Consider the following 230686-nt stretch of genomic DNA (forward strand, 5'->3'; position numbering starts at 1 on the left):
GTAGGTCTCCAGGAAGGTCAAGTCTTTTGTCCGATCCAGCCTCCGGCGCTGCGGTCGCCACGTCGCTTCGGCGGTCGAATCTCGCGGCCGTGGCCGGCTTCGCGTGGGATTCCTCTGTCTTCACCGCCACGGATGTCATGGCGGCAGTGGGTCTCACCCGCTCCACGAGCATCGACGTGATCGACGAGCTGGTCGATCGGGGCATCCTCCGCGAACTCCCCAATGCGCGAGTGGCCGGTGACTACCGCAAAGGCAGGCCCGCGAGACGATTCGAGCTGCGAGCGGATGCCGCCGCAATCGTCGGAGTCGACGCCGGCCGCGCACATGTCACCGTCATCGTGGCCGACCTTCGCGGCGACGACATCGTGCGCGTGCACGTCGACCTCGACAGCACGCACGATTCGGCCCCCGAACGGCGCGATGCGGTCGCCGCCGCCATCGACGGAGCCCTCGACGGCGCCGGACTCGGCCGCGCCGATGTGGTCGCCGTGTGCGTCGGCGTGCCCGCACCCGTGGATGCCGATGGCGTGTCTCCCGCGCACCCCGACACCTTCTGGACGCGGATGAACCCCGACTTCTCGGCCCTGATCTCGGAATGGGCGCCGATCGTGCACGTCGAGAATGATGCGTCGCTCGCCGCCGTCGCCGAAGGAGCGTGGGGCGCCGCGGTGGGATGCAGCAACTACGTGTCGCTGCTGGCAGGCGATCGCCTCGGCGCCGGGATCGTGATCGACGGCCGGCTGCTGCGCGGTGCGCACGGCGGAGCGGGAGAGATGGTGTTCCTCGACGACATCCCCGCTGTGGGCGGCGCCTGGGGGCTCGGGTTCCGAGCCGCCGAGTGGGCGCGTGAGGCGATCGAGTCGGGCAGCGTCGCGCCGGACTCGGGTCTGCTCGACGTTCCGATCGACCGGATCGATGCGCCACTCGTGTTCGCCCTTGCACGGCAGGGCGACGCCGATGCACGGCGCGTCGTCGATCGCGTTGCACTCGCCCTCGCCACGATCCTCGGGATCTTCGGAAGCCTGTTCGACGTGTCGCTCGTCGTGGTGTCGGGTGCGATCTCCGCCGGGATCGACGTCGTCCTCGACGCCACGCTCACGATGACTCCGGGGCACCTTGATCTGCCCGCCCCCCGGATCGTCGCGTCCCCGCTCGGGGCAGACGTCGTCGCGATCGGAGCCGTCGCCCGCGCCCGCGCCGCGGCCCGGGCCGACATCCCGGCACTCACCCGTTCCGCGACCGCCTCGTCCTGACCGCGGCGCCCGGATCAGACGACGGATGCCGCGACCGAATCGTTCGGCCGCGGCATCCGTCTTCTTCTAGAGGTTCGCCTCCGCGTACGTGCGCAGCGCGTCGCGCACGAACTCGGCACCGGCGCTGCCGCCCTCGCTCGTCGCGTAGTTCGCGCCGAACCGCGGGTCGGCCACATACATCTCGCCGAGTCCGATGACATACGCCTTGGTGTCTCCGCCGGGGGCCGCCGCCGGAGTGCCCGGGATGCCGGTCAGCCACTCGACGTGCCGCTTCGCGAGCGCCTGTGCTTCGTCGCTCTCGGGCGAGACACCGCTTTCTGCGGTCGCGATCCAGTCGCGGCCGAGGTCGGACACGCGCTGCTGCCATGCCTTCTTCTCTTCGGCGCTCATCCCGCGCCACCAGGCGTCGGATCGCGCGTACGCGTCCTTGCCCCAGCGCTGTTCGACCTCATCCTTGTAATGGGTGTGGTCGAACCCGTCAAACATGTTCTCTGCCATGAGTCGTTCACCTCCTCTCAAGGCGTCGATCGTCGATTCCACTGATGCGATCTGTCGCGTCAGCCTGTCCTGCTCCTGCCGCAGCCACGCCAGATGGCTCTCGAGCGCGTGCGCCTCGGACTGCTCCTGTTCGAGCACCTGGGCGATCTGCGGAAGACCCAGCCCCAGCTCCCGCAGCAGCAGGATCCGCTGCAGCCGTACCAGCGCCGCCCCGTCGTAGTGGCGGTAGCCGTTGTGCCCGATGCTGGATGGCGGCAGCAGGCCGATGTCGTCGTAGTGGCGCAGCGCCCGGCTGGTGGTGCCGGCGAGCTTCGCGATCTGCTGGATCGACCACTCATGGTCGCTCATCTCGTCCTCCTCTCGGGTGCGGCCGCGTCGTTGCCTCCACGCTAGACGTTGACGCTGCGTCAAGGTCAAGCTGAGATTCTGCTGAGCGTCGCGGGACTCGCGATATATCGTGTTATTCTCGCTTCATCGCGATATATCGCGTACCTGGACTCAACCACTGGAGCTGAACCAATGACCCTGGAGAAGTGGATCATCCACCCCGGCGAGACGCGTGTCATCGACTTCGAGACCGTTCGCTCGCTCAAAGTAAGCCTCGTCGGCGGGCAGATCGACGTGATCGCCCACGATGAACCCGGTGCCCGGATCGAGGTGCACGGCGTCACCGGCAAGGACCTCCGCATCGAGGTCACCGGCGATGCGATCGAGATCGATCACCCGCAGCTGCGCTGGGACAACTTCCTCGAAGTGTTCCGCAACTTCGGCTCGAGCGGGCCGAAGGCCGAGATCAGCGTGGCGGTGCCGCGCTCGGTGGCCCTCACGCTCGGTGTCGTCAGCGCGAGCGCGCTCGTGTCCGGCATCCAGAACGACGCCCGACTGAACACTGTGTCGGGCGACATCATCGTCGACGGGCTGACCGGCGTCCTCACCGCCAATGCCGTCTCGGGCGACGTGCAGGTGCGCGAGCTCGTCGGATCCCTCATCGCGAACAGCGTGTCGGGCGACGTCGCGGCCACGGGCGCCCTGAAGAAGGCGACGATCGACACCGTGTCGGGCGCGCTGCTGGTCGACTCCACCGGAGAGATCTACGGCGTCACGCTCAACACCGTCAGCGGCAACGCGTCGATCCGACTCGACGAGGGGTATCCCGCCAACTTCGCGATTCGAAGCGTGAGCGGCAAGGTGCAGGTGGACGGTGTCAAGCGGTCCGGCCTCAGTGCCGGTCCGACCACGAACTTCGCCGGGTCCGCGGGCGAGCTCGCCGGCGCCTTCGCCGACATCCGCGCCAACTCGGTGTCCGGTGATGTCACGGTCCTGCGTCGCAGCGGCTCGGGTTCGGTCGGGCCGGCGGCGACATCGGCGGGCTCCATCCCTGAGTCAGGCGAGGAGGAGTGGCGATGAGCCCCGTGTTCTCGCACGGGGACCTGCGCCTCTACCTGCTGAACCTGCTCGACGAAGGTCCTCGGCACGGCTACGACATCATGCAGGCCCTGTCGGACCGCACCGGCGGCACCTATACGCCGAGTGCCGGCACCGTCTACCCCCGGCTCGCGAAGCTGGAGGAGGAGGGGCTCGTCACCAAGACCGTCGACGGCCGCAAGACGGTCTACGCGATCACGGAAGCCGGACACGCCGAGGTGCTCGCCCGCGCCGGCGATCTGCAGGGCATCGAGGCCAGCCTCACCGACTCGGTGCGGCTGATCGCCGACGAGGTGCGCGGCAGCGTCCGCGAGGCGATGAAGAGCCTGCGCGCCGATCTCGCCGCCGCGAGTCGCGAGGAGCGCACCAGCGCGACCGACGCGCCGACGGCAGACGACCCCCGCACCCGCAGTCGCGAGCAGGTTCACCGCGCCGAGGCCGCCGTCAACGAGTTCCGCGCCCGTGTGCGCGGCGACATCCGATCGCATGTCGCGCGCGGTGGCGACCTCGCGGCGACAGTCATCGACGAGCTCACCCAGGAACTCGACCGGATCTCCCGGGATCTGATCCGCACGCTGCGGCGCTGATCACGACCACCACGACCCGTCGGAGCCGACCAGGCTGCGGCGGGTCGTCGGCGTGAGCGGCCGTTCGCGGCGTCCGGGTCAGGCGGGCCAGATCTCCTCGTCGTCGGGCACGGGCTCACCGAGCGGGATGACGAGGACGGGGCGGTGCTGGCGGTGCGCGAGCCGCGCCGCCACCGAGCCGGTGAAGAACTCTCGCACGGACTCGCCGAACCCTCGCTTGCGGGTGCCGACGACGATGAGCCGGGCGTCGACCTGCTCGGCGAGGTGCTTCAGCGCGAGCGCGGGATCCCCCACCAGCTGCCGGACGCTCCAGTCGACCCCGTGCCCCTCGAGAGTCGCGGCGGCCTGCGACTGGACCGCGGCGAGATCGCCCTCGCTCGCGGCGATGTTGACGTCGATCGGCGCGGAGTGGACGTAGCCGTCCGGATCCTCATAGGTGACGAATCGGGTGACATCCACGTGCACGACGACGAGCGGAGCACCGAGCAGCCGTGCGTATCGCGCACCCTCCTTCACCACCCGGGGGCTCAGGTCAGGAACCACGCCGACGATCACCGCACCGCGCAGAGCCGCAGTGCCGTCGGGCTGGCCGGAAACCTCAGATGCCTCATCCGACATGCGTCATGACCCCTTCCGCGCCGGTGCGAATCGGCCCCCCGGGAGCCGCCGGGGTACGAAGGCTCCGTGTTATCCTGAATGCTACTCTTACCGGCCTCGAGCCGGTCTCGTGAACGCGTTGGGCCCTGCGAACGGCCCGCGTCTCCAGAAATTGAGGGGGTCTCGCATGGGGCGTGGCCGTCAGAAGGCGAAGCACACCAAGATCGCCCGCGAACTCAAGTCCTACAGCCCGAGTGTCAACTACTCAGCGCTGGAGAAGGAACTTGGTCACCACGACGAAGACGCATACGTCGACAAGTGGGCCGATCAGTATGCCGACGAGTACGAGGATGAGAAGGCCTAGGGCCTGAGCCCCGCCGTCGGACGCGCTCTCCTCGCTGTTCTGCAGGTGCGACGCACCTTTGGCGACGACCGAGATCCGTCTGCCGCCTGGTCGGGACGCCACCTCGATGCACGGCAGCGCATGTATCACCACGTGCCGTGGCGGCGCTCCCAGTCGTCTTCGATCGTGTGCGCCCGGGCCGCGACCGCGCCTGCGGGGATCGCCGCAGCCACGACGCCGGCGAGGATGATCAGCGGCCACGTCCACGAGTCGGTCGCGCCGTGCAGCAGGCCGATCCCGACCGGGAACAGCGCGACGATGGCGTAGCCGACGCTCTGCACGAAGCCGCTCAGCGCGACCGCCCCCTCGTGGGTGCGGGAGCGCAGCCCGAGCAGCACGAGCGTCAACGGGAACAGCAGCGTTGCGAGGCCGAGCAGCGCCACCCACAGCCACGTCGCCGCCTGCGCCGCGAACAGCAGACCCGCGATGCCTGCGAGCCCGGCTACCACGGCGAAGCCGAAGAGCGCCCTCGTCGCGTTGTAGCGCACCACCAGCACCGGAACGAGCAGTGAGCTCGGCAGACCCATCGCCGCGAACAGCGACAGCAGTGCGCCCGCGGCAGCCGGCGTCACGCCTGCCGTGTCGACGAGGATCGTCGGCAGCCACGCGAACGATGTGTACGCGAGCACACCCGAGACGGTGAATCCCACCGTGAGCGCCCATGCCAGTGGCACCCGCCACATGCGCCCGAAGACGCGCGGATTCGCCGTCTCGATGTCCTCGTCGGGGCCCGCTGCGCGGGCGTGCACGAGCAGCGCGATCCACGGGATCATGGCGAGGACGGCGAAGCCCGCCCACATCCCGAGCGAGATGCGCCAGCCGGCGGCATCCGCCACCGGCACGGCGATGAGCGGCGGCCCAAGTGTCGCGAGCGCCATCGTGGTCGAGTAGATCGTCGTCAGGAGCCCGATCCGGTCGGGGAAGTGCTTCTTGACGAGCGGCGGCAGAAGGATGTTCCCTACGCCGACGGCCGCGAAGATCACGGCCGTCGCAAGGAGCAGCGTCAGCGACTCGCTCGCGAGTGCTCGCCAGACCATTCCCGCGGTGACGACGATCATCGCGGCGAGCGCGAGGCGCTCGAGTCCGAAGCGGCGTTCGAGCTGCGGCGTCAGGATGCCGAAAACGGCGTAGCAGACCGGGGGCACCGTGCCGATCAGGCCGACGATCGCCGGCGGCATCGGGAAGTCCGCCGAGATGAAGGCGAGCACCGGCGACAGCGATGCGACGGCCGACCGCAGCGAGAATGCGAAGAGAACGATGCCGACGAGGGCCAGAGTCCTCCCCTGCCACAGAGGACGGGAAGGGGCGGAGCTCACCGGCCCAGCCTAGGCCCCCGTTTCGTCGCCCCCGTCGGTCGACCCCCCGGGTCGTTGAGCGAGCACGCGCAGCGACCGAGACGAAACGCACCGAACCCGGCGCAACGCCTCAGCTCTCCTGCGAGCCCTCGACCCAGGAGAGGTACTCCTCCGAGACCGTACCCGTGATGTACCGGCCGTCGAAGCAGCTCATGTCGAGGTCTTCGACATCCGATCCCTCGAGGATCGCCGCCTTCAGGTCTTCGACCTCCTGGTAGACCATGTAGTCGGCACCGAGCTCCACCGCGATCTCGGGGATGGTCCGGCCATACGCGACGAGCTCGTGCCGCGACGGCATGTTGATGCCGTAGACGTGCGGGTAGCGGACGGGCGGGGCGGCGCTGGCGAAGGTCACGGTCTTGGCTCCGGCATCCCGCGCCATCTGGATGATCTCCTTCGAGGTCGTGCCTCGCACGATCGAGTCATCGATCAGCAGCACGTTCTTGCCCTTGAACTCGCTCGACATCGCGTTGAGCTTCTGCCGAACGCTCTTCTTGCGCACCGCCTGGCCCGGCATGATGAACGTGCGCCCGATGTAGCGGTTCTTGTAGAAGCCTTCCCGGTACTCGAGGCCGAGCTTGCGCGCCACCTGCATGGCCGCGGGCCTCGACGAGTCGGGGATCGGCATCACCACGTCGATCGCGCCGTTGGGGGTGTACTTCGCGATCGTGTCGGCGAGGCGCTCGCCGAGACGTAGCCGCGCCTCGTAGACCGAGATGCCGTTCATGATCGAGTCGGGCCGCGCGAGGTACACGTACTCAAAGGAGCAGGGCACGAGCTTCGGATCGGCGGCGCACTGCCGGGTGTGAAGGTGCCCGTCCAGGTCGATGAAGATCGCCTCGCCGGGCATCACATCGCGGACGACCTCGAATTCGCCGTTCTCGAGCACGAGCGATTCGGAGGTGACGATCCATTCATATGAGCCATCCTCGGCCTTGCGCGTGCCCAGGATGAGGGGGCGGATGCCGAACGGGTCACGGAACGCGAGAAGCCCATAGCCCGCGATGAGCGCGATCGCGGCGTACGACCCCTCGGCGCGCTCATGCACCCGGGAGACGGCCCGGAAGACCTGCTCGGGCACGAGGTCGACGCCCGAGATCGACGCCTGCAGCTCGTTCGCGAGGACGTTGACGAGCAGCTCGGTGTCGGAGCTGGTGTTGAGGTGGCGGCGATCCCGATGGAACAGCTCGTCGGTGAGCTCGCGCGTGTTCGTGAGGTTGCCGTTGTGCACCAGCACGATGCCGTAGGGGGCGTTGACGTAGAAGGGCTGCGCCTCTTCTTCGCTGGATGCCGTCCCCTTCGTCGCGTAGCGCACGTGCCCGAGCCCGATCTCACCGAGCAGCGACCGCATATCGCGCGTGCGGAACGCCTCCCGCACCTGGCCCTTCGCCTTCGCGAGGTGGAAGACGCCGCTGCGCTCCGCCGTCGCGATGCCGGTGGAGTCCTGGCCGCGATGCTGCAGCAGCAGCAGGGAGTCGTAGATCTCCTGGTTGGCCGGCCCTCGGCTCACCATCCCGACGATTCCGCACATGGGTGTTACTTCGCTCCGTCCATGACCGAGCCGTCTGAGCGGCCCCGGTCCGAATACGCTCCGACGAGTCGCACAGCGCCGCCGTCGACGCCCTTGGCGCCCTGTTCGAAGTCGCCGTCGGGACGCGCGCCGCCGCGCACCACCCCCACCTGCCATGTCCCGATGCCGCCGGCGCTGAGCGCGGCTGCCGCGGCATCGGCGTGCTCGGGCGCGACGATTGCGAGGAATCCGATGCCGAGATTCCACGTGCCCTCGGTCGCCTCGAGATCGAGGGCGCCGAGGTCGGCGAGGACGCGGAACACCGGCGGCGGCGACCAGGTCGAGCGATCGACCTCTACCCACGATCCCTGCGGGAGCACGCGGGCGAGGTTGGCGGCGATGCCGCCGCCGGTCACATGGCTGAGTGCGTGGAGTGCGTCGGGTGCCGAGTCGATGACCTGCAGCAGGGGCTGCGTGTACAGGCGGGTCGGCTCGAGCAGGGCCTCGCCCCAGGTCGTGCCGAAGTCCGGTGCATTGTCGCCATAGCGGAGGCCGGCGCGCACGACGATGTGGCGCACGAGCGAGTAGCCGTTGGAGTGCAGTCCGCTCGAGGCGAGGGCGAGCACCACGTCGCCGTCGCGGACGCGGTCGGACCCGAGCACCCGATCGGCCTCGACCACCCCGGTCGCGGCGCCCGCGACGTCGTAGTCGTGGATGCCGAGAAGTCCCGGGTGCTCGGCTGTCTCGCCGCCGACGAGCGCCGTACCGGTCTCGGTACAGCCGGCGGCGATGCCGTGCACGATCTCGGCTATCCGCTCGGGGAAGACCTTGCCGCACGCGATGTAGTCGGTCATGAACAGGGGCCTTGCTCCGACCACGACGATGTCATCGACGACCATGCCGACCAGGTCGCGCCCGATCGTGTCGTGCTTGTCGATCGCCTGGGCGATCGCCACCTTGGTGCCGACGCCGTCGGTGCTCGTCGCGAGGAGCGGCTTGGCGTATGCGCGAAGCGCCGAGGCGTCGAAGAGACCCGCGAACCCGCCCACTCCACCGAGCACTTCAGGGCCGTGCGTATCGCGGACGGCGGCCTTCATCAGCTCGACCGCGAGGTCGCCCGCGGCCGTGTCGACCCCGGCTGCAGCATAGGGGCTCACGGCGGCGTCGCGAGAGGGGGATGCCACGCGTCCAGCCTACCGGCGGCCCACCTGGGCGGACGCCGAGGCCGGTCTCGCTTGTGAGACGGGCCTCGAGGACAGGCTGCGCCTGAAAAGCGCGAAGCCGACGTCCGCGGCCGGTTCTACAATGGCGGCATGGGCGGTACGGGTGCTCCCGAGTGGCTGATCCGCGAGGACGCGAGTCAGCCGGTCCTGCTCGCCCTCTATCTGCGGCAGGTGCTCGGCATCCGCTCTCCTGATGAGCTGCCGCACCTGCGCGGCATCCCACCGCGCGCGAATGATCGAAACGAAGAGGCGCAGGCGCAGCTCGAACGGCAGTGGCGCGAGTACTGGGCCATGACGGTCGAGCCGCAGGCCCATCCGTCGCCCGTTCCGCTCGAGCTCGTCGACGAGTTCGACACTCTCGTCGCACTGCCGAGCCAGGGATCCGAGGCGCTGCGGGCCGCCCTGGTCCCCCACGCTCGCGAAGCGCTCGCCTTCGCCCAGTCGGCGCACGCCCGCTACCGCAAGGACGCCGGCAGCGGCGCCGCCTATCGTGCGTATGCGAGCGCGATCGCCGAGCACGAGCGTCAAGTCGGGCGCCGAGCGCACTCGTTCGAGCTCAACGTGCAGGTGCTCCCGCTGAGTCAGCGGGGGGTGTGGTGGATCGGCTCGCTGACGGTCGCGGTGACGGACGGACTGCGGGGGGATGTCGTCGCCTTCGACGCGGCGATCCACCCGATCATCGCCGAACTCGCCTAGCGCTGCTCACTCCTCGGGGTGCACCGAGAGGTGGTCGACGATCACCTCGCGCGTGTGCCGTGACGAACGGCGGTCGAAGATCAGCGCGACGACGCCGCCCAGCGCGAGGCCCGCGGTGATGCAGGCGAGTGCGAGGAAACCGAAGACCTGTCCTTGCGAGTAGAGCAGGCCCGTGTTGGGGCTGACGGCAGCCGTCCCGCTGAACGCGAAGGTCAGGATCAGCGCGACGAGGAGGCCGAGCGCCACGCCGGCGAGCAGGAAGACCGAGAACTTGGGAGCGCGCCGTACGCGCACCCGCTCGACGTGATCATCGATGTGCTGGCCCATGCGTCCATTGTCCCACCGCGAGCCGCCGGCCGGCGCCCGAAGGCAGCGGAGAGGGATGTCCCGCCCGCGAAGCTGGCATCGGGACTGGCGGGAGGCGACCGAAGGCCGCCGGGGGCATGCCTCGCGGACGCGGCATCCCGCGCAGCGGGGGAACGGTCCCGCTCCCCTGCGATCGAAGACTGCAAACACTCACGGACGCAGAGGCAGCAGGTGCGACACGTCGGCGCGGATGCCGGAGGCCTGGATGCGGCCCGCGGCCGCGGCATCCGCCCACTTCTCTTCGCCCAGCGCCAGCGCGATCCATGTGCGGGGGTCCGTCTCGACGACGTTCGGGGGCGTGCCGCGGGTATGCCGCGGACCTTCCACGACCTGCACCGCGCCGAAGGGCGGCACCCGCACCTCGACGCTGTGCCCGGGTGACTTCTCGGCGAGCAGCTGCAGCAGATACCGCACGGATGTCGCGAGAGCCGTGCGCTCGGACCCTTCGCCCGCTGCACGCACCGCGTCGAGCGCCGCGCGACCGACATCGGTGGTGATCCTGCGAGGCATGCACTCACGGTAACCCCGGGGGCGGACGAGGGGACGCGGTGACGCAGCGGTGACGTTGGCGTGACGCCTGCCTGTCGAAACTTCGTCGCAACGACACACGATCGGAGTGCTGCCATGGCCACTGCCACCGCCGATGTGATCGGCTCCACCCCGCTCAGCTTCACCAACGCCTCGGGCGGACAGCAGGTCATCCCGCTGTCCGCACTCGAGTTCAGCGGCTCCGACATCCGGCTGAAAACCGCCTGGCAGGCCGTGCTCGATCCCGGGGAGCAGACGACTCTGCTGGCGCTGGCGAAGGCTCGGGCGGCTGTCGGCGAACTGACCCCGCCGCCGATCCCACCGCCGGCCCCTGCGCTGAGCGTCACCGCCGCTCATGCCGGGTCGGAGGGCAGCGGGATCGCGGTGACCGTGTCGGTCGAGAAGGACGTGCCGCCGCTCGATGCCGAGATCACGCTGTCGGCCGTTGAGCTCGACACGTGGGCGATGCTGACCGACGGGGATGCGGCTGCATTCAAGATCGGCGTCGATGCTCCCACCGGCGTCGACGGCGATCCGCCGGGCGCGACCGGGCTCATCGCCGTGAAGAAGGGCTCGACCGGCGCCAGCGCGAAGCCCGCGGTCGCGAGTTCCGGCGTGCTCAAGAAGGCCACGGGAGTCGACCTCAAGGACGCGGACGCCGCCGTCGTGTGCACGATCCTTCCTCGCGCGGACTACGTCGGGAAGGACGGACTCTCGTACGCGGTGACCGTCCAGGGGGCGACGTTCACGATCAGCGCGACGTACGACTCCACCAAGGAGGCCGGGACGCAGGATCCCGTCACCCTGCTGACCCTCGGCGACGTCGCGGCCCCGGTCGCCTACCTCGTGTCGGTCGGCGCGCCGCCGCGCGGCGCGGCCCTCCCCGCGGACTCCTCCACCCAGCTCTCCGGCGGGGCCGCCGGCCTTCCTGCCAGCGGCCTGCTCTACACGTGACCTAAAGGGGAAAGCGCATGCCCATCACACCCACCTATCCGGGGCTGTACGTCGAGGAGATCCTGAGCAACTCCCGCACGATCAGCGCAGCCCCCACGTCGGTCACGGTCTTCCTCGGGTACACGCACCCGTTCAAGACGCGACCGCAGCACTACGGCGCAGCGGTGCAGATCTTCAGCTTCGCCGACTACGAGCGCGAGTTCGGCGGGTTGTTCAACGTCGACTGGCTCGCCGATGACGTCGGCCGGGCGGTGTTCCAGTTCTTCGCGAACGGCGGCGCGGTCGCCTGGGTCGTGCCGCTGATGCCGCAGTTCCACGACCTCGGCGGCGGTCCGACCGTCGACATCGCGGCGCCGACGCTCACCGTCGGGTCGGTCGCGAACGGCATCGTGTTCACGGGCCGAGAGCCGGTGGACGCGAACCACGACCTGTCGGTGTCGATCACCAACCTGCGGGCGAGCGTGGGAACCACACCCCTCGACCTCGCCGACATCACGGTCTCCTACGCGGGGCGTGCCGAGACGTTCCGGCGGGTCACTCTCAACCCGGCGCCGCCCGCGGCGGACGCCGGCAACACGATCGAGGCCCGCCTCGGCACGGCCGCCGCGCCGGTGTCGTCCCTCGTGACGGTCGCGCCGACGGCGGCGTATCCGACCGCCTGGCCCGCGGCACTCGGGGCGACTCCTCTTGACGGGGGGCTGCCTGCGGCGCCGTTCACGGCGTTCAGCCCCGGAGACTTCGCCGACGCGTTCGAGCCCGAGAAGGCGCTCGACAAGATCTCGATCTTCAACCTGCTGCTGACGCCCGGCGTGTGGGATCCGGGGGTCACCTCGGCGGCCCTCGCGGTCGCCGAGCGCAAGCGCGCGTTCGTCGTGATGGACCCCCCTGCGGACACCGTCGCCGACCCGACGGGCTTCCCGCTGCCGATGATCGGCGACGTGATGAGCGACCAGGTCGCCGGGCGCATCATCCCGAAGAGCCAGAACGGGGCGCTCTACTTCCCGTACCTGCGCACGTCCGACCCGTCCACCGGCGAGCCGCTCGTCGTGCCGCCATCCGGGTTCGTCGCCGGCGTGATCGCCCGCGAAGACACCAACCGCGGTGTGTGGAAGGCGCCGGCGGGCTTCGAGGCGCTCGTGCAGAACACGCTCGGCGTCACGCCATCCGGCAAGATGACCGACCCGCGCCAGGGCACTCTCAATCCGCTCGGCGTCAACTGCCTGCGCGGCTTCCCCGGCATCGGCACGGTCATCTTCGGAGCGCGCACGCTCGTCTCGGCGAATCCGGCATTCCAGCAGTACCGGTATGTGCCGGTGCGGCGGACCGCCCTCTTCCTCGAGCAGTCGCTCGTCGCGAGCCTCGGCTGGGTGGTGTTCGAGCCGAACGACACGCCGCTGTGGGTGTCGATCAAGACCACGATCGACAACTTCATGCTCGGCCTGTTCAACCAGGGTGCCTTCCAGGGGACCAGCCCGAGCCAGGCATTCAGCGTGACCTGCGACGCGACGACCACCACCCCCGACGACCAGGCGAATGGCATCGTCAACATCGTCGTAGCCTTCGCTCCGCTCAAGCCCGCGGAGTTCGTCATCATCAAGATCGCGCAGCTGGCCGGCCAGCCGCAGGCGTAAGGAGTCACCATGCCCAAGCCGTTCAGCGTCAACGTCTCGCGGTTCGATCCGTACAAGAGCTACCGGTTCCTGGTGTACTTCGACACCTCGACCGCGCCCGTGGCAGGGGTGAGCAAGGTCAGCTCGATGAAGCGCTCGCATGACGTCATCGAGTACAAGGAGGGCGGCAACGCGATCATCCGCAAGGGGATCGGCCGCGGCAAGTACGAGCCGATCACCCTCGAGCGCGGCGTGACCCACGACGACTCGTTCGAGCAGTGGGCCAACGCCGCTCAGGTGCTCGACAAGGGCTCTCCCTCGGCATCTCTCTCGAAGCTGCGCAAGGAGATCCGCATCGAGCTGCTCAACGAGCAGGGTCAGCCCGTGCACCGCTATCTCGTGCACCGCGCGTGGGTGTCGGAGTTCCAGGCGCTTCCCGATCTGGATGCCGGCACGAACGCCGTCGCGATCGAGCACATCAAGCTCGAGAACGAGGGCTGGGAGCACGACCTCTCGCTGGCCGAGCCCAAGGAGAACTGAGCGGCCCATGCTCGTCCTCCCGATCTCCGGTGTGCAGGCGACGTGGCGCCCCGCGACGGGACGCGACGACATCGCCCTGGCGGACAGCGCGCGAGGGCTGCGCGGTGCCGTCGAGCACGTCGGGAACACCGTGGAGTTCTCATCGCAGCTGGATCCGATGGACCTGCCGGTGGGCGACGTCGACCTGCTGGTGCTCTGGCAGCGCCGGGAGCACCTCGGAGACACCATGGTGGCCGAGGGCCGGTGTGCGCGCTGCCATGAGCCGGTCGACGTGCGATTCAGCCTGGCTGCGTACGCCGCGCATCACCGGCCCCGGGCGAGCCGGCGCGCCGAAGCCGTGGGCGACGGGTGGTTCGCGCTGCGGGCGGGGGGAGCGACGTTCCGGCTGCCGACGGCTCGGGATGTCCTCTCGATCGATCCGTCAGCCGACGGCCGGGGCGCGCTGCTCGCACGGTGCGTGCGCGAACAGGTGCCCGCGGCCACAGCGCGGGCGGTCGAGTCGGCCATGGCGCGGCTGGCGCCGACGATGCGCACAGCGGTGACCGGCGTCTGCCCCGAGTGCGGCGCGGGATTCGAACTCGAGGTCGACGCCCGCGAGCTGTGCATGGCCGAACTGCGCCGGGAAGCCGTCACGGTGTACGACGACGTCAACCTCATCGCGACGGCGTACGGCTGGTCGCAGGACGACATCCTCGACCTGCCGTCGGCACGCCGCCGGCGCTACGCCGCCACGATCGCCGGTCGCTCGTCCGAGCTGCAGCAGAGGGAACTGGCCGATGCGTAGCACCCGGGGGTACCTCGACACGCTCGTGCGCTCGGCCCGGCCTCCGCGAGCGAGCGCGGACACGCGCGCCGCAGTCCAGCCGGAGTGGGGTCCGACGCGGCTCGTCGAGCCCGCCGACCTCCCGGTCCCGAGCGCGGGACCGCCCTCGGCGGCGCCCACGCACTCGGCCGAGGAACCGGCATCCCTTCCCGCACGGCCGCCAGCCCCGTTGCGTTCGGCACCGCAGGCACGAGAACCGGATGCCGCGCCGCGCCCCGCAGAGAACCCCGAGTCGCGGCGCAGCACCGGTGACGCACCGCGCCCGCAGCCGGTCGAGGCGGTCGCGCCATCGCCCGCTCGGCGCTCGAATCCCGCGGTGACCCGGGCGTCACAGCCGCCCGCCTTCGCAGGTCCCCCACGACCGGATACCCCGAGCGACGAGTCGCACCCCGCGCCCACTCCGGTCCGCGAGATCGCTCGGCCGGCATCCCTTCGCCTGCCTCCCGGCACCGAAGCGGCGCTCGAGCGTCTGGAACACCTCACGCGGCGGTTCGCGGCCGCGAACTTGCCCGCGCCCGAGGAGTCGGATCGCCGATCCGACGCGTCGCCAGAAGAAGTCGTGCGCGAGACGGACGCCGGGCGCGACCTGACCCCCCTCGTCCGCCTCGAGCCGGTGCCGACCCCTGAGCACGCACCCCCGGTGCCCCCACGCGAGCGTGTCGAGATCGGCAGCATCGAGGTTTTCGTGACGCAGCCGGCGAGCCCGGCGCCGGCGCCGGTCGCGGCATCCGTCCCGCCCGCCCGCCCGGCGACCCCGCCCGCCCCGCCAGGGCGCCTGAGCCGCCCCGCGCAGACCTACGGATTCGGGCAGGGCTGAACCGTGCGCGACCTGTCGATCGTCACCGACGCACTCCGCGACCTGCTCACGGACGCCCTCAACACGAGCCCGGTCTTCGGCGGCGGGCCGCCGCCCTTCTCGTTCACCGTGTCGGGTCAGCACCCGCAGAACCCCGGCGGGGCGGACTGCGAGCTGAACATCTACCTCTTCCACGTCGCCCCGAACAAGTACCTCGCGAACAGCTTCTGGTCGGCGGCCGCCCAGCATGGCACGACGCCCCCGATCGCGGCCGAGCCGCTCAGTCTCGATCTCTGGTACATGCTGTCGGCGCAGTCCAAGACGAGCTACGTCCAGGAGCAGCGGGTGCTCGGCATCGCGATGCAGTGCCTGCACGAGCACGCCGTGATCGAGCTGAACACGCCCACGCCGCTGCCCGGTGCGATCACTCCGAGCGAGGCGACGGTCGTGCTCGAGACCCCGAGCTTCGACGAGCTCAGCCGGCTGTGGCAGGCGTTCGGACTGCCGCTGCGGACGACCGCCCAGTACCGGGTCAGCGTGGTGTTCCTGACCCCCGACACGATCCCCGCCGACGAGCCGAACCCGGAGGTCGTGAACCTCGTCGCGGCACCCGGTGCGCTGGCCGAGAAGGCTCCGGCCCGGCTGTTCTCCACCCGCCGCACGCTCGTCTACACCGCGCCCGGCCCGGTGGATGAGTCGGTGCTGCTCTCACCCGCGACGACCGCACCGGCCCCGGGTCCTGCGGCGGCCGCGCAGGAGGTGGTGCTCGACGGCGCAGGAGTCCTCACGGGCGACCACGTCGTGCTGGTGTCGTATCCCGGCGGAGTCCGCACCGAGGATGACGTCACGGCGACCTGGCTGGCCGCCGGCGACCCCCCGTTCCGCCTCACCCCGCCCACCGGCGCCGGCGCGCCCGCTCCGGGGCGTCACGAGCTGCAGCTGACGCGACCGACGGAGCCGGGATGGCACTCCAACGCGGTGCCGCTGAACGTGGCCGCGTGGATCGATCCGGCCGGCGGCCCGCTGCTCACCCCGAACGGGTCGGGCATCTACACGCTGACGGTGCAGAACATCCCCGCGGCCGGGGTCGTGGTGCGTCTCGGCACGACGGTGCTCGCGCGCATCCCCGGCGGAGGGAGCCCGGGTGCCGGGGAGTGGCAGGCATCGGGCGGGCAGCTCACCTTCGCCGCGCCGGCGGGCACGCCGACCGGCACGCACCTCGTCGGCGTCCGCGCCAACGAGATCGAGTCCGACCCTGTGAAGTGGGCGGTGGTGTGATGCAGTGGCTCGAGGCGATCAGGCGGCTCGCCGCCCAGCATGTGGCCGCGCAGCGGCAGCACTGGAGCATGAACGGCGGCAGCATCCACGCGGCGATCGACGAGATCCTCGCACCCACCATCGCCGACGACATCGGCGAGGCCGAGGCAGAGGCGCGCGCCGCCATGGCCGCCGACGTCCGCTGGCACCGTCTCGTGTCGGCCCTCGATCTCACCGCACGGGATGCCGAGTGGCTCGCCGTGCTCGCCGCGTGCGAGCTCGACCCCCGGCTGACCCGGGTGCTCGGATACCTCGACGACACCGCCGTGCCCACCGCGCCGAGCCCGGCATCCGGGGCTCTGGTGTGGGCCTGGGCACCCGGCGAGTGGCCGGGCCCGGCATCCGCCGTCGCACGCTGGCAGCTGGCGACCCCCGTCGGTGCATGGCAGTCGACGACGCCGTGGGCGATGGATGCCGAGATCGCGGCGTTCCTCGCGGGGCGCGACGACTGGACCGGGCTGCGCGACGAGGTGCGCCCTGTCGACGTGGACGAGCGGGAGTGCCTGCATCCGGCACTGCTCGCCGAGATGCTCGCCGCCGTCCGCGAGGTCGACGGCGGCGCGGTCGCGGAGCTCGTCGGGCGTGCCGGGTCGGGGCGTCGCACGCTGCTCACGCAGCTCGCGACGGCGCTCGGCCTCACGCCGATCCAACTGGACGCGGGCTCCGGCGTGCGCGGCGTGCGGGCCGCACGGCTGCTGGACGGCGTGGGCATCGTCGCGGCGGGCGACGGCGACGTGGTGGCCACGGATGCCGAGCGCCTCACGTTCGTCGCATGCGAGAGCGCGCCCCGCGCCGCCGACGACACGATCCGGCTCCGGTGGGATATTCCGAGCCCGACGGCGGCGCAGCGACGGCGACTGTGGGCAGCGGCATCCGTCCACGACGAACCCGCCGCCGTCGCGGAATGGGACCTCACACCGGGCGAGATCGCGGCGGCCGCGCGGGCCGGCCTGGCCGCCGACCGCGTGCTCGGCGGGCGGGTGCGGGCCGGATCGCTCTCGACGATGCAGCCGCTGCCGCTGCCCTACTCGTGGGACGACCTCATCGTCGCCGAGCACGTCGGTGCGGCGCTGGAGCGACTCCTCGTCGAGGTGCGACTGCGCACCGAGGTGCTCGACGACTGGGAGTTCCGCCGCCTGGTGCCGGCGACCTCGGGGATCACGGCGCTGTTCGCCGGTCCGAGCGGCACAGGAAAGACGATGGCGACGCAGGTGCTCGCGCGCGAGCTGGGACTCGACCTCTTCCGCGTCGATCTCGCCACGGTCGTCAGCAAGTACATCGGCGAGACCGAGAAGCAGCTCGCTGCGGTCTTCGACGAGGCCGAGCGCAGCCGCATCCTCGTGCTGTTCGACGAGGCGGACGCCCTGTTCGGCCAGCGGACGAAGGTGCAGGACGCCCACGACCGCTACGCCAACATCGAGATCGACTACCTGCTGCAGCGCCTGGACTCGTTCGGCGGAATCGCGGTGCTCGCCACCAACCGCAAGAGCGACCTCGATCCGGCGTTCCTGCGGCGACTGCGGACGGTCGTGGACTTCGTCAGCCCGTCGGCGACGGAGCGGCTGCGGCTGTGGCGCTCCGCGCTGCCGACGCACACCTCCCACGGGGTCGCGGTGACCGAGGAGCTCGACCACGAATGGCTCGCCACCCACCTCGAGCTCACCGGCGCCGAGATCAAGACGATCGCACTCGGCGCCGCGTTCGACTCCCGCGAGGCGGGCCGGCTCATCTCGCTCGACGCGGTGCTCGAGGCATCCCGTCGCGAGCTCGGCAAGCGGGGCGCGGTGCTGCGGGTCGCCGCGCCGGCGCGCGTGGACACGGAGGTGGCCTCGTGAAGATCGACCGCCTGACGCTGCACACCGGACCGCTCACCGACCGCGAGGCCCACGAGCTCGCCCAGCTCGTCGCCGAGGCCGTGGCGACCCTGCCGCTGCCTCCCGCCGGCGCCGTCCGGGTGCAGGTGCCCGCACCCGCACAGGGCGGTGTCGCGAGTCTGCGCGACGCCATCGTCAAAGCCGTCGAGGCCGCATTCGTCGCCCGGGCCCCGGCCGCGGGGGGCGCAGGCCGCGCCGCGAACCCGGGCGGAGGCCGGTCATGAGCGGCTTCTACCTGCGCGGGGCGATCGTCGAGTTCATGCCGACACCGCTCATCCCGATCCCGAACATCATCGTCTTCCAGTACAACCCCGAGACGATGTCGCACGCGTGGACGCAGCCCGAGGCCCCGAAGGCCGGCCCCAACCAGACGACGACGAACCCGCTCGCCGTCGAGGGCAACCCCGGCGAGTCGTTCAGCTTCACCCTGTCGATGGATGCCGCAGACTCGATCGCCGACGGCGGGGCGTCCGGTGCGCTCGCCAGCGTGACAGGCATCGCCTCGCGGCTCGCCGCGCTCGAGATGCTGCTGTTCCCGTCATCCGACTCCGAGAAGGGACTGCTCGGGACCGTCACCGCCGCGCTGGGCGGAGGCGGCGCATCGCAGAAGCGGAAGGTTCCGGCATCCACCATCAACACCTGCCTGTTCGTGTGGGGACCTGGGCGCATCGTGCCGGTGCGGCTGACGGCCCTCACCGTCACGGAGCGGATCTACGACACCCTGCTCATTCCCGTCAAGGCCGAGGCGCAGGTCACGCTGCGCGCGCTCACCGACGAGGAGCTCAAGCACAACACCGACACCCTGAAGGACCTCGCCAACGTCGCCAACACCTACACGCACGGCCTGCGCCAGGCGCTCGCCGTCGCGAACCTCGTCAACGCCGCCGACTCGATCCTCGGCATGCTCCCCATCTGACGCCCATGTTCACCTCCAACAGTCGCTACGCCGCAGCCGGCACCTACCAGGTGACGCTCGCGGACGGCACCGTCGTAACTGTCACCCGCGCGCCGCGCCCCCGAGCGACGCGGCTCGTCGGGTGGCACCGGCGCGTCGACGACGAGCGGCTCGATGTGATCGCCCACCGGTTCACCCGCGACGCGACGCAGGCGTGGCTGCTGTGCGATGCGAACGACGCGATGTCGCCCGACGCTCTGGGCGTCCACGACGTCATCGGCATCCCGGATGCGGGCAAGTGACATGTCCGAGTACCAGCTGCTGTTCGAGGGCACGCCGGTCGACGACGACTTCTACGGGCAGATCAGCCGGCTCGAAGTCGAGGAGAACGCCGATCTGCCGGGCGCGATCTCCCTGACGCTGCCGGTGAGCGTCGCCGACGGCGAGCTGACGTTCGTTACCGACTCGCGGGTGGGTCCGTACGCGAACATCGCGGTGGTGGCGACGGCTCCGGATGCCGGCGACCAGTGCATCTTCGACGGCTACGTGCTGACGAACAAGGTCCACCTGCCGACCGGCACGGCGGGAGCGACCCTGGAGGTCTGGGGGCAGGACGCCACAGTCCTCATGGGCCTCACCGAGCGTGTCAAGGTCTGGTCCGGCATGAGCGACGCCGACGTCGCCGCGCAGATCCTCTCGAGCTACGAGTTCGCCGCCGACCCCTCGAACAGCAAAGAGCCGGGCCCGGTCCACAGCGAGGACGAGCACGCGCTCGTGCAGCGCGACTCGGATGCCGAGTTCCTCCGCCGCCTCGCCCGGCGCACCGGCCGGTGGTTCCGGGTCGTGAGCGCCGACAAGCCGGGTGCGCGCACCGGCGTCTTCGCGTCGCCGAGCCTCGACAAGCCTCCGGTGGCGACGATCGGCGTGACGGACCCCGCGACCTCCGCCGTGCCGGTGCTCGACTTCGCATGGGACGCCGCGCGCCCGACCACCGTGCAGACCCGCCAGGTGAGTCTCACCGACAACGATCAGGCCGGGGTGAGCGCCGACACGAGCGATTCCGGGCTGACGCTGCTCGACGAACGCGGACTCGCCGACTTCACCGGCAAGGAGCGCACCGTGGTGCTGACGGCGGCCGCCGACACGGCCGCACTGCCCGACCGCAGCGCCGGGCTGCTGCGCGAGACGGGCTGGTTCGTGCGCTGCGAGGGGACCGCCGACGTCAACGTGCTCAAGTGCGTGCTGCGCGTGGGGGATGTCGTCGAGCTCGAAGGCTGCGGGTCCCTGCTGTCGGGCAAGTACCTCGTCTGGAGCGTGCGGCACACCATCACGACGCAGGCCCACACGATGGCGTTCGCGCTGGTGCGCAATGCGCTGGGACCGGAGGGGTGATGTCGGACGAACTCCTGCACGACCTCGTGGATCAGCTGCGCAACCGGTACTACGGCAAGTACCGCGGCGTGGTCGTCGAGGTCGACGCGCCGCATATGCGGGTGAAGGCGACGGTTCCGGGCGTCCTCGCGGACGCCGAGGTCTGGTGCATGCCGTGCGTGCCGTACGCCGGACCGTCGGCGGGCTTCTGCTTCCTCCCCGATGTGGGCGCGGGCGTCTGGATCGAGTTCGAGCGGGGGGATGTCGAGTTCCCCATCTGGACCGGGTGCTACTGGTTCCAGGACGAGATCCCCGACGACGCCAAGCCCGCGGTGCGGGTCATCGTGACGGCATCCGGAAGCAAGCTGATCTTCGACGACGACGCGGGAGAGATCCGGCTCGAGGACGCCAACGGCGCCAGCATCGTCTTCGACTCGTCCGGGGTGACGACCAAGCGCGACTCGTCGTCGGTCGCGGTCTCGTCCTCGAGCGTCTCGGTGAACGACGGCGCACTGGAGGTGTCGTGATGGGCACGTTCCTCACCGCGTCCGCGACCCTCATGTGCCCGCACGGCGGGAAGGTCTCGCCTGTGCCCGGCACGACGCAGGTGCGGATAGGAGGCGAGCCCGTCGTGCTCTCGGGCGACACGTTCCCGATCGGGGGCTGCGCGTTCAACGTCGCCGGCGCCCCGCATCCATGCCTGACTGTCCAGTGGATCGTCACCGCCCAGCGCAGCAAGATGGTGCAGGACCAGCCGCTCACGACCGACAGCGTCGGTCTCTGCCAGGCCGGTGACAAGGCCGTGCAGGGGCCGGTGCAGATCGTCAGCACGCAGACGAAGGCGAGCGGGCTGTGATCAGGCACGACTACGCGCATCCGCTGCGCATCGACGAAGCCTCGCACCAGGTGGCCCGGGCCGACTACCCGCGACACGTCAGTCAGCTGGTGAAGCAACTGCTGCTGACGAGCCCCGGCGAGCGCGTGTGCCTGCCGGAGTTCGGATGCGGTCTCCGGCGGCTCGTCTTCGCGCCCCAGTCGGACGCCCTGCAGGCGACCGTGAGGCTGCAGGTGCAGCAGTCCATCGCCCGGTGGCTCCGCGACCAGGTGGAGCTGCTCGACGTCGAGGTGGTGCTCGGGGCGACGCCCGGGAGCGGGATCGACGAGGGCGCCATGCTCGTCACCGTCTCGTACTCCCTCGTCGAGACACGCACGCCAGACAGCGTGACGGTGGAGGTGCGCTGACATGCCCGATCGCCTCGCCGACCTCATCTCGCTGAACACCCGCAACGGGATCGACTTCATCGAGATCGGCAACCCGGCCCAGACCGAGCTGCGCGTCCACTTCCTCACGACCGTCGTCGTCGAGGGCACTCTCGTGGGCACGACCCCGGTCACCATCACGGGGGGCGAGACGGTGCCGACCGTGCCCGTCGGCCCGATCGTGGCGGCGGACTGGTCGACGGATGACGCGGGCCGGCCGATCCTGACGGTGCGGACGCCGTTCCCCGGTGACTTCTCGCACTACCGGCTTGCCATCGCGAGCGCGGCGCTTGACCCCTTCTATGCCGGCATCCTGTTCACTTTCAAGGCGGGATGCCCGTCGACCCTGGACTGCGCGGCGAAGGACGAGTGCGAGACCGACGACGCCCCGAGCCCGGTGATCGACTACCTCGCGAAGGACTTCACGAGCTTCCGCACGGCGCTCCTGGACTACTCGGCGAGCGCGTACCCGCAGTGGGTCGAGCGCGACGAGCCCGATGTCGGGGTGATGCTCATCGAGCTGCTCAGCGCCGTCGGCGACGACCTGTCGTACCTGCAGGATCGCATCACGGGCGAGGCCTCGCTCGCCACCGCGACGCAGCAGGTCTCGGCGGTGCGGCACGCCCGGATGGTCGACTACGAGCCGGCTCCCGCGACGTCGGCGCAGGTGATCGTCCAGGTGGATGTCGCCATCCCGGGCCTCTCTCGCGGACTCACCGTATCGGCGGGCCTGCCGGACGGCCAGGTGATCCCGTTCGAGCTCGGCGGCCCGATGCTCGATCCTGACACGGGAGCGCTGCGCATCGATGCGCTGCCCGTGGATCCGCGGTGGAACCGGTACGACTACATGGCGACCCCGAGCGCGCGCATCACGCCCTACTGGTGGGACGACGCGCTGGTGTGCCTGCCGCCCGGGTCGACCGAGATGTGGGTGAGGGGGCAGGGCTATGGATTCCTGGTGGGCGACCCGCGGGAAGGGACCCGGGGGCTGGCCCTGCTGATCGACACCGCAGCCCCGACGGCGGCCGACCCGCCGGTGCGCGAGGTCGTGCACCTCACGGGGGCGTTCGAGGAGGAGGATCCGCTCTACGGAGTGCTGCTGACCCGCCTCACCTGGGATGCCTCCGAAGCGCTGGCTTCCGAGCACGCACAGGACCGCACCATGCTCGCGGGAAACCTCGTCCCGGCCGTCGAGGGCCGCCGATACACGGAGCAGTTCGTGATCGAGCCGGATCCCGCCGGAGTCGACGCCCCGTCGGCCGCGGTGGTGCGCAGCGGTCCGGATGCCGGATGCGAGGACGCCACCCCGCAGTACCTGCACACTCTCGACGCCGGGATCCTGGCGTGGGTGATCGACCCCGAGCTGCGCGACGAATCGGTGCGCCTGCCCGAGATCGTGGTGGTCGAACTGCCCGAGACCGCCGAGGACACGGCGCAGACCTGGCGGTGGCGTCGATCGCTGCTGGATGCCGACCTGTTCGAGCAGGCGTACACGGTCGACCCCGTGGCCTATCGCGACCTGCGGCGCTCGCCGGCCGCCCTGCCCTGGTTCGAATACGACGGCGATGACGGCGACTCGGTGCGCTTCGGCGACGGCGTCTTCGGCGAGCTGCCTCCGACGGGAGCGCGGTTCGAGGTCACCTACCGGACGACCGCCGGCGCCGTCGGCAATGTCGCCGCGGATGCCATCACGATCGTCGGCGACGACCTTACCGGCATCGTGCTCGGTGCGACCAACCCGTTCCCCGCGGCCGGTGGCGAGGACCGCGAGACGATCTGGCACATCCGCGACAACGCCCCGCAGGCCTTCCGCGCCCGCCAGTTCCGCGCCGTGCGCGCCGAGGACTACACCGCGACCGCGAAGGAGCTGCCGTGGGTGCTGGATGCCGGCACCAGGGTGCGCTGGACCGGAAGCTGGCTGAGCGTGTTCACGACGGCGCAGCCGCCGACCGGCGAAGCGCCCTCGATCGCCGAGACGAGCGAGCTCATCGAGCTGCTCGACCGGCGCCGGCTCGCCGGCTACGACGTGCACACGCCCGCCCCGCGATACGTGGGGCTGGACCTGGTGGTGGGCGTCTGCGCGCTGCCCGGCGCACTGCGCGGCGAGGTCGAGGCTGCGGTCCTCGACGAGCTCGGCACCGGGGTGACCTGCGACGGCCGGCTCGGATTCTTCGCGCCGGGCGGCCTGCGATTCGGCGCGCCACTCGAGCGCAGCGAGCTCGAGGCCGCGATCCAGCGCGCATCGGGCGTCGACGGGGTCGTCGCCATCGAGTACCGGCGCCGCGGCTACGTGCCGTGGTACCTGCCGATGCCCGAAGTCGTCACCGTCGGCGCCGACGAGATCCTGCGGGCCGACAACGATCCGAGCCGGCCGGACCGCGGCTCGGTGCGCGTCGTCGTGAAGGGGGTGGCGTGATGGGCTGCGCGTGCGGCTGCGGCTGCGGCGGCGAGTGCGGCGTCGCTCCGACCCGGTTCCCGATCTCGAATCCGGCGGGGGCCGACAGCATCGCCTACCGCAGCGGTACCTTCCCGACGTTCCGTCGCGCCCTGCTGCACCAGCTCGAGGGCGAGCGTGAACTCGCCAACTGGCGCCCGAGCGCCCGCGACGATCTCGGTCTGCAGCTCGTGGATGCCTGGGCGTACATCGCCGACATCCTCACGTTCTACAACGAGCGGTATGCGAACGAGCACTACCTGCGCACGGCGGCCCTGCCCGAGCGGGTGGCCGCCCTGGTGGGTCTGCTCGGGTATCGCCCGAGGCCGGCGATCGCGGCCACTGGTCGCCTCGCCGTCATCGCGGCTGGACCGGGCCCTCTCGTGGTTCCGAAAGGGGTCGCGATCGCCAGCAAGGCGAGCCCCGGCATCCTGTCGCAGACATTCGAGGTCGACGAGGCGGTCCGCTTCGAGCGCCCCACGAGCGTCCCCGCGCCGTCGGCGAGCCTCACGGCCGTGCCGCCGCTCGCCGGCCCGCCGGCGTCGGCTCCGCCCGGCACCGCCGAGGTGCCGCCCCAGCCGCGGCTCGTCGCGCGCGGCGGGGTGCTGCTCAAGGGCGCGCAGACGCTGCGCACGGGTGAGCGTCTGCTGCTCGTGACACGCACATGGGCGAGCGCCGACTCGCCGGCCGTCGTGGTGAAGGTGACCGGAACCGCGGCCGAGGCCGACGCGCACGGACGCAAGAACACGCGGGTGCTGCTCGAAGGCACCGCCGACCTGCCGTCCAACGCGGCGGCCGGCGACTACCGGCTGCTGCGGGGATCGCGTGTCGGCCACCTGACGACGCTCCCCGCGGGAGCGGCGGCCGTCACGTCGGGCGGTCTGGTGCTCGATGCCCCCGCCCGCCACCTCGCGGCCGGCGATCCCCTCCTCGTCGAGGTGCCCGGCGCGGGTGTCGGCAAGAGCCCCGGCATCGGGTTCGACATCGTCCGGCTCACCGACTACGCCGAGGTGCTCTGGTACGCCAACGCCCTCGCTGCGACCCCGACGGTGCCGCCGACCGGCGACACCCCCGGCATCCCGCTCCAGGTGGCTCAGCTGAGCGTTCAGCCCCACAGCGGCGTCAGCCTGACGGCCCGCTACGGCTCGTCGGTTGCCAAGGTCGCCGTCCACAGCGGCTGGCAGGAGGTCGGCACGCTGCTCGATACGCCAGTCGCGGTGCTCGCGACGGCCGCCGCGTCGGTCACGCTGGCTTCTCCGCCCGCCGCGGCGCCCGGCGTCGCCGCGAAGGCGCTCGTCGAGGATGCGACCGGCGTCGGCGCCGAAGTGAGCGCGGTGCCCGTCGCGGGCACCAGCACGGTGTCGCTCGCGGGTCCGACGTCGGGACTGCAGGCGCCGCTGCGGCTGCTGTGGGACGTCATCGAGGTGAGCCGGGGCGCGACCGTGCGAGACGAGGAGCTGGGGCGGGGGGATGCCGCAGCCCGCAGTCAGGACTTCGCGCTCGCGAAGTCGCCGGTCACCTTCCGCGCCGACTTCCCCGGCAGGTCGGGCGACGGATACTCCTCAACGATCGAACTCGTCGTCGAGGGGCAGCGGTGGACGGAGGTGCGGACCCTGTACGGGCGGGGCGCCGCCGAGACCGTTTTCTCGACGTGGAACGACGCCGAGGGGCATACGCACGTGCGGTTCGGCGACGGGATCACAGGGCGCCGGCTGCCCAGCGGGGCCGTCGTCACGGCGACCTACCGCGTCGGCGCCGGAGCGGCCGTCCCGCCGCCCGGAGCCCTGACGCAGCTGCTGTCGACCGTGCCGAACCTGCGCGGCGTCCGAAACCCGGTGGCGCCCGGCGGCGGCTCGGACGCGCAGCCGGCGTCCGAGCTGAAGACGCTCGCGCCGCGCTCGGTGCTGACCTTCGGCCGGGCGATCTCGGGCGATGACTACGCCGCCGTCGCGGCCGCCGCGCCGGGGGTCTCGCGAGCGACCACGGTGTGGGGGTTCGACTCCGTCGAGCAGCGCCCCGCCGTCCGCGTGTACGTCGGGGACGATGCTGCCGCGGTCGACTCCGCCCGATCGGCGCTTCGCGCGCAGGCGGATCCGAACCGGCCTCTCATCGTGCTGCCCGCCGTCAAGGTGCCCGCCGCGCTGCGGGTCGTGCTGACCGTCGACCCGCGCTTCGTCATCGCACCGGTCGTCGACGCAGCGCGCGAGGCCGTGCTGCGCGAGCTGTTCTCGCCGGGCGCACTCGCCCTCGGCGAGATGCTCTACCGGAGCGAGATCGAACGCGTGCTGACGGACGTGCCCGGGGTCCTCGCGAGTCGCCAGCTGCGCTTCTACTGGATCCGGGCCGGACTGCACATCTCGGCCGGACCCCGCTTCCACCCGGGCGACGGCGGATTCTTCGCCGTCCTTCCGCAGCTCGTCCTGCTCACCGGGGAGGCGGCACCGTGACGATCCCCGACGCCTACGAGGAGCGCTATGCGGCGAAGCTGTGGAGCCTCCTTCCCGAGCACCACCGCGCCGCCGACAGCGAGACGATCGACGCGGCAGGCCCGCTCCAGGAGCTGCTCACCCGGATCGGCTGGTCGGTGGCCGATGTCCGCCGCAGCATCGACCGGCTGTGGGAGGACCAGTCGATCGAGACCGCCGACAGCTGGGTGATCCCCTACCTCGCGGACCTGCTCGCGACGCGGCTGGTACCCGCCATGGACGCGCGCGGCCAGCGGCTGGACGTGTTCAACACGATCTCGTACCGACGGGCGAAAGGGACCGTCCAGCTGCTCGAGCGGCTGGCGAACGACGTGACCGGATACGACGTCCGCGTGATCGAGTTCTTCCGCGCTCTCGGGCGCACGCGTCACGGCCTGGACCCGGCGATCGGGCGCCCCGCCGACTCGGCCGATCCGGTCGGTGCGCGGCGCCTGCAGCAGCTCGAACGGCTGACCGGACCTCGAACCGGAACGCCGGCCGGCGGCTGGGCGGACCTGCGCGACACGCTCGGGGCGACCCTTGTCGGCACGGCGTTCGACGAGTACCACCACCACGCGGACGTGCGGATCGGGCGCGGCGACTTCGGGTGGTACAGCATCCCGAAGGCCGGCTTCTTCCTGTGGCGCACCGTCTCGCTCGGCGTCGATCGCGCGACACCGGTGCCCGTCGCCGGGTGTGCGGGGCACTACTCGTTCGATCCGACGGGGCGTCTGATCCCGCTCTTCCTCGCCGCGCGCCGCGGCGCCAATGACTACGGCGAGAGCTGGCTGCCCGTGCCGCTGTGGCAGCTGCCGACACCCCTCACCGAGCCCTTGTGGGAGGCGATCCTCGATTCCGCGGATCCCTTCCACGCCGACGCGGCCGACACCTGGCCGCTCTCGCTCTCGGTGCGCCCGGCCGCCGGCGGCGCTCCGCTCGATGTCGGCCAGGTGCGGGTGTGGCCCGAGGTCGGCCGGTTCCAGGTGCTGCCCGGCGGACCCGCCGACGTCGAGGCGGGCTACCACCACGGACTGTTCTCGCGGATCGGCGCCGGACCCTACGACCGTCGGCGGCCCGGCATCCGTCGCGCTGTCGATCCGCTGCCTCGCTCCCGCATCGAAGGCGGCTCCGCGATCGCGCTGCCCGGCGCCGTTGCCGCGCTGTCGGGTCAGGGCACAGTCATCGTCGGCGATGGCCGGACGCTCAGCGCGACGGCGGATGTGCCCGCGATCCGAGACGTGGCGATCCGCGCGGAGGACGGCGAGCGCGCCGTGATCCGCGCGGCAGGAGGCGCCGAGTGGGCGTTCACCGGCGACGGTGGTCGGCTGCGGCTGGAGGGTCTGCTCGTGAGCGGCACCGACATCGTGCTCCGCGGCGACTTCACGGAGGTCGTGATCTCGTGCTGCACGCTCGACCCCGGTGGTTCGGGCGCGCTGCACACCCCGCCCGTCGTGTGGGACTCCGCCGTCGACGGGCGCGAACTCGTCGCCTCGACACTGTGGATCGAGGGCACCATCGACTCGCTCGTGATCGACCGTTCGATCACCGGTCCGATCCGCACCCGGACGACCGGGCTCGTGGATCGCCTCACGGCGACCGATTCCGTCATCCAGGGCCTGCCGACCGAGCTGGCGGGCGACCTGGACGGCCTCCGGGATGCCGACTCGATCGTGAGCGCGCTGCGGTTCGGCCGCGACCCGCTGAGCGCCTGGCTGGCGGGGCAGCTCGATGCCGCGACATCCGCAGCCGTCGCCGCGCACGACGAGAACACCCCCGTCTCATCGGCCACGGCAGCACTCGTGACGACGGCTCTTCAGGGCATCGTCGACGGCCCGCTGATCTGGGATGCCGCGCGCTTCCACGAGCGCACCCTCAGCGCGGCGACGCTCGACGCGGTCGCCTCGCCGCCGGCCGATGCCGCGGCCCTGCGCGCGCTCAACCGCCTGCTGCTCGCCGAGGCGTTCCCGTCGGGGCTGGCGGATGCCGCGCTCGCGCTCGACGCGGGTCTGACGCAGCTCGACCGCTGCACGGTGCTCGGCCGCGCGTACGTGCACCGGCTGGAGTGCAGCGAGTCGATCCTCGACGACATCGCCATCGTGCGCGACGCGCAGGACGGCTGCGTGCGCTTCTCGGCGTGGTCGACCGGAAGCCGCCTGCCGCGCCGCTACGAATCCGTCGAGCTCGCTCCCGGCGCGCCCGTCATGGTGAGTCGCCGCTACGGCGAATGGGGCTACGCCCAGCTGTCGGACGGCGCGGACTCGGCGATCCTGAGCGGCAACACGAGCACGACGCCGACGGTGCTGAGCGGCAGCCGCGAACGCTCCGAGATGGGCGTGTTCTGCCGCGATCTGGCATCCGTGAAGGACCGTTCCCTGCTGATCAAGGCCCAGGAATACCTGCCGGTCGGGGTCGCGCCCGTGCTGATCCATCTGCCCGAGGCCGATCCGGTCGGCGAACTGACGAGAGGGAGACCATGGCCACCGATGTAGCCCGCCTGTCCTTCGACCCCGCACGGCGCTACCGGGGCGTGGTCGCCCAGCAGGGCCGGGTGAGCCTCGAGGCCGAGGCGAACGAGCAGCGCACCATCGACATCGAAGAGCAGCGCGCCGAGGTGATCGACATCGTCGGCCCCGTCGGAACCCCTGACGACGGCTACGCCGTCAGCTCCGGCACCGGGTTCGAGCTCACCATCGGTCCCGGCACCATGTACGTGGGCGGCTGGCGGGTCACGCTCGCCGAAGCCCTCGGTGACTATCACCAGCCCGACTGGCTGGACCGGCCGCGCGGCTGGAAGGAGACCGGGCGCGAGCACGTGCTGCTGACGGTCACCGAGACCGACGTGACGGCGGTCGAGGATCCGGCACTGTACGAAGTCGCCCTCGGCGGCCCCGACGGAGCGGCGCGCTCACGTCTGCTGCAGCACATCGAGCGGCACGAGACGGATGCCGCGACCTGCGCCGACGCCATCGCCGAGGACATCAAGCACTGGCTGCAGGAGGGCTTGCGCTACGACCCAGAGACGGCCGCGCTGCTGTCGGACTCGCGGCTGCTGGTGACGTGGGAAGCGGATCCCGCACCCCCCGATCCCTGCGAGCCGACCAGCACGGGCGGCTACCTGGGCGCTGAGAACCAGCTGCTCCGCGTACAGCTCACCCGGATCGCCGAGAACGGGCGGTTCGACATCGTGTGGGGCTACGACGACGCGTCGTTCCTGTATCGCGTCACCGCCGATGCGAGCACCAACCCGGTGCTGACCCTCGACCGCTCGCCCGCCGACGACTTCCATCGCCCCCGCGCCGGGCAGGCCGTGCAGGTCCTGCGGGCGACGGCGGAGCTCGCGAGCACCGACGCGCAGGTCGAGGGCTACGTCGCCGCGCTCGCCGGACAGGTCGGCGTGCTCACGGCGCCCTATGACCCCGATCTGAAGACCGTCACCTTCCCGGCCCCCCTCCCGTCCGCCTACACCGACGGAGATCAGACGCCTCAGCTGTATCTGCGGGTGTGGGAGGAGCAGATCACGGATGCCGAGCTCGGCCAGCCGATCCGGCTCGGGTCGACCGGGGTCCAGGTCACGATCACCGCCGACGCCGGCGGGAACCTGCACGTCGACGACTTCTGGTGCATCGGGGTTCGCCCCTCCACGCCGACCGCGGTGTATCCCGCCCGGCTACTGCGGACGCCGCAGCCTCCCGACGGTCCGCGCCAGTGGGTCGCGCCGCTCGCCGTGATCGAGTGGCGGGAGCGCGAGTTCGACATCCTCGAGGACTGCCGGCATCCGTTCCAGCCGCTGACCGAACTGGACGAGTCCGGGTGCTGCACGATCGAGGTGCGTCCGTCGCACGCCGCGGACGGCACGCTTCAGGCGCGCATCGACCGCGCCGTGGCCGGCCGCACGATCGCCGAGCGGGGTGACCGGGTGAAGGTCTGCTTCACGCCGGGACGGTATGAGCTGCTGCGGCCGATCATCCTGACCCAGCGCCACTCGAACCTGACCCTCGACAACTGCAACGAGGCTGCCGTGCTCGCGGTGCGCCGTGGCAGCGAGAAGGCCTTCGGGCACGGGATGATCATCCTCGTCGACGCCGACAACATCACCGTCAGCGGGCTCGAGTTCGAGCTGCCGCAGATCCCGGCGGTGCTCGCCCGCGTGAGCGGCACGACAGGCGGTCTCCTCGATCGCGAGGCGGTCCGCGGGATCAACGCGGAACAGGCGAACCGGTGGGTGTCGATCGGCGTGCGCGCCATCAACTGCGCCGTCCTCGCCGTCCGTCGGTGCCTCTTCCGCTTCACGGTGGGCGAGCACCAGACCGAACCCGAGGACGCGCAGACCATGCCGCGCAACGTCTTCGGCGTCGGGGTGTTCGCGGCCGGCGGCGCATGGGGCTTCGAGCTCACCGGCAACCGGTTCCTGCACGACCCGACGACTCCCGTCGCCGCGGACGGGCCGTTCCACCTGCTCGTCGGGTACCTCCTCACCCAGACCGCGCTGAGCCGGTCGGGCACGAGCGTCAGTCTCGGCGCATCGCGACTCCCCGGCCTCCTCGACGCCGCGCTCATCGCGGGCAACGAGTTCCGGGGCCTGTCCGCGGCCGTGCTCGTCGCGGCGGGGATCGGTGACATCCGGGTGTGGGACAACGTCGTGAGCCAGTGCTACGGCGGGCTCTGGTTCCTCGACGCCGCGGCGCTCTTCGCCGCGAGCAAGGTCGATCCCGCCGCCCCCGGCGGGGGGCTCGCGACTGCGGCCTCCGCAGGGTCGGACTCCGTGCTGCTGCGGATCCTGGTGCTCGCAATGGTCTACCCGCTGCCGGATGTCGCGAGCCGGCCCTCTCGCGGAGTGCTCACGTTCACCGGCGCGGCGCTGACCAGGCTGCGCGAGGCCTCGAACCGCGCGGAGGGCCTCGTCGCCGACCGCTTCATGTCCCGGATCGCCGGCGAGCAGCCCGACGCGCCCGCCGTCGCCACGGCCAGGGTTGCGGTCTCACCGAACGTGCTCGCCGCGTGGCGGGGCCTCGCGACGCTCAACCGCCTCGATCCGAAGCTGACCGCGAGGGCGGGCGGCGAGGAGAAGAGCCTTCCGGCGGCGGTCGGGATCCAGCGCAACACCGTCGACTGTGCCGCGCCCGACGCCGGCCCGACCGGCTTCGCGCTGATCTTCATCGCCGCGGCATCCGAGACGGGCGACGCCTCGGTCACCGTCACCGGCAACCGCTTCACGAGCCCCGACACCCTCATCGTCGCCGCGGTCAGCGGCGCAGGCGCCGCGAGCGTGACGGGCAACATCGTCGCGTCGAGGGGCGGCGACAGCCCGATCGCGCTCGCGGTCCTCGCGACGCAGGCGGCGGCGATCACCGGGAACGTCGTGATCGGCCGTGCCCTGCTTCCACCGCGGACCCTCCCGGCGCCGCTCGACACCTGGCTGCCGTTCAACGAGATCTCGCTGTGAGCGAGCCCCATGGCATCGACCGCGGGAACGCCTGGCGCCGAGACCACCGCGAACGCGGACTCCGGTCGCTCCCGCGCGTTCGCCGCCGGCCGCCCGCCCAAGCAGCCGCTCGCTGAGAGGCACCCCGCCGAGACCGAGCGGGTGGCCGCCCCGGCGCGCGCGCCCGCAGCCGTCCGGCAGGGCCGAGCGCCCGAACGGCCGAGCATCAGCTACCGAGCGCACCGCCCGCCGCCCGCCGAGTCCGGACCGGCGGACGAACTCATGCGGCTCCTCGTCGAGCAGCTCTCGCCGCTGCTCGGGCTCGACGCGGCGCGCGTGGCGATCGGGGTGACGGCCGACTCCGGCGAGCCGCGGGGCGCGGCATCCGCTCATCGGGTCGCCGTGTCGGGAGACCCTCACGATCCGCGGATGAAAGCCGTGGTCGCGCACGAGCTGGCGCACGTCCGTCAGCACGACAACCGGGAACTGCAGGGAGACGCGGGCGACACCACGGCGGCCGAAGCCGAGGCCGCGGGCATCGCGCTCGCGATCGCGGAGGGGCGAGACCCGTGGATGCCGCGCGCCCGACTGCCGTCCGGTCGCACCGCTCGCGACACCGACGTGCAGGGCGTCGCACCCACGACGGCAGCGCCCGAGACGGATCCGTCGACCGGGAAGAGCACCACACCCGACCTCGCCGGGCTGGAGCGTCAGCTCGACGACTTCGTCGCCGTCAACCACACCGCGGACGTCCGCACCATCAGGGATCTGCTGGATCACCCCTGGACCCAGAACACCTCCGGGATGGTCGAGAACGCGCTGCGGGTGCTGTCCGGCTTCCCCTTCGTGATCGCACGGGCGCTCGTGCGCGCGATCCCCTGGGCCGACCGCCGTAAGCTCGCGCAGCTCGACGACGACCACCACTCCGCGTACCCCGAGGCGGCAATCGCCGTGCTGTCAGCCCTCACCGCGAAGGAGCTCGTCCTGCTCGCCGACACCGAGGTGGTGCTCAACGGCACGCCATACCCGGGACCGGCCGCGGCCTTGAAGAACGTGCAGCCCGAACGGCTGTCGCCCGTCGCCCGTCGTGCGCTGCTGGCGACGCTGCGGCGAGCAGGGGCGAAGACACTCACGAAACTCACCGACGGGCCGCGGCGAGATCTCTTCCGCTCCCTGCTCGAGTCGCCTCCGGATGCCGCGACCGACGAGGCCGAGCTGCGCACCGCACTCGCCGCCGAGAAGCAGCGCTCGGCGTCGACGCTCACGAGCGACGGCATCCTGCGCGATCGACTCGAGAAGCTGCTGCGCGACGGCGGCCGCGAGAACGCGAAGGTCGCGCTCACCGCGCTCGCGCCGGTGTGCGGCATCCCGTGGCCGATCTCGCAGCCGGCCCCTGAGCCGGCTGTCGTCCCCACGAAGACCCCGCCGAGCCTCCAAGACCTGCGCACCGCGATCGCCGCCGCCAAGCCCACCGGGGCCGGAACGAACGCGCCCCCCGAGACGATGCCCGCGCTCGTGGGACTCGTCGCCGCGCTCGATGCACAGGGGCTGGTCGCCAAGCTCGTCGAGGGACTAGACGAGGAGGATCGCCGGGATGCCGCCTACGGAAAGGTGCTGCGGGTGGTCCTGGCCGCTCGGAGTCCGCTGGCGAACACATCGCGCGCGATCGAGCTGCTCTCATACGGCATCTTCGACTGGGCCGTGCGGGACTGGGAGACCCGCCTGGCATACCTGCTGGTGCGCAGCGTCCCGATCGCGGCGCAGGACTCGTGGCGGCAGCTCGACAACGGCAAGTGGTACGGCCGCCTGATCGACAACCTCCCGCAGGACATGTGGGACACCGGCGAGTACACCGGCGTCGGCTCGGAGTACTCGACGGGCGGTGTGAACCTCGGCGTGCCCGAGACGATGCTGCTCGGCTATGCCAAGGGGTTCATCGAGCTCTGGAACGCGCACCACGACCTGATGCTGGCGAAGTGGATCGTTCGCAACCTGCTCGCGCTCGACTTCGGCGGCGACGCCAACCCCTGGATCCGGGGCGACCCCGCGAAGGACCTGGCGCTGCGGACAGCGGTCATCCGCCGCCTCGACGCCCTGCAGGGACTCAACCCGATCATCGCGAAGCTGCCCGACGACTACCTGCTCGGCGAGAAGACCAGGCAGGAGCTGCTCGATCTCAACCAGCTGCGCGACCCCATCCCTCTGGTGCGTCAGGCACTCGCCCTCATGCCGGGGATCTTCGGATTCCTCACCTTCACCCCGCACGACGCCTGGATCGCCCTGCAGGCGCTGCGAGCGCTCTCGCCCGCCGCGCAGCAGCAGTTCGCCGTGCAGAACCCGAAGGTGTGGTCGACGTTCTGGAGCGGACTCACCGACGAGATGCGCCGCACCCTGCCGTCCACGCTCGCGAGCGGCCGGGATCAGCGGCTGCCGACCAAGGCGGCCCTGCGGGAGCGGCTCAGCGACGAGCGCCTGTGGACCGAGCCGAACGCCGGAGTGCTGCGCGCCCTCGTCGACCTGGCTGTGGCCGCCGACGACCGGTTCTGGGTCTTCGAGCTGACCCGGCGGCTGCGCGTCGACCTCAAGCTCCAGGAGGCTCCCCGCCTCACCGCGGTGATCCACGACTTCGGGCTCTACAGCGAGGCCGAGAAGCGCACCGTGTTCGTGCCGCGTCAGATCGAATCGAGCCATGTGCCCAGCGGCATCCGTTCTCTGGGGGTGATCGCGAAGGGCCTCGCGCTGCTGGCCTATCACCTCTTCGCCTCGGATGCGCAGATCTCGCTCTTCGGCAAGACCATGCACGTGAAGGGCTTCGACCTGGGCGACGTCCAGTGGATGATGGGCGGCGACATCATCGACGGCGTCACGCTCGGCTCGTCCAAGGGCGGAGCGAACCACATCGACCTCGATGCGACCTTCGCCGACGGATTCATCGTCAACCTCGACCTGCCACGGCTCGACGTCGCGGGCGTGAACATGGTGCTTCCCGGCAAGACCTACAAGACCGGGCCGCTCACGATCGAGGGCTTCAAGGCGAGTGCGGGCTTCTCGGACCGCGGATACACACGTCCCGGCTACATCACGGCGAAGTTCAACGCGCTCTCGCTGCGCGACTTCGTCATCGTCGATCCCACGCTTCCGCTGTCGGGCGCCTGGGCGGTCGCCGACCTCGGCGTGAAGAGCCTCGGCTTCAATGCGACTCCGGATGCCGCCACCGACCCATCGGTGAACATCGGACGTGAGCTGCCCAAGGGCACCATCCCGATCCCGGTCTTCGGACCGCTCTTCCAGCTGCTGGCGAACCTCGTCTCGCTGCAGGGCGCCATCCCTTTCGACTTCACCCTGCTCGACTACGCCATGATCCCCCTCGGGATCCCGTTCCCGCTCAGCTCAGCCGTGGCCTACCCGATCAACAAGGCGATCCCGACGCCCACGCCGGCGAGCTACGCCTGGGGCCTCTTGAGCGATGGCGTCCTGCGTCCGCCGTACTCGGCCGCCCAGCGCATCAAGGACTCGACCGCGATGCTGCGGGCCTTCAATGTGCAGTTCGACAAGCTGCAGGTCAAGGGCATCACGATCGGCACCGGGCAGCAGATCGAGTCGCTGACGCTCACCGACGTCAACATCTCGGTGGGGCAGAGCCTGCCGGCGTATCTGCGTGCCGCACTCGCGACGGTGCACGCGGCGCGCGTCAAGGCGATGCCGGACACCCCGCAGGCGATCGAGCTCGAGCAGCGCGAGCGCACCCTGCAGAAGCAGCTCGACGCCGCGCTGGGCGAGGACGCCGCGGACGAGAAGTACCTGCAGACCCTCGAGGGCAAAGACCGGTGGAACCCGGGCTCGCTCAAGAAGAAGGAGCGCGAAGACCTCGTCCGGCTGACGAAGAGGCTGCGCTCGGATGTCGGGCTCGTCGTGGAGGTCGGCTCGATCGCGCTCGGTCCGCTCAGCGGCACCGTCCAGTCCCCCGGCGTCACTCTGAAGGGCATCCACGCGCGCGCCAAGGTCCCGAACGTCGGCGTCCTGCCGTACACGCCCGGCTACCTCGACGACAAGAGCCTCATCGACCAGTTCGTCGAGGGCGGCGCGAAGGTCCCGACCATCGGCGAGCTGGCCAACACCTCGGAGTTCCATCTCGAGATCGACGAGACCAGCCTCGCCAGCACCGACCCCGAGCAGCCCGCCGTGGTTCTGCGCGCCGCCACGATCCCCGACCCCGCCGCGCTGAAGAAGGAGCTCGACGCGCTTCCGTTGATCCCCGGCAACCTCCCCCTCCGGGAGCGGCTGGGCAAGGCTCTGGCGGCGGTGATCGCGCTCGAGGACGAGAAGAGGAAGGCGTCGTCGGCACCCACCGACGAAGCGCGCCGCGCCGCCGAACAGCAGGTGCGCGAGCTGACCGACCGAGCCAGGCGCCTCCTCGGCACCGAGGTCCGCGGATTGAAGTTCGGCCGCATCACCGGCGATCTCGACGCGAGCGGCCGGATCGCCGTATCCCTCAATGACATCGAGGCCACCGGGATCGCCGGGCGCGCATTCGCGATCGACAAGGCGGCAGGCACGGCGTCGGTCGGGCTGTCGGCCGGGGACGTCGATGCCCGGCTCGATCAGGTCGGCGGGCTCTCGCCCGACACACTCGTGACGAAGCTCAAGCCCTCGTACGGCCTCGACGGCCTGACCGTGTCGGGCATCCACCTGGCCGGCGGCTCGATCGGCAGAGTCGCCCTCGGCAAGCTGCGCGGCACACTCGAGACCTCCGAGAAGGGGTATCGCGTGCCGAATCTCACGGTCGACCACCTCGAGGTGGGTGAGGTCGCCATGGGGCGCGACGGCGACGGCATCGTCGCCGAGGCCGTCTCGATCGACGACCTGCGCATGAGCATCGAGGTCACGGTCGGTCGCCCGGCCGGTGGGGACACCACCGTCACGGGTGCCGTCATCCCGACCCTCTCGATCGCGTCTCTGACCGGTCGCGGCATCGTCATGGACAGCCCCCAGTCCGACGGCTCGACGACGCACGTCGCGGCATCCCACGGCACGATCCGCGACATCCGGGGCACCGACATCGCGTTCGCGCCAGGCAGCAAGGGCTGGGAGCTCGTCCGCGCCAAGGGGTCGGTCGGGTCGTTCGAGGATGTCGGGTTCGAGCTCGCGATGGGAGCCCTGAGCAGCCGGACGACCGTCAAGGGCACGCTGACGACCGCAACCAAGCGCACCAGCCCGCAGCCGACGATCACGGCCTCGTACGCCAAGGGCGACGACGGCACCAATGTGTCGCTGAGCGTCCGCGACCTCCTGGCGCTCGGAACCGACGTCACGACCCCCGACGGCAGCCTCACCGTGCGCAGCGTGCGGGTGGCGGCCGACTACGAGAGCGGCCCGAAGGGGGGCCGGGCCACGGCATCCCTCTCCGGTCTCGTGATCGGACCGATCCGCTGGAAGGTCGGCACCGCGGTGCTGAGCGGCGACGGGCCGCTCACGGCGGCGACCGTGACGGTGGCGGCGGTGCAGTCGGCGCCGGTGCCCGCGGTGGGCAAGAAGCCTGCGAAGCCCGCGGCGTGGACGGTGACGGATGTCGTGATCACGAAGCTCACCGGACGAGGACTCAACTGGACGGACAAGCCGCTGTCGATAGACCTGGGCCGCAGCGACAAGGCCGGGACGGGCGAGCCTCCGCTGACGGTGGGCCGTATCCACCTGCGCCCGGCCGCCAAGTCGTTCGAGCTGTCGGACCTCGCGGTGGACGTGGAAGGCAAGATCACCGACACGCTCGGGGTCAAGGGCAGCCTCAAGGCCGACTTCCTGAGCGTCGACATCCTGAAGGGCGACAAGCTGCACGCCGTCGTGCGCGGCGTCTCGGGCAGCGCCTCGCTGAGCGGCGATTACACCGCGACCGTGGAGCTCAGCGGGCTGAAGGGCGCCGCGGTGGATGTCGGGCCCGACGGCATCCGGATCGGCAGCGACGACCCGGCCGAGCCCGGCGGGCTGTTCATCGAGCAGCTGACGGCACGCTCCCTCGACATCAAGGCGGTCGTCGGCGGACACAAGGCCAACCTGCTGACCTGGCTGCCACACGGCGGCGAGCCGGGCGGGCGCGTCGACCTGCTCGGCATCCGGACGAAGGTCCGCATCGACAAGCGAGTCCCTGCCGAGAAGGGCAGGAGTCCCTTCAAAACGCTGGCGTTCGAGAACTTCACCATCGACCGCATCGTGCTGGACGCCCTGCAGGTGGATCTGCCCGACGACGACGTGTCGATCGTCATCCCGCCGTCGAAGACCAAGGGCGACGAGACCTTCATCCGCAACCTCGAGCTGACCAGTCCCATCGGCACGGACAAGACCAAGCTGCATCCCGACTTCACGATCGATCTCGACACCATGAAGATCGAGGGCACCGCATCGATCGCCGAGCTCTCGGCGGGCATCTCGGCGAAGATCAAGGACAAGTTCACCGGGGACGTCCGCATCAGCGCAGGCAAGAGCGACCTCTATCTGTATGCCGGCGGCGGCATGAAGATCGACGTGACGAAACCGCTCGTCGAGATCAAGCGGGCCGCAGACCTCGGCGGCGGTCGGTCGATCCAGGTCGGCAAGCTCGGCGCCGTCCGGCTGGTCTACACGGACGCCGACGGTCATCTGTACGTGGAGAAGCCGTACATCTCCGACCTCGAGTACATCCAGCTCGTGCCCGGCACCACCACCAGGGCCGTGTGGATCAAGGTCAGGCAGGTGGACCTGAAGCAGCTCGACGTGAACATCGCCAAGGGCGTGGCCGTCGACATCCCGTCACTCGACATCACAGACGCGTTCTTCTCGCTGAATCTCGCAACCCTCACCAAGAAGGCTCCCGGCGACGACGACGCCGGGGCTTCGACCTCGACCTTCGATCCGACCTCCATCCGCCCGGTCATGAACGAGATCGACGGCAGCATCCTGGCGGAGATCTACGTGTCCAGCGACATCGTGGGACTCAAGGACATCCACATAGGCACGGATTCCAAGCCGCTCAAGGTGCCGATTGTGAAGGGCGAGGTGGACATCCCGGGCCTCGAAGCCGAGATCAAGGGGGCGATCTATGCCGTGCAGATCGGATCCGGGGTCTACCTCCGGCCCTGGGTGGTCAACGCCGTCGCGAACGACCCGATGCTGGCGATCCACAGCAACGCGCTCGAATTGGGGGTCTACTACATCAACCCCCCCACCGGCGTGTCGAAGGGCAACGACGTCGAGGAGAAGAACCGCCCCAAGACGAAGCTGTGGAAGCCCATCCTGAAGTGGGATCTGCGTGCGGCGGATCTGGCGCGGGCGTACTCGAACAAGTTCTCGCTATGGTCGGCGGTGTTCGACCTCCACTCCGACCCGCCCAAGACCGCCGAGGACATCGCGAAGATGAGCGAGGACGAGCGCAAGAAGTATGACGAGGAGACGAAGGCGAACGAGGATCTCCTGAAGAGCCTGGAGATCCGCAAGCTGGATGCCTCGTTCGACATACGCAACGAGCGTCCGATCCCCATCCCGATCTCGAGCGATTCGCTCAAGGGGTCGATCATGCTCAGCAAGAACTCTCTGCTCAACCTGCACGTCAAGGGCGGCGTCCCCGCCGAGGTGACCCCCGTCGAACGCCCAGGCAGGAATCCCGGCAAGCTCGACCTCGGGTTCGACTTCGTCAATCTGGATGCCGTGAACCTCACGATCTACGACCTCGCCCCGCCCGACAAGAAGGGGGACCCCAAGAAGCTCACCGGGCTGTCGACGCTGCGCACGGGCAAGATCACCCTCGACAAGCTGCAGAACGGCAGCGTGAGCTTCATCGATCTCAGGCACCCGGATCGCCTCACCGGCACGATCCGCAGCGCCCACGCCGAGAACATCTCCTGGACGAAGTACTGACCGGTCCTCACCCGCCGAACCCGTTGGCGCGGCATCCGCACCGCGTGTCACAACCCGCTGCAAGTGCGCACCGCGCACCCGAGAACGCGCCTCCCGAACAGCGACCGCCGCGTCCGACCCCGCTCAGCCCGCGAGCACCTCGTCGACCAGATGCCGCAGCTCCGCCGACGGTCGCAGCGCCAGCTGCGTCCGCAGCAGCTGCTCGTAGACGCGGTACTGCCTGAGCGCCTCGACCTGATTGTGCTCGGCGAGATGCACGTCGATGACACTGCGGTGGGCGCTCTCGCGCAACGGCTCGATGGCGACGGCGGCGAGTCCCGCCAGCAGGGCCTCGCCATATCGGCCGGCGCGCGCCAGCCGTGTGCACAGCGTCTCCAGCGCGTGCAGCCTCAGCTGCCGGAAGCGCTCGCGAGCCTGCTGCACCCACTCGTCGTACCAGTCCGGCAGCAGCTCGCGCGCGAGACCCGAGATCTCGTTCAGCGTCCATGCCATAGGCAGCGGCTCCGTGCCGGAAAGCACGGATCGCGACCACGCCACCGCCTCGCGGTAGTCGATGCCCACCCGAGGATCGAGCGCGAGGTGGACGGGCGTCACCTGCACGAATCCGGGCCCGAGACCGTGCAGCCGCCACAGCGCGGAGCGAAGGCAGGCATTGGCATGCTCGGCATCGCTGTCGGGCCAGAGACTCCCGCTGACGAATCCGCGCAGCACCGGCCGCTCCCAGATCGCCAGGAAGGCGATGAGCCGCTGGCAGCTGGGCGGGAGGTCGAGTGCCTCGGCTCCGGCGGAGCACTCGAATCCGTCGATCAGGCGGATGAGGGCCGCCGGGCTCGCCGTCACAGTCTGGTCGCCGGACGACGCCACGTCGATCGTCATCGCGGAGACCCTGCGCGGCAGCGGAGGTCGGGATGGGATGCGGGGGACGAGGGATCCATGACGGTCGCTCCTCTCGAAGGAGTCCCCAGAGCAGAGTCGCAGGAGGCCGTCGCAGACAGACCCCGCCACGACGGCGGCGCGGCGCGCCACAGGCCGGCTCGCCGGCAGCGCCCGTTCAGTTGTGGTTTGTGGCAGTGCGAGAGGGCGAAGACTCCCGTGCGCGGCGGCGTCGCCGCTGCTCCCCCATCAGTCGTCCCAGACCCGCACGTCACACGCTAGCCCCGCACGCGGCGCTAGCCAATGGGGTACGGCGCGGCACCCGCGGTGCCCTGCCGCTCCCCCTGTGCGATGGCGGGGCGCCCCGGGCGTCCCGGTCTCGGCGCCGAGGTGAGGGTTTGGGGCGCGTGTGGTCCGTTGGGGCGCATTCCGTGCGCCCCAACGGACGGATGGCGCCCCAAACCCCGGGGACCCGTGGCCGGGAACGAGGCGGGATGCGACCTCGCCGCCGCGGGGCGGCTGGGTAGGCTGGCCGGGTGAAGATCCTCGTCCTCGGCTCGGGCGCGCGCGAGCACGCCATCATCCTGTCCCTGCGGGCGGAAGACGCGGCACACGAGATCTTCGCCGCCCCCGGCAATGCCGGCATCGCGCGGGACGCGACCGTCGTCGCCCTCGACCCGGACGACTCCGCCGCGGTCACGATGTTCGCCAACGAGAACGCCGTCGACCTCGTCGTGATCGGACCTGAAGCGCCGCTCGTCGCCGGCGTCGCCGACGGGCTGCGGGAGCGCGGCATCCCGGTCTTCGGTCCCGGAAAGGCCGCCGCGCAGCTCGAGGGGTCGAAATCCTTCGCGAAGCGCATCATGGATGCCGCGGGCGTGCCGACCGGCCGCGCGCTGCGTGCCGCCACCCGCGTCGAGGTCGAAGCCGCACTGGATGACCTGGGCGCACCGTACGTCGTCAAGGCGGACGGCCTGGCCGCCGGGAAGGGCGTGATCGTCACCGACGACCGCGATGCCGCCCTCGCCCACGCCGACGCCTACCTGCCCAGCGGAGCGGTGCTCGTCGAAGAGTTCCTCACCGGCCCCGAGGTGTCCCTGTTCTTCCTCGCCGACGGCGACCACGTGCTGCCGCTGAGCCCTGCGCAGGACTACAAGCGCCTGCGCGACGGCGACGAGGGACCCAACACCGGCGGGATGGGTGCGTACTCGCCCGTGCCGTGGCTCAGCCACTCGTTCGGTGGTGAGGACGAGTTCGTCGATCTCGTGACGCGCGAGGTCGCCGAGCCCGTCATCCGCCGGCTCGACGAAGAGGGGACGCCGTTCATCGGGCTGCTCTACGCCGGGCTGATCCTCACCGAACAGGGCGTGAAGGTCATCGAGTTCAACGCGCGGTTCGGGGATCCCGAGACGCAGGTCGTCCTGCCCCGGCTCGTCGACCCGCTGTCCGAGCTGCTGCTGGCCGCGGCATCCGGCCATCTCGAGGATCAGCCGCGCCCCGCGTTCGCCGACGCGGTCGCGGTGACCGTGGTGCTCGCGAGCGAGGGCTACCCGCAGGCGCCGGTCACCGGACGAAGCCTGAGTGGAGTGGATGCCGCATCCGCCGTCGAAGGTGTGCATCTGGCCCACGCCGCCACGGCAGAAGCGGGCGGCGGTCTGGTCACGACGGGCGGGCGCGTGCTGAACGTGGTCGGGCTCGGCACCACTTTCGCTCAGGCGCGCGATCGCGCCTACCGTGCGCTCGCCGAGATCACCCTCGAAGGGGGCCAGCACCGCACCGACATCGCCGAGCGCGTCGTCGAGCACTGACGCCCATCGCCCGGGGTGACCTCTGCCCACTGCGCTGCCAGGCTTCACCCACCGATCGTTGAGTGCCATCATCGTTGTACAGGGGGCTCATGAGCGCTGTCATCGAACTGGAGCTCGGTGCCGGACCGACACCAGGCACCTTCTCCGTGCATGTCCTGAAGTCGATCGCGGGCGGCGAACCGTCGGCGACGATCTCGCTCGACATCGACGACGTCCTGGACAGCCTGCCGCAGATCGAGTCGAGCATCCTCGCTTCGTCCGTCTCTGCGCGCCGCGTGATGTCGATCCGTGAATCGGCCGTGCAGAGCATCGGCGTCCGCCTCTTCGACGCCGTCTTCACGGGCAGGATCGGCGAGGTCTACCGGGCGAGCAGCGCGGTCGCGTCGGAACGAGGCCTGACGCCTCAGCTGACGCTGCGGCTGACGGCGCCCCGGCTCGCGGCGCTGCCGTGGGAGGCTCTTTACGATTCGGAGGCCGGACGCTACGTCAGCCGCAAGGAGCCGCTCGTCAGGAGGGTCTCTTCCCCCTACGCCGCAAGGCTCGCGCCGGTTGCCGCGCCGCTTCGCATCCTCGCAATGGTTTCGTCACCGCGAGGCCTGGAGGCCCTGGATGTCGAGGCCGAGAAGGAGCGACTCGAGTCAGCTCTCGCGGCGCACATCGCCGACGGAAGCGTCGAACTCGTCTGGCTCGCCGACACCTCCTGGGGCGGACTTCACAGCGAGCTGCTGACAGGGAAGTGGCATGTGCTGCACTTCATCGGGCACGGTGGATACGACGATGCCGCCGACGAGGGACTCATCGCCCTCGTGGGGCGAGACGGTCGCGCCGACTTCGTGTCGGCGAGCAGTCTCGCAGACCTGCTCAACGAGGCCAGCAGCGCCCCTCGCCTCGTCGTGCTGAACTCCTGCCAGTCCGGCTCGACCGGCACGTCGGACCTCTTCGCCGGGACCGCTGCGACGCTCGTCCACAGCGGCATCAACGCCGTCGTCGCGATGCAGTTCGCGGTGAGCGACTACGCGGCGCTCGCTTTCGCGCGGAGCTTCTACATCGCGCTCGCGTCGGGCCGCCGCATCGACGAGGCCGTCCGCAGCGGCCGCATCGGCATCCTCGGGATCACCCGCGACACCCTGGAGTGGATCACCCCAGTGCTGTACCTCGGCGGTGACGACACGAGTCTGCTGGATGCCTCGGTGCCGGTTTCGACCCGGTCTACCGAGCCGGCGGCGGTGGCAGGCCCCGGCTTGATCGCTGCAGCGGACGTCGTGGCGGCGGTACCCGAGCACGTGGCCGGGGCCGCAGCGACCGAGGCGGCGGTGCCCGAGCCGGAGTCGCCTGAGCCTGGGCCGTCGCAACCGGAGGACTCCCAGGTGTCAGGGCCCGAGATCTCTGAGCCGGAAGCGCGTGAGCCCGAGTCGCCCCCACCGGTCGATCAGCCTTCCTCGCACGAACCGACAGCGGATGAATCCGCGCAGGACGAACCCGCAGTTGATGAACCCGGGTCGAGCGAGACGGCGCCCGAACCGAGCCAGGCCGAGCCGCCTGACGTCGAGCGGTCGGCGTTCGGGCCGGCCGCCACCGTGCCCGCCTCGGCGGAGCCCGCGTCGTTCGGACCGGCGCCGGTCTGGCCGGCCACGCCGGAGGCGGCGGCCTTCGGACCGGTCACCTCCCAGTCAGGCCCAGTCGAACCGGCGAAGTTCGGGCCTACGCCGGCGGAGGCGCTTGCGGTGGGCGCCATGTCCGTGCCGACGCACGTGGATCCGCCGTCCGTCGCGGACACGGCGCCGGAGCCCGCCGCGGGCGAACCCGCGCCCGAGCCCGCAGCGACCGATGCGACCCCGGTCGAGCCCGACGCAGCCGGATCCGCCGCGCCCGGGCCGACCACGACGGAACCGGAACCCGTCGACGTCACGGCATCCGAGCCGATCCCGACCGATCACGAACCCGTCGAAGGCACCACCCCCGAGCCGGCGAATGCGGGGCCTGAACCCATCGACACGGAGGCCGCCTCAGCCGGCGCACCCGAACCAGGGACACACGCCGGGATCGCGGCCGCGGCCCTTGGCACCGCGATCGAATCGCCGATCGCCGGCGCGGGCCCGCAAATCCCCGAGGCGGAGACACCCCTGCACGAATCGTCGCCGCCCGACAATCCCCCAACCTCACCGCCCGCGTCGCCTCTGCCGTCCAGCGGCGAACCCCCGGGCGGGCGCGACGCACGACGCCGCCGAATCCTGGTGCTGTCGGCAGTGGGCGGTGCAGCCTTGCTGGCAGCGGGGGCTGTGGCGGCGATCCTCTTCGTCAACGCAGGTGCTGGAACTCGAGGCTCCGGTGCGACAACCGGACCGCAGGCATCTCAGACGTCCGTCGCGCCGACACCGATTCACACTTCGGTCGCGGTACCGGCGGCCGTGGCTTGGACCAAGACCGGGGTCGATTGCGCGCCGGGTATCGTGATCGACGTGGCCGCGACCGGATCGGTGGTCCCCGGCAATGGAATCACGAACGGACCGAATGGTCTGACGTCTGCGTTCCTCGATTCGAACGTCGTCGCCGACGTCCAGCATGCGGCTCTGCTCGGGCGACTCGGCGGCGGCGATCCTTTCTTCATCGGCAGCGAGCGCACCGTGATCTGCCCTGGCGCGGCGGACGAACTGGAACTCGGCATCAACGACAAGGGTGTCGACAACAACGAGGGGACCTTCGACGCGGTGGTGACGACCCGCCCCGACGTCGACCCCGCGAGTCTCGCACTCACGACCATCAAGGTGCCCGGCGCGGTCGCTTGGACCCCGAGCGGCATCACGTGCGTGACCGGCGATTCGTATCGCGTGAGCGCAACCGGCATCGTCACCTTCGCCGGAGCCACGGACGACCAGGATGCCGGTCCGGATGGTCTTCAGCCCGCGCCGGACGGGACGATGCAACCTGGGAACGTCCTCAGGACGGCGTCGCACCGCGGCCTGATCGCCCGAGTCGGAGAGGGCGACCCGTTCGCTGCGGGCTCGTCGGTGTCGATCACGTGCCCCGCCGATGGTCCCCTCGAGTTCGGTCCCAACGATGCGGGCGTCGGCGACAACATCGGCGCCTTCGCGGTGACCATCACCCGCTCCTTGCCCGCATTGCCCTGACCTCACCGGGCGGCTCATTTAGGAACCAGTGCGACACGTCCAACGCGACCACCGCAGCACCACGAGTGACAGAGGAGCACCATGAAACTGGTGACGTATACGACGAGCGATGGCGAGGAAGTGACCATCCAGGTCCCGGATGCCGCGGCCCAGCCCGACCTCGTCACCCGCGGCTGGGGCGGGGCGACGAGCACCGCCGACACCGTGCAGCGGGCCGAGGTCGGACTCGACAGTGCGCTTGCGCGCATTCAACCCGCGGTGCGCTCCCTGATCGCGCAGCTGCGGGCGCAGACCGACAATCCCGATGAGATCCAGGTCGAGTTCGGCATCCAGTTGAGCGTCGGCTTCGGCGCGTTCATCTCTGCCGGCACGACGTCCAATTTCCGAGTGCTCATGACGTGGCATCCGTTGAGTGACCGGATCGCCGCCGAGGCCGAGGTTCCGATCGAACCCGGATCCGCCTATCCGGACCAGCCGATGCTCGGGTGAGCCGAGCCGTCGTCGATCAAGGCCGGCCGGAACCGCGACGCCGGTCGCGGTCTGGTGCGCAGATCATCCTAAGATGAGGGCGCGGCGGGCGCCTCTCGTAGAGCGCATGACTCCGCGCGCGTGGAGGAATCCGTGAGCATCACCGTCGACGCCGACCTGGTGGCCGGTCGCTTCATCGCCGACGCCGCAGCGCGGACGCACTGATGCCGGGCACCACCGGGATCATCGGCGGCGGCATCGTCGGTATCGCGCTCGCCCGCGCGCTCTCGGCGCGCGGCGACTCGATCGTCGTGCTCGAGAAGGAGGGGCGTCTCGCGCAGCACCAGACCGGTCACAACTCGGGCGTGGTGCATGCCGGCCTCTACTACAAGCCGGGATCGCTCAAAGCGACCCTCTGCGCGGCGGGCCGGGCCTCGATGCGCGACTTCTGCGTCGAGAAGGGCCTGCCGTATCGCGAGGTCGGCAAGCTCGTGGTGGCGGTCGACGAGTCCGAGCTCGGCGCCCTCGCCGAGATAGAGCGGCGCTCGATCGAGAACCGCGTCCCCGACCTGGCCCGCATCGACGACGTCTCGCGTCTCAAGGAGATCGAGCCGCACGTCGCCGGCGTCGCGGCAGTCCACTCCCCGCATACCGCGGCCGTCGACTACGCCACGATCACCGAGGCGATGGCGCAGGATGTCCGTGCCGCGGGCGGCTCGATCCGTCTCGGACACGAGGTGACCGGCATCCGGCTCGAAGGCGACCGGGTGCGGGTTATCACTCCGGTCTCGGATGACCTGTTCGACCGGCTCGTCGTCTGCGCGGGGCTGCAGTCCGACGTGGTGGCGCGTTTCGTGGGCGCGAACCCTTCGCCGAAGATCCTGCCGTTCCGCGGCGAGTACTGGGAGCTCGCCGCCGAGCGCACCGACCTCGTGAACGGGATGATCTATCCCGTTCCTGATCCGCGCTTCCCGTTTCTCGGCGTGCACTTCACCCGCGGCGTGTACGACAACGTGCACGTCGGGCCGAACGCGGTGCCCGCACTCGCGCGCGAGGGCTATTCGTGGCTGTCGGTCTCACCCAAGGACACGTGGGAGTCGCTCGCCTGGCCCGGCGCATGGCCGCTCGCCAAGCAGCACTGGCGGATGGGGGTCGATGAGATCTCGGGGTCGCTCATCAAGCCGCTGTACTTCCAGAAGGCACGCCGGTTCGTGCCCGAGCTGAAGCTGTCCGACCTCACGCACAAGTCCGCCGCGGGCGTCCGGGCCCAGGCGTGGGGTCGCGCCGGCGAGCTGCTCGACGACTTCGCGGTCGACCAGGTCGGGCCCGTCACGCTGCTGCGCAACGCCCCCTCGCCCGCCGCCACCTCGTCGATCGCGATCGCGGACCACGTCATCGCGCACTACCTGACCCCTACGGCGGCCTGAACGGTCGCGCTCCTAGGTCACCCCTCGGCAGGCGCCCCCTCGGCAGGTGCCGCCTCGGCACGCGCCGCATTCCACGCCTTCGTCGACGCCGTCAGACCCGGTCGCTTGAGGAAGAGCACAGCGACCAGACCGACCAGCAGAGCGCACGCCGGCAGGAGGATGGCCTGCGACATGGCCTGCGAGAAGCCGTCGATGACGAACGGCGGCAGGGTGCCGCCGCTGAAGCCGCCGGATGCCTGTGACGCGCCGGGCAGGTTCGCCTCGAGCCGGTTCTGCATGTATGCGGCGATGGCGGCCGAGCCGATCACGGAGCCGACGGTTCTCGTCGTGTTGTAGATGCCGGAGCCTGCGCCCGCCTGCTGCATCGGCAGGTTGCGCGTCGCGGTGGTCGCCAGCGGCCCCCACATTCCCGCGTTGCCGATGCCCATCAAGGCGGAAGGCAGCAGGAACATCCAGATCGGCGTGTCCGCGTTCATGAGCGTCGAGTACCAGAACAGCGAACCGGCCACGGCGAGGAGCCCCGGAACGAGCAGGAACCGCGGGTCCGTGCGATCGAGGAGCATGCCGGCGAACGGCGCGAGGACGCCGGAGAGGAGTGCCATGGGGATGAGGAGCAGTGCCGACTGGGTCGGGGTCAGCCCGCGGGCGAGCTGGATGTAGAACATGAGCGGCAGCGACATGCTGGTCACGGTGAACCCGACGGTCGCGATTGCGAGGTTCGAGATGCCGAAGTTGCGATCCCTGAACAGCTCGAGCGGCACCAGCGGCTCGCTCTTGGTCCGCGCCTGCGTCCAGATGAAGATTCCCATCACGACCACGCCGGCGATGATCATCCCCCACACGGTGATCGGGCCCCAGATGACGCCCCAGTCGTAGTGCTGGGCCTCCTGCAGCCCGAAGACGATCAGGAACAGGCCGATGGCGCTGAGGACGACGCCGGTGATGTCGAAGCGGTGCGGATGGGTCTGGAGGTTCGGCACCAGGATCCAGGCCATCACGAACGCGACGATGCCGACCGGGATGTTGATGAAGAAGATCCACTCCCACCCGAAGCCGTCGACCAGCAGACCACCGAGGAGGGGTCCGACCAGCGTCGCGACGCCGGCGGTGGCGCCCCACAGACCCATCGCCGCGCCGCGATTGGTGGGCGGGAAGGTGCGGGTGATGACCGCCATCGTCTGCGGAGTCATCAGCGCCGCGCCGAGGCCTTGGATCGCGCGAGCGATGATCAGCAGCTCGAGGGTTCCCGAGAGTCCGCAGCCGAGCGACGCGAGGGTGAAGACCACGAGTCCGATCAGGTAGATGCGCTTCGGTCCGAAGCGGTCCCCCAGCCGGCCTGTGATGAGAAGCGGGACCGCATAGGCGAGCAGATACGCCGAAGTCACCCACACGACGTTGTCGAGGTTCGCGGTGTCGGGATCGAGCGCCGCCTTGATGGCGGGATTCGCAACCGAGACGATCGTCGTGTCGACGAGGATCATGAAGAAGCCGATGACGAGGGCCCAGAGGGCCGGCCACGGGCTTCGTTCGTGAGTGGATGCCGGCGCGTTCGCGCGCGTTTCGGTCATAGTCGTGCGGCCTTTCGTTGTTCGAGATAGCGCGTGGTCGGCGCGAGCGCTCCCCAGGGGAACTCCTCGTCTTCCAGGCGCCGGATGAGGCGATCGAGCCATTCGAGATCCGCTGCCAGCAGCGACTCCTCGCGTTCGAGCTCGAGCAGGTACTGGGTCGGCACGCCCTTGGCGGCGGCGGTGCGCAGTCCCGTGGCGATTTCCGACTTGACGGACGCCCGGGCGTCGCGACGAGTGCGAAGGAGCGACACGACCTCGTCGCGGGCGAGGTTGTGCGCCTCGGCGAGGGCGATGCGGAACTCGGCGGGGTGGTCGACCCGCGGAAGCTCCCGGCGCACCCATTCGATGACGGCGGAGTAGCCGGCATCCGTCACCGTGTACGTCGTCCGCTCAGGGCGATTGCCCTCGCGGTCCACGCCGACTTCCGCGAGGAGTCCGGCCCGCTCGAGGCGACCGACGGTGTGGTACATCGTGCCGTTCGTGATCGCCACCAGGCGATCGTCGCGTCGCGCCCGCATGAGCCGCATCATCTCGTAGGGATGCATGTCGCCCTCACGCAGCAGCGCGAGGACCATGACCCCGAGGGGCGTGAGGCGATCGACGGCGTCCTGCATGATTACTCCGGGTTGGTTAGTCCACATGGACTATACATCGTTTCGGCGACTTCCGCGATGTCGGAGGCGGAGGCTAGCGTGGCTCCCATGCTGGATGCCGCGGCAATGGAGCGGGCACACGCGATCCTCGATCCGATCGCGCAGGAGTACCTCGCCATGCCCGACGTCGACATCGGGGCGATGTTCGGCAGCGAAGGGCTCCGAGTGCGCGGCAAGGTGTTCGCGTTCGTCAGCTTCCAGGGGTCGCTGGCCCTCAAGCTCCCCGAGGCGCGCGTCGACGAGCTGGATGCCGCGGCCGGCACCGCACGCATGGTCATGCGCGAGCGGTCGATGCGCGAGTGGCTCATCGTGTCACCGGACGCACCGGATCGCTGGGCGCCGCTCGTCGCGGAGGCGTACGTTTTCGTCGACTCCATCACGCCCTGACGCGCGGGCCGCGCCGCCCGGGATAATGGGCGGGTGACGACCCCTCTCGACCTTCCCGGCTGGCGGCATGTCTACTCGGGCAAGGTGCGCGACCTGTATGTGCCATCAGACTCGTCGACGAGCTCGGGGGGCGGCCCCGATGATCGCGCCGATCGCATGCTCGTCGTCGCGAGCGACCGGGTGAGCGCGTTCGATCATGTCCTCTCGCCGGGCATCCCGGGCAAGGGCGAGCTGCTGACGACCCTCAGCCTGTGGTGGTTCGACCAGCTCGCGGGCGCCGACGGCGGGCGCGGCATCCCGAACCACCTCGTCGCCTCGCACACCCTCGGACTCGGCCGCGACGGGGTCGCGAACACGCCGGACGATGTCACCTCGCTGATCCCGGCGACGGTCACCGGGCGCGCGATGGTGGTCAAGAGTCTCGAGATGATGCCCATCGAGTGCGTGGTGCGGGGGTACCTGACGGGCTCGGGGTGGGCGGAATACGTGCAGCACGGCACCGTGTGCGGCATCCGCCTGCCGGGCGATCTCGCGAACGGGGACCGGCTGCCCGCGCCGATCTTCACCCCGGCCTACAAGGCCCCGATGGGCGAGCATGACGAGAACATCTCGTTCGACCAGACCGTCCAGCTGGTCGGGCCTGATCGCGCCGAGGAGCTGCGCGACCTTTCGCTCGAGATCTACGAGCGCGCTGCGCGCACGGCCGAGGATCGCGGGCTGATCCTCGCCGATACGAAGTTCGAGTTCGGCGTCGACGACGGCGGGGTCATGACCCTCGCCGATGAGGTGCTCACGAGCGACTCGTCGCGGTATTGGGATGCCGGCACCTGGGCGACGGCATCCACCCCCCACGAGCGGATGGCGAGCTTCGACAAGCAGATCGTGCGCGACTGGCTGGCGGCGAACTGGGACCGCAGCGGCGTTCCGCCGGAGCTTCCGGACGAGATCGTGGAGCGCACCGCCGACCGCTACCGCGAGCTGCTCGGCCGCCTGACGGGGTGAACCGGCCGGCCCCGGGTGGCGACGGCGGTGCGATCCCTACGTGGTTCCGCTGAGCGGCGACCACCCGGACGAGGCCGAGCAGGCCGCGTGGCCGTTACCCGGGGGTTTGGGGCGCCTCCGGTCCGTTGGGGCGCGCGGAATACGCCCCAACGCGCCGGACGCGCCCCAAACCCCGCAACGCGAACCCGACACCCGGATCCCCCAGGAGGCGGCGCGGGGAATGAAGCCCGGCACTCCGGAGTTGTCCATTCACATGAATGAACGGCTCGCTGTATACGCCGACCGGCTCGCGGCTGACACGGCGATGGGCGCGGTGACGCTGCTCGTCGGCGACCTCGACGGCATGACCCGGTACTACCGCGACGTGGTCACCCTGCAGGTGCTCTCGGCGGAAGGCGACACCGTGACGCTCGGACGCAGCGGGCGTCCCATCGTCGTGCTGACCCACGATCCCGCGCTGCGTAGCGCTGCACCGGGCTCCGCGGGCCTCTTCCACACCGCCATCCTGTTCGAGACGCAGGCTGCCCTCGCCGCAGCGCTGTACTCGGTGGCGCGACACGCACCGGGCACGTTCACCGGCTCCGCAGACCATCTCGTGAGCCAGGCGTTCTACTTCACCGATCCCGAGGGCAACGGCATCGAGCTGTACTGGGACCGTGCCCGCACCGAATGGTCTTGGGTGCACGGGCACGTCGAGATGGCGACGCTGTACCTCGATCCGAACCGCTTCCTCACGGACCACCTCACCGAGGAGGCCTCGGGCGGCGCGACCGCGGGGGATGCGGCATCCGTCGGACACGTGCACCTGTCGGTGGGGGATGTCGCAACCGCCCGCGCCTTCTACGTCGAGGCCCTCGGCTTCGACGAGACCGCGACGCTCGGCAATCAGGCCGTCTTCGTGAGCGCCGGCGGCTATCACCACCACATGGCGATGAACGTGTGGAACTCGCGGGGCGCGGGTCCCCGGATGCCGGCTCTCGGGCTCGCACGCGTGAACCTGGCACTCCCGGATACGGACGCCGTCGGCGAATTGGGCGAGCGACTTCGTCACCACGGTTTGGCGGTGCGCGACGACGGTCGCACGCTCACCTTCGACGACCCGTGGAACAACCTGCTCGTGGCATCCAGCGCCTGACGCTGCTCGCAACCGGGTCGTCGAGCGAGAGCGCAGCGACGAAGACCAAATGGCTCCGAGGGTCTGCCGCGGCGCCGGTTGCTCGTCGGTTCGGGGCGTTTCGTCTCGCGAAGACCCGCCCTGAGCGAACGAAGCGAGTCGAAGCGTCGCTCAACGACCGAGCGGGTGAGGGTTCACACGGAGTCGCGCACCACGAGCTCGGTCTCGAGGATCGTGACGTGGCGGGGGTGGCGACCAGCGAGGAGGTCCAGCAGCACGCTGGCCATGCGCTCGCCCTGCACGAGCGACGGCTGGCGCATCGTGGTGAGCTGCGGTGTCACCGTCGTCGCGACGGGGGAGTCGTCGAATCCCATGATCGACATGTCCTCGGGCACCCGGATGCCCTCGCGCGCGAGCACCGAGAGCGCGCCGCGCGCCATGAGGTCGCTCGCGACGAAGATCGCATCGGGCCGCTCGATGTTCTCGAGGATGCGCCGCATCGCGGCCGCCCCGCCGTCGGCCGTGAAGTTGCCGTCTTCGATGGCGCCCTCGGCGAGGCCGTGGGCCGCCATCGCGTCGCGGTATCCCTGCAGCCGGTCCATCCCGGCGGCCATGGTCAGAGGTCCGGTGATCGTCGCGATGCGGTGATGGCCCCGCTCGATCAGATAGGTGGTCGCGTCCCATCCACCGCGGACATTGTCGACGTCGACGTAGTAGTCGCGCTCGCGCTCGCGGGATGGACGCCCGCCGTAGACGACGGGCACCGCACTCGCGATGCGGTCGATGAAGGTGTCGCTGGTGTGGTGCGAGACCACGAACGCGCCGTCGACGGCACCGCTTCGCACGTAGCTCGTCGTCTTGTCACCGGGGTCATCGCTTGCGATGAAGAGGTTCAGCACGTAGTCGGAGCGACTGAGACGCGCGTTGATCCCCGAGACGATCGCGGCGAAGAACGGGTCGCCGAAGAATCGGGTGGTGTCTTCGGGGACGATCAGCGCGATGGCGTGCGTCTGCCGGCTGGCGAGGGATCGGGCTGCGCGGTTGGGCACGTAGTTCAGCTCGGCGATGGCGCGCTGGACGGCTTCGAGCGCTTCAGGACTCACGGCGGTCGATCCGTTCACGACGCGCGACACCGTCGATCTCGAGACCCCCGCCGCGGCGGCGACCTCCTCGATCGTGACAGTGCCTCGCATCGCGTCCGTCGTCATTCCCTTCACCCTTCTCTGTCGGATGCTACGACGCGACCGTGGCCGGAAGCAGGTCCAGCGCGCGCGCTCCGATGATGCGACTGTATTCCCGTCCGCTGTCCTTGACGGTCCGCTCCTGGGTCTCGTAGTCGACCCGGACGATCCCGAATCGCTTCTCGTACCCCCACGCCCACTCGAAGTTGTCGAGCAGCGACCAGTAGAAGTAGCCCCGCACGTCCACTCCCGCCTCGATCGCGTCGAGGATCGCGCCGAGGTGCACGCGGACGAAGTCGGCGCGCTCGCTGTCGTGCACCCGCAGCTCACCGTCTTCGCGAACGAGGTCGTCGTCGTACGCCGCGCCGTTCTCCGTGACGTACAAGGCGGTGCCCGCATCGACCGCGTACTCCTCCGAAACGCGGATGAGCAGGCGCGTGAGCCCCTCGGGCTGCACCTCCCAGTTCATCGGGGTGCGCGCAAGCCCTCGTTCATACCAGTGGATGCCGTCCGCCGAGGGGAACGGCGAGTGCCCGGCCCGGTCGGTGGGAGCGTCACCCGCGGCGGGCGGCACGTCGGGCGCGTGACCGCCCACGAGCTCGCCGTGGTAGTAGTTCACGCCGAGCGTGTCGATGGGGGTCGAGATGACGGCCAGGTCGCCCGGATGGATGGCGGTCTCGAGCGCGGCCGTCGCCGCAGCATCCGCCGCACGGAAGTCCTCGAGGATGTCGGCCGGATACTCCCCGCGGAAGATCGGGTCGAGGAACCAGCGGTTGAACTGGCCGTCGATCCTGCGTGCCGCGTCCAGGTCGGCGACGTCCGTCTCATCGACGGCGTCGGCGACCGTCAGGTTCAGCGTGAGGCCCAGGTTGAGCGACACGTCGCGTGCCCGCAATTCGCGCACGGTCTGGCCGTGGGCGAGCAGCAGGTGGTGCGACGCGAGCATTCCCTCCACGGCGCTGTGGTGCCCCGGCGCATGGAGTCCGGCAGTGTAGCTGAGGAACGACGAGCACCATGGCTCGTTGAGGGTCGTCCACACGTTCACCCGGTCGCCCAGGGCGTCGTGCAGGTCCAGCGCGTACTCGGTGAAGAGGTCGGCCGTCGTCCGGTTGGTCCAGCCGCCGTCGTCCTGGAGCGCCTGGGGCAGGTCCCAGTGGTACAGGGTCAGCCAGGGGAGGATGCCGGCATCCAGCAGCTCATCGGCCAGCCGCTTGTAGAAGTCGACGCCCTGCGCGTTCAGTGCGCCGCCGTCGGGGCGCACGCGCGACCACGAGGTTGAGAAGCGGTATGTCTGCAGCCCCATCCGCTTCATGAGCGCGACGTCGTCGCGATACAGGTGGTAGTGGTCGCAGGCGACGTCGCCGTTGTCGCCGTTGATGACCGCGCCGGAGACGCGGCAGAACACATCCCAGATCGAGTCGCGGCGTCCGTCCTCCTGCGCCGCGCCCTCGATCTGGAAGGCGGCGGTGGCGGCTCCGAACAGGAAGTTCGACGGGAACGCGCGCAGATTGCTCTCGCTCATGCGTGCGGAGTCCTCTCTCGTGGTGGAATGGTCGGTCACCGTCACCCTTTCACCGCGCCGGCCATGATGCCGCTGACCAACTGTTTACCAGCGACGATGAGCAGCGCCAGCAGCGGGAGGGTCGCCAGCACGGCACCGGCGAGCACGACGGCGTAATCCACATACTTGGCGGACTGGAGCTGACTCAGCGCGACTTGGAGGGTCGGATTCTGGGGGACGACGAGCAGAGGCCAGAGATAGTCGGTCCATGCCGTCATGAAGGTGAAAAGCCCCAGGATCGCCATTGCGGGGCGCGCGGCCGGCACCCCGACATGCCAGAACGTCCGGATCATGCTGGCGCCGTCGATGCGCGCCGCTTCGATCAGCTCGTCGGGGATGACATCCACGAGGTACTGACGCATGAAGAAGACGCCGAACGCGGTGACCAGCGTGGGGACGATGACCGCCCCGAGTGTGCCGGTCCATCCCAGCTGGCGCATCAGGATGAACAGCGGGATGATGCCCAACTGGGTCGGAACCGCGAGCGTCGCGATGACGAAGATCATGAGTCCCTCGCGGCCCCGGAAGCGGAGTTTCGCAAATGCGTAGCCCGCGAGGGTCGAGAACGTGATGACGGATGCCGCGACCACCGTCGAGACGATGATCGAATTCACCAGCGCCTGCCAGAACGGCACGGTGTCGAGCACCACGCCGACGTTCTTCCAGAACTGCCCGCCCGGAAGCAGCGGCGGCCACGTGTCGGTGAGCACGCTCTTGTCACTCGACCCGATGATGAACGACCAGTACAAAGGGTAGGCACCGGCGACGAAGAACACGATCACGAGTGTGTAGGCGAGCCAGCCGGGTCGGCGCTCGATCCCCATGCCAGCGCGGCGGCGACGACGCTGGGTCGCAGGCCTGCTGGCGAGCTGCGCGGTCATCGGAAGTCCTCCTCGTTCACACCGGCGATGGCGGAGCCGGTGGCGGGCGATGGGGCGGCGATCGCGGCGAGGCGCCGTCGTGTCCGGCGCCTTCCGACCTTCGTCTCGGCGCTGGCGATGCTGCGCGAGAGCAGGAAGTTGACCAGGCCGATGACGACGATGATGAGGAACAGGATCCAGGCGACGGCCGAGGCCTTGCCGAACGACTCCCGGTTGAAGGCCAGATCCCATAGGTAGAGAACAGTAGTCTGATACTGCCGCTGCGGTCCACCGGGTGTGGAACTCGCGGCGTTGAACAGCTTCGGCTCGGTGAAGATCTGCAGGCCGCCGATGGTCGCGGTGATGATGACGAAGATGATCGTCGGACGGATGCTCGGAACGGTGATCGAGAAGAAGCGCCGTACGGCGCCGGCGCCGTCGATCGCTGCCGACTCGTGGATGTCTTTGGGGACCGCCTGCATGGCGGCGAGAAGGATCAGCGCGTTGTACCCGGTCCAGCGCCAGTTGACCATCGTTGCGATCGCGATGTGGCTCGCGAGCGTGTCGGTCTTCCACATCACGGGAGGCAGATGGAAGTTCTCGAGCAGGCTGTTGATGAGGCCGTACTTCTCGCCGAACATGTTGCTGAAGATCAGCGTCACTGCCACGGGCGTGACGATGTAGGGCAGGATCACCGAGATCCGCCAGAAGGTCTTCGCCCTCAGGTTCTGGTCGAGCACAGCGGCGATGACGATTGCGGCGATGAGCTGCGGGATCGCCGAGAGCAGGAAGATGCTGAACGTGTTGAAGACGGAGTTCCAGAACAGTGGGTCGGTGAGCTCGGCGGCGTAGTTCTTGAACCCGACCCACTCACCGGGGCCGGTGAGCAGATTCCAGTCGTTCAGTGAGACGACGAAGGTGTAGACGAGCGGGAACAGGCCGACAAGTCCGAAGAGTACGAAGAACGGCGCGACGTAGAAGTACGGCGAATAGCGGACATCCCACCGGTTCAGCCGCTGACGAAAGGTCAGTGCGGTCCGCGTCGGGGCAGGGCGTCTGCCTGCGGTCTGCTTCTGGCCGGGGGGCTGCTCGAGCGTGGAAGTCATGGGGAGCCTTCTCGCGTTCATGGGTGGGTGGTTTGCGGGCTATGAGCGGGGGGGAACGTGGGGCCCTCCGGAGCGTGTCCGGGGGGAACATGGGGCTCTCCGGAGCGTGTCCGGAGAGCCCCAGGTTCTGTGTCCTACTTGTTGACCACGAGCTGGTCGAGCAGCGTCATGGCGTTGTTCCACGCCGTCTCGCCATCGGCCTTGCCGGAATCGAGCTGCTGGATCGACGGACCGAACACCTGTTCCTGGATCGTCGCGTCGTCCGGGCCCTTGTACTGGGCCACGACACCGACGGCGCGCTTGCCGAGAATCTCACCGATGGGCGCTTCGTTGAAGAACTTCGTCAGGTCGTTCTGTCCGGTCACGCCGGGATCGGTCTGCGCCGCCGTCACGCTCGGGAACGTGCCTGCTGCCGCGAACGTCGCAACCTGCGACTCCTTGTCGGTGAGCCACGCGGCCAGCGCAGCGGCTTCCTTCGGGTGCTTCGAGGTGGTCGGAACTGTCAGGAACGAGCCGCCCCAGTTGGCTGCGCCGCCCGGGAAGACGTTCGCGAAGTCCCAGCCGTCAGCGGTGGAGCCGCCGGCTGCCTCGACCTGACCCTTGACGACGCCCAGCATCCAGCCCGGGCAGACGAAGGTGGCGAACGAGCCATCGGTGAACGCCTTGCCCTTGCCCCAGTCCCACTGCGTCTGGTTGCTCGAGAGACCGTCGGCAGCGCCCTGCGCCAGCAGGTCCCAGCGCGCCTTCAGGTCGGCGTTGTCCTTGACGTTCAGCGTGCCGTCGGCTTTGTAGTAGCCCTCAGGCAGCTGGTTGACCATCGAGTTCCAGACGAAGCCGGACTGGTCGTACCATGCCTTGCCGGTCTTGTCGTGGTAGGCCTTGCCGATCTCGAAGAACTTGTCCCACGTGGCGTTGTCGCCTCCGAAATACTCGGCGACGGCCTCGCGATCAGTCGGGAGACCCGCGGCGGCGAACAGCTTGCTGTTGTAGCACAGACCCTCAGGGCCGATGTCCGTCCCATAGCCGATGATGCGGCCCTTGGAGTCGGTCGCCTGCTTGACCTTCCAGTCGACCCAGCGGTCCTTGATGTCGTTGGCGCCGTAGTCCTTCAGGTCGACGAACGAGTCGCTCACCAGCATGACTTTGCTGAGCCAGCCCTCTTCGACCGCCTGCACATCAGGGAGTCCGCTGCCGGCAGCCTGCTTGGTCTGCCAGTCGGTCTGAGCGTTTCCGCCGGTGTCGATGTTGGTGGCCTTGATGGTGATGTTCGGGTTGTCCGTCTCGTACTGCTTGTACAGATCATCGAAACCCATCGTGCCGAAGGTGGTCACGGTGAGGGTGATCGGCTCGTTGGAGTCCCCGCTCGACGAGCCGCCGCCGCCGCCCGCGCAACCTGCGAGGACGAGGGCGGAAGTGGATGCTGCGGCCGTCAGAATGGCAATCCGCCGCAGGTTGCGTGAATTCACGTTCACTCCTTCGTGGTGGGCAAAGTTGTGGGTCGCTTCCCCACGCCTGCGTTGCTGATGAAGGCCGTGGGAGCGCTCTCACCGGATGGTTTGCGACTCTATGGGATCGCTCCCATGAATGTCAAGGGAGCGCTCCCACAACTTCGGTCACGGTTGGGTCACGACTTCGGAACGGGATGCCGACAGCGCGGCCGTAGACTGATGGCCGACCCCTGCCCGCGACATCCGGAGCCTCGTATGCCCACCATCGTCGTCGACGTCATGCCCAAGGCCGAGCTGCTCGACCCGCAGGGAAAGGCCGTCTCGGGCGCCTTCTCGCGACTCGGGGTCGAGGATTTCACGTCGGTCCGCATCGGCAAGCGCTTCGAACTCGCCGTGGACGGCGAGGTGACCGACGAGATCCTCGCCAGCGCGAAGCGCATCGCCGATGAGATCCTCTCGAACTCCGTCATCGAGGATGTCGTCGGGATCGAGGTCGTGGCGTGACCACGCGCATCGGGGTCATCACGTTCCCCGGTTCGCTCGACGACCGCGACGCCCAGCGAGCCATCCGGATCGCCGGCGCGGAACCGGTCGCCCTCTGGCACGGCTCCCACGACCTCGAAGGCGTCGACGCGCTCGTGCTGCCCGGAGGGTTCAGCTACGGCGACTACCTGCGAGCCGGCGCGATCGCGGCCCTCGCACCGATCATGTCGGAGGTGAAGGATGCCGCGTCCCGGGGCATGCCGATCCTCGGCATCTGCAACGGATTCCAGATGCTCGTCGAAGCGCACCTGCTGCCCGGCGGCCTGATCCGAAACGCCCATCAGCAGTTCGTCCGCCGCGACCAGAGGCTGCGCGTCGAGAACGCCGCCACCGCGTGGACCTCCGATTTCACCGAGGGGCAGGAGATCGTCATCCCGCTCAAGAACGCGGATGGCGGCTACATCGCCTCGGAATCCGAGCTGGACCGGCTCGAGGGGGAAGGGCTCGTCGCGTTCCGCTACACCGGCGTGAACCCGAACGGGTCCTTGCGCGACATCGCCGGCATCGCGAACGAGCGCGGCAACGTGGTGGGCCTCATGCCCCACCCCGAGCACGCCGTCGAGCCGGGCTTCGGCCCCGACACTACCGACGCGATGCGTTCCGGCGTCGACGGCCTCGCGTTCTTCAGCTCCGCCATCTCCGCCGTGGTGGCGACCGCGACCTGACACCCCGCCCCGGTCGTTGAGCGAGCGCAGCGAGACGAAACGCCCGGCGCCGCCCAACACGTCTCGTCCCCGTCGCTGCCCGCCCTCGCTCAACGACCGACAGGGCTCAGGCGTCAGACCGTGCCGGCGGGAGGCCAGACGCCGATGATGAGCGCCATGATGAGCACCGTCACGAGTTCGTGCGCGATGTTCAGCACGGTCAGCGATGTCGGACGGCCCTCGAAGGCGTCGTGGGTGATGAAGCGGGCCGCTGTGAATCCGGCCCACAGGATGACAGCAGTGCCGAGCGCGTTGAGCAGGAACCCCGTGCCGTAGAAGTGCCATGAGATCGACGTCGCGCCGGCGAGCACCCACGCCGTCACGAAGCTCACTATGACGGTCACGATGATCGGGATGACGGCGCTGGCACCGGGTCGATCCATGTCGACGTTCGCGAGCCGCGCCCAGCGCGTGCCGAACACCTTCGGGGTGTACCAGATCGACCCGACGACCATGCTCGACGCCGTCGCGATCAACACCGCCCAGTAGTTGATCTCGGGAACCATCGACCCCTCCTCGGTGCGGCTCTCACCGCTCGGCGCGAGCGTATCGCCGGGATCCCGCCCGAGCGCCGATCCCGCGCCGGTAACGTGAAAGGGTGAGCCCCGGCATCCCATCGTTGATCGTCACCGTCCCCACCGAGCAGCTCGCCGACGATCTCGGCGCGCTCCCCGACGAGGTGGAGCTGCTCGTCTGGCCGATGGACGCTGCGGCCCCCCGCGATCACATCGACATCGTCGTGCCGCCCTACATGTCGATGGATCGTGTGCTCGCACGACTCGACGGCGTCGACGTCGATCTCGTCCAGAGCCAGTCCATCGGGTATGACGGAGTCGGCGAGCTGCTGCCCGACAGTCTTGTCTTCGCCAATGCGTCCTCGGTGCATGAGACGTCCACCGCGGAGCTCGCCCTCGCGCTCACTCTCGCGTCGCAGCGGCACCTCGCCGACTTCGTGCGCGCACAGGACGAGGGCCGCTGGGCTCCCGTGTTCGCCGCGAGCCTCGCGGACCGTCGTGTTCTGCTCGTCGGCTACGGCGGCGTCGGCAAGGCCGTCGCCGCGCGCCTGGCTCCCTTCGAAGTCGAGACGACGGCGGTCGCCCGCAGCGCACGGGTCGAGGACGGGATTCCGGTGCACGGCGTCGATGAGCTGCCTGCGCTCCTCGGGGACGCCGAGATCGTCATCCTGAGCCTTCCGGGCGGTGACGACACGTGGCACATCGTCGACGACGCGTTCCTGTCCGCACTCCCCGACGGCGCGCTGATCGTCAACGTCGGACGCGGACCGCTCGTCGACACCGAAGCCCTCGTCGATCACCTCCGTCGAGGCCGCGTGCGCGCAGCGCTCGACGTGACCGACCCCGAGCCGCTGCCCGCCGATCACCCGCTGTGGTCACTGCCGGGTGTGCTCATCGCACCGCATGTCGGCGGCGCGTCGACCGCCATGCGCCCCCGCATCGCGCGTCTCGTGCGGACCCAGATCGAGCGGATGCTGGCCGGAGAGCCGCCGCTCAACGTGGTCATCGGCGGCTGAGCCCGGCATCCGCGGCGGCGTCCGGGTCCGAACTTCGGAGAACCGGCCCCGATTCGGGGCCGCGGAGGCTCGCCGGCCCGAATTGCGGGCGGCATCCCGAACTTCGGAGCGCTCGGATGGCCCCTCAGGCGGTGAACACGGCGTGCACGTCGCCCACCACGGCACGGCCGCCGAGCGCCTCGAGCTCCATCAGCACCGTCGTTCCGACGACGACCACACCGAGGGCGGCGGCGAGCTGGTGCGCCGCGGCGAGCGTTCCGCCCGTCGCGAGCACGTCGTCCACCAGCAGCATCCGCGTGCCGGCCGGGACGTCGTCGTGCACCTCGATGGTCGCCTCGCCGTACTCCAGGGCGTACGAGACGGATGCCGCGGGCCGGGGCAGCTTGCCCGCTTTGCGGATCGGCACGAGCCCCACCTCCGCCGCGGTGGCCAGCGCTCCGGCGAGCAGGAAGCCGCGCGCCTCCACGCCCGCGACGACGTCGAACTGGCCCGCGAAGGGCTCGATCATGGCGTCGATGACGGCACGCAGGGCCGCGGCATCCGCCAGCAGCGGGGTGATGTCCCGGAACCCGACCCCCGGCTCGGGGTAGTCGGGAATCGTGCGGATGAGGGACTCGGCGTACGCAAGGGAGGCCACCGGCTCACCCTAGTGCGCAGTCGGCCGACACACGCTCCCAGCGTTCATGTAAGCGCTTGCACCTAGACTCGGGCACATGATTTCGCCCGACCTCGCCGAGCGCGCCGACCTCCACGCCGACCTCTTCGCATCGGAGTGGTGGCGCACCGCCGTCATCTATCAGATCTACCCCCGCTCGTTCGCGGACAGCTCGGGCGACGGCATCGGCGACCTGCGCGGCGTGACCGATCACCTCGACGATCTCGCCGAACTCGGTGTCGACGCGATCTGGCTGAGCCCGTTCCAGCGCTCGCCTCAGAAGGACGCGGGCTACGACGTCTCGGACTACTGCGACGTCGACCCCCTCTTCGGAACGCTGGCCGACTTCGACGCGATGCTCGAAGCTGCGCACGCACGCGGCATCCGGGTCATCTCGGATCTCGTGCCGAATCACTCCTCGGACCAGCACCCGTGGTTCCAGGAGGCGCTCGTGACCGCTCCCGGCAGCCGCGAGCGCGCCCGCTACCTCTTCCGCGACGGGAGGGGCGCGACCGGCGAGCTTCCGCCGAACAACTGGGAGTCGGTCTTCGGCGGTCCGGCATGGACCCGCGTCGTCGAAACGGACGGCAGGCCCGGCCAGTGGTACCTGCATCTGTTCGACGCCACTCAGCCCGACTTCGACTGGTCGAACGACGAGGTGCGCGAGGAGTTCCGGCGCATCCTGCGGTTCTGGCTGGATCGCGGTGTCGACGGCTTCCGCGTCGATGTGGCGCACGGACTGGTCAAGCAGGACGGCCTGCCCGACTACGTGGCTCCGACGGATGCCGGATCCATGGGCGGCGGCGAGTCCGGAGTCCCGTACTGGGGCCGCGACGGCGTGCACGAGATCTACCGCGACTGGCACCACCTGCTCGCCGAATACGCCGGCGCCCGAGCGCTCTGCGCCGAAGCGTGGCTGCCGACTCCGGAGCAGACCGCGAGGTGGGTGCGCCCCGACGAGATGCAGCAGGCGTTCAACTTCGCCTACCTCGAGACGGCATGGGATGCCGCGGCCCTGCGCGACGTCATCGACGAGTCCCTCGCCGCCTACGGTGCGGTCGGCGCCCCGAGCACATGGGTGCTCTCGAACCACGACGTCGTCCGCCACGCGTCGCGTCTCGCGCTGACGGCCGAGAACCCGCAGGGCCACGGAATCGGCCCCGATTCTCCCGGCAAGCCGATCCCGGCTCTGGGCCTGCGCCGAGCAAGGGCGGCCACCACGCTGATGCTGGCGCTGCCGGGATCGGCCTACCTCTACCAGGGCGAGGAGCTCGGGCTGCCCGAGGTCATCGACCTCCCCGCCGCGGCCCGGCAGGATCCCACCTGGTTGCGCACCCACGGCGAGCGCTACGGGCGCGACGGCTGCCGGGTGCCGATCCCCTGGAACGCCGCGGCGCCGGGCTACGGCTTCAGCCCGACCGGCGCCTCGTGGCTTCCCCAGCCGGGCGAATGGGCGGGCCTCGCCCGGGACGCTCAGGAGTCCGTTCCGACATCCACCCTGTTGCTCTACCGGACCCTGCTGGCCGAGCGGCGCCGCAACGACCTGGGTGCGGGCACCCTCGAGTGGCTGGGCGGATTCGGGACGGATGCCGTAGCATTCCGCAACGGGAATGTGACGGTGGTCGCGAACATCGGGTCCGCGGCGATCGCTCTTCCGGACGGCACGGTGATCGCGGCGAGCGGCCCGTTGAGCCGGAGAGGGCTGCCCGCCGACACCACCGTCTGGATCGCGCAGGACTGATACCGGACGGGCCGAGCGAGAGCTGAGGTGACACCGTGGTCGGCATCGACGAGGTCGCCAGGCGCGCAGGTGTTTCGACTGCCACCGTCTCGCGCGCTCTGAGCGGGCGCGGGCACGTCTCGGACGCGGCACGCGAGCGCGTCGAAGCCGCGGTCAGAAGCCTCGGGTACGTCGCGTCGGCGTCGGCGTCGAGCCTTGCGTCGGGTCGCACCCGCAACATCGGAGTGCTGCTGCCGTTCCTCGACCGGTGGTTCTTCAGCATGGTGCTGAGCGGGATCGCCGGAGCGCTCATGCGCCGCGGCTACGACATCACGCTCTACAGCCTGACCGCCGACCGCGCCGAGCGCGACACGATCTTCGCGACCTTCCTGCGCCGGCAGCGGGTGGACGGGGTGATCGCGATCTCGCTCGAGCTCGACGAGGCAGAGACCGACCGGCTGCTCGCGCTCGACCTGCCCGTGGTCGCCATCGGCGGCCCGAGTCCGCGTCTGACAACCCTCGCCATCGATGAGGCGGGCATGGCCCGGCGCGCGACCGAGCATCTCATCGGCCTCGGCCACCACGCCATCGCGCACATCGGAGCCGGCCACGACTTCGACCTCGACTTCCGCATCCCGACCCGACGGCGGGAAGGGTTCGAGAAGGCGCTGGCGGATGCCGGCATCCCCGCCCGCAGCACGCGGCACGAGCTCGCAGACTTCACGATCGCCGGAGGGTTCGCCGCAGCGACGCGCCTGCTCGGCACGCCCCTCGGGCGACCCACCGCGATCTTCGCGGCATCCGACGAGATGGCGATCGGGGCCCTTCTGGCCGCCCGCGAGCTCGGAATCCGCGTACCCCAGGACCTCTCCGTGGTGGGCATCGACGGTCACGAGCTCGGCGGGTTCTTCCGGCTGACCACCGTCGACCAGTTCCCGCTGCGACAGGGCGAGCGCGCGGCCGAGGCGATCCTCGCAGCGGTTGCGGGGAGGGATGCCGTCACCCCGCCTCCGGCGCCAGAGGCTCTGGCGTACGACCTCGTGGTGCGAGGTACGACCGGACCGTTCGACCGCGGAGCGCCTGGGTAGGCTCGACGTCATGACGATCGACCTCGAAGGCCTCTACATCGACTTGCACCGGCATCCGGAACTGTCGTTCCAAGAGACCCGCACGGCCGGGATCATCGCGGCGCACCTGAATGATCTCGGCATCGAGTTCGAAGAGGGGATCGGCCGGACCGGCGTCGTCGGGGTGATCCGCAATCCTTCGCCGGACGCGGGGACCGAGGATCCGGTCGTCTGGCTGCGCGCCGACATGGACGCGCTGCCGGTCGAGGAGCGCACCGGCCTGGACTACGCCAGCACCGCGCGCGGCACCGACCCCGCCGGCATGGAGGTCCCCCTGATGCACGCGTGCGGGCACGACATGCACGTGACGGCCCTGCTCGGCGCGCTCGAACGGCTGGTCGCCGCACCGGACGAGTGGTCGGGCACGATCGTCGCCGTGTTCCAGCCCGCGGAAGAGTACGGGGCCGGCTCGCAGGCGATGATCGCGGACGGCGCGCTCGACAGGTTCCCCAAGCCCGACATCGTGCTCGGCCAGCACGTCACCCCGCTGCCTGCGGGTGTCATCGGGGTGCGTTCCGGCACGCAGATGGCGGCATCCGATGGACTCACCGTCACGCTGCTCGGGCGCGGCGGGCACGGATCACGGCCCCAGTCCACGATCGACCCCGTCGTCATGGCGGCCGCGACGGTCATGCGACTGCAGACGATCGTCTCGCGCGAGGTCGATCCGAGAGACGTCGCCGTCGTCACCGTGGGCTCGATCCACGCCGGGTTGAAGAACAACATCATCCCCGCCGAGGCGAAGCTCGAACTGAGTCTGCGCTACCCCGACGACGTGGCGCGGGAACGGGTGCTCGAGAAGGTCGAGCGGATCGTTCGGGCCGAGGCTGCGGCATCCGGTGCCGAGGAACCCCCCGTGATCGTCGTGGATCACACCCTGCCGCCGACGATCAACGACGTGGACGCCACCGCCCGCCTGACCCTCGCGTTCGATGCGGCCTTCGGCGAGGGCACAGTCATCGATCCCGGCATGTTCACCGGCAGCGAGGACGTCTCGTGGTTCGCCCGTGAGTCCGGTGTCCCGCTGGTGTTCTGGTTCTGGGGCGGAGTGGACCCGCAGAAGTACGCCGACGCCGCTGCCTCGGGCACGATCGAGCGCGACATCCCGACGAACCACTCGCCTTTCTTCGCACCCGTCATCCAGCCCACGCTCACCCGCGGGGTCGACGCTCTCGTCGTGGCCGCGAAGGAGTTCCTCGGCGCTCGCTGAGAACGGGGCGGCACACCGCGCGCGACGGCGGTGTGCGTGCGCAGATCAGTCGATCCAACACCCCGACGGCGATCCAGATTGCACGTTGCGCGCGACAGGCGTAGTGTCGCCCGCCGTGACAACAGACAGTCGCGAGCCGAGGGATGAGCCCCCGATCGCAAAGCGCCTGATCATCGGCGACCCGCTCACCTCGCACAAACTCGACGACCAGCTGCTCCCCAAGAAGATGGCGCTGCCGATCTTCGCCTCGGACGCCCTGAGCTCGGTGGCCTACGCGCCGCAGGAGCTTCTGATGATCCTGCTGACCGGCGGTCTGGCGTTCCTCGTCTTCGCCCCGTGGATCGCACTCGCCGTCGTCGTCGTGCTGGCCGTCGTGGTCATCAGCTACCGCCAGCTCATCAAGGCGTATCCGTCGGGCGGCGGCGACTACGAGGTCGCCTCGAAGAACCTCGGCGAGATCCCAGGCGTCATCGTCGCGTCGGCGCTGCTGGTCGATTACGTCCTCACGGTCGCCGTGTCGGTCGCGTCGGGCGTGGACAACATCATCTCGGCCGTACCCGTGCTCAACGGGGGCCGGGTCGAACTCGCGGTGGGGTTCGTCATCGTCATCGTGATCGTGAACCTGCGAGGCGTCCGCGAGGCCTCGCTCGTCTTCGCGCTTCCGACGTACATCTTCATCGGGTCGGTCGCGGTCATGATCATCGTCGGACTGGCGCGCGTGGCGCTCGGCGAGCCTCCCGTGGCATCGAGCGCCGAATACGCGGTGAAGGGCGAGTCGCTGACGCAGGCCGCGTTCATCCTGCTTCTGCTGCGCGCCTTCTCGAGCGGCTGTTCGGCCCTGACGGGCGTCGAAGCGGTGGCCAACGGGGTGCCGGCATTCCGCAAGCCCAAGGTCCGCAACGCGCAGGCGACACTCGTGCTGATGGGCTCCATCGCCGTCTGCCTCTTCGCCGGACTCACGGCGCTGGCGCTGTTCTCGGGCGTGCACTACGCGGAGGATCCCTGCAACCTCATCGGCTTCGACTGTCAGAACGTGCCCCAGCCGAGCCTCATGGCACAGGTCGCGGGGGCGACGTTCGGCATCGGGTCGATCCCCTTCTACATCATCCAGGCGGCGACCGCCTGCGTCCTGCTGCTCGCGGCGAACACCGCGTTCAACGGATTCCCCCTCCTCGGATCCGTGCTGGCTCGCGATGGCTACGCCCCCAAGGCGCTGAACACCCGCGGCGACAGGCTGGTGTTCTCGAACGGCATGATCATCCTCGGGATCGCTGCCATCGGCATCCTGATCGTGTTCCAGGCGAGCCTCACGAACCTGATCCAGCTCTACATCATCGGCGTGTTCGTCTCGTTCTCTCTCGGCCAGATCGGCATGGTGCGCCACTGGCGGCGGCTGCTCCGCGACCTGAAGAAGGTCGAGGAGGTCGCTGCGAGCGCCGTCGACACCGCGGCGTGGACCTCGCTGAGCACGCTGCCTCAGGACGGCCCCTCGGCGGTGGCGTCGCGCACGGCACCGGGTTTCACCCCGATCTCGGCCCAGAACATCAAGCGCGATCGTCAGGGCGCCAAGGTCGGACTCGTCATCAACTCGATCGGCGCGACTCTCACCGTGTTCGTGCTGGTGATCGTCACCATCACGAAGTTCACGCACGGCGCGTATCTCGTCTTCATCATGATCCCGATCCTCGCGACCCTCATGGTCGGCGTGAACCGCTACTACCGGGACGTCGACCACGAGATCCGCGTGGATGACGAGACGCATTTCGGCTCGGAAGGCGATGTCGCCCTCATCCTCGTCAGCAAGCTCCAGAAGCCGGTCATCAAGGCCATCGACTACGCCCTCGCCGCCACGCACGACAAGACCCTCGCCATCCACATCGCCGTCAATACTGAGGAGTCCGAGGCGCTGCAGCGCCAGTGGCAGAAGCACGCGATCCCGATACCGCTCGTGATCATCGAGTCGCCGTATCGCACATTCGCCAGTCCCGTGGCTCAGTTCATCAAGGAGTACCGGGCCACGCACGGGTCGTCCATCGTGACGGTGTACCTGCCGCAGTACATCGTGGGCCACTGGTGGGAGTCCATCCTCCACAACCGGCGCTCGCGACGCATCGCCAACCAGCTCATGCTCGTGCACGGCGTGTCGATCAATCTCGTGCCGTGGCTGCTCGACTCGTCGGAGCTCATCTACGGCCGGCGGTCGCGACCGCTGCCCGGTCAGGAGCGCGGCGGCCTTCCCGCGGAGGACCCCGACGCCACTGTGCCGGTCAAGGCGGATTCGATCAAGCGCTAACCGAGGGACGCGATCACCGAGGCCGCGAGTGGCACCGGATCGATTGAGCCGGTACCACTGCGCTTCGAAGTCAGCGGACCGACTTGCGCTCGTAGAGGTGCCGCGCCCACAGCCAGCTGAAGATCGTGATGCCGGCGCACCACGCGAGCGTGAGCCATCCGCTGATCCCGATGGGCGTGCCGAACAGCAGCGCCCGAACGGTCTCGGTGAACGGCGTGAACGGCTGGAACTGGGCGAACCACTGGAACCACGCGGGCATCGAGTCGGTCGGGACGAACCCGCTGCCGAGCAGGGGCAGGATCATGATCGGCGCCGGCAGATTGCTCGCGCTCTCGACGCTCCTGGCGTAGACGCCGAACGCGACGCCGAGCCAGCACATCGCGAACGCGACCAGGGCGAGCACTCCGATGGTGCCGAGCCAGCCCCACGCATCGGCCGGGGCACGGAATCCCATGAGCAGCGCGACTCCGAGCACGACGATCGTCGCCACCAGCAGCTGCACGAGATTGCCGATCACATGCCCGGCGAGCACCGCCGAGCGCGAGATGTCCATCGTGCGGAAGCGCGCGATGATCCCCTCGGTCATGTCCTGGGAGACCGAGATCGCCGGCCCGGTGGCGCCGCCCGCGACCGTGAGCAGCAGCACCCCGGGGACGACGTACTGAAGGTACGAGCCGGTCTCGGTGGCCGGCAGCCCGGCACCGAGCGTGCCGCCGAGCACGTAGACGAAGAGCAGCAGGAAGACGACCGGCAGCGCGATCATGTACGCGATCATTGGATAGCGCACCGCACGCAGGAGGTTGCGGCGGGACATGGTCAGCGAATCGGACAGCGTGTACGTCAAGGCGCTCATCGCGCCACCTCCTTCGTGGTGCCGGCTTCCATCCGCCCGGTGAGGGCGAAGAACACATCGTCGAGATCGGGGGTGTGGATGCTGAGGGTGCGAGCCTCGATGCCGTCGTGGTCGAGCCGCTCCATGATGGAGCGGAGCGAACCGAACCCGCCGTCACTCGGCACGTCGATCGCGAGCGCGTCGTCGTCGCGTGCGGCGTCCGCGAAGGTGCGGGACGCGGCATCCAGCGCCTGCTCGTCGTCGAATTCGAGCCGGACGCGGCCGCCCGGAACGAGGCGCTTGAGCTCGGCCGGTGTGCCGTCGGCGACGATCGCACCGGCGTTCAGCACCGCGACGCGATCGGCGAGCTCATCGGCCTCGTCGAGATACTGCGTCGTGAGCATGATCGTGGTGCCCGCCTTGACGAGCTCGCGGACGATGGTCCACATCTCGGCACGGCTGCGCGGATCCAGGCCGGTCGTCGGCTCGTCGAGGAACACGATCTGCGGTCGCGACATGAGGGTCATCGCGAGGTCGAGGCGCCGGCGCATGCCGCCCGAGTAGGTCGCGAGCGGCTTGCGTGCGGCATCCGTCAGCTCGAAGCGTTCGAGCAGGTCGGCGATCCGGCGCCTGCCCTCACGGCGGCCGAGGTGGCGGAGATCGGCCATGAGGCGAAGATTCTCCTCGCCGGTCATGAGTGCGTCGACGGCGGAGAACTGGCCGGTCACACCGATGGCGGCCCGCACCCCGGCCGCCTCGCGGACCACGTCGTGACCGGCGATCCGGACCGTGCCCGAGTCGGCACGCAGCAGGGTCGACAGGATGTGGATCATCGTCGTCTTGCCGGCCCCGTTCGGACCGAGCAGCGCGAAGACGCCGCCGGGCTCGATGTCCAGGTCGACGCGGTCGAGCACGACCTGGGCGCCGAATGACTTCGTCAGTCCGATCGTCTGGATCGCAGAGGTCATCGTCTTTTCCTTCCTGGGGTTGGCGGAGAAACCGGCGGGTCGGCATGACCCGGCGGTTTAGCGGAGTGATCGCGTCAGGCGTCCGCCGCGGCTCCTGGTGCCACGCGGTGCACGGTGATGTCGCCGTACCCGGTGCGGGCATGGACTTCGAGAGTGTCCTCGCCGTCCGCGGGACCGACGTCGGCCGCGAGCTCGTTGCGCACGACTCCGTGCCGGCTCGCGGCATCGAGCCAGACAGCCGTTCCCCGCCGAACGCCGAGGGTCAGCGCGCCGTACGAGCCCTCGATGCGGGCGGTCCCCCGGACGAGTTCGCGGATGCGCACAGGTCCGTACGCGGAGCGGACCGTGAGAGCCGGCCCCGGATCCCCGAGCTGAACCACACCGGTCGAGGTCGCGATGTCGGCGACCCCCCCGATCGTGCCGACGTCGATGCCGGCATCCGATCCCTTCAGTCGCAGGGCTCCGGTGACGCGTCCGATGCGGGCGCGCCCTGACTTCAGCGTGACGTCCGCATCGCCCGAGATGTGCTCGACGCGCAGCTCGCCATGCCCGAGCCCGAGATCGGCGCGGCCGACACGGGCCACGGATGCGTCGCCGTAATCGAGCGCAAGCCGCACGGTGCCGAGCGTGCCGGCGAGGTGTACCGAGCCGTACTTCAGCGAGACGGATGCGTCGGATGTCGCGGGCACGCGCACGACGACGTCGATGGAATCGCCCGGGCCGAAGATGTTGAGCCGGAAGGCTCCGATCACGCTCACTTCGGCGCCGGTGCGGGTGACCCGCACCGCCTCGGCCGCGTTGCGGTCGCCCGACCGGTTCGGGTTGGCGGGCAGGATCACGACGTCGACGTCGTCGCGCTGCTCGGCCACGACTTCGATCCGGCCCATCTGGACGTCGATGCGCACGAAAGCCGGTCCGGACACCGGGAACGCGGTCATCATCTCACCGCACCCATCCCGAGTAGCGCGACGAGTTCGGCTCGCGCGGGTCGCGCCTCGGCTCGAGCGCAGCACTGATCGCCCGCACGAGCCAGGTGTTCAGCGAAACGCCCTCGTTCGCCGCCGCGGCCTCAGCCCGGGCCTTGAGTGCGTCGGGCACCCGCAGCGTCGTCCTTGACGTGGAGGCGTCGTCACCGTCGTCCGCCGCGTCCGTCGGCACGGGCTGAGTGGTCGGGCTGGTCTCGGCGGCCGAGTGGGATTCGAGCCTCGCGGGCGAGCTGACCGCGAACTCGACGTCGCGCCCACGCAGTCGCACGTCGACGGATCCCGGGGCGAGCTCGCGGGTGATCTCGCCGGCCGCATCCGAGAGGGCGTCGAGGATGGCGAGCCGAGCTGCGGCGTCGAGCGCGACGGCAAGGCGTCCGGCGAGCTCTTCGGCCTGCGGGCCGCCCGCGGCAGCGGCGGACAGGAGCTGGCGCTGCAGCGCTTCGACGTGCGGTGAGATCTGCATGACACCATCATGACGTCATGATGACGTCACTGTCAAGGAATTGATGTCATCGTGACGTCAGACCGACGTCACGCGCTCAGTGCTGGCCCGAGATGGCGCCGGTCACCACGTAGCGAGGTACCGCGCGGCGCAGTCGACCGTAGCGGTGCGACGAAGGGGCGGATGCCGCACCCCAACTAGACTGGGCGGGTCCGGCATCCCCGATTCCTGGAGTTGAGCCGCGTGACCACCCCCACTCAGACCACCGCGGCCCGCCCCGGCGCCGACACCGTCGACAACGCGGCGGCGACGCCTGAGAAGGAGCAGCCGTACACGGCCCTCGGTCTCAAGCCCGACGAGTATGAGCGGATCCGCGAGATCCTCGGCCGGCGCCCCACGAGCGGCGAGCTCGCGATGTACTCGGTGATGTGGTCGGAGCACTGCTCGTACAAGTCGAGCAAGATCTACCTGCGCCAGTTCGGCGAGAAGGTCTCGGACGAGATGAAGACCCGCCTCATGGTCGGCATGGGCCAGAACGCCGGCGTCGTCGACATCGGCGAGGGCTGGGCCGTCACCTTCAAGGTCGAATCCCACAACCACCCGAGCTACATCGAGCCGTTCCAGGGTGCGGCGACGGGCGTGGGCGGGATCGTCCGCGACATCATCTCGATGGGCGCCCGCCCGGTCGCGGTGATGGACCAGCTGCGCTTCGGCGCGATCGACAACCCCGACACCGCGCGTGTCGTCCATGGCGTGGTGAGCGGCATCTCGTTCTACGGCAACTGCCTGGGCCTTCCCAACATCGGCGGCGAGACGGTCTTCGACACCGTCTACCAGGGCAACCCGCTCGTCAATGCACTCGCGGTGGGGGTCCTGCGCCACAAGGATCTCAAGCTCGCGAACGCCTCGGGCGCCGGCAACCAGGTCGTGCTGTTCGGAGCCCGCACCGGCGGCGACGGCATCGGCGGAGCATCCATCCTCGCGTCCGACTCGTTCGACTCGACCGGCCCGACCAAACGCCCAGCGGTGCAGGTCGGCGACCCGTTCGCCGAGAAGGTGCTCATCGAGTGCTGCCTCGAGCTCTACCGTGGCGAGCTGGTCGAGGCCATCCAGGATCTCGGTGCCGCGGGCATCTCGTGCGCGACGAGCGAGTTGGCGGCCAACGGCGGCAGCGGCATGCGCGTCGACCTCGAGAAGGTGCTGCTGCGCGACCCCTCGCTCACGCCTGAGGAGATCCTCATGAGCGAGAGCCAGGAGCGCATGATGGCGATCGTCTCGCCCGCGAAGCTCGACGCCTTCCTCGCCGTGACGAGGAAATGGGATGTCGAGACCAGCGTCCTCGGTGAGGTCACCGGTGACGGGCGCCTCAAGATCTTCTGGCACGGCGAGCAGATCGTCGACGTCGACCCTTCGACCGTCGCGGTGGACGGACCTGTGTACGAGCGCCCGGTCACCTACCCGGCGTGGATCGATGCGCTCCGCGACGACTCGGCATCCGCGCTGCCCCGTGACGTGGATGCCGACACCCTGCGTCGCCAGTTCACCCTGCTGGTCGCGAGCCCCAACCTCGCCGACACCTCGTGGGTCACCAACCAGTACGACTACTTCGTCATGGGCAACACGGCGCTGTCGTTCCCCGACGATGCCGGAATGGTCCGCGTCGACGAGCACTCCGGCCTCGGCTTCGCGATCGCCACAGACTGCAACGGGCGCTTCTGTCAGCTGGATCCGTACGAGGGCGCCAAGCTCGCGCTCGCCGAGGCCTACCGCAACGTGGCCGTCACCGGCGCCGTGCCTACGGCCGTCACGGACTGCCTCAACTTCGGCAGCCCTGAGAACCCCGAGGTCATGTGGCAGTTCTCGCGGGCCGTCGAAGGGCTCTCGGACGGCTGCCTCGAACTCGGCATCCCCGTCACCGGCGGCAATGTGTCGTTCTACAACCAGACCGGCGACCAGCCCATCTTCCCGACGCCGGTCGTCGGCGTCCTCGGCATCATCGACGACGTCGCCCGCCGCATCCCGTCCGGCTGGCAGGATCCTGGCGAGAACATCTATCTGCTCGGCGTCACCTCCACGGAATTGAGCGGTTCGGCCTGGGCCGGCACGATCCACGGCCACCTGGGGGGACTCCCGCCCGCCGTCGATCTCGCACACGAGAAGCGGCTCGCGGATCTGCTGCACGCGGCATCCCAGCAGTCACTCATCTCGAGCGCCCACGACCTCTCGTCCGGTGGTCTCGCGCAGGCACTCGCCGAGGCCGTGATGCGCTTCGGCGTCGGCGCGCGGGTCTGGCTCACCGAGCTCATGGACAGGGACGGGGTGGATGCCGCATCCGCCCTCTTCTCGGAATCCACGGGCCGCGTCATCGTGACCGTGCCCCGGGAGGACGACGTCAAGTTCCGCGGGCTGTGCGACGGTCGCGGCTATCCCGTGCTGCGGATCGGCGTGACCGATTCCGCCGCCGACGGAGATCCGGCGGCGCTCGAGGTGCAGGGACTGTTCACGGTGCCGCTCGCCGAACTGCGCGACCTGTCGCAGTCGACGCTCCCCGCGGTTTTCGGGCCGACCGTCGCCGAGCCCGCCGCCTGAGGCGGAGCGGCGTCGCCGGGTTCGGCGCACGCGTTGTCGAGCGAGGCGAGCGGGAGACCCCACGCCCACCCCCGGTCGTTGAGCGAGCGAAGCGAGACGAAACGCGCTCGACCATCCAGCAAGCCGCGGCGCGTCTCGACTCGGTCGCTCCGCGGCCTCGCTCAACGACGGGGGGCGAAACGTAGGATTGCACCATGGCGAATGAGGACGAGTACAGCGAAATGCATGAGACCCGCCAGAGGCGCGTCAAGGTCGTGGCATGGGTGGTCATCATCTCGCTCATCGTCGTCGGCGGCGGCGCCACGGTCTTCGCCCTGCTGTTCGGCTGACAGTCGCCTTCGAGCCGGACCAGCAGATGGATGTCGCGGCTAACATGGCAACGTGGACGCCTTCCTGCTCTTCGTCGAGTCATGGTGGTGGATCGCACCGGTGGTCGCCGGCGTCGGAGCGGCGGGATACCGGGCCGTGACGACCAACCGGCGCCGCGCACGGCGACTGGAGCTCGACGCCGCACTGTATGAGGAGCGGCTGGCATTCCGTGCGCTCCTCGTCGCTCGCGCAGACTCCCGCGCGGCCAAGGGCGATGTGCTGGCCGTGAAGGCTCGGCGTGACGCACCCGCCTCGGTGCTCGCCGAGGCACGGCGCCGATCCGCCGCGGCCAAGGACCGCGAGTGGTCCGCGTCCTTGAACCTGCGTGCGGCTCGCACCCGGATCAGCGCGGCGCGGGTTCAGTACCGCACCCGCGTCCCCGATGCACCGCTCCCGATCGACGTGCTGGTGGCGCGCCAGGATGCGGTGACGGCGCGATGGCTCTCCTACGAGACCGATCCGGCGAAAGCCCTGTCCTTTCCGCAGATGCTCGACCCGCAGCATCCCACGACCCTGGCATTCCTCCGCGCCCAGCGTGATGCGCAGGAGCTGCGTCCGAATGCGGCGCGCGAACGGGTCACGCCCACTGTGTACCTCGCGTATCGTGACGCCGTCGTCGCCGCCGAAGTCGCCTTCGAGGCGGCCGAGGGCGATGCGCTGGGCCTGGCACGAGAGAGCGTATCCGGTCTGTCGTGGGGGTCGGTTCCGATCTCGCTCCCGTCCTGGCTGCCGCGAGCCGCCGACGTGCTCCGGACCGTGACCGACACCCTGGGCACGGTGGTCGACCCGACGCCACCTCACACGACCGACCAGCCCGCGGGGACGCGGCCCCCCTGGCCGGTGCCCGCGTGGCGCTCGGCGCCGCCCCCGCGGCGATGAGGAGCCGCACCGTCGCTCGTCCTGACCGGTTTACTCAGCCAGCTCCCCGGGACTACTGTGCCCCACGCCCGTTAGCATGACAGGGTGGAGCCGTTCTTCACGTTCGCCGGCAACTTCTGGTGGCTCATCTTCCCGGTCATGGGGGTGATGGCCGGCATCGGCAATGCCTGGGAGCGCAACGCCCGGCGGCGCCACCGGCGGCGGCTCGAAGTGCTCCACGCGAAGGCGGAGCTCAAGGCGGCGCAAGCGGCGGCCAGCGGTCGCACCGCACCGATCGCGATCCCTCAGCCTGCACCGGGGCAGAGCGCCCTCATGGCCGAGATGACTCCCTGGAAGAGTCCCCCCGCGGCATCCACCGGCTCGCAGCTCGAGCGACTGTTCGCATCGCACGATGAAGTCACCTCGCGCTGGCTCGAGTACGAATTGGATGTCGCGAAGATCATCGCCTTCCCGGCGATGAGCGACGGCCGCCAGCCCCTCACGGCCGCCTTCCTCCGGGCGAAGCGGATCGCCGACGGGCTGCGACCGGCATCCGCGAAAGCGCGGCTGACGAAGGAGCAGCTCGCCGAATACAGGAATGCCGTCGCCGACTACGAGGTGGCCTTCGACGTCGCCGAGCGCGACGCGCGGCGCCTCAAGGACTCGAGCTTCACCGAAGGCGAGCGCAAGCGGCTCGACACCGCGAAGCAGCTTCTGACCGTCGCGGTGGATCAAGCCGCTACTCCCGCGGAGCGGCAGCTCGCCTACCGCCGGGTGCGCGAAGAGCTCGACGGGCTGATCTCGCTGTCGGACGGCGCGATCGAGATCCTCGAAGAGAAGGTCATGCTCGAGATCACGACGGGCAGCGCTTCGCCTGCCGCACCCGCCCCCGAGTCGAACACGAAGCCCACCTCGAGCGCCCCCACCCAGCCGGCGCAGGCTCCCCGTGCGGCCGCCGAGCCGAAGTCCGCGCCGTGGCCGGTGCCGGCTCGCACCACGGACACGACACCTGGCCGCGTTGTTCATCCGAAGCCCCACCCCTGACCCTCTTGGCTTGGGGCTCATCCGTTCGTCGGGCGGGAGCGCCTCGGGTTCGGGGCGGCTTCCGTCCGTCGGGGCGCGCTAGGTACGCCCCAACGGTCCAAACGCGCCCCAAACCCTGCGACACCGTCCGGCCCGGACACCGCGACCGACACAGCGCGGTCAGACGTCCTTCGGGGGCGCGTCGGAGTGCTGCTCGATCCAGGCGTCGATCCGCGCGAACCAGTCGAACAGCCATGAGGCCTGAGCGTCGAGGTCGTCCGGGATCTCGGATCTGGGGACGCGCCAGGCACGCATCGTGATGTGCTTGTCCATGGGCAGCGCGTGCCACATGTCGCCGAGCGTGACGAGTCCCTCGAGCCCGGTGTGGGCGACGAACACGACATCGGCCTCGCTCGCCCCAAGGGCGGCATGGACACCGCCAGGATGCGGCGCCATCACGTGTGCGAAGCTCTCCGCACGTTCGGCCATCGTCTCGCGGCCCGCGCCGCGCAGCCGCTCGATGCGGCTGCGTCGACGGCGAGGCGTGAAGTTGCCTCCCTCGGGGAAGATGACGAACGCATCGTCGGGCGCCATGCCGCCCGCGAGCTCGCCGATCTCGGCTTCCACGCGCGCGCCGCCTCCGGTCTTGGCCGGTCCGAAGCCTGCGGGCGCGATGAAGCGCGAGGGCACCCGGCTGAGCAGCGCGTCGATCGCAGGATCCCATTGCAGCTTCTGGGCGAGCACGATGCGCGGCATCCGATGCACGCGATTGAGCAGCACGTGGATCAGGATGAACGAATCGCCCGGTCCGGCATGCCGGCTGGCCACGATGAGCGGGATGCCGGGCGCGAAGACGCCGTCGACGCTCGCGTCCGCCGGCTCTCCTTCGTCAGCAGCGGCCGCGAGGATCTTCAGCCGCAGGGATGCCCCGAACACCCAGAACAGGACGCGCAGCGCGATCGCCGCGAGGCGGTAGTGCGCGCGCCGGAACGCCGGGGAGTGCAGCTTCCAGCCGAAGCCGGATGCGATCCACAGGACGAAGAGGACGACGAGGGCCGCGGCATCCCAGATCAGATACACGAACGCGAGCCAGACCACCCGGAGCGTGCGCACGTGTGGCGCGAGCGAGATGAGCGCCAGGAAGATCAGCAGGGCGAGCGGGGTGACGACGAGCGCGACCACGCCGAGAGCGACGACGATGGGGGCGATGATCAGGCGCCTGACCCAGCGCGGCGGCGGACGCATCAGCGCGACCCCTTCTCGGGCGCTGTGGTCTCCTCGGGCGCAGTGGCCTCGACGGGCGCCGGGGTCTCGACGGGCGCAGTGGTCTCGACGGGCGCGCCCGACAGCGCGCGATCGCGCAGGAACGCGCTCGAGGCCTCGTACGCCTGGCCGATCCGGCGGTGCACGGTGTCCATCCGCCGGAATGCCATGAGCGACTCGTCTCCCTCGAGCGAACCGCCGCTCGGCAGGATGTGGAGGGTGACACCGGCCGGCAGGGTCGCGAGGTCCCGCGCGAACCGGTGCCGGCGGGCGATCTCGAAAGCGACGCGTGCGGCGCCCACCGCCGACGTGGGCGCGACGAGCGGAGTCTCGACCCGGCCCACCTGCAGGACGAACACTGTGCGAGCACCCGCCGCGAGCGCGTGATCGATCGGAATCGAGTTCACCACGCCGCCGTCGATGTAGTGCTCGTCGCCGATCCGCGTGGCGGGCAGCAGCCCCGGCACCGATGCCGACGCGAGCACGGCAGGAATCAGGGCTCCGGAATCGAACACCTGCTCGGCGGCGCGTTCGATGCTCGCCGCCACGACCCGAAGCGGCACCGCGAGCTCCTCGAATGTCGCGTCGATGCCGAGTGACCGCTCGAGGATGCGCTGCAGCGGTGCCGGGGAGTTGAGGTGCGTCTTGGTCTTGAAGAGGCGCCACACCTGCATCCGCACCGAATCGCCGTACACGGCGTTCGCCTCGGCCGACGTCCAGGCATGCAGCAGCGTGTCCACCACGCCGGCCGACGGATCGTGAGCCACAAGCGCCCCGTTGATTGCGCCGATAGAAGTGCCGGTGATGACATCGGGTCGGATGCCGGCCTCGAACAGGGCCTTGATCATGCCGATCTCGACCGCACCGCGCACGCCCCCGCCGCCGAGCACGAACGCGATCGGAGAGTCCACTGCGACACCACCCGTCCGCCGTCCGGCTGACACCATCTTGTGGCCCGCGAGCATCCCGTGCCATATCGGGTGTTGACACGCGGTGCCGTGAGGGGGGTGCCGCCGCGCCCGGGGACCTCAGACTTCGTCCGCGGCCTCGGTGTGGTGACGGATGACCTCGGCCACGACGAACGTGAACCACTTCTGCGCGAACTCGGGGTCGAGGTCGGCGTCGACCGCGAGGGCGCGCAGGCGAGCGAGCTGCTGCTCCTCACGTGCGGGGTCGGATGCCGGCATCCCGTGCGTCGCCTTCAGGCGGCCGACCTGCTTGGTCGCACGGAAGCGCTCGGCGAGCAGATACACGAGGGCGGCGTCGATGTTGTCGATCGTGGCGCGCAAGCGCAGCAGCGTCTCGAACGGGTCGTCCTCGCCGAGCGGCGACGGGTCAACGGGCATGGCGTCCCTCCTCGCCTCGACGATACATTGCGGCCGCACATGCCACGTTTCGCGCCGCCTCGGACGGGATTTCCAGGGCGGCCTCTAGAGTGTCACCATGACCGACGCGTCCAGCATGCAGAGCCCCAGCGGGGCGGATGACCCCACACGCCTCGCCGCGGACCCTGCTCTCGGAACCGATGCCGCGGTGCCCGGCGATGTGGCGGTCCCGGTCGCCACCACGGTCGCGATCGCAGAGAACGCGCAGGGCCGCCCGTTCTGGGCCCGCCTCGACAACCCCTTCACGGTAGGGCTGCTGCTGACCCTCGGCGGGCTCGTGGCTGTGCTGCTCGGAATCGCGCTGACCAACATCGCGACCATCCTCGTCTACATCGGGCTGGCGGCGTTCGCAGCGCTGGGCCTCGACCCCGTGATCAAGTGGCTCGGCAGGCACGGGGTCAAGCGAGGATGGGCGATCGCCATCATCTTCCTGACCGGCTTCATCATCGCCGTCGGGGTTCTGCTGCTCGTCATCCCGACGCTCGTGACCCAGATCACCCAGTTCATCCAGAACATTCCGACAACGATCACCAACTTCGAGAAGTCCGATTTCTACAAGTGGCTGGAGTCGATCTTCGGCACAGGTCTCACCAGCCTGATCAGCGATGTCCAGAAGTTCCTGACCGACCCGAAGAACATCGCGGCGATCTCCGGGGGTCTGCTCAAGGTCGGCGCCGGCATCGCCACGGCCATCTCAGGCGCACTGATCGTCGTCGTCCTGACCCTTTACTTCACCGCGTCGCTCCCGGGCATCAAGGATTCTCTGATGAAGTTCGCGCCGGCGCGCCGGCGAGTGGGTGTGCGGGCAATGACGGACCAGATCACCGATTCGGTCGGCGGATACCTCATGGGGATGGTCATACTGGCCTTCTTCAACTCCGTGGTCGCGACGATCCTGCACCTCGTCCTCGGCCTGCCCTACCCGCTCCTCATGGGCGTGCTCGCCTTCTCCATCACGATCATCCCGCTGATCGGCCCCGTCCTGTACTGGATCGTCGCAACGATCATCGCGCTGTTCACGAGCCCGCTCTCGGCCCTGATCTTCGCCATCTGCTACCTGATCTACATCCAGATCGAGGCCTACGTCCTGACCCCGAGGGTCATGAACAAAGCCATCGAGATCCCCGGCTCGCTGGTGGTGATCGGCGCGCTCATCGGTGGCACGCTGCTCGGCTTCATCGGAGCGCTCGTCGCGATCCCGGTGACGGCATCCATCCTGCTGATCATCAAACAGGTCTTCTTCAAGAAGCAGGACGCGAAGGTGTAGCCGGTCCGCGCAGGTCGAGGAGCCGCTGAAGGCGGCGTATCGAAACCTCTGCCGACTCTCGGTTCAGCTCAGGCGCACCGGCAGCAGACACGTCGGCGAGGGGGCCGGCGCACGGTGGCGGACGCGACCTGGCGCGCCCGTCCGGTGATCCAGCGTCAGCGAGACGATCTCGTTCGACCTCTCCCCCGCGACGAGCAGGGTGTCGCGCACGACCACGTGGTGGCGCGGCCAGTCGACGCCCGCTTCCGTGAGGGCGACTGGGCTGACGACGTCCCCCTGCCCTCTCACCCGCAGCGTGGCCAGCGTGTTACTGCCGCGCACTCCGGCGTAGACGAACTCGCCGTCGCGTGACGTGGTGATCTCGGCTGCGGTGTCGCCCGGGAGCGTGTCGGCGCTGAGGGAAGTGCCTCCGACGATCCGCCATGCGCCCGCGGCATCCGCAGCGAGTACGAACACCTCACACGACAGCTCGGTGACGACGAACAGGTGGCCGCTCGGATGGGGAACAAGATGCCTCGGACCCGCTCCGAGGGGCAGCACGACCTGCTGCACCTGCCGGAGGCCTGAAGGCGCCTGGCGCCAGAACCGCACGAGGTCGAGCCCCATGTCGGTCGTCGCGACGTGTCCGTCGGGAAGGAATGTCGCCTGATGCGCCCTCGAGGGGCGGACGGATGCCGGGTCGGCGACCTCGCGCGGATCCTCGGCGTACGACGGCACCCAGTTGGCATACTCGGCGCCGGCGGCGGCGCGCAGCGCTGCGGCAGCCGCTCCCAGATCGACGTCGCCGGACTGAGCACCGGCGGCGTCGGAGCCGTACGGATCGGTGGCCGCGTCGGCGATGACCGGCGCGGACGGCCGGCCTTCGGCATCCAGGGTCATCCGCACCACGCGACCATCGCCCCAGCAGGTCGCCACGAGCGACCCGCCGTCGGGCGCCACCGCGATGTGGCACGTCGCCTTTCCGGCGGCCTGCAGGTCACCGAGCCGCACGAATGCGGCTTCGCCCGTGCGGCGGAACGCCTGGACGGCGCCGGTGTCCTCGAGCGCGGCGTAGATCACGTCGAGCTGCGGGTGGGCGGCAAGCCACGACGGAGAGTCGGCGGCGGCGACCTCACCCGCGTAGCCGAGCGGTCCGCCTGCCGAGGCATCGTCGCTCGACCCGGCGAGCAGCGTCCCGATCCCAGACGCGACGCCATCCATATCCGCGGTGTACGCGCCGAGCCAGAACCGCATCAGGGTGCTCCGTCTTTCAAGGCCGGTTCCTCAGCGACCGAATCGAGGGCCGCATCAGTCGATGAGGTCGTGACGGACGATCGCGGCGTCGCGCGCCGCGCCCACGCCGATGACCGAGATGCGGGTGCCGCTCATCCCTTCGAGCGCCAGGACGTAGTCCTGCGCGGCCAGGGGCAGATCCTCGAAGTCCCGGGTGCCGGAGATGTCGTCCTTCCACCCGGGGAGGTACTCGAGGATCGGCTTCGCGTGATGGAAATCGGACTGGTTCACGGGCACCTCGTCGAACCGCGTGCCGTCCACGTCGTACCCGACGCACACCGGGATCTGGTCGAGCCCGGTGAGGATGTCGAGCTTGGTGAGCACGAGGTCGGTGATGCCGTTGATGCGCGTCGCGTAGCGCGTGATCGGCGCGTCGTACCAGCCGACGCGGCGCGGACGCCCGGTGGTGGTGCCGAACTCGAACCCGCGCGAGCGCAGCCATTCGCCGTTCTCGTCGAACAGCTCGGTCGGGAAGGGGCCCGAACCGACACGCGTCGTGTAGGCCTTCACGATGCCGACGATCCGATCGAGCCGGTTCGGGCCGACACCCGCCCCCGTCGATGCACCCCCGGCCGTCGCGGACGACGACGTCACGAAGGGATAGGTGCCGTGATCCACGTCGAGCATCGTCGCCTGGCCGCCCTCGAAGACGACGACGTCGCCGCGGTCGAGCGCGTCGTTGAGCAGCAGCCCCGTGTCGGCCACCATGGGCCGAAGGCGCTCGGCATACGACAGCAGGTCTTCGACGATCTCGTCGCAGGTGATCGCCCGGCGATTGAAGACCTTCACGAGCAGGTGGTTCTTCTGGTCGAGCGCGCCGTCGACCTTCTGCCGCAGGATGTTCTCGTCGAACAGATCCTGGATCCGGATTCCGACACGATTGATCTTGTCGGCGTACGCCGGACCGATGCCCCGACCCGTGGTGCCGATCTGACGCTTGCCGAGGAAGCGCTCGGTCACCTTGTCGAGCGTGCGGTGGTACTGCGTGATGATGTGGGCGTTGGCGCTGACGCGCAGGCGCGACGCGTCGACACCCCGGGCGTGCAGCGCTTCCAGCTCGCCGAACATCACCTCGAGATCGATCACGACGCCGTTGCCGATGACCGCGTTCACGCCGGGCGACAGGATTCCCGACGGCAGCAGGTGCAGCGCGTACTTCTCGTTGCCGATGACGACCGTGTGTCCGGCGTTGTTGCCGCCGTTGAACTTCACGACCCAGTCGGTGCGCTCTCCCAGCAGGTCGGTCGCCTTTCCCTTGCCCTCATCCCCCCATTGCACTCCGATGATGACGATGCCTGGCATGGGACCCCCTGGGAACGGCAGCGCGACGGGCGCGCGCGGACGGGCCCGTCCAGTCTATCGATCGGGCGGTCGCGCATCCGGCGCGGGCCGGCCACGGCGGGAATGCACCGGTGCGGGCGGGGCGGGTCGTCGAATCGGGGCCGACTTTCCGACGGCGGTTGCGGTCCCCGTTTCGGGGCCGTCGATATTGTGAGCCCATGCTGCGATCCAACACCTGGGCCCAGATATGGTCGGTCATCCGCGTCCTGTCGGCCGCACTCCTCGCCGCAGCGGTCGTCCGACAGCTCGTGAACACTCTCGAGATCGCCTCGAGCAACGGCCGTGACATCGGTGTGACCCTGGTCAACTACTTCAGCTACTTCACGATCCTCTCGAATCTGCTGTCGGTCATCGTCCTGCTCTGGGCCGCGATGTGGTTCTGGTTCCGCCGTCGAGACGAGGCCGACGAGCCGCCGATCCTCGCCCGAGTCCTGGCGGCGACGACGACATACATGGTGGTGACGGGCATCGTCTACAACACGCTGCTGCGCGGCATCCCGCTCGCCCCAGGCACTTCCATCGCCTGGACCAACGAGGTCCTGCACGTCGTCGGCCCGATCATCCTCGCCCTCGACCTGTTCCTGGGGCCGCTTCGTCGACGCCTGCCCTGGCGGGCGGTGGCGACGATGGCGGGGCTCCCGATCGTTTGGGTCGCTTACACACTCATCCGCGGCCCGCTGACGACGAATCCGGTCGACGGGGCGCCCTATTGGTACCCCTATCCGTTCCTCAACCCGAACAACTTCGCGGGCGGCTATGCCGGGGTGTCGGTCTACATCATCGGCATCGCGATAGCGGTGCTCGCCGTCGGGGTCTTGGTGATCTGGATCGGCCGTCGCCGAGGCGCGAGCGTCGAGGAGGAGGAGGCGGCCGAGGCCGCGGAGGCCATCGAGGACGCGACCGGCCATCCCCCGCCGTAGTCCCGGTGACTCGGGGACCCTGGACCGCCCTCACTAGACTTGACGCATGTCGAAGGTCCTCCAGTCCCTCCCCATCGGCGAGCGCGTCGGCATCGCCTTCTCGGGAGGACTCGACACCTCCGTCGCCGTCGCCTGGATGCGTGACAAGGGCGCGATCCCGTGCACGTACACCGGAGATCTCGGACAGCCGGACGAGGATGACATCGACGCCATCCCGGACCGGGCACTCGACTACGGCGCCGAGCTCTCGCGCCTGATCGACTGCAAGACCGCGCTCGTCGAAGAGGGGTTCGGCGCTCTGGCGTGCGGCGCCTTCCACATCCGCTCGGGCGGTCGCACCTACTTCAACACCACCCCCATCGGGCGCGCGGTGACCGGCACGCTGCTGGTGCGGGCCATGAAGGAGGACGGCGTCGACATCTGGGGCGACGGCTCGACCTACAAGGGCAACGACATCGAGCGGTTCTACCGCTACGGGCTGCTCGCCAACCCAGCGCTGCGCATCTACAAGCCATGGCTCGACGCCGACTTCGTCACGGAGCTCGGCGGACGTCAGGAGATGAGCGAGTGGCTCGTCGCGCACGGCTTTCCCTATCGCGACTCCGCCGAGAAGGCGTACTCGACCGACGCGAACATCTGGGGAGCGACCCACGAGGCGAAGACCCTCGAGCACCTCGACGTCTCGCTCGAGACCGTCGAGCCGATCATGGGCGTGCGGTTCTGGGACCCCAGCGTCGAGATCGCGACCGAGGAGGTCACGATCGCGTTCGACGCGGGGCGTCCGGTGGCGATCAACGGCGCCGAGTTCCCGGATGCCGTCCTCCTCGTCCACGAAGCCAATAAGGTCGGCGGGCGTCACGGCCTCGGCATGAGCGACCAGATCGAGAACCGCATCATCGAGGCGAAGTCCCGCGGCATCTATGAGGCACCCGGCATGGCGCTGCTCTTCATCGCCTACGAGCGCCTGGTCAACGGCATCCTGAACGAGGACACGCTCGCGACGTACCACGAGCAGGGTCGCCGGCTCGGCCGCCTGATGTACGAGGGACGCTGGCTCGAGCCGCAGTCGCTCATGCTGCGCGAGTCGATCCAGAAGTGGGTGGGCTCGACGGTCACCGGCACCGTCACCCTGCGACTGCGCCGCGGCGAGGACTACACGATCCTCGACACGACGGGTCCGTGGCTGTCCTACGCACCCGAGAAGCTCTCGATGGAGCGCGTGGGGGATGCCGCATTCGGCCCCGTCGACCGCATCGGCCAGCTCACGATGCGCAACCTCGACATCGCGGATTCGCGCAGCCGACTGGAGCACTACGCCGCGCAGGGCATCATCGGCGGCGCCGCCGGCGAGCTCGTCGGACGTGTCACCGCGGGCGAGGCCGATGAGATCACCGAGCAGGCGAACCCGCTCGGCGCCGCAGGCGAGCGTCTCGCGGACGCGGTGGATGAAGCGTCGGAGGGCGCCGCGTTCGACTTCGGCACGGACTGAGCGGCAGGCGCCGCGCATCGAAGTCCGGGTTCGAGCCGCCCCGGGTTACGATTCCTGACGGTACCCCCGACCCGGAAGCGCGGCACCGACGCTGCGGCGCGCGGCGCCGCGTCTCCCATTCGACGTGAAAGATCCTCAATGACGACGCTTTCCTCCGCACAGCCACCGGCAGGCGACGAGAAGTCCCCTCGCCGGCGGTCGGTCGGGCGCGCCATCGGCATCACTTTGTACAGCATCGTCGCCGGGATCGTCGTCATCGCCCTGATCGCGGCAGGCGCGGTCGTCTGGACGATCCAGCGCTCGTTCCCCCAGCTGAGCGGAACGATCGCCCTCGCCGGGCTCGCCGACGACGTCACCGTGCAACGGGACGTGCTCGGCATCCCGACCATCACCGCGGGCGATACGCACGACCTCTTCTATGCGCAGGGCTACGTTCACGCGCAGGACCGCTTCTGGGAGATGGACTTCCGTCGCCATGTCACGGCTGGGCGAGTCGCCGAGCTCTTCGGCGAATCGCAGCTGGGCACCGACAAGTTCCTGCGGACGCTCGGCTGGCGCAGGATCGCCGAGAAGGAGGTCGATGCGCTCGACCCGAAGATCCGGGGCTATTACGACGCCTACGCCGACGGCGTGAACGCCTACCTCGCAGATCACAAGGGCGCCGAGGCATCCCTGGAATACGCCGTCCTCGGGCTGCAGAACCCCGGCTACAAGATCGAGCCGTGGACCGCCGCGGACTCGGTCGCCTGGCTGAAGGCGATGGCCTGGGACCTCCGCGCGAACATCGAGGACGAGACCGATCGCGCCCTCGCCGCTCCGTATTACACGTCGCAGCAGATCGCGAGCCTGTACCCGGCCTATCCCTACGATCGCAATCCGGTGATCGTTCCGACGATCTCGAGCGTGCCGGCCGTGGGTGCGGCCGCCGCCCTGGCGGACGGGACGGGATCCGACGCTTCAACGGCGACGGCGTCGATCAAGTGGTCCCAGGTCGACGGGGTCATCGAGGCGGTGAGCGCCCTGGTCGGCGGCGTCGGCGAAGGCATCGGCTCGAATTCGTGGGTCGTCTCGGGCGATCTCACCAAGAGCGGGATGCCACTGCTCGCGAACGATCCGCATCTCGGCGCATCGCTGCCGAGCGTCTGGCACCAGGTGGACCTCAAGTGCCGCGTCGTGTCGGCGCAGTGTCCGTTCGATGTCGCCGGCTTCGGCTTCTCGGGCGTGCCGGGCGTCGTGATCGGCCACAACGATCGCGTCGCGTGGGGCTTCACGAACCTGACGACCGACGTCACCGACCTGTACCTCGAGAAGGTCCAGGGCAACGAGTACTGGCGCGACGGAGCGCTCGTGCCGCTGGACGTTCGCAACGAGACGCTCAAGGTCGCGGGCGGCGCCGACGTGAAGCTCGAGGTCCGTTCGACGGTGCACGGCCCGATCGTGTCCGGTCTCACCGATGACTTCACCGCGATCGCCGAGAAGCCCTACACCGGCACGCACGGCAGGGTCGCGGCGCCGGCAGACCCACCGGCAGGCGACTACGCCGTGGCTCTGAAGTGGACGGCACTGGAACCCGGCACCACCCCGTCGGCGATCTTCGCCCTGGACGTCGCCCACAGCTTCGACGACTTCCGCGCCGCCGCGAAGAAGTTCGATGTGCCCGCCCAGAACCTCGTCTACGCCGATGTCGACGGCAATATCGGCTATCAGACACCCGGCAGGCTCCCGATCCGCGGTGCGGGCGACGGCTCGATGCCCCAGCCGGGCTGGTCGTCCGCCTACGACTGGAAGGGCTACATCCCGTTCGAGAAGCTCCCCGTGGTGCTCAACCCGCCCGAGGGGTACATCGTCACGGCGAACAACGCGATCGTCCCCGCCGGCTACCCCTACTTCCTCACCAGCGACTGGGATTACGGATGGCGCGCGGCGCGCATCGTGGACCTGCTGCAGCGCAAGATCGCGCACGGCCCACTGACCATTGACGACATGCGCGACATCCAGGCCGACCAGGAGTTCTTCATGGGCAAACGGCTGTCGGCGGCGTACATGCAGATCAGCACCGACAGGAAGGGCCCGGATGCCGCGCTCGACCTGCTGCGCGGGTGGGATGCCCAGAGCACTGCAGACTCCCCCGCGGCCGCGTACGCGAACGTGCTGTGGGACGAGCTGGTGCAGAACATGTTCGTGCGCGGACGCGACCACGCCGCCCCGGCATCCGATCAGGCGCGCATGTTCCTCGTCGTCGACGGACTGCTCGACAACCCGAAGTCGCCCTGGTGGACGAACGAGGGGCTGGGCGTTTCGGGCAGGGAGGCGACCCTCGAGCGCACCGCAGTGGATGCCTACGACCGGCTCGTCGCGCTGCAGGGCGACAATCCGTCGAAGTGGAACTGGGGCACGCTCCACGCGCTGCCGCTGCGCAACAGCACGTTCGGCGAGTCCGGCATCCCGGCCATCGAGACGCTGTTCAACCGCGGACCGTTCCCCGTCGGCGGCGGCACGTCGATCGTGGATGCCACCGGCTGGACCCTGGGCAAGGGTTTCGCGACGGTGACGGTCCCGTCGATGCGGATGGTCGTCGACCTCTCGGACTTCGATGCCTCGCGCTGGAATCAGCTGACCGGAACCAGCGGACACGCCTACCACCCGAACTACATCGACCAGACGGAGAACTGGCAGAAGGTCGAGATGACGCCCTGGGCCTTCTCGCCGAAGGCAGTGACGGCCGCGACGACCGACACGCTGACGCTCACCCCGGGTCGTTGAGCGCGGGCGCGTTTCGTCTCGCACCGCTCGCTCAACGACCGGGGGCTCCGCTCGCTCAACGATCGGGGTCACCCACCGGGGCGTCAGCCGCCGGCGGCGGGCGGGGTCTGCCGCGACTGCGCCAGCTCGTCAACGAAGAGCGCGTTCTCGTCGATGGTGCCGTTGCGGTACGCCTGCCGGCCGAGCATGTGAGCCGACAGCGGGGCCGTCGCGAGCTGGATCAGCACGACCGGCAGCAGGAACGCGACCACCGGCCACGACCGCAGCGACAGCGCTATCGCGAGGCAGATGAGGATCATCCCGAGCACCTGGGGCTTGGTCGCGGCGTGCAGTCGTGTCGGGACGTCCCGGAACCGCAGCACGCCGATCGCAGCGGTCAGGCACAGCAGCGCCCCGATCAGGACGAGGATCATCGCGGCGATGTCGAACCAGGTGTCGAGGGTCATTGGTCCGTGTTGTCCCTTCGTGCGACGAAACGGGCGATCGAGATCGAGCCGAAGACTCCCACGGCGGCGATGATCAGCAGCGCCGGCAGCGAGCGGGTGTGGTGGTCGATCGCCATCTCGGCGCCGAGCACGCACATCACCTCGGTCAGGAGCACGTCGGCTGCGACTGCGCGGTCGAGGATCGACGGGCCGATCACGATCCGCCACAGCGTGACCAGAGCAGCGACGCCGAACACGGCGTATACCACCACGAGGATCGGGGTCATCTGCGGTCTCCCGCGACGTGGGACGCGGCATCCGCATTCACGCGCTCGACCTGTGCGCGCGAGCCGACGGCCTTCACGATCCGGCGCTCCCAGCCCCACACGCTCGCGCGCTGACGCTCGACGTCGTGGACGTTGTGCACTCCGATCACGTGCAGGTAGAGGATGCGACGGTCCCGGTCGGCCTCGACGATGAGCGAGCCGGGAATGAGGGATGCCGTCACCGCCGTGTGCGTCATGATCAGGTCGTCGTCCACGCGCAGCGGCACCGCGACGATCGCCGCACCGGGTTGACGCCGCCAGTCGAGCACCTGGAGCGCGACCGTCAGTGAGCCGCGCACGAGCGCGCCGAGGAACGACAGCACGAAGATCGCGCCGTACCAGAGGTTGACCCGGCCCGAGAGCTCGACCGGCGGCAGCCGGAAGACCCTGGTCACGATGACGGCCGCGACGACCCCGGCCAGCAGCGCCGTCCAGCTCCACTGGCCCCACAGCAGCATCCAGAGGGCGATGAGCCAGAGGAAGAACGGCAGCTGACGCCACAGCCGGACGGACGCTCCGCGCTTGTCGCGGTGGCGCTCCGACGCGGTGTCTCGGACGGCGGTCACGGCAGGGCCCCCTTCTCGGCGACGCCGCTGCTGTCGAGCTCATGCTGAAGCTGGACGAGGGTGACCGGCTCGAGCAGCGCGGCGCCGATCCGCGTGCAGACGTCGTAGAGCGGTCCCGCGAAGAGGGTCAGCGCGACGGTGAGGACGACCATGCCCGCCGTCGCTGCGGTCATGATCCTCGGGATGACGCGGCGCTCGGTCTCGACGGCGGCGGCCGGCGACGCGCCGAGGTACGAGATGCGGGCCTCGGTCTCGGCGGAGTCGTCCTCCTCTCGCCAGAACGCGAGGTTCCACGCGCGCATGAGCGCGTACAGGGTGAGCAGGCTCGTGACGACCCCGCCGACGATGAGCACCAGCATGATGGGGGTGCCGACATCCGCCGCCGCCTCGAACAGAGCGAACTTGCCGATGAATCCCGAGAACGGCGGAAGCCCGCCGAGGTTCACGGCGGGGATGAAGTAGAGGATCGCGATGACGGGCGCCGCGCGCATCAGACCCTTGACCCGCAGGATCGACGTGCTGCCGGCGCGGCGCTCGATGAGCCCGACGGCGAGGAACAGCGTCGTCTGCACCACGATGTGGTGGACCATGTAGTAGATCGTCGCGCCGATCGACGCGGGCGTCGCGATCGCGATCCCGAAGATCATGTACCCGATGTGGCTCACCAGCGTGAACGAGAGGATGCGCTTGAGCTCGGCCTGCGCGACGGCGCCGAGGATGCCGACGATCATGGTCGCGAGGGCGACGATCAGCAGCAGGAAGTTCACATCGTTGTCGAGGAACATCTCGGTCTCGGTGCGGATGATCGCGTACACGCCCACCTTGGTGAGCAGCCCGGCGAAGACCGCCGTGACCGGCGCGGGCGCCGTCGGGTACGAGTCGGGGAGCCAGAACGAGAGCGGGAAGACAGCGGCCTTGATGCTGAATGCGAGCAGGAGCATGACGTGCAGCACCAGCTGCGTCTGCTGCGGCAGCTCGCTCATCCGCTCCGAGATCTGCACCATGTTCACGGTGCCGAGAGCTGCGTAGATCATCGCGATCGCAGCGAGGAACAGGATGGACGACACCAGCGAGACGACGATGTACACGACGCCGGTGCGGATGCGGGACTCAGTGCCGCCCAGCGTGATCAGCACATAAGACGCCACCAGCAGGATCTCGAACCCGACGTAGAGATTGAAGAGGTCGCCCGCGATGAACGCCGTGAAGATGCCGGCCGCGAGGATCAGGTACGACGGGTGGAAGATCGACACGGGCGTGTCGTCGTCGCCGTCGGCCGCGCCCTGGCCGACCGAGAAGAGCAGGACCGCGAGCAGCACGACGCTCGAGACGACGACGAGCAGCGCCGCGAGCCGGTCGACGTACAGCACGATCCCGAACGGGATGGGCCAACCGCCCACCGACACCGCGATGGCCTGGTTCCCGACGTCGACGACGACGAGCAGGACGGCCGCGATCACGCAGACGACGCTGAGGGTCACGACCGAGACGAGGATCTGGGTGCGGCGGTGGCGCCCGGCGATGAGCGCGATCGCCGCGCCCAGCAGCGGCAGGGTCACCAGCAGCGGAACGAGGGCAGGCGCGATGGCGGTCATGCTCCGCCGCCCTTCGGTCCGCGGTCCTCGGGGACGTCGACGGGCGCGTCGTCGCGCACCCCCGCGAAGTCGCGGCTCGTGACGACCGTGATGGGCGCGGTGTCGACATCCACGAAGTCGGTCGTGATGTCGTCATCCTCGTCTTCGATCTCGGTCTCGTCGTCCAGGGTGTCCTCGGCCGCGGTGCTGCGCTCGCGCACGGCGATGTCGGCTTCGTCGTCCGACACCGTGTCGGCCTGGCCGAGCTGCCACGACCGGTAGATCAGGGCGAGCAGGAAGGCGGATACTGCGAAGGTGATGACGATCGCGGTGAGGGTGAGCGCCTGCGGAAGCGGGTCGGACATCTCATCGGGCCGTCCCGCACCGAAGAACGGGGCGATCCCGGGCCGTCCCATCACGATGAGGAGCAGCAGATTCGCCGCGTTGCCGAGGAGGAGGAAGCCGATCAGCACCCGCGTGAGGCTGCGCTCGAGCATGGCGTAGACGCCGCATCCGAACAGCACGGCCATGATCACGATGAGGACGAGCGAGACATCCATCAGCGGCTCACAGCCTGCCGCCGGCGCGCGCTCGCGCGCAGCTCCAGCGCCTGGCGGTCGACCTCGGCGCCGAGGCTCCGCAGCACGTCGAGCACGAGCCCGATCACCACGAGATAGACGCCGATGTCGAAGAGGGTCGAGGTGACGAACTCCAGGTGGCCGACGACCGGCAGGTCGGCCTCGAAGAACGCGCTCGTGAGCGGGGCGGCGCCGAAGAACACCGGGATGATCGCGCAGGCGATGGCGATCGACATCCCGGCCCCGAGAAGGCGCCCGGCGTCTGTGGGCGCGGCCGCGCCCAGTTCATAGCGCCCTCCTGCGACGTAGCGCATCACCAGCGCCATGCCTGCGACGAGGCCTCCCGCGAATCCCCCGCCCGGAAGACTGTGCCCCGCGAACAGCAGGTAGAGCGACACGATGATGATCGAGTGGAAGAGGATCCGCACGACGACTTCGAGGATGATCGACCGGTTCTCGGGCCGTACCCGCTGACCTCCGACGAGCCATGCCGTGCGGCGGACGCCCGGGGCGTCGTGGCGTGACTTGATGCCCTCGCTGGTCTCGACGAGCGGGCGCCGGCCGCGTCCGGTCGTCGGGGGCAGCGGAGCCGTCAGCGTGGACAGGGTGTCGGCGCGATGTGTGACGAAGACGAGAGACGCCACACCCGTCGCCGCGAGGATGAGCACCGAGAGCTCTCCCATGGTGTCCCAGCCGCGCAGGTCGACCAGGGCGACGTTCACGACGTTCTTGCCGTGCCCGAGGTGGTAGGCGAGCGCGGACCACTGCGTCGACACCGAGACGTCGGTGCGCGCACCGGTCGCGACGAGGGCGACCAGCGCCATCGTGACTCCGACAGCAGCGCCCAGCAGAGCGCGCGCGACCGGCCAGACCGAAGCGTTGTGCTCCCCGAGCCGCGACGGGATCCGCCGCAGCACGAGCGCGAACGCCACCAGGGTCACGGTCTCGACGAGGATCTGGGTGAGCGCGAGGTCCGGCGCCCCGCTGGTGGCGAACAGCAGCACCATGCCGAGGCCCGTGACCGAGACCAGTACGACCCCGGTGTAGCGCTTCTTCGCCCGCACCGCGATGAGTCCGGCGATGATCATGATCGGCGCCACCATGAGCTGCATCGGCGTCTGGTACGCGTCGAGCTGCGCCTTCCAGTCGCTGCCCGCGAGCAGGGCGGTGCCCTGCGCAGCGACGAAGACGATGAAGATCGTGCCGACGTAGACCGGAAGGGATCCGCGCTGGGTGAAGCTCGTCGTCACGACCGAGAGCTGGGCGATTCCCCGCAGCGCTGCGTTGTAGACCTCGGGCGCGCTGAACGGCAGCACGCGACGCGCCAATGGGACGCGCACCGTGAACAGGAAGACGATCACACCGATCGCGATCGTGGTGAGCGAGATCCACAGTGCGGGTTCGAGCCCGTGCCAGAGCGCGAGATGCGCCGGATGCTCGGGCGGCGGCACTCCGGGAGTCGCGGCGGGCGCCTGCGCGGCGTACGGCGCGAAGGCCGCGTCGAGCAGCGGTGCGGCGAACCCTGCGACGATGGTGAGCGACGACAGCAGCACCGGCGCCCCCAGGAACCCGATGGGCGGATCGGGCCACTCGGTACGCGGGCGCGGTGCGCCGACAGCATCCCGTTTCGTCCAGAACGCCCCCCAGATGAACCGGATGCCGTATCCCGCCGTGAGAACGGAGCCGAGGGCGACGCCCCAGAACGCGACGATTCCCCAGAGCGACCCGCCGACCGCCTCGTGCAGGAGCGCGGCGATCGCCCCCTCCTTCGCGACGAACCCGATGGTGGGGACGATCCCGATCATCGAGGCCACGGCGATCATCGAGAACGCCGCCATCACCGGCGCCTGGCGCCCCACGCCACTGAGCCCGCCGATGTCACGCGTGTTCAGCTGGCGATCGATGATGCCGACCACCAGGAACAGCGCCGACTTGAAGAGTGCGTGGCTGAGCAGCAGCGCAAGGCCCGCGAGCGCGGCGTCCTGCGTTCCGAAGCCGAGCACGACCGTGAGCAGGCCGAGCTGGCTGACGGTGCCGAACGCCAGGATGCGCTTGAGGTCGGTCTCGCGCAGCGCCTGGAATCCGCCCAGCAGGATCGTCACCACCCCCAGCACCACCACGATCGGGCGCCAGGTCGGCGCCACCGCGAACACCGGGGCGAGCCGCGCGATCAGGTAGATGCCGGCCTTGACCATCGCCGCGGCGTGCAGATAGGCGCTCACCGGGGTGGGCGCCGCCATGGCGCCGGGCAGCCAGAAGTGGAATGGGAAGATGGCCGACTTGCTGAGCGCACCCACCAGCAGCAGAACGAGCGACGCGTCGACGACGGGCCCGGTCGGCGCGTGCGCCAGGATCGTCGAGATGCTCGAGGTGCCGGCATCCACCACCAGCAGCACGACGCCGATCAGCATGACGAGGCCGCCGAGGGTCGTCACCAGCAGCGCCTGCAGCGCCGCGCGCCGGCTGACGGCGCGACGGTTGTAGAACCCGATGAGCAGATACGACAGGACGCTCGTGACTTCCCAGAACATGACGAGCATGACGAGGTCGTCGGTCAGGACGAGCCCGTACATGGCGCCCGCGAAGGCCAGCAGCACTGCGGCGAACTGCCCGAGCCCGTCAGCCTTGTCACGGAAGTACCAGCGGCAGTACAGCATCACCAGCGCGCCGACACCCGTCACGATGAGGGCCATCAGCCAGGACAGCGTGTCCATGCGCATCGACAGCTGGATGCCGAGCGGGGCGATCCAGTCGAATGTCTGGAAGGGAGTATCTCCCGCCATGACCGCCGGCGTCATGATCGCAGCCTGGACGAAGGCGGCGATCGGCAGCGCCGCCGCGACGTAGAAGGCTCGCGGTCCGATACGGGCCACGAGCCACGGCAGGAGCATCGGCAGGAGAGCGAACGCGCCGAGCAGGAGGAGCATGCGCGGCCTCCTCGTGGTCGTCGGCCGCAGGCTCAACGCACTCGGCTCGGGCGATCAGGGTGTGCGGTCAGTCTAACGGCGGCACGTCGTCCGGCCCGCGCGGTCTTCGCTCATTCGGCCGGCGCCGGCGCCGTGGTGTTCCCCTCGCGGAACACGCACGTGAAGCTGATCGAGGCGCCCTCGCCGCCGTCGAGCATCGCGGCGACCGCCTCTCCCGCTGCCCGCCCCTTCTCGGCGGCGGGCTGCACCAGCGTGGTGAGCTCGTAGGGCGCGAGCCCGTCCACGACGATTCCGTCGAAGCCGGTCACGCTGACATCCTGCGGCACCCCAAGGCCCGCCTCCTCCGCGGCCCGGATCACGCCTGCGGCGAGGAGGTCGCTCTGCGCGATGACGGCGGTCGGCCGCTTCGCCGGATCGGCGAAGATCGCGCGTCCCGCGGCGAGTCCTTCGTCGATGAAGCTCCCCGCCGCGGCGTAGGTCGCGGCATCCGGATACACGTCGCGGGCGCCCGCGAGCCGCTCGCGAGTCACGTCGATGGTGATCTCCGCGTCGCCGGGGATCCAGTCCCGGCTCCAGCCCGCGCGGATCGGCAGAGCGACGATCGCGACGCGCGAGTGCCCCAGCGAGCGCAGGTGGCTGGCCGCCTGGCGCTGTGCCTCGCGGTTGTCGAGGCCGATCCGCGGCACATCGACGCCGGCGTCGCCCTCGATGACGATGACCGGGATGCCGCGGGCCCTGACCGCTGCGAGGGATTCGCGCAGCAATCCGCTGCAGCCGACGAGCACTGCCGCGTCGAGCGGCGCGGTCGTGAGGGTCGCGCCGGCGCCGACCGACTCCTGGTCCCGCAGCAGCAGCAGTCCTGCGCCGAGAGGGGCCACCGCATCCGCGAGCCCGTCCATCATGAGTGTCTTCACCGGGTCGAGGAAGGCCGTTCCGAGGTGCTCCTCGAAGACGACGCCGACGATTCCGGACCGACCTCGGCGCAGGGATGCCGCACGCGGGTCGGGTCCGGTGTAGCCCAGCGCTGCGGCCGCATCGAGCACACGGGAGCGGGTGGCATCCGAGACCGGCGTCTTGCCGCTGAAGACGACGGACGCCGTCGACGGCGAGACTCCCGCCTCGCGGGCGACGTCCGAGATGGTGGCGCGGCGCGTGCTCATGACGCAATGATGGTACTCCGGAGCGTCTGGCTCCGTCGAATCGATTCGACCACTCTCGAATCGGTTCGGTAAGGTATTCGCATGGAACTCCAGCTCACTCGATCGCAGTTGGTGCGCTGGCGCACCGCCGTCTTCGCGATCTTCCTCGCAAGCGGCCTCTCGATCGCGACCTGGGCGTCCCGGGTCCCCGCCATCAAGGTCACGCTCGGCGTCGACAACATCCAGATCGGCCTGCTGCTGCTCGGGGCCGGCGCCTCCTCGATCATCGGAGTCTTCATGGCACCGGTCATCCTCGCGCGGATCGGCGCCAAGCGCGGCATGTTCTGGGCGATGATGATCTTCGCCGCCGGCGTGGCCGTGATCGGCGTCGGCACCGACGTCGTCCACCTGTACTGGCTCGCGTTCATCGGCCTCGTCGGCTTCGGCTTCGGCAACGGCTCTCTCGACGTGATGATGAACGTCGAGGGCGCCGCGATCGAGAAGCAGTTCAACAAGACGATCATGCCGCTGTTCCACGCCTTCTTCAGCTTCGGCACCGTGATCGGCGCCGGCATCGGGGTGCTCGCGGTCGCCTGGGGATTGAACGTCTTCGCTCACGCGAGCTTCATGACCGTCGTCATCCTCGTGATCGCCTTCTTCAGCATCGCGAACGTCCCGGCCCGCGAGATGACGATGGACCCGGTCGACGAGGCGGATCGCAAGAGCTGGCGCGAGCGTCTGCACATCGCGCTGTCGGCCTGGCGAGAGCCCCGCACCTATGCCATCGGCCTCATCATCCTCGGCATGGCCTTCGCGGAGGGCGGCGCCAACGACTGGCTGGCACTCGGTGTCGTCGATGGGCACGGCGGCGGCGAAGCTCTCGGCGCCGCCGCTCTCGCTGTGTTCTCGGTGAGCATGACGGTGGTCCGGATGATCGGGGGACCGCTCGTCGACCGGTTCGGCCGCGTCGGCACTCTGCGCGTGCTCGCAGCGACGGCAGCCGTCGGACTCCTGCTGTTCATCCTCGCGCCGAGCATTCCGCTGGTGTTCGTGGGCGCGGCACTGTGGGGCGCCGGTGTGTCGCTCGGATTCCCGCTCGGGATGTCGGCCGCCGCCGACGATCCGGCCAAGGCGGCGGCTCGCGTCAGCGCCGCCGCGACGATCGGGTACGTCGCGTTCCTGTGCGGACCGCCGATCCTCGGCTTCATCAGCGAGCACATCGGACTGCTCAACACCCTCTTCATCCTCGTCGGGCTGGTCGCGGTCTCCGGACTCGCCTCGGGGGCGGCGAAGCCGATCGCCGGCTCGACCGTGGGTGCCGGTCACCACGCCGAACGGCGCTGAGCGCCGCCGCTGAGCGCCACCGCGCGGCATCCGCGTTCGTCGTAGGCTCTTCGGGTGCGCCTCGTGATCGCCCGCTGCTTGGTGGACTACACCGGTCGGCTCAACGCGCACCTGCCGCTGGCCACCCGGCTTCTGGTCCACAAGGGCGACGGGAGCCTGCTCGTGCATTCGGATGGCGGCTCGTACAAGCCGCTCAACTGGATGAGCCCGCCTTGCCGTCTCGAGGTCGAGATGCCCGATGAGTCGGATGCCGAGGACGGCGTCATCGAGTGGTGGCGCGTCACGCACGCCAAGACGGGCGACGCTCTGCTGGTGCGGATCCATGAGATCCTGCACGACTCCGCACACGAGCTGGGAGTCGACCCGGGTCTCGTGAAGGACGGCGTCGAGTCGGACTTGCAGCGCCTGCTCGCCGAGCAGGTCGACGTGATCGGCGCAGGACTGAGCCTCGTGCGGCGGGAGTTCCCGACCGCGATCGGTCCGGTCGACCTGCTGCTGCGCGATCCCGCCGGCGGAACGATCGCGGTCGAGGTGAAGCGGCGCGGCGACATCGACGGAGTCGAGCAGCTCACGCGCTATCTCGAGCTGCTGAGCCGCGACCCGCACCTCGCTCCGGTGACCGGCGTGTTCGCCGCCCAGGAGATCAAGCCGCAGGCACGTGTTCTGGCTGCGGACCGCGGCATCCGCTGCGTCACCCTCGACTACGAGGGCATGAAGGGTGTCGACTCTGGCGCGCCGCGCCTGTTCTGACGCTTTCCGGGTGAAAGGCGGAGCCGAGGCGGCGGGGCGCCCGCCGACGTTCGCCGTACGGCCCAATGAACTTCACGCTCACACGGCCCGAATGAACTTCGGGCTCACACGGCCGAATGACTTCGCGCTCACACGGCCCGGTTGTTCATCAGCGTTGACGGCACGTCACGACGGTTCGGCGCCCGCCACTCGCCCGGTGCCCCCCTCGGCCGCTCGTCGCCGACCTGTGTGAGCCGGAAGTTCATCAGCGTTGACGGCGAATGTCGAAGGACGGACCGCGGCGCCTGGGCGACCGCCCACGACGTCCGCGGCGACTGACCATAGGCTGAACTCATGCCGATGCGCTCGCCGTGGACCTGCATCCTGTGGGATGTCGACGGCACGATCGTGGATGCCTCGGACGGCATCCTCCGGCGACTGGCCATCACCCTCGACCACTTCGGCAAGCGGCCCCCGACGCGAGCCGAGCTGGTGCACTGGATCGGCCCGCCGATGTACGACTCCTTCCAGGTGAACGTCGGCATGACGCCGGCCGAGGCATCCGATGCCGTGTCGTTCTATCGCACGCTCGGAAAGGCCGACGGCTACACCACCGGCGCCGAGCTCTTCGACGGCGTCGCCGACCTGATCCGGGATGTCGCAGCCGCCGGCATCGCACAGGCGACGGCGAGTTCGAAGCCCGAAGTGCAGGTCGACGCGCTCATGGACCACTTCGACCTCTCGCCGTTCCTGGCCGCGATCGTCGGCGCGACGCTCGACGAGCGGACGCTCAGCGCGAAGGCCGATGTCGTCGCCGAGTCCCTCCGCCGCCTCCGGGCCGCAGGCGCCGACACGAGCCGCCCGGTGCTCATCGGCGACCGCCACCACGACGTCGAGGGCGGTGCCGCGAACGAGGTCCCCGTGATCTTCGTGCGATGGGGCTTCAGCTGGCCTCACGAGTCCGCAGGCGCCCAAGCCGCGGTCGACACCGTCGGGGAGCTTCGCCGCCTCCTCCTCCTGAAGACCGCAGATGACTGACACCGGCACCGCGATTCTGGGGTGGGCGATCCCCGCCGCCGTCGTGTTCGGCGCGACGGCGATCGCGATCGCAGCGCTCGTGTGGGGGGTTCGGCGGGCGCGGCGCTCCCCTCGTGCCCGTGCCGCGGCCGAGGCGATCCGTGCCCGGGCCGGGGCGACACTGGTCGAGCTCGATGACGCCGTCGACGAGCTCGACCTCGAGGTAGGACTCTCGGGCGCCCTCTACGGCGGCAGTGCCCCGGCCTCGCTCCGCCGCGCGCGAATGACCGCCCAGCACGTGCGTGACTCCTCGTTCGAGGAGTACCGGGCCGTGTCCACCGGCACGGCATCACCCGACGAGATCCGCAAGGCGTCGGCACGGATCACCCGCAGGGCCGGCGAGGCGCTTGCGACGATCACGAGCGCTCGCGCCGAGCACGCCCAATGGATGCGCGCCAACGTCTCGTCGGCCGATCAGGTCGCGTCGGCATACGTCCGGCTCGACGCGCTGAAGGCGTCGATGGGCGACCCGGCGGCACTCGTCACCGAGCTCTCAGCGCGCTTCTCCGAGGACGAATGGCGTGAGGCGTCCCGGGCCGCATCGGCGGCGATCAGCGAGACAGATGAGGCACAGAACCACCTCGCGGCGGCGGCCTCGCTGGCGATGGACCCGACCCGCAGCGCCCTCGATGACCTCGCCGCTGCAGAGCGGGCGCTCCGCAAGGCCGAGGACGATGCCCGCATCCTCGAAGAGAGCCACCGGCTTGTGACGCAGGCGGCTTTGGCTGTGCCCGGCGAGTTCGAGTCGGCGCGCACCGCATTCCGGCAGGCGATCCTGATTCGCGACACGCTGCCGGCGGCCGAATCCGACCGTCTCGGGGAGGAGCTGCGCAAGATCGACGCCGAACTGACAGCGCTCGAGACGGATGCCGCGCGCCGCCCGACACGCACCATCGATCGCATCGCGCGCCTGCGAGACCGCCTCGACCTCGCCGTAGGCGATGCCCGCACGTCGCAGCAGCGCCTCCGCGGCGCCCGGACGGCGCTGCCCGGAACCCTGGCGGCAGCCCGGAACGCGATCGCCTCGGCCGAGGCATCCGTCGCCCACTCCCGCGCAGGCGCGGACGCCCGGTCGCGGCTCATCTCGGCACAGCGCGAGCTCGCCGCTGCGAGGCAGGCGCAGGATCCGGTATCGGCATTGGATGCCGCCCGCCGCGCGATGCGCGACGCCGAAGATGCGAAGTCGCTCGCGGAATTCTCCCGGCTCACCGGACATTGATCCGGACCGCCTCGCTGTCGTGGGCGCATGAGCGACGTGCTCGAGCGCCGGTGGCCCGCCACCTTCAGCAGGGCGAGGCGATCTCGGTGTGGCGCGCAGGCACGCACCACACCGCGTGGTCGAGTGCGGCCGTCAGCCGCGGCGGCTCAGAGCGGCCGGATGTTCTCGGCCTGAAGGCCCTTCGGGCCCTGCGCGATCTCGAACTCGACGCGCTGGTTCTCTTCGAGCGAGCGGTACCCGCCCGCCTGAATGGCGGTGTAGTGCGCGAACACGTCTGCGCCGCCCTCATCGGGAGCGATGAAACCGAATCCCTTCTCGGAGTTGAACCACTTGACCGTGCCCTGCGTGCTCATGAAATGCCGTTCCTCAGAGGTGCCGGTGCCGTGTGCACCGACATTGCCTCCACGCTAACGAAGCGCAGGGACACGCTGACAGTGGGGCGACAGATGGTGACACAAATGTTGCAGAGAAGCGGCGTCAAGGCCGTGCAGCCCCATCGGACGCCCGGGCCGAGCGAAGCTCTAAGCCCGGGCGTCGACGGATCCCCCCGGATAGGTCACGCCAGGCGTGACTCGCACATTGTACCGATATATCGGGATGTCGCGACGCGACGCGACCCGAGATCCTCGCCATACACTGGATCCACCCATGACTGCGCCTTTCATCCCCCTCGACCCGCGCGGGACCGTCCTCGGCGATGAGGTCTATGCCCGCCTCGGTGAGGCGATCCTCGAGGGGCACCTCGCGCCGGGTGAGCGCCTTCGTGATCACGAGCTCGCGGAACGTCTCGGGGTCTCGCGAACCCCCGTGCGCGAGGCGCTGCAGCGGCTGGAGCGCACCGGTCTCGTCGAGGTGGCGCCCAACCGCTACACGCGCGTCACCACGCCGAACCCGAAGGCGCAGGCCGACGTCTTCGAGTTCGTCGGCTATCTGATGGGCGTGGCCGTCCGGATGGCGGTGGCACGATGCTCCGACGATGCGCTCGCCGACACGCTCCACGATGCGGACGCCATGATCGAGGCATCCCGGGCCGACGATCACGAGTCGCTCGCGCGATCGAGCCACGCCTTCTTCGCCAGACTCACCCTCGCCACCGAGAATCTCGCCATGCTCCGCGTCATGCGAGAGGGCGAGATCGCCATCCGGCGGTCGCTGCCGGGGTGGCAGCCGTTCATCGAGTGCCCGATCGGGCGTACTGCGGCGTATGAGGCGTTCCGGGATGCTGTCGCCGAGCGCGATGCGGAGCGCGCCGAGTCGCTGCTGCGCGACATCCACGGCTTCTCCTGATCCCTGGCGCTCGATACGGTGAACGGGTGGGCCACATCGAGCTGCGAGAACTCGACGACGACGACCTGGACGCGATCTTCGAGATGATGCGCGATCCGGAGTCGGTCTCGATGGCTGCCTTCACCTCCGACGATCCCGCTGACCGCGACAAGTTCGACGCATGGATCGCGCGGCAGCGGGTTGCCCCCGACGTCTCGTATTTCGTCGTCACCGAGAACGGCGGGTTCGCCGGCTCGGCGGCGATGTTCACCATCGACGGCGACCGCGAGGTCAGCTACTGGCTCGCCCGCCACGCGTGGGGACGCGGAATCGCGACCGAGGCGCTGCGCCTGCTCGTCGCCCGCGAACCCGAGCGCCCGTTGTTCGCGCGGTCGGCGGCGCACAACTCCCGGTCGATCGCGGTTCTGACGAAGTCGGGATTCACCGAAGTGTCTCGCAATGTCGCCTTCGCGCCCGGGCTCGGCCTGGAAGCGGAGGAGATCGTCTTCACGCTGGTACCGGCGCTCGACGGCATCTGACGCACGACCCGGATGTGATCAGCCCCGCCTCGGACCGACGGGTCGAGGCGGGGCTGATCGTTCGCGCTAGCGCCGCGCCAAGCGCCGGGTGAGGATGAGCGCCAGACCGGTCATCGCAATGGCCAGCCCACCGATCCCCCACGGACCCATGTCCGCACCACCGGTCGCCGCGAGCGGCGGCGGGTCAACCGACGCAGGGTTCGCGCAGAGCGCGGACTCGGGCGGGTAGTTCACCGTGGTCTGGTACGAGGGGTTCACCTCGAAGAGCACCGTGACCCCATCCCGGGTCCACGCGTAGTTGCCGTCGGTCTTGACGTACTTGCCGTCGGGGAGCAGCTCCCAGCCCGGCCACCCCGGCGGTGTCACACTGGCACCGGGCCAGAGCAGTTTCCCGCTGAGCGGCAGGTTGGTCACGACGTAGTCCTGCGACGGGTCGGTCGGGTGGACGAAGGTGATCGTCAGCGGAGTGTCGCTGTCAGCCACGAAGCCCTCCGGCAGGTTCACCGCGTAGCTGAGGTACGGCACCGATCCGACGCACTCCGAGTTGATGTCACCGGGGATCAAGTCCTCGTTGCATGGCACATCGGTGAAGGTCGGCAGCGGAACCCAGGTGTAGGTGTACGTGCCATCCCCGTTCACGGAATAGCCGGTCGGAACCGGGTCGACCGTGAAGCCATCGGCCACCGTGGCGATGAAGTCGAAGTTGTCGGGGTTCTCGACATCCACCCACTCATAGGTGACCGTATTCGTGTCATCGGGCAGGAATGCGAAGTCATTCTCGGTCCCGCACGGATCCTCGACGGCCGGCTGACCGAGCGTCACGGAAGGAGCCCGGAAGCACGGCGCCTCGTTGTCATCCGACTGGAAGCCGATCGCGCCGAGCACCGTGATGGTCGCCGTGGTCGGTCCCTCGATCGTGAAGCCCGGCTTCGCCGTCGCGGTGATGGTGTACGTTCCTGGTCCATCGAAGGACCGATCCACCTTCAGGGTGTAGCCCTCACGGTCGATCGGGAACGGCGCGGTGTCGAACGACCCCGCCGCCTCGCAGGTGGGCGGCTTCGGCGCGAAGTCGAACGTGACGATCGTCGGCACGTCCATGTTGCACGCATCGGAGTCCTCCGGCAGCTGCGCGAGCAGCGGCACGACCCACTCGGTCTGTGCGCCCTCCGCGAATACGTAGCCGTCCTGCGGGCTGGCCGTCCACGTGGAAGAGCCGTCCTCGTTGGGCGACTCCAGCCAGCTCACGCCCCGGTCCGGGCCGAACGTGATGGTGCCGCCTGCGTCGCAGGTCGGTGGCGTCCACTCCAGCGTCGGCGTGATCACCGTGTATTCGGTGCACTCGTTCGAGTCAGCGGGCAGCTTGTCCAGGTTCGGCACGGTCCACTCGGTCTGCGCGCCCTCCGGGAATACGTAGCCGTCCTTCGGCGTGGCCGTCCAGATGGTGGAACCGTCCGGCTGATCCTCGAACGTCCACGTCACCGTGTCGGTCGGGCTGTATGTGAACGTGCCCGCGTGCTCACACGTCGGCGGGATGACGCTCAGCATGGGCGTGACCTCGACCTCGCATTCAGGCGGGTAGTAGCCGCCCGTCTCGGGCATCGGCGGACACGAGGGTGTGGGCGTCGGTGTGTATGTCGGAGTCGGCGACGGGTGGTAGCCGTATGTCTGCGGCGTTGCTGTCTCCGGCGAGACCAGATCTGCCACTGCTGCGACCACTGTGTCGACCGCGTCCGCTACGGCCTCGACCGGCGTGGGCGGAGGATCAGTGGCGACAGCCCCTTCGCTGGGTGCCACAGTCTCTTCGGCCACCGTGGTGGGCTCATCGGGAGGCGGCTCATCGGCGGCAGCCCCAGCGGTCACCAGCGGGGCGATCACGAGGGCCGCGGCCACCGTGACGCTCGCCAGCGCCTTCCATGTCTTGTACATTTCTCCCTCTCAGACGAGGCCGGATGACCTTCTGAGAGGACTGCGTCGTCGTTTCCCCAGCGCCCTCAACATTGAGGACAACGGAGCCACGGCCGTCGCAACGGCTCAAGGCCCTCCGGCGCGTTTCCGGCCCGCGCCGGAACAACCGGCTGCCCGGTGTCCGACGACCGACGATTCCCCAGGAGTCGCCGGATGCGCGCTTTGGCGTCACAGTAGCAGTGGACGAGTTCGTCCGGTACATAGGAATCGCTGCTCCGGTTCAGCGTGTCGCCGATGCCGCCAGGGACCCGCCCTCGAAGAGTCCGTCGACCCCCCTGCCCGCCGCCCCGTTCAGGTTCGCAGCAGCATCTCGCACAGCAGACGAAGATGGGCCCCCATTCGGGAGCCCATCTTCGTTTCGTGCGCGAGGGGGGAGTTGAACCCCCACGCCCTTTCGGGCACTGGCACCTGAAGCCAGCGCGTCTGCCTATTCCGCCACTCGCGCGAGTCGCAGGATCCGAAGACACCGCGAACTCAACTTCCCGAGGATATCACGCAGACGGGACCCTCCCGAATCCGGGCGATGGGCGAGGAACGCGTCACAGGGTCGGTCCATCGCCAATCCAGACTGTGCAACTAGCATGTACCAACCGGCACCCCCCGTCCGAGGAGCCCCGTGGGACTACTTGACAGCTTCGAGAAAGGTCTCGAGCGCGCAGTGAACAGCGCGTTCGCCAAGACCTTCCGCAGCGGTATCCAGCCCGTCGAGATCGCATCCGCGCTGCGCAGCGAACTCGACAAGAAGGCGGCCGTCGTCAGCCGCGATCGCATCCTCGCGCCCAACACGTTCACGGTTCGGCTCTCGCCGGCCGACAACGAGAAGATGGCGGCCCTCGGCGAGGCATTGGGCGACGAACTCGACACGCTCGTGCACAAGCACGCGAAGGCGCAGGGGTACTCGTTCGCGGGACCCGTCTCGATCACGATCCGCAGTGACGACCAGCTCTCCACCGGCACACTCCGTGTCGAGTCGTCGACGGCGCAGGGCCGCGTCGCGTGGCGCGGCATCATCGATGTCGAAGGCAAGCGCCATCCGCTTGTGAAGTCGCGCACTGTCATCGGGCGGGGCAGCGATGCCGACATCACGATCTCGGACGCCGGCACGAGCCGTAAGCATGTCGAGATCCTCTGGGACGGCGAGCGCGCCATGGTGCGCGACATGAACTCGACGAATGGAACGATGCTCGATGGCCGCAAGGTCGTCGAGGCCGCACTGCCTCCGGACTCGACGGTGACGATCGGGCGCACCGACATCGTCTTCCGGGTCGTGGCCCAGGCCGCACCGCCCAAGCCCGCGATGCCTGCCGACGATGCCACCCGCGTCTTCGACGTCCGCGACGGCGGTCCGCTGGCATGAGCGAACTGACCCTCCTGCTGCTGCGCATCGGATTCCTGGTCCTGCTCTGGTTCTTCGTGTTCGCGGTCGTCTATTCGCTGCGGGCCGATCTCTTCGGCGTGAAGGTGCGCCGGATGCCGGACGCTCAGGCCGCGGCCGCTCCCGCCGCCCCGCCCGCAGGGGCCGCGGCATCCCGCTCCCCGGCCGCAGCGACCGCCCCCGTCACCGCGGCCCCTGCCGCGGCATCCGGACCCAAGGGCGGCCCGGCCACGACCTCGACCGTGTCGCGGATCGTCATCACGAGCGGGCCCAAGGCCGGCCTCGAACTGCCGCTGGGCAACGAGCCGCTCACGATCGGGCGCTCCAGCGAGTCGGGACTCGTGATCCGCGACGACTACACCTCCAGCCACCACGCGCGACTCGTGCTGTGGGGCGAGCAGTGGATGATCCAGGACCTCGACTCGACCAACGGCACCTGGCACGACGGCACCCGGGTGGCGGCGCCCGCTCCGGTGACCGTCGGCGCGCCGATCAAGGTCGGCGCGACGACCTTCGAGCTGCGGAAGTAGCGGGCGGAACCGCCACCGATGGTCTTCCAGGGCTCGAGCGCCGCCATTTCGCACACCGGCAAGGTGCGCTCCAACAACCAGGACTCCGGATATTCCGGGTCGAACCTCTTCGTCGTCGCGGACGGCATGGGCGGTCACGCCGGCGGCGACGTCGCCTCGAGCCTTGCCGTCGGACGGCTGGAGCGCATCGACCGGCCCTTCGAGTCCACCGCGGCCGCCGAGCGCGCCCTGCGGGGTGCCATCGCCGACGCCGCGACCGAGCTGATCGACACGGTGCGCGCGCGACCGGAGCTCGCGGGGATGGGCACGACCGTCAGCGCGCTGGTCATGGTGGACGACTACGCGGTCATCGCGCACATCGGCGACTCGCGCATCTATCTGTATCGCGACGAGGCGCTCACGCAGATCACGACCGACCACACGTTCGTGCAGCGGCTCGTCGACTCCGGGCGGATCACGCCCGAGGAGGCGCGTTACCACCCCCGCCGGTCGGTGCTGATGCGCGTGCTCGGCGACATGGATCCGGACCCCGAGCTCGACACCTTCATCATGCCGACCCAGCCCGGCGACCGCTGGCTGCTCTGCTCGGACGGGCTCTCGGGTGTCGTCGATGACGCGCACACCGCGAAGGCGCTCGGGCTGGGGCTCGCGCCCGGCCGCACCGCCGACAATCTGCTCAAGCAGGCACTCGACGGCGGCGCCCCCGACAACGTCACGATCGTCCTCGTCGACGTCGGCGGGCAGCATCCGGTCTTCTCCGGCACACCGACGATCGTCGGGTCGGCGTCGAACCCGGTCGGGATCGAGGTTCCCGCGGCCCGGACCGGACGCAGCGGCTGGCTCCACCCGAACCGGCAGGCAGCGAACGAGCCGACGCACTTCGAACCCGCCCCCGAGTTCCTCGAGGAGCTGATCGAGGAGGACCGGCGCCGCGTCCGCCGCCGGCGCATCGGGTGGATCGTCGGGCTCATCCTCGTGCTGGTGATCATCGCGGCCGCCCTGTACGGGGGATACCAGTGGACGCAGACCCGGTACTTCGTCGGCGCCGACGACGACACGGTCGTGATCTTCCGCGGCGTCCAGCAGGACATCGGTCCCATCGCGCTCTCGACTCCGTACGAGGACACCGGGATTCCGCTCTCCTCGCTGTCCGACTTCGCCAGGGCGACCGTCGAAGGGACGATCTCGGCCACGTCGCTCGATGATGCGCGCCGTATCGTGACCACCATCAGCGACACGGCAGGGGGTGGCTGATGAGCACCACACGTCCGCCCGAGACGGATGCCGTCTCGACCGACACCGCGGTGGTTCGCGCGCTCAAGCGCATCCGCGTGCCTCAGACCCAGCGCAACCGCGAGCTGTTCCTGCTGATCTTCGCGTTCGCGATCAACGGCTCGGCGGTGGCGCTCGTCCAGCTCGGCGCCACCGGCGCGATCGACTGGACGTTCCTCGTCTACTGCGGCGGTCTCACGGCGCTGGTGCTGGCGCTGCACATCGTCCTGCGTCTGCGCGCTCGGGATGCCGACCCCTTCGTGGTGCCGATCGCCACGCTGCTCACCGGCCTCGGCCTCGCGATGATCTACCGCATCGACATCGCCCTGAAGGGACACGGCTGGGAGGCCGCCTCCACCCGTCAGCTCGCCTGGGCGGGCATCGCCCTCGCCGGGGCCGTCGCGATCGTCGTGCTGCTGCGCAACTACCGCGTGCTCTTCCGGTACACCTACGTCTCGGGGCTCGCCGGCATCCTCCTGCTGCTGCTGCCGATCATCCCGGGCCTCGGCACCGAGGCCAACGCCGACGTATGGGTCTCGCTCGGTTTCGTCTCGTTCCAGCCCGGTGAGATCGCCAAGATCCTGCTCGCCATCTTCTTCGCGGGGTATCTCGTTCGCACCCGCGAGAGCCTGACCTCGGTCGGCACCCGCTTCCTCGGCGTCACGTGGCCGCGGGCACGAGAGCTCGGGCCGCTCGTGGTGATCTGGCTGATCTCGCTCGGCATCATCGTGCTGCAGCGCGACCTCGGCACGGGTCTGCTCATCTTCGGCATGTTCGTCGCGATGCTGTACGTCGCGACCGGCAAGACCAGCTGGGTGCTGATCGGTGTCGTGCTCGCCGCCCTCGGCGCCTTCCTCGCGTCGCGCGTGCTTCCGTACGTGGGCGGCAGGTTCGCCAACTGGCTGGATGCCTTCAACCCCGCGATCATCGAACGCCCGGGCGGCAGCTACCAGCTTGTGCAGGGGATCTTCGGACTCGCCCAGGGCGGACTGGCCGGCACCGGACTCGGCCAGGGCCGCCCCTACATCACGCCGCTGTCGCAGAGCGACTACATCCTGCCGAGCCTCGGTGAGGAGCTCGGCCTGATCGGGGTGTTCGCCATCCTGTGCCTGTACATGGTGTTCGCGAGCCGCGGCATCCGGATCGGCCTCGCCGGCCAGGACGACTTCGGCAAGCTCCTCGCGACCGGCCTGTCGTTCACGATCGCGCTGCAGGTGTTCATCATGGTCGGCGGCGTCACGCGCGTCATCCCGCTGACCGGACTGACCACCCCGTTCCTCGCGGCGGGCGGCTCGTCCCTCGTCGCGAACTGGCTGATCGTCGCGCTGCTGCTGCGCATCTCGGATGCCGTCCGCAGCCGGCCCCGGGTGGTGATCGGCTGATGACGAAAGAATTGCGTCGGCTCAGCATCCTCATGCTCGCCATGTTCCTCGCCCTGTTCGGCGCCACCAGCTGGATCCAGGTGGTGCACGCGGATGCGCTCGCGCAGGACTCCCACAACACGCGCGCGCTCTACGACTCGTATCAGGTGCAGCGCGGCTCCATCATCGTGAGCGGCTCGGCGATCGCGTCATCCGTCGCCGTCAAGGACGTCTACAGCTGGCAGCGCGTCTACACCGACGCGCAGATGTGGGGGCACGTCACGGGCTGGATCAACCCGGCGCTCGGCTCGGCCACGGGGATCGAGCAGGCGATGAACCAGGCGCTGAGCGGGACAGCCGGATCCCAGTTCCTCTCTCGCATCGAGCGCATATTCACGGGCGAGCCGCCGCGGGGATCCAACGTCGTCCTGACGCTGGATGCCGCGGTGCAGAAGGCCGCCTTCGATGCGCTGGGCGATCTGCAGGGGGCGGTCATCGCGATCGAGCCGTCCAGCGGAAAGGTGCTCGCGATGGTGTCGAGCCCCGACTTCGACACGAATCTGCTGGCCGCCCACGACGCCACCGCGGTCAACGCCTACTACGACAAGCTCGTCGCGGATCCGACCAATCCGCTGTTCGATCGCTCGATCGGCGGCGATCTGAACCCACCCGGATCGACGTTCAAGCTCGTGGTCGCCTCGACCGCACTCGCTTCGGGCGATTACACGCCCGAGTCGACGCTCCCGAACCCGGCGTCCTACCGGCTGCCGCAATCGAGCAGCGTGGTGCACAACGCGAGCGGCGGCACCTGCGGACCGGGCGCGGAGGTCACGATCGCGGATGCGCTGCGGATCAGCTGCAACATCCCGTTCGCCGAGCTCGCCGTGAAGCTCGGTGACACCGCGATCCGCGAAGAGGCGCAGAAGTACGGCTTCAACACGTCGCTCGACCTGCCGCTGACCTCGACCGCGTCGAGCTACCCACGCGCACTCGACGATCCGCAGACGGCGCTCACCGGCTTCGGCCAGGGTCAGGTGACAGCCACCCCGCTGCAGATGGCGATGGTCTCGGCAGGCATCGCGAACGGAGGAATGGTGATGTATCCACGGATGGTGGATCGGGTCATCGGCCCGGATCTCTCGGTGCAGCAGACGTTCGACGACAAGGAGTTCGGGCGCGCGCTCGAGCAGAACCTGGCGGCCGAGATGGTGGCGATGATGGTGGCGAATGTCCGTGACGGCGCGGCGTCGGGTGCAAGAATAGACGGGGTCGACGTGGCCGGTAAGACCGGGACCGCGGAGAACGGGCCAGGACAGCCGTACACGCTGTGGTTCACCGGGTTCGCTCCCGCTGAGGATCCGCAGGTTGCTGTCGCGGTGGTCGTCGAAGACGGCGGCGGGCAGGGCCAATCGGGCAGCGGCAACACGATCGCGGCGCCCATCGCGAAGAAGGTCATGGAGGCGGTGCTGGGGAGATGAGACCGACGCAGGGTGTGACCTTCGGCGGCCGCTACGAACTCGAGTCGCGGATCGCGATCGGCGGCATGGGCGAGGTGTGGGAGGCGACCGACCACGTCATCGGCCGGACCGTCGCCATCAAGATCCTCAAAGACGAGTACATGGGCGACCCCGGGTTCCTCGAGCGCTTCCGCGCCGAGGCCCGCCACGCCGCCCTCGTCAACCACGAGGGCATCGCGAGCGTCTTCGACTACGGCGAGGAAGCAGGCAGCGCCTTCCTCGTCATGGAGCTGGTGCCCGGCGAAGCTCTCTCCACGATCCTCGAACGCGACGGCGCGCTCTCGACGGACAAGACGCTCGACATCGTCGCCCAGACCTCCCTGGCGCTGCAGGCTGCCCATGCCGCGGGGCTCGTGCACCGCGACATCAAGCCGGGCAACCTGCTCATCACTCCCGACGGCCGTGTGAAGATCACCGATTTCGGCATCGCCCGCATCGCCGACCAGGTGCCGCTGACGGCAACCGGCCAGGTCATGGGCACGGTGCAGTACCTCTCACCCGAGCAGGCGTCGGGGCACCCGGCATCCCCTGCCACCGACACGTATTCGCTCGGCATCGTCGCGTACGAATGCCTCGCCGGCAAGCGCCCCTTCACCGGCGAGTCGCAGGTCGCGATCGCCATGGCGCAGATCAACGAGCAGCCCCCGCCGCTGCCCGCGACGGTCGCCGCCCCGGTGCAGAATCTCGTCCTGGCGATGATCGCCAAGAAGCCCGAAGAGCGCCCCGCTTCGACCGCCGCCGTCGCGCGAGCCGCCACGGCGCTGCGCCGAGGGGATGTCGCGGCGGCCGCCGCCGCTGTCCCAGCGGTCGCAGCCGGCGTGGCGGGCATCACCGCGGGTGACGATGCGACCATGCTGCTGACCGCCGGTGGCGCCACCGCCACGGCCACCACCCTCATGCCCGCGCCCGATGGCGCGGGTGAAGGCGAGGGCGAGAAGCGCAAGCGCAGCCCGTGGACGTGGCCGCTGATCGCGCTCATCGTGCTGCTGCTGCTCGTCCTCGGCGGGACGATCTGGGCGCTCATCGCGAACCAGGACACCCCCGCACCGGCGCCCTCGACCTCCTCGGCGTCCCCCTCGCCCACACCGACCCCCACACCGACGCCGATAGTCACGCCGACACCGACGACCGTCGACGTGAACGCGCTCGGCCTCGTCGACATGCCCTGCAACGACGCTCGCGCCAAGGCGCTCGACGCCGGCATCGAGACGGTGACGTGCACGGCCGGCAACGCTGCGAACAGCCAGGATCAGGTGGGCCTGGTGTACTCCGTCGAACCTCAGGGCAACGTGCCGAAGGACCGTGAGCTCGTGCTGACCTACTACGGCGACCTCACCCCGATCGGGACGCCGACCGCTCCGACCATCGAGATGGGCGGCACGCCCGTGCCCACCGTGGTGGCCGGCAGCACCGTCCAGGTCAACTGGACCGGCTTCACCTGCCCCTCGGGCACCGGGTCGGTCAGCGCTTACAAGGTCTCGCTCACCAACGGGACCTTCGCCGCAGACGGCAGCACGGAGCGATCGTTCGACCCGACGCAGCGCCCCGCCGACGTCGTCGTGGGCGGCACGACCGGGTCGCTCATCGCGACGTACGTCGTGACGTGCACGGGCAACAACGCCAGTCGCGACTCGGATCCGTCGCCCCAGGGTCAGGCGACGATCACTCCAGCGGCGACGCCCTGACGCCGCGATGAGCGAGCGAGCCCGTCCGGGGGCTCTCGCGGGCTCGACTAGTCTGGCTTGTGTTCCATGCAGGGAGAGACCGTGACAGCAGAGCCGCGCGTGCTTTCGGGGCGCTATCGCGTCGACGAGGCCATCGGGCGCGGCGGCATGGCCGGTGTCTACCGCGGCTATGACCTGACGCTCGGCCGAGACGTCGCAATCAAGGTCCTCGACCGCGAGCTCGCGAGCGACAATGCCTTCCGCACTCGATTCCGCCTCGAGGCCCAGGCCGCCTCGCGCATGGCGCATCCCACTGTCGTGCGCGTCTACGACGCCGGCGAGGACTCCGAGACGGCTCCCGACGGCACCGTCCGCGCCGTGCCGTTCATCGTCATGGAGCTCGTGCGCGGCCGGCTCCTCAAGGACATCATCGCCGCCGGTCCGGTTCCCGTCGACGAGGCCATCCGCTACGTCGATGGCATCCTCGAGGCGCTGGAGTACTCGCACCGCGCGGGTGTGGTGCACCGCGACATCAAGCCGGGCAACGTGATGGTGACGGATGCCGGTCAGGTCAAGGTCATGGACTTCGGCATCGCCCGCGCCGTCTCGGACAGCTCGGCGACGGTGGCCGAGACGACCGCCATCATCGGCACCGCGGCGTACTTCTCGCCGGAACAGGCGAAGGGCGAGCCGGTCGATGCGCGAGCCGACCTGTACTCGACGGGGGTCGTCCTCTACGAGCTGCTCACCGGCAGAACGCCGTTCCGCGGCGAGTCGCCTGTCGCGGTGGCCTACCAGCATGTGAGCGAGGCGCCGGTGGCGCCATCGGAGATCAACGAGTCCGTGCCCCGCTCGCTCGACGCGGTCGTGCTTCGGGCCCTTGCGAAGGATCCGTTCCAGCGGTATCAGGATGCCGCGGCCTTCCGCGAGGCCGTCGATGCGACCGTCGGAGGGCGATCGCCGTCGAAGCGGCAGGTCGGTGCTCTCACGAGTGAGCTGTATGGTCCGAATCCGCGCCACGCCGCCGAGACGGCGCGGTCGCTGCGGCAGCTGAGCACCGATACGACGATGAAGCGCACACAGGCCGGGCCGCCTGTGGCGTGGATCTGGGCCGGAGTCGGCATCCTGGCCGTCCTGCTGGTGTCGGTGCTGTTCTGGGTCGTCTCGATCCATCCGAGCAGCGGGGTGCCGACCAACTCCAGGATCGTCCCCGATGTCTCGGGGATGACATACGACCGCGCGAACAGCGAGCTCGCGAAGCAGGATCTGCTGGCGCTGCGCGTGGATGAGGACAACGCCGCGGTGGCGGTCGGCAATGTCATCCGCACCGATCCGGATGCCGGAGCCTCCGTCAGCCCGCAGCAGGAAGTCCGCGTCTACGTCTCCAAAGGTCAGAAGATGTCGACGATGCCGAGGGTCGTCGGTCTCGGACAGGATGCCGCGAAGACCGCGCTGCACGAGGCCGGGCTCGCGCTCGGGACGATCGTCCCGCGCAATGATCCGGAACTGGCGGCCGGCACGGTGATGTCGGCCGACCAGACCGAGGGGGCCAAAGTAGCGAGCGGCACGGCGGTGAACCTGGTCGTCGCGTCCGGACGGGTCACGATCGTCGACGTGACGGGATACACCGTCGACGCGGCGACGCGACAGCTCGAGGATCTCGGTCTCACCGTGACGCCACAGGAGGACACCGGCTGCAAGGCCGCCGCGCCGCCGACCGTCGCCTCGCAGTCCCTCCGCCCCGGCGACGTCCCGATCCACTCGACGATCGTTCTGATCTACTGCTCCGGGCCGTAGCCGCCGTCACGCAATCCGCACGCGGCCCTCGCGGTGGGGGCTCAGCGCCGCGGATGCAGACGGGCGCCGCGGGCCGCGGCATCCATCTGTCCCGTGCTCTCGAGCCAGTTTCCGAGCAGACGGTGACCGCCTTCGGTGAGCACGCTCTCGGGATGGAACTGCACCCCGAGCACGGGTGCCGAGCGATGGGCGATGCCCATGATCACGCCGCTCTCGGTGCGGCTCGTCACGACGAGCTCCGCGGGCAGGCTCGCGGGCTCGACGGCGAGCGAGTGGTAGCGCGTCGCCACGAACGGGTTGGGCAGGCCGGCGTACAGCGGGCTCGCATCGTGCTCGACGAGCGAGGTCATCCCGTGCATGAGCTCGGGTGCATGATCCACTCTCGCGCCGAACGCCTCGGCGATCGCCTGGTGACCGAGACACACGCCGAGCAGCGGGATGCCGGCATCCGCCGCCGCCCGCACCACGGGGATCGACGCGCCGGCTTCGGCCGGCGCCCCCGGACCGGGTGACACGAGGACTCCCCGGTAGGCGCGGATCGCCTCCGCGGGATCGCGGATCGAGTCCGCCTCGACCAGGTCGCTGTCCGCCCCCAGCTCGTGCAGATATCCGACCAGGGTGTGGACGAAGCTGTCGTGGTTGTCGACGACCAGGATTCCTGCGCGACTCATCGCACCGCGAGGGATATCACTGGACCGTGACCTCCTGGGGGATCAGCAGCTCACTCAGCCATGGGAAGACGTAGAAGAACAGCCCGTACAGCACTGCTGCCGCGAGGATCGCCAGGATCAGTGCCCGAACCCACCACGGCCCGGGAAGGACCCGCCACAATGCCCCGTACATCACGCGGCCGCTTCGGTGGTGAGGGACAGCGGCGCGCCCGAGGCTCGCGGAGTGAACGAGTCGAAGACGGCGAAGCCGACGATCCGCTCGCTCATCGCGTACATCGGGCTGCAGCTGGTCATCGTCATGAAACGCATGCCGGCGGGCGCCGTCACGGCCTGCGGCACCGGAAGCAGGACCTCTCCGGCATCCGGATGCACGTACTCGAGCGTGCGGAACCGATACGTGTACCAGCCGCCCGGCGTCTCGATCACGATCGCGTCGCCGACATGCAGGTCGGCGAGACGGTTGAAGGGCTTGCCCCACGTCGTCCGGTGCGCGGCGACCGCGAAGTTGCCGACTTCGCCCGGCATGGAAGTGCCGGGGTAGTGGCCGACGCCGATGGGATCGAGCGTGCGCTCACGCGAGATGCCGCCCGCCATCGGAACGGCGTAGTCGGACCCGAAGCGGGGAATGTGCAGGATGCCGAAGACCTGGGCGTCCGCCGGCTGTGGAAGGACGACCGGCTCGGCGGTCGACGGTTCCGTGGTCGTGGGCGTGGGCGTGGGGGTCGGCGACGGCGAGACAGGGACGCGCGGGGGCACGTATTCCTGCGCCCAGGTGTGCGAGAGCTCCTGACCGACAGCGTTGCGCTGGGCGCCGTAGATGAGGTCCCCGAGCCACAGCTGCCACACCACGAACAGGAGCGTGATGACGCCCGCTGTGAGCAGAAGCTCGCCGATCACACCGATCGCGGACCCGGGACGACCAGATCCAGTCCGTCGACGCGCGGGGCTGACGGATGTCGCCTGGTCCGCGACGCTGCCGGTCCGCGATTCATCCACAGGGGGATTCTAGTCAGCGCAGGCTGTGCCCAGACTGGCAGATAGACTGTCGGCATGGCACGACCCGGCAAAGATGACGATTCGCTCGTTGAGCGCGCAGAAGGCGAGGCCGCACCCAACCCGGTGTGGTTCAAGCCGATCATGATCGGCTTGATGCTGGTCGGGCTGGTGTGGGTGCTGGTCTTCTACCTGAGCGGCATGCTGTACCCGATCCCGGGCATCGGCGCCTGGAACCTCGTCATCGGATTCGGAATCGCCTTCATCGGCTTCCTCATGACGACGCGCTGGCGATAGCCGAATTACACGTGTGTGATTCATCCCCATGTGTGGATGAACCTGTGGATAACTTGCCGCGACCCGGATCAATGCGAAGCGTTGATGCGGGGCGGGGCAAGGTTGAGTAGGCCGCGAAGCGGCCGTATCGAAACCTCCTCGCGGCCCTGATCCGTTCCGGCCGCGTCAGAAGTAGAAGACCGGCGGCACGAACAGCAGCGCCAACAGCCCCACCCCGACCGCGACCAGCAGCGCGATCTGCAGCCAGCGCCGAGCCGCGGAGCGCGTGCGTGTGAAGATGAACGCCACGAGCGCGCCCGTCACGAGCCCGCCCACGTGCGCCTGCCAGGCCACGTTGTTCCCGGGGATGAATCCGATGACGAGGTTGATCCCGAGCACGACGATGATCCCCGTGATGTTCGCCCCGATGTGGCGGCCGATCACCAGCAGGGCGCCGAAGAGGCCGAAGATGGCGCCCGACGCCCCGACGACCGGCGTCGTGAAGGCCAGCAGCGCGACGGCCACCGAACCGCCGAGAGCGCTCAACAGGTAGAGCGTCACGAACCGCCACCGCCCGAGCAGCGGTTCGAGGCTGCGACCGATCATCCAGAGCGCGAGCATGTTCAGCCCGACGTGCCAGAAGCCCGCGTGGACGATCGTGACGGTGAGCAGCCGCCACGGCTGGAAGACCCCTGACAGTTCGGGATACATCAGCGGCGCCAGGAACACCAGCTGATTCTGCAGAATCCCGCCGAAGCCGGGGATGAGCGTCAGGATGTACGCGGCCGTGGTGATCCCGATGATGGCGTATGTGGCGAGCGGTCGGGTGTCCCTGACCGCAACCGCGTACGGCCGTGCCGCCCGGCGCTCGGCCTTGACCTGCGCCGGGGACTGCGCCTTCTGCTGGTCTCGCAGGCACTCCGGGCAGATCACGCCGACGGCCGCCTGCGTCTGGCATTCCGGGCAGATCGTCCGCAGGCAGCGCTGGCACAGGACGAAGCTCTGCCGATCCGGATGCCGGTAGCAGAAGTTCTCGCGATTGCGGAGGAACCCGTCCGTGCTCACGGCCGTCTAGGCCGCGGCGATGTCGATCGACTGGATGACGACCGGCTCGATCGGGCGGTCGCCCGCGGCGGTGGGCACGTCGGCGATGGTGTCGACGACGGCCTTGGATGCGTCATCCGCCACCTCGCCGAAGATCGTGTGCTTGCCCTGCAGCCACTCCGGACCGCGACCGCCCTGACCCGGGACGGTGATGAAGAACTGCGATCCGTTGGTCCCTTCGACCTGGCCGGTGATGGCGTTGCGGCGAAGGCCGGCGTTCGCCATCGCGAGCTTGTACGGGGCCGTGAAGGTGAGCTCGCTGTTGATCTCGTCGTTGAAGTTGTAGCCCGGTCCGCCGGTACCCTGACCGAGCGGGTCGCCGCCCTGGATCATGAATCCCGAGATGATGCGGTGGAAGACGACGTCTTTGTAGAGCGGGCCTTCGCCCGGCTTGCCCGTCGCGGGGTGGGTCCACGAGCCCGACCCGTCCGAGAGCCCGACGAAGTTCTGGACGGTGCGAGGAGCGTGGTCTCCGAAGAGATTGACGACGATGTCGCCGTAGTTGGTGTGCAGGGTGGCGACAGCGGTGGGAATAGGCATGGCTACATTCTTTCAGAGTTCTGTGCAACCCCTCCCGTCTCCGGCTGCGTCTGACAGTATGGGGAAGAACCACGTCCCCGGTCGATTGGGAGGGCCCCGTGAGCCTCAGCCGCAAGCGCAAGAAGGAACTCCGCAAGCTTCAGTCGCAGGCCAACAACCTGTGGGAGGCCCAGCAGGTGCTGGTGGGCCAAGCCGCGTCCGTCGCCCGTGAGGCGAGCCGCCAGCTCGGGCACCTCGGACGAGAGCAGGTCGCCCCCCAGATGCAGGAGACCTACGGCAAGTACGCCGCGCCGTACGTCGACAAGGGCGTCAAGATGTCCAAGCAGGTCCTCAACGATCGCGTCGTGCCCGCAGCGGGCGCCGTGGTCGGCTCGGCTCTCTCGGTCTGGGACGCAGCCCTCGACCAGCGTGCCAAGTTCACCTCCGGCAACGGCATCACGCTCCCGAAGTCGTTCGCGAAGGCCGCCCCGGTTCCGGTCAAGTCCGGCATCGGCGCCAGCGGAATCATTGCGATCATCCTGGGCGTCGCCGCAGCGTTGGGAATCCTCTACGCCGCGTGGCAGACGCTCCGAGCCGACGACGAGCTGTGGGTCGCAGATGACCCGCTGCGCGCCCCGGATGCCTGATCCGCTCCACCGTGTAAGAGAAGCGGCATCCGCTCGCGGGCTCACGATCGAGATCCGCGAGCGGCCGTTCGCGAACAGCCTCGCCGAGGCGGCGGCCCTGCTGGGAATCCCGCCCGCCGGGATCGTCAAGACGCTCGTCGTCAAGCGCAGCGATGACACCTACCTGTTCGCGCTGGTGCCCGGTGACCGTGCCATCTCGTGGCCCAAGCTGAGGGCGATCGTCGGTGTCAACAAGCTCCAGCTTCCCGACTCCGAGCGCGCTCTCGCGGCGACCGGATACGAGCGCGGCACCATCGTGCCCATCGGCAGCAGCCATGACTGGCCGATCTACGCCGACGAGCTCATCGCCGGCCAGCGGATCGCGATGGGAGCCGGTGCCCACGGGTACAGCCTCTTCGTGGATGCCGACGACCTCATCGCCGCCTATGGAGCGACCATCGCCGACATCTCGCAGCCGATCGGATGATGGCATCGGCGGTCACTCGAGGTCGGCCATCTCCATGCCGATGTCCACGAGCTTCACGCGCTGCAGCCCTCGGATGCTGGTCAGCGGAAACCATTCGGCGCGGTCGGTCGACCCGTTCATCTCGTTCCGGAGTCGTCCGCCGGTGATCCGCGCCCGATAGATGATGCGCAGCGCATGCAGGGGTTCGGTGGCACCCTCGGTGAGGCGGCGACCCACGGGGATGACGCGAGAGTGGATGCCGAGCAGCTCCTCGATCGCGACCTTGTATCCGGTCTCTTCCCTCACTTCGCGGCGGGCCGCGCGATCCGGGTCCTCACCCGGTTCGAGACCCCCGCCCGGAAGCGTCCACGCGGCGCGGCGACCCTCGTTCCAGTGCGCCAGGAGCACCCGGTCCTCCGCGTCGGTGATGACCGCATACGCCGCGACGCGCATGTCCATGCGGCTCAGCCTAGGGCCGGCGGCCCCGTCGCCGGGGATAGAGTGCCGCGCAGGAGGCGAAACCGTGAGCGGTGGTGCGGCGAACGAGCCGATCGAGGTGGCGGATGCCGTGCCCTCACTGCTCGACGGCGCGATGACGACACGCACGGTCAGGATCGCGATGATCGTCGCGTGGTTGCGGCCGGGCTGGTCCCTCTTCGTCGCGCAGACGGTGGACCCGTGACCGTGGCCGCTGCGGCGGCCGTCGTCGCGCTCGTCTCGGGCACTGTGACGACCACGCTGATCGTCATCCTTCACTTCGTCGAACCTGAATACGACCCGTCGTGGCGGATGATCAGCGAGTACTCGCTCGGACGTCACGGGTGGCTCATGCGAGTCGCCTTCATCGCCATGGCCGTCAGTCCCGCCGCGATCTGCGTCGCGCTGTGGCCGTCCGGGGGTGGCTGGACGATCGGGCTCGCGATCGTCGCGCTGGGTGCGCTCGGGGCCGCGTTCGTGGATGCCGACCCCATCATGACTCCGCGCACAGCCGCCACCCGGGTCGGTCGGGTGCACACGGTGCTGGGGAGCCTGTGCATCATCGGATTCCCCATCGCAGCGCTGACGTCGGGAATCGGGTCGGCGAGTGCCCTCGGCTGGACGCTGGCGATCGCGTCGCTCGTTCCGTGGGCCGGGCTGACGTGGTTCCTCGTGGTCTCGGCGTCTGCGCATGGGCTCGCCGGCTCGCCGCAGGTGCGAGTGGGGTGGCCGGACCGCGCCTGCCTCGTCGGCTACTTCGCCTGGGTTGCGCTGGCCGCCGCTCAGGTGCTGTCGTCGTGACAGCGAGAAGGGCGCCGGCTGTGAACCGGCGCCCTCCTCGTATTGCACCCAGGTGGTGATCTCGACTCATGTCGTCCGGGCGGACGACGAGCGTCAGGTGATCAGGCCTGGAGGGCGCCGACCTTCGGTGCCTCGGCGCCACGCGTCGTTGCGCGGCGCTCGCGGTACCGGCCGACGGCGATCACGATCGCTCCGATCCCGACCAGGGCGGCGGTGAGGACCGCGATGTAGGTGAAGGCCGACATCCATCCACCGGCGCCGTGCGGGTCCAGGAACGGGTACGGGTACCACCACGGGGTGGCGCCGGACGGATCGGGTGTCAGTTCACCGCGAACCATCGTGTACAGGATCCAGACGACCGGGTAGCCGATCAGCACCGACAGGCTCCACCACGGCAGGCCCCGGCGCCGCGTCGCGAACACCAGGTCGACGAGCAGATACAGCGGCAGGACGACGTGCAGCACCTCGGTTGCATACGAGTCCATGACCGCGATCCCGGGTGAGTCGCTGAGCGCCGCTCCGGAAGGAGCGCCGCGCAGCAGGACATTGAACACGACGCCGAGCAGGATGACCGGCCCGGTGACGCCCGCGATGCCCAGTGCGACACCGAACGGTTCCCGGGACGACCCGGGGTGCTGCATCGACCAGACTGCGGCAGCCGTCAGCGCGCCGACGGTGAGGATCGCCGAGACGATCGTGAACATGCTGAAGTAGTTCGCGAGGACAAGACCCAGATCCTGTCCCTGGCGCGTGGCGCGATCGACATTGACGATATACCCCGCGCCCACGCCCGAAAGCGCCGTGGCCGCTGCCCCCAGCCTCAACCATGACCAGTACATGATTACCCTCTCTGTCGAACTTCTCTGTTCGACTTGTTGTGAGGCCGGTTTAGTGCCCCGCACCCTGCGTGACGCAGAAGTCTGTCGCCAGGGATGCGGGGATGGCTCACAAGGGAGGATCCGCTTTGTGTACTACCTACAGCATGTCCACCAATTGGGGGACGATGTATACAAGCTCAGGTATATGTTGCGAGGGGAATCCGCTGATCGGACTGAGGAATACGGCTCTGATCAGGGAAATAGTGTGGAGCCTAGGAGATTCGAACTCCTGACATCCTGCTTGCAAAGCAGGCGCTCTACCAACTGAGCTAAGGCCCCGGGCTGTGTGGCGGTGGCGGACTTCGTCCGCTCAAACAGACTCGATCGGCTCGGCGGCGGATGCACGCATCCGCCACGTCGCCTGTGGGGCTACCAGGACTTGAACCTGGGACCTCTTCATTATCAGTGAAGCGCTCTAACCGCCTGAGCTATAGCCCCGATCGCTGCGACGCTGTGCGTCGGCAACCTCCAAGACTTTACCCGACGCGCGTCGTTTTCACGAATCCGGGATGCCGCGGCATCCGTCTCGGAGTGCTTGACTGAGCGGGTGGTCGATACGCCCCATGCCGACGAAGCCCACACGCCCGGACTCGGGCAGAGGTTGAACTGGCTGCGCGCCGGCGTGCTCGGCGCGAACGACGGAATCGTGTCGGTCGCGGCTCTCGTCGTAGGCGTCGCCGGCGCGACCGACCAACTGGGCCCGATCCTGACCGCGGGCATTGCGGGACTCGTCGGTGGGGCGATCTCGATGGCGCTCGGCGAGTATGTCTCGGTCAGCAGCCAGCGTGACAGCGAGCGAGCGCTCATCACCAAGGAGATCGGCGAGCTGCGGGAGATGCCCGACGAGGAACTCGAGGAGCTGACCCAGCTCTACCGCGATCGGGGACTGACGGATGCCACAGCACGCCAGGTCGCGAAAGAGCTGACCGCGCACGACGCTCTGTCGGCGCACCTCGAGGTCGAGCTCGGAATCGACCAGAACGACCTCGTCAATCCGTGGCATGCGGCGATCTCATCCGCGATCTCGTTCACTCTCGGCGCGCTGCTTCCGCTGCTCGCGATCCTCCTCCCGCCACCGGCGTGGCGGGTGCCCGTGACGTTCGTCGCTGTATTGATCGCCCTCGCCATCACAGGCACGGTGTCCGCGCAGCTGGGCGGGTCGGGCAAGTCGCGCGCGGCGATCCGTCTCGTCCTCGGTGGCGCACTGGCGCTCGCCGTGACCTGGTTGGTCGGGTCACTGCTCGGCACGACGGTCGCCTGACGCCGCGGGTTCCGGGTATGCGCCCGTCGGTCAGTTCGACGTGAAACCGACCAGCAGGCCGCCGGTGACCTTGACCGCGAGGTTGTAGATCCCGGCGATGACGGCACCGAGCACGGTGACGACCACGAGGTTGAGGATCGCGACGATCGCCGAGAATGCGAGCACCTGAGGAAGGCTCACGAACTGCGACAGCACGAAGCTGCCGTCTGAGAAGCTTCCGAAGAAGGCGTCGGCCTTGGCGATCAGGCCCGTCGTCTGAACGACGAGGTACACCATGACGAACGCGACGACCGTCACGATCGCGATCGCGATCGCCGCGAGGAAGGAGAGCTTCACGGCGGACCAGAAGTCGATGTACACGAGGCGCAGGCGAACCTGCTTGGCGCTGGTGCGGTGGCTGGATTTCTTCGCGAGCTTGTCGGCTACGGTGCTCATGCGTCAGTACTCTCTTCGGGGGTGATGGAGGCGTCGGGCGCTTCGACGGGCTCGGGGACACTGGACTCGGGGGCCGGATCAGGATCGGCCGCCTCGGGTGTGTCAGCCAGGCCACGCTCGCCGTTGCGTGCGATCGCGATGATGCGGTCGTCGTCATCGGCGCGGGCGAAAACGACACCCATGGTGTCGCGACCCTTGGCAGGGACCTCGGCCACGGCAGAGCGTACCACCTTGCCGCTGGAGAGAACCACCAAGACCTCGTCATCCTCGCTGACGATCAAGCCCCCCGCCAGGTCGCCGCGATCCTCGCTCAACCGGGCGACCTTGATGCCGAGTCCGCCCCGGCTCTGACCGCGATACTGCCCCACGGCGGTGCGTTTCGCGTATCCCCCCTCGGTCACCACGAAGACGAATCCATCGTCCCTGACGACTGAGGCCGACAGCAGGCTGTCCGTCGATCGGAACGACATCCCCTTCACACCCTCGGTGGAGCGTCCCATCGGCCGCAGCGCGTCGTCCGTGGCGGTGAACCGCAGCGACATGCCGCGCCGGCTGATGAGCAGGATGTCGTCACCCTCGTCGACCAGCAGAGCACTGACCACCTCGTCGTCTTCGCGCAGCTTGATGGCGATGACCCCACCCTGACGGTTCGTGTCGTACTCGGTGAGGTGCGTCTTCTTGACCAATCCGCCGCGGGTGGCGAGGACGAGGTAGGTCGCGACGGAGTAGTCCCGTATGTCGAGGATCTGCGCGATCTCTTCGTCGGGCTGGAGCGCCAAGAGGTTCGCGACGTGCTGTCCCTTGGCGTCGCGCCCCGCTTCCGGCACTTCGTACGTCTTGCAGCGGTAGACCCGGCCCTTCGTCGTGAAGAACAGCAGCCAGTGGTGCGTGGTCGTGACGAAGAAGTGCTCGACGACGTCATCCGCGCGCAGCTGCGCACCCTTGACGCCGCGGCCGCCGCGGTGCTGCTGGCGGTAGTTGTCGCTGCGCGTGCGTTTGATGTAGCCGTCTCGGGTGACGGTGAGCACCATCTCCTCTTCGGGGATGAGATCCTCGACGGACATGTCACCGCCGAAGCCCTGCAGGATCTCGGTGCGACGGTCGTCTCCGAAGCGGTCGACGATCGAGGTGAGCTCCTCGCGGATGATCGCGCGCTGGCGCGACTCGTCAGCCAGGATCGCCTTGAAGTCAGTGATCTGAGTTTCGAGATCGTTCGCCTCATCGAGGATCTTCTGCCGCTCCAGCGCCGCAAGGCGCCGCAGCTGCATCTGCAGGATCGCGTCGGCCTGCACATCGTCGATGTCGAGCAGCGCCTTGAGTCCTTCGCGCGCGTCTTCGACGGTCGGCGACCGGCGGATGAGGGCGATGACCTCGTCGAGGGCATCCAGTGCCTTGAGGTACGCGCGCAGGATGTGCATGCGCTCCTCGGCCTTGCGGAGGCGATAGCGCGTGCGCCGGACGATGACCTCGATCTGGTGGTCGATCCAGTGTGTGATGAATCCATCGAGGGGCAGGGTGCGCGGAACGCCGTCCACGATCGCGAGCATGTTCGCGCCGAAGTTCTCCTGCAGCTGCGTGTGCTTGTACAGGTTGTTCAGCACGACCTTGGCGACGGCATCCCGCTTCAGCACGATCACGAGCCGCTGACCCGTGCGATCCGACGTCTCGTCGCGGATGTCGGCGATCCCGGTGATCTTGCCCTCCCGGGCGAGGTCGCTGATCTTGACCGCGACGTTGTCGGGGTTGACCTGGTAGGGCAGTTCGGTGATGACCAGGCAGGTGCGACCCTGGATCTCTTCGACGTTGACGACGGCGCGCATCGTGATCGAGCCGCGACCGGTGCGGTACGCGTCCTTGATGCCCCGCGTGCCGAGGATCTGAGCGCGGGTGGGAAAGTCCGGTCCGGGAATCCGCTCCATGAGGGCTTCCAGCAGCTCCTCGCGTGAAGCGCCGGGGTTCTCGAGAGACCACAGGGCACCGGCCGACACCTCCCGCAGATTGTGCGGCGGGATGTTGGTTGCCATGCCGACCGCGATGCCGACCGAGCCGTTCACCAGGAGGTTCGGGAAGCGCGCCGGCAGAACGGTCGGCTCCTGCGTCTGGCCGTCGTAGTTGTCCTGGAAGTCGACGGTGTCCTCTTCGATGTCGCGCACCATCTCGAGCGCGAGCGGGGCCATCTTCGTCTCGGTGTACCGGGGCGCGGCCGCGCCCTGGTTGCCCGGGGAGCCGAAGTTTCCTTGACCCTGCGCCAGCGGGTAGCGCAGCGACCACGGCTGGACCAGGCGCACGAGGGCGTCGTAGATGGGGGCGTCGCCGTGCGGGTGGTAATGCCCCATGACCTCGCCGACGACACGCGCACACTTCGAGAACGACTTGTCGGGGCGGAACCCTCCGTCGTACATGCCGTAGATGACTCGGCGGTGCACCGGCTTGAGGCCGTCGCGGACATCTGGCAGTGCACGCCCGACGATGACGCTCATCGCGTAGTCGAGATAGCTACGCTGCATCTCGGACTGCAGGTCGACCTGGTCGATCTTGCCGTGATCGTGTACGGGCGTCAGGTCGGGGCGGTCTTCGTCAGTCATTCGTTTCTCTCCATGCCACGCGTTCCGTCTCGCTCCGCTCGCTCAAACGACCGGTTGAGGTCTCGGCGTCGAGCGAGGAGCGAAGCGACGAGACGAAACGCATTGAGTTCTGTTAGATGTCGAGGAACCGGACGTCTTTCGCGTTGCGCTGGATGAATCCGCGCCGCGACTCCACGTCTTCGCCCATGAGGATGGTGAAGATCTCATCCGCGGCGGCGGCATCCTCGATCGTGACCTGCTTGAGGGTGCGGGTCTGGCGGTCCATCGTGGTCTCCCAGAGCTCCTTGGGGTTCATCTCGCCGAGACCCTTGTAGCGCTGGATCCCGTTGTCCTTCGGGATCCGCTTGCCGGCGGCCACGCCGTCGGCCAGGAGTGCGTCGCGCTCCCGGTCGCTGAAGACGTACTCGTGGGGCGCATTCGACCACTTCAGCCGGTACAGCGGCGGCTGCGCGAGATACACGAACCCCGCCTCGATGAGTCCGCGCATGTACCGGAACAGCAGGGTGAGCAGCAGCGTGGTGATGTGCTGACCGTCGACATCGGCATCCGCCATCAGCACGATCTTGTGATACCGCGCCTTCTCGATGTCGAAGTCCTCGCCGATGCCGGTGCCGAAGGCCTGGATCATGGCCTGCACCTCGCGGTTGCCGAGTGCCCGGTCGAGGCGGGCACGCTCGACATTCAGGATCTTGCCGCGCAGAGCCAGGATCGCCTGGGTGTGCGGGTCTCGGCCCTGCACGGCGGAGCCGCCGGCCGAGTCACCCTCGACGAGGAAGATCTCGCTGATCGACGGATCCTTCGACGTGCAGTCCTTCAGCTTGTCGGGCATCGCCGCCGACTCGAACACGCTCTTGCGGCGCGCGGTCTCGCGGGCCTTCCGGGCCGCGAGGCGGGCTGTCGCCGCATCGATGGCTTTGCGCACGACATTCTTCGCCTGCACCGGATTGCGGTCGAACCAGTCCCCGAGCCGGTCGCCCACGACCTTCTGCACGAACGCCTTGGCCTCGGTGTTGCCGAGCTTCGTCTTGGTCTGGCCCTCGAACTGCGGCTCGGACAGCTTGATCGAGATGACGGCGGTGAGGCCCTCGCGGACGTCGTCGCCCGATAGGTTCTCGTCCCGCTCCTTCAGCAGGTTCTGCGCCCGCGCATACTTGTTGACGAGCGTCGTCAGGGCCGCCCGGAATCCCTCTTCATGGGTGCCGCCCTCATGTGTGTTGATCGTGTTCGCGTACGTGAACACGTTCTCGGTGTAGCTCGTCGTCCACTGCATGGCGACCTCGAGCGCGATCTTGCGGTCGGTGTCCTCGGATTCGAAGTCGATGACCTCGTCGTTGACGTGCTCGGCCTTTCGGACCTTGTTGAGGTATTCGACGTAGTCGACGAGCCCGCGCTCATAGAGAAACCTGTCGTTCCGCTGCTGCAGGACGACCTGCCCGGGCTCGGTCTCCTCCTCGTAGGCCGAGGACGGCCGCTCATCGCGCAGGTCGATGCGGAGGCCCTTGTTGAGGAATGCCATCTGCTGGAAGCGCGTGCGCAGTGTCTCGTACTCGAAGTCCGTCGTCTCGAAGATCGTGGCGTCCGGCCAGAACGTGATGGTCGTTCCGGTCTCGTCGCTCTCTTCCGCGCGCTCGAGCGGAGCATCCGGGACACCGCCGTTGCTGTAAGACTGCCGCCACACGTAGCCCTGGCGCTTGACCTCGACTTCCAGCCGGCTGGAAAGGGCGTTCACGACGGACGAGCCGACACCGTGCAGGCCGCCCGAGACGGCATATCCGCCGCCGCCGAACTTTCCGCCGGCGTGCAGCACCGTCAGCACGACCTCGACGGTCGACTTGCCTTCCGTCTTGTGCATGTCGACGGGGATGCCGCGGCCATTGTCGACGCAGCGGACGGCGCCGTCGGGCAGGATCGTCACCACGATCCTGTCGCAGTAGCCCGCCAGGGCCTCATCGACCGAGTTGTCGACGATCTCCTGCACGAGATGATGGAGCCCGCGAGGACCCGTCGAGCCGATGTACATGCCCGGTCGCTTGCGAACGGCCTCCAAGCCCTCGAGCACCTGGATGTCGTCTGCCCCGTAGCCGTTCGGGATCCTTCCAGCGGGTTGCGATTCGGGTTCCTCGGAAACGCTTTCGGGGTTCAGGGACGTCATAGGTTTCGAGCGCTCCAGATCTGTCAGCGGGGACGCTTACAGTCTACCAAGTCGCACCCTCTCCCCAGGCCTCTGCGCCATTCTGACGCGCGGAAATGGGCTCGGAGGGTATCTGACATCCCTCAGCCGTAGGTATCGCGCGGACCACGCCCTGGAATCGTTCTGGGACCCCATTTCCAGGAGGGAACGTCCGGGCCGATGAACCGGATCACCTGCACCCCCGCGTCGGGGAAGCGCCGGATGATCTCCGACAGGATGTGAGAGCGCATCAGCTGGAGCTGTTTCGCCCATGCCGTCGAGTCGGATTGGACGGTCAGCGTGCCCTCCGAGAAGGCGACCGGCCGCGTGTGCCGGGCGGTGTCATCGCCCGCCACTTCGGACCACGCGCGAACGACATCCTCGCGCGCCAGCTGCGTGTCCCATCCCTCCTCGCGGGTGAGGTCGGCGAGCACATCGCCGAAGCCCCGCGGGTCGCGCCCCGGAGTGAATGGTGCGTTCTCGTCGTCCTCGTAGCGCCGTCGCCGTCTGCGGAACGACCGCGCCGACGGCTCGAGCCCGCGCAGTCGCAGATATGTCGCGATCGTCTCGGGCACGGGGGAGCCGGCGTCGTTTGGGCGCTCGGGAGCAGATGCGGATTCAGACATCCGCCGCCTCCAGGATCGTCCCCGCCTCGACGCGCACCGTCCGCGCACGCAATGCCATGGGTACATCCTCCTCGACCGCGGCTGTGACGACCACCTGTTCGTATCCGCCGACGAGTTCGGCGAGCCGTGACCGGCGGCCAGCGTCGAGTTCGGCGAACACGTCATCGAGGATGAGCACAGGGTCGCCGAGCTGCGACTCGGCGCGGAGCAGCTCTGCGGAAGCCAGTCGCAGCGCGAGCGCGATAGACCACGACTCGCCATGCGACGCGTATCCGCGCACCGGAAGTCCGCGCACGCGGAGCACGAGGTCATCGCGGTGGGGGCCGACGAGGGTGAGACCGCGGTCGAGCTCGGCGGCCCGGCGAGCAGCGAGCGCGTGGCGGAACAGGTCGTCGATGCGTGTGGATGCGGCATCCCCCGCCGGCGCGTCGGCGCCGTCCTCAGGATCTGCTCCGCTCACCGACAGCGCCCACTCGATCTCGGGGTGATGGTCGGCGCCCGCGATGGCCGCATAGGCGCGGGCGATCGGTGCGGCCAGCTCGGCGGCGAGCGTGAGCCGCGCCTCGATCACCTCGGTGCCGAGGACGACGAGCTTGTCGTCCCACACATCGAGCGTGGAGAGCGCATCTCCGCGGATCCCGCGCACTCTCGCCGACTTGAGCAGAGCAGTCCGCTGCTTCACCACTCGGTCGTAGTCGGCGAGCACGCCGGCGAGGCGGGGGGTGCGCTGGACGAGCAGCTGATCGGCGAATCGTCGGCGCCCGCTCGGGTCGCCGCGAACGATCTGCAGGTCCTCCGGCGCGAAGAGCACGACCTGTGCGTGTCTCGGCAGTTCAGCCGGCTTGACCGGGACGCCGTTCACCCTGGCCTTATTCGATCCCTGCCGGTTGAGCTGAACCTCGAGCAGCACCCGCCGCTCGCCATGGGCGAGGCGGGCACGGATGATCGCCGCGTCCGCGCCGTCGCGCACCATCGGAGCGTCCGACGACACCCGATGCGACCCGAGAGTCGCGAAGAACGCGATCGCCTCCGCCAGGTTCGTCTTTCCCTGGCCGTTGCGGCCGACGAACACGTTCGGACCCGCCCCGAGCACGACGTCGGCGACCGCATAGTTGCGGAAGTCGACGAGGCTCAGCTGCTCCACGATCACGGGTCAACCCTAGTCAGCGGCGCCGACCCCGACTTCGGTGAGTTCCCGTCATCCTGCCCCCGGTCGTTGAGCGAGCGAAGCGAGGCGAAACGCGCCGAATCATCACGGAACGCCCGGCGCGTTTCGACTCGGTCGCTGCGCTCCCTCGCTCAACGACCGGTACCTCGTCCCTCCCGTCGCCCGCGTCCACGCGGGGTGGGACTAGCGAAGCAGGAGGTTGGGCTGCAGCAGGTACTTGAACGAGTCGGCGCCGGACTTGTCGACCGAGGTCTGCGGGGTGATCAGGACCGGGCTCAGCTTGTTCGCGTTCTCGCTCGAGGTGAACGTGATCCGCGCGAACTCGCTGCGCACCGCGCCGAGCGACTCGAGGAGGTACTGAGGGTTGAGGCCGAGCGTCACATCGTCGCCGATGAGGTGCGCGTCGACGGATTCCGATGCCCTCGCCTGCTCGGTGCCCGAGGCATCCATCGAGACACTGTCGGTCGAGAACGTGAAGCGCAGCGGAGCGGACCGATCGAGCACGAGCGACACGCGACGCACCGCCTCGGCGAGTTCACTCGTGTTCACGATCGCGTGATGCTCGGTCTGCTGGGGGAACAGGCGCCGCACCGGCGGGAAGTTGCCCTTGATCAGCAGCGAGGTCACCGTCTTGTTGCCGGCGGTGAAGGCGATGATCTCGCGGTCGCCCGACCCGGAGAAGGCGATCGAGATGTCGCCGCCGTGCGCGAACGTCTTGCCCACCTCGATGAGGGTTCGCGCCGGCACGAGCGCCGTCGTCGACTCCTCGCCGTTCGTGGTGCCGCCATCCCACGGGATCTCGCGCAATGCCACGCGGTACCGGTCGGTCGCGACGAGGCTGAGGCTCACACCGGTCACCTCGAGCTGAACGCCGGTGAGCACGGGGGTGACATCGTCGCGCGACGCGGCGAAGGCGACCTGCGCGATCGCCGTCGCGAAGTCCTCGCCTGGAACGAGCCCGGAGTCGCCCGAGACCTCGGGAATGGCGGGGTACTCCTGCACCGGCATGGCGGCGAGGGTGAAGCGCGCCGATCCACAGCTCAGGACGATCCCGCCGTCTTCGTCGACCTCGATCTGGACGGGCGCGTTGGGCAGCCGGCTTGCGATCTCTGAGAGCAGGCGGCCGTGGACCAGGATCGTCCCTGGCTCATCGACGGTCGCCTCGATCGTGGTGCGGGCGGATGCCTCGTAATCGAAGGCCGCCAGGGACAGTCCGGAATCGGATGCCTCGATCAGCACGCCTGCGAGGATCGGCTGCGGATTTCGCTGCGGCAGGAGCTTGACGACGAACGACACGGCTTCGCTGAAGACATCGCGATTGACGTGGAACCTCACGGACGCTCCCTTGACATCGGGTTGGGCCTTCTCATGCTAGTGCCAGGCTCTGTCGTTGCCGGCGTCCCTGCGACAATCGGCATCCGATCCGGTTCGCGGGCCGTCGAGGTGATCGGATTCCCCCTTCATCAATCTCTCTGTCATGGTGTTAACCCCTGTGGAAAGTGTGGATAACCAACGACGACCCAAGCGAGACAGGGAAACCACAACCGTGTGAGTTGTGGAGCGCCTGCGGAGCGCCTGCGAGAAGTGTTCGGGTGAGCGGGCCTGTCATCCACAAGCCGCTCATGTCCGCTCACAGGGATTCCGCAGCCGGCCGTAGTTATCCACAGGTTTTCCACACTGTGAAGAACCGGAATCTTGGCCCAGTCCAGGACCGGTGTCAAGCACCTCTTGCGGCATATTTCTGCGGGAGCGCGTCACCGGCCGTTGCGACCGAGCTGAGTGGTGATTTCCGACACCTGGTTGTAGATGGATCGCCGCTCTTTCATGAGATCGCTGATCTTCTTGTACGCGTACATGACCGTGGTGTGATCGCGGTTTCCGAACAGCTGGCCGATCTTCGGGAGGGACAGGCTCGTCCGCTCGCGACACAGGTACATGGCGATCTGTCGGGCTGTCGCGACGGATTGCGAACGGCTCGAGCCGTACAGATCGTCGACCGTGAGCTTGAAGTACTGCGCGGTCGCCGAGATGATGTCCGTCGGCGAGATGACATTGGCGTCGTCCTGGTCGACGATGTCGCGCAGCACGGTCTGGGCGAGCGACATGTCGAGGTTCGACCGGTTGAGGCTGGCGAATGCCGATACGCGGATGAGAGCGCCCTCGAGCTCGCGGATGTTCGATGAGACGACGGTCGCGATGTACTCGAGCACCTCGTCCGGGATGTGAAGCCGCTCGCTCTGCGCCTTCTTGCGCAGAATCGCGATGCGCGTCTCGAGGTCGGGGGCCTGGACGTCCGTGATGAGTCCCCACTCGAAGCGGCTGCGCATCCGGTCCTCGAAGCCGGTCAGGTGCTTGGGTGGGACGTCGCTGGTGATCACGACCTGCTTGTCGTGGTCGTGCAGCGTGTTGAACGTGTGGAAGAACGCCTCCTGCGTCTCCGCCCTGCCCTGCAGGAACTGGATGTCATCGATCAGCAGGATGTCGACATCCCGGTATCGCGCCTGGAATGCCGACCCGCGGTTGTTCGCGATCGAGTTGATGAAGTCGTTCGTGAACTCCTCGCTCGACACGTAACGGACACGGATGCCGGAATACAGGCTCATCGCGTAGTCGCCGATCGCGTGCAAGAGGTGCGTCTTGCCGAGTCCGGAGTCTCCGTAGATGAAGAGCGGGTTGTACGCCTTCGCCGGGGCCTCGGCCACCGCCACGGCAGCGGCGTGCGCGAAACGATTCGACTGCCCGATCACGAAGTTGTCGAACGTGTACTTCGGGTTCAATCGCGTATCGCTTCGCGAGCTGCCGGATACCGCATCCATCGATTCCTGAAGTGGCGGACGTGCCATCGGGAGAGCCTGCGGCGTCAGCGTCGACTGGACGGGGATCGGTGCCGTCAGGTGCGCATCCGCGAGATCGGGGTTGACCACGACACGGAAGGTCGTCGCGCTCGTCTGCGGCTCCTGGTCGACCCGTGCGAGCGCTTCCATGATGGGCGTGCGCATCCGCTTGGTGAACTGGGCGGCCGTGAGATCGTTCGGGACGTCGAGGTACAGAGTGCCGCCCATCACGCCCTGTGGGACCGCGAGGTTCAGAAAGCCCTGCAGCTGCGGTGTGACACGCTCGTCGTCCGTCAGTTCATCGAGCACCGCGGTCCAGACGGGAACATCTGGAATCTCGTGCGGTGACATGGCCCCCCCGGGTTGTTGATGAGTCCGATGGCTGCCGCGGAATCTTCACGCCGAACCTGTGGATAACTGCCGGAGCCACGCTAGTCAGCAAGGGTCCCCGGAGCAAACTCCACTGTAGATCCGGCCCGCGTGTCATTGCCAGGGTCGCCGGCCCGGATTGGGGATAATGCCCCACCGCCGGCCCGGTTTGAGTTCTCAGCCGACACGGCGTAGCCTTAATCGGTTGACTTATGCCCTCGAGGCAGTCCCACTTGTACGAGCGTCCCCGGTCTGAGCGTCCCGGTGACACCTGATCCGGAAGCGATCCCTATGAGCAAGCGCACCTTCCAGCCCAACAACCGTCGCCGCGCCAAGAAGCACGGCTTCCGTCTTCGCATGCGCACTCGCGCCGGCCGTGCCATCCTCTCGGCTCGTCGCGCCAAGGGGCGCACCGAGCTCTCGGCCTGACCCCGAGCGGTGCTGGCGAGGCCGAACCGACTCACCCGCGGAGCGGACTACAAGGCCGTCGTCCGTCGGGGTCGCCGGTGTGCCGCGGCGCATACGGTGACCTACGTGAACTCCTCCGGGGCCCGGACCACGCCGCGTTTCGGCTTCATCGTGAGTCGTCAGGTGGGTTCCGCCGTCGTCCGCAACACTGTGCGCCGCCGGCTGAAGGCCGTGTGCGCCGAGGCCGTCGACACCGTCCGGCCCGGTGATGATGTCGTGATCCGCGCTCTGCCGAGTGCTGGGACGGCCACTTTCTCAGACCTTCGCACTGAAGTCGGCCGCTGCCTCGGCCGGAGGGCGGCGTGAGCGTCCTGCCGGCGTACGCGCTCGGCGACGCGGAGTTCGCGGCATCCGACACGCTGCGTACGCTGCCGCTGCTCCCCCGCAATGCCGTCCTCGCGTTGCTGCACGGCTATCGTGCGACGATCTCGCATACGTATGGCGACGTCTGCAAGTACTACCCTTCGTGTTCCGCCTACGCCGTGGGCGCTGTCCAGCAGCACGGCGCTGTCAAGGGAGCCGCGCTCACCGCGGCTCGCCTCGCGCGCTGTCATCCCTGGGCGCAGGGTGGCGTCGATGACGTCCCCGCCCACCCTCGCTTCCGGTACGGATTGACCCGACACGGGTTCGTCGTGCCCGCCCCCACCCGAAAGGACTGATCCGCCGCATGGATCTCTTGTTTGCCGCCGCCACCACACCGGCCGCCTCCGGCGGGGGTTTCGACCTCCTCGGGACCATCCTCTGGCCGCTCAAGTGGCTGGTCGAGCTCGTCCTCGTCGCGTGGCACGCGGTCTTCACCTTCATCGGGCTTCCGCCGGCCGATGGCATCACGTGGGTGCTTGCCATCGTGGGGCTGGTTCTCGTCGTTCGGTCCGCCATGATTCCGCTGTTCGTGAAGCAGATCAAGAGCCAGATCAAGATGATGGAAATCTCTCCTGATCTGAAGAAAATTCAGGAAAAATACAAAGGCAAAAAGGATCAGCTCTCGCGCGAGGCGATGAGCCGCGAGACGATGGCGCTGTACAAGAAGCACGGCACCAACCCCGCGTCGAGTTGCCTGCCCCTCCTCGTTCAACTGCCGATCTTCTTCGCGCTCTTCAGCGTCCTCAACGGCGTGCAGACGATCAAGACCGATCCGAACCACGCGGGTGTGGGGCCGCTCAACAACGAACTCATGACCGAGTTCTACAACGCGAAGCTGTTCGGCGTGGCGTCCCTTCATGAGTCGCTCGTCGGTGCGTGGCAGACCCAGGCTTCTGGATGGCAGGCGACGGTTGTCATCCTGGTGGTGCTGGTCGTGCTGATGATCGCGTCGCAGTTCTTCACCCAACTGCAACTCGTCTCCAAGAACCTCTCGCCCGCGGCCAAGACTGGCCAGCAGTACCAAATGCAGAGAATACTTCTCTACGTCCTGCCACTGGGCATCCTCTACTCAGGTCTGTTCTTCGCACTCGGCCTCGTCATCTATTGGTTCACGACGAACCTGTGGACGATGGGTCAGCAGTTCCTCGTGATCCGCGAGATGCCGACACCGGGTTCGGATGCCGCGAAAGCCCGCGAAGAACGTCTGGCACGCAAGGGCAAGGCCATCGACTCGTCCGGCAAGGTCGTGCCGCTCGAGAAGTACCTGGCCGAGCAGCAGCGCCTCTTCGAAGAGGCTGAGCGGGCGAAGGCCGCCGCTCCGAAGCGGCAGCAGCCGGTGAGCAAGCAGCGCGCGAAGAAGCAGGGCCCGGGCCAGAGCCAGAAGCAGCCGCCCAAGCCTGCGGACTCCGCCGGTGGCGCGGCCGCGACTTCCTGAACCCGGCCGTCTTCTCTCATTTCGACCGACTCCGAGGATCACATGACCAATCCGGAATACGCCCCCATGCAGCACGCAGCCGTCGAGCGCACGACCGCGACCGTCGAGCAGCTCGAACAGGAAGGCGATGTCGCCGCCGACTTCATCGAGGTGCTGCTGGACATCGCAGACATCGACGGCGACCTCGCACTGGACGTGCGCGCCGGCCGCGCGTACGTCTTTGTCGAGGCTCCCGAGGGTGGCTCGGTCGCACTGATCGCTCATCCCGACACGGTGCAGGCGCTGCAGGAGCTGACGCGGATCGCGGTGCAGAACCGCACCGGGCGCTTCTCGCGGCTGATCCTCGACGTCGGCGGCTCCCGCAACACCCGTCAGCAGGAGCTCGCGAGCCTGGTCGACCGAGCCATCGCCCGTCTCGAGGACGGCGCATCCCAGGCGTCGCTTCCGGCGATGTCGAGCTACGAGCGCAAGCTCGTGCATGACATCGTCTCGGAGCGCGGCTTCGCGTCGGAGTCGTACGGCGAGGGTGCAGACCGTCACACCGTCATCCGGCGCGGCTGAGTCGTTTTCACGTGAAACATCCATGATCGAGATCGAACCGGAGCCGGCGGCCGCGGAGCGGATCTTCGGAGATCGGATCGACCTTGCCCGCCGATTCACCGCCGCGCTCGGCGAGTACGGCGAGCAGCGGGGTCTCATCGGTCCCCTCGAACCCCCGCGCCTGTGGACCCGGCACGTTCTCAACAGCGCGGTCATCGCTCCGCTGTTCTCAGGGCGAGTAGGGGACGTTGGTTCAGGAGCCGGGCTCCCGGGTCTTGTCCTCGCGATCGCGCGGCCGGATGTCGAGTGGATCCTCATCGAGCCCATGGAACGTCGGGTGGCCTGGCTGGGCGAGCAGGCGAAAGAGCTGGGCCTGTCCAATGTGCGCGTGGTGCGCGCTCGCGCCGAGGATTGGCGCGAAGGGCCGACGCTGGATGCCGTCACAGCACGTGCGGTGAGCGCCCTTCGCACGCTGATTCCCATCACCGCGCCATTGGTTCGCGACGGCGGAGAGCTGATCCTGCTGAAGGGTACGAGCGCCGCGAGCGAGATCGAGGCCGCCGAGAAGCAGCTCCGCAAGTTCCGGGTGGCGAATCCGCGCGTCGAGGTCGTCGGAGAAGGAATCCTCGACGAGCCGACTCGAGTGTTCCGCGGCACCGTCCGCTGAATCGACCGGACGACGCCGGCCTGGCGGTCGATACGGCGACATAAGGGTCGCGGTACCCCTCAGCGGTGCGAACGGCTGGCGTGCGTGAATTCGGGTTGCATTGTCCGTCCGTTCGAGTCACTGGGCTGGGGTGTGACTCGAGTTGCCGTTTCACGTGAAACATCGCCTTTGCGTGAGGGTGTTGCGGCCCACGCGTCTGCTCGACGTCGATTCAAGGAGCCCACGCCTGGCCCACCAGATCGCAACCCGCGGGTGGGGATCGGAGGGCGCGGTGTCCCTTCGATCCCCACGTGTGCACCCCCGGAATACGGGCGTTTCGCGACTCTGCCCACTCCCCCCGAGGGACCGGTGCTCGCCCAGACGAAGCAGCCCGTGCAGCAAAACGGGTGGAGCCTCCGAGCCCCATGCCCGGTGTTCGAGACGCGGGGATCTGTGCCGACCGTGCCGTCTACGGGGGGCGACAGGTCAGGCGTGGCGATTACGCGGAGGTGGGCAGGAGACCGGGGTCTCGAAGGCGCCGATGTTTCACGTGAAACATGCACAATGCGAGGCGCGCAGATCGATCAGCGCGCCGCCGGTGGGCGAACCCATGGGTCCTCAGGCACGGGTGTTGTGCATCGGCCACGGAAGTCATCCAGCGTCGTCGTCGCGCCGCAAACGGCTGACGTGGACGCTCCGGTGGTTCACGCGAAGACCTGCCCCGCGGCATCATCGAGCAACCAATGCGGCGACAGTGGCGAGCTTCGTCGAGTTCCCGGCCGACGACTCGGCCCGGTGCCACCGCGAACAGAACCTTCGGATTTCCCATTGGACTCCGGCGCGGGCGTGGGTACAGACATTTCCCCGATAATCGACGCCACGTGACAAATCGAGCGACAGGCTCTTTGAATTCGGACCGGCTGCGGAGTGCTGCAGCGCCGCGAACATGCCCATGCACTCGAGGCAAGGCCTCCGCTACAGGGCACAAGTGCTGCCGCTCGTTCCGCAATCGAGGTTCACGTGACACCTCGAGTTGCGACTCGCGTCGATGCCGCTTGTGGGCGGGACGTCCGTGGATTACGGGACTTCCAAGCCCTGCGCTCCCGTCGGCGATGCCACGGACGCAAGTTGGTCGGGTCTGACTGCTGGCTCGCAACCGTCGATCTGCCGACTCGCAACGGAGCGTTTCACGTGAAACATGCCTGATCGGATTCGCCCCGGTCAAGGAACCCAGCGGCGTCGACGTCCCCGCGTCGCATCCGTGCGCGTCGTTCAGGCTAGAGAAGTCTCGTGTGGATCAAGGTGACTTGGGATCCCGTCGAGCACCCGCACAGCCGGAGAGTCGGGATCCTGGACCTCCGCAGGTTCGTTCACATTCGCGGTGTCGGCGCCAGCCCACTCACGGCCCGGCTACGGGCTGGCAACATCGGTGGCACCGACGCGACCGGAACCTTCGTTTCACGTGAAACATCGCACGAGTCCGTACCTATCGAGCGATGCGGAGAGGGCGCGTTCCAGATCCACTCTGAGATTCGGCGCTGTTCAGACGCGGGCCCGCCGCCCGCAGGACGACCGGGGCGACCCGCCGCTGTCGATACCCACTCGGGTTCGGTGGGACCGACGGGCATGGGGTCGAGATGCATTGCTTGACCCGCCGCGGCCCCAGAACGAGAGGGGAGTCGGAGGGGGCGGGATAGAGTGGAGGGCGTTGTCCGATCCGCTCGCGAAAGGGAGAGTGTTTCACGTGAAACAGCCCGACGAGGCGGAGGCCGCGGCATCCTTCTCGTTCGACGACACCCCTCTCGCCCGTGAACTCGCTGATCTGTCGGCCCGCCGACGCGCGCTCGCTAAGGCTGAGATACAGCTGTCGGGCCGGACTCGCGTGCTGACCGTCTCGAACCAGAAGGGCGGCGTCGGCAAGACGACCACCGCCGTGAACATCGCGGCGAGCATGGCATCGGTCGGTGCCCGGGTGCTGGTGATCGACCTCGATCCGCAGGGGAACGCGTCCACGGCCCTGGGAGTGCCTCACACCGCCGACACCCCGAGCGTGTACGACGTTCTGATCGACGAGTTCCCGCTCGCGGACATCGTGCAGACCAGCCCAGAGTCACCCAACCTGCTCTGCGCCCCGAGCACGATCCACCTCGCCGGCGCGGAGATCGAACTGGTCTCGCAGGTCGCCCGGGAGCACCGGCTCCGCACGGCGCTCGAGGATTACCTCGCGGGGCTCGACGAGCACCTCGATTTCGTACTGATCGACTGCCCGCCATCGCTCGGCCTGCTGACGATCAACGCCTTCACCGCGGCCAGCGAGCTCCTGATCCCGATCCAGTGCGAGTACTACGCACTCGAGGGTCTCAGCCAGCTGCTCGGAACGGTTCGGATGATCCAAAGGCACCTGAATCCGAGTCTGCGGCTGTCGACCATCCTGCTCACGATGTACGACGGACGCACACGGCTCGCGCAGCAGGTTGCGGAAGAGGTGCGCGAGCACTTTCCCAAGGAGGTCCTCACCACGGTCGTTCCGCGCTCGGTACGCGTGTCGGAGGCGCCGAGTTTCGGCCAGACCGTCATCGCCTACGATGGGCACTCAGCCGGAGCCGTCGCCTATCGTGAGGCGGCAATCGAGATCATCCAGCGCGACAGCGCTTCAGACACTGCAAGGGAGCCCTGATGGCGGCCAAGCGCACAGGCCTCGGCCGGGGAATCGGGGCTCTCATCCCGACGAGCGAGGCCACCGACGACCGGCCGTCGGATGTCTTCTTCCCCAAGCCGCTCGTCCCGGAGGCCGAGCCTTCGCGAAACGGCGCCGGCGATTCGGGCGAGGAGCTCATTGCGGTCCCCGGCGCGCGACTCGCGAACATCGATCCACGGCTCATCGTTCCGAACCCGCGCCAGCCGCGCACCCACTTCGATCCCGATGACCTGGCCGAGCTCGTGCACAGCGTCCGCGAATTCGGCGTGCTTCAGCCGGTGGTTGTCCGCGCGACCGATGAAGGCACCTACGAGCTCATCATGGGTGAGCGACGCACGCGTGCCGCTCGTGAGGCGGGCCTCGACTCCATCCCGGCCGTCATCCGTGACACCGCAGACGAGCATCTGCTGCGGGATGCGCTGCTCGAGAACCTCCACCGCTCCGAGCTGAATCCGCTCGAAGAGGCGTCGGCGTACCAGCAGCTCTTGGAGGACTTCGGCATCACGCAGGAAGAGCTCGCGAGCCGCATCGGTCGCTCGCGCCCTCAGATCAGCAACACGATCCGCCTGCTGAAGCTGCCGATGCCCGTCCAGCAGCGCGTGGCCGCAGGGGTGCTCAGCGCCGGCCACGCGCGCGCCATCCTCTCCCTCGGCGACGACGTCGACGCGATGCAGCGCCTCGCCGACAAGATCGTGAACGAGGATCTGTCGGTTCGTGCGGCAGAAGCCGCAGCGAAGCTCCCGGAGGCCGTACGCACCCGCCCCTCCAAACCGCAGGCGGGCGCTCGGCGCGCCCACCTGGACGAGGTCGCGGAGAGGCTCGGAGATCGTCTCAACACACGCGTCCGGATCTCGCTGACGGCGAGAAAAGGCCAGATCATGATAGATTTCGCGAGCATCCAGGATCTCAACCGGATCCTCGGCGAGATCGGCGAGAGCAACTACGGGGCCGTATAGGCCTCGCGCACCGCGAGTGCCGTCGCGCGGCGACGCAGCACCTCGGCTTCGGCCTCGTTCCCCGGCAGCGCCGCGGCCATGCGGAACGCCTCTGCCGCGGCATCCGTCTCTCCCAGCCGTTCGAGCAGCTCGGCCCTGACTGCATAGAGCGGGCGAAAACCCGACAAGTCGTCACCCAGCGAATCCACGACAGCCAGCGCCGAGAGGGGATCACCCGCCATCGACACCGCGACGGCGCGGTTCAGCCGGACGACCGGCGAGGGCGCCAAGCGCTCGAGGGCGTCGTAGAGCCGTACGATGCGGTCCCAGTCGGTCGAATCGAACGCCGGTGCCACTGCGTGGCACTGCGCGATCGCAGCCTGCAGGCCGTAGTAGCCGAGGCCACGGCGGGCGGCATCCACTCGTGTCAACGCAGCCCGTCCCCGCGCGATCGCCGAACGATCCCAACGCCGCCGGTCCTGCTCGGCCAGCGTCAAGGGCAGACCCTCACGATCCACGCGCGCGGCGAAGCGCGACGACTGGAACTCCATGAGTGCGATGAGCGCGGAGACCTCCGGTTCGTACGGCATCAGGGCAGCCAGCTGCCGCGCGAGGCGCACGGCCTCTCGTGCGACCTCGGGCCGCACGGGCTGGTCCCCGCCGGCTGCCGCGTATCCCTCGGTGAAGAGGAGGTAGATCACCTGCAGCACGCTCGCGAGCCTCGCCGGGCGCTCGGCCCGGTCGGGCACCTCGAAGGGAACGCGGGCTTCCACCAGCGACCGCTTGGCACGCACGATGCGCTGCTGCACCGTCGGCACGGTCATGAGGAGCGCGCGCGCGATCTCCTCGGTGGTGAGCCCGGCGACCGTACGCAGCGTCAACGCCAAGCGCGCCTGTGCGGGGATGATCGGGTGACACGCGACGAACACCAGCCGCAGCACGTCATCGTCGATCCGGTCGGGGTCGCCGAGCTCGGGCACGGCGTCCACCTCCTCTGCGGCGCGGGCTTCGACCGCGAACAGCGGCTCGCGTGCCGCGAGGCGCTCTCGGCGGCGCCACCCGTCGATCGCCCGCCGCTTGGCGACGGCGAGCAGCCACGCTCCGGCATTGTCGGGGATGCCGGCATCCGGCCACCGCGCGAGCGCTTCCAGCAGCGCTTCCTGGGCGAGGTCCTCTGCCCATGAGAAGTCTCCGGTGTGGCGTGTGAGCGCCGAGACGATACGCGCGGATTCGCCGCGCCAGACGGCCTCGACGGCGCGACGAGCGTGCACGGCGTCGGAGTCGCTCATGATGTCAGCGTAGGGCGAACGCACTCGGCGGGCGGAACGCGCCGTCGTAATCTGGATGGGTGACGAAGGACGAACCGGCCCCGCGCCGCAGGGCCAGTCTCGAACTCCTCCGCGCCGAAGCGCAGGACGAGCTCTCTGTGGTGATCGCTGAGCGGCTGCGCGGCGGCGAGGACCCGTGGGATTTCATGGAAGACCTGCCGTCGGTCGACGAACTCGTCGTCTTCACGCTGCGCGCCGAGACGATCGCCGAGAACGGCGGATCGCGGCCGAACGCTGCTCGTCACTACCGAGTGCTCCGGCAGATCGCCCTCGACTACCCTCAGCTCACACGAGCCGTATGGCGACTCCTGGGCGACGCGAACACGCACCGCCGCTGGGACGCGACGGTGCGTGCCGACGCCTGACGTCACGCGTTGGCAGCGCGCCACTCCTGCTCCTTGGCGATCCACTCATTGTCGGGCAGATCGAAGTCGCTGAGCTCGTTGACGCGACGCACCTCGAGCGCCGTGCCGGGTCCGAGCGGGCACTTCCTGGCCCAGACCTCGGCCTCCTCACGTCCTGACACCTCCAGGATCCAGAAGCCGGTGAAGACCTCGCGCGCTTCGGCGTACGGGCCATCCGTGACGGCCGGCGGCGTCGACGAGAAGTCGACGCGGAAGCCCTCGCTTGCGTCGGAGAGACCCTCCGCGGACAGGAACACGCCCGCCTTCTGAAGTTCCTCGTTGTACGCTCCCATGGCCGCGATGACCTGGGTCATGTCCAGCTCCTCCGCCGCACGTGCCGCGGCTTCGGGCTCCACTTGCATGATCAGCATGTAACGCATCTCGTGAACCTTTCGTCTCCGGGCCAGCGGTCCGTTCGGACCCCTCTCGCCCCTTCACCTCTGACGTCGAACAAGTCAGGGTCAGATCGACATTCAGCCCGAAGAAAAGTCGGAAATCAATCGATGCCGCGACGAGCATATAACGGAAAACCGCCGTCACCTGGGATTCATCTCCCGGATGGCGGCGGCCCTATGAAACGAGAATTTACGCGAGGTAGGCCTGGAGGTCCTTTTCCAGCGCGAACTTCGGCTTCGCTCCGATGATCGTCGTCTCGACCTCACCGCCGTTGAACACCTTCATCGCGGGGATGGAGGTGATCTGGTACTTCATCGCCAGATCGGGGTGCTCGTCGACGTTGAGCTTGAGGATCGTGATCTTGCCCGGGTTCTCGGCCTGGATCTGGTCGAGGATGGGCGAGACCATGCGGCACGGTCCGCACCACTCGGCCCAGAAGTCCACGAGCACAGGGCCTTCGGCCTGCAGCACGTCCTGGTTCCAGTCAGCGGATGTGGTCGCCTTGGCAGTCATTCGGTGTCTCCTTCTTGGGAAGTCTTCGCAGTTGTTCGAACGCCACGCGCGTTCGGATTGTTCCAGCGCGCCCTGGCGCAGTCGGTCGCCAGTCAGGCGGCGTCGGCTCCGGCGAGATTCTCGATCGGGTCGCCGTGCACATCCGGTGCGCCCGCCTCACCCAGTGACGCGAGGAAGTGCTCGACATCCAGTGCCGCCACCGTTCCGCTGCCTGCCGCCGTGACCGCCTGGCGATACGTCGGATCGACGACGTCGCCGGCCGCGAACACGCCTCGGACGGACGTGCGGGACGAGCGCCCGTCAACCCAGATGGTGCCCTCGGGCGTGAGGTCGAGCTTGCCGTGCACCAGGTGGGTGCGCGGGTCGTTGCCGATCGCCACGAACACGCCGTCGAGCGCCAGGTCGCGGCGCGTGCCGTCGATGGTCGACTCGAGCACGACGCCGGTGACAGCGTCGTCGCCCAGAACGTCGACGACCTCGCTGTTCCAGATGAACTCGATCTTCTCGTTGGCGAACGCGCGCGCCTGCATGATCTTCGAGGCGCGAAGCTCGTCACGGCGATGGATCACGTAGACCTTCGACGCGAACTTGGTGAGGAACGTGGCCTCCTCCATCGCCGAGTCGCCGCCGCCCACGACGGCGATCACCCGCTCGCGGAAGAAGAAGCCGTCGCACGTGGCGCAGTAGGAGACGCCGCGGCCCGAGAGTCGCTCTTCGCCTTCGATGCCGATCTTGCGATGCGCCGAGCCCGTCGCATAGACGATCGACGCGGCTTCGTGGACGGCTCCGCTGCCGAGGACGACCTTCTTGACCGGACCGTCGACATCGAGCGACACCACATCGTCGTAGAGCACCTCGGCACCGAAGCGCTCGGCCTGCTCCTGCATCCTGGTCATCAGATCGGGGCCCTGGATGCCGTCCGGGAAGCCCGGGAAGTTCTCGACATCCGTCGTCGTCATGAGGTCGCCGCCTGCTTCGACCGAGCTTGCGACCAGGAGCGGCTCGAGGTTCGCCCGCGCGGCATAGATCGCCGCTGTGTAGCCCGCCGGGCCCGATCCGATGATGATGACGTGACGCACTGCGCCCCCTTCGTGGTTCCGACAGCCTCAACCAATGGTAGCCGCGTGGCATTCCGCGCCCTGTGAGACGACTGCGTGTGACGCGGACGCTCAGCGTCGGCCGGGAAGGAGGCGTCGCGCGAGGGTGAGCGCGGGGCCCAGCTCGGGGGCCCGAAGCAGCGCGAGGAACCCGACGTAGACGAGGAGGACGACGGCCCCGATGATCGCCGTCCCGACCGCACCGAGGAGCTTGTCCGAAACGGTCCAGCCATCGATCCCGCCGAGCAGCAGAAACGTCAGCCACCCGGCTCCGGCGGCCGGGAGGGCGGCAAGAGCGAAACGGCCGAGCGACAGCATCCACGACCCGACTCGGAGACCTCCGAGACGTCGGTGCAGCAGCCAGGTCGCCACGATGACCTGCACCACACTCGCGATCGACTGACCGAGGGCGACGCCTGCGGCGAGGAGGTGGACGGGGAGGGTGGATGCCGCCAGCAGCGCCGTCACGACCACGAGAACGCACTGCAGCAGCGTGAACAGGAACGGCACACGGGTGTCGTCGTATGCATAGAACGTGCGCTGCACGACGAAGAGCACGGCAAGCGGCACGAGGCTGACGAGGAAGCACAGCAGCACCTGCGCGGCCGCCACCGCCTCTGCGGGGCTGTCGGTGAAGATGCGCGAGGCGGGCACCGACGCCACGGCCAGCGCGGCGGTCGCGACGACCACGAAGAGGCCGAGGGTGCGGATGCTGCGCCCGATGTCGGCGCGCACCTCGTCGTCGCGACCCGCCGCGACGTGCTCGCTCAGCTGCGTGAAGTAGGGGGTCCCGATCGACAGCACGATGATCGAGTAGGGCAGCATGAACAGCAGCCAGGCGTTCTGGGACACGAGGATGCCGGCGTCGCCCTCGGGGATGCCGGACAGCACCCGCGACTGCACGAGCCCGGCGAGCTGGCCGGCGACGACCATGAGGAACGTCCACCCGGCGAGTCGGCCGATCTGACCGAGACCGACGCCCCGCCACGCGAAATCCGGACGGACATGCAGACCCGTCCGACGCCAGAACAGCAGCAGGATGCCGGCCTGCACGACGATGCCGAGTGTCGCGGTGCCGGCGAGCAGCGCGATCATCTCGGGCGTCCACTCGGTCGTGGTGCCGCCGGGGCCGAAGAGCCAGATGAAGACGATGAAACCTGTGATCGACACGACGTTGTTGACGATCGGCGCCCACGTGAACGGCCCGAAGACGCGCCGGGCGTTCAAGGACTCCCCGACGAGCGCGTAGAGGCCGTAGAAGAAGATCTGCGGCAGGCACCAGTAGGCGAACGCGGTCGCCAGCGCCTGCTGGGCCGGGGGGAACGACGGGGCATACAGCTGCACGAGCCACGGAGCGGCGACCGTCGCCAGGACAGCGGTCGCGAGCAGCACGACGGTCCCGAGCGTGAAGAGCTTCGAGACGAACGCCCTGCCGCCGTCATCGTGTGCGGCCGCCTTGACGATCTGGGGAACCACGACAGCGCTCAGCAGGCCCGTCGAGATGATGGCGTAGATGTTGTTCGGCAGCTGGTTCGCGATCGCGAAGGCGTTGCCCGCCTCGGTCGTCGCGCCGACGGCGGAGACCAGGACTACGGCGCGAAGGAAGCCCGTCAGGCGAGAGACGATCGTGCCCGCGCCGATGAGGACGCTCGCACGTCCGATGCCGCTCACGATCGGTCCCCTGCGCGCGGGGGGTCGGAGCCGGAGTCGCCGTCCGGTGCCGGTCCCGCGGCATCCGCATTGCCGTCGCGTGCAACGCCCTCGGGTGCCACGGCGTCGCGCGTGCCGGCCCTCCGGCTGCGCACGCGCAGCACCGACCGGGCGATACCCAGCAGCAGGAGCACGCCGACCACCACGGACAGGGCGATGATCCCGACGCCCTCCCACTCCGCGCGGACGTTGACCTCCGCCGTGGCGCCCTGCCCGATGGCGACACTCGTACGACTGCGCAGCTGCAGCGCGATCGTCACCTCGCCGTTGCCCACCCGCGCGCGCACCGGCACCTCGACGCGGGTGTTGCTCGAGGCGCCTGCGACGACGGGGGTGGCACGTTGAACGTCGAGTCGCAGGTTGTCGGGCGAGGCGTAGAGGATGAGGTTCACCGGGTAGGGAAGGTCGTTTCGCACCCAGAACCCGAGATCCGCGGACGATCCGATCAGGTTGATGGTGCTCGTCGGCAGCAGATCGACGGAATGGAGGGTGGTGACCGTCGCCGCCTGATGCTCCGTCATCGCTGCCGACCAGGCGATGCGGCCGGGGATCCACGCCACCCCGAGCAGCTGGAGGATCTCGGCGCGCTCGGGACCCGTCAGCAGGCTCGGGTCGTCGAGGATCGTCGCGAACCGCGACAACTCGCTCTCACGGCTGAAGAGTCCGGATGCCGCTTCGACCCGCGCCGGGTCGGGTGCGGGATCCGGGATCTGGACGTCGATGCTGTGGGCCGCCTCCAAGGCGCTGAGGCCGGCGGGAGTGGTCGTGGGGTCCTGCTCTGCCGTGAGGATGGCGCTGCGCAGCCCCACCCCCGAAGAGACTCCGTCGCGGTCGAGAGTGACGAGCAGGGGCTTGCCGCCGGTCTCCTTCGTCGCAAAGGCGAGGTATGCCGTCGCCTGGGTCAACGCCGCTCCGCGGAGCGCGGTCTGATCCAGGGCCGCCGCCTGCTGGAGCGCGGATGACACGTCGGTGTCGTACACCAGCAGGTCGGCGCCGTCGGCGGCGGCATGCGCGGAGACCGTGGCCCCCTGGGAACCCTGAACCGTCGACGCGGAGGGCACGATCGTCAGCGATGCCCGGCCATCGGCTGTCAGCTTTCCCAGAGTCGCGACAGTGTCGGGACCCGCGGCGCCGGGCGCCGGCCAGTAGACGCCGGGGCGGCCGCCGCCGATGTCGAGAAGCGCGGCGAGATCGGGGTACACCGGCGTATCGGGATTGCCGTCCGTGGGGGTCGGCTCCGGCGTGGCGGTCGGCGTCGCCTGCTGATCGGGGATGAAGTCCTGTGGCTTCATGTAGGCCGACAGCGAAGTCGGCTGCAGCGGGCGCGCCAGGCCGGCCTTCAGCTGCACGGCGACGTCGGCGTCACCGAACTGCAGGGCGAACCGAGCCTGGGGTATGGCGTCGAGGCGGTCCAGCCACGCCAGAGCCGACTCCGGTGCCGAGGTGCCGAGCACGCGGATCGACGCGGGAATCGCCGGATCGATCGCGAGGATCGCCGATGTTCCTTCGACGGCGTTCAGTCGGTTGGTGAGGGCTCCGCTCGGCGCCGTCAGCTGCGAAAGCTGATCGGCCGTGAGGAGGCCTTCGGTCAGGACGCCCGCCGTGACGGGGACCACGACTCCGATCCCGATCTTCGGCGCGTGATCGTCGGGCACGATCATGGCGCTCCGCGACGACACGAGTCCGTCGGTCCCCTCGTAGGCGGCGACGAGCGGGTACACCCCGGGTGTCCGCCCCGCGAGCACCGGATCAGCCCCCGCGACATCGATCAGTTCGATCTGCTGGTCGCCCGCCGGCACCGCGCCGATGACCGCTCCACCGGCGCGCGCCATGCCGGAGGGGTCGGTGTCGCCGCCGAGCCATGCGGTGAGCGCAGCACGATCGTGCAACGGCGAGGATCCCAGTTCGAGCGTGACGGACACCGGCGTCGTCGGGACAGCGGTCCCGTTCTGAAGGGTGACCGACACCGCGAGGGCATCGCCGGGTCGCACGACTCCATTCCCGAGAGGCGAGAGCGTGAACTGGGTGGTCCCGACTGGGATCGGCGGTGTCGGCGTGGGCGTCGGCGTGGGCGTTGCGGCATCCGCAGGCCCTCCGACGACGACGGGCAGCAGGGCGATCACGGTCGCGGCGAGCAACGCGACGGCACGCGCGCGAAGCGTACGCCGAACGGCGTGCTCACGCGGGGGGGTCACGGTCATGCTGTGGTTCGCTCCTGTGCGATGTCCGGACCGCACGATCGAATGAGATTCTACGGTCCCGGCATCCGAGCCCCCCGAACGCGAGCGGCGCGGGGCGACCCGCGATTGAATGGGTGCGTGATCCCCGCTTCCGATCCGGCTCTGTGTCGCGCACTCGCCGCAGACCTGCGCGGCGCGGGCTTCACATCCGAGGCGCTGCGCAGCGCGTGGGGCGAGGCCGCCGACGACGCGATCGGCCGGGGGCTGCGCGCACCCGCCGATCGCGTCTTGGCGGATCGGACCGACCCGCTGGCCACACTGGGTCGACTGCTCGTGCTCGGGATGCCGCAGCCCGTCGCCGCAGTCTCCGCCGCCGTTCCGCGGACCGGCGTGGTCGGACTGGCCGCGCTCGGACTCGTGACGTCGGCGGATGACGACATCCGCCCCCTGTCGGTGATCCGCCCGCAGGAGTTCGTGGACACCACCGGCGCGGGCGAGTGGTGGATCGCGAGCGATCCGGACGAAGCCGCCCTCGGCGGACCGCTGCCCGAGGACCATGTGCTCGGCGTGGGCGGGGCCTCGCTCACGCTCGCATCGCTTCAGCTGCCGACTCCGGCGGAGCGCGGCCTCGACATCGGATCGGGCTGCGGGATCCAGGCCCTGCGCGCCCGCCGGAGCGTCGAGCATGTCGTCGCGACCGATGTCTCGACGCGCGCGGTCTGGTACACGCGCTTGAACGCCCTCCTCAACGGCGTGGACGGGATCGAGGTGCGGCAGGGAAGCCTGTTCGATCCGGTCGCCGGCGAGCTGTTCGATCGCATCGTCTCGAACCCGCCTTTCGTGATCACTCCCCGGGCGGCGGGAGTCCCGTCGTACGAGTATCGCGACGCCGGTCGCATCGGCGACGAGCTCGTGGGCGCGTTCGTCCGGGGCGTCGGCGCGCATCTCGCGCCCGGCGGTGTGGCGCAGCTGCTCGGAAACTGGGAGACGTGCGCCGGCGTCGCCGGGCTCGACCGCGTGCGCGAATGGGTCGCGGAGTCGCCCGTGGCGCTCGACGCATGGGTGGTGGAGCGCGAGAGCCTGGACCCGCTGTCGTACGCGGAACTGTGGGTGCGCGACGGCGGGACCCTGCCCGGGTCGCCCGGATTCTCGCGCCTCGTCGATGCCTGGCTCGACGACTTCGCCGCGAGGGAGGTCACTGCGATCGGATTCGGATACCTCCTGCTGCGGCGTCCGCTCGATGCGGAGCCCACCCTGGCGCGGTTCGAATCCCTGCCGCAGTCGCTCGCCGGAGACGGTCTGGGAGCGCATCTGGCCGAGGCGCTCGCCGCGCACGACCGGCTCGCAGCGCTGGCCGACGCGGGGCTCGCGGCATCCGTCCTCGTCGTCGCACCCGATGTCACGGAGGCGCGCCACCACCTGCCGGGAAGCGCCGATCCGACGGTGATCGAGCTGCGCCAGGGCGGTGGATTCGGCCGATCCCTGGCCGTGGATCCCGGCCTCGCCGCCCTCGTCGGCGCCTGCGACGGCGACCTCGCCGTCGGGGTGCTGGTCGATGCGATCGCCCAGCTTCTCGAAGTGGATGCCGCGGCGCTCCGCACGGACCTGCTGCCGCGCACGCGTGAGCTCGTGTTCACCGGGTTCCTTCGGTTCGCGTGACCCCGCGGCACCCCTGCTCGATCCCCGACGGCACCGAGCGCGGGAGCACTGAGGTGGCCTGGGTAGGCTCGAGAGCATGCTCAACATGGCCGAGGGAGTCGTGCGCCTGGGTGCGCTCGCGGCATCGCCGGTCGTCGCCACCCTCGCCGACGCGTTCGCCCGCGCGGGGCATGATCTCGCGATCGTCGGGGGTCCGGTCCGTGACGCGCTGCTCGGCCGTGAGACGAACGACCTCGATTTCACGACCGACGCGCTGCCCGACGCGATCCTTCGCATCGTCAAGCCCGTGAGCACCGCCCAGTGGGACATCGGCCGTGCATTCGGGACGATCGGCGCGAAGGTCGCCGGCGAGCAGGTCGAGATCACGACGTACCGCGCCGACAGCTACGACGGGGTCACCCGCAAGCCCACCGTCGAGTTCGGCGACACGCTCGAGGGCGATCTCGTGCGGCGCGACTTCACCGTGAACTCGATGGCATTGCGCGTGCCCTCGTCCACCCTGCTCGATCCGACGGGCGGCATCGAGGACCTCGTCGCGCAACGCCTTCGCACCCCGGCCGATCCCGCCGTGAGCTTCGGCGACGATCCGCTGCGCATGCTCCGCGCTGCACGCTTCGCGGCTCAGCTCGGCTTCGACGTCGACGCGTCGACGATTGCGGCCATGGCCGCACTGCGGGCGACGCTCTCGATCGTGAGCCCCGAGCGCATCCAGGGCGAGCTCGTCCGCCTCCTGCAGACCGATGACCCGGTGCGCGGCATCCGTCTGCTCGTCGAGACCGGTCTCATGGAGGAGTTCCTTCCCGAGATCCCTGCGCTGCGACTCGAGGTCGACGAGCACCACCATCACAAGGACGTCTACGAGCACTCGCTCACCGTCCTGCGGCAGGCGATCGAGCTCGAGCAGGCGAGGAATCCGGATGCCTCGCCCGACGTCGCGCTGCGGCTCGCGGCCCTGCTGCACGACATCGGCAAGCCCGCGACCCGCAAGCTCGAGCGCGGCGGAGGCGTGACCTTCTACCATCACGACACCAAGGGAGCCCGGCTCGCGCGGAAGCGACTGCAGCAGCTGCGGTTCGACTCGGACACGATCACGGTCGTGTCGCGGCTCATCGAGCTGCATCTGCGATTCTTCGGCTACGCCGAGGGCGCGTGGACCGATTCCGCGGTGCGGCGCTACGTTCGGGATGCCGGGGCCGGGCTCGAGCGGCTCCACATCCTCACTCGGGCCGATGTGACCACTCGGAACGCGAAGAAGGCCGGGCGCCTCGCCCGGGCGTACGACGACATCGAACGGCGGATCGCCGAGCTGTCGGCACAGGAGGAGCTCGAGGCGATGCGGCCCGAGCTCGACGGCAACCGCATCCAGGAGGTGCTCGGCATCCCGCCTGGACGCGACGTCGGCGAGGCGTATCGGTTCCTGCTCGACCTGCGCCTCGACGAGGGCATGATCGGCGAGGACGAGGCCGAGCGTCGCCTGCGGGCGTGGTGGGGTGCGCGCGGCTGACGCTGCGCACGACGCATCGCCCGACACGTGGGCCGATCGGGGTAGCGCACCGCCGCGCGGACGACCAGGATCGAAGCGAGGACACCATGGAAGCCGACTCCGAACGACTTGCGTTCGATCCCCCGTCGGCGGCGCTCGCGCGACTCGCCGATTCATGGGACATCGCGACCGGGTACTGGTCGTTCTTCGGCGACTGGGTCGAGGTTCCGGCGTCCACGCTGCGGGCGGTGCTGCAGGCGATGGGCGTCGAGGCGCAGACGGAGCCGGACGTGGAGGCAGCGCTCGCCGCGACCGAAGCAGCACCGTGGCGGGAGCTGCTGCCGCCTTCGATCGTCGTGCAGGCGGGCTCGGGTGAGGTCGCCGTCCATGTCGCCGATCACCACGACGTGTCGCTGGCGGTCGCCCTCGAAGACGGGTCGTGGCGAGATGTGGGAGTCCCCGATCAGCAGCCCGAGTCGCGGATGGTCGACGACTCCCTGGTGTGGGAGGTGCGCGTTGCGCTGCCCGCCGATCTGCCGCTCGGATGGCACACCCTGCACGCGTGGCAGAGGCCGCACGGCTCTGGCGAGGTCGACCGCGAGGGCACGTGTGTGCTCGTGGTCTCGCCCACTCATCTGCCGCTCCCCGCGGGGCGACCGGAATATGGCGGGCGGGCTTGGGGTCTCATGGCGCAGCTCTATTCGGTGCGTTCACGCCGGTCGTGGGGCATGGGCGACTTCGCCGACCTCGCCGACCTCGCGGCGGTGGCGGGTTCGGAGCGGTCGGACTTCCTCCTCATCAACCCGATCCATGCGGCCGAGGTGACCTCTCCCATAGAGCCGTCCCCGTATCTTCCGGCGACCCGGCGCTTCCTGGCTCCCCTATACGTGCGCCCCGAAGACATCCGCGAGGCGGCCTACCTCGCGCCCGACGACCGCGCCCAGGTCGCGGCGGCCCGCGCGACGGTGAGCGCGTCGAACACCGATCCCTCGCGCATCGATCGGGATGCCGCCTGGGCGGCCAAGCGCGCCGCGCTCCAAGTCATCCATTCCGCACCGCGGTCCTCCGGCCGCCAGCGCTCGCTCGATGCGTTCCTCGAGCGGCAGGGTCCGCCCCTCGCGGACTTCGCGCTGTGGTGCGCGCTCGAAGAGCACTACGCCGTGACCCTGGCGGCGGGCGAAGAGCGCCCTGCGGAGGCATGGGACATCGGGTCGGACCTGGTCGCGCGGCTGCGGATGGAACTCGCCGGCCGCGTCGCGTTCCACTCATGGCTGCAGTGGATCGCCGAGGAGCAGATCGCTGCGGCGCAGGCGGCCGCCCACGACGCGGGCATGCGAATCGGCCTCATGCACGATCTCGCGGTTGGCGTCCACACCAAAGGCTCGGACGCATGGTCGATGCGCGACATGTATGCGCCGGGAATCACCGTCGGTGCGCCACCCGACATGTACAACCAGCAGGGCCAGGACTGGTCGCAGCCGCCGTGGCTCCCGAAGGCACTGGAGGGCGCGGGTTACCGACCGCTGCGAGACATGGTCCGCAACCTCGTGCGCCACGCCGGCGCGCTGCGCGTCGACCACATCATCGGATTCTTCCGGCTGTGGTGGATCCCGGCCGGGCTGGGCGCGACCGCAGGTACCTACGTCCGCTACGACCACGAGGCGATGATCGGGGTGCTGGCGCTCGAGGCGCACCGCGCCGGCGCCGTCGTCATCGGCGAGGACCTCGGAAACGTCGAGCCGTGGGTTCGCGAGTATCTGTCCGCCCGCGGCATCCTGGGCACATCCGTCCTGTGGTTCGAGAACGAGGCAGATGGGCGTCCGATGCCGCCGGAGCACTACCGGAAAGCCCTGCTCGCGACGGTCAACACCCATGACCTGCCGCCCACAGCGGGCTATCTCGCGGAAGACCACGTCCGTCTTCGTGCGCGACTCGGACTTCTCACCCAGCCCGTCGAAGAGGCGCACGCCGACGCTCGCCGGGAGCGCGAGACCATGCTCGCCGTGCTGCGCGGCCGCGGTCTCATCGGCGATGACCCCACCGAGCAGCAGATCATCGAGGCGCTCCACGTCTATCTCGCCGCAGCGGAGTCTGTGCTGCTCGGCGTCTCGCTGGTCGACGCCGTGGGCGAACGTCGCGTGCAGAACCAGCCGGGGACGGACACGCAGTACCCCAATTGGCAGGTTCCGCTCGCGGACAGCGCCGGCGAGCCGGTCCTCGTCGAAGACCTCGCAGCGAACGAGAGATTCGTCTCTCTGGCGGGAGCCGTCGACCATGCGCTTCGACGCGTGGCGCGCGAGCGCGGGCTGGCATAGTCCCGGTGCCGCGGCGGGCGTGCCGCGCCACGGTGCGGTCCGCGTCGATGAGGGAGCCTGATCATCGACACCCGCTGCCCTGGCGATGAGTTTCGGTCTGGTTACGAAACGTTCACCGGATTGCCCTGAGTGCGGGGCCGGGTGAAGATAGGCGGATGGGCCGCGCCTTCCCGACGCGGCCGTCTCGTTCACAGCAGAGGTACCACTATGTCACTGCACCACAGCGGACGGGGCCGTCTCGGTCTCGCCCTCGGGGCCTTCGGGGCCTCGGCACTCCTTCTCGCCGGCTGCGCCGGTGGCGGCACGGGAGGCTCGACCGGCGGCGGCAACGCCTCGAGTGAGCCGCTGATCATCGGCACCACCGACAAGATCACGTCGCTCGACCCGGCCGGTTCCTACGACAACGGCTCGTTCGCGGTCATGAACCAGATCTACCCGTTCCTGCTGAACAGCAAGTACGGAACGGCCGACGTCACGCCCGACATCGCAACATCGGCGGAGTACACCTCGCCGACCGAGTACACGGTCAAGCTGAAGCCGGGTCTGAAGTTCGCCAACGGCGACGACCTCACCTCGTCCGATGTCAAGTTCTCGTTCGACCGCCAGGTGAAGATCGCCGACCCGAACGGGCCGTCGTCGCTGCTCGGCAATCTCGTGAGCATCGCTACGCCCGATGACACGACCGTCGTCTTCACGCTGAAGAACGCGAACGACCAGACATGGGGGCAGATCCTGTCGAGCCCCGCCGCTCCCATCGTCGACGAGCAGGTCTTCTCGCCTGACAAGGTGACCGCCGACGACGACATCATCAAGGGCAAGGCCTTCGCGGGCCAGTACGTCATCGATTCGTACAAGGTCAACGAACTCATCTCCTACTCGCCGTACCAGGACTATCAGGGCGAGCTCGGTGCACCCGCGAACTCGGGCATCACGGTCAAGTACTACGCAGATGCCTCGAACCTCAAGCTCGACATCGCGAACGGCGACATCGATGTGGCGTTCCCGAGCCTCTCCCCGACCGACATCGCCGACCTCAGGACCAACGACAAGGTCAAGGTCGTGGACGGCCCCGGTGGGGCCATCCGCTACATCACGTGGAACCTCGACACCATGCCCTTCGGCGCCAAGACCCAGGATGCGGACGCCGCCAAGGCGCTCGCCGTGCGTCAAGCGACCGCTGATCTGATCGACCGCGCGGCGATCTCCAAGGACGTCTACAAGGACACCTTCACCCCGCTGTACTCGTACGTCGCGCAGGGCTTCACAGGCGCGAACGAGTCCCTCAAGAGCCTTTACGGCGACGGCAGCGGCGGCCCCAGCCTCGACAAGGCCACGCAGACCCTGCAGGCTGCGGGCGTGACAACGCCCGTCGCCCTGAACCTGCAGTACAACGCGGACCACTACGGCGTCGCGTCCGGTGACGAGTACGCCAAGATCAAGTCGCAGCTGGAAGCCGGCGGCCTGTTCACGGTCAACATCGCTCAGACCGAGTGGGTCACGTACCAGAAGCAGCGCGTCAACGGCTACCCGCTGTATCAGTTCGGCTGGTTCCCGGACTTCTCGGACGCGGACAACTACCTGACGCCGTTCTTCTCCGCCAACTCGTTCCTGCAGAACCACTACACCAACACCGAGGTGCAGGACATGCTGGTGAAGGAGGCGACGAACTCCAACGCCGATCAGCGCAAGACCCAGATCGAGCAGATCCAGGATCTCGTCGCGAAGGACCTGCCCACCATCCCCGTCATTCAGGGAACGCAGATCGCGGTCGTGGGGAAGGGCGTCGTGGGCACCACTCTCGACGCGTCGTTCAAGTTCCGTTACGCCCCGCTGCACAAGTAGCGCCTTTCGCGGGCCGGTGGGCCGCATCCGCGTGTCTCCAGGGCATCGGATGCCGGTCCTCCGGCCCGCGTCGCTCTCCCAGTAAGGTTCCCCCATGGCTTCAGCAGTCGACACGGCCGACATCATCTCCAAGCCCATCACCGCTCAGCGCGGCGGGCTGTGGCGCTACATCGCCATCCGTCTGCTGCTGGTCATCCCGACGATCTTCATCCTCGTGACCGTGGTCTTCTTCCTGATGCGGCTCACCGGCGATCCGATCACGGCCGCGCTCGGCGGTCGCCTGCCGCCGGATCAGCTCGCGGAGCGCATCCACGCCGCCGGCTACGACCGGCCGATCGTCGTGCAGTACCTCGACTACCTCGCCGGAATCTTCCGCGGCGACTTCGGCACGACCATCACCGACAATCGCCCGGTCTCGACGATCCTCCTGCAGTACGGCACGGCGACCCTCGAGCTCGCCTTCTACGCGCTGATCGTCGCCTTCGTCATCGGCATCCCGTTCGGGCTCATCGCCGCCTACCGCCGCGACCGCTGGCAGGACGCCGGGCTGCGGATAGCCGCGATCCTGGCCTACGCGACGCCGATCTTCTTCGTGGCGATCATGCTCAAGCTCGTCTTCTCGGTCTGGCTCGGCGTGCTGCCGGTCGCCGGGCGCGCCTCGACCCGCACCGAACTGCTGCTGCAGAGCCTTCCGAATCCGACCGGCATCTTCCTCATCGACGCAATACGGCTGGGCAACGTCGGCGCCGTCGGTGACGTGCTCTGGCACGCGGTCCTCCCGGGCCTGGCCCTCGGCATCCTGACGGCGGGGATCTTCCTCCGGCTGGTGCGCACGAACGTGATCGGCACCCTGGACGCGCAGTACGTGACATCCGCCCGCTCCCGGGGTGTGGGCGAGTACCGCCTGGTCACGAAGCATGCCTATCGCCCGGCGCTGATCCCGATCGTGACGCTGATGGGCCTGCAGATCGCCGCGCTGCTGTCGGGAGCGGTGCTGACCGAGACGTCGTTCGAGTGGAAGGGAATCGGCTTCATGCTCTCGGACTACATCAAGTCCCGGGACTTCGTCGCCGTGCAGGGCATCGTGATCATGATCGCCATCATCGTCGCCCTCGCGAACTTCCTGGTCGATGTCATCGCGGTCCTCCTCGACCCGAGGGTGAGATACTGATGACCACGGATGCCGCGGTCCCCACCGCACCCGCCGCGCTGACCGTTCGCAAGAAGCCTCTGCTCGACCGCATCCCGGTGATATCGCAGCTGCGCCAGAGCGTCGGACTGCAGCGGGTGATGCTGATCGCGGGCATGGCGCTCACGACTCTGTTCATCGTGACCGCGGTCTTCGCGAAGTTCATCGCCCCGTACGGCTGGGCTCAGCAGTCGGTCGACGGCGTGGATTTCGGCACGCTGCAGCCGCCCAATCCGATCAATCTCTGGGGCACGACCGTCAGCGGATTCGACGTGCTCTCGCGCACCATCTGGGGGGCGCAGACAGCGCTCCTGGCGATCCTGTGCGCGATCGTCTTCTCGATCTTCCTCGGCGTGGCCATCGGCCTGATCAGCGGCTACTTCGGGGGCTGGCTCGATCGCGTGCTCGTGGTGATCGCGGACGCGATCTACGCGTTCCCCGCACTGCTGCTCGCGATCGTGATGTCGATCGTCATCAGCCATGGCCAGTCGACGCTCTGGGGTGGCATCCTCGCTGCGGCCATCTCGATCACGGTCGTCTTCGTGCCGCAGTACTTCCGCGTCGTGCGCTCGGAGGTGGTCCGGGTCAAGAACGAGCCGTTCGTCGAGTCCGCGCGCGTCATCGGCGTTCCGACGAGCCGCATCCTGTTCCGTCACGTGCTGCGCAACTCGACGAGGACCATCCCCGTCATCACCACGCTCAACGCCTCCGAGGCGCTCCTCACGCTCGCCGGGCTCGGCTTCCTGGGCTTCGGCATCGAGCCGACGGCGGCCGCCGAGTGGGGCTATGACCTGAACCGCTCGGTCTCCGATGTCACGAGCGGCATCTGGTGGACCGCGATCCCGCCGGGCGTCGCGATCGTGCTCGTGGTGCTCGGCATCACGCTGATCGGCGAGAGCATCAACGATCTGAGCGATCCGCGACTGCGCCGCCGCCGCCGTGCGAAGGATGCGTCATGAACGACGTCGCACGGGTCGATGACCTGAGGATCACCTTCGCCACGGACGGCGATCCCGTCGTCGCCGTCTCGGGCATCTCGCTCCAAGCGCACGCGGGCGAGGTGCTCGCGATCGTCGGCGAGTCCGGCTCGGGCAAGACGGTCACGGCGAACGCGCTGCTGGGCCTCCTGCCCGAGACGGCCACGCTGTCGGGTGCCGTCGTGATCCAGGGACGCGATGGGGGCGAGACGGATGTCGTGCACGCCACGCATCAGGAGCTCCGGGAGATGCGCGGCCGGGATGCCGCGATGGTCTTTCAGGAGCCCTCCACCGCATTGAACCCCGTGTACACGGTCGGCTGGCAGATCATCGAGGGTCTGCGCATGCACGAGAAGCTTTCGAAGCAGGAAGCCCGCGCCAAGGCGGTCGAGATCCTCCGCAAGGTCGGCATCCCCGAACCGGAGCAGCGTGTCGATCACTACCCCCATCAGTTCTCGGGCGGTCAGAAACAGCGCATCGTGATCGCGATGGCGCTCGTGCTCGACGCGGGCCTCATCATCGCCGACGAGCCGACGACCGCGCTCGATGTCACCGTGCAGGCTGAGATCCTCGAACTGCTGCGCACCTGCCGCGACGAGTTCGGCGCCACCATCGTGCTGATCACCCACAACATGGGCGTCGTCGCCGACCTCGCCGACCGCGTGATCGTGATGTACCAGGGCGAGATCGTGGAGCAGGCGCCGGTGGGCGAATTGTTCGCGAACCCGCGGCAGGACTACACCCGTGCTCTGCTGGCCGCGGTACCGCACGTCGGCCGCGGCAAGAGCGCGTCCCAGGATCCGGCGGCCGTCGCGCCGACCTCCGCTCCCGAGGGGAGCCTCGTCGTCGCGGAGAACCTGCACATCGCCTACCCCGGACGATTCGGCAACGCCGGGGTGGTCGCCGTGAAGGGCGTCGACTTCTGGATCGGCCCTGGCGAGGTGCTGGGCCTCGTCGGCGAGTCCGGTTCGGGCAAGACGACGATCGGCCGTGCCATCGTCGGCCTGACGGCGGTCGTTGACGGTTCGCTGAAGGTGCTCGGCACCGAGATGCGCGGCGCGACCACCCGTCGGCTGGCGAAGACCCGGCCCGACATCGGCTTCGTGTTCCAGGACCCGGCGACGAGCTTCAATCCGCTGCTGACGATCGCCGAGTGCATCGGCGAACCGCTCATCGTGCATCGCCGCGCGAGCAGTCCCAGAGCGGCGCGAGTCAAGGTGAACCAGCTGCTCGATGCCGTCCATCTCCCGATCAGCTTCGGGGATCGGTTCCCCCACGAACTCTCGGGCGGTCAGCGCCAGCGAGCATCCCTCGCCCGAGCACTGGCCCTCGACCCGAAGCTGCTCATCGCCGACGAGCCGACGAGCGCGCTCGACGTGTCGGTGCAGGCACGCGTGCTCGAGCTGTTCGCCGAGCTTCAGCGCGAGTTCGGTTTCGCCAGCCTGTTCATCAGTCACGACCTGGCCGTGATAGACGAGGTCGCGGACCGCATCGTCGTGCTTCGACAGGGCACGATTCGCGAGGAGGGCACCACGTCGCAGGTGCTGCGCAACGCACAGAACGACTACACGAAGTCGCTCCTCGCGTCGCTGCCCGTGCCGGATCCTGCGGAACAGGCCGCGCGTCGCGCGGTGTGGCGGGCGACCCGGAGCGCCTGACCACCCCCGGCGATCGCCGAGCTGGTGCGCATCGGCCGCTACCGTAGCGCTATGACCGACCACCCCGAGACCTACGCGACTGCGGAACGGGCTGACAGCCGACCTGGTGACCATCGCGCTGTTCCTTCTCGCCCTCACCGTGATGCCGGTCTTCCCGGCGGTCGGCTACTGGGCGATGTTCCTGCTGCTTCTCGCCGGACCACTGCACCGGCTGATCATGCGTCGCCGGTGATATCGCGAGACCCCAGGCCGTTCACAGCCAGCCGTTCTCCTCTGCGATGCGGGCGGCATCCGCTCTGTTGCGTCCCCCGGTCTTGCCGATCGCGCTCGACAAGTGGTTGCGCACGGTGCCCTCGGACAGGTGCAGCATGCGTGCGATGTCGGCGATCGAGCCGCCGGTGCGTGCCGTCGACAGCACGTCGGACTCCCGTTCGGTGAGCGGGGAATCGCCCTGCGCGAGCGAGTCGGCGGCCAAAGCGGGATCCACGACCCGAAGCCCCTGAGAGACGCGGCGGACCGCGTCGGCGAGCTGCGCCGCGGGGGTGTCCTTCACCACGAAGCCCGAGGCGCCGGCCTGCATCGCGCGCCTGAGGTATCCGGGCCGGCCGAAGGTCGTCACCATGAGAACCCGGCACGCGGGCAGTCGTTCGCGCAGCATCGCCGCCGCCTCGAGTCCGTCCATGCCCGGCATCTCGATGTCGAGCAGCGCCACATCGGGCCGCGAGGCCAGCGCCGCTGCGACGACCTCGTCACCACGACCGACCTCGGCGACCACCTCGATGTCGGGCTCGAGGCCGAGGAGGGCCGACAACGCTCCGCGGACGAGCGCCTGGTCGTCCGCGATCAGCAGCCGGATCACAGCTCGACCCTCAGGCTGAACCCGCCGAGATCGCCGCGGCCCACCGTCATCCGGCCCCCCACGGCCTCGACTCGCTCGCGGAGGCCCTTGAGACCGGTCGAGCTTGCGGCAGAGGCGGTCGGGCCGACACCGTCATCGGCGATCTCCACTCCGTCCGGGCCGAGCGTGATACGGCACACGGATGCCGCGGAATGCCGCAGCACGTTGGTCACGCCCTCGCGCACCACCCACCCCGCGAGCTCGCGCCGGTCCGGCGGTACGGCATCGGTCGACGAGGGCAGCTCGGCGCTGATCCCGGCCGCACTCAGCGCGGACCGCGCCGCGGCGAGCTCGCCGCTCACAGTCACACCGCGAACCCCTGCCACGGTCGCACGCACATCGGCGAGCGCGCCGCGCGCCAGCGTCTCGACCTCGGCGATCTCGGTCCTCGCCCGTTCCGGGTCGACGTCGACGAGGCGGCCGGCGAGCTCGGACTTGACGGTGATCACCGTCAGCGAATGACCGAGGATGTCGTGGATGTCGCGCGCGACGCGCCCTCGCTCGCGCTCGACGGCCAGCTCTTCGAGTTGCGCCTGCGTGGCTCGCAGCTGGTTCATCGCGGCGGTGGTGCGGCCGAACGCGGCCATCATCAGCGAGATCGACACGATGATCGCAGGCTGCCAGAGGATCCCCTCCGACCAGCCCTCAGTGACCGCGCTCATCAGCAGCGCAAGCAGCCCGAGCCCCAGGATGAGCGGCCACGTCAGGCGCCAGGGGAAGACGCACATGCCGATGATCACGCCGACGTACGTCCACGCTCCGGCGATGCCCCAGCCGAGCCAGGGGAAGAGCAGGAAGGTCAGCGCGAACAGCGTCCCGCACACCCACAGCCGCCCCGCGACCGGAAGAGTCCACGCGATGGGCGCGGACACCAGGAACGCCGCCGCGAAGACGACGATGAACGCGATGCCGAGCCCGGCCGACCACGCGGAGGTCGAGGCCTCGACGACCGACTGCGCAAGGCTGATCAGCCACAGCAGGGCGATGGACGCCCCGGTGTACCAGCTGACGGCACCGCGGGTCCAGAGCGCTCCGGGCAGCGGGTCGCGGCGCACGAACGCCACCGACGGCGAGCTGATCGGCCAATCCGGGCCGGCGCCGTCGCCGTCCTTCCGCGTGTTCGCGCGCATGTGCATCACCCTAGAGCCGCACCCGGCCGCGCGAAGCCGGAGTGGGCTCGCACGGCCGGGGGGCGGCATCCGTCATACCCGCTTCGTGTCCCGGCGGAGGGCCCACACGGTTCCCGCGACGAAGATCGCGAGCCAGACCAGGGCGTTGACGAACCACAGGGCATCCACACCCTCTCCGGTGAGCGGAGCGCGGGCGATCTGGCTGATGCCGTACACCGGAGTGAAGGCCGCGATCGTCTGCATGAAGTCCGGCATGCTGCTGACCGGGTAGAAGAGGCCGCCGAGGAATGACAGCAGCACGATCGCGAGGCTCGTGATCTGGGCCGCGTTCTCGCCCGGCACCATGTAGCCGACCATGAGCCCGAGGGTGGTGAAGACCGCGCCGGCGAGAAGCCAGGCCGTGATGCCCGTGACGATCCATTGGAACGGCGACAGCTGGATGCCGCTCACGGCGCCCGCGATATACGTGGCGACGATGGCGAGCAGGCCGAGCATCATGCCGGCGATCATCTTGATCACGACGTTCACGAGAGGGTTGAGAGGCGTGAGGCGCAGCTGGCGGCTCCAGCCCTGCGCACGCTCGACACCGACGGCGGCGCCGGTCTGCGTTGCGGACATCATCGCGCCGTACATCGCCATCGACACCATGATGTACGCGGCCACCGACGGGCCGCCCTGCGAGATCGGAGTCTGCGTGAGCGGCTGATCGCGCAGCGGCAGCCCGATGAGGATGTACATCAGGACGGGGAAGGCGATCGTGAAGATCACGGTGCGGCGGTTGCGCAGTTTCCGCTTGAGCTCGATGCCCAGATAGGTGAGGGTGAAGCCTCCGAACGGCGGCACTCGGCGGTCGAGCGCCACGCGCGAGGTGGATGCGGTCGTGGTCATGAGCGTGATCCTTCGCTGTTGCGGGCGGCTTCGTTGCGGGCGGCGCGAGTGCCGGGGGTGTCGATGCCGGCGCCTGTGTCCGAGGTCAGCGCGACGAACACGCTCTCGAGGTTCTGGGCGGTGATCTCAACGTCCCGCGCCGTCGTGGTGGTGAGCAGATGGCGAGCGACGGCATCCGAGTCCCTGGTGTGCAGCGCGATGCGATCGCCCTTGATCTCGACGTCGTCGACGCCCGGCAGAGCGGCCAGCGCGACGGCATCCGCACCGGCGAGGGTGGCGCGGACGACCCGGCCGGACACGAGGTTCTTGATCTCGGCGGTGGTCCCGTCGGCGACGATCCGGCCGCGGCTCATCAGGACGATGCGGTCCGCGTATTCGTCGGCCTCTTCGAGGTAGTGCGTCGCGAACAGCACCGTGCGCCCGCGCTGGGCGTCGGCGCGGATCGCGCTCCAGAACGACCGGCGGCCCTCGACATCCATCCCGGTCGTCGGCTCGTCGAGGATCAGCAGCCCGGGATCCGACAGCAGCGCCATCGCGAATCGCAGACGCTGCTGCTGGCCCCCCGAGCACAGGCCCACGCGCCGCGCCGCGATCTCGGCGATGCCTGCGCGCTGCATGACCTCGGCGATGGGGCGGGTATCGGCGAAGAGGCTCGCAGTGAGGTCGAGGGTCTCCTTGACGGTGATGTCCTTGAGCAGGCCGCCGGTCTGCAGCACCGCGGAGACGAGCCCATGGGCGATCGCCGCACGGGGCGATTCGCCGAACACCCGCACCTCGCCGGAATCGGGATGCGACAGCCCGAGCAGCATGTCGATAGCGGTGGTCTTGCCGGCCCCGTTCGGGCCGAGGAAGGCCACGATCTCGCCGGGCTCGACCCGCAGCGTCACTCCGTCGACGGCGCGCACCGACCCGAAGCCCTTGTGCAGGTCGGTGGCGTCGACCGCGAGCGGTGAAGGGGCGGATGTCGCGGCCGCACGTGTCGCGTCGAGTTCTGTCGTCTCCATGACTCCACCCTCGCGCAGCGGAGGGCGCCGGGTCTCACACGGCCGTCATGACCTGCCCATGACATCCGTCATGGATCGCCGCCTCCGCACCGCCGAGCCCGGAGTCAGGGCAAGAACCGGAACATGTCGATGCCGCGGTCGTCGGGCCGCTCACCGGTTCACCCCGTCGGCATCCGAGGTGAGGTCGGCGCCTTCGTCGATCGGGAGGGCCTCGAGGCGAGGATCAGCGCAGAGCGCGCGGCTGAGGTCCTGGGATCCTGCGACGATCGTCGAGTCGTAGTCGACCTCCGTCACCAGCACCCACGCCCTGTCCACCGGCCAGACAAGGCTCGGGCTCTCGGCGGTCGGGGCGAAGCCGTGCCTCTCGAGCTCGGTGTCGCGCCACGGCGCTGTCAGCACCCACTCGCTGCGGGCGAGTTCGGACACACCGGCCCGGAAGAGCACGTGATCGCGGTTCGGCAGGCTGAGCCGGGGTCCCCTCGAGATCTCGTCCGAGAGGACACCGGGCTGCCATGACGGCTTGCGGAACACGTCGTTGAACGAGTCGCGGGCGGCGTGCGCGAGGAACTCCTGATGGCGGGCGCCGGCCTCGGAGGAATCGTCCGTCGCCGTCGCGAGCACGCGGGAGGGCCCGTAGCCCATCGCTCCGACGACTCCTCCCCAGCCTTCCCACAGCGCGATGAACCCGTCGTCAGGTGTGGTCGTGTGCGCTGTGAGCGTCCTGGCGACAACGGAGACGAGATCCGGTTCGAGCTGACCCGGCTGCGGATCCGAGTAGCGCCAGCCCGCGGCATCCCTCGGTCCGTCTTCACCGTCGACGAGCCGCGGACCGACGATCCGGTGCCATTGCGCACGGGCATGCATCGTCGTTCCGAAGGCGTGCGCCGTGTCGGCCCATGTCACCCGCTCCTCGTCGATCTCGGGGCGGGACTCCTGGAAGGCATCCCATTCCCTCGCATGCGCGGCGTAGGGCAGCGCCGGCCACGGCACGCCGACCGGACGATCCCGCGTCGCGGGGTGGAAGATCCGGGCATATGCCGGGAAGCCGCGAGGCACGACACCGTGCATCGTCCGGGTCCACGCCGGGCCGGCGTCGAGCCGTTCCTTGAGCCAGTCTCCCGCTGCGACGTCGGCCGTCCACTCCATGCACCAAAGGTACGAGTGAGCAGGGCAGGATCGAACCACACCCGGCAAGGAGCCCGCAGATGCAACCGAGGAACCCCGACGATCTCGAGGCGCTGCGCGCGGCATCCGACATCCTCGGCATCGATGCGCTGCTGAGCGATGACGAGCGCGCCGTGCGCGACCGGGTGCGCGCCTTCGTCGACCAGAGCATCCGGCCGGGCATCGCGGACTGGTTCGACCGTGCGGTGTTCCCCGCCGAGCTGGTGCCCGAACTCGGCGAGCTCGGCGTCCTCGGCATGACCCTCGACGGATACGGATGCCCCGGCCGTTCCGCCGTCGAGTACGGCCTCGCGGCACTCGAGCTGGAGGCAGGGGACTCGGGCATCCGCACATTCGTGTCCGTGCATGGCTCGCTCGCGATGGGCTCGATCCAGGGGTGGGGAACCGAGGAGCAGAAACAGGAGTGGCTGCCCCGGATGTCGCGGGGCGAGGTGATCGGCTGCTTCGGCCTGACCGAGCCGAGCGCGGGGTCGGATCCCGCGAGCATGAAGTCCTTCGCCCGCCGTGAGGGGGACGACTGGATCCTGACGGGGTCGAAGCGCTGGATCGGGCTCGCATCGATCGCCCAGATCGCGGTCGTCTGGGCGCAGACGGACGAGGGGGTCCGCGGATTCATCGTGCCGACGGACGCTCCCGGCTTCGAGGTCTCGGTTCTCGAACCGAAAGGCTCGATGCGCGCGTCGGTGCAGTGCGAGCTGCATTTCGACGATGTCCGCCTTCCCGCTGATGCCCTCCTCCCGGGTGCTCGCGGACTGAGCGGGCCGTTCGCGGCCCTCAACGAGGCGCGGTACGGCATCATCTGGGGCGCGATGGGTGCAGCGCGCGACAGCTGCGAGGCGGCCCTGGCCCATGCCCTGAGACGCATACAGTTCGGGCGCCCACTCGCGGGGTTCCAGCTCACGCAGCAGAAGCTCGTCGACATGGTGCTCGAGCTGCAGAAGGGATCGCTGCTCGCGGTGCACATGGGGCGTATGAAGGATGCCGGCACCCTGACCCCGGCGCAGATCTCGCTGGGCAAGCTCAACAACGTGCGCGAGGCGATCGCGATAGCGCGCGAGGCGAGGACGATACTCGGGGGCGACGGGGTGCTGCTCGAGAACTCCCCGATCCGGCACGCCGCGAACCTGGAGTCCGTCCGCACGTACGAAGGGACCGACGAGGTGCACACGCTGATCCTCGGCCAGCACCTGACCGGGATGTCCGCGTTCCGGTAGGCGGGCCCGGGTCGTTGAGCGAGCGAAGCGAGACGAAACGGGCCGAACGCGCCGATTCGGCCGGGAACCCGGCATCCGGTACCATAGGAGGGTTGTCCGCACGCACCCCAGCGCGCGAGAAGCCGGACGACGTGCACACACCCTCCTGCTGTCGGGAAATGCCCGGCGGCCGTTCTAGTCCGAAGGAGGTGGGTTAGTGACGCACCAGTACGAACTCATGGTCATTCTGAACCCTGAGATCGACGAGCGCACGGTCGCTCCCAGTCTCGACAAGTTCCTGAAGGTCATCACGAATGATGGTGGCTCGATCGACAAGGTCGACATCTGGGGCAAGCGCCGTCTCGCCTATGAGATCCAGAAGAAGACCGAGGGCATCTACGCCGTCGTCAACTTCACCGCGACGAGCGCTGCCACCCAGGAGCTCGACCGCCAGCTGAACCTCAGCGAGCAGATCATGCGCACCAAGGTCCTGCGTGCCGAGGAGGCCATCGCGATGGTCGCCGCCGAGGCCGAGCGCTCCGCCGAGAAGGCCGCCCGCAAGGCTGCCCGCCCCGCGAAGCCCGTCAAGCAGGACGCGTAGCGACGATGGCCGGCGAGACGATCATCACCGTCGTGGGCAACCTCACGGCTGATCCCGAGCTGCGCTACACGCAGAACGGTCTCCCCGTCGCGAACTTCACGATCGCGTCGACGCCGCGCAACTTCGACCGTGCCGCCAACGAGTGGAAGGACGGCGAAGCGCTGTTCCTCCGCGCGTCGGTCTGGCGCGAGTTCGCCGAGCACGTCGCAGGCTCGCTGACGAAGGGCTCCCGCGTCATTGCGACCGGTCGGCTCAAGCAGCGCTCCTACGAGACGCGCGAGGGAGAGAAGCGCACCGCGATCGAGCTCGAGGTCGACGAGATCGGCCCGTCGCTGAAGTACGCCACCGCTCAGGTGACGCGCGCTGCCGGAGGCGGTCAGTCCCGTGGCCAGGTCGCGTCCGACGAGCCGTGGTCGACGCCGGGTTCGGCAGCTCCGGCTGCGTCCGGTGCCTCCGGCGACGCGTGGGCCGCTCCCGGCGCCTACGGCGACGACACCCCGTTCTGACGCGACTCGGATCAATGCGGCGCAGCCGCGTTGATCCGTGGCGGGTCAAGGTTGAGCAGCCCGCGAAGCGCGCGTATCGAAACCCTCACTTCCGGATACCTCGTGCCGAGGCATCCCACCACTGTTTAGCAAAGGAAAATCATGGCTGGAAAGTCAAGCGGCGACCGCCGCAAGCCGCGGAAGGGCGCGAAGAACGCCGCTCCCGCGAAGCCGACCCGCGTCGGCGTGATCGACTACAAGGACGTCGCCACGCTCCGCAAGTTCATCTCGGAGCGCGGGAAGATCCGCGCCCGTCGTATCACCGGTGTCTCGGTGCAGGAGCAGCGCCTCATCGCGCGCGCGATCAAGAACGCGCGGGAGATGGCTCTCCTGCCTTACGCCGGCGCTGGCCGTTAAGGAGCACCCATGTCGAAGCTGATTCTCACGAACGAGGTCGCCGGCCTGGGCAGCGCCGGTGACGTGGTCGAGGTCAAGGACGGGTTCGCCCGCAACTACCTCATCCCCCAGGGTTTCGCCGTCCGCTGGACCCGCGGTGGCGAGAAGCAGGTCGCGTCGATCCGCGCGGCCCGCGAGACCCGTGCCATCCACGACCACGACGAGGCGGTGGCCCTCAAGGACGCCCTCGAGTCCAACAAGGTCAAGCTGGCCGTCAAGGCGGGCTCCGAAGGCCGCCTCTTCGGCTCGGTCAAGACCGAGCACGTGGCCGACGCCGTCAGGGCAGCCGGTCTCGGCGACCTGGACAAGCGCAAGATCCACATCACCTCCCCGATCAAGTCGGTGGGCGAGCACGAGGCGACCGTTCGCCTGCGCGATGACCTCACTGCCGTGATCACCCTGCAGGTGGTCGCAGCGAAGTAGCCCTTGGCTGCTGAGCTCGCGTAAGCGAGCACGGATGCCGCAGGCCCTCGGGTCTGCGGCATCCGTCGTCTTCGCGAGTTGACGATTCCACGGATTTGTGCACAGGAAGCCTGCAAACTGCGCAACCTTCAAGCGGGACTTCAAGCACAATCTCCTCCACAGCGTGTGAGCGAGAAAGACCCAGGTCAGGCCGCTGAAAAAGTCGCGAAACACGCCCGAAACACGTGTCTGTCCACAGGTGTTGTGCACAGGCTTTGCGGCGTTTCGCGCAGTCATTCCACAGAGTTATCCACAGGACACGTTGCACCCGTCCGACCGCCTCTCTAGCGTGGGGTGCGGCCCAGGGGGGATCCGGCACCGCACGTCGCAGGGGACGAAATGTCGGTGGATCGTGGTCCGCTGAGGGCGGACACGAGACGGATGCGGCGGCATCCCGTCACCCTTCGATCGGAACGCGCGATCGGGGTCCGCAGGCTGCAACCCGAACGCCCGAGCATCGTATGGAGGACATGGCCTATGTCGATCGCCGACATCTCCGACGAGCGAATGGGTGGACCCCGCGAGCACGAGCGCACGCCTCCTCATGACCTCCTCGCCGAGCAGAGCGCCCTAGGCGGGATGCTGCTCTCGAAGGATGCCGTCGCCGATGTGATCGAGTCGCTTCGGGGCAGCGATTTCTACATCCCGAAGCACGAACTGATCTTCGAGGCGGTGCTGACGCTCTACTCCCACGGCGAGCCGACGGATGTCGTCGCCGTGACCGACGAGCTCATCAAGACCGGAGAGCTGCAGCGGGCCGGTGGCGCGGACTACCTGCACACGCTGACGTCGATCGTGCCGACCGCCGCCAACGCCGGCTACTACGCGTCGATCGTCGCGGAGCGGGCGCTGCTGCGCCGGCTCGTCGAAGCAGGCACGCGCATCGTCCAGATGGGGTACTCGGGCCAGGGCGAGGCGCTGGACCTCGTCAACACCGCCCAGGCTGAGATCTACGGCGTGACCGGCGCCGACGCGGCGGAGGACTACGTGCCGCTCACCGTCGCGGTGGATGCGGCCGTCGACGAGATCGAGGCCGCGCGCGGCCGCGACGGGCAGATGACCGGTGTCCCGACCGGATTCGCGCAGATGGATCAGCTGACGAATGGCCTGCACCCCGGTCAGCTCATCATCATCGCCGCACGACCGGCGCTCGGAAAGTCGACGCTGGCGCTGGACTTCGCCCGCTCCGCCGCGATCAAGCACGATCTGCCGACGATCTTCTTCTCGCTCGAGATGGGACGCAGCGAGATCGCGATGAGGCTCATGAGCGCCGAGGCCGCCGTGCCGCTGCAGGCGATGCGCAAGGGCACCCTCGACTCCCGCGACTGGACGACCATCGCCTCGGTCCGCGGTCGCATCAACGATGCTCCGCTCTACATCGACGACAGCCCGAACATGACGCTCGTCGAGATCCGCGCGAAGTGCCGGCGGCTCAAGCAGCGCGTCGGGCTCAAGATGGTCGTGATCGACTATCTCCAGCTCATGACCTCGGGCAAGCGCGTCGAGTCGCGCCAGCAGGAGGTCAGCGAGTTCTCGCGTGCGCTCAAGCTCCTGGCGAAGGAGCTCGGAGTGCCGGTGATCGCGCTGTCGCAGCTGAACCGCGGTCCCGAGCAGCGGGCCGACAAGAAGCCGGCGCTGTCCGACCTCCGCGAATCGGGATCCCTCGAGCAGGATGCCGACATGGTGATCCTGCTGCACCGCGAGGCCGCCTATGAGAAGGAGAACCCGCGCGCCGGAGAGGCCGACCTGATCGTCGCCAAGCACCGCAACGGCCCGACCGACACCGTGACGGTCGCGTTCCAGGGCCACTTCTCGCGCTTCACCGACATGGCGGTCGGGCTCTAGGGTCAGCCGACCGCCTTCTCGACCAGTTCTGCGACCACCTTCTCGACAGCGGGCGTCCAGGTGGTCACCGCATAGCCGATCGGCCACATCTCACCGTCGTCGAGACGCGCCTTGTCCTCGAAGACCACGGTCGCGTACCGCACCTTGAACTTGCCCGCAGGCTGGTTGAACACCACGATCCTGCCCTCGGCGTTGGCGTATCCCGGCATCCCGTAATAGGTCTTGGGAACCAGGTCCGGCGCGACCTCGGTCACCACCTTGTGCAGCCCCTCCGCGATGGCGCGGTCGTTGTCGTCGAGTGCGGCGATCGCCTCGAGCACCGCCGCCAAGCCCGCTTCGCGGTTCTTGCCGGCCTTCTCCTGATCCCGCAGCTCTTTCGCGCGCTGCTTGACCGCGTCGCGCTCCTCCTGCGAGAGCCCCTCGGACTTCGTCTTCTCGGCCATGGTGGACTCCTTCACGTTGATCTCGGTCGGCTTCGACCTCGTCTGTCACGCTACGCGGGGAGCCCCGCGGGCGCTTCTCCGATCCTGCCCGTTCCGAGACGAAGAGGACGGATGCCGCTACCGTCGAAGTCGCGGTCACAGGGGGGCGCCTATGCGAACGATGCTGGTCGAGCGATTCGGCGTCGAACCGCGCGTCGTCGAGGTGCCCGCCCCCGAGTGCCCGCCGACGGGTGCGATCGTCCGGGTGCGTGCGACCGGGGTGTGCCGCAGCGATTGGCACGCGTGGAACGGCCACGACACGAGCGTCCGGCTGCCACTTGTTCCCGGCCACGAGTTCGCGGGCGTGGTGGAGGAGGTCGGCGGCGCGGTCACGCGCTTCCGACCCGGCGAACGGGTCACCGCCCCGTTCGTGTACGCCTGCGGCACGTGCCCGCAGTGCCTCGCGGGCGACCAGCAGGTCTGCTCGCGCCAGCAGCAGCCCGGCTTCACCCTTGCGGGGTCGTTCGCCGACCTCGTGGTCGTGCTCGAGGCGGACCTCAACCTCGTCGCGCTCCCCGACATGCTCGGCTTCGCCGAAGCAGCGGGGCTCGGCTGCCGCTTCGCGACGGCCTACCGGGCCGCCGTCACCCGGGCGGCCGTCGCCGAGGGCGACTGGGTCGCGGTCCACGGCTGCGGCGGGGTGGGCCTCTCGGCCATCGTCGTGGCGCGTGCGGCCGGTGCTCGCGTCGTGGCGGTGGACGTCTCTGCGGACGCGCTCGCCGCGGCGGAACGGCTGGGAGCGATCGCTGTGCCTGCGGGCGACGCGGCGGTCGCCGGCATCCGCACGATCACGGACGGTGGGGCGCAGGTGTCGCTCGACTGCTTCGGAAGCGCCTCGACCTGCCGCGCGTCGATCGCGAGCCTGCGCCCGCGGGGGCGGCACGTGCAGGTGGGCCTGCTGCTGGGCGAGGATGCGACGCCGTCGCTTCCGATGGGTGATGTCATCGCCCGTGAACTGGACATCCTCGGCAGTCACGGCATGGCCGCGCATGAGTATCCCGCGATGCTCGAGGCCATCGCGTCGGGGCGGCTCTCCCCCGCGCTGATCCTCGGCCGGACGATCGGCTTCGACGAACTCGGCGCGGCGCTCGTGGAGATGTCCGACCCGGCACGCGGCGCCGGGATGACGGTCGCCGTGTGGGAGTAGGACGGACGAGACGACCCGGCGGCCTCAGCCGTGGACTGCCGTCTGCCCGAGATGCTCCGCCAACGAGTCGAGGGCGCTCTCCCACCCGTCGTAGAGGTAGCCGTCGCCCTTCATCCCGTCGGCGCCGCGCAGTTCCAGACTCAGCCGGGTGAGGTCTCCGGCCGGCACGATCGAGATCGTCACGACGGGACTCTCGTCGGGGTCTGCGCCGGGATCCCCCCAGGTGAACGCCAGTCGCTCGACGGGCACGACGGTGCGGTAGACCCCTCCGGTGGTGACGTCGTCGCCGGTGGCGTCGTTCACCATCGTGTATCGGTAGGCGCCCCCTACGCGCGGGTCGAGCTCGACGCTCTCCCGGGGAGTCGTCGCTCCTCGAGGATGCCACCAGTGCGCGACCTCATCCGGATCGGTCCAGGCACGCCAGATCTGCTCGGCTGAGGCGTCGAAGACGCGCTGGACGGTGAAGCCCCTCGACAGGTCGACCATGTCAGCGCTCCTGCAGGTGCTCGGCGTCCATCGCGGTGGCGGCCCAGCTCGCGAGCACTTTGAGGGCATCCGCCGAGGCGGATCCAGGCTCGGCCGTGTAGGTGGAGAGGCTGAGCCCGGGGTCGGCGGGCAGCTCGAAGGCTTCGTAGACGAGTTCGAGGTCGCCGACGACCGGGTGGTGCAGCCGCTTCACGCCGCTGCGGTGATAGCGGACGTTGTGGGCGGCCCAGAGGGTCCGGAACCGCTCGCTGCGCGTCGACAGTTCCCCTACGAGGTCGGTCAGCCGCTTGTCGTAGGGGTTCCGGCCGGCCTCGCCTCGCATCGTGGCGACGAGCTCCTGCGTGACCTTGTCCCAGTCGCCGTAGAAGTCGCGCGCCGCGGGGTTGAGGAAGGCGAATCGCGCACTGTTCGGGGCGGGCTCGGCGAAGACCGGCGAGTAGAGCGCACGGCCGAGGCTGTTGGCCGCCACGTAGTCGAAGTAGTTGTTGCGGATCAGCGCAGGCGCCTCGGTGATGGCATCGAGCAGGCGCTGGATGCTGGGGCGCAGTCCTTCGGCGCGGGTCGCGCGCTTCTTCGCCACCGGAGAGGCGTTGGCCGAGTGGGCGAGGTCGAACAGATGGGCGGTCTCGGCGTCGTCCAGCTGCAACGCCCTCGCCAGCGCATCGAGCACGCTCTCGGACGCCCCGGAGAGGTCTCCTCGTTCGAGCCGGGTGTAGTAGTCGACGCTGACTCCCGCCAGCAGGGCGACTTCCTCGCGCCGCAGGCCCGCGACCCGACGGTTGCCGCCGTACGCCGGCAGTCCCGCCCGGTCGGGCGTGATGCGCGCGCGTCGCATGGAGAGGAACTCGCGTGCTTCGGTCCGGTTGTCCATGTCCCGACGGTACGCCGGGCCTCGCCCGCGTGGGAGTGCCTGACGGTACCCGGCTCTCCCTTCGGTCGGCGTGATCAGGCCCGAGATCGACCACGAGAGCGCACGACCTAGACTGGAAACATCCCTTCCGTCCATCAGGAATCGTCGTGACGTCACCCCGCCCCGCCCGCACGCTCGAAGTGCGGCACCTGCAGATCGCCCGCGCCGCGTTCGCCGCGCTCGCCGCGATCATGGTCACGTTCTCACCCGACCACTCGGCCGTCATCGGCATGTCCATCTTCAGCGGATTCGCGATCACCACGGCGCTCGCATTCTTCGCGGCCGTGTGGCTGGTCTATCCCTCGGGACGACGCTGGCCGGCAATGCTGCTGGGAACGACCGCGCTCATCGCGGGTATGGCCGGAGGTCTCGCGCCACTGCGGACCATCCCCGGCTTCTTCGTGACCGTCATCGCGTGGGCCCTGATCAGCGGGGTGATCGAACTGACCGCCGGGTGGCGCGAACTCCGCCATGCACCGGGCAGGGCGCGTCGGGAGATCGCCCCCGGTGTCGTCGACGCGGGACCCTACGCCGCGCCGGGCCCGGCATCCGAGGCGCGCGACGGCGTGGTGATCGGCGTCATCACGGTGATCCTCGGACTCGCGCTGCTCGTCGTGCCGACGCAGTACGCGCTGCGCTATACGGTCGCAGAGGCGCATCAGTCGTTCACGCTCACCGGCATCATCATCGGGGTCGGCCTGTTCGGCGGGTACGCCGTCATCGTGGCCGTCTACCTCGCGATCGCCGGATTCTCGCCGCGCAGGCCCCTTCCCATCGAGACCGAGGCGGCGACGGCATCCGCCGACCAGAAGGATCCCGCGTGAGCGACCACCGACCCACCCGCCGCGACCTCATGAAGCCCGTGCAGCTGCTCGGGCTCGCGTTCGGGGCCGCGCTGTTCGCCGGTGTCGTGACGCTCGTCTCGATGGGCTTCTTCCAGAACCAGACCGCGCAGGGGCGTCAGGGCGACCTCGTGGTCGCGCTGATCATCGCCGGGATCTCGTTCATCGCCGTGCTGGTGATCGTCGCTCTGCTTCTTCTCGTGGTGGACCCCGCGCAGATCACCAAGACGATCGACCGCGGGGTGCTGCAGGACGACGAAGGCGACGAAACGGATGCCGCGGCATCCGATGACGGGCCGAAGCCGTAGTCAGAGCTCGCCGACGAGCTCCGACGCCAGCCCGGTATAGGTCGCGGGCGTGAGCGCGAGCAGGCGTGCCTTCGCGTCTTCGCCGATGTCGAGGCCTCGGACGAATTCCGCCAGTTCGGCGCCGCCCACCCGCCGGCCCCGCGTGAGGTCCTTGAGCAGCGCGTATGGGTCGGTGATCTGCGAGCGACCGGCGGCGATCTCGCCGCGCACGACGGTCTGGATGGCCTCGGCCAGCACCTCCCAGTTCGCGTCGAGATCGGCCCTCAGCGCATCCTCGGCGAGCGAGATCTCGCCGAGCCCCCGCAGCAGATTGTCGAGGGCGAGCAGCGAGTGGCCGAATGCGACGCCGATGTTGCGCTGGGTCGTCGAGTCGGTGAGGTCGCGCTGCAGTCGCGAGGTCACGAGCGTCTGCGACAGGGTGGCGAAAAGCCCACCCGAGATCTCGAGGTTCGCCTCGGCGTTCTCGAACCGGATCGGATTGATCTTGTGAGGCATCGTGGACGACCCGGTCGCACCGGCGACGGGGATCTGCGAGAAGTAGCCGATGGAGATGTACGCCCAGACATCCGTCGCGAGGTTGTGCAGGATGCCGTCGGCATGCCGGACGCGGTCGTACAGCTCGACCTGCCAGTCGTGGGACTCGATCTGGGTGGTGAGGATGTTGAACCCGAGCCCGAGCCCCTCGATGAAGGAGCGGGAGAGGGCCGGCCAGTCGATGTCGGGCTCTGCGGAGAGGTGCGCCGACCAGGTGCCGGTAGCTCCGGAGAACTTCGCGAGGTAATCGCCGCCCTCGATCTGCAGAGCCACCCGCTCGAGACGCCACGCGAAGACTGCGAGCTCTTTGCCCATGGTCGACGGCGTCGCCGGCTGCCCGTGCGTGCGGGACAGCATCGCGGCATCACGGTGGGCGACCGCGAGGTCGCTCAGCGCCGCGACGACCTGCCGCAGCTTCGGCAGCCACACCCGCTCGACGGCGCGCTGGACGGTGAGCGCGTAGGACGTGGAATTGATGTCCTCGCTGGTGCAGGCGAAGTGGGTGAGCTCGGCGATCGCGTCGAGGCCCAGTGTCGAGAGGCGGTCTCGAACGAGGTATTCGACGGCTTTCACGTCGTGGCGGGTGACGGCCTCCTTCTCCGCCAGCCACTCGATCTCGGCGTGACCGAACTCGCGGTAGAGCGCTCGCAGCCGGTTCTTGGCTTCCTCATCGAGGGGAGCGGCGCCGAACAGCGATCGATCGGTCAAGGCGATGAGCCACTCGACCTCGACCTCGACGCGCGCGCGGTTGAGGCCCGCCTCGGACAGGTAGTCGGCGAGCGGTGCCACGGCGGCACGGTAGCGACCGTCGAGAGGGCTCAGCGGCTGCGGCGGCAGAGGGGTCACGGTGCTCCTGTCGGAACTCATTCGTAGTGCGACGACCGCGAGCGGCCCGGCCTCACATCGCCGGGCGGATCGCTGGTTCGAGCTGCCGGAAGAGCGACCGGCTCGCACTCTCGATCATACCGAGCACCTCGTCGAACATTCCCGGGCCGGCATAGTACGGATCGGGCACGTCCAGGGTGTGCGCTGACGCGTCGAACGACATCAGCAGCGCGATCTTCCCGACATCCGCCTCGCCACGCGCCCAGCCTCGCAGGATGCGCTCGTGACTGCGGTCGAGGGCGACGACGAGGTCGCTGTGAGCGAAGTCGTCGTGCGTGAACTGGCGTGCGCGATGCGTGGTCCCGTCGTAGCCGCGTCGATGCAGCGCGTCGATGGTGCGCTGATCCGCGGGTTCGCCGACATGCCAGTCACCCGTGCCCGAGCTCGTCGATACGACGCGCGCTCCGAGGCCCGCAGTCTCCGCGAACTCCCGGAAGACCACCTGCGCCATCGGCGAGCGGCAGATGTTCCCGGTGCACACGAAGACCACACGGAACGGCGCTGGTCGGTCGCCGGCGCTCGCGGTCATAGGGTCCATTGTCTCCCCGGGGCGGCGCGCCGTCCAAGACATCCTGTCGTCAGCTCCTCCCCAGTCCGCCGGCGCGGCATCTCGTCCCCAAGTCGAGACGCTGAGCGCCCGGACGGCATCGCCGAGGACGAGGGTGTGGGGATGCCGACCGATCTCGCCTGCCTGACACCGTCCCCTTCCACGCTCTCCGCGATCGACAACGCCAGCCGGCAGCTGCGGCGAGTCGCTGAGCGGCTCGTCGACGCGGGATTCCTGGTGCGGCGACTCGCGGCGGCCACGGATTGGCAGACCCCGGCCGCGCGGGGCTTCTTCACCCTCGCGGAGCATCTGGCCTCCGACATCGTGGGGCTCGGCACGCTCGCCGATGGCGTCCTGGGCGAGATCGCCCTCGCGCGCGCACGCGTATCGGTCGAGAACGCCTGGACGTGCCGATGAGCGACGATCTCGACATCCGAAGTGCAGGCGCGATCGCCGTCGACACTGCCACGCTGCGGACCGCGGCTGCCGGTTTCGTGGGGCTCGCCGATGAACTGGCCGACCTCGCCGGGCTCGTGGGACTCGTCCAGTCGACGCTCGGCATCGAACGAGCGGCGTGGGATGCCGGCACCGCTGCGTTCCTGCTGGCGCGGCGCATCATCGAGGGCGAGGAGGCGGCCCAGCAGATCGCCGGGCGCCTGCGCGAAGCCGCTGCGGTGTACGAGATGGCCGAGCTGAACGCGTCGTATGCCGCCGCGGCGGCAGCCGGCGACTGGGACACGGCGGCGCGCATCGACCGACACCGCGCCGAGATCGCGGAGACCTACCCGGCGGCGGAGTGGAACGCGTGGGGCGCCCAGTTCGAGTACAACCTGATGCGGCCGTCCGAGCTGGTGCGTCAATGGACCGAGACCGGGCAGAGCTTGACGGACGGCGCGGGGGTCATCGTGGGCGGGGCCGCATACGGCCTGGCTCGGACGGCGCAGGCGCTGGGCAGGGGTACGATCGAGCGGACCGAGCGGCTGGGCGGTGCGGCCGTAGACGTCCATGTCCGGCAGATCTCGGCATCCAGCACCATCGGCGCACCGACGACGCTCGCGGGCGCTGCCGCGCGCATCCCGTCCGCCGGCAGCGGCGACTCGCGGATCAGAGTCGAGAAGTACACCATGCCCGACGGCTCACGCCAGTTCGCCCTCTATGTGGCTGGGACAAAGCTCGTTGCGCCGCCGTCGGAGGCCTTCGATCTCGGATCGGCGGCCGAACTCGAAATCGGTCAGCGCTCGGCGTCTTACGACGCGACCCTCGAGGCGCTGCGCGACGCGGGAGCCGAGCCGGGCGATGTCGTGCACGCCTTCGGTCACTCGCAGGGAGCCATGGTGACGGGCCACCTCGCGATCGAGGGCGGCTACGACGTGAGGACACTGGTCTCGCTCGGCTCCCCGATCGAGGTGGATGTCGGTCCGGACACTCTCAGCGTCTCGCTGCGCCACACCGACGACCCGCTCGCGATGATGACCGGCGGCGGCTTCGACCATCCGGTGGGCGCACCCGGCAGCTTCGTCGCGCACCGGGTCGCGGACCCGGACTCGGGACTGCAGGACCTCTTCCTGCCGGCGCATGACGCCGGCGCCTACACGGAGACGGCTCGGCTGCTCGACGTCTCGTCGGATCCTCGCATGGATCCGGTGCGCGGCCTCTTCGACCAACTGGGCACTGCGGCGGCCGTCGAAACGACCGAGTACGCGGCCGAGCGGCCGTGAGAGCGGTGTGTCAGTTCTTCTCCCGCGGACGCAGGATGATGCCGAACAGCCAGTTGATGAGCGAGATGATGATGGCCGCGACGAGGCCCCACCAGAAGTCCTCGACCCGCAGTCCCCAGTTCCAGAAGCTCGTCAGCCACGCCGTCAGCCAGAGCAGGAACGCGTTGATCACGAGACCGATCAGGCCGAGGGTCAGGATGTAGATGGGGAACGCGAGGATCTTGATGACGGTGCCGATGACGGTGTTCACGAGGGCGAAGATCACGGCGACCAGGAGCAGCGTCAGCACCAGCTGCAGAGTCTGGCCCGGGGGGAACGCGATGACGGAGACCTGCAGCGCCGGGATCAGAGTGACCACCCAGATCGCGAACGCATTGACGACGACACGGATGAGGAAGCGCATAGTGCGCCCAGTCTGGCACGCAGGTGCGAGCTGAGCGAGAGATTCCGGGGGCGTGTGCGGCGTGCACAAGCGAGTCTGCCGCGGCATCCGACCCGCCCATAGACTCGACAAAGTGACCGAGGCCTCCGACATCCCCATCCGAGTCCGCCCCGAGATCGCCGCACTGCCGCCCTACAAGCAGGGGAAGCAGGCGACCGGCGGGGCGTACAAGCTGTCCAGCAACGAGAATCCGTTCGACCCGCTGCCGGGAGTCCTCGACGCCGTGCACGCGGCGACCTCGCTCAACCGCTACCCGGACGCGTCCGCAGCCCGCCTTCGGGAACGGCTCGCCGAGCGGTTCGGCGTGGATGTCGAGTCGGTCCACATCGGTGCGGGGAGCGTCTCGATCCTCGCGCAGCTGGTGCTCGCGACATCCGGACCCGGCGACGAGGTGATCTATGCGTGGCGGTCGTTCGAGGCGTACCCGTGGCTCGCGGTCGTCGCGGGAGCGACGGCCGTGCAGATCCCGCTGACGTCCGAGGCACGCCACGACTTCGGCGCCATGACGGCGGCGATCACCGACCGCACGAGGGCGATCATCGTGTGCAGCCCGAACAACCCGACGGGCCCGGTCGTCACCCAGGCCGAGTTCGACGCGTTCGTCGCCACCGTCCCCGCGGATGTCCTCGTCGTCCTGGACGAGGCCTACGCCGAGTTCGTCACCGACGCCGAGGCGGTCAATGGCCTGCGCGAGCCCGGCGGCCCGGTCCGGGAGAACGTCGTGGTGCTCCGGACCTTCTCGAAGGCATTCGGGCTCGCGGCACTGCGGGTCGGCTACGCGGTCGGTCACCGCCGGATCCTCGACGCGGCGCGCAGCACGGCGATCCCCCTGTCGGTCACGGCGCACGCGGAGGAGGCGGCACTCGCCAGCCTCGCGGCCGAGTCGGAGCTGCTCGAGCGGGTCGGCGCGATCGCCGAGCGCCGCGATCGCCTGGCTGCGGGGCTGCGCGACGTCGGATGGCGCGTCCCCGAAGCCCAGGGCAACTTCGTGTGGCTTCCGACGGGCGACGAGACGATGGACGTCGCCGCGGCTTTCGACGATGCCGGGCTCATCGTCCGCCCGTTCGCCGGCGACGGCATCCGCATCTCCGTGGGGGAAGAAGCCGCTGTCGAGAACGTCCTACGGATCGCGGCATCCGTTGTGAAGGACCTCCCAGAGGGCCATCCCGGACGAGGGCTAGCGTAGAACGGTGAGCCTGCCTGTGACCTCCGCCGACCCGGGCACCGTCCGCTTCCTCGCGACCGACGGCTCATTCGCCCCGACGCCCGCCGCCGAGCCGTACCGCGAGCTGGTCGATGCGCTCGGCGATGCCGAGCTCGAGGGCTTCTACCGCGACATGGCGGTCATCCGTGCCTTCGATGTGCAGGCGACGAACCTGCAGCGGCAGGGTCAGCTGGCGCTCTGGCCGCCGAGCTTCGGGCAGGAGGCCGCACAGGTCGGCTCCGCACGTGCGGGCCGGCCCCAGGACCACTTCTTCCCGTCCTACCGCGAGCACGTGGTCGCGCGCATCCGCGGCGTCGACCCGATCGACATCATCCGGGTCATGCGCGGCCTCACGCACGGCGGCTGGAATCCGTTCGATCCCAAGAACGGCAATGTCCACATCTACACCCTCGTGCTCGGCTCGCAGACCTTGCACGCCACGGGCCTCGGCATGGGCCTGGTCTTCGATGATCGCTGCGGCACCGGCGATCCCGAGCACGACGAGGCCATCGTCGTCTACTACGGCGACGGCGCATCGAGCCAGGGCGACGTGCACGAGGCGATGGTGTTCGCCGCGAGCTACCGCACTCCCGAGGTCTTCTTCCTGCAGAACAACCAGTGGGCGATCTCAGTGCCGGTCGCGACCCAGTCGCGGGCGCCGCTCTACAGGCGTGGTGAGGGATACGGGATGCCGTCGATCCCGGTCGACGGCAACGATGTGCTCGCCAGCTGGGCCGTGACCCGGGTGGCCCTCGACGAGGCGCGGTCGGGGCTCGGTCCACGGGCGATCGAGGCGCTCACCTACCGCATGGGTGCGCACACCACGAGCGACGACCCGACGAAGTACCGCACCTCCGCCGAGGAGGAGTCCTGGCGGCGTCGCGACCCCATCGACCGCATGCGGGCCCACCTTCTGAGCCGGGGTGCGTCCGAGGCGTTCTTCGAGGGTGTGGATGCCGAATGCCACGCTGTGGCCGAAGACATCCGTGTCCGCACCGGCGAGCTCGGCGGCCTCGAGCCCGAGGTGATGTTCTCGCACGTCTACTCGGAGCCGCACCCGCTGGTCGAGGAGCAGCGCCGGTGGTTCGGCGAGTACGAAGAGTCCTTCGGTGACGAGGAGGCATCATGACCGACACGACCACCGCCGCGGCGACAGGTTCGGGCGGCGCGGACGCTTCGGGTGGAGCGGATGCTTCGCCAGGCTCGGCGACCGCGGATGCGACAGCCGTGCCGGCAGCCTCGGCGACCGCGGATGCGACAGCCGTGCCGGCAGTCGCCGCGACCGTGACGACCATGCCGTTCAGCCGCGCCCTCAACGCAGGACTTCGGGCTGCGCTCGCGGGCAACGACCGCGTGCTGCTCATGGGCGAGGACATCGGCCCGCTGGGCGGGGTCTTCCGCGTCACCGAGGGGCTGCAGGCCGAGTTCGGCGACAGGCGGGTCCTCGACACACCGCTCGCCGAATCGGGGATCGTCGGCACGGCCATCGGGCTCGCGATGGCGGGGTTCCGACCGGTGTGCGAAATCCAGTTCGACGGCTTCGTATTCCCCGCGTTCGACCAGATCACCACCCAGCTCGCGAAGCAGACGTACCGGCATGAGGGTGCGCTGCAGCTGCCCGTGGTGATCCGGATCCCCTACGGCGGGCACATCGGCGCGGTCGAGCACCATCAGGAGAGTCCCGAGGCGTACTTCACCCACACTCCCGGGCTCCGCGTGGTGAGCCCCTCGACACCGAACGACGCCTACTGGATGATCCAGGATGCGATCGCATCGCCCGACCCGGTGATCTTCCTCGAGCCCAAGGCCAAGTACTGGATGAAGGGCGAGGTGGACACCTCGGCGCGGGCTCTCCCTCTGCACGCCAGCCGGATCGTCCGCCGCGGCACGGATGTGACTCTGGTGGGCCATGGCGCCATGGTCTCGACCATGCTGCAGGCCGCGGCGCTCGCCGCGTCCGAGGGAACGAGCTGCGAGGTCGTCGACGTGCGCTCGCTGTCGCCCGTCGACTACGGGCCGATCCTCGACTCGGTGCGGCGCACGGGTCGTATGGTCTACGCCCAGGAGGCACCGGGCTTCACGAGCCTCGGTTCCGAGATCGCGGCGACCGTCATGGAGCGCGCCTTCTACGCCCTCGAGGCGCCCGTTCTCCGGGTGTCGGGATTCGACACGCCCTTCCCCCCTGCGAAGCTCGAAGGCGCATACCTGCCCGACGCCGACCGCATCCTCGAGGCCGTCGACCGATCACTCGCCTACTGAATCCAGGAGACCCCGGATGAGCACGCAGACCTTCCTCCTCCCCGATGTCGGCGAGGGTCTCACCGAGGCCGAGATCGTGTCGTGGCACGTGGCGCCCGGCGATGCGGTCGCAGTCAACGACGTGCTGGTCGAGATCGAGACCGCGAAATCGCTCGTCGAGCTGCCGTCACCGTTCGCCGGCACCGTCGGCGAGCTGCTCGTCGGCGAAGGCGACACCGTGGACGTCGGTGCGCCGATCATCACCATCGCCTCGTCGGCGGGCGTGCAGACCGGACCGGCCACAGTCGGCCAGAGCCAGCACGGCGAGCCTGCGGAGGCTCCGACCGCCGGCGAAGGGGCCGTGCTGGTGGGCTACGGCACCGGGGCGCACGCCCAGTCCCGGCGGCGGAAGCCTGCCGTCAGCGCAGAGGAGCGGGTCGAGGCATCAGTCGGTGTGATCGCCAAGCCACCGATCCGCAAGCTCGCCCGCGACCTCGGGGTCGACCTCTCCCACATCGTGCCGAGCGGGGCGGCCGGCGAGGTCACGCGCGATGACGTCGTCCGGCACGCATCTCAGGCGAGCGTGTTCCGAAACATCGAGACCCCCGCGTGGCCCGAGGTCCGCGAAGAGACGATCCCCGTTGCGGCGACCGCTCCGGCACGGCCCGCGCCGACCGCGAACGTCCGGCCCGTCGCCGACCCGATCGAGGGGCGCGAGGAGTCGATCCCGGTGCGGGGCGTCCGCAAGGCCGTCGCCTCCGGCATGGTGCAGTCTGCCTACTCCGCACCGCATGTGTCGGTGTGGACCGATGTCGATGCCACCAGGACCATGGAGCTCGTCCGGCGCCTGAAGGCCTCCCCCGATTTCGCCGATATCCGGATCTCGCCGCTGCTCATCATGGCCCGCGCCGTCATCTGGGCCGTGCGCCGCACCCCGATGGTCAACGCCGCCTGGGTGGACGTCGAGGACGGCGCGCAGATCCGCGTCCACCACTACGTCAACCTCGGCATCGCGGCCGCGACACCGCGCGGGCTGCTCGTCCCCAACATCAAGGACGCGCAGGATCTCAACATGCGCGACCTCGCCCGCGCCCTCGAGAAGCTCACGATCACGGCGCGCGACGGAAAGGCGACTCCTGCCGATCAGCAGGGCGGCACGATCACGATCACGAACATCGGTGTGTTCGGGATGGATGCCGGAACCCCCATCATCAATCCGGGTGAGGCGGCGATCGTCGCCCTGGGCACGATCCGTCAGAAGCCATGGGTCGTCGACGGCGAGGTGCGCCCTCGCTTCGTCACGACCGTCGCAGGATCGTTCGATCACCGCGTGATCGACGGGGATGGAGCCTCTCGATTCATCGCCGATATCGCGTCGATCCTCGAGGAGCCGGCGCTGCTCCTGGACTGATGCGGAAACGGCCATCCGGGAGAACTTGGAGGGATCGTCTGCCGGGCGGTGAGCTGTGGCGATGCTCGTACGTCGCGGTCGCAGTCCTGGTCGCTAGGCGCGGGCTGTGTGACGCCCAGCGTTTCTCCGCTTCCCGATGAACTTCACGCTCACATGGCTCGGTCGAACTTCCGGCCCACACACGTTGATTGAGGGCTCCCCCACGGATGCGAGAGCCTCTTCTGGCGCGCTCGTCGGCTGGAGTACGGGCTCACACGAGATCACCGACCACCGGCTCACGAACGATTGAACTTTCCGAGGCGGCCGTGTGAGTGCGAAGTTCATCGGCGATCACGACGAAGCTGAAGCTGACTTGAGAACGATTATCAATAGCGTTAGGTTGGAGGCGTGCCTCGCCTCCGACGTCCCCTGGCCGCGATGGCGATGCCGATCGCGATGACGCTGGCTGCGGCATCGGCTCTCCTTTTCAGCGGATGCGCTGCCACCGATACCGCCGACGCGGCGGGTGATCGCATCTCGGTGGTCGCGTCCACGAGCGTCTACGGCCAGATCGCCGAAGCGGTCGGCGGCACGGCCGTCGACGTCACCTCGATCGTGTCATCAGCGAGTCAGGATCCGCACTCCTTCGAGCCGAGCGCCCAGGACCAGCTCGCGGTGCGGCACGCCGACCTGGTGATCGAGAACGGCGCCGGGTACGACGCGTTCATGGCGGCCCTCGTACAGGCGAGCGGATCCACCGCCCCCGTGATCACGGCAGTCGCGTCCTCGCCCGAGTGGTCGGCAGGAGGCTCCGCCGTTCACTTCAACGAGCACGTCTGGTACGACCCGCAGACGATGGGCGTGGTCGCATCGGCCATCGCCGCCGAACTCTCCCGGATCATGCCAGCGCGCGCGGCGACCTTCGCTCAGAATGCCAAGGCGTTGCACGGCGAGATCGACGGACTCGAGACTCGGATCAGCGCGATCCGCAACTCGCACGCCGGTGAGCAGATCTTCGTCACCGAGCCGGTTCCCCTCTACCTGACCGCGGCGGCGGGTCTCGAGAACGTTACCCCGGCGGCATTCACCGAAGCGGTCGAAGAGGGACACGATGTCGCGCCGGCGACACTGCTCGGAGCGCTCACGCTGCTGCGCTCGGGCGACGTGCGTGTGCTGATCGCGAACTCGCAGACCGGCGGCGCCGAGACGATGCTGGTGATCCACGAGGCGCAGTCGCGCTCGATCCCGGTCCTCGAGTTCGCCGAGACTCTGCCCCACGGCAAGACCTACATCTCGTGGATGCGGTCGAACATCGACGCCCTGAGCGAGGGCTTGGGCGGATGACGCAGCCTCCTCCCCTCGAGATCACGGGCGCCGGGCTTCGCCGCGGCGATCGGCAGCTCTGGAGCGGACTGGACCTCACCGTCCAGCCGGGCGAGCTCGTCGCGGTGCTGGGTCCGAGCGGATCCGGCAAGACAACGCTCCTGCGAGCGATCCTCGGGCTCGAGCCGCTCAGCGAGGGCGGCATCCGTGCCCTGGGCGAGCCGGTGCGGGGCCGGGGAAACCGGCGGATCGGCTACGTCCCGCAGCAACGCCCGCTGCCGCCCGAGACAGCTCTGCGAGGGCGTGACCTCGTCGCCCTCGGCGTCGACGGGCACCGATTCGGCCCCCCGCTCACCCGCCGCGGCGAGGCACAGCGCGTCGATCGCCTGATCGACGCCGTCGGAGCCCGTGAATTCGCCGACCAGCCGGTCGGGCTGCTGTCCGGCGGCGAGCAGCAGCGTCTGCGGGTCGGCCAGGCTCTCGCGGACGACCCGCGGCTGCTGCTGTGCGACGAGCCCCTGACGAGCCTCGACCTCGCGAACCAGCAGGCCGTGGTGGGACTGATCGACCGCCACCGCCGTGACACCGGCGCGGCCGTGCTGCTCGTCACCCACGACATCAACCCGGTGCTGGGCAAGGTCGACCGGATCCTCTACCTCGCCAACGGCAGGTTCATGCTCGGGCACCCCGACGAGGTGCTCGACTCGCATGTGCTCACCGAGCTCTACGGCGTGCCCGTGTTCGTGCTGCGCGCGGGCGACCGGCTGGTGGTGGTCGGCGCCCCCGACGCCGAGGAGTCCCATCACCATCACGAGCACGAAGAGCCCCGCGCATGAACTGGGCGGACGTCTGGGATGCGATGTTCGGCGGCCTCCCGGTCTACGGCGAGATCCTCGGCCTCGTCTGGAACGCGGTCGTCGCGGGGGCGGTGCTGGGCCTCGTCGGCGGCCTCGTCGGGGTGTTCGTCATGCAGCGCGACATGGCGTTCGCCGTGCACGGCATCGCAGAGCTTTCCTTCGCCGGTGCCGCCGCAGCGCTCCTGATCGGGGCGGATGTCGTCACCGGGTCGATCATCGGATCCCTCATCGCGGCGGGGATCATCGGATGGCTCGGCGCGCGGGCGCGCGACCGCAACTCGATCATCGGCGTGCTCATGCCGTTCGGGCTGGGGCTCGGCATCCTGTTCCTGTCTCTCTACAACGGACGCAGCGCGAACCGCTTCAGTCTGCTCACGGGACAGATCGTGTCGGTGCAGACCGGGCAGCTCGGCTGGCTGATCGGCATCAGCGCGGTCACCCTCGCCGGGCTCCTGATGATCTGGCGGCCACTGCGGTTCGATTCCCTCGATCCTCAATCGGCGGCCGCACGAGGGGTGCCGACGACCGCGGTGTCGCTGACGTTCATGCTGCTGCTCGGACTCATCGTCGCGGTGAGCGTCCACATCATCGGAGCGCTGCTGGTGATGGCGCTGCTGGTCACGCCTGCCGCGGCGGCGATGCGCATCGCGTCGGGTCCCCGGTCGGTGCCGCTGCTCGCGACGGCGTTCGGATTCGTCTCGGCCGTCGTCGGCATCCTGCTCGCGGTTGCCGGCACCCTGCCGGTGAGTCCGTACATCACCACCATCTCGTTCGTCATCTACGTCGTGTGCCGGGTCATCGGCAGCCGGCGTGGTCGCGTCACGAAGGTCGCAGCATGAAGAGGCCCCCTCGCCCCTCGCGGACGCCGTCTCCCGCCGGCCCGACCAGCCCCGCCAGTAGAATCGCCACCGTGACGGTGCACCGCAACACCTGGCAGCGCGAGCGCGTCCGCGAGGCCCTGGCCGACGCCAGCGGCTTCGTCAGTGCTCAGACGCTCTACGCCACGCTGCGTGAGGACGACACCGGGATCGGGCTCGCCACGGTCTATCGCGCGCTCGCCGGGCTCGCCGCCCAAGGCGAGGCGGACTCGCTGCAGAGTCCCGAGGGCGAGAACCTCTTTCGCGCGTGCACCTCGCCCGGACACCATCACCACCTCATCTGCCGCTCTTGCGGGCTGACGGTCGAGATCGCCGCAACGGATGTCGAGCAATGGGCGCAGCGCACCGCGGCCGCGCACGGCTTCACCCAGGCAGAGCACGTCGTCGACATCTTCGGGCTCTGCGAGTCCTGCGCGGCGGAACGCGCGAGCGAGCGTGACGTCCGCGCGTGATCGCGCTCACCGGGGCGAACGATCATCGACCTGCGACGAGGGACGACTTCGCCGGTCTGCCCGCGGACGTCGCGCCCCGGCTCCTCGGTGCGCGCCTCACGACCACCGTTCAAGGCGAGACGGTCACCGTGCGACTCACCGAGGTCGAGGCCTACCACGGGCTCGGCACCGGGGTGCTGCCTGATCCGGGCTCGCACGCCCGGATGGGGCCGACGCCACGCAACGCGACGATGTGGGGCGAGCCCGGCCACCTGTACGTCTACCTGAGCCACGGCATCCACTCCTGCGTGAATGTCGTGTGCGGCCGGGAGGGGGTGGCGGGCGGCATCCTGCTGCGTGCCGGAGAGATCGTCGAGGGGCGGGATGCCGCGGCCCGCCGCCGTCGGGCCGCCAGGACGGCCCGGGACCTCGCGCGCGGACCGGGCAGACTCGGCGATGCCGTGGGCCTGCGGCATCCGATCCACGACGGCATCGACGCGATCACCGGGGCCGAGTGGCACGGGGCGGTGGCGCGCATCTTCCTGACGGTAGAGCCGGCAGCCGCATCCGCCGCGGGGCCCAGGGTCGGGGTCGCGGGAGTCGCCGGAACGGATGCCTATCCGTGGCGGTTCTGGATTCCCGGAGACCCGACCGTGTCTCCGTTCCGCTGGGGCCGCGGCGCGGCGCCGCCTCCCGCGGCTCGCTGACCGGCCGCGGCGCCTTCCCGATCCTCGAGCGAGCGCAGCCGCACCCCCGGTGGTTGAGCGAGCGCAGCCGCCCCCCGGTGGTTGAGCGAGCGCAGCGAGACGAAACGCGCCCCTCCATCTCGGGATCATCACCGGCACTCACCCGCGGTCAAGGCGACAGCATCCCGCGTGCTAGACTGACTCTTTGTCTGCGCGCACTCCAGCACGCAGTTCGTACCCCTGCGGGGGTGCAGACAAGGGATCTTGGGTGGGGCCGTCCGGCCTCACGGTATTAAGGAGACATCACCATGGCAGCAGTGTGCCAGGTGACTGGAGCAGTTCCCGGCTTCGGTCACAACATCTCGCACTCGCACCGCCGGACGAAGCGACGCTTCGACCCGAACGTGCAGAAGAAGACCTACTACGTTCCGTCGCTCGGACGCAGCATCAAGCTGAACGTCTCGGCGAAGGGCATCAAGGTCATTGACGCCCGCGGCATCGAGTCCGTCGTCAAGGACCTCCTCGCGAAGGGTGTGAAGCTCTGATGGCCAAGAAGGCTCAGGACATCCGTCCGATCATCAAGCTGCGTTCGACCGCCGGCACGGGTTACACCTACGTGACGCGCAAGAACCGCCGCAACAACCCCGACCGCATCGTGCTCAAGAAGTACGACCCGGTCATCCGCAAGCACGTCGAATTCCGAGAGGAGCGCTGATCCATGGCCAAGAAGAGCAAGATCGCGCGCAACCAGCAGCGCCAGGCGGTCGTCGACCGCTACGCCGCGAAGCGTGCCGAGCTGAAGAAGGCGCTCGTGTCGCCGGAGTCGACCGACGAGCAGCGCGAAGCCGCTCGCGTGGGCCTGCAGAAGCTGCCCCGCAACGCCTCGCCCGTGCGCCTGCGCAGCCGCGACGTCATCGACGGCCGCCCCCGTGGTGTCCTCACGAAGTTCGGCATCTCGCGTGTCCGCTTCCGCGACATGGCCCACCGCGGCGAGCTGCCCGGCGTGACCAAGTCCAGCTGGTAAGCGAAGCACCATAGCGGTAGGCCCGGCGTCCTCACGGATTCCGGGCCTACCGCCGTCTCGGGCTGGTGTCGTGGCGGTCCCGGGCGACCTGCAGCGCTCTACACTCGGCATGACAGATGCCACGAGGAGCGATGGATGCCGCTGGATCCGTTCTTCGATGAGCGCCTGCGACTGCACAGGAAGTACCTGTTCGATCAGGCGCTGAGCACGGTGCGCACGCGGCTCGCCACCCTCACGCGGTTCCTGCGCACGCCCAGCGCGCCCGTCGAAGGCACGCCGGCGGAGGCCCCGGTGGCCAGACCGGACAGGGCCGAGCGCGCTGCCAAGGCACAGGCATCCGCGGCACTCGGACCGCGCGCCCGTGCCCGCGCCCGTCATCGGCGTTCGGCGCTGGCGTGGGATCGCAGCGAGCTGCGGACCGTCGGAACCCCTGGGCCGGAGGTGCGCACGGTCGAGCATCAGGTCGAGGTTCCGGGGCATCCCACCGTCCGCGTGCGCATCTACTACCCCGATGTCGTCGGACATGCGCCGGTGCCCGCGGTGCTGGCCTTCTTCGGCGGCGCGTTCCGCATCGGCGGAATCGACTATCCGACGACGGATGCCGCCTTCCGCCGCCGCACGGTCGACGCGCATGTGGCGGTCGCCGCGGTCGACTACTCCCTCGCTCCCGAGCACCGCTACCCGGTGCAGGTCGAGCAGGCGTACGCGGCGCTGCTGTGGCTGTTCGGCAACGCGCCGGAGCTCGCGATCGACCCCATGCGCATCGGGGTGCTCGGGATCTCCGCAGGCGGCAACATCGCCGCCACGGTCGCCCTCATGAACCGGGACCGTGCCGGGCTGCCGCTGCGGCTGCAGATTCTCGAGGTCCCCGTCGTCGATCTCACCGGGCACCACCTCGATCTTCGCGCGGTGCGGGGGCTCGGCATCCCTCGCCCTCTCGCGCTGCGCGAACTGCGCTCGGTCGCGCTCACCTACCTGCCCCACCCCGATGACGGGCTCGAACCCTACGCGTCGCCTTTGCGAGCGGCCTCGCATGAGGGACTGCCGCCCGCGGTGATCCTGACCGCGGAGTACGACCCGCTTCGTGGCGACGGGGATGCGTACGGCTATGCGCTGCGGCGTGCGGGGGTCGACGCCAGTGTCGTGCGCTACCAGGGCGTGACCCACGACGTCGCGATCTTCACAGCCGCGCTCCCTGCCGCCCGACGCTGGCACGACGATGTCGTCGCGGCACTCCGCCGGCTTCACGCCTGAACCCGCCACATCGGCCACACGAGCCACACCAGCCACCCGACACGCCGTGTGGATTACGGAAAACCCGCAGAAATCCGCGGAATCGTGCGGCAGTCAGGTACATTCGAGGCGGTCGATCCGACCAGCCGGAGGCGTGAGCCTTCCGGTCCGAGCAATGAAAAGGGCGGCGATCGAGCCCCCCTTGGAGGACAATCCACATGGCCGACAAGTCCATCACCAAGACCGAACTCGTCGCGAGCATCGCCAGCGCGACCGGTCAGAGCCAGTCCACCGTGTCGGGTGTGCTCGACTCCCTCTTCGCGACCGTCTCCGAAGCGGTCGCCACGGGCACCAAGGTCACCATCCCCGGCTGGCTCGCTGTGGAACGGGTGAGCACCTCGGCCCGCACCGGCCGCAACCCGCAGACCGGCGAAGAGATCAAGATCCCCGCCGGCCAGCGCGTGAAGATCACCGCGGGCTCGAAGCTGAAGGCCGCCGTCAAGTAGCCGACGACACACAAGGAGGGGGATGCCGCGAGCGCGGCATCCCCCTCCTGCACGTATCGCACCCCTCAGTGAGCGGGTCGCCGAGACGCGCTTAGGCTGGAACGGTGATCCCCACGTCCACGTCACACGGCACCGACGCGCCGCAGGTGGCCGCGGGGCGCGCGGGCCGGTCGGGCGCGCTGCGGGCCGCGGGGCCGGTGATCCTCGTCGCGACCGCGCTGGTGGTCATGGTGTGGGCGCTCGTCTACGGCGGCGGGGCCGCACCCCTGGCGATCGGCGATCCCGGGCCGCTAGTGCGCTGGGGACTGCCCACGGCCCGGCTGTTCGTCAACCTCTCGGCCGCGGGCATGGCCGGGGCTCTCGTCACCGCGCTGTTCACGCTGCGGGCGGGGGAGCGCGAATTCGACATCGCGCTGGATGCGGCATCCGTCTCCGCGGCGGTCTTCACCATCTCGGCGGCTGCGACCGGCTTCCTCACGTTCCTCGACGCGTTCGACCCGGCGATCAGCGCCGGCCCGGAATTCGGCGCGCAGCTGGGGCGCTTCCTCGTCGAGACCGAGCTCGGGCGCACCTGGCTGATCACGACGGTGGCCGGCGCGGCGCTCACGGTGCTGACCTTCGCGGTGCGGTCGTGGACGGCGACCTTCTTCGTGGCGATCCTGGCTCTCGCGGCTCTCGTCCCGATGGGCACCCAGGGTCACTCGGGCGCCGAGAAGGACCACAACGAGGCCGTCATCGCCCTGGTGCTGCACATGCTCGCCGCCGCGGTGTGGCTGGGTGGACTCGTGCTGATGGTGCTGGTTCGCCCGGCGCTCGGCCGCACCGCCAGCGCGACCGCACTCGGCCGGTACTCGAGCATCGCCCTGGTCGCGTTCATCGTCGTGGCGATCTCGGGGACCGTCCGCGCGGTGATCGGACTGCGCACGTGGGAGGCCGTCCTCTCGCCGTACGGCCTCATCCTCAGCGTGAAGATCGTCGCGATCGTCGCGCTCGGCTGCCTCGGCGCGTGGTACCGGCGGCGGCTGATCGCGCACCTCGATGAGGAGGCGTCATCGCGTGGGTTCTGGAGACTCATCGCACTCGAGCTCGCGCTCATGGGAGCGGCATCCGGCGCCGCCGTCGGCCTCGCCCTGACGCCGCCACCCGCCGCCAGCACCGCCCCGGTGACCCCGACCCCGGCTGAGCGGCTCACCGGCGCACCCGTGCCGCCCGAACTCGTGCCCGTCGACTGGATCACCGCCTGGAACATCGACCTGCTGTGGGCGCTCCTCGCCGGGTTCGCAGCCTTCTTCTACCTCGCCGGCGTGTGGCGGATGCACCGGCGAGGCGACGGGTGGCCCGTCTATCGCACGGTCGTGTGGCTGGCCGGACTGGCTCTGCTCGTATGGGTGACGGGCGGCGTGGTCAACGTCTACCAGGACTACCTCTTCAGCATGCACATGGTGGGCCACATGCTGCTCACCATGGCGATCCCGATGCTGCTCGTCGCCGGCGCGCCGGTGACGCTCGCCGCCCGGGCCGTCCGCAAGCGGGATGACGGCACGCGGGGCGGACGCGAATGGATCCTGTGGGCTGTGCACTCGCCTGTCGCCCGCGTGCTGACGAACCCGTTCGTGGCGGCCGGGCTGTTCATCGGGTCGCTGTGGGTGTTCTACTTCACGGACCTGTTCCGGTGGTCCCTCTACGACCATCTCGGGCACGAGTGGATGACCGCGCACTTCCTCATCACGGGATACCTGTTCGTGCTGACGCTCATCGGCATCGACCCGGTCGCGTACCGCCTGCCGTATCCGGGCAGGCTCCTGCTGCTGATCGGCATCATGGCGATGCACGCGTTCTTCGGCATCGCGATCATGTCGCAGTCGGGGCTGATGGTCGCGGAGTGGTTCGGATCCATGGCCCGCACGTGGGGCGCGACACCGCTCGAGGACCAGTACACCGGAGGCGGCGTGGCGTGGTCGGTCGGCGAGATCCCGACGCTCATCCTCGCGGTCACGGTGGCGATCCAGTGGAGTCGCAGCGACGCCCGCGATCAGCGCCGACGCGATCGGCACGCCGATCGGACCGGGGATGCCGAGCTCCAGGCCTACAACGCACGTCTGGCGGCGCTCGCCGAGCGCGACGCGCGCACGGGCGGCTGAGCCGCGCCGACGCGCGCCGAAGGCGGCATCCGCTCAGTTCGTGTCGGGCCCGCCGACGACGATCGTCGCGGTGCCGTCGGGGAGCACCGTGATCGAGCCGGTGACCAGGAACGGCACGTCTTCGCCGACGTGTCGGATGGAGCCGTCGAAGAGCGATTGGATGTCGACCTCGATGTGCGCGACCGCGTCGGTGGGCGGGACGCGCCATTTCGCCCCATCCGGCACGATCTGGACGGTGGGCTGATGTGCGATCGACCATACGGGCGTCGAGGCGATGCGGTCGTCGACGATGAGCCCGAAGGGGCATCCCGTCGGCTGCAGCACCTGCTGCGTGGTGCACGTGGTGAGGAACTCATCGACCCGCTGCTGCACGAGCGACGTGAACCTCGCGGTGGCGGTCGCGCGGATCTCCACAGGGAAGTGGCTGAACGGGCTGTCCGAGAGGACGGCGGCGCCGGGCGTGGCGGAGATCGGCGTGTCGACCGAGACCGAATACACACCGGGAGAGAACACGAGCAGCGGCAGGGTCGCGTCGGGATCGGCGTCCACCCCATCGGGAGAGACCTGCCGCTTGTCCATCGTGAACCCGTTGACCTCGAAGCTCATCGACCCGCTGACCTTGAGGTCCATCACCGCGAGCGGGCTCGTGGCGAACCGCCACGTCGGCGCGAGGCCGACCGAACCGTCGCGCACGACATCGAACGTCGTCGTGCCGGGATACGCCCCCGCGCGATAGGCGACTTTCACATGCGTGACATCGCCGTCGGCGTGTTCGGAGACGATCCGGATGTCGGTGAGCGATGCGAGCGCATCGCGGCGCAGCAGCGCCTGCGACGCGTTCGCGGGAAGGCCCGCCGCCTCTAGGGCAGCGGAGTCGACCGTGACGCCGGGAACAGCCAGCGCCTCGGCGGCGCGGCCGCCCGCGAGCAGGTCGAGGTACTGCTGGACGAACGCGGTGGGACTGTAGAACTCGCGGGACATGGCGGCGGCAGCGGCACCGACAGCGGCGATCAGCAGGAGGCCGACGACCGCCAGGATGCTCAAGTCGACGGCGAGCTGCCGGCGGGGGCGGGAGGACGAGGCGGGTGCCGGTTCGGCGCCCACGCTCGGGGGCTCGGCGGGGGCCGGCGTCGCCGACGCGCGGCCGTCCGCCGTGTCCACCACCCCCTGGTCCACGGCACCAGTCTAGGGAGGCAGCCCTGAGAGGAGCCTTGGCGATCCTGTGGAGGGTCGGCCCGCCGGCATCCACCGCTCGTTAGCATGAGTCGGTGACCGCCCCCGCCCTCTCCGCCGAGCAGGAGGCGCTGTTCCGGCTCATCGAAGACGGCCGCGACCACGTGTTCGTCACCGGCCGGGCGGGCACAGGCAAGTCCACGCTGCTGCAGCACCTCGCGTGGAACACCTCGAAGCAGATCGCCGTCTGCGCACCGACGGGGGTCGCGGCGCTCAACGTCGAGGGGCAGACCATCCATTCGCTGTTCCGGCTGCCGATCGGGCTGATCGCGAACGGTGAGATCGACCAGTCCGACGCCACCCGTCGCATCCTGAACGCGATCGACACACTCGTGATCGATGAGATCTCGATGGTCAACGCCGACCTGATGGATGCGATCGATCGGGCGCTGCGGCAGGCGCGCGCGCGCAAGGCCGAGCCGTTCGGCGGGGCTCAGGTGGTGATGTTCGGCGATCCGTACCAGCTCGCCCCGGTGCCGCCGCGCGGTGATGAGGCGCACTACATCCACGATCACTATCGCTCGTTCTGGTTCTTCGACGCGAAGGTGTGGGTCGGCGAGGCCGGGGGCGACGGCATCGTCGACGTCGGCTCGTACGGCGCCGAACTTCGCATCCGCGAACTCGTCGACATCCATCGACAGGCCGACCCGGCGTTCAAGGCGATGCTGAATGCGGTCCGTCACGGCCGGGTGACCGCTGACATCGCGCAGATCCTGAACGACACGGGTGCGCGGACGCCCCCCGAAGCCGTCGACGGCGAAGCGCCACTCATCACGCTCGCGACCCGCAACGACATCGTGAACAGCATCAATCGCCGCCACCTGGAGGCGCTCTCGGGGCGCTCGCAGACGGCCGTCGCCGAGATCACGGGCGACTTCGGTCGAGGGGATGCCGCGTACCCGGCCGATCGCGAGCTGCAGCTGAAGGTGGGGGCCCAGGTGATGTTCCTGCGCAACGACACCGGGTCGTTCGGCGATCCGCCGCGCTGGGTGAACGGCACGATCGGCACGGTGACCCGCATCGCGGGCGGAACCGTCCGGGTGGACGTCGACGGCGAGGAGTTCGACGTCGAGCCGGCGGTGTGGGAGAGATTCCGCTACGCCTACGATGCCGGGTCGCGCTCGCTCACCCGGGAGATCGTCGCCGAGTTCACGCAGTTCCCGCTTCGCCTCGCGTGGGCTGTCACGATCCACAAGTCGCAGGGGCAGACCTACGACCGTGCGGTCATCGACCTGGGATCGGGCGCATTCGCACCGGGGCAGACCTACGTCGCGCTCTCGCGGCTGACCTCGCTCGACGGCCTGTACCTGTCGAGACCGCTGCGGCCGAGCGACATCCGCGTGGACCCGGACGTGCAGCGTTTCATGGCCGGTCTCGGTCGCTGAGCGCGTTTCGTCTCGTCGCTTCGCTCCTCGCTCAACGACCGGGGGTCATGCGGGACGCGATCGCGTCCGCGGCACCGGATGCCCTCGCGATGAGGAGGTGTCCGGACCGTGGTCTCGATTCATGTGCGCGAGGACTCCCGCGAGAGCGCCGTCGCCGAACAGGTAGGACATCTTTCCACAGTGCGGATCGAGTCGGGGGAACCAGCGAGGATGTGTTTGAATTCATTGCACGATCATCGGGGGGTGAGATGCCAGCACAGCCCAGACGACTGCGCGCCGCCGCGGCGGTGCTCGCCGCCCTGGGGATGCTGCTCAGCCTCGCCGGCTGCGCCGTCGAACGGCGAGTCGACGTCGGTCCTCTCGCACAGTCGGACGCCGCGTTCTCCGACGAGACGGTCACGCAGCTGAAGGATGCCGTCGACTTCGCCATGGCGGTGAGCGGCTCGTCCGGCGCCGTGGTGGGGGTGTGGGCGCCGTGGAGCGGCAGCTGGGTCGCAGGCATCGGCACCCAGAGCCCGGGCGGAGCGGCCGTGACCGCCGACATGCAGTTCCGAGCCGGGAAGATCACCCGCGCGATGACCTGCGACATCCTCTTCTCGGTGGCGGACGAGGGCACCGTCCGGCTGGATGACAATGTCTCGAAGTACGTGCCGGGGGTTCCCGAGGCGACGGGCGTGACCCTTCAGGAGCTGTGCGACGGCACGTCCGGCATCGGCTCGTTCTCGCGCCAGCTCCGACCGCTGTGGCTCACGAATCCGACACGGGTCTGGGATCCGAGGGAACTCGCGAGCTACGGTCTCGGGCAGCGGCGCGCCTTCAAGGCAGGCGCCAGGTACGGCGACTCGGATGCCGGTTACGTCCTGCTGGGCCTCGCACTCGAGCGCGCGACGGGCCGGAGCGCACAGGACCTGATCGCGCAGTACGTCACCGATCCACTCAACCTGACCGGGACGCAGCTGCCGGCTCCGAGCGTCGCGACGCTCGTGACGACGGGTCCGGTGCTCAGGGGCTACCAGACGCTCAAAGGCAAGGACGGCTACAACTGCGCCAAGCCCCTCGACATCACCAGCCTCTCGGCGAGCGTCGGGTTCACCGATGCGGGGGTCGTCTCGACCATCGCCGACCTCGGCCGCTACGGCCGGGCACTCGCCACAGGGGCCCTGCTTCCCAAGGGCACGGATCGTTTCGCACATCCTCTCGCCGCGAACGCCTCCGCACCCGCGTGGTACACCGCGACGGGAGGGACGATCCAGGCCGGGTCGCTCATCGGTCAGTTCGGCGCGGTTCCCGGATACCTCTCGGCGGTGTTCTCGGACCGGGAGTCCGGCCTCACCGTCGCACTCGTGCTGAACAACTCCGCAGCCTCAGGCGACGTCGCGGGCGATCTGGCCTGGCAGCTCGCGGCGATCGCGTCCAAGACCCCGGCGGCTGCCGGCCAGACGGCGCCCGAGGCCGGACTGCCGTGGACGGCCGGGCAGTACCACGACCTCATCGCGAAGTCGGCCGTGTGCCCGCTCCCGGCCAAGTGATCCACCGGTGGTGACCTCCCGCAGGGGGACGACTCCGGCCATTCTGCTCGTGGTAGCCGGGCTCGCCTGCCAGGAGGTCGGCGCATCGATCGCCGTGCTGCTGTTTCCGACGGTCGGACCCCTGGGCATGGTGATGCTGCGCCTGGTCTTCTCCGCCCTCGTGCTGCTGATCATCGCGCGGCCCGCGGTGAGAGGACACTCCCGCGAGGGATGGATGGCCGTGATCGCCTTCGGCGTGGTGCTCGCGGTGATGAACGGCCTCTTCTATCTCGCTCTCGAACGGCTGCCGCTGGGCGTGACGGTGACCATAGAGGTGCTCGGGCCGCTCGTGCTGTCCATCGTCGCGAGCCGCCGCGCATCGGCGTGGCTGTGGGCGCTGCTCGCGCTGGCCGGCGTGTTCGCGCTGGGAGGCGGCGGCTGGGGCGACCTCGATCCGCTGGGCGTGCTCTTCGCGCTCGGAGCCGCGACGAGCTGGGCGTTCTACATCCTGTCGTCCTCGCGCGTGGGCCGCGCATTTCCGAAGCTGGACGGCCTCGCGCTCGCGATGACCGTGGGGGCGCTGCTGGCGCTGCCGTTCGGGATCGTGGATGCCGGCGCCGCGCTGCTGCGCCTCGACATCCTCGCCCTGGGCGCTGCGGTGGCCGTGCTGTCGTCCACGATCCCATACGCGTTCGAGCTCATCGCCTTGCGGCGGCTGCCGCCGGCCGCATTCGCCATCATGATGAGCCTCGCGCCGGCGACAGCTGCGCTGGCCGGATTCGTCTTCCTCGGTCAGACGCTCGTGTGGCTCGAGCTGGTCGGCATCGCGCTGGTCATCACCGCGAGCATCGGCGCGGTGCGGTCGTCGGCGCGCGCGGCGCGCGAAGCGGCCGAGCCGCTCGCCTGACCGTGCCCAGCGGAGCACCGGTGTACACATCGGTGTTCACATGGCGGTGGCGTCACGTGGTGTGCTGTGGCGAATCTCGGCGAGCTTCCGCGGAATTACGCGGGTTTCGGGGAGGGGATGACGGGAATCGTGCCTCCGCCCACTCCACTCGCCGACTGCGTCGGCGGGCGGAGCCTCGGGGCGGTGGGGCCCGCCCGAACGGGATCGGTTCCGACTGCATCCGCACGAAAGCTCCGCCGCACCGCCTGCGGCGGCACGTCGGAGCTTTGGAGGGGATGACGGGAATCGAACCCGCGCTATCAGCTTGGGAAGCTGAAGTTCTGCCATTGAACTACATCCCCGGCAGGCCTTGCGGCGCCTGGCCAGCATAGCAAACCGGTCTGGCACGCCAGACTCCGCGCCGAGCCGCTCGGCGGTCGAGGCGGCAGCGAAGCCGCCGCCGCTAGGCTGACACCGTGCTGCTCTCCGATCGTGACATCCGTGGCGAGATCACGGCGGGCCGCATCGGGCTCGACCCGTGGGAGCCCGAGATGGTGCAGCCGTCGAGCGTCGATGTGCGGCTCGACCGGTACTTCCGGCTGTTCGACAACCACAAGTACCCGTTCATCGACCCCGCCCTCGACCAGCCCGATCTGACCCACCTGATCGAGGTCGCGCCCGACGAGCCGTTCATCCTGCACCCGGGCGAGTTCGCCCTCGGTTCGACGTTCGAACAGGTCTCGCTGCCGGACGATGTCGCCGCGCGGCTCGAGGGCAAATCATCGCTGGGCCGGCTGGGCCTGCTCACCCATTCCACAGCCGGATTCATCGACCCGGGGTTCTCAGGACACGTGACCCTCGAGCTGTCGAACGTGGCGACACTTCCGATAACGCTGTGGCCGGGCATGAAGATCGGGCAGCTGTGCTTCTTCCGGCTGTCCTCGCCCGCCGAGAACCCCTACGGTTCGGGCCCCTACGGCAACCGGTATCAGGGCCAGCGGGGGCCGACGGCATCCCGCTCGTTCCAGAACTTCCACCGCACGGATGTCGGTGTCTCGGACGCGGGCTCGCTCGGGCACTGAGCCGCAGGTCAGATCCCGACCACGAGGGCGAGCGACGTGTCGCCGCATGCCAGGACGCTCTGCCCGCCGGGAAGGACGGCCGACACCACACCGGGATCCGCATCGCGCAGCGGAGCGAGGGCATCGGCCAGGCCCGCCAGCCGCAGGATCGATCCGGGCTCGCGGCGGGATTCGGTGGCGGTCACGACGCGTCCCGACGCGTTGACGACGGCACACGATGCTCCGGCGCCGCCGATGACCTTCCGCAGCTCCTGTTCGAGCCGTGCGGCATACGCGTCGGCGCCCACGATCCCGACCATCCGCCCCGACACCCGGACGGGTGTCGTAATCGTGACGGTGTAGTCGTCGGTGCACACGTAGTCGACGTACGGTCCGGTCAGGTGACGCGAGCCGGTGCGCTCGGGGACGCGCCACCATTCGAGCCCGGTGTAGTCGCGGAAGTCCTCGCTCTCGGGGTCGCTGACCGCCGCGAGGCGCCGCACTCCCGCCGCGTCGCGTGCACCGTTGCCGGCGAGCCACCAGGCGAGGTGCCAGCGGGCGTCGGCCAGATATCCCGGCGTCGCCACGAATCCAGCGCCCGTGATCAGTCCCGGTCCCTCGAGCGCGGACCGCACCAGTTCGCTGACGAACGGATCCAGCGCGGCTGCGGTCGGCTCGGGATGCCGCGACAGCTCACGTTCGACGGCATCACGCCAGGCGTCGATCGTCGCGAAGACGGGGTCGATGGTCTCGGCGATGTACGCCGCGACCTCCGCCGGGGTCATCGTCGCGGTGGGGCTCATCCGGCGACCTCCTCGATCGGTGGAAACTCCCCGTGGCTGGGGCCATCGGTGCTGCTGTGTGCGGATGCCTCGATCCGGAGCTTCTCGTCGATCAGCCATCCGAGCGCGCCGTCGATGTGGGCGACGGTCGCGGCCCGGGCCGCCACCGGATCGACATCCCGGATGGCCCGGATGATCGAGGCGCGGCGGCGCCCGCTCTCGTCACGGTACTCCTGCTCGCGAAGGCACAGCCAGAGGAGCGGCCCCGCTTCCGCCTGCAGACGCAGCTCCTCATGAACGAGGCGCGGCGACTGGCTGACAGCCGCGACCTCGAGCTGGAATCGTCCGACCGCCCGACGCGCCCCGCCTGCGGTGGAGAGGTCGGCCCGCTGGTCGATCGCGTGCAGCGTCTCGAGGTCGTCCTCGCTGGCGCGATCGGCCGCGACCTCCGCCGCGGTCCCGGCGATCGCGGCCGTATGCAGGGCGAGGTCGCGAAGATCGATGCGGCTCAGGTCACGCAGCCTCGCATCGATCAGCCAGCCCGCGGCATCCCGGTCGTACGTCACGAAGCTGCCGCCGTCGCGCCCGCGTCGCGTCTGCACGAGTCCCTTGTCACGCATGCCCTCGAGCGCCTCACGGGCTGTGACGACCGCGACGCCCAGGCTCTTCGCCAGCTCCGACTCGCTGGGGAGCCGCTCGCCGTCACGCAGCACGCCCGCCACGATCGCGTCGGTGAGGCGCTGCTCGACGAGCTCCGCCCGGCCGATCGCGTCCAGCGGCGAGAAGACGACGGCGTGCGTCGCGTCCCCGCTCCTGGTGGCCTGCGGCATCTTCGCTCCCACGGACGGCGGGCTGGGGGATTCTCAAGGGTCCCGCGGATCCGTGACACGACCGTAACACGGCAGGTCGATTTTAGACATCTGGATCCATATGATTTACTGTGCACCGACATCGAGGGAGACGTCATGACTGACCAGCCAGCCATCCGGCTGACCGGACTCACAAAGGAGTTCGGCAGCGTGACGGCCGTCGATCACGTCGATCTGGAGATCGCGGCCGGCGAATTCTTCTCCATGCTCGGTCCATCGGGCTCGGGCAAGACGACCGTGCTGCGGCTCATCGCCGGCTTCGAGCAGCCCAGCTCTGGGACGATCGAGCTGTTCGGACAGGATGTCACCGGCAAGGCGCCGTTCGACCGCGATGTCAACACGGTGTTCCAGGATTATGCGCTGTTCCCCCACATGAGCGTCCTCGACAACGTCGCGTACGGACTGCGCGTCCGCGGCGTCAAGCGCGCCGAGCGCCGCGACCGGGCGATGAAGGCGCTCGCCTCGGTGCGACTCGAGCAGTTCGCCGATCGCAAGCCTGCGCAGCTCTCGGGCGGGCAGCGCCAGCGTGTCGCGCTCGCGCGCGCCACCGTCGTCCAGCCCAAGGCCCTCCTGCTCGACGAGCCGCTCGGGGCCCTCGACCTGAAGCTGCGCGAGCAGATGCAGGTCGAGCTCAAGCAGATCCAGCGCGAGCTCGGCATCACGTTCATCTTCGTCACGCACGACCAGGAAGAGGCGCTCACCCTCTCCGATCGCATCGCGGTGTTCAACGCGGGTGGCATCGAGCAGCTCGGCACCCCCCGCGAGCTGTACGAGCACCCCGCATCCCGGTTCGTCGCCGACTTCGTCGGCACGTCGAACCTGTTCGACCACGAGCGCTCACAGGCGCTCCTCGGCCGAACCGGCGAGCACTCGGTGCGCCCCGAGAAGCTCGTCGTGTCTCGCATCGCCCAGGAGGGCGAGGGCATCCGCTCCGCCCCGGGCACGGTCGTCGAGTCCATCTACGTCGGCAGCGGCATCCGCAGTGTCATCGATCTGGATGCCGGGATCCGCGTCACGGTCCTCGAGCCGAACGTCCGCGGACGTGCGGACGACGACGAGCGCGGAAACCGTGTCGTCGTGAGCTGGCACGAGTCCGATGTCATCTCGCTCTACCCCCCGGCCGGCGGCGGATGACATCCGGCCCCTGACCCATCCACAGCAACCCGAAGGAACCAGGAGACAACAACATGAGAGGCACAACGATGCGGCGCGGCTCGCTCGTCGCCGCGGTCGCGATCGGATCGGTCGCGCTGCTCAGCGCGTGCGGAACCAGCGCGGGAGGGGGCAGCGCTGCCCCCGAGGCCACGAAACTCGGCGACATGGAGTCGTCGGTCTCGATCCTCGCGTGGCCCGGCTACGTCGAGGACGGCTCGAACGACCCCACCGTCGACTGGGTCACGCCGTTCGAGAAGGACACCGGCTGCAAGGTCGTCTCGAAGAGCTACGGCACCTCGGATGAGGCGGTCAATCTCATGAAGACGGGCGACTATGACGTCGTCGCCGCGTCCGGAGACGCCACGCTGCGCCTGATCGCGGCAGGCGACGTCGCACCCGTCAACACCGATCTGATCCCGAACTACGCCGGCGTCTACGACTTCCTGAAGAACCAGGCGTGGAACTCCGTCGACGGCCAGTCCTACGGTGTGCCGCACGGCTACGGCGCGAACCTTCTTCTGTACAACACGGATTCCGTGACCCCGGCTCCCACGTCGTGGGACGTCGTCTTCGACAAGGCCGGTGACTTCACCGGCAAGGTGACCGCGTACGACTCGCCGATCTACATCGCGGATGCCGCGGTGTACCTGATGGCGCACCAGCCCGACCTCGGCATCAAGAACCCGTACGCGCTCGACGACAAGCAGTTCAAGGCGGCCGTGGATCTGCTGAAGACCCAGCGTCCGCACATCAGCGAATACTGGTCGGACTACCTCAAGGAGATCAGCGCGTTCGAATCCGGCGACTCGGTCGTCGGCACGACGTGGCAGGTCATCCAGAACACGCTCGAGGGCGAGAAGGCCCACACCGCAGTCGTGCTCCCCTCGGAAGGTGCGACCGGCTGGTCGGACACCTGGATGATCGCGTCCAAGGCGAAGAGCCCGAACTGCGCGTACGCGTGGCTCAACTACATCGCGAGCCCCAAGGCGAACGCAGCGGCGACGGCGTACTTCGGTGAGGCGCCGTCGAACCAGGCCGCGTGCGACTACCGCACCGACTGCGCGGCCTACCACGCCGGAGACGCCGACTACGCGTCGAAGATCTGGTACTGGACCACGCCGATCGCGAAATGCGTCGACGGCCGCACCGACGTCACCTGCGTCGACTACTCGCAGTGGACGCAGGCCTGGTCAGAGATCAAGGGCTGACCTCTCACGAACCGGAGCGTCGGATGGCGGCCGCACCCGCCGTCCGACGCTCCCACCCTCCCCCTCAGGAACCGCACATGACGACCGACGTCTCAACCCCTCCCCGGGCCTCCGATCCCGCGCGGAGGCCGTCCGGCGTCCCCACGCCGCGGCGAGGGCTCGGACGACGGACGTCGTCGTTCCTCACAACGCATCCCCGCACGAGGCTGGCGCTGCTGCTGTCGGCCCCGCTGTTCTGGCTCGGCGTCGTGTACATCGTCGCCCTCGTCCTGCTGCTCGTGACGGCGTTCTGGAGCGTCGACAGCTTCACCGGCGAGATCCAGACGCAGTTCACGCTCGACAACATCATCACCGTGCTCACCGGTTCGCTCTACCAGACGGTGACGCTGCGCACCGTCGGAGTGGCGCTCGCGGTCACGGTCATCGACGTCGCCCTCGCGCTCCCCATCGCGTTCTACATGGCGAAGGTCGCCTCGCCCCGCGCCCAGCGCGTCCTCGTGATCGCCGTGCTCACGCCGCTGTGGGCGAGCTATCTCGTGAAGGCGTACGCGTGGCGTTCGGTGCTCTCGCAGGACGGCATCCTGGAATGGATCCTCGCGCCCTTCGGCCTGCACACCCCCGGGTACGGCCTCACGGCGACGATCATCACGCTGGCGTACCTCTGGCTGCCATACGTGATCCTGCCCATCTTCGCCGGGCTCGAGCGGGTGCCCGACTCGCTCCTCGAGGCATCCGCGGATCTCGGCGGCAGAACGTGGCGCACGCTCGGCCTCGTGGTGTGGCCGCTCGCGGTCCCGGCCGTCATCGCCGGGACGATCTTCAGCTTCTCGCTGTCGCTCGGCGACTACCTCACCGTCAACATCGTCGGAGGCGCGAACCAGATGCTCGGCAATCTCGTGTACACGAACGTCGGGGCCGCCAACAACCTCCCGCTCGCCGCCGCGATCGCGCTCATCCCGATCGTCATCATCTTCGGCTATCTCGCCCTCGTGCGCCGCACGGGTGCGCTGAACAACCTCTAGGAAAGCGGACATGCGCCTCGGAAAGACCGCGCGAGTGATCCTGGCCGTCGTGACCGGCCTGATCCTCGTCGCCGTGTACGTGCCGCTGTTCGTGGTGCTCGTGAACTCGTTCTCGACCTCGACATCGCTCACGTGGCCGCCGCCCGGGTTCACGCTGGAGTGGTGGGGGAAGGCGTTCCAGAGCGCGGGGGCGATGGAGGCGGTCCTCACGAGCCTCCAGGTGGCCGTCGTCGCCACCGTCGTCTCGCTCGTCCTCGGCACGCTGATCTCGCTCGCGCTGCAGCGGTTCACCTTCTTCGGCCGTGACGCCATCAGCCTGCTGATCATCCTGCCGATCGCACTGCCGGGCATCATCACGGGCATCGCGCTCAACAACTTCTTCCGGACGATCCTGGGTGTGCCGCTGTCGATCTGGACCGTGGTGATCGCGCACGCGACGTTCTGCATCGTGACGGTCTTCAACAACGTCATCGCGCGCCTGCGCCGCACGGGTACGAACCTCGAAGAGGCGTCATCCGATCTCGGCGCCGGAATCTGGACGACCTTCCGGCTCGTGACCTTCCCGCAGCTGCGCTCGGCGCTTCTCGCAGGCGGCCTGCTGGCGTTCGCGCTCAGCTTCGACGAGATCATCGTCACGACGTTCACGGCGGGTTCGGGCGTCACGACCCTGCCCATCTTCATCCTGAACAACATGTTCCGGCCGAACCAGGCGCCGATCGTCAGCGTCATCGCGGTGGTGCTGGTCGTGGTGTCGATCGTCCCGATCTACATCGCCCAGCGGCTGTCGGGGTCGGAGCAGCAGCGGCGCTGATCTCGACGGCGGCGGGATCGCGTGCGGAGGCCGCTGGCGGTGCCGGATGCCGGTGGCGGTCCCGTCGCCCGCTGCAGCGTCCTGCCGGTCGGGTGATCCGTGCGACACTCGTTCTGCTTGACGATCACGGTGTCTCTGACCCGAAAGGAACACCATGAGGACACGCGCGACGCGGCGCGGCCTTGACCTGACCGAGCTCGGTCTCGGAGCAGCCCAGCTCGGCAACCTCTATCGCGTCACGACCGACGAAGAGGCGGCCGCGACGATCGATGCCGCATGGCATTCCGGCATCCGGTATTTCGACACCGCCCCGCACTACGGCCTGGGACTCTCGGAGCGGCGCCTCGGGGAGCACTTGAGCGATCGTCCGCGTGACGAGTACGTCGTCTCCACGAAGGTGGGGCGCCTCCTCGTGCCGAGCCCCGAGACCGCCCATGAGCGCGACGAGGGATTCGACGTGCCCGCCGACCCGCGCCGGGTCTGGGACTTCAGTCGCGACGGGATCCTCCGCTCGGTCGAGCAGTCCCTGGAACGGACGGGCCTCGAGCGGTTCGACATCCTGTATCTGCACGACCCGGACGACCACTTCGAGCAGGCGTCGAACGAGGGGATCGCGGCCCTCATCGAGCTGCGCGACCAGGGCATGGTGACCGAGGTCGGGGCGGGCATGAACCACGCGGCGCCACTGGCGGAGCTGATCCGGCGCGCGGATGTCGACCTCGTGATGTGCGCCGGGCGATTCACGCTCGTGGACGACGAGGCGCTCGCCGACCTGCTGCCGCTCGCGGCCGATCGCGGCGTCGGGGTGGTGGCGGCGGCGGTGTACAACTCCGGGCTGCTGAGCACGCCGAGGCCGGCGCCGGGCGCGATGTTCGACTACGGACCCGCTCCGGCGGAGCTGATCGCGCGCGTGGATCGCGTCGCGGATGTCTGCGAGCGGCACGGGGTGAGCGTGCCGGATGCCGCGATCGCGTATGTGCTGCGGCATCCGGCCGTCGTGAGCGTGGTGCTGGGTGCCCGCGGCACGAGCCAGGTGCACTCGAACGTGCAGCGGGCTGAGACGTCGATTCCCGCCGCTCTGTGGGAAGACCTCGTCGGAGAGGGACTGATCGCCGATCCGATGGCCTGAGGAGCCTCGAATGAGCAACAGCCGTCGTGCGGTCAGTGCGCCGTTCGGACGCCGATCTGGTCGTGCACCAGCACTGCGGCGACCCTCGCGCCTTGACCCGCGGCGATGATGAGCTGCTGCGGACCCGGCGCGACCGCATCCCCCGCTCCGTACAGACCCGCGATCGACGTGCGACCCGATCGATCGACCAGGAGATGGCCGTGCGGGTCGAGGTCGACCCCGAGGTCGTCCAGGAAGTCGAGCGCCGGGGTCCAGTCCGGGCGCACGAACCCGCCGTCGATCGGCACACGGGATCCGTCCGCCAGGCGCACCGCGGCGACGACACCCCGGTCACCTTCCAGATCGGCGATGGCGCGTCGTTCGACGGCGATTCCGGATGCCGCGAGCTCGGCCTCCTCGACCGCGTCGACGACATCCGCGCCGTTGGTGAAGACGGTCAGCCGGTCCGTCCAGCGAGCGATCAGGCGGGCGCGGTCGGCGAGGTCGGAGGTCTCGCCGATGAGGCCGAGCCTGCGGTCCTGCAGCTCCCACGCGTCGCATGCGGCGCAGGAGAAGACCGACATCCCGTAGAACGCGCGGATGCTCGGGATGCCGGGCAGCGTCTCGCGCAGTCCCGTCGCGACGATGACGGAACGGGCGCGGACTGATGCCTGCGAGCGGCGTCCCTCCAGCGCGACGACGAACCGGGCGTCGCCGGCGGTGGTGGCGGGTTGACCCGATCGGTCGGTCTGGCGCGCAGAGATGCCGCCGATCGCAGCAGCTCGTGGGCCGGATGCCGTGGTCACGGCCGTCACGCGCGTGCGCACGAGCACCTCGACGAGCGGATAGGCCCCGAGCTCGGTGCGAGCGAGACGACGCAGCTCATGCGGGGGTGTTCCGTCGCGGGTCAGGAAGCCGTGCGAGTTGAGCGTCGCCGCGTTGCGCGGCCGGTCGGCGTCGACGACCAGGATCCGCGCACGCGCGCGCCCGAGGTTGAGCGCAGCCGAAAGGCCCGCGGGTCCGCCTCCGACGACGACCGCGTCGTAGACGTCGTCGTCCGCCGGCTCAGGCATGCTCGGGGTCCTGGGGTGGGAGCGCGGCGATGACTGCGTGATCCTTCGCGATCACGCCCGTCTTGGCAGCACCGCCCGGGGACCCGATGTCGTCGAAGAACTCGACGTTCGCGGTGTAGTAGTCCGACCATTCATCCGGCAGGTCGTCCTCGTAGTAGATCGCCTCGACGGGGCACACCGGCTCGCATGCGCCGCAGTCGACGCACTCGTCCGGGTGGATGTAGAGCATCCGATCGCCTTCGTAGATGCAGTCCACCGGGCATTCGTCGATGCACGCGCGGTCCTTCAGGTCGACGCACGGCAGCGCGATGACGTAGGTCACGACCCGATCAGCGCTCCGGCACGCGAGATGGCGACCTGCTCGTCGCGCGGCACGACCTTGACCCGCTCGCGGGTGTGCTCGTGGTTCGCGCCCCGCTCGCGCTCGTGCGCGTCGAGCGCGAGCCAGCCCTCCCACGTCGTGTAGGCGACGTCGCGCTGCTCGAGCAGTTCGAGCACGTCGCCCTCGTCGCGCGGCGACGTCAGAAGCCCCGCCTGCGCGTCGGCGACGAGGTGCGCGATCGTCTCCATCGCGTCGGACTTGGTGTGGCCGATGAGGCCCACCGGCCCGCGCTTGATCCACCCGGTCGCGTAGAGGCCGGTGATCGGCCCGTCCTCGTCGTGCACCCGGCCTTCCACGTTCGGGATGACGCCGTGCTCGGCGTCGAACGGCGCGTCTACGACGGGCGTGCCGTAGTAGCCGACGGCGCGGTACACCTGCTGCACGGCGAACTCACGGTGCTCGCCCGTGCCGCGGACGCGTCCGCCGTCGATCGGCTGCGTCCGCTCCAATCGCAGACCCTCGACGCGGTCGTCTCCCAGCACCTCGATCGGCGCGTGGTGGAAGTGCAGGTGCAGGCGGCGGCTCGCGCCGGTGGATTCGCGCGTGCGCCAGCCGCCCAGGATGCGGAGCATCACCTTCAGCTGGTTGTTCGGCGCACCGGCGGGATCGGCGTGGGCGAAGTCCTCATCGTGCACGACGATGTCGACATCCCTGATCTCCCCGAGCTCGCGCAGCTCGATCGGGGTGAACTTGATGTCGGCGGGGCCGCGCCGACCGAAGACGTGCACGTCGGTGACGGCGGATGCCTCGAGCCCGGCCAGCACGTTGTCGGCGATCTCGGTGGAGCGCAGGTCCACCGCATGCTTGGCGAGCACTCGCGCGACGTCCAGCGCGACGTTGCCGTTGCCGATCACAGCCACCTCGGCGCCGTCGAGCGGCCATTGCGTGGGGACGTCGGGGTGACCGTCGTACCACGCGACGAAGTCGGCGGCGCCGAATGAGCCCGGCAGGTGGATTCCGGGCACGTCGAGCGCGGCATCCCGGATCGCACCGGTCGCGAGGATCACGGCGTCGTAGCGCTCGTGCAGCTCGTCGAGCGAGATGTCCCGGCCGACCTCGACGTTTCCGATGAAGCGGATCGTGCGCGCATCGAGCATCTCGTGCAACGAGGTGACGATGCCTTTGATGCGCGGGTGGTCGGGCGCGACGCCGTAGCGGATCAGGCCGTAGGGCGCGGGCAGCGACTCGAAGAGGTCGATCCAGACGCTCCCGCCGGATGCGCTGACGGAGTTCGCGAGGATGTTCCCGGCGTAGATGCCGGCGGGACCGGCACCGACGATCGCGACGCGAAGGTTTGAGAGGGGGGAAGAGGTCAAGGGGGGCCTTTCAGAGACGCCGGCCGGTGATCGGCGCGAGCGGGTCGAAGGTCGACAGGTCGAGGGTCGCGAGCCGCTCGGGAGCGTACGGGCTGAGTCGCACGACATCGCCGACGACGACGACGGCGGGTGAGCGCACGTCGCGTTCCGCGGCCTGGCCGGCGATCGAGGCGAGCGTGCCGACCGTGACGCGCTGGCCGGTTCCGAATCCGTCCTCGACGATCGCCACCGGGCAGTCGGCGCCGCGCTCGCCGCGGGCGAGCGTGAGCGCGGCATGCGCGAGCGTGCCGACGCCCATCAGCAGCACGACCGTGTGGTCGCGTCCGCCGCCGAGCTCGCGGATCTGGTCGTGGCCGGTGACGACGGTGAACGCCGTCGCGACCCCGCGATGGGTGAGCGGGATGCCGGCGAGCGCAGGCACCGAGATGGCGCTCGTCACGCCCGACACGACCTCGACATCGACCCCGGCGGCTCGGCAGTGGGCGAGCTCCTCGCCACCGCGTCCGAAGATGTAGGGATCGCCGCCCTTGAGCCGCACGACCGTCTTGCCGTCTTGCGCAAGCTGGACCAGCAGGGCGTTGATGGCATCCTGCGGCACGGCATGGTGGCCCGGGAGCTTGCCGACATCCACGACCTCGGCGCGCAGCTGGACGCCGTCGGCGGCGAGGGCGTCGAGCACCGCGCGTGCACCGAGCCGATCGGCGACGATGACGTCGGCCGCCTCGAGGGTGCGCAGTCCCTTCACGGTGAGAAGACCCGGGTCTCCGGGGCCCGCACCGACGAGCCACACCTTGCCAGCGCCGTCCTGAGTTTGTCGCAGGGTCATCGCGCCACCACCTGGAGGAGACCCCGGCCACGCAGCATCCGGCGCTCGAGCGGTCCGAAGAAAAGCAGCTCGATCATCACGCCGATGGTCAGGATCACGAGGATCGTCCCGAGAACGGCGGCCAGGTCGGCGAGGTCGCGCGAGTTCTGCAGCAGCGAGCCGAGTCCGAACCCGATCGTCCCACCGGTGGCGATGATCTCGGCCGCCATGAGCGACCGCCACGAGAACGCCCAGCCCTGCTTCAGTCCCGCGACATAGCCGGGCAGCGCCGCCGGAAGGATCACGGCCGTCGCGAGCTGCCAGCGCGATGCACCGAGCACGGTCCCGACCCGCCGCAGCTGCGGTGGCACCTGGTCGACGCCGGCGATCAGCCCGTTCACGATCGACGGGATGGCGCCCATCAGGATCACGAAGTACACGGTCGCGTCCGAGAGGCCGAACCAGATGATCGCAGCGGGCACCCAGGCGACGGACGGCAGCACCTGCAGCCCCGAGATGATCGGCCCGACCGCTCGGCGGATCGGCTTGACCTCCGCCAGCAGCAGCCCGATCGGCGTGCCGACGGCGATCGCGATGACGAAGCCGATCACGCCGCGTTCGAGGCTCGTCACGATGGCCAGCTGCAGACGGCCGGACTCCCACGCCGTGCCGAGTGCCGACGCCACGTCGAGCGGGCTCGGCACGATGTCGGGTCGCGGCGATGCGATGACGATGTACACCTGCCAGGCGACGAGCAGCAGCAGGACGAAGAGGACGGGAGGCAGCACGCTCCGCCAGAAGACGCGCCAGCGGCCGACCGGCCGCTCGGCGTCCGTCTGCAGCCGGTCGAGACCGGCGGCGAGGCTGCGGATGTCGTCCGCGTGGGGGGCGGGGGTTGCGGTGGTCACGGGCGCGAGCACGGCGGGAGTCTCAAGCGGCATTTCGACGGATCTCCTTTCGGAGCTGGTCGGTGATCTCGACGGAGAGCGCGGCGACTTCGGGCGATTCGATCCGCCGGCCCGTCGTCTTCGCGATCCGCCACTCCTGGACGACCCGGCCGGGGCGGCTCCCGAGCAGCACGACACGCTGCCCGAGACGGGCGGCCTCGCGGACGTTGTGGGTGACGAAGACGATCGTGCGGCCCGTCGCGCGCCAGACCCGCTCGAGCTCTTCGTGCAGCAGGTCGCGCGTGATGGCGTCCAGCGCTGCGAACGGCTCGTCCATGAGGAGCACGGGACGATCCTGCGCGAGGGCTCGCGCCAGGGCGACGCGCTGACGCATGCCGCCGGACAGTTCGTGCGGGCGCTTCTCGGCGGCATCCGCGAGGTTGACGGTGGCGAGCAGCACGAGCGCCTTGTCTCGGCGCTCGCTGCGGGGCACGCCGCGCAGGCGCAGCGCGAGCTCGACATTGCGGCGGGCGGTGAGCCACGGCATGAGCGCCGACTCCTGGAACATGACCGCCGAACCCGCCGACGGCGTCTGGATGACGCCGGCGGTGGGCCGGTCGAGACCCGCGATGAGGTTCAAGAGCGTGGATTTGCCGCACCCCGACGCACCGAGCAGGCACACGAACTCTCCCGGAGCGATGTCGAGGCTGATGTCGTCGAGCACGAGCGGCCCGTCGCCGAAGCGCTTTCCCACATGCTCGATGCGCACGACCGGGTCGACCGAGGGCGCGGGTCCGCGCACCGGTGCGACGCTGTCGAAGCTCGGACCGAGCAGGTTGGGAACGCGCGCGCCCGGCGCCGCGCCGTCGATCTCCGACGGCGCGGCACCTGATGCGCGGCGAGCCGATGAGCTCACTGCTATTCCTCTCCGAGCCCGGCGGCCGACACGGTGTCGTCGCCGGATGCCTTGAGCAGGCCGTTCAGGATGCTCAGGTCGAACAGCCCGTCGATCGATCCGTCCTTCTGCGTCCCCGCCTTGAGGCCGTTCTTCACGAGCGTGGCGAAGGCGTCGGCGTGCGGGTCGACCGAGAACGACACGTGCTCGAGCGCCCGCGTGATCACCTTGTCGGAGAGCGCCTTGCCGGTGTCGGCGGTCAGCTGTGCGTTGACGGCATCCGCGACCTTGGCAGGATTGTCGGCGATCCACTGCTCCGAGTCGACGTGGGCCTGCAGGAGGTTCTTCACGACATCGGGGTGATCCTTGAGGAAGTCCGCACGCACGAGCAGCACCGTCGTCGGGAACTTCCCGTCGGGCCACAGGTCGGCTTCGTCCTGCAGGACGTGTCCGCCGCCGTCGATGACCAGGCGCGAGACCCAGGGCTCAGGCACCCAGGCACCGGCGATGTCGCTCTTCTGGAACAGCGTCAGCGTCTGGGAGTTCTCGGTCGGCGTGATGTGCACGTCGCCGCCCCCGGAGGTGTCGGCCTTGTAGCCCTGGTCGGCGAGCCATACGCGCAGCGCGACATCCTGGGTGTTGCCGAGCTGCGGCGACGCGAGGGTCTTCCCCGCGAGATCTGCCGGGCTGGCGATGCCATCGGCCACGACGAGCGCGGCCCCGCCGGTCGCGGCACCGGCGATGATGCGCGCCGATTCGCCCGCCGATTGGATGAACGTGTTGATCGACGGGTTGGGTCCGATGTAGGTCGCGTCGATCGCCCCTGCGGTCAGGGCCTCGATCGCGGCTGGCCCCGCGTTGAAGACCTGCGTCGTCACCTTGACGTCACCGAGGTCCTTCTTGAAGATGCCCTCCTGCAGGCCGACGAGCGCCGGCGCGTGCGTCACGTTCGCGAAGTAGCCGAGGCGCAGCTCGCTCACCGACGGCCCCGCCGTCGCACCGGCGCCCTCGGCGGCGTTGCTCGAGCCCGAGGCGCAGCCTGCCATCATCATGGCCACGAGTCCCAGAGTGGTGATCGCTGTTGCGGTGCGGATTTTGTTCACTGTTCGCCTCCTTATGTCGGCATTTCAATCGGGTGATGCGCGGCGGTTCAGTCGCGCGTGATGCCGGCGGCGAGTGTTGCACCGTCGGACGGATGGACGACGAGGAACGAGCCCCCGTGACGGCTCGTGTCGTACGGCTCGAGCGGCAGTTCGGCCGAGAGTCGCAGCCGCACGCGGCCGATGTCGTTCGTGGCCAGGCTCTCGGCAGGTTCGTGGGCGAGAGTGTCGAGGTTGTAACGCGAGTCGATCTGCGTGACGATCGCCTGCACCGTAGCCGTGCCGTGCTTGACGAGCACTCGCGTGCCGGCGACCAGCGGCCGCGTGTCGAGGTGGAAGAGCTCGGCGTCGATTTCGCGACGTCCGCCGGGAAGGGTCCCCGCGGCCACCACGACCGCACCACGAGCGGTGTCGAGCTCGTCGGCGAACTCCAGTGAGACCGACTGCGGCGCGACGGCCTCGTCCACCTCGGCGCCCGCGACGCGAATTCCGGTGACGGTGGTGGCGATTCGCGACGGGAAGATCTCAACCCCGTCGCCGACGCGCACTACACCCGCCGCGATGCGACCGGTGACCGCGCGGTAGTCGCGCAGTCGCTCGGCCTCCACGGGATCAGCCGCGAGGGCGGGGGCGAGGCCTCCCTGCGGGCGGAGCACGGCCTGCACCGGCAGCCTGAAGGGCTCGAACTCCTGCTCGAGCTCGTCGGCGGCCGGCAGCGCCTCCAGCAGCGGCAGCAGGGCGGGTCCGTCGTACCAGGGGGTTCGTTCCGAGCGCTCGACGATGTTGTCGCCCTCGAGCGCCGAGACGGGCAGGACATGCAGATCGCGTATGCCGAGCTCGGCCGAGACGGACTCCGCCTGCGCCGCGACGGCGGCGAAGGCCTCCTGCGAGAACCCGGTCAGGTCGATCTTGTTGACGGCGAGGATGACGTGCGGCACGCGCAGCAGCGCCACCACTGCGAGGTGGCGGCGGGTCTGTTCGAGGACCCCCTTGCGCCCGTCGACGAGCACGATCACGGCATCCGCAGTCGTGGCGCCGGTGACCATGTTGCGCGTGTACTGCACATGGCCGGGGCAGTCGGCGAGGATGAAGGAGCGCTCGCCGGTGGAGAAATACCGGTACGCCACGTCGATCGTGATGCCCTGCTCGCGCTCGGCCCGAAGGCCATCGGTCAGCAGGGCGAAGTCGAAGTCGCCATGGGCGAAGCCGCGCTCGGCCGAGGTGCGCTGCACCTGTTCGAGCTGGTCGGCCAGGATCGCCTTGGAATCATGCAGCAGGCGTCCGACCAGGGTCGACTTGCCGTCGTCGACCGAGCCCGCGGTGGCGAACCGGAACAGCGACCTCGTCGAGGTGAGCGTCCCGGCCATCAGAAGTACCCGTCCTTCTTGCGGTCCTCCATGGCAGCCTCCGAGAGCCGGTCGTCGGCGCGGGTGGCGCCGCGCTCGGTGAGGGTGGAGCGGGCGACCTCGACGACGATGGATGCGAGGTCAGCGGCCTCAGATACGACGGCTCCGGTGCAGCTCATGTCGCCGACCGTCCGATAGCGGACGGTTCGCAGTTCGACGGGCTCGTCTGCTCGGGGCGGTGAGAACGGACCGACGGGCCGCCACATGCCGTCGCGGGCATACACTTCGCGGGCGTGTGCGAAGTACAGCGACGGGAGCGGGATGCCCTCCCGCTCGATGTACTGCCACACGTCGAGCTCGGTCCAGTTCGAGATCGGGAAAGCGCGCACGTGCTGCCCGGGCGTGTGCCGGCCGTTGTACAGGCTCCACAGCTCGGGACGCTGGTTGCGCGGGTCCCACTGGCCGAACTCGTCTCGGAGCGAGATGATGCGCTCCTTGGCGCGGGCCTTGTCCTCGTCGCGGCGGGCGCCGCCGAAGACGGCGTCGTGGCGGCCGGCCGTGATCGCGTCGAGCAGCGGAAGGGTCTGCAGCGGGTTCCGGGTGCCGTCCGGGCGCTCCTGCAGGCGGCCGTCGTCGATGTAATCCTGCACGTGGGCGACTTCGAGACGGATGCCGAGCCGGGCCACCGTCTCGTCGCGGAACGCGATGACCTCGGGGAAGTTGTGGCCCGTGTCGACATGCAGCACCGGGAACGGAACGCGCCCGGGTGCGAAGGCCTTGGTGGCGAGATGGAGCACCACGACCGAGTCCTTGCCACCCGAGAACAGCAGCACAGGACGCTCGAACTCTGCGACCACCTCGCGGATGATGTGGATGGCCTCAGCTTCGAGGAGGTCGAGGGTCGACAGGCGGTGCGGAGCGGTGCTCGAGCGAGGAGCGAAGCGACGGGACGAAGCGCTCTGGACGTCCGAAGCCGTTTCGTCTCGCTTCGCTCGCTCAACGACCGGAGTGGCCGTGGCGATTCGGTCCTCAGTCATAGGTGCAGCCCGCATTCCGTCTTGGACAGGCCGGCCCAGCGGCCGGAGCGCGGATCCTCGCCCGGAGCGACGGCCTTCGTGCACGGCTCGCAGCCGATCGAGGGGTAGCCGTTGGTGACGAGCAGGTTCACCGGCACCTGATGCGCGCCGGCGTAGTCGAGCAGGTCGTCGAAGCTCCACGCGGCAACGGGGTTGACTTTGACCAGGCCGTTGCGAGCATCCCAGGTGACGAGTGGCGTGTTCGTCCGGGTCGGCGCCTCTTCGCGGCGCACCCCCGTGAACCAGACCTCGTATCCGCCGAGCGCGTCCTTGAGGGGCGCCACCTTGCGGCGTTCGCAGCACAGCGCGGGGTCCCGGTCGTGCAGCTTCGCGCCGAACTCGGCGTCCTGCTCGGCGACGGTCTGCTGCGGCAGCACATCGACGATCCGCACATCGAGCACGCGTCCGACCTCGTCCCGCGTGTGGCGCGTCTCGGCGAAGTGGTAGCCGGTGTCGAGGAACAGCACATCGACTCCGGGCAGCTGCTCCGCCACGAGGTGCGGCAGCGCGGCATCCGCCATCGAACAGGCGACCGCCGCGGCATGCGTGCCGAAATGCTCGGCGACCCAGGCGACGACCTCGGCGGGGGATGCCTCGTGGTCGGTCAGGCTGCCGAGGTCGAGGTTGCCCTGCACGGCGAGTGCCTCGAGCTCCTGGGCCGTGCGCTTCGTGGTCAGGCGCGGGGCGAGTGAGACGGTCATGCTCGGAGCTCCTCGTCGGTTCGGCGCGTCTCGTCTCGCTTCGCTCGCTCGACGACCGGGAGTCCACGCTCGTCCAGCGAGACGGGACGTGTGGGTGAGAGGCTCATTGCAGGGCCTCCTCTTCGGCGCGGTGGGCCCATTCGGCGAACGTCTCGTCGGCGGCGCCATCCCGGTCCGCGAGGAACCGGGCGACGACGCGCTCAACGTAGTCCGCAATGCCGTCGGCGGTGACCTTCAGGCCGCGCACCGTACGGCCGAGACCGGCCTCGTCGCGGTCCTGCGACGCGAGCCCCCCGCCCAGATGGACCTGGTAGCCCGGCACCTGCTCGCCCGAGTCGTCCATGACGAGCTGGCCCTTGAGTCCGATGTCAGCGGTCTGGATGCGCGCGCACGAGTTCGGGCAGCCGTTCACGTGCAGCGAGATCGGATGCGGCAGCTCGAACCGGTCGAGACGCTGCTCGAGGTCGAGCACGGCGGCGGTGGCGTAGGCCTTCGTCTCGACGATGGCGAGCTTGCAGAACTCCAGGCCCGTGCACGCGATGGTGCCGCGGCGGATGAGACTCGGGCGGGCCGAGAGCCCGAGGTCGTCGAGCCCGGCGATGAGCGACTCCACGCGGTCTTCGGGGACGTCGAGGATGACGAGCTTCTGGTGCGGGGTCGTCCGCAGGCGCGTCGAGCCGTGCGCCTCGATGAGGTCGGCGAGCTTAGCCAGGGTCGGGCCCGAGACGCGCCCGACGATCGGCGTCACGCCGACGTAGAAGCGGCCGTCCTTCTGACGGTGGACGCCGACGTGGTCGCCTGCTGTGCGCGGCTTCGGCGCCGCCGGCCCGTCGGGCAGCACGTAGCCGAGGTACTCGTCCTGGAGCACCTGGCGGAACTTCTCGGTGCCCCACTCGGCGAGCAGGAACTTCAACCGCGCCTTGTTGCGCAGCCGCCGGTAGCCGTAGTCGCGGAAGATCTGCGCGACGCCGTGCCAGGCATCCGCCACCCGCTCCGGCGCGACGAAAACACCCAGACGCTCGGCGAGACGCGGAGCGGTCGAGAGGCCGCCGCCGACCCACAGGTCGTAGCCGATGCCGAGTTCGGGATGCTCGACGGCGACGAAGGCGACGTCGTTGATCTCGTGGACGACGTCCTGGCTCGGGTGGCCGGTGATGGCCGACTTGAACTTGCGCGGGAGGTTCGCGAGGGACTCGTCGCCGATGAACTTCGAGGTGATCTCGTCGATCTGCGGGGTGGGGTCGATCAGCTCGTCCGCGGCGATGCCTGCGACCGGCGAGCCCAGGATGACGCGCGGCACGTCGCCGCAGGCCTCGGTCGTGCCGAGCCCGACGCCCTCGAGGCGGCGCCAGATCTCGGGCATCGCCTCGACCTCGATCCAGTGCAGCTGGATGTTCTGGCGGTCGGTGAGGTCGGCGGTGTCGCGCCCGAACTCGGTCGAGATGCCGGCGATGACGCGGAGCTGCTCGGTGGTCAGCTGGCCGCCGTCGATGCGGATGCGCAGCATGAAGTAAGAGTCCTCGAGCTCTTCCGGTGTGAGCGTCGCGGTCCTGCCGCCGTCGATGCCGGGCTTGCGCTGCGTGTACAGGCCCCACCAGCGGAAGCGGCCGTGCAGGTCGGTGGGATCGATGCTCGCGAAGCCGTCGCGCGCGTACACCGTCTCGATGCGCTCGCGCACGGCGAGGCCGCCGTCGACCTGCTTCCACTCCTCGTTGCCGTTCAGCGGGGCGGTGCCGTCGATCTTCCACTGCCCGTTGGGCTTGGAGGACGGTCTGGGTGGCCGCGCGGGCGCGTGCTCTGGGTGTGGCGCGGTCGGTCGCTGATGCGTGTCGCTGATGCTCACGGTGGCCTCCGGATGACCCGGGCGTCCCCGGGGTGGACTCGATACGGCCCACTTCGTGAGGTTAGGAGCGCTGCGCGCGACGGCCTATCCGAGTGTCAACGGGCGTTAACCTGCGTAACCGGGCGTCACACACTTGCATAGCGCGGCGAGTTGGCTGCGGTCCGGATCTCAGTCGGGGAGCCTGCCCGCAGCGGTGCGGTATCGGTCCAGCACGACGTCGACCAGGCCCGCCGCGGGCGCATCGGCATCGAGCAGGGGGCGCGCGACGGATGCGCCGCCCGCGAGGCGCACCGCGAGGTCCTGGAAATAGCCTGGCGCCAGCAGATAGTTCGCGACGACCACGCGCGAGCCTCGGGTGGCGCCTTGAGCGACCGCGGCGTCGAGGCGCGGATCGGCGGCGGCGAGGAACCCGACGGTGACGCGGCGTGACAGTCGCTCGCCGAGCATCGTTCCGACGGCTCGGCAGTCGTCGTTCGCTCGCTCGTCGCTCGAGCCCGCGACGGCGAGGACGATCGTGTCGGAGTCAGAGGCCTCGAGCGCGTGGAGCCGCTCGACCAGCACCTCGACGAGCCTCGGGTCGGGGCCGAGCGCGGGCGCGATCACCACGCCTTGGCGACCGGCGGACTGGGCACGCAGGTCGACGCGCACGTGGTAGCCGGCCGAGAGCAGCAGCGGCACGATGACGACGGGCGCCTCCGCAGGGAGCGCTTCGAGGGATGCCGCGACATCCGGCTGCTGCACGTCGACGTGACCGAGACGCACGGTGACGTCGGGCAGGCGATCTGCGACCGCATCGACCAGCCGCCGGACGGCGGACTGCCCCGCGCGGGAATCCGTGCCGTGCGAGATCGCGAGGAGCGCTGGCTGCGGCATCCCCTCATTGTCGCGCGGCTGAGGTTCGAGCGCGCTCGCCTTACGAGCGCGAGTGCGGTGAGTCGGTCCGGCGACGGTCAGCGGCCCTCGATGTCGACGGTCACGGTGTCGCGAACGAGCGCGAACCGGATGATCGCGCCACGCCCGAATCGCTTGATCGCCTCGGCGGGAATGATGTCACCGGCGGCGTCATCGAGCACGAGGTCGATGCTGGGCGGAAACTGCCGGGTGCCGCAATGGAAGGAAGAGGCGGTGACGGTGGCGTTCGCGGCCGTCCATACCGTGAGACACGGCCGGCCGGCGACGGTGCCGGAGGCGACGTGGATGCCGGCGAAGCTCTCGTAGTATCGGATGCCCTGCACGTCGGTCGGATCGAACGCCGCGCCCACGGCTGGTGCCGACGTCGTGCCCAGGACGGCGTCATGCGAACCGGACGTCTGGATCACCGCGGTCGCGGCCGCGGCGCCGAGCGCGACGGCGGCGACCGTGCTCGCGATCCAGACCAGTGCGAGCCGACGCCGGCGCCAGACGCGACCGGCGGCAGGTCGCGAAGGGCTCGGCGCTGCCGGAGCCTCGGTGCCCGCAGCGCCCGGGCTCGAGGGGCCGTCTTCGACGGCGGGCGCAGTGTCTGCGGCATCGGCCGTACGCGAGCTGTCGACGACCCGGCGCAGCTCGAGTTCGTCGAGACGGGCGCGTGCCGCGGCATCGTTCAGGATGTCGGCATCCGGACCGTACGCCCGCTCCCGCAGGCGCGCAAGCTCACCCTCCCAGTCGGCACCCGCCATGGTGAGATTATCCGCCGGCGCACTCTCGGGAGGGGCCGATGCGCCCCAGCCGATCACAGCGAAACCACCCCTTCTCACCGAGACCACACCGGATGGCGGGCCATCGCGGGTGGTTCGGTGAGAAGGGGTGGTTTGAGCGGGGTGAGGGCTACGAGGCAGCGTGGCCGCGGGTGAAGCCGGCCTCGAAGCCGCGCTCGTACGCGCTCTGCACGTCGTCGGGGCGACCGTGGCCGTGGTGACCGTGACCGCTGCCGCCGTGGCCGTGACCCTTGCCGTGGCCCGGGCGACGACCGCGCGGGTCGTGACCGTGGCGCTCGCCGTGTCCGTGGCCCTGCCAGTCGGCGCGACCATGGCCGTGCCAGTCATCGTGCACGTGGTGAGCGAAGTGCTCGGCGAAGTGCTCGGCGAAGTGCTCAGCCTGCTCCGGCGTGAATCCGGGGCCGAACCCGCGTCCGAACCGACGCGGGTCGGCTCCGTGGCGCACGTCGGGCCCGAACGGCCCAGGTCCGAAGCCGGGCCCGAACGGCCGAGGGCCGAAGCCAGGGCCGAAGCCAGGGCCGAAGCCCCGTCCCGCTCCCGTGCCGAAGCCCCGCCCTGCGCCGGGACCGAAGCCCCAGCCGCCACGACCGAATCCGCGCCCGAAGCCCGCCCAGGGCGTGCCCTCTTCCTCGTTCCAGCCCAGTTCCCGGGCGATCGCCTCGAGTGAGGCGAGTGTGGTCGCGAAGTCCTCGGGCGAGACGGCTCCGGCGACGCGCGCACGGAGGGCGTCCACGACCGTGCCGAGGCGCTCCTTCGCGGCGCGCCCTTCATCGGTCAGGACCCAGGTGCCGTCGCCGGCCTCTTCGACCCAGCCACGCTCCTCGAGGCTCCGGAGGCGCTTGCCCCTGCGGGCGAGGCGCTCGGCGAAGCCGGGGACCTTGACGTCGCCGGAGACCGCGTTCAGCAGCATCCATTCCCGGCGGCTGACGCCCTCGCCCTCGAAGGCGCGGGTGACCTCGCGCGAGATGTAGGCGTCGACGGTCCGGAGCCAGTAGCCGAGGGGCCGACGCTCGGCGGCGGTGTCCTCGGTGTCCTCGGTGTTCTCGGCGGCGATGTTCTCGTCGCCGGTGCTTTCGTTGTCGGTGTATTCGTTGTCCATCAGAAGTCCTTTCGTCGTGCGGCGCAGTGAGGTCGCTCGGGCTCTTCGTCGAATACATGTCGAAGAGCATGTATATGTAGTGTGACATGCGGTTACATCACATGTCAAGTGGCATGTAAATTCGTCTTGTGACTCCGAACAGCCCCGTCGACCCCGCCGACGCGATCGCCGCCGCGCTCGCCCGGCTGCGGGGGCGCCGGATGCCGCGCCCGCCATGGGAGGCGAACCCGATCGCGATGGGCCCGCACTACGCGCACGGCGAGCCTCCGTGGATGCACGGGGGACCCCACCATGGCCGAGGGCACGGCGGGCCGCCGCCCTGGGTGGCCGGCGCGCGCTTCGGCGGGCCGGCGCGCCTCCGCCTGCTCGACGCGCTGGCCGCGGCATCCGCTCCCCTCACCGTCAGCGAGATCGGCGAGGCGGTCGGCGTCGATCAGCCGCGGGCGTCGCGGCTCGTGCAGCAGTCGGTCGAGATGGGACTCGTCCGGCGCGAAGCGGATCCGGACGACGCCCGTCGCACGCGCGTGGCGCTCACCGAGCAGGGTGCCGCACTGGTGCGAGGCTTCCGCGGGGAACGGCGCGACGCGATCGACACGGCGCTGGCGCCCTTCAGCGACGAAGAGCGGATCGAACTCGCGCGACTGCTCACGAAGCTCGCCGACGGCTGGCCGCGCTGACCCGCGGGCTCGTTCCGGCGGACGTCAGAAGCTGGTGACGAGGTCGCCCAGGACCGATTCGAGTTTCGTCGGGTCGGTCGCGTCGTAGTAGTGCGCGCCGGTCGCCTTCGAGATCGCCTGGAGCGTGTCGACGTCGGCATCCGCGCCGTACGCGAGGGTGAACACGAGCACCGGCGACGCGTGGTGGAGATCCGTCAGGTCGGCGAGCATCTTGTCGGCCCCGATGGTGTCGTGGTTCGTGTCGTTCTTGCCGTCGCTCAGCACGACGATCGCCGTGATCTTGTCGGGCGACGACAGCTTCGCCTGCTGGGCGGCGAACGTGTCCACCGCCTGATACAGCGGCGTGTCCCCCATCGAGTGCAGGCCGCCCAGGGCGCTCAGGAACGCGTTCTGCGAGGTGGAGATGTCGGCGACGGGCGCGACCTCCCCGGGCAGCATCGTTCCGCCGGCATCCTGCGCGAAGGCGGCGAGACCGACGCCGTCGCCGGTCGTGAAGTGGCCGAGGGCCTGCGTGATGGCGGCTTTCGCCGCGGAGAGCTTGGTGTCCGACGCGGAGATCGGCTCGTCCATGGAGCCTGACACGTCGACGAGGAACAGCACGTTCGCGCGCTTGCGCACGTCGGAGAACGTCTTGTTCACAGCTGCCACGACGTCTTGCTGGGGCAACGGCAGCACACCAGCGGGGTCGGCCGCGAGCTTGGCCGTCTCGGCCACGGCCGGGTCGAGCTCGCCGTTCAGGTCGCGGTAGCCCGACGAGCGCACGATCTGCTGGCCCTGCGCGGTGCCCGCGTAGCGCAGGAAGTCCGCGGCGGCATCCGCCTCGTGCTGGTCGACCCAGTCCCCGGTCAGCACGACCGCGGGATTGTCGGCCGCGAAGACCCCGTCGGTCGGGTAGATCGGGACGAGCGGCTCCTTCGGGGGGTCCGCGACGATGCGGGTGATGCCGTCGCGGCTCGTGATGCCGCGGTTGTAGTCCCAGACCGACTTCTCGTCGACGATCACGGCGGAGAGGAAGTCTGCGGCCGATCCGGTGGCTTCGGCCTGCCGCGCGTGCCAGAGGAAGTGCTCGGGGGTGGCCATGTAGTGGCTCGTCGAGAGCTCGTGCTGCTGCACCGTCGCCTGGATCTTCGGGTCCTCGATCGACGACGCCTTCAGGTGCGCGATCGATCCGGACGCGGTGCCGAACGAGGCGAACATCGCCGCTTCGCCCGACGTGGCCACGAGCGGGCTCGTCTTGCCGAGCTTGAAGGCACCCCACTCGGGGTGGCCGAGGTTGCTCCAGAGGTTGGCGTCGGCCGCGGCGTCGAAGACGTCCGTCCACGTCGGCGGCTCGGCATCCCACCCGATGGACTCGGCGAGGGGCGCCGGCATGGCGAGCACGACGTTCGAGGTCGCCACACTGTCGCCTCCGGCGGGGACGGATGCCGCGCCCCCCGCCCGCGCCAGCGAGAGCCAGGTGTGCGAGTCGGGCATCCAGACGGTCGGCCGCTTGTCGGCCGGGACCCCGGCGAAGCCGGCGACGGCGGCCTCGGCCACGACGCCGGACTTGTCGCGCTCCGGCGTGACGACGACGCAGGTGCCGTCGATGTTCCGCGGCTTCGCGTTGTAGCCTTTCGCGAGGTTGGAGACCATCTCCGCGTTCTCCAACGAGGACATCACCGTCACGGCGGTGCACGGCTCGGCGCCGCCTGCCGTCGCGGGCTCGTCGTCGGGGAAGACGAGTGACTCGGGCGTGCGCGTCGGCGTGGGTCCGGAATCCGCGGAGGCCGACCCGCTGCTCGCCAGAGCCGAGAAGACGAGCGAGCCGACCGTGCCGATCGCCGCGACCAGGGTCACGATGCAGGCGATGCTCAGCCAGATGACGAGGCGGCGCTGGCGCGCGCGACGAGCCCGTCGGCGCTCCTCGATGGCGGAGGGCTGCGGGGCGCTCATCGGCGGACTCCCGGAAGGAGGGGACGGACGACGGCGCGGGGCGCGGCGTGGATGGCGAGCACGGGCTCAGGCATGGCGAAGTTCCTCAGGTGGGGGGAGACCTGAAGCGGGCGCAGAACCCGCGAGAATACAGCACGGATCGGGCGATCCGTGGTCTGCACAGCCTAACCCGCGATCCTGAGCGACCGCCAAAGGGTTCTTCAGTGCGACGCGGTGTTCAGCATCCCGATGACCACCGCGGTCCACCACCCCGCCTGCGAGACGAGGGCGCTCCAGACGCACCACAGCCGCACACGAGGCGGCACCGACCGGAACGGCATCTGCGATGGCAGCCGGGCGAGATCAGCCGTCAGCCGGGTCATGGCGACGCCGTTCATCGCAACCACCAGCACGGCCAGCATCTTGATCTCGGTCAGCGGGGCCTGCAGGTTCGGCTGCAGGAACGCCCCGCTGGCGAACAGGCCCAGGATGCCGATCCACGCCAATGCCGACACCGAACGCTCGGTGTGACGCAGGTCGGCGAGCGTCCGCCGCCCGATCATCCAGAGCAGCCCGTTGAACTCGAGGAAGACCGCGGCGCCGAGGCCGACGATGATCGAGGCGAGGTGCGCGAACAGCATCGACATGTGCAGCCACCGGGGCGGCACGAGCATCGTGCCCAGCCACAGCGAGAGGTAGAGGGACAGCATCACGCCCCAGTAGCCGAGCGCACGTCGATGTCTCGCGGCGCGTCGGCGCTCGACGAGGGGCATGGTCACGGGTTGACACGGGCCTTTCACTTGCAGCGGTCAATAGTGACCCCCCGAGCGAGGCTAGCGGATGCCGATGGGTGACCCCTGAAGAACTCTGGAGGCCGCTCCGGCCCCGAAACAACAGCCTGATCCCGGCCGGACACTCAGCGGAGCTGAGGCTGCGAGGCCTTCACCGGCAGGAGGAGCAGCAGGCCGACCAGCAGCACCAGGACGATCCCGAGGATCCCCCAGTACTGCGCGCCGCCGATCGCGACGAAGATGCCGAAGAACAGCGGGGCGATGAACACCGCGGCGCGGCCCGTCGTGGCATAGAGGCCGAAGACCTCGCCCTCACGCCCCGGCGGGATGAGCCGCGCGAGGAAGGTGCGCGACGCGGACTGAGCCGGACCGACGAAGAGGCACAGGATCAGCCCGAAGATCCAGAACACGGTCTGGCCGCCGGCGTGGAAGAAGAAGACGCACAGCCCGCTGATGATCAGTCCCACGAGAGAGACGACGATCAGCGGCTTCGCCCCGAATCGGTCGTCGAGGGCGCCGCTGGAGATGGTCGCGATGCCGGCGACGATGTTGGCCGCGATCGCGAAGACGATGACCTCGCCCGCGCTGAAGCCGAACGTCCCGGCCGCGAGCACGCCGCCGAAGGTGAAGACGCCGGTGAGCCCGTCGCGGAAGATGGCGCTCGAGAGGAGGAAGTAGACGGTGTGCCGGCTCTCGCGCCACAGTCGCGCGATGTCCCGGGCGAGCAGCCGGTACGAGGCGAAGAAGCCGACCTTGTCGCGTCCGCCGCCGATCGGCTTGTTCTCGGGGACGGCGAAGAGCACCGGGATCGCCGAGATCGCGAACCACAGCGCGGCGATGAGCATCGACACGCGGACCGACATCCCGTCTGCGCCCGTCACGCCGAAAAGGCCGACGTCGGGGTGGATGAAGCCGAAGTACACGATGAGCAGCAGGACGATGCCGCCGATGTAGCCCATGCCCCAGCCGAAGCCCGAGACCTTGCCGACCGAGCGCGGCGTCGAGACCTGGGTGAGCATGGCGTTGTAGTTGACCGCCGCCAGCTCGTAGAAGATCGTGCCGACGGCAAGCAGGCCGAGGCCGAACCAGAGGTAGGCCGCATCCTGGCGGACGAGAGACATCAGGGCGAGGCAGAGCACCACGATTCCCGTGTTGATCGCGAGCCAGAGCTTGCGTCGAGCGGAGACATCCGTCCGCTGCCCGATGATCGGCGCTGTCAGCAGCACGACGATGCCGGCAGCGGCTAGCGCCCACGACAGCGCCGTCGAGGTCGTCGTCTCATCGCCGAACGCCTTGCCGGTGAGGTAGACCGTGAACACGAACGTCGTAGCGACGGCGTTGAACGCGGCGGAGCCCCAGTCCCACAGGCCCCATGCCAGCACCCTGCCGCGGCTCGTGCGTTCGGGCGATACGCCGGCTGCCGCAGCGACGGCCTCTGCGGGGATGCGCGGGTCGCCAGGATCCATGTCGGCCAAGGTAGGCCCTTTCGGTGAACGTCCGGTGGCATGCGGTGCACGGTCGGCGACGGATGCCGCGCCGCGACGTTGCGGCGCGTGCTCAGGTTATCCCGCGATCAGCGCCGCCGGCTGAGACGCACGGGGTGCCCTGGCACGTCACCGTACTCAACGCTGCCGGTCTGCCCATTCCCGTTCGAGGATCGCGTAGATGCCGGTGTCGGTCCACTCGCCCTTGAGCCACATGTGCTCGACGAAGGTCGCCTCGTGACGCATGCCGAGGCGCACGCAGACGGCGACGGATGCCGCGTTCCTCGGGTCGAGCTCGGCGTGCACGCGGTGCAGCCCCAGCTCGCCGAACGACAGCTCGAGCAGCAGCTCGGCGCACTCCCGCGCGTATCCTCGGCCCTGGAAACTCGGCCCCACCAGCCAGCCGATCTCCGCGGTCCGGTCGTCCACGGACGTGAGGTGCAGATACATGGTGCCGACGAGCCCGCCGTCACCATCGCGCAGGCGGATGGCGGGCTGGATGTAGTCGTCGACCTTCTCGAGCCGCGTCTTGGGAGCGTCGCGCTCGAGGACCGCTGCGACCTGCTCGGCCGACCGCGGCTCGAACAGCAGGTATCGGCAGACCTCGGGATCGGAGTGGAGCGCGTACAGCGCGTCGAAGTCGTCGCTGCGCATCGCATCCAGTCGCACGCGTCCGCCCTCGATCGGGCGGAAGTCCCAGGGCAGTGGCATGGGCCCATCATGCTCCTCGTCGGCTTGGCGGTGGTGGGGCTGCAGATCCTCGCGTACTCCGTCCAACGACGTATCGACATGAACTTGAGTCGATTCGACTCAAGTTCATTTGACACGTACGAGGCCGATCGGTAGCCTTGAGCCATCCCGACTCAACCCGGGATCCCCGAACTTCCCACAAACCCCCGCGCTGCGGCATCCGTCGCAGCGCATGACAAGGAGAGATCACATGGCACGTGCTGTTGGAATCGACCTCGGAACCACGAACTCCGTCGTGAGCGTCCTCGAGGGCGGCGAGCCCAAGGTCATCGCGAACGCCGAAGGCTTCCGCACCACCCCGTCGGTGGTCGCGTTCACCAAGGACGGCGAGGTGCTCGTCGGCGAGACCGCCAAGCGCCAGGCCGTCACCAACGTCGATCGCACCGTCTCGAGCGTCAAGCGCCACGTGGGCACCGACTGGAGCTTCAACGTCGACGGCAAGAAGTGGACGCCGCAGGAGATCTCGGCGCGCATCCTGCAGAAGCTCAAGCGCGACGCCGAGCAGTACCTCGGCGACACGGTGACGGATGCCGTCGTCACCGTCCCCGCGTACTTCAACGACGCCGAGCGCCAGGCCACCAAGGAGGCCGGCGAGATCGCGGGGCTGAACGTCCTGCGCATCATCAACGAGCCGACCGCCGCCGCGCTGGCCTACGGCCTCGACAAGGGCAAGGAGGACGAGCTCATCCTCGTCTTCGACCTCGGTGGCGGCACGTTCGACGTCTCCCTCCTCGAGGTGGGCAAGGACGACGACTTCTCGACCATCCAGGTGCGCTCGACCGCGGGCGACAACCGCCTCGGCGGCGACGACTGGGACCAGCGCCTCGTCGACTACTTCATCAAGCAGTTCAAGGACACCACCGGCGTCGACGTGTCGGGCGACAAGATCGCGCTGCAGCGCCTCAAGGAGGCCGCCGAGCAGGCGAAGAAGGAGCTCTCGAGCTCGACCTCGACGAGCGTCAACCTGCCCTACCTGTCGCTGACGGAATCCGGCCCGGTGTCACTGTCCGAGACCATCACGCGCGCCAAGTTCGAGGACCTCACCAAGGATCTCCTCGACCGCACCAAGAAGCCCTTCGAGGACGTCATCCGCGAGGCCGGCATCAAGGTCAGCGACATCGACCACGTCGTGCTCGTCGGCGGCTCGACGCGCATGCCCGCGGTGAGCGACCTCGTCATGAAGGAAGCCGGCAAGGAGCCCAACAAGGGCGTGAACCCGGATGAGGTCGTCGCCGTCGGCGCCGCCCTGCAGGCCGGCGTCCTTAAGGGCGAGCGCAAGGATGTGCTGCTGATCGACGTCACCCCGCTGAGCCTCGGCATCGAGACCAAGGGCGGCATCATGACGAAGCTCATCGAGCGCAACACGGCGATCCCGACCAAGCGCAGCGAGACGTTCACGACCGCCGACGACAACCAGCCGTCGGTCGCCATCCAGGTCTTCCAGGGCGAGCGCGACTTCACGCGCGACAACAAGCCGCTGGGCACCTTCGAGCTGACCGGCATCGCGCCGGCTCCGCGCGGCATCCCGCAGATCGAGGTCACGTTCGACATCGACGCGAACGGGATCGTGCACGTGTCGGCCAAGGACAAGGGCACCGGCAAGGAGCAGTCGATGACCATCACCGGCGGCTCGTCGCTGCCGAAGGACGACATCGAGCGCATGGTGCGCGAGGCCGAGGAGCACGCCGCCGAAGACAAGAAGCGCCGCGAGTCCGCCGAGACCCGCAACCAGGCCGAGACCCTCGCCTACTCGATCGACAAGCTGATCAAGGACAACGACGACAAACTGCCGGCCGATGTCAAGGAGTCGGTGCAGGCGGATGTCGACGCTCTCAAGTCGGCGCTCGCGGGCGACGACGACGACGCGGTCAAGACCGCCTTCGACAAGCTCAACCAGAGCCAGGGCAAGCTGGGCGAGGCGATCTACGCCTCGAGCCAGGCGTCGCAGTCGCAGCCTGGTCCGGCGGACGGTCCTTCGGAAGGCGCCGATGGCGCGGACGGCGGTTCGACCGGCTCCGATGAGGATGTCGTCGACGCCGAGGTCGTCGACGAGGAAGACGAGAGCAAGTAGCCATGGCGAAGAAGAACTCCGAAGACCCGGGGGAGTCGCCGGTCCCTGACGGGGCCGGCGACCAGCCCGCCGACGAGGGATCGGAGGCGCCGGCGCAGACGCCTGACGCCTCCGACCTCGACGGCGAGGACGCCCTCACGGTCGAGGACATCCTCGGCGCCGCCCAGAACGCGGATGCCGCGGCCGAGGACGCCGTCCTCGCCGACCTCGAGTCCCAGCTGCTGAACGACCTCAAGCGCCTGCAGGCCGAGTATGCGAACTATCGGCGCCGCACCGAGGAGCAGCGCGAGATCGAGCTGGAGCGCGCCAGGGGCACGGTCGCGAAGGGCCTGCTGCCGGTGCTCGACGATCTCGACCGGGCCGAGAAGCACGGCGACCTCGAAGAGGGGACCCCGTTCTCGGCGATCGCCGACAAGCTGCGCGGCGTGGCCGAGCGCATGGGACTGTCGACCTACGGCGCGGCGGGCGAGATCTTCGACCCGCAGCAGCACGAGGCCATCTACCAGGCGCCGACCCCCGGCGTGAGCGAGCCGACGATCCTCGAAGTCGTCGAGACCGGCTACCGGCTGGGCTCCGTCGAACTGCGTCCTGCGAAGGTCGTCGTCGCGGTGCCGGCCGAGTAGCGCCGAGAGGAAATCCATGGCCAGCCAAGACTGGTTCGACAAGGACTTCTACAAGGTGCTCGGGGTCTCGAAGGACGTCAGCGAAGCCGAGCTCAAGAAGACCTATCGCAAGCTCGCCCGCACGTACCACCCGGACTCCAACCAGGGTGACGCCGCCGCGGAGGCGAAGTTCAAGGAGATCAGCGAGGCCTACTCGGTGCTCTCCGATCCCGAGCAGCGCAAGGAGTACGACGGCATCCGGGCCATGGGTTCAGGAGCTCGCTTCACCGCAGGCGGGCAGGGCACCGGCGGATTCGAGGACGTCTTCTCGATGTTCGCGCAGGGCCGCGGTGGTCGCGCACAGACCACCGAGGACTTCGACGACATCTTCGCGATGTTCAACGAGCAGCAGGGCGGCAGATTCGGGTCGGGTCGATTCGGGCAGCCGAGCGGCGGATTCCGCGGCTTCGGCGGTCCGACGCGAGGCGCGGACATGACGGCACGCACCACGATCGACTTCATCACCGCCACCAAGGGCGAGACCATCACGCTTCAGGGCGAGGATGGCAAGCCGTTCAAGGTGAAGATCCCGGCGGGCGTGTCCGACAGCCAGAAGATCCGGCTGCGAGGCCGTGGTCGCCCTTCGCCGGACGGCGGAGAGAACGGAGACATCGTGGTGCAGGTCACCGTGCGGCCGCATCCGGTCTTCACCCGCGACGGCCTCAATCTGCGCGTCACCGTTCCGGTGACGTTCACCGAGGCCGCGCTCGGCGCCACGATCGAGGTGCCCACGCTCGGCGGCGACCCCGTCAAGCTGCGCGTCGCCCCCGGCACGCCGTCGGGACGCGTCCTGCGGGTGAAGGGACGCGGAGTCCAGACCGAGAAGGGCACGGGCGATCTCCTCGCCGAAGTCCAGGTGGCGGTGCCGTCGCATCTGGACGACGCGGCACGCGAGGCACTCGAGCGATACCACAGCCTCGAGCCCAAAGAGAACCCGCGTGCCGACCTGATGGCCAAGGCTCGGGGCTAGATCATGAAGTTCCCCATCCGGTCGTTGAGCGAGGAGCGAAGCGACGAGACGAAACGCACTGGATCGCTCGATGCGTTTCGTCTCGCGCACACCCGCACTGAGCGAGCGCATGCGACTCGAAGCGTCGCTCAACGGCCGGGACTGGTGCAACCGGAAGGAGAGTGACGGATGGGTGAGCAGCGCGAGATCGACGCGGATGCCCCGATCTTCGCCATCGCCGTGGCCGCCGAGCTGTCGGGCATGCACCCGCAGACGCTGCGCCAGTACGACCGCCTCGGCCTGGTCGTCCCCGCCCGCACCCAGGGCGGTTCGCGGCGCTATTCCCTCCATCATGTCGAGCAGCTCCGCCAGGTCGCGCGGATGTCGGGAGAGGGCATCGGGCTTCCCGCGATCGCGCGCATCCTCGACCTCGAAGAGCGCGTCAGAGAGCTGCATCTGCGTGTGCGCGACCTCGAGGAGCAGATGCGCTCCGAGATGGAGCGCCGACCCGGCGCGCGGGTCTTCGCCGCGGGCGCGACCGGTGCCGTCGTGACGCTGCGCCACGGCACGCGGCTGCGCCGGGCGACCGAGGTGGTCGTGTGGAACCCGCGACGCCCGTTGCAGGGTGCCGACGCGAGCGCCGGGGACCCGGCATCCGAGGACGAAGCCGACCCGAACGCGACCTGATCGCGAAGAAATCCGCGCCGGCTCGCACCACTGCGGCCCGGCGTGTGGTTCAGTGAGCGCATGACGGAAGGCAAGCCCGAGGTCGTCGCGTTCAACGGGCGACTCGCCATCCTGCTCGCCATGGCGATGTTCGTGCTCGTGGTCGACACGTCTCTCATGAACGTGTCGATCTCGGCCGTCGTCACAGACCTCGGCACGACCGCCAGCGGCGTGCAGGGCGCGATCGCGCTCGAGGCTCTGGTCTCGGCGGCGTTCATCCTCATCGGCGGCAAGACCGGCGACCTCATCGGACGCAAGCGCGCCTACATCCTCGGCCTGCTGGGGTACGCAGTGGGTGCGATCGCGATGGTGTTCGCCCAGAACCTCACCGCCGTCATCATCTTCTGGGCCATCATCGGCGGCATCGGAGCCTCGCTGCTGCTGCCGGCGATGCAGTCCCTCATCCACGGCAACTTCGAGGGCGCCCACCAGCGGCGCGTGTACGCGCTCGTCGGCGCGTCGGCTGCGATCGCGGCGGCGGTCGGCCCCCTCCTGGGCGGCTTCATCACGACGTTCCTGTCGTGGCGAGTGGGCTTCGCGCTCGAGGCCGTGGTGATCGCGGTGGTCCTCTCCGGGATCGGGCTCGTCAAGGATGCGAAGTACACCGGATCCCGCGTCGTCGACTGGGGCGGCGCCGTGCTCTCGGTCATCGGCATGGGCGGCATCGTGCTCGGCATCCTCGTCTGGCAGGAGGGCGGCGAGTACGTGGCACTGCTGATCGGCCTCGGCATCGTGGCGATGCTCGGCTTCGCCTGGTGGCTGGTCAGTCGCAAGCGGCGAGGCAAGGCGACGCTCATCGATCCCGCCCTGTTCCGCTCGAAGGTCTTCCAGTCGGGCATCAGCGGACAGCTGCTGCAGCAGATCGCCCTCGGCGGCACCATGATCGTGCTGCCGCTGTACCTGCAGATGGTGCTCGAGTACAACGCCCTGCTCGCCGGACTGTCGATCGCGCCGCTGTCGCTGAGCATGTTCGTGGTCGCGCTCCTCGCCGGGCGGAGGGCCAAGGGCCGCCCCGCGAACATCATCCTGCTCGGATTCATCCTGCTGGTCGTGGGTCTCGGCATCCTGGTTCCGCTCGTGCCGCTGGCCACCTCGGGCTGGTGGCTGACGATCCCGCTCATCATCGCGGGTGCCGGTCTCGGGCTGCTCGTCTCGCAGCTGAACAACTACACGCTGTCGCCGATCTCGAACGAGCGGGTGAGCGAGGCCGCCGGCGTGAACTCCGCGGCGGGCTCGTTCGGCCTGTCGTTCGGCCTTGCCTTCGCCGGCGCGATCATGCTCGCGACGCTGGCATTCACCTTCACCGCCCAGGTGGATGCGAGCACCGTGCTGCCGGCGGATGACAAGGCCCATATCTCCGCGGTGCTCGAGGAGAATGCGCAGCTGATCTCGACCACGCAGCTGAACGAAATGCTCGCCGGCGAGCCGCAGGACGTGCAGGACGAGGTCATCGCCATCAACGAGCGTGCCCGCCCGATCGCGCTGCAGGTGGCCCTGCTCATCCCGATCCTCGCGGGCCTCGCCGGCATCGGCAACGGCCTGCGCATGCGGCGCCTCCCCGATCCCGAGCCCTCCGGCAACGCGGAGTCGGTGGTCGGCGCCTGATCCGCCAGAACGGTGGCGGATGTCGGACCGCCGGTAGAACATTGACGCGTGACCCTGACACTCGACGATGTGCGCGCGATCGCTCTGGAGTTCCCCGGCGTCGAGGAGGTCGTCGACGGGCACCGCCGCTCTGCGAAGTGGCGCGCCGGAAGCGGCGTCTTCGTGTGGGAGCGAGGGCCGAGCAAGGCCGACCTCACGAAACTCGCCGCGCTCGGGCGGGAGTGGCCGCCGGGAGTGACCGTGGCCGTCGCCACCGAGGGCCTCGAGGGCAAGGAGGCACTCCTGGGATCCTTCCCGGACATCTTCTTCACCATCCCGCACTTCGACGGCTACCCGGCTGCGCTGGTGCGGCTGGACGAGATCGACCTCGACCAGCTGCGCGAGGTCATCACCGACGCATGGCTGCTGAAGGTGCCCCAGCACACCGCGGATGAGTGGCTCGCCGAACACGGCGGCGGTTGATCATCGCCGGCATCCTCGTCACGACGCTCGCCCGCGCCGCGCTCATCTTCGTGGGGCACTACACGCTCACCGCGGTCGAACTCGTCGCCGGGCTGCTCGTGTTCGGATGGATCATCCTCTTCATCCGCAACGCCGCCGCGCTGCAGCAGGACTCCGGCCGGCAGGTCCCCCCGCGCCCGTGATCCGTTGCGGGCGCGCCCTCGCGGGCGACGGCGACGCCGCGGATAACCTGGCGGCGTGAGCCCCACCCGCCCGCCGGCCGCGCCGGCGCCCGCCGCGCTGTCACCCACGCTGCGGGTGCTCATCGGGCTCGCCGCCGCGGTGATCGCGCTGGCGGGGCTGGCGTTCGCGCGCGGTCTCGTCGGGCCTCTCGTGCTCGGCGCGGTGATGGTGATCATCTGCCACCCGGTCCGGCACCCGCTCGAGCGGGCCGGCTGGCCGCGCTGGGCGGCGACGACCGCCGTGATCGTCGTGGCGTATCTCATCCTCGCCTTCCTGGCGCTCCTGCTCACCTTCGCGGGCGTCCAGTTCGCGCGGCTCGTGGGCGACTTCAGCGACCAGCTGCAGGCGACCGCGAAGTCGGTCATCGCCTGGCTCGGGTCGCTGGGGCTCGATCAGCAGGGGGCGGATGCCGCGGCATCCGTTCTCGATCCCGCGAACATCCTCGCCTTCGCCGCCTCACTCGGAGGCACCGTGCTGAGCGTGCTCACGGCGTTCTTCTTCGTGCTGGCGTACGTCATCTTCATGGCCGCGGACGGAGCGCGCTACACCCGGGCCGAGCATGCGTTCGGGGCGGAGGTGAGGCCGCTCGTGCACCGGTTCGTGGCGTTCAACTCGGGTGTGCGTCGCTACTACGTCGTGAATGCGAGCTTCGGCGCAGTCGTCGCGATCATCGACGGACTCGCGCTGTGGGCGTTGGGGATCCCGGCGCCGGCGGTCTGGGCGATCCTCGCGTTCGTGACGAACTTCATCCCGAACATCGGCTTCGTGATCGGGCTCGTACCGCCCGCGCTGCTCGCGCTCGTCGTCGGCGGATGGCCGCTGATGCTTGCTGTCATCGCGATCTACTGCGTCGTCAACGTCACCCTGCAGGTGCTCGTGCAGCCGAAGTTCGTGAGCGACGCGGTCAACCTGAGCCTGACGCTGAGCTTCTTCTCGGTGATCTTCTGGACCTTCATCATCGGACCGTTGGGCGCCATCCTCTCGATCCCGCTGACGCTCCTCGCGAGGGCCCTCGTGCTCGAAGGTGACCCCGGCAAGCGATGGCTGCGATGGCTTTCGGGCGACACGGCCGTCGCACGCCAGAGCGGAGCGGTGCCATGACCGAGGAGCGGTGGTTCCAGATCACCTATTGGCCGCTGCTCATCGCGTCGGTGCTGTTCATCATCGCGTACTCGTTGCAGGTCATCTTCGAGCTCTCGGGCACCGCGGAGACCATCGCTCGGAGCTTCGTCTATGCGACGTGGTTCGTCTTCATCGTCGACTA

General features: G+C 69.2%; 214 protein-coding genes and 4 tRNA genes (1 of these 218 cut by a window edge). 127 read left to right on the forward strand and 91 right to left on the reverse strand.

Annotated features, from left to right (window positions below; translation table 11 throughout):
• The first annotated feature begins 26 nt into the window (after positions 1–26).
• Positions 27–1253 (forward strand): ROK family protein, encoded by a 1227-nt coding sequence (locus ABD212_RS07820; RefSeq protein ID WP_344093085.1) that lies wholly within the window; start codon positions 27–29, stop codon positions 1251–1253.
• Positions 1254–1319: 66 nt separating this feature from the next.
• Here ABD212_RS07820 and ABD212_RS07825 read toward each other — a convergent pair whose 3' ends face one another.
• A complete protein-coding gene (locus tag ABD212_RS07825; RefSeq protein WP_344093087.1) occupies positions 1320–2099 on the reverse strand; it encodes a MerR family transcriptional regulator in 780 nt (259 codons plus the stop codon).
• 171 nt (positions 2100–2270) lie between these two features.
• Between ABD212_RS07825 and ABD212_RS07830 the strand changes: the two genes are divergently transcribed.
• A complete protein-coding gene (locus ABD212_RS07830) occupies positions 2271–3158 on the forward strand; it encodes a DUF4097 family beta strand repeat-containing protein (RefSeq protein ID WP_344093089.1) in 888 nt (295 codons plus the stop codon).
• On the forward strand, positions 3155–3763 hold the full coding sequence (locus tag ABD212_RS07835) for a PadR family transcriptional regulator (protein ID WP_344093091.1): 609 nt from the start codon (positions 3155–3157) through the stop codon (positions 3761–3763). The genes ABD212_RS07830 and ABD212_RS07835 overlap by 4 nt, the downstream gene beginning before the upstream one ends.
• Positions 3764–3841: 78 nt before the next feature.
• Here the strand turns inward: ABD212_RS07835 and ABD212_RS07840 are convergent, their stop codons facing one another.
• Positions 3842–4381 carry a universal stress protein gene (locus ABD212_RS07840; RefSeq protein ID WP_344093094.1) on the reverse strand — a complete coding sequence of 180 codons (540 nt, stop codon included), beginning with the start codon at positions 4379–4381 and terminating at the stop codon, positions 3842–3844.
• Positions 4382–4547: 166 nt separating this feature from the next.
• On the opposite strand from ABD212_RS07840, the gene ABD212_RS07845 reads away from it, so the two are divergent.
• Entirely contained in the window at positions 4548–4724 is a 177-nt protein-coding gene (locus ABD212_RS07845; RefSeq protein ID WP_179439975.1) for a DUF3073 family protein, read from the forward strand.
• Between the two features lie 125 nt (positions 4725–4849).
• Here ABD212_RS07845 and ABD212_RS07850 read toward each other — a convergent pair whose 3' ends face one another.
• The 3 genes from ABD212_RS07850 to purM all read right to left on the reverse strand — a co-directional run bounded on the left by ABD212_RS07850 (position 4850) and on the right by purM (position 8812).
• Positions 4850–6079 (reverse strand): MFS transporter, encoded by a 1230-nt coding sequence (locus ABD212_RS07850; protein ID WP_344093097.1) that lies wholly within the window; start codon positions 6077–6079, stop codon positions 4850–4852.
• A gap of 109 nt (positions 6080–6188) precedes the next feature.
• Positions 6189–7649, reverse strand: a complete 1461-nt coding sequence (gene purF, locus ABD212_RS07855) for an amidophosphoribosyltransferase (protein ID WP_344093100.1) — start codon at positions 7647–7649, stop codon at positions 6189–6191.
• 5 nt (positions 7650–7654) lie between these two features.
• Positions 7655–8812: a phosphoribosylformylglycinamidine cyclo-ligase gene (purM, locus tag ABD212_RS07860; RefSeq protein WP_344093102.1), complete on the reverse strand. Its 1158-nt coding sequence runs from the start codon at positions 8810–8812 to the stop codon at positions 7655–7657.
• A gap of 129 nt (positions 8813–8941) precedes the next feature.
• On the opposite strand from purM, the gene ABD212_RS07865 reads away from it, so the two are divergent.
• A complete protein-coding gene (locus tag ABD212_RS07865; protein WP_344093104.1) occupies positions 8942–9547 on the forward strand; it encodes a zinc-binding alcohol dehydrogenase in 606 nt (201 codons plus the stop codon).
• 6 nt (positions 9548–9553) lie between these two features.
• Here ABD212_RS07865 and ABD212_RS07870 read toward each other — a convergent pair whose 3' ends face one another.
• Together ABD212_RS07870 and ABD212_RS07875 are read right to left on the reverse strand one after the other, a co-directional pair.
• The gene (locus tag ABD212_RS07870; protein WP_344093107.1) at positions 9554–9874 is read right to left on the reverse strand and encodes a potassium transporter Trk; all 321 of its coding nucleotides are present in this window, start codon (positions 9872–9874) and stop codon (positions 9554–9556) included.
• A 189-nt stretch (positions 9875–10063) separates the two neighbouring features.
• Positions 10064–10423 carry a sterol carrier family protein gene (locus ABD212_RS07875; RefSeq protein ID WP_344093109.1) on the reverse strand — a complete coding sequence of 120 codons (360 nt, stop codon included), beginning with the start codon at positions 10421–10423 and terminating at the stop codon, positions 10064–10066.
• A 114-nt stretch (positions 10424–10537) separates the two neighbouring features.
• Here ABD212_RS07875 and ABD212_RS07880 point away from each other — a divergent pair, with 114 nt between their 5' ends.
• From ABD212_RS07880 to ABD212_RS07970, 19 genes are read left to right on the forward strand one after another with little or no spacing between them, the layout of a single operon-like run.
• Positions 10538–11395 (forward strand): hypothetical protein, encoded by an 858-nt coding sequence (locus ABD212_RS07880; RefSeq protein ID WP_344093111.1) that lies wholly within the window; start codon positions 10538–10540, stop codon positions 11393–11395.
• A gap of 17 nt (positions 11396–11412) precedes the next feature.
• Positions 11413–13026 carry a phage tail sheath family protein gene (locus tag ABD212_RS07885; RefSeq protein WP_344093113.1) on the forward strand — a complete coding sequence of 538 codons (1614 nt, stop codon included), beginning with the start codon at positions 11413–11415 and terminating at the stop codon, positions 13024–13026.
• A 9-nt stretch (positions 13027–13035) separates the two neighbouring features.
• The gene (locus tag ABD212_RS07890) at positions 13036–13545 is read left to right on the forward strand and encodes a phage tail protein (RefSeq protein ID WP_344093115.1); all 510 of its coding nucleotides are present in this window, start codon (positions 13036–13038) and stop codon (positions 13543–13545) included.
• A 7-nt stretch (positions 13546–13552) separates the two neighbouring features.
• Positions 13553–14329 (forward strand): hypothetical protein, encoded by a 777-nt coding sequence (locus tag ABD212_RS07895; RefSeq protein WP_344093117.1) that lies wholly within the window; start codon positions 13553–13555, stop codon positions 14327–14329.
• Complete coding sequence (locus ABD212_RS07900) at positions 14322–15185, forward strand: hypothetical protein (RefSeq protein ID WP_344093119.1); 864 nt, start codon at positions 14322–14324, stop codon at positions 15183–15185. The genes ABD212_RS07895 and ABD212_RS07900 overlap by 8 nt, the downstream gene beginning before the upstream one ends.
• Before the next feature lie 3 nt (positions 15186–15188).
• A complete protein-coding gene (locus ABD212_RS07905) occupies positions 15189–16442 on the forward strand; it encodes a Pvc16 family protein (protein WP_344093122.1) in 1254 nt (417 codons plus the stop codon).
• Positions 16442–18316: an ATP-binding protein gene (locus ABD212_RS07910; protein ID WP_344093124.1), complete on the forward strand. Its 1875-nt coding sequence runs from the start codon at positions 16442–16444 to the stop codon at positions 18314–18316. The genes ABD212_RS07905 and ABD212_RS07910 overlap by 1 nt, the downstream gene beginning before the upstream one ends.
• The gene (locus ABD212_RS07915) at positions 18313–18579 is read left to right on the forward strand and encodes a hypothetical protein (protein ID WP_344093126.1); all 267 of its coding nucleotides are present in this window, start codon (positions 18313–18315) and stop codon (positions 18577–18579) included. Before ABD212_RS07910 ends, ABD212_RS07915 begins: the two co-directional genes overlap by 4 nt.
• A complete protein-coding gene (locus tag ABD212_RS07920) occupies positions 18576–19271 on the forward strand; it encodes a hypothetical protein (RefSeq protein ID WP_344093128.1) in 696 nt (231 codons plus the stop codon). The genes ABD212_RS07915 and ABD212_RS07920 overlap by 4 nt, the downstream gene beginning before the upstream one ends.
• Before the next feature lie 5 nt (positions 19272–19276).
• Positions 19277–19552: a hypothetical protein gene (locus ABD212_RS07925; RefSeq protein WP_344093130.1), complete on the forward strand. Its 276-nt coding sequence runs from the start codon at positions 19277–19279 to the stop codon at positions 19550–19552.
• Position 19553: 1 nt separating this feature from the next.
• Positions 19554–20642 (forward strand): contractile injection system protein, VgrG/Pvc8 family, encoded by a 1089-nt coding sequence (locus ABD212_RS07930; protein WP_344093133.1) that lies wholly within the window; start codon positions 19554–19556, stop codon positions 20640–20642.
• A complete protein-coding gene (locus ABD212_RS07935; protein ID WP_344093136.1) occupies positions 20642–21148 on the forward strand; it encodes a phage baseplate assembly protein V in 507 nt (168 codons plus the stop codon). The genes ABD212_RS07930 and ABD212_RS07935 overlap by 1 nt, the downstream gene beginning before the upstream one ends.
• Positions 21148–21477 (forward strand): hypothetical protein, encoded by a 330-nt coding sequence (locus tag ABD212_RS07940; protein WP_344093138.1) that lies wholly within the window; start codon positions 21148–21150, stop codon positions 21475–21477. The genes ABD212_RS07935 and ABD212_RS07940 overlap by 1 nt, the downstream gene beginning before the upstream one ends.
• Positions 21474–21863 carry a GPW/gp25 family protein gene (locus tag ABD212_RS07945; protein ID WP_344093140.1) on the forward strand — a complete coding sequence of 130 codons (390 nt, stop codon included), beginning with the start codon at positions 21474–21476 and terminating at the stop codon, positions 21861–21863. The genes ABD212_RS07940 and ABD212_RS07945 overlap by 4 nt, the downstream gene beginning before the upstream one ends.
• 1 nt (position 21864) lies before the next feature.
• Positions 21865–24297, forward strand: coding sequence for a baseplate J/gp47 family protein (locus ABD212_RS07950; protein ID WP_344093142.1), 2433 nt, complete (start codon positions 21865–21867; stop codon positions 24295–24297).
• Complete coding sequence (locus ABD212_RS07955; protein ID WP_344093144.1) at positions 24294–26762, forward strand: baseplate J/gp47 family protein; 2469 nt, start codon at positions 24294–24296, stop codon at positions 26760–26762. The genes ABD212_RS07950 and ABD212_RS07955 overlap by 4 nt, the downstream gene beginning before the upstream one ends.
• Entirely contained in the window at positions 26759–29269 is a 2511-nt protein-coding gene (locus ABD212_RS07960) for a hypothetical protein (protein WP_344093146.1), read from the forward strand. Before ABD212_RS07955 ends, ABD212_RS07960 begins: the two co-directional genes overlap by 4 nt.
• Positions 29254–32223 (forward strand): DUF6519 domain-containing protein, encoded by a 2970-nt coding sequence (locus tag ABD212_RS07965; protein WP_344093148.1) that lies wholly within the window; start codon positions 29254–29256, stop codon positions 32221–32223. Before ABD212_RS07960 ends, ABD212_RS07965 begins: the two co-directional genes overlap by 16 nt.
• A gap of 9 nt (positions 32224–32232) precedes the next feature.
• Complete coding sequence (locus ABD212_RS07970; RefSeq protein ID WP_344093150.1) at positions 32233–40086, forward strand: hypothetical protein; 7854 nt, start codon at positions 32233–32235, stop codon at positions 40084–40086.
• Between the two features lie 123 nt (positions 40087–40209).
• On the opposite strand, the gene ABD212_RS07975 is transcribed toward ABD212_RS07970, so the two are convergent.
• A complete protein-coding gene (locus ABD212_RS07975; RefSeq protein ID WP_344093152.1) occupies positions 40210–40962 on the reverse strand; it encodes an AfsR/SARP family transcriptional regulator in 753 nt (250 codons plus the stop codon).
• A 533-nt stretch (positions 40963–41495) separates the two neighbouring features.
• Here ABD212_RS07975 and purD point away from each other — a divergent pair.
• From purD to lhgO, 4 genes are all read left to right on the forward strand, one after another.
• A complete protein-coding gene (gene purD / locus ABD212_RS07980) occupies positions 41496–42767 on the forward strand; it encodes a phosphoribosylamine--glycine ligase (RefSeq protein WP_344093154.1) in 1272 nt (423 codons plus the stop codon).
• Between the two features lie 89 nt (positions 42768–42856).
• Positions 42857–45895 (forward strand): CHAT domain-containing protein, encoded by a 3039-nt coding sequence (locus ABD212_RS07985; protein ID WP_344093156.1) that lies wholly within the window; start codon positions 42857–42859, stop codon positions 45893–45895.
• Positions 45896–45976: 81 nt separating this feature from the next.
• Entirely contained in the window at positions 45977–46384 is a 408-nt protein-coding gene (locus tag ABD212_RS07990; protein ID WP_344093159.1) for a CU044_2847 family protein, read from the forward strand.
• Between the two features lie 203 nt (positions 46385–46587).
• Positions 46588–47790 carry an L-2-hydroxyglutarate oxidase gene (gene lhgO, locus ABD212_RS07995; RefSeq protein ID WP_344093162.1) on the forward strand — a complete coding sequence of 401 codons (1203 nt, stop codon included), beginning with the start codon at positions 46588–46590 and terminating at the stop codon, positions 47788–47790.
• Positions 47791–47807: 17 nt separating this feature from the next.
• Here the strand turns inward: lhgO and ABD212_RS08000 are convergent, their stop codons facing one another.
• Positions 47808–49358 carry a DHA2 family efflux MFS transporter permease subunit gene (locus ABD212_RS08000; RefSeq protein ID WP_344093165.1) on the reverse strand — a complete coding sequence of 517 codons (1551 nt, stop codon included), beginning with the start codon at positions 49356–49358 and terminating at the stop codon, positions 47808–47810.
• Entirely contained in the window at positions 49355–49972 is a 618-nt protein-coding gene (locus tag ABD212_RS08005) for a PadR family transcriptional regulator (RefSeq protein ID WP_344093168.1), read from the reverse strand. Before ABD212_RS08005 ends, ABD212_RS08000 begins: the two co-directional genes overlap by 4 nt.
• 87 nt (positions 49973–50059) lie before the next feature.
• Here ABD212_RS08005 and ABD212_RS08010 point away from each other — a divergent pair, with 87 nt between their 5' ends.
• The 3 genes from ABD212_RS08010 to ABD212_RS08020 all read left to right on the forward strand — a co-directional run bounded on the left by ABD212_RS08010 (position 50060) and on the right by ABD212_RS08020 (position 52535).
• Entirely contained in the window at positions 50060–50398 is a 339-nt protein-coding gene (locus tag ABD212_RS08010; protein WP_344094120.1) for a TfoX/Sxy family protein, read from the forward strand.
• Between the two features lie 33 nt (positions 50399–50431).
• Positions 50432–51400: a phosphoribosylaminoimidazolesuccinocarboxamide synthase gene (locus tag ABD212_RS08015; RefSeq protein ID WP_344093171.1), complete on the forward strand. Its 969-nt coding sequence runs from the start codon at positions 50432–50434 to the stop codon at positions 51398–51400.
• 253 nt (positions 51401–51653) lie between these two features.
• Complete coding sequence (locus tag ABD212_RS08020) at positions 51654–52535, forward strand: VOC family protein (protein ID WP_344093173.1); 882 nt, start codon at positions 51654–51656, stop codon at positions 52533–52535.
• A 173-nt stretch (positions 52536–52708) separates the two neighbouring features.
• Here the strand turns inward: ABD212_RS08020 and ABD212_RS08025 are convergent, their stop codons facing one another.
• The 5 genes from ABD212_RS08025 to ABD212_RS08045 form a co-directional block, all read right to left on the reverse strand.
• Positions 52709–53746, reverse strand: a complete 1038-nt coding sequence (locus tag ABD212_RS08025; protein ID WP_344094122.1) for a LacI family DNA-binding transcriptional regulator — start codon at positions 53744–53746, stop codon at positions 52709–52711.
• A 1-nt stretch (position 53747) separates the two neighbouring features.
• Positions 53748–55217, reverse strand: a complete 1470-nt coding sequence (locus ABD212_RS08030) for a GH1 family beta-glucosidase (protein WP_344093175.1) — start codon at positions 55215–55217, stop codon at positions 53748–53750.
• A gap of 41 nt (positions 55218–55258) precedes the next feature.
• Positions 55259–56137: a carbohydrate ABC transporter permease gene (locus tag ABD212_RS08035; RefSeq protein ID WP_344093177.1), complete on the reverse strand. Its 879-nt coding sequence runs from the start codon at positions 56135–56137 to the stop codon at positions 55259–55261.
• Positions 56134–57222, reverse strand: a complete 1089-nt coding sequence (locus ABD212_RS08040; RefSeq protein ID WP_344093180.1) for a carbohydrate ABC transporter permease — start codon at positions 57220–57222, stop codon at positions 56134–56136. Before ABD212_RS08040 ends, ABD212_RS08035 begins: the two co-directional genes overlap by 4 nt.
• A 134-nt stretch (positions 57223–57356) precedes the next feature.
• Positions 57357–58688: an ABC transporter substrate-binding protein gene (locus ABD212_RS08045; protein WP_344093183.1), complete on the reverse strand. Its 1332-nt coding sequence runs from the start codon at positions 58686–58688 to the stop codon at positions 57357–57359.
• Positions 58689–58925: 237 nt separating this feature from the next.
• Here ABD212_RS08045 and purS point away from each other — a divergent pair, with 237 nt between their 5' ends.
• Together purS and purQ are read left to right on the forward strand one after the other, a co-directional pair.
• The gene (purS, locus tag ABD212_RS08050) at positions 58926–59174 is read left to right on the forward strand and encodes a phosphoribosylformylglycinamidine synthase subunit PurS (protein ID WP_344093186.1); all 249 of its coding nucleotides are present in this window, start codon (positions 58926–58928) and stop codon (positions 59172–59174) included.
• A complete protein-coding gene (purQ, locus tag ABD212_RS08055; protein WP_344093188.1) occupies positions 59171–59878 on the forward strand; it encodes a phosphoribosylformylglycinamidine synthase subunit PurQ in 708 nt (235 codons plus the stop codon). The genes purS and purQ overlap by 4 nt, the downstream gene beginning before the upstream one ends.
• 113 nt (positions 59879–59991) lie before the next feature.
• Here the strand turns inward: purQ and ABD212_RS08060 are convergent, their stop codons facing one another.
• Positions 59992–60423 (reverse strand): DUF1761 domain-containing protein, encoded by a 432-nt coding sequence (locus ABD212_RS08060; protein WP_344093190.1) that lies wholly within the window; start codon positions 60421–60423, stop codon positions 59992–59994.
• Between the two features lie 92 nt (positions 60424–60515).
• On the opposite strand from ABD212_RS08060, the gene ABD212_RS08065 reads away from it, so the two are divergent.
• A complete protein-coding gene (locus ABD212_RS08065; RefSeq protein ID WP_344093193.1) occupies positions 60516–61448 on the forward strand; it encodes a 2-hydroxyacid dehydrogenase in 933 nt (310 codons plus the stop codon).
• Between the two features lie 124 nt (positions 61449–61572).
• Here the strand turns inward: ABD212_RS08065 and ABD212_RS08070 are convergent, their stop codons facing one another.
• Complete coding sequence (locus tag ABD212_RS08070; protein WP_344093196.1) at positions 61573–62085, reverse strand: adenine phosphoribosyltransferase; 513 nt, start codon at positions 62083–62085, stop codon at positions 61573–61575.
• Between the two features lie 76 nt (positions 62086–62161).
• Here ABD212_RS08070 and ABD212_RS08075 point away from each other — a divergent pair, with 76 nt between their 5' ends.
• The 4 genes from ABD212_RS08075 (at position 62162) to ABD212_RS08090 (ending at position 68453) form a co-directional block, all read left to right on the forward strand.
• Complete coding sequence (locus tag ABD212_RS08075; protein ID WP_344093197.1) at positions 62162–63844, forward strand: glycoside hydrolase family 13 protein; 1683 nt, start codon at positions 62162–62164, stop codon at positions 63842–63844.
• A 35-nt stretch (positions 63845–63879) separates the two neighbouring features.
• Complete coding sequence (locus tag ABD212_RS08080; protein ID WP_344093198.1) at positions 63880–64911, forward strand: LacI family DNA-binding transcriptional regulator; 1032 nt, start codon at positions 63880–63882, stop codon at positions 64909–64911.
• Positions 64912–64921: 10 nt separating this feature from the next.
• Entirely contained in the window at positions 64922–66160 is a 1239-nt protein-coding gene (locus ABD212_RS08085) for an amidohydrolase (protein WP_344093200.1), read from the forward strand.
• Positions 66161–66275: 115 nt separating this feature from the next.
• The gene (locus tag ABD212_RS08090) at positions 66276–68453 is read left to right on the forward strand and encodes an amino acid permease (protein WP_425561253.1); all 2178 of its coding nucleotides are present in this window, start codon (positions 66276–66278) and stop codon (positions 68451–68453) included.
• 70 nt (positions 68454–68523) lie between these two features.
• Here ABD212_RS08090 and ABD212_RS08095 read toward each other — a convergent pair whose 3' ends face one another.
• The 4 genes from ABD212_RS08095 to ABD212_RS08110 form a co-directional block, all read right to left on the reverse strand.
• On the reverse strand, positions 68524–69306 hold the full coding sequence (locus tag ABD212_RS08095; RefSeq protein ID WP_344093204.1) for an ABC transporter permease: 783 nt from the start codon (positions 69304–69306) through the stop codon (positions 68524–68526).
• Positions 69303–70253, reverse strand: coding sequence for an ATP-binding cassette domain-containing protein (locus ABD212_RS08100; protein ID WP_344093206.1), 951 nt, complete (start codon positions 70251–70253; stop codon positions 69303–69305). Before ABD212_RS08100 ends, ABD212_RS08095 begins: the two co-directional genes overlap by 4 nt.
• Positions 70254–70327: 74 nt before the next feature.
• Positions 70328–71191 carry a DUF4097 family beta strand repeat-containing protein gene (locus tag ABD212_RS08105; RefSeq protein WP_344093208.1) on the reverse strand — a complete coding sequence of 288 codons (864 nt, stop codon included), beginning with the start codon at positions 71189–71191 and terminating at the stop codon, positions 70328–70330.
• Positions 71192–71195: 4 nt separating this feature from the next.
• Positions 71196–71702, reverse strand: a complete 507-nt coding sequence (locus tag ABD212_RS08110) for a toxin-antitoxin system HicB family antitoxin (RefSeq protein ID WP_344093210.1) — start codon at positions 71700–71702, stop codon at positions 71196–71198.
• 222 nt (positions 71703–71924) lie between these two features.
• Between ABD212_RS08110 and purL the strand changes: the two genes are divergently transcribed.
• The 4 genes from purL (at position 71925) to ABD212_RS08130 (ending at position 76541) form a co-directional block, all read left to right on the forward strand.
• Positions 71925–74270 carry a phosphoribosylformylglycinamidine synthase subunit PurL gene (gene purL / locus ABD212_RS08115; RefSeq protein ID WP_344093212.1) on the forward strand — a complete coding sequence of 782 codons (2346 nt, stop codon included), beginning with the start codon at positions 71925–71927 and terminating at the stop codon, positions 74268–74270.
• 194 nt (positions 74271–74464) lie between these two features.
• Positions 74465–74599, forward strand: a complete 135-nt coding sequence (locus ABD212_RS08120; RefSeq protein WP_344093215.1) for a hypothetical protein — start codon at positions 74465–74467, stop codon at positions 74597–74599.
• 52 nt (positions 74600–74651) lie between these two features.
• On the forward strand, positions 74652–75518 hold the full coding sequence (locus ABD212_RS08125) for a hypothetical protein (protein WP_344093217.1): 867 nt from the start codon (positions 74652–74654) through the stop codon (positions 75516–75518).
• An 84-nt stretch (positions 75519–75602) separates the two neighbouring features.
• Positions 75603–76541 (forward strand): hypothetical protein, encoded by a 939-nt coding sequence (locus ABD212_RS08130; RefSeq protein ID WP_344093219.1) that lies wholly within the window; start codon positions 75603–75605, stop codon positions 76539–76541.
• Between the two features lie 159 nt (positions 76542–76700).
• Here the strand turns inward: ABD212_RS08130 and ABD212_RS08135 are convergent, their stop codons facing one another.
• From ABD212_RS08135 to ABD212_RS08145, 3 genes are all read right to left on the reverse strand, one after another.
• Positions 76701–77765 (reverse strand): 1-acyl-sn-glycerol-3-phosphate acyltransferase, encoded by a 1065-nt coding sequence (locus tag ABD212_RS08135; RefSeq protein WP_344093222.1) that lies wholly within the window; start codon positions 77763–77765, stop codon positions 76701–76703.
• Entirely contained in the window at positions 77765–78694 is a 930-nt protein-coding gene (locus tag ABD212_RS08140; protein WP_344093224.1) for a patatin-like phospholipase family protein, read from the reverse strand. The genes ABD212_RS08135 and ABD212_RS08140 overlap by 1 nt, the downstream gene beginning before the upstream one ends.
• A gap of 117 nt (positions 78695–78811) precedes the next feature.
• Positions 78812–79129 carry a chorismate mutase gene (locus ABD212_RS08145; protein WP_344093226.1) on the reverse strand — a complete coding sequence of 106 codons (318 nt, stop codon included), beginning with the start codon at positions 79127–79129 and terminating at the stop codon, positions 78812–78814.
• Positions 79130–79226: 97 nt separating this feature from the next.
• Here ABD212_RS08145 and ABD212_RS08150 point away from each other — a divergent pair, with 97 nt between their 5' ends.
• On the forward strand, positions 79227–80435 hold the full coding sequence (locus ABD212_RS08150) for an AI-2E family transporter (protein WP_344093228.1): 1209 nt from the start codon (positions 79227–79229) through the stop codon (positions 80433–80435).
• Between the two features lie 63 nt (positions 80436–80498).
• Here the strand turns inward: ABD212_RS08150 and ABD212_RS08155 are convergent, their stop codons facing one another.
• On the reverse strand, positions 80499–81668 hold the full coding sequence (locus ABD212_RS08155) for a lactonase family protein (RefSeq protein ID WP_344093230.1): 1170 nt from the start codon (positions 81666–81668) through the stop codon (positions 80499–80501).
• Between the two features lie 54 nt (positions 81669–81722).
• A complete protein-coding gene (locus ABD212_RS08160) occupies positions 81723–83009 on the reverse strand; it encodes an adenylosuccinate synthase (RefSeq protein WP_344093232.1) in 1287 nt (428 codons plus the stop codon).
• Between the two features lie 197 nt (positions 83010–83206).
• On the opposite strand from ABD212_RS08160, the gene ABD212_RS08165 reads away from it, so the two are divergent.
• The 3 genes from ABD212_RS08165 to ABD212_RS08175 all read left to right on the forward strand — a co-directional run bounded on the left by ABD212_RS08165 (position 83207) and on the right by ABD212_RS08175 (position 88220).
• Positions 83207–83968, forward strand: coding sequence for a Pr6Pr family membrane protein (locus tag ABD212_RS08165; protein WP_344093234.1), 762 nt, complete (start codon positions 83207–83209; stop codon positions 83966–83968).
• A gap of 46 nt (positions 83969–84014) precedes the next feature.
• Complete coding sequence (gene argG, locus ABD212_RS08170; protein WP_344093237.1) at positions 84015–85457, forward strand: argininosuccinate synthase; 1443 nt, start codon at positions 84015–84017, stop codon at positions 85455–85457.
• 138 nt (positions 85458–85595) lie between these two features.
• Complete coding sequence (locus ABD212_RS08175; protein ID WP_344093239.1) at positions 85596–88220, forward strand: penicillin acylase family protein; 2625 nt, start codon at positions 85596–85598, stop codon at positions 88218–88220.
• Positions 88221–88303: 83 nt separating this feature from the next.
• Here ABD212_RS08175 and mnhG read toward each other — a convergent pair whose 3' ends face one another.
• From mnhG to ABD212_RS08210, 7 genes are all read right to left on the reverse strand, one after another.
• Positions 88304–88666, reverse strand: a complete 363-nt coding sequence (gene mnhG, locus ABD212_RS08180; protein ID WP_344093241.1) for a monovalent cation/H(+) antiporter subunit G — start codon at positions 88664–88666, stop codon at positions 88304–88306.
• On the reverse strand, positions 88663–88932 hold the full coding sequence (locus tag ABD212_RS08185) for an MrpF/PhaF family protein (RefSeq protein WP_344093243.1): 270 nt from the start codon (positions 88930–88932) through the stop codon (positions 88663–88665). The genes mnhG and ABD212_RS08185 overlap by 4 nt, the downstream gene beginning before the upstream one ends.
• Entirely contained in the window at positions 88929–89474 is a 546-nt protein-coding gene (locus ABD212_RS08190; protein ID WP_344094124.1) for a Na+/H+ antiporter subunit E, read from the reverse strand. The genes ABD212_RS08185 and ABD212_RS08190 overlap by 4 nt, the downstream gene beginning before the upstream one ends.
• 59 nt (positions 89475–89533) lie before the next feature.
• The gene (locus ABD212_RS08195; RefSeq protein WP_344093245.1) at positions 89534–91132 is read right to left on the reverse strand and encodes a Na+/H+ antiporter subunit D; all 1599 of its coding nucleotides are present in this window, start codon (positions 91130–91132) and stop codon (positions 89534–89536) included.
• A complete protein-coding gene (locus tag ABD212_RS08200; protein WP_344093247.1) occupies positions 91129–91671 on the reverse strand; it encodes a Na(+)/H(+) antiporter subunit C in 543 nt (180 codons plus the stop codon). Before ABD212_RS08200 ends, ABD212_RS08195 begins: the two co-directional genes overlap by 4 nt.
• Positions 91671–94616 (reverse strand): Na+/H+ antiporter subunit A, encoded by a 2946-nt coding sequence (locus ABD212_RS08205; protein ID WP_344093249.1) that lies wholly within the window; start codon positions 94614–94616, stop codon positions 91671–91673. The genes ABD212_RS08200 and ABD212_RS08205 overlap by 1 nt, the downstream gene beginning before the upstream one ends.
• Before the next feature lie 110 nt (positions 94617–94726).
• On the reverse strand, positions 94727–95776 hold the full coding sequence (locus ABD212_RS08210) for a LacI family DNA-binding transcriptional regulator (protein WP_344093251.1): 1050 nt from the start codon (positions 95774–95776) through the stop codon (positions 94727–94729).
• Between the two features lie 81 nt (positions 95777–95857).
• Between ABD212_RS08210 and ABD212_RS08215 the strand changes: the two genes are divergently transcribed.
• The 4 genes from ABD212_RS08215 to ABD212_RS08230 all read left to right on the forward strand — a co-directional run bounded on the left by ABD212_RS08215 (position 95858) and on the right by ABD212_RS08230 (position 100124).
• The gene (locus ABD212_RS08215) at positions 95858–97099 is read left to right on the forward strand and encodes an MFS transporter (RefSeq protein WP_344093254.1); all 1242 of its coding nucleotides are present in this window, start codon (positions 95858–95860) and stop codon (positions 97097–97099) included.
• A gap of 54 nt (positions 97100–97153) precedes the next feature.
• Positions 97154–97849, forward strand: a complete 696-nt coding sequence (gene nucS / locus ABD212_RS08220) for an endonuclease NucS (protein WP_344093256.1) — start codon at positions 97154–97156, stop codon at positions 97847–97849.
• A 333-nt stretch (positions 97850–98182) separates the two neighbouring features.
• Entirely contained in the window at positions 98183–98866 is a 684-nt protein-coding gene (locus ABD212_RS08225; RefSeq protein WP_344093258.1) for an HAD hydrolase-like protein, read from the forward strand.
• Positions 98859–100124, forward strand: coding sequence for a coiled-coil domain-containing protein (locus ABD212_RS08230; RefSeq protein WP_344093260.1), 1266 nt, complete (start codon positions 98859–98861; stop codon positions 100122–100124). Before ABD212_RS08225 ends, ABD212_RS08230 begins: the two co-directional genes overlap by 8 nt.
• Positions 100125–100270: 146 nt before the next feature.
• On the opposite strand, the gene ABD212_RS08235 is transcribed toward ABD212_RS08230, so the two are convergent.
• Positions 100271–100477 (reverse strand): cold-shock protein, encoded by a 207-nt coding sequence (locus ABD212_RS08235; RefSeq protein WP_344093262.1) that lies wholly within the window; start codon positions 100475–100477, stop codon positions 100271–100273.
• A gap of 295 nt (positions 100478–100772) precedes the next feature.
• Between ABD212_RS08235 and ABD212_RS08240 the strand changes: the two genes are divergently transcribed.
• Both ABD212_RS08240 and ABD212_RS08245 read left to right on the forward strand, forming a co-directional pair.
• Positions 100773–101411, forward strand: a complete 639-nt coding sequence (locus ABD212_RS08240) for a GntR family transcriptional regulator (RefSeq protein ID WP_344093264.1) — start codon at positions 100773–100775, stop codon at positions 101409–101411.
• 26 nt (positions 101412–101437) lie between these two features.
• On the forward strand, positions 101438–101929 hold the full coding sequence (locus tag ABD212_RS08245) for a GNAT family N-acetyltransferase (RefSeq protein ID WP_344093266.1): 492 nt from the start codon (positions 101438–101440) through the stop codon (positions 101927–101929).
• 66 nt (positions 101930–101995) lie between these two features.
• On the opposite strand, the gene ABD212_RS08250 is transcribed toward ABD212_RS08245, so the two are convergent.
• A complete protein-coding gene (locus ABD212_RS08250; RefSeq protein ID WP_344093268.1) occupies positions 101996–103855 on the reverse strand; it encodes a hypothetical protein in 1860 nt (619 codons plus the stop codon).
• A 400-nt stretch (positions 103856–104255) separates the two neighbouring features.
• A tRNA-Leu gene (locus ABD212_RS08255) sits at positions 104256–104339 on the reverse strand.
• A 171-nt stretch (positions 104340–104510) separates the two neighbouring features.
• On the opposite strand from ABD212_RS08255, the gene ABD212_RS08260 reads away from it, so the two are divergent.
• The 7 genes from ABD212_RS08260 to pknB all read left to right on the forward strand — a co-directional run bounded on the left by ABD212_RS08260 (position 104511) and on the right by pknB (position 113410).
• Entirely contained in the window at positions 104511–105251 is a 741-nt protein-coding gene (locus ABD212_RS08260; protein WP_344093270.1) for an FHA domain-containing protein, read from the forward strand.
• The gene (locus ABD212_RS08265; RefSeq protein ID WP_344093272.1) at positions 105248–105799 is read left to right on the forward strand and encodes an FHA domain-containing protein FhaB/FipA; all 552 of its coding nucleotides are present in this window, start codon (positions 105248–105250) and stop codon (positions 105797–105799) included. The genes ABD212_RS08260 and ABD212_RS08265 overlap by 4 nt, the downstream gene beginning before the upstream one ends.
• Positions 105800–105817: 18 nt before the next feature.
• Positions 105818–107053, forward strand: coding sequence for a PP2C family protein-serine/threonine phosphatase (locus ABD212_RS08270; protein ID WP_344093274.1), 1236 nt, complete (start codon positions 105818–105820; stop codon positions 107051–107053).
• Positions 107053–108453: an FtsW/RodA/SpoVE family cell cycle protein gene (locus ABD212_RS08275; RefSeq protein WP_344093277.1), complete on the forward strand. Its 1401-nt coding sequence runs from the start codon at positions 107053–107055 to the stop codon at positions 108451–108453. The genes ABD212_RS08270 and ABD212_RS08275 overlap by 1 nt, the downstream gene beginning before the upstream one ends.
• The gene (locus tag ABD212_RS08280; RefSeq protein ID WP_344093279.1) at positions 108453–109910 is read left to right on the forward strand and encodes a peptidoglycan D,D-transpeptidase FtsI family protein; all 1458 of its coding nucleotides are present in this window, start codon (positions 108453–108455) and stop codon (positions 109908–109910) included. Before ABD212_RS08275 ends, ABD212_RS08280 begins: the two co-directional genes overlap by 1 nt.
• Positions 109907–111634: a serine/threonine-protein kinase gene (locus tag ABD212_RS08285; RefSeq protein ID WP_344093281.1), complete on the forward strand. Its 1728-nt coding sequence runs from the start codon at positions 109907–109909 to the stop codon at positions 111632–111634. The genes ABD212_RS08280 and ABD212_RS08285 overlap by 4 nt, the downstream gene beginning before the upstream one ends.
• Before the next feature lie 66 nt (positions 111635–111700).
• The gene (gene pknB / locus ABD212_RS08290) at positions 111701–113410 is read left to right on the forward strand and encodes a Stk1 family PASTA domain-containing Ser/Thr kinase (RefSeq protein WP_344093283.1); all 1710 of its coding nucleotides are present in this window, start codon (positions 111701–111703) and stop codon (positions 113408–113410) included.
• A 41-nt stretch (positions 113411–113451) separates the two neighbouring features.
• Here pknB and ABD212_RS08295 read toward each other — a convergent pair whose 3' ends face one another.
• Genes ABD212_RS08295 through ABD212_RS08305 form a run of 3 tightly spaced genes read right to left on the reverse strand, consistent with a single transcriptional unit; the run spans position 113452 to position 115077 of the window.
• A complete protein-coding gene (locus ABD212_RS08295) occupies positions 113452–114081 on the reverse strand; it encodes an anthranilate synthase component II (protein ID WP_344093285.1) in 630 nt (209 codons plus the stop codon).
• 16 nt (positions 114082–114097) lie between these two features.
• Entirely contained in the window at positions 114098–114253 is a 156-nt protein-coding gene (locus ABD212_RS08300; RefSeq protein WP_344093287.1) for a hypothetical protein, read from the reverse strand.
• Complete coding sequence (locus tag ABD212_RS08305) at positions 114253–115077, reverse strand: class E sortase (RefSeq protein ID WP_344093289.1); 825 nt, start codon at positions 115075–115077, stop codon at positions 114253–114255. Before ABD212_RS08305 ends, ABD212_RS08300 begins: the two co-directional genes overlap by 1 nt.
• Positions 115078–115131: 54 nt before the next feature.
• On the opposite strand from ABD212_RS08305, the gene ABD212_RS08310 reads away from it, so the two are divergent.
• Positions 115132–115371 (forward strand): cell division protein CrgA, encoded by a 240-nt coding sequence (locus ABD212_RS08310; RefSeq protein WP_344093291.1) that lies wholly within the window; start codon positions 115132–115134, stop codon positions 115369–115371.
• Positions 115372–115536: 165 nt separating this feature from the next.
• On the opposite strand, the gene ABD212_RS08315 is transcribed toward ABD212_RS08310, so the two are convergent.
• Positions 115537–116415 (reverse strand): rhomboid family intramembrane serine protease, encoded by an 879-nt coding sequence (locus ABD212_RS08315; protein ID WP_344093293.1) that lies wholly within the window; start codon positions 116413–116415, stop codon positions 115537–115539.
• Positions 116416–116421: 6 nt separating this feature from the next.
• Complete coding sequence (locus tag ABD212_RS08320; RefSeq protein ID WP_344093295.1) at positions 116422–116994, reverse strand: peptidylprolyl isomerase; 573 nt, start codon at positions 116992–116994, stop codon at positions 116422–116424.
• Positions 116995–117092: 98 nt separating this feature from the next.
• On the opposite strand from ABD212_RS08320, the gene ABD212_RS08325 reads away from it, so the two are divergent.
• Positions 117093–117620: a DNA helicase gene (locus ABD212_RS08325; RefSeq protein WP_344093297.1), complete on the forward strand. Its 528-nt coding sequence runs from the start codon at positions 117093–117095 to the stop codon at positions 117618–117620.
• Positions 117613–118086, forward strand: a complete 474-nt coding sequence (locus ABD212_RS08330) for an aminoacyl-tRNA deacylase (protein WP_344093299.1) — start codon at positions 117613–117615, stop codon at positions 118084–118086. The genes ABD212_RS08325 and ABD212_RS08330 overlap by 8 nt, the downstream gene beginning before the upstream one ends.
• 12 nt (positions 118087–118098) lie before the next feature.
• On the opposite strand, the gene ABD212_RS08335 is transcribed toward ABD212_RS08330, so the two are convergent.
• A complete protein-coding gene (locus ABD212_RS08335) occupies positions 118099–118524 on the reverse strand; it encodes an NUDIX hydrolase (RefSeq protein ID WP_344093301.1) in 426 nt (141 codons plus the stop codon).
• Positions 118525–118588: 64 nt separating this feature from the next.
• Here ABD212_RS08335 and ABD212_RS08340 point away from each other — a divergent pair, with 64 nt between their 5' ends.
• Positions 118589–118747 (forward strand): hypothetical protein, encoded by a 159-nt coding sequence (locus ABD212_RS08340; RefSeq protein ID WP_344093304.1) that lies wholly within the window; start codon positions 118589–118591, stop codon positions 118745–118747.
• Positions 118744–119343, forward strand: a complete 600-nt coding sequence (locus ABD212_RS08345) for a DUF998 domain-containing protein (protein ID WP_344093306.1) — start codon at positions 118744–118746, stop codon at positions 119341–119343. The genes ABD212_RS08340 and ABD212_RS08345 overlap by 4 nt, the downstream gene beginning before the upstream one ends.
• Positions 119344–119444: 101 nt before the next feature.
• Here the strand turns inward: ABD212_RS08345 and ABD212_RS08350 are convergent, their stop codons facing one another.
• The 3 genes from ABD212_RS08350 to ABD212_RS08360 form a co-directional block, all read right to left on the reverse strand.
• Positions 119445–120182 (reverse strand): Pr6Pr family membrane protein, encoded by a 738-nt coding sequence (locus ABD212_RS08350; protein ID WP_344093309.1) that lies wholly within the window; start codon positions 120180–120182, stop codon positions 119445–119447.
• Positions 120183–120427: 245 nt separating this feature from the next.
• Positions 120428–120500 (reverse strand) — tRNA-Ala (locus ABD212_RS08355).
• 85 nt (positions 120501–120585) lie between these two features.
• Positions 120586–120659, reverse strand: a tRNA-Ile gene (locus tag ABD212_RS08360).
• A 109-nt stretch (positions 120660–120768) separates the two neighbouring features.
• Between ABD212_RS08360 and ABD212_RS08365 the strand changes: the two genes are divergently transcribed.
• A complete protein-coding gene (locus ABD212_RS08365) occupies positions 120769–121482 on the forward strand; it encodes a VIT1/CCC1 transporter family protein (RefSeq protein WP_344093311.1) in 714 nt (237 codons plus the stop codon).
• Positions 121483–121512: 30 nt separating this feature from the next.
• Here ABD212_RS08365 and ABD212_RS08370 read toward each other — a convergent pair whose 3' ends face one another.
• The 7 genes from ABD212_RS08370 to dnaA all read right to left on the reverse strand — a co-directional run bounded on the left by ABD212_RS08370 (position 121513) and on the right by dnaA (position 131651).
• Entirely contained in the window at positions 121513–121917 is a 405-nt protein-coding gene (locus ABD212_RS08370) for a DUF3566 domain-containing protein (protein ID WP_344093313.1), read from the reverse strand.
• A complete protein-coding gene (gene gyrA, locus ABD212_RS08375; protein ID WP_344093314.1) occupies positions 121914–124502 on the reverse strand; it encodes a DNA gyrase subunit A in 2589 nt (862 codons plus the stop codon). Before gyrA ends, ABD212_RS08370 begins: the two co-directional genes overlap by 4 nt.
• A gap of 112 nt (positions 124503–124614) precedes the next feature.
• A complete protein-coding gene (gene gyrB / locus ABD212_RS08380; RefSeq protein WP_344093316.1) occupies positions 124615–126654 on the reverse strand; it encodes a DNA topoisomerase (ATP-hydrolyzing) subunit B in 2040 nt (679 codons plus the stop codon).
• 122 nt (positions 126655–126776) lie between these two features.
• Positions 126777–127298: a DciA family protein gene (locus ABD212_RS08385; RefSeq protein WP_344093319.1), complete on the reverse strand. Its 522-nt coding sequence runs from the start codon at positions 127296–127298 to the stop codon at positions 126777–126779.
• A complete protein-coding gene (recF, locus tag ABD212_RS08390; RefSeq protein ID WP_344093321.1) occupies positions 127291–128448 on the reverse strand; it encodes a DNA replication/repair protein RecF in 1158 nt (385 codons plus the stop codon). Before recF ends, ABD212_RS08385 begins: the two co-directional genes overlap by 8 nt.
• Before the next feature lie 201 nt (positions 128449–128649).
• Positions 128650–129801, reverse strand: coding sequence for a DNA polymerase III subunit beta (dnaN, locus tag ABD212_RS08395; RefSeq protein ID WP_344093323.1), 1152 nt, complete (start codon positions 129799–129801; stop codon positions 128650–128652).
• 419 nt (positions 129802–130220) lie between these two features.
• Positions 130221–131651: a chromosomal replication initiator protein DnaA gene (gene dnaA / locus ABD212_RS08400; RefSeq protein ID WP_344093325.1), complete on the reverse strand. Its 1431-nt coding sequence runs from the start codon at positions 131649–131651 to the stop codon at positions 130221–130223.
• A 309-nt stretch (positions 131652–131960) separates the two neighbouring features.
• Here dnaA and rpmH point away from each other — a divergent pair, with 309 nt between their 5' ends.
• The 8 genes from rpmH to ABD212_RS08440 all read left to right on the forward strand — a co-directional run bounded on the left by rpmH (position 131961) and on the right by ABD212_RS08440 (position 138775).
• Positions 131961–132098, forward strand: coding sequence for a 50S ribosomal protein L34 (gene rpmH, locus ABD212_RS08405; protein WP_022889115.1), 138 nt, complete (start codon positions 131961–131963; stop codon positions 132096–132098).
• A gap of 9 nt (positions 132099–132107) precedes the next feature.
• Entirely contained in the window at positions 132108–132443 is a 336-nt protein-coding gene (gene rnpA / locus ABD212_RS08410) for a ribonuclease P protein component (protein WP_344093327.1), read from the forward strand.
• Positions 132440–132796, forward strand: a complete 357-nt coding sequence (gene yidD / locus ABD212_RS08415; protein ID WP_344093329.1) for a membrane protein insertion efficiency factor YidD — start codon at positions 132440–132442, stop codon at positions 132794–132796. The genes rnpA and yidD overlap by 4 nt, the downstream gene beginning before the upstream one ends.
• An 8-nt stretch (positions 132797–132804) precedes the next feature.
• On the forward strand, positions 132805–133935 hold the full coding sequence (yidC, locus tag ABD212_RS08420) for a membrane protein insertase YidC (RefSeq protein WP_344093331.1): 1131 nt from the start codon (positions 132805–132807) through the stop codon (positions 133933–133935).
• Positions 133936–133977: 42 nt separating this feature from the next.
• Positions 133978–134496, forward strand: a complete 519-nt coding sequence (locus ABD212_RS08425) for a Jag family protein (protein WP_425561254.1) — start codon at positions 133978–133980, stop codon at positions 134494–134496.
• A 22-nt stretch (positions 134497–134518) separates the two neighbouring features.
• Positions 134519–135142: a 16S rRNA (guanine(527)-N(7))-methyltransferase RsmG gene (rsmG, locus tag ABD212_RS08430; RefSeq protein WP_344093333.1), complete on the forward strand. Its 624-nt coding sequence runs from the start codon at positions 134519–134521 to the stop codon at positions 135140–135142.
• 1723 nt (positions 135143–136865) lie between these two features.
• Positions 136866–137798, forward strand: a complete 933-nt coding sequence (locus tag ABD212_RS08435) for a ParA family protein (RefSeq protein WP_344093335.1) — start codon at positions 136866–136868, stop codon at positions 137796–137798.
• Positions 137798–138775 carry a ParB/RepB/Spo0J family partition protein gene (locus ABD212_RS08440; protein ID WP_344093336.1) on the forward strand — a complete coding sequence of 326 codons (978 nt, stop codon included), beginning with the start codon at positions 137798–137800 and terminating at the stop codon, positions 138773–138775. The genes ABD212_RS08435 and ABD212_RS08440 overlap by 1 nt, the downstream gene beginning before the upstream one ends.
• Here the strand turns inward: ABD212_RS08440 and ABD212_RS08445 are convergent.
• A complete protein-coding gene (locus ABD212_RS08445) occupies positions 138760–140043 on the reverse strand; it encodes an RNA polymerase sigma factor (protein WP_344093337.1) in 1284 nt (427 codons plus the stop codon). The genes ABD212_RS08440 and ABD212_RS08445 overlap by 16 nt on opposite strands.
• A gap of 59 nt (positions 140044–140102) precedes the next feature.
• On the opposite strand from ABD212_RS08445, the gene ABD212_RS08450 reads away from it, so the two are divergent.
• Entirely contained in the window at positions 140103–140447 is a 345-nt protein-coding gene (locus ABD212_RS08450) for a tryptophan synthase subunit alpha (protein ID WP_344093339.1), read from the forward strand.
• 2 nt (positions 140448–140449) lie between these two features.
• Here ABD212_RS08450 and ABD212_RS08455 read toward each other — a convergent pair whose 3' ends face one another.
• The 5 genes from ABD212_RS08455 to ABD212_RS08475 form a co-directional block, all read right to left on the reverse strand.
• Entirely contained in the window at positions 140450–140866 is a 417-nt protein-coding gene (locus tag ABD212_RS08455) for a YciI family protein (RefSeq protein WP_344093342.1), read from the reverse strand.
• Positions 140867–141071: 205 nt separating this feature from the next.
• The gene (gene trxA / locus ABD212_RS08460; RefSeq protein WP_344093344.1) at positions 141072–141395 is read right to left on the reverse strand and encodes a thioredoxin; all 324 of its coding nucleotides are present in this window, start codon (positions 141393–141395) and stop codon (positions 141072–141074) included.
• A 92-nt stretch (positions 141396–141487) separates the two neighbouring features.
• Positions 141488–142474 (reverse strand): thioredoxin-disulfide reductase, encoded by a 987-nt coding sequence (gene trxB / locus ABD212_RS08465; RefSeq protein ID WP_344093346.1) that lies wholly within the window; start codon positions 142472–142474, stop codon positions 141488–141490.
• A gap of 90 nt (positions 142475–142564) precedes the next feature.
• Positions 142565–144163 (reverse strand): murein biosynthesis integral membrane protein MurJ, encoded by a 1599-nt coding sequence (gene murJ / locus ABD212_RS08470; RefSeq protein ID WP_344093348.1) that lies wholly within the window; start codon positions 144161–144163, stop codon positions 142565–142567.
• The gene (locus tag ABD212_RS08475; protein WP_344093349.1) at positions 144160–146403 is read right to left on the reverse strand and encodes a DUF6049 family protein; all 2244 of its coding nucleotides are present in this window, start codon (positions 146401–146403) and stop codon (positions 144160–144162) included. The genes murJ and ABD212_RS08475 overlap by 4 nt, the downstream gene beginning before the upstream one ends.
• A 117-nt stretch (positions 146404–146520) precedes the next feature.
• On the opposite strand from ABD212_RS08475, the gene ABD212_RS08480 reads away from it, so the two are divergent.
• The 8 genes from ABD212_RS08480 to ABD212_RS08515 all read left to right on the forward strand — a co-directional run bounded on the left by ABD212_RS08480 (position 146521) and on the right by ABD212_RS08515 (position 157737).
• A complete protein-coding gene (locus tag ABD212_RS08480) occupies positions 146521–148041 on the forward strand; it encodes a DUF7059 domain-containing protein (RefSeq protein ID WP_344093351.1) in 1521 nt (506 codons plus the stop codon).
• 76 nt (positions 148042–148117) lie between these two features.
• Positions 148118–149545: a CCA tRNA nucleotidyltransferase gene (locus tag ABD212_RS08485; RefSeq protein ID WP_344093353.1), complete on the forward strand. Its 1428-nt coding sequence runs from the start codon at positions 148118–148120 to the stop codon at positions 149543–149545.
• An 86-nt stretch (positions 149546–149631) separates the two neighbouring features.
• Positions 149632–151839 (forward strand): 4-alpha-glucanotransferase, encoded by a 2208-nt coding sequence (gene malQ / locus ABD212_RS08490; RefSeq protein WP_344093355.1) that lies wholly within the window; start codon positions 149632–149634, stop codon positions 151837–151839.
• A 207-nt stretch (positions 151840–152046) separates the two neighbouring features.
• The gene (locus ABD212_RS08495) at positions 152047–153681 is read left to right on the forward strand and encodes an ABC transporter substrate-binding protein (RefSeq protein ID WP_344093357.1); all 1635 of its coding nucleotides are present in this window, start codon (positions 152047–152049) and stop codon (positions 153679–153681) included.
• 94 nt (positions 153682–153775) lie between these two features.
• Positions 153776–154852, forward strand: coding sequence for an ABC transporter permease (locus ABD212_RS08500; protein WP_344093359.1), 1077 nt, complete (start codon positions 153776–153778; stop codon positions 154850–154852).
• Positions 154852–155829: an ABC transporter permease gene (locus ABD212_RS08505; protein ID WP_344093362.1), complete on the forward strand. Its 978-nt coding sequence runs from the start codon at positions 154852–154854 to the stop codon at positions 155827–155829. Before ABD212_RS08500 ends, ABD212_RS08505 begins: the two co-directional genes overlap by 1 nt.
• The gene (locus ABD212_RS08510) at positions 155826–157505 is read left to right on the forward strand and encodes a dipeptide ABC transporter ATP-binding protein (RefSeq protein WP_344093364.1); all 1680 of its coding nucleotides are present in this window, start codon (positions 155826–155828) and stop codon (positions 157503–157505) included. The genes ABD212_RS08505 and ABD212_RS08510 overlap by 4 nt, the downstream gene beginning before the upstream one ends.
• Before the next feature lie 106 nt (positions 157506–157611).
• Positions 157612–157737 carry a hypothetical protein gene (locus tag ABD212_RS08515; protein WP_344093367.1) on the forward strand — a complete coding sequence of 42 codons (126 nt, stop codon included), beginning with the start codon at positions 157612–157614 and terminating at the stop codon, positions 157735–157737.
• 21 nt (positions 157738–157758) lie between these two features.
• Here the strand turns inward: ABD212_RS08515 and ABD212_RS08520 are convergent, their stop codons facing one another.
• The 5 genes from ABD212_RS08520 to ABD212_RS08540 all read right to left on the reverse strand — a co-directional run bounded on the left by ABD212_RS08520 (position 157759) and on the right by ABD212_RS08540 (position 162571).
• Positions 157759–158364, reverse strand: coding sequence for a response regulator transcription factor (locus ABD212_RS08520; protein ID WP_344093368.1), 606 nt, complete (start codon positions 158362–158364; stop codon positions 157759–157761).
• Entirely contained in the window at positions 158361–159533 is a 1173-nt protein-coding gene (locus ABD212_RS08525; protein ID WP_344093370.1) for a sensor histidine kinase, read from the reverse strand. The genes ABD212_RS08520 and ABD212_RS08525 overlap by 4 nt, the downstream gene beginning before the upstream one ends.
• Positions 159534–159605: 72 nt before the next feature.
• A complete protein-coding gene (locus tag ABD212_RS08530) occupies positions 159606–160421 on the reverse strand; it encodes an ABC transporter permease (protein ID WP_344093373.1) in 816 nt (271 codons plus the stop codon).
• Entirely contained in the window at positions 160418–161425 is a 1008-nt protein-coding gene (locus ABD212_RS08535) for an ABC transporter ATP-binding protein (RefSeq protein WP_344093375.1), read from the reverse strand. Before ABD212_RS08535 ends, ABD212_RS08530 begins: the two co-directional genes overlap by 4 nt.
• 150 nt (positions 161426–161575) lie before the next feature.
• A complete protein-coding gene (locus ABD212_RS08540; protein ID WP_344093377.1) occupies positions 161576–162571 on the reverse strand; it encodes a hypothetical protein in 996 nt (331 codons plus the stop codon).
• Between the two features lie 59 nt (positions 162572–162630).
• On the opposite strand from ABD212_RS08540, the gene ABD212_RS08545 reads away from it, so the two are divergent.
• From ABD212_RS08545 to dnaB, 6 genes are all read left to right on the forward strand, one after another.
• A complete protein-coding gene (locus tag ABD212_RS08545; protein ID WP_344093379.1) occupies positions 162631–163824 on the forward strand; it encodes an acyl-CoA dehydrogenase family protein in 1194 nt (397 codons plus the stop codon).
• 196 nt (positions 163825–164020) lie between these two features.
• Entirely contained in the window at positions 164021–164404 is a 384-nt protein-coding gene (rpsF, locus tag ABD212_RS08550) for a 30S ribosomal protein S6 (protein ID WP_344093381.1), read from the forward strand.
• A gap of 5 nt (positions 164405–164409) precedes the next feature.
• A complete protein-coding gene (locus ABD212_RS08555; RefSeq protein WP_344093383.1) occupies positions 164410–164910 on the forward strand; it encodes a single-stranded DNA-binding protein in 501 nt (166 codons plus the stop codon).
• Between the two features lie 141 nt (positions 164911–165051).
• Positions 165052–165306, forward strand: coding sequence for a 30S ribosomal protein S18 (gene rpsR / locus ABD212_RS08560; protein ID WP_091701232.1), 255 nt, complete (start codon positions 165052–165054; stop codon positions 165304–165306).
• A 9-nt stretch (positions 165307–165315) separates the two neighbouring features.
• Entirely contained in the window at positions 165316–165768 is a 453-nt protein-coding gene (gene rplI / locus ABD212_RS08565) for a 50S ribosomal protein L9 (protein WP_344093385.1), read from the forward strand.
• Between the two features lie 516 nt (positions 165769–166284).
• Positions 166285–167652: a replicative DNA helicase gene (dnaB, locus tag ABD212_RS08570; protein WP_344093387.1), complete on the forward strand. Its 1368-nt coding sequence runs from the start codon at positions 166285–166287 to the stop codon at positions 167650–167652.
• A 2-nt stretch (positions 167653–167654) separates the two neighbouring features.
• On the opposite strand, the gene ABD212_RS08575 is transcribed toward dnaB, so the two are convergent.
• On the reverse strand, positions 167655–168095 hold the full coding sequence (locus tag ABD212_RS08575; protein WP_344093389.1) for an iron chaperone: 441 nt from the start codon (positions 168093–168095) through the stop codon (positions 167655–167657).
• A 151-nt stretch (positions 168096–168246) separates the two neighbouring features.
• Here ABD212_RS08575 and ABD212_RS08580 point away from each other — a divergent pair, with 151 nt between their 5' ends.
• A complete protein-coding gene (locus tag ABD212_RS08580) occupies positions 168247–169281 on the forward strand; it encodes an alcohol dehydrogenase catalytic domain-containing protein (RefSeq protein WP_344093391.1) in 1035 nt (344 codons plus the stop codon).
• 24 nt (positions 169282–169305) lie between these two features.
• Here the strand turns inward: ABD212_RS08580 and ABD212_RS08585 are convergent, their stop codons facing one another.
• Both ABD212_RS08585 and ABD212_RS08590 read right to left on the reverse strand, forming a co-directional pair.
• Positions 169306–169767: an SRPBCC family protein gene (locus ABD212_RS08585; RefSeq protein WP_344093394.1), complete on the reverse strand. Its 462-nt coding sequence runs from the start codon at positions 169765–169767 to the stop codon at positions 169306–169308.
• Position 169768: 1 nt separating this feature from the next.
• Positions 169769–170638, reverse strand: a complete 870-nt coding sequence (locus ABD212_RS08590; RefSeq protein WP_344093397.1) for a helix-turn-helix transcriptional regulator — start codon at positions 170636–170638, stop codon at positions 169769–169771.
• Between the two features lie 146 nt (positions 170639–170784).
• Between ABD212_RS08590 and ABD212_RS08595 the strand changes: the two genes are divergently transcribed.
• Positions 170785–171501, forward strand: coding sequence for an acyl-CoA synthetase (locus ABD212_RS08595; RefSeq protein ID WP_344093400.1), 717 nt, complete (start codon positions 170785–170787; stop codon positions 171499–171501).
• Positions 171498–171827 carry an amino acid transporter gene (locus ABD212_RS08600; protein WP_344093402.1) on the forward strand — a complete coding sequence of 110 codons (330 nt, stop codon included), beginning with the start codon at positions 171498–171500 and terminating at the stop codon, positions 171825–171827. Before ABD212_RS08595 ends, ABD212_RS08600 begins: the two co-directional genes overlap by 4 nt.
• Here ABD212_RS08600 and purB read toward each other — a convergent pair whose 3' ends face one another.
• Positions 171828–173207, reverse strand: coding sequence for an adenylosuccinate lyase (gene purB / locus ABD212_RS08605; RefSeq protein WP_344093404.1), 1380 nt, complete (start codon positions 173205–173207; stop codon positions 171828–171830).
• Between the two features lie 52 nt (positions 173208–173259).
• Positions 173260–173775 carry a low molecular weight protein-tyrosine-phosphatase gene (locus ABD212_RS08610; protein WP_344093407.1) on the reverse strand — a complete coding sequence of 172 codons (516 nt, stop codon included), beginning with the start codon at positions 173773–173775 and terminating at the stop codon, positions 173260–173262.
• A gap of 141 nt (positions 173776–173916) precedes the next feature.
• Between ABD212_RS08610 and ABD212_RS08615 the strand changes: the two genes are divergently transcribed.
• Positions 173917–174210 carry a hypothetical protein gene (locus ABD212_RS08615; protein WP_344093409.1) on the forward strand — a complete coding sequence of 98 codons (294 nt, stop codon included), beginning with the start codon at positions 173917–173919 and terminating at the stop codon, positions 174208–174210.
• The gene (locus ABD212_RS08620; RefSeq protein WP_344093412.1) at positions 174207–175511 is read left to right on the forward strand and encodes a hypothetical protein; all 1305 of its coding nucleotides are present in this window, start codon (positions 174207–174209) and stop codon (positions 175509–175511) included. The genes ABD212_RS08615 and ABD212_RS08620 overlap by 4 nt, the downstream gene beginning before the upstream one ends.
• 10 nt (positions 175512–175521) lie before the next feature.
• Here the strand turns inward: ABD212_RS08620 and ABD212_RS08625 are convergent, their stop codons facing one another.
• A complete protein-coding gene (locus ABD212_RS08625) occupies positions 175522–175914 on the reverse strand; it encodes a phage holin family protein (RefSeq protein WP_344093414.1) in 393 nt (130 codons plus the stop codon).
• 112 nt (positions 175915–176026) lie between these two features.
• Between ABD212_RS08625 and ABD212_RS08630 the strand changes: the two genes are divergently transcribed.
• The 15 genes from ABD212_RS08630 to ABD212_RS08700 all read left to right on the forward strand — a co-directional run bounded on the left by ABD212_RS08630 (position 176027) and on the right by ABD212_RS08700 (position 189864).
• Positions 176027–177139: a histidinol-phosphate transaminase gene (locus ABD212_RS08630; protein ID WP_344093416.1), complete on the forward strand. Its 1113-nt coding sequence runs from the start codon at positions 176027–176029 to the stop codon at positions 177137–177139.
• Between the two features lie 4 nt (positions 177140–177143).
• Entirely contained in the window at positions 177144–178286 is a 1143-nt protein-coding gene (locus ABD212_RS08635) for a thiamine pyrophosphate-dependent dehydrogenase E1 component subunit alpha (protein WP_344093418.1), read from the forward strand.
• Positions 178287–178450: 164 nt separating this feature from the next.
• Positions 178451–179416: an alpha-ketoacid dehydrogenase subunit beta gene (locus tag ABD212_RS08640; RefSeq protein WP_344094128.1), complete on the forward strand. Its 966-nt coding sequence runs from the start codon at positions 178451–178453 to the stop codon at positions 179414–179416.
• Positions 179417–179432: 16 nt separating this feature from the next.
• Positions 179433–180806 carry a dihydrolipoamide acetyltransferase family protein gene (locus ABD212_RS08645; RefSeq protein WP_344093420.1) on the forward strand — a complete coding sequence of 458 codons (1374 nt, stop codon included), beginning with the start codon at positions 179433–179435 and terminating at the stop codon, positions 180804–180806.
• A 387-nt stretch (positions 180807–181193) separates the two neighbouring features.
• Positions 181194–182129 (forward strand): metal ABC transporter solute-binding protein, Zn/Mn family, encoded by a 936-nt coding sequence (locus ABD212_RS08650; protein WP_344093422.1) that lies wholly within the window; start codon positions 181194–181196, stop codon positions 182127–182129.
• Positions 182126–182944 carry a metal ABC transporter ATP-binding protein gene (locus ABD212_RS08655; protein ID WP_344093424.1) on the forward strand — a complete coding sequence of 273 codons (819 nt, stop codon included), beginning with the start codon at positions 182126–182128 and terminating at the stop codon, positions 182942–182944. Before ABD212_RS08650 ends, ABD212_RS08655 begins: the two co-directional genes overlap by 4 nt.
• Positions 182941–183804, forward strand: a complete 864-nt coding sequence (locus ABD212_RS08660) for a metal ABC transporter permease (RefSeq protein ID WP_344093427.1) — start codon at positions 182941–182943, stop codon at positions 183802–183804. Before ABD212_RS08655 ends, ABD212_RS08660 begins: the two co-directional genes overlap by 4 nt.
• A gap of 71 nt (positions 183805–183875) precedes the next feature.
• The gene (locus ABD212_RS08665) at positions 183876–184295 is read left to right on the forward strand and encodes a Fur family transcriptional regulator (RefSeq protein ID WP_344093429.1); all 420 of its coding nucleotides are present in this window, start codon (positions 183876–183878) and stop codon (positions 184293–184295) included.
• Positions 184292–184981 carry a DNA-3-methyladenine glycosylase gene (locus tag ABD212_RS08670; protein ID WP_344093431.1) on the forward strand — a complete coding sequence of 230 codons (690 nt, stop codon included), beginning with the start codon at positions 184292–184294 and terminating at the stop codon, positions 184979–184981. The genes ABD212_RS08665 and ABD212_RS08670 overlap by 4 nt, the downstream gene beginning before the upstream one ends.
• Before the next feature lie 287 nt (positions 184982–185268).
• Entirely contained in the window at positions 185269–185505 is a 237-nt protein-coding gene (gene rpmB / locus ABD212_RS08675; RefSeq protein WP_344093433.1) for a 50S ribosomal protein L28, read from the forward strand.
• Positions 185505–185675 (forward strand): 50S ribosomal protein L33, encoded by a 171-nt coding sequence (rpmG, locus tag ABD212_RS08680; protein WP_091485856.1) that lies wholly within the window; start codon positions 185505–185507, stop codon positions 185673–185675. Before rpmB ends, rpmG begins: the two co-directional genes overlap by 1 nt.
• A 3-nt stretch (positions 185676–185678) precedes the next feature.
• Complete coding sequence (rpsN, locus tag ABD212_RS08685; protein WP_344093436.1) at positions 185679–185984, forward strand: 30S ribosomal protein S14; 306 nt, start codon at positions 185679–185681, stop codon at positions 185982–185984.
• A 135-nt stretch (positions 185985–186119) separates the two neighbouring features.
• Positions 186120–187238, forward strand: a complete 1119-nt coding sequence (locus ABD212_RS08690) for an alpha/beta hydrolase (RefSeq protein ID WP_344093438.1) — start codon at positions 186120–186122, stop codon at positions 187236–187238.
• A gap of 197 nt (positions 187239–187435) precedes the next feature.
• Complete coding sequence (locus ABD212_RS08695; protein WP_344093440.1) at positions 187436–187723, forward strand: HU family DNA-binding protein; 288 nt, start codon at positions 187436–187438, stop codon at positions 187721–187723.
• A gap of 227 nt (positions 187724–187950) precedes the next feature.
• Positions 187951–189864, forward strand: a complete 1914-nt coding sequence (locus ABD212_RS08700) for a bifunctional copper resistance protein CopD/cytochrome c oxidase assembly protein (protein WP_344094131.1) — start codon at positions 187951–187953, stop codon at positions 189862–189864.
• A gap of 33 nt (positions 189865–189897) precedes the next feature.
• On the opposite strand, the gene ABD212_RS08705 is transcribed toward ABD212_RS08700, so the two are convergent.
• The gene (locus ABD212_RS08705; protein WP_344093442.1) at positions 189898–191040 is read right to left on the reverse strand and encodes a hypothetical protein; all 1143 of its coding nucleotides are present in this window, start codon (positions 191038–191040) and stop codon (positions 189898–189900) included.
• A 92-nt stretch (positions 191041–191132) separates the two neighbouring features.
• On the opposite strand from ABD212_RS08705, the gene ABD212_RS08710 reads away from it, so the two are divergent.
• The 3 genes from ABD212_RS08710 (at position 191133) to ABD212_RS08720 (ending at position 194897) form a co-directional block, all read left to right on the forward strand.
• Positions 191133–192482 (forward strand): ATP-dependent DNA helicase, encoded by a 1350-nt coding sequence (locus tag ABD212_RS08710; RefSeq protein WP_344093445.1) that lies wholly within the window; start codon positions 191133–191135, stop codon positions 192480–192482.
• 248 nt (positions 192483–192730) lie between these two features.
• On the forward strand, positions 192731–194011 hold the full coding sequence (locus tag ABD212_RS08715; protein WP_344093448.1) for a serine hydrolase domain-containing protein: 1281 nt from the start codon (positions 192731–192733) through the stop codon (positions 194009–194011).
• Between the two features lie 10 nt (positions 194012–194021).
• Positions 194022–194897 (forward strand): EamA family transporter, encoded by an 876-nt coding sequence (locus ABD212_RS08720; protein ID WP_344093450.1) that lies wholly within the window; start codon positions 194022–194024, stop codon positions 194895–194897.
• Between the two features lie 267 nt (positions 194898–195164).
• Here ABD212_RS08720 and ABD212_RS08725 read toward each other — a convergent pair.
• Positions 195165–195238 (reverse strand) — tRNA-Gly (locus tag ABD212_RS08725).
• 114 nt (positions 195239–195352) lie between these two features.
• Here ABD212_RS08725 and dcd point away from each other — a divergent pair.
• Positions 195353–195958: a dCTP deaminase gene (dcd, locus tag ABD212_RS08730; protein WP_344093452.1), complete on the forward strand. Its 606-nt coding sequence runs from the start codon at positions 195353–195355 to the stop codon at positions 195956–195958.
• 8 nt (positions 195959–195966) lie between these two features.
• Here dcd and ABD212_RS08735 read toward each other — a convergent pair whose 3' ends face one another.
• Together ABD212_RS08735 and ABD212_RS08740 are read right to left on the reverse strand one after the other, a co-directional pair.
• Positions 195967–196740, reverse strand: coding sequence for a PDC sensor domain-containing protein (locus tag ABD212_RS08735; protein ID WP_344093456.1), 774 nt, complete (start codon positions 196738–196740; stop codon positions 195967–195969).
• Complete coding sequence (locus ABD212_RS08740; RefSeq protein ID WP_344093458.1) at positions 196737–197549, reverse strand: FadR/GntR family transcriptional regulator; 813 nt, start codon at positions 197547–197549, stop codon at positions 196737–196739. The genes ABD212_RS08735 and ABD212_RS08740 overlap by 4 nt, the downstream gene beginning before the upstream one ends.
• 135 nt (positions 197550–197684) lie before the next feature.
• Here ABD212_RS08740 and ABD212_RS08745 point away from each other — a divergent pair, with 135 nt between their 5' ends.
• From ABD212_RS08745 to ABD212_RS08765, 5 genes are all read left to right on the forward strand, one after another.
• A complete protein-coding gene (locus tag ABD212_RS08745) occupies positions 197685–198722 on the forward strand; it encodes an ABC transporter ATP-binding protein (protein WP_344093460.1) in 1038 nt (345 codons plus the stop codon).
• A 53-nt stretch (positions 198723–198775) separates the two neighbouring features.
• Complete coding sequence (locus ABD212_RS08750) at positions 198776–199951, forward strand: ABC transporter substrate-binding protein (protein WP_344093462.1); 1176 nt, start codon at positions 198776–198778, stop codon at positions 199949–199951.
• Between the two features lie 77 nt (positions 199952–200028).
• On the forward strand, positions 200029–200973 hold the full coding sequence (locus ABD212_RS08755; protein WP_344093465.1) for an ABC transporter permease: 945 nt from the start codon (positions 200029–200031) through the stop codon (positions 200971–200973).
• A gap of 10 nt (positions 200974–200983) precedes the next feature.
• A complete protein-coding gene (locus ABD212_RS08760; RefSeq protein ID WP_344093467.1) occupies positions 200984–201784 on the forward strand; it encodes an ABC transporter permease in 801 nt (266 codons plus the stop codon).
• A 154-nt stretch (positions 201785–201938) separates the two neighbouring features.
• Positions 201939–202913 carry an aldo/keto reductase gene (locus tag ABD212_RS08765; RefSeq protein WP_344093469.1) on the forward strand — a complete coding sequence of 325 codons (975 nt, stop codon included), beginning with the start codon at positions 201939–201941 and terminating at the stop codon, positions 202911–202913.
• Positions 202914–202945: 32 nt separating this feature from the next.
• On the opposite strand, the gene ABD212_RS08770 is transcribed toward ABD212_RS08765, so the two are convergent.
• The 14 genes from ABD212_RS08770 to ABD212_RS08835 all read right to left on the reverse strand — a co-directional run bounded on the left by ABD212_RS08770 (position 202946) and on the right by ABD212_RS08835 (position 217112).
• Positions 202946–203965 (reverse strand): NAD(P)/FAD-dependent oxidoreductase, encoded by a 1020-nt coding sequence (locus ABD212_RS08770; protein ID WP_344093471.1) that lies wholly within the window; start codon positions 203963–203965, stop codon positions 202946–202948.
• Positions 203958–204287 carry a ferredoxin gene (gene fdxA, locus ABD212_RS08775; RefSeq protein ID WP_344093473.1) on the reverse strand — a complete coding sequence of 110 codons (330 nt, stop codon included), beginning with the start codon at positions 204285–204287 and terminating at the stop codon, positions 203958–203960. Before fdxA ends, ABD212_RS08770 begins: the two co-directional genes overlap by 8 nt.
• Positions 204284–205663, reverse strand: a complete 1380-nt coding sequence (locus ABD212_RS08780; RefSeq protein WP_344093475.1) for an FAD-dependent oxidoreductase — start codon at positions 205661–205663, stop codon at positions 204284–204286. The genes fdxA and ABD212_RS08780 overlap by 4 nt, the downstream gene beginning before the upstream one ends.
• Before the next feature lie 10 nt (positions 205664–205673).
• Positions 205674–206489 carry a uroporphyrinogen-III C-methyltransferase gene (cobA, locus tag ABD212_RS08785; RefSeq protein WP_344093477.1) on the reverse strand — a complete coding sequence of 272 codons (816 nt, stop codon included), beginning with the start codon at positions 206487–206489 and terminating at the stop codon, positions 205674–205676.
• The gene (locus ABD212_RS08790; RefSeq protein WP_344093479.1) at positions 206486–207409 is read right to left on the reverse strand and encodes an ABC transporter permease; all 924 of its coding nucleotides are present in this window, start codon (positions 207407–207409) and stop codon (positions 206486–206488) included. Before ABD212_RS08790 ends, cobA begins: the two co-directional genes overlap by 4 nt.
• Positions 207399–208157 carry an ABC transporter ATP-binding protein gene (locus tag ABD212_RS08795; protein ID WP_344094134.1) on the reverse strand — a complete coding sequence of 253 codons (759 nt, stop codon included), beginning with the start codon at positions 208155–208157 and terminating at the stop codon, positions 207399–207401. The genes ABD212_RS08790 and ABD212_RS08795 overlap by 11 nt, the downstream gene beginning before the upstream one ends.
• A 116-nt stretch (positions 208158–208273) precedes the next feature.
• Positions 208274–209353 carry an ABC transporter substrate-binding protein gene (locus tag ABD212_RS08800; RefSeq protein WP_344093481.1) on the reverse strand — a complete coding sequence of 360 codons (1080 nt, stop codon included), beginning with the start codon at positions 209351–209353 and terminating at the stop codon, positions 208274–208276.
• Between the two features lie 47 nt (positions 209354–209400).
• Positions 209401–210717: a sulfate adenylyltransferase subunit 1 gene (locus ABD212_RS08805; protein ID WP_344093483.1), complete on the reverse strand. Its 1317-nt coding sequence runs from the start codon at positions 210715–210717 to the stop codon at positions 209401–209403.
• Positions 210717–211733: a sulfate adenylyltransferase subunit CysD gene (gene cysD, locus ABD212_RS08810; RefSeq protein WP_344093485.1), complete on the reverse strand. Its 1017-nt coding sequence runs from the start codon at positions 211731–211733 to the stop codon at positions 210717–210719. The genes ABD212_RS08805 and cysD overlap by 1 nt, the downstream gene beginning before the upstream one ends.
• Positions 211730–212473, reverse strand: a complete 744-nt coding sequence (locus tag ABD212_RS08815; RefSeq protein ID WP_344093487.1) for a phosphoadenylyl-sulfate reductase — start codon at positions 212471–212473, stop codon at positions 211730–211732. Before ABD212_RS08815 ends, cysD begins: the two co-directional genes overlap by 4 nt.
• Before the next feature lie 103 nt (positions 212474–212576).
• Positions 212577–214316: a nitrite/sulfite reductase gene (locus ABD212_RS08820; RefSeq protein ID WP_344093489.1), complete on the reverse strand. Its 1740-nt coding sequence runs from the start codon at positions 214314–214316 to the stop codon at positions 212577–212579.
• Between the two features lie 168 nt (positions 214317–214484).
• Positions 214485–215189, reverse strand: coding sequence for a sirohydrochlorin chelatase (locus ABD212_RS08825; protein ID WP_344093491.1), 705 nt, complete (start codon positions 215187–215189; stop codon positions 214485–214487).
• A gap of 77 nt (positions 215190–215266) precedes the next feature.
• On the reverse strand, positions 215267–215974 hold the full coding sequence (locus ABD212_RS08830) for a hypothetical protein (protein ID WP_344093493.1): 708 nt from the start codon (positions 215972–215974) through the stop codon (positions 215267–215269).
• Between the two features lie 148 nt (positions 215975–216122).
• The gene (locus tag ABD212_RS08835; protein WP_344093495.1) at positions 216123–217112 is read right to left on the reverse strand and encodes a MarR family winged helix-turn-helix transcriptional regulator; all 990 of its coding nucleotides are present in this window, start codon (positions 217110–217112) and stop codon (positions 216123–216125) included.
• Positions 217113–217240: 128 nt separating this feature from the next.
• Here ABD212_RS08835 and ABD212_RS08840 point away from each other — a divergent pair, with 128 nt between their 5' ends.
• Entirely contained in the window at positions 217241–217789 is a 549-nt protein-coding gene (locus tag ABD212_RS08840; protein ID WP_344093497.1) for a MarR family winged helix-turn-helix transcriptional regulator, read from the forward strand.
• Between the two features lie 24 nt (positions 217790–217813).
• Here the strand turns inward: ABD212_RS08840 and ABD212_RS08845 are convergent, their stop codons facing one another.
• The 4 genes from ABD212_RS08845 to ABD212_RS08860 form a co-directional block, all read right to left on the reverse strand.
• Positions 217814–219721, reverse strand: a complete 1908-nt coding sequence (locus ABD212_RS08845) for a vWA domain-containing protein (protein WP_344093499.1) — start codon at positions 219719–219721, stop codon at positions 217814–217816.
• Between the two features lie 200 nt (positions 219722–219921).
• Positions 219922–220479 carry a hypothetical protein gene (locus tag ABD212_RS08850; RefSeq protein ID WP_344093501.1) on the reverse strand — a complete coding sequence of 186 codons (558 nt, stop codon included), beginning with the start codon at positions 220477–220479 and terminating at the stop codon, positions 219922–219924.
• 137 nt (positions 220480–220616) lie between these two features.
• Positions 220617–221957, reverse strand: coding sequence for an MFS transporter (locus tag ABD212_RS08855; protein WP_344093503.1), 1341 nt, complete (start codon positions 221955–221957; stop codon positions 220617–220619).
• Positions 221958–222113: 156 nt separating this feature from the next.
• Positions 222114–222686, reverse strand: a complete 573-nt coding sequence (locus tag ABD212_RS08860; protein WP_344093505.1) for a GNAT family N-acetyltransferase — start codon at positions 222684–222686, stop codon at positions 222114–222116.
• Between the two features lie 229 nt (positions 222687–222915).
• On the opposite strand from ABD212_RS08860, the gene dnaK reads away from it, so the two are divergent.
• From dnaK to ABD212_RS08905, 9 genes are all read left to right on the forward strand, one after another.
• A complete protein-coding gene (gene dnaK, locus ABD212_RS08865) occupies positions 222916–224796 on the forward strand; it encodes a molecular chaperone DnaK (RefSeq protein ID WP_344093507.1) in 1881 nt (626 codons plus the stop codon).
• A 2-nt stretch (positions 224797–224798) separates the two neighbouring features.
• Positions 224799–225419 carry a nucleotide exchange factor GrpE gene (locus ABD212_RS08870; RefSeq protein WP_344093509.1) on the forward strand — a complete coding sequence of 207 codons (621 nt, stop codon included), beginning with the start codon at positions 224799–224801 and terminating at the stop codon, positions 225417–225419.
• Between the two features lie 16 nt (positions 225420–225435).
• The gene (locus ABD212_RS08875; RefSeq protein WP_344093511.1) at positions 225436–226428 is read left to right on the forward strand and encodes a DnaJ C-terminal domain-containing protein; all 993 of its coding nucleotides are present in this window, start codon (positions 225436–225438) and stop codon (positions 226426–226428) included.
• A 168-nt stretch (positions 226429–226596) separates the two neighbouring features.
• Positions 226597–227094 (forward strand): heat shock protein transcriptional repressor HspR, encoded by a 498-nt coding sequence (locus ABD212_RS08880; RefSeq protein WP_344093513.1) that lies wholly within the window; start codon positions 226597–226599, stop codon positions 227092–227094.
• Positions 227095–227154: 60 nt separating this feature from the next.
• Positions 227155–228738: an MFS transporter gene (locus ABD212_RS08885; protein ID WP_344093515.1), complete on the forward strand. Its 1584-nt coding sequence runs from the start codon at positions 227155–227157 to the stop codon at positions 228736–228738.
• A 48-nt stretch (positions 228739–228786) separates the two neighbouring features.
• Positions 228787–229200 (forward strand): MmcQ/YjbR family DNA-binding protein, encoded by a 414-nt coding sequence (locus ABD212_RS08890; protein WP_344093517.1) that lies wholly within the window; start codon positions 228787–228789, stop codon positions 229198–229200.
• Positions 229197–229382 carry a hypothetical protein gene (locus ABD212_RS08895; RefSeq protein ID WP_344093519.1) on the forward strand — a complete coding sequence of 62 codons (186 nt, stop codon included), beginning with the start codon at positions 229197–229199 and terminating at the stop codon, positions 229380–229382. The genes ABD212_RS08890 and ABD212_RS08895 overlap by 4 nt, the downstream gene beginning before the upstream one ends.
• Before the next feature lie 55 nt (positions 229383–229437).
• Positions 229438–230523 (forward strand): AI-2E family transporter, encoded by a 1086-nt coding sequence (locus tag ABD212_RS08900; protein ID WP_344093521.1) that lies wholly within the window; start codon positions 229438–229440, stop codon positions 230521–230523.
• Positions 230520–230686: the 5' portion of a potassium channel family protein gene (locus tag ABD212_RS08905; RefSeq protein WP_344093523.1), read on the forward strand. 556 nt of this gene lie beyond the right edge of the window; 167 of the gene's 723 nt are visible here — the first part of the coding sequence; its start codon is at positions 230520–230522; the stop codon falls past the right edge of the window. The genes ABD212_RS08900 and ABD212_RS08905 overlap by 4 nt, the downstream gene beginning before the upstream one ends.

The sequence above is a fragment of the Microbacterium deminutum genome, assembly GCF_039530205.1.
GTDB lineage: Bacteria > Actinomycetota > Actinomycetes > Actinomycetales > Microbacteriaceae > Microbacterium > Microbacterium deminutum.

Excerpts from the sequence above, each read along its gene's own strand:
- ABD212_RS07825 (WP_344093087.1), bottom strand. The coding sequence starts at position 2,099 with ATGAGCGACCATGAGTGGTCGATCCAGCAGATCGCGAAGCTCGCCGGC.
- ABD212_RS07830 (WP_344093089.1), top strand. The coding sequence starts at position 2,271 with ATGACCCTGGAGAAGTGGATCATCCACCCCGGCGAGACGCGTGTCATC.
- ABD212_RS07835 (WP_344093091.1), top strand. The coding sequence starts at position 3,155 with ATGAGCCCCGTGTTCTCGCACGGGGACCTGCGCCTCTACCTGCTGAAC.
- ABD212_RS07840 (WP_344093094.1), bottom strand. The coding sequence starts at position 4,381 with ATGTCGGATGAGGCATCTGAGGTTTCCGGCCAGCCCGACGGCACTGCG.
- ABD212_RS07845 (WP_179439975.1), top strand. The coding sequence starts at position 4,548 with ATGGGGCGTGGCCGTCAGAAGGCGAAGCACACCAAGATCGCCCGCGAA.
- purF (WP_344093100.1), bottom strand. The coding sequence starts at position 7,649 with ATGTGCGGAATCGTCGGGATGGTGAGCCGAGGGCCGGCCAACCAGGAG.
- ABD212_RS07865 (WP_344093104.1), top strand. The coding sequence starts at position 8,942 with ATGGGCGGTACGGGTGCTCCCGAGTGGCTGATCCGCGAGGACGCGAGT.
- ABD212_RS07870 (WP_344093107.1), bottom strand. The coding sequence starts at position 9,874 with ATGGGCCAGCACATCGATGATCACGTCGAGCGGGTGCGCGTACGGCGC.
- ABD212_RS07875 (WP_344093109.1), bottom strand. The coding sequence starts at position 10,423 with ATGCCTCGCAGGATCACCACCGATGTCGGTCGCGCGGCGCTCGACGCG.
- ABD212_RS07880 (WP_344093111.1), top strand. The coding sequence starts at position 10,538 with ATGGCCACTGCCACCGCCGATGTGATCGGCTCCACCCCGCTCAGCTTC.
- ABD212_RS07885 (WP_344093113.1), top strand. The coding sequence starts at position 11,413 with ATGCCCATCACACCCACCTATCCGGGGCTGTACGTCGAGGAGATCCTG.
- ABD212_RS07890 (WP_344093115.1), top strand. The coding sequence starts at position 13,036 with ATGCCCAAGCCGTTCAGCGTCAACGTCTCGCGGTTCGATCCGTACAAG.
- ABD212_RS07895 (WP_344093117.1), top strand. The coding sequence starts at position 13,553 with ATGCTCGTCCTCCCGATCTCCGGTGTGCAGGCGACGTGGCGCCCCGCG.
- ABD212_RS07900 (WP_344093119.1), top strand. The coding sequence starts at position 14,322 with ATGCGTAGCACCCGGGGGTACCTCGACACGCTCGTGCGCTCGGCCCGG.
- ABD212_RS07910 (WP_344093124.1), top strand. The coding sequence starts at position 16,442 with ATGCAGTGGCTCGAGGCGATCAGGCGGCTCGCCGCCCAGCATGTGGCC.
- ABD212_RS07920 (WP_344093128.1), top strand. The coding sequence starts at position 18,576 with ATGAGCGGCTTCTACCTGCGCGGGGCGATCGTCGAGTTCATGCCGACA.
- ABD212_RS07925 (WP_344093130.1), top strand. The coding sequence starts at position 19,277 with ATGTTCACCTCCAACAGTCGCTACGCCGCAGCCGGCACCTACCAGGTG.
- ABD212_RS07930 (WP_344093133.1), top strand. The coding sequence starts at position 19,554 with ATGTCCGAGTACCAGCTGCTGTTCGAGGGCACGCCGGTCGACGACGAC.
- ABD212_RS07935 (WP_344093136.1), top strand. The coding sequence starts at position 20,642 with ATGTCGGACGAACTCCTGCACGACCTCGTGGATCAGCTGCGCAACCGG.
- ABD212_RS07940 (WP_344093138.1), top strand. The coding sequence starts at position 21,148 with ATGGGCACGTTCCTCACCGCGTCCGCGACCCTCATGTGCCCGCACGGC.
- ABD212_RS07950 (WP_344093142.1), top strand. The coding sequence starts at position 21,865 with ATGCCCGATCGCCTCGCCGACCTCATCTCGCTGAACACCCGCAACGGG.
- ABD212_RS07965 (WP_344093148.1), top strand. The coding sequence starts at position 29,254 with ATGGCCACCGATGTAGCCCGCCTGTCCTTCGACCCCGCACGGCGCTAC.
- ABD212_RS07970 (WP_344093150.1), top strand. The coding sequence starts at position 32,233 with ATGGCATCGACCGCGGGAACGCCTGGCGCCGAGACCACCGCGAACGCG.
- ABD212_RS07975 (WP_344093152.1), bottom strand. The coding sequence starts at position 40,962 with ATGACGATCGACGTGGCGTCGTCCGGCGACCAGACTGTGACGGCGAGC.
- ABD212_RS07985 (WP_344093156.1), top strand. The coding sequence starts at position 42,857 with ATGAGCGCTGTCATCGAACTGGAGCTCGGTGCCGGACCGACACCAGGC.
- ABD212_RS07990 (WP_344093159.1), top strand. The coding sequence starts at position 45,977 with ATGAAACTGGTGACGTATACGACGAGCGATGGCGAGGAAGTGACCATC.
- lhgO (WP_344093162.1), top strand. The coding sequence starts at position 46,588 with ATGCCGGGCACCACCGGGATCATCGGCGGCGGCATCGTCGGTATCGCG.
- ABD212_RS08000 (WP_344093165.1), bottom strand. The coding sequence starts at position 49,358 with ATGACCGAAACGCGCGCGAACGCGCCGGCATCCACTCACGAACGAAGC.
- ABD212_RS08005 (WP_344093168.1), bottom strand. The coding sequence starts at position 49,972 with ATGCAGGACGCCGTCGATCGCCTCACGCCCCTCGGGGTCATGGTCCTC.
- ABD212_RS08010 (WP_344094120.1), top strand. The coding sequence starts at position 50,060 with ATGCTGGATGCCGCGGCAATGGAGCGGGCACACGCGATCCTCGATCCG.
- ABD212_RS08020 (WP_344093173.1), top strand. The coding sequence starts at position 51,654 with ATGAATGAACGGCTCGCTGTATACGCCGACCGGCTCGCGGCTGACACG.
- ABD212_RS08030 (WP_344093175.1), bottom strand. The coding sequence starts at position 55,217 with ATGAGCGAGAGCAATCTGCGCGCGTTCCCGTCGAACTTCCTGTTCGGA.
- ABD212_RS08035 (WP_344093177.1), bottom strand. The coding sequence starts at position 56,137 with ATGACCGCGCAGCTCGCCAGCAGGCCTGCGACCCAGCGTCGTCGCCGC.
- ABD212_RS08040 (WP_344093180.1), bottom strand. The coding sequence starts at position 57,222 with ATGACTTCCACGCTCGAGCAGCCCCCCGGCCAGAAGCAGACCGCAGGC.
- purS (WP_344093186.1), top strand. The coding sequence starts at position 58,926 with ATGCCCACCATCGTCGTCGACGTCATGCCCAAGGCCGAGCTGCTCGAC.
- ABD212_RS08060 (WP_344093190.1), bottom strand. The coding sequence starts at position 60,423 with ATGGTTCCCGAGATCAACTACTGGGCGGTGTTGATCGCGACGGCGTCG.
- ABD212_RS08075 (WP_344093197.1), top strand. The coding sequence starts at position 62,162 with ATGATTTCGCCCGACCTCGCCGAGCGCGCCGACCTCCACGCCGACCTC.
- ABD212_RS08085 (WP_344093200.1), top strand. The coding sequence starts at position 64,922 with ATGACGATCGACCTCGAAGGCCTCTACATCGACTTGCACCGGCATCCG.
- ABD212_RS08095 (WP_344093204.1), bottom strand. The coding sequence starts at position 69,306 with ATGAGCGCCTTGACGTACACGCTGTCCGATTCGCTGACCATGTCCCGC.
- ABD212_RS08100 (WP_344093206.1), bottom strand. The coding sequence starts at position 70,253 with ATGACCTCTGCGATCCAGACGATCGGACTGACGAAGTCATTCGGCGCC.
- ABD212_RS08105 (WP_344093208.1), bottom strand. The coding sequence starts at position 71,191 with ATGACCGCGTTCCCGGTGTCCGGACCGGCTTTCGTGCGCATCGACGTC.
- ABD212_RS08110 (WP_344093210.1), bottom strand. The coding sequence starts at position 71,702 with ATGCAGATCTCACCGCACGTCGAAGCGCTGCAGCGCCAGCTCCTGTCC.
- ABD212_RS08120 (WP_344093215.1), top strand. The coding sequence starts at position 74,465 with ATGGCGAATGAGGACGAGTACAGCGAAATGCATGAGACCCGCCAGAGG.
- ABD212_RS08135 (WP_344093222.1), bottom strand. The coding sequence starts at position 77,765 with ATGCGTCCGCCGCCGCGCTGGGTCAGGCGCCTGATCATCGCCCCCATC.
- ABD212_RS08145 (WP_344093226.1), bottom strand. The coding sequence starts at position 79,129 with ATGCCCGTTGACCCGTCGCCGCTCGGCGAGGACGACCCGTTCGAGACG.
- ABD212_RS08150 (WP_344093228.1), top strand. The coding sequence starts at position 79,227 with ATGACCGACGCGTCCAGCATGCAGAGCCCCAGCGGGGCGGATGACCCC.
- ABD212_RS08155 (WP_344093230.1), bottom strand. The coding sequence starts at position 81,668 with ATGCGGTTCTGGCTCGGCGCGTACACCGCGGATATGGATGGCGTCGCG.
- ABD212_RS08160 (WP_344093232.1), bottom strand. The coding sequence starts at position 83,009 with ATGCCAGGCATCGTCATCATCGGAGTGCAATGGGGGGATGAGGGCAAG.
- ABD212_RS08165 (WP_344093234.1), top strand. The coding sequence starts at position 83,207 with ATGCTGCGATCCAACACCTGGGCCCAGATATGGTCGGTCATCCGCGTC.
- argG (WP_344093237.1), top strand. The coding sequence starts at position 84,015 with ATGTCGAAGGTCCTCCAGTCCCTCCCCATCGGCGAGCGCGTCGGCATC.
- ABD212_RS08175 (WP_344093239.1), top strand. The coding sequence starts at position 85,596 with ATGACGACGCTTTCCTCCGCACAGCCACCGGCAGGCGACGAGAAGTCC.
- mnhG (WP_344093241.1), bottom strand. The coding sequence starts at position 88,666 with ATGACCCTCGACACCTGGTTCGACATCGCCGCGATGATCCTCGTCCTG.
- ABD212_RS08185 (WP_344093243.1), bottom strand. The coding sequence starts at position 88,932 with ATGACCCCGATCCTCGTGGTGGTATACGCCGTGTTCGGCGTCGCTGCT.
- ABD212_RS08195 (WP_344093245.1), bottom strand. The coding sequence starts at position 91,132 with ATGACCGCCATCGCGCCTGCCCTCGTTCCGCTGCTGGTGACCCTGCCG.
- ABD212_RS08200 (WP_344093247.1), bottom strand. The coding sequence starts at position 91,671 with ATGGATGTCTCGCTCGTCCTCATCGTGATCATGGCCGTGCTGTTCGGA.
- ABD212_RS08205 (WP_344093249.1), bottom strand. The coding sequence starts at position 94,616 with ATGCTCCTCCTGCTCGGCGCGTTCGCTCTCCTGCCGATGCTCCTGCCG.
- ABD212_RS08210 (WP_344093251.1), bottom strand. The coding sequence starts at position 95,776 with ATGAGCACGCGCCGCGCCACCATCTCGGACGTCGCCCGCGAGGCGGGA.
- ABD212_RS08215 (WP_344093254.1), top strand. The coding sequence starts at position 95,858 with ATGGAACTCCAGCTCACTCGATCGCAGTTGGTGCGCTGGCGCACCGCC.
- ABD212_RS08225 (WP_344093258.1), top strand. The coding sequence starts at position 98,183 with ATGCCGATGCGCTCGCCGTGGACCTGCATCCTGTGGGATGTCGACGGC.
- ABD212_RS08230 (WP_344093260.1), top strand. The coding sequence starts at position 98,859 with ATGACTGACACCGGCACCGCGATTCTGGGGTGGGCGATCCCCGCCGCC.
- ABD212_RS08235 (WP_344093262.1), bottom strand. The coding sequence starts at position 100,477 with ATGAGCACGCAGGGCACGGTCAAGTGGTTCAACTCCGAGAAGGGATTC.
- ABD212_RS08240 (WP_344093264.1), top strand. The coding sequence starts at position 100,773 with ATGACTGCGCCTTTCATCCCCCTCGACCCGCGCGGGACCGTCCTCGGC.
- ABD212_RS08250 (WP_344093268.1), bottom strand. The coding sequence starts at position 103,855 with ATGTACAAGACATGGAAGGCGCTGGCGAGCGTCACGGTGGCCGCGGCC.
- ABD212_RS08265 (WP_344093272.1), top strand. The coding sequence starts at position 105,248 with ATGAGCGAACTGACCCTCCTGCTGCTGCGCATCGGATTCCTGGTCCTG.
- ABD212_RS08270 (WP_344093274.1), top strand. The coding sequence starts at position 105,818 with ATGGTCTTCCAGGGCTCGAGCGCCGCCATTTCGCACACCGGCAAGGTG.
- ABD212_RS08275 (WP_344093277.1), top strand. The coding sequence starts at position 107,053 with ATGAGCACCACACGTCCGCCCGAGACGGATGCCGTCTCGACCGACACC.
- ABD212_RS08280 (WP_344093279.1), top strand. The coding sequence starts at position 108,453 with ATGACGAAAGAATTGCGTCGGCTCAGCATCCTCATGCTCGCCATGTTC.
- ABD212_RS08285 (WP_344093281.1), top strand. The coding sequence starts at position 109,907 with ATGAGACCGACGCAGGGTGTGACCTTCGGCGGCCGCTACGAACTCGAG.
- pknB (WP_344093283.1), top strand. The coding sequence starts at position 111,701 with ATGCAGGGAGAGACCGTGACAGCAGAGCCGCGCGTGCTTTCGGGGCGC.
- ABD212_RS08295 (WP_344093285.1), bottom strand. The coding sequence starts at position 114,081 with ATGAGTCGCGCAGGAATCCTGGTCGTCGACAACCACGACAGCTTCGTC.
- ABD212_RS08300 (WP_344093287.1), bottom strand. The coding sequence starts at position 114,253 with ATGTACGGGGCATTGTGGCGGGTCCTTCCCGGGCCGTGGTGGGTTCGG.
- ABD212_RS08310 (WP_344093291.1), top strand. The coding sequence starts at position 115,132 with ATGGCACGACCCGGCAAAGATGACGATTCGCTCGTTGAGCGCGCAGAA.
- ABD212_RS08320 (WP_344093295.1), bottom strand. The coding sequence starts at position 116,994 with ATGCCTATTCCCACCGCTGTCGCCACCCTGCACACCAACTACGGCGAC.
- ABD212_RS08330 (WP_344093299.1), top strand. The coding sequence starts at position 117,613 with ATGCCTGATCCGCTCCACCGTGTAAGAGAAGCGGCATCCGCTCGCGGG.
- ABD212_RS08335 (WP_344093301.1), bottom strand. The coding sequence starts at position 118,524 with ATGGACATGCGCGTCGCGGCGTATGCGGTCATCACCGACGCGGAGGAC.
- ABD212_RS08350 (WP_344093309.1), bottom strand. The coding sequence starts at position 120,182 with ATGTACTGGTCATGGTTGAGGCTGGGGGCAGCGGCCACGGCGCTTTCG.
- ABD212_RS08370 (WP_344093313.1), bottom strand. The coding sequence starts at position 121,917 with ATGAGCACCGTAGCCGACAAGCTCGCGAAGAAATCCAGCCACCGCACC.
- gyrA (WP_344093314.1), bottom strand. The coding sequence starts at position 124,502 with ATGACTGACGAAGACCGCCCCGACCTGACGCCCGTACACGATCACGGC.
- gyrB (WP_344093316.1), bottom strand. The coding sequence starts at position 126,654 with ATGACGTCCCTGAACCCCGAAAGCGTTTCCGAGGAACCCGAATCGCAA.
- ABD212_RS08385 (WP_344093319.1), bottom strand. The coding sequence starts at position 127,298 with ATGTCTGAATCCGCATCTGCTCCCGAGCGCCCAAACGACGCCGGCTCC.
- dnaA (WP_344093325.1), bottom strand. The coding sequence starts at position 131,651 with ATGTCACCGCACGAGATTCCAGATGTTCCCGTCTGGACCGCGGTGCTC.
- rpmH (WP_022889115.1), top strand. The coding sequence starts at position 131,961 with ATGAGCAAGCGCACCTTCCAGCCCAACAACCGTCGCCGCGCCAAGAAG.
- yidC (WP_344093331.1), top strand. The coding sequence starts at position 132,805 with ATGGATCTCTTGTTTGCCGCCGCCACCACACCGGCCGCCTCCGGCGGG.
- ABD212_RS08425 (WP_425561254.1), top strand. The coding sequence starts at position 133,978 with ATGACCAATCCGGAATACGCCCCCATGCAGCACGCAGCCGTCGAGCGC.
- rsmG (WP_344093333.1), top strand. The coding sequence starts at position 134,519 with ATGATCGAGATCGAACCGGAGCCGGCGGCCGCGGAGCGGATCTTCGGA.
- ABD212_RS08440 (WP_344093336.1), top strand. The coding sequence starts at position 137,798 with ATGGCGGCCAAGCGCACAGGCCTCGGCCGGGGAATCGGGGCTCTCATC.
- ABD212_RS08445 (WP_344093337.1), bottom strand. The coding sequence starts at position 140,043 with ATGAGCGACTCCGACGCCGTGCACGCTCGTCGCGCCGTCGAGGCCGTC.
- ABD212_RS08455 (WP_344093342.1), bottom strand. The coding sequence starts at position 140,866 with ATGCGTTACATGCTGATCATGCAAGTGGAGCCCGAAGCCGCGGCACGT.
- trxA (WP_344093344.1), bottom strand. The coding sequence starts at position 141,395 with ATGACTGCCAAGGCGACCACATCCGCTGACTGGAACCAGGACGTGCTG.
- ABD212_RS08475 (WP_344093349.1), bottom strand. The coding sequence starts at position 146,403 with ATGACCGTGACCCCCCCGCGTGAGCACGCCGTTCGGCGTACGCTTCGC.
- ABD212_RS08485 (WP_344093353.1), top strand. The coding sequence starts at position 148,118 with ATGCTCAACATGGCCGAGGGAGTCGTGCGCCTGGGTGCGCTCGCGGCA.
- malQ (WP_344093355.1), top strand. The coding sequence starts at position 149,632 with ATGGAAGCCGACTCCGAACGACTTGCGTTCGATCCCCCGTCGGCGGCG.
- ABD212_RS08495 (WP_344093357.1), top strand. The coding sequence starts at position 152,047 with ATGTCACTGCACCACAGCGGACGGGGCCGTCTCGGTCTCGCCCTCGGG.
- ABD212_RS08500 (WP_344093359.1), top strand. The coding sequence starts at position 153,776 with ATGGCTTCAGCAGTCGACACGGCCGACATCATCTCCAAGCCCATCACC.
- ABD212_RS08505 (WP_344093362.1), top strand. The coding sequence starts at position 154,852 with ATGACCACGGATGCCGCGGTCCCCACCGCACCCGCCGCGCTGACCGTT.
- ABD212_RS08510 (WP_344093364.1), top strand. The coding sequence starts at position 155,826 with ATGAACGACGTCGCACGGGTCGATGACCTGAGGATCACCTTCGCCACG.
- ABD212_RS08525 (WP_344093370.1), bottom strand. The coding sequence starts at position 159,533 with ATGCGCGCGAACACGCGGAAGGACGGCGACGGCGCCGGCCCGGATTGG.
- ABD212_RS08530 (WP_344093373.1), bottom strand. The coding sequence starts at position 160,421 with ATGACCACGACCGCATCCACCTCGCGCGTGGCGCTCGACCGCCGAGTG.
- ABD212_RS08535 (WP_344093375.1), bottom strand. The coding sequence starts at position 161,425 with ATGGAGACGACAGAACTCGACGCGACACGTGCGGCCGCGACATCCGCC.
- ABD212_RS08540 (WP_344093377.1), bottom strand. The coding sequence starts at position 162,571 with ATGGAGTGGACGGCCGACGTCGCAGCGGGAGACTGGCTCAAGGAACGG.
- ABD212_RS08545 (WP_344093379.1), top strand. The coding sequence starts at position 162,631 with ATGCAACCGAGGAACCCCGACGATCTCGAGGCGCTGCGCGCGGCATCC.
- ABD212_RS08555 (WP_344093383.1), top strand. The coding sequence starts at position 164,410 with ATGGCCGGCGAGACGATCATCACCGTCGTGGGCAACCTCACGGCTGAT.
- rpsR (WP_091701232.1), top strand. The coding sequence starts at position 165,052 with ATGGCTGGAAAGTCAAGCGGCGACCGCCGCAAGCCGCGGAAGGGCGCG.
- rplI (WP_344093385.1), top strand. The coding sequence starts at position 165,316 with ATGTCGAAGCTGATTCTCACGAACGAGGTCGCCGGCCTGGGCAGCGCC.
- dnaB (WP_344093387.1), top strand. The coding sequence starts at position 166,285 with ATGTCGATCGCCGACATCTCCGACGAGCGAATGGGTGGACCCCGCGAG.
- ABD212_RS08575 (WP_344093389.1), bottom strand. The coding sequence starts at position 168,095 with ATGGCCGAGAAGACGAAGTCCGAGGGGCTCTCGCAGGAGGAGCGCGAC.
- ABD212_RS08580 (WP_344093391.1), top strand. The coding sequence starts at position 168,247 with ATGCGAACGATGCTGGTCGAGCGATTCGGCGTCGAACCGCGCGTCGTC.
- ABD212_RS08585 (WP_344093394.1), bottom strand. The coding sequence starts at position 169,767 with ATGGTCGACCTGTCGAGGGGCTTCACCGTCCAGCGCGTCTTCGACGCC.
- ABD212_RS08590 (WP_344093397.1), bottom strand. The coding sequence starts at position 170,638 with ATGGACAACCGGACCGAAGCACGCGAGTTCCTCTCCATGCGACGCGCG.
- ABD212_RS08610 (WP_344093407.1), bottom strand. The coding sequence starts at position 173,775 with ATGACCGCGAGCGCCGGCGACCGACCAGCGCCGTTCCGTGTGGTCTTC.
- ABD212_RS08615 (WP_344093409.1), top strand. The coding sequence starts at position 173,917 with ATGCCGACCGATCTCGCCTGCCTGACACCGTCCCCTTCCACGCTCTCC.
- ABD212_RS08620 (WP_344093412.1), top strand. The coding sequence starts at position 174,207 with ATGAGCGACGATCTCGACATCCGAAGTGCAGGCGCGATCGCCGTCGAC.
- ABD212_RS08625 (WP_344093414.1), bottom strand. The coding sequence starts at position 175,914 with ATGCGCTTCCTCATCCGTGTCGTCGTCAATGCGTTCGCGATCTGGGTG.
- ABD212_RS08640 (WP_344094128.1), top strand. The coding sequence starts at position 178,451 with ATGCCGTTCAGCCGCGCCCTCAACGCAGGACTTCGGGCTGCGCTCGCG.
- ABD212_RS08645 (WP_344093420.1), top strand. The coding sequence starts at position 179,433 with ATGAGCACGCAGACCTTCCTCCTCCCCGATGTCGGCGAGGGTCTCACC.
- ABD212_RS08655 (WP_344093424.1), top strand. The coding sequence starts at position 182,126 with ATGACGCAGCCTCCTCCCCTCGAGATCACGGGCGCCGGGCTTCGCCGC.
- ABD212_RS08660 (WP_344093427.1), top strand. The coding sequence starts at position 182,941 with ATGAACTGGGCGGACGTCTGGGATGCGATGTTCGGCGGCCTCCCGGTC.
- rpmB (WP_344093433.1), top strand. The coding sequence starts at position 185,269 with ATGGCAGCAGTGTGCCAGGTGACTGGAGCAGTTCCCGGCTTCGGTCAC.
- rpmG (WP_091485856.1), top strand. The coding sequence starts at position 185,505 with ATGGCCAAGAAGGCTCAGGACATCCGTCCGATCATCAAGCTGCGTTCG.
- rpsN (WP_344093436.1), top strand. The coding sequence starts at position 185,679 with ATGGCCAAGAAGAGCAAGATCGCGCGCAACCAGCAGCGCCAGGCGGTC.
- ABD212_RS08690 (WP_344093438.1), top strand. The coding sequence starts at position 186,120 with ATGCCGCTGGATCCGTTCTTCGATGAGCGCCTGCGACTGCACAGGAAG.
- ABD212_RS08695 (WP_344093440.1), top strand. The coding sequence starts at position 187,436 with ATGGCCGACAAGTCCATCACCAAGACCGAACTCGTCGCGAGCATCGCC.
- ABD212_RS08700 (WP_344094131.1), top strand. The coding sequence starts at position 187,951 with ATGGTGTGGGCGCTCGTCTACGGCGGCGGGGCCGCACCCCTGGCGATC.
- ABD212_RS08715 (WP_344093448.1), top strand. The coding sequence starts at position 192,731 with ATGCCAGCACAGCCCAGACGACTGCGCGCCGCCGCGGCGGTGCTCGCC.
- ABD212_RS08735 (WP_344093456.1), bottom strand. The coding sequence starts at position 196,740 with ATGAGCCCCACCGCGACGATGACCCCGGCGGAGGTCGCGGCGTACATC.
- ABD212_RS08740 (WP_344093458.1), bottom strand. The coding sequence starts at position 197,549 with ATGCCGCAGGCCACCAGGAGCGGGGACGCGACGCACGCCGTCGTCTTC.
- ABD212_RS08745 (WP_344093460.1), top strand. The coding sequence starts at position 197,685 with ATGACTGACCAGCCAGCCATCCGGCTGACCGGACTCACAAAGGAGTTC.
- ABD212_RS08750 (WP_344093462.1), top strand. The coding sequence starts at position 198,776 with ATGAGAGGCACAACGATGCGGCGCGGCTCGCTCGTCGCCGCGGTCGCG.
- ABD212_RS08755 (WP_344093465.1), top strand. The coding sequence starts at position 200,029 with ATGACGACCGACGTCTCAACCCCTCCCCGGGCCTCCGATCCCGCGCGG.
- ABD212_RS08760 (WP_344093467.1), top strand. The coding sequence starts at position 200,984 with ATGCGCCTCGGAAAGACCGCGCGAGTGATCCTGGCCGTCGTGACCGGC.
- ABD212_RS08765 (WP_344093469.1), top strand. The coding sequence starts at position 201,939 with ATGAGGACACGCGCGACGCGGCGCGGCCTTGACCTGACCGAGCTCGGT.
- ABD212_RS08770 (WP_344093471.1), bottom strand. The coding sequence starts at position 203,965 with ATGCCTGAGCCGGCGGACGACGACGTCTACGACGCGGTCGTCGTCGGA.
- cobA (WP_344093477.1), bottom strand. The coding sequence starts at position 206,489 with ATGACCCTGCGACAAACTCAGGACGGCGCTGGCAAGGTGTGGCTCGTC.
- ABD212_RS08790 (WP_344093479.1), bottom strand. The coding sequence starts at position 207,409 with ATGCCGCTTGAGACTCCCGCCGTGCTCGCGCCCGTGACCACCGCAACC.
- ABD212_RS08805 (WP_344093483.1), bottom strand. The coding sequence starts at position 210,717 with ATGGCCGGGACGCTCACCTCGACGAGGTCGCTGTTCCGGTTCGCCACC.
- cysD (WP_344093485.1), bottom strand. The coding sequence starts at position 211,733 with ATGACTGAGGACCGAATCGCCACGGCCACTCCGGTCGTTGAGCGAGCG.
- ABD212_RS08815 (WP_344093487.1), bottom strand. The coding sequence starts at position 212,473 with ATGACCGTCTCACTCGCCCCGCGCCTGACCACGAAGCGCACGGCCCAG.
- ABD212_RS08825 (WP_344093491.1), bottom strand. The coding sequence starts at position 215,189 with ATGCCGCAGCCAGCGCTCCTCGCGATCTCGCACGGCACGGATTCCCGC.
- ABD212_RS08830 (WP_344093493.1), bottom strand. The coding sequence starts at position 215,974 with ATGGCGGGTGCCGACTGGGAGGGTGAGCTTGCGCGCCTGCGGGAGCGG.
- ABD212_RS08835 (WP_344093495.1), bottom strand. The coding sequence starts at position 217,112 with ATGGACAACGAATACACCGACAACGAAAGCACCGGCGACGAGAACATC.
- ABD212_RS08845 (WP_344093499.1), bottom strand. The coding sequence starts at position 219,721 with ATGAGCGCCCCGCAGCCCTCCGCCATCGAGGAGCGCCGACGGGCTCGT.
- ABD212_RS08855 (WP_344093503.1), bottom strand. The coding sequence starts at position 221,957 with ATGGATCCTGGCGACCCGCGCATCCCCGCAGAGGCCGTCGCTGCGGCA.
- ABD212_RS08860 (WP_344093505.1), bottom strand. The coding sequence starts at position 222,686 with ATGCCACTGCCCTGGGACTTCCGCCCGATCGAGGGCGGACGCGTGCGA.
- dnaK (WP_344093507.1), top strand. The coding sequence starts at position 222,916 with ATGGCACGTGCTGTTGGAATCGACCTCGGAACCACGAACTCCGTCGTG.
- ABD212_RS08870 (WP_344093509.1), top strand. The coding sequence starts at position 224,799 with ATGGCGAAGAAGAACTCCGAAGACCCGGGGGAGTCGCCGGTCCCTGAC.
- ABD212_RS08875 (WP_344093511.1), top strand. The coding sequence starts at position 225,436 with ATGGCCAGCCAAGACTGGTTCGACAAGGACTTCTACAAGGTGCTCGGG.
- ABD212_RS08880 (WP_344093513.1), top strand. The coding sequence starts at position 226,597 with ATGGGTGAGCAGCGCGAGATCGACGCGGATGCCCCGATCTTCGCCATC.
- ABD212_RS08885 (WP_344093515.1), top strand. The coding sequence starts at position 227,155 with ATGACGGAAGGCAAGCCCGAGGTCGTCGCGTTCAACGGGCGACTCGCC.